The sequence below is a fragment of the Planotetraspora sp. A-T 1434 genome (assembly GCF_025420585.1).
In the GTDB taxonomy this organism is placed as follows: Bacteria; Actinomycetota; Actinomycetes; order Streptosporangiales; family Streptosporangiaceae; genus JAOEGB01.
This window is the reverse complement of record NZ_JAOEGB010000003.1, coordinates 57672-288357: the sequence shown is the minus strand read 5'-3', so window position 1 is coordinate 288357 and position 230686 is coordinate 57672. Positions and strand designations below refer to the sequence as shown.

Here is a 230686-nt window from a genome sequence, read left to right as displayed (position 1 = left end):
TGTTCGCCGTCGAAGCCGCCAAGCGGTGGGCTCCCGACCGGATCACGGCGAACGCGCTCAACCCCGGCCGGATCACCGCCACCAACCTGTCCCGCTACATCGGCGACATCTCCGCCGCGCCGACGTCCTTCGACCCCAAGAGCACGGACGTGTCCTGGAAGACCGTCGAGCAGGGCGCGGCCACTTCGGTGCTGCTGGCCGCCTCCCCCCTGGTCGAGGGCGTCACCGGCCGCTACTTCGAAGACTGCAACGAGGCGGGGCCGTACCAGCCCCCCGTCCGCCGCGGCGTCGCCTCCTACGCGGTCGACCCGGGCCGCGCCGCCCGGCTGTGGCAGGCATCCGTCGACATGATCATTAAGGCCGGGGTGACTCGATGACCCAGGAGTTCGAGGGTCGCACGGCGCTGATCACCGGCGGCGGCACCGGGATCGGCCGGGCGACCGCGCTGGCGCTGGCGGCGCAGGGCTGTCTCGTCACCGTCACGGGCCGCACCGAGGCCACGCTCCGGGAGACCGTTGACGAGATCGAGGCGGCCGGCGGCAAGGCCCGGCTGTTCGTAGCCGACGTGACCGACGAGGAGTCGGTCCGGGCGGCGGTCGAGGCGGCGGTCGGCGACACCGGCCGGCTGGACTTCGGGGTGAACAGCGCGGGCGACAGCGGCGGTGACGACCTCAAGCCGCTCGCGGACTACCCCACCGAGAAGTTCGACCGGCTCGTCGACATCGACCTGCGCGGCCTGTTCCTGTCGATGAAGTACGAGCTGCGGCAGATGCGGGACCAGGGCTTCGGCTCAATCGTCAACGTGGGCTCCGGCGCCGGCCTTGTCGGCGTGCCCGGTGTCGCGGGGTACGTCGCCGCGAAGCACGGCGCGGTCGGCCTGACCAAGGCCGCCGCACTCGACTACGCCGCCGACGGAGTCCGCGTGAACGCCGTCGCTCCGGGACTCGTGGAGACCCCACTGATCGCCACGGGCCGCAGCCCCGAGTTGATGGCGGCCCGGATCGCGGCCCACCCGATCGGCCGGATCGCCCAGCCGGACGAGATCGCCGACGCGGTGGTGTGGCTCTGCTCGGACCGCTCCAGCTACGTCACCGGGGTCGCGCTGCCGGTCGACGGCGGCTACACGACCCGGTGAGGAGGGACGTGGCATGACGACGTTCAGGGTCGACCACGTCAACCTCTCCGTGGCCGACCTCGACGCCCAGCGCGCGCTTTTCGGCTGCTCGTTGCTCAGTGATCCCCAGATGTGGACGCCACCTCTACCGAGCCCTCCTCCGCAGTCTCCTGCTGCCCGCTCTTGGCCAGCCAGGTCAGCTTTACGGCCAGGTGGCCCTCGGACGCCGTCTTCGCGATCACGGCGCCCACTTCGGCGTTCAGCCGTACTCCCATCTCGATCTCGATCTGGTCCGGCCGGAGCCGCCCGTCGCGAAACACCTCCAGCGCGCCGGCGGCGGCGTCCCGGACGCCGCCCAGCACATCCTCGAACCGCTTGCGCACCTCTACGAGGCCGTCGGACCGGCTGACGCGCTGTACTCCCACCTCGACTCCCACCTCGTCATCGTTAACCTCGACGACGACGTGGCCGCCACGGGTCGTCTCGAATCGCACCAGTTCAGTCACGTTCTCCGCTCCATCCGCTCGGGGATCATCGGCCAGGCGGCCAGGTCGGGTTCGGGCCGTACGCGGCCGGCGGCGGCCCCTTGTCGGGATGGTCCAGCAACCACCGGTCGTGGATGGCGCGCCAGCGACCATTCGCCCTGATCTTCTGGAGGACGTGGTTGACGAACCTGACGAAGTCAGCGTCATCCTTGCGAAACGCGATCGCGTGGGGCTCGTTGCTGAACCACGTGCACGTGGCCGCCGGCCCGTCGTACCACCGGCATGACGTGTCGCCCGGCGAACGCGGCGGCGGGGCCTCCAGGAAGCGGGTGGACGGGTCCAGGTCCTGGAGGCCGAGCAGGATGTTGTGGTCGGTGGAGACGGCCTCGACCTGGCGCTGCTGCAACATGACAAGGCAGTCGGTCCAGTTCGGCACACCCACCGGGACCGGCTTCTCCGGCCGGTTCCGCAGGATTTCCAGGGAAGTGGTGCCGGTCGCCGCGCAGACGGGCTTCCCGGCGAGGTCCTTGAGACCCCGGTAGCCCGAGTCGCCGCGCACCAGCACGGTCTGCCCGGAATCGAGGTAGTCGGTCGAGAAGGCCACCTCCTCGGCGCGGTCACAGGTGGCGGTCATCGAGTCGGCGACGATGTCGACGGTGCCGTCACGCAGCCTCTCCTGACGCTCCTCCGAGGTGATCGCGACGAAGACGAGCACGTCGCGTGGATTCCGCCCGGGGAACATCTCCTTGGCGATCTCGTACAGGATGTCGATGTCGAAGCCCCGGTACTCCCCGGTCGCGGGGTCGCGGTAGGACATCCGCGTGAGTGTCTGGTCCACACCGGCCCGGATCTGCTCACCCTTGCGGGTGATGCTCCTGGGCGGCGCCGAATCCGGGGCGAGGCTGTTTCGCGGCTCACAGGCGGCGGAGGGCTTGGTGGACGGCGGCGCCGTCGCCGTCCGGACGCCGCTTGGCGCCGGCGAGGCCACGGGTGGCGGGCCGCTGTAGCCGAAGGCGCATCCGGCGAGCGACACGGCGGTCACCATCACGGCGACGGCACGGCCCGCGGCGGACCGGAGAGGCGGCGGCGACGGTCTCCTCACAGGTAGTCCTTGATCCTGATCCAGATGCCGCGGCCGGCGCAGAGGGCGGCCGCGAGACACAACAGCACGGTCCCCGAGCCCAGCCCCTCCGGTGCGACCGGGATGTCCTCGGCCAGGTCGAGGATGGCGGCCTTGCCGTTCTCGATCGCCCTGGTCAGATCCGCGTCGAACTGCTCGTACGCCACGGCCACCTTCCCGTCCGGCAGCGCGGCGACCACGGCCTCCTCGTGCCGTCCTCCGCGTTCCTTCTCGTGGATCTCCTGGTCGTAAGTCGCGCACCAGATCGTGATCCGGCGCGTCAGGGCGCCGGAGAGAGGCCGCTCCGGATGGTCGCACCCGGCGTTGCCCCGGAAGCGGCTGCGCAGTTCGTTCGAGCCGACCGCGGTGCTGTCGCCCCCGAGGCGAAGGTAGTCGTCGGCTCTGGCTTCGAGGGCCGCGCGCTCCACCCCGACCAGATCCTGCTGCGCGCGGAGCCTCTCGCCGACCGCGCCGAGGCGTACATCCGCGTACGGCGAGGCGCTCAGCGACCAGACCAGCCAGCCGAGGGTGCCGAGCATCACCAGCGTGGCGAGCGCGAGGCCACGGTTGAACACCCGGCGGGTGCGCCGCCACAGATAACGCTGGATCCCCCAGAGGGCGCCGAGCGTGAGGACCAGCAGCGCGGTGAGGGAACCGATGGCGACCCGCGCGCCGTTCCGGGCCTCGCCCAGCCGTGCGATCTCCTCCTTCCACAGGTCCAGGGCGGCAGGCAGAAGGGTCCCGCGGAGGTACGCCGTCGCCTCCCGGAGATAGGCCGCGCCGAGCAGCGCCCGCTTGGGATCGGTACGCGCGTAACGGGTCAGGTCCTGGGCGTGGTCGACCAGGCCGGTGTAGACGGGCAACTGCCGGGAGATACGGGCGAGTCCGGCGGCGCGCTCGGGGTCGCCGCCGGTCAGCGCGGACGAGTCGGCCAGCCGCTGCCGCGCCACGCTGAGCGCCTCGCCGTACCGGCGGTCCAGTTCGTCGCGCTGGCGCGGGCTCGCCATGGCCAGGAAGCGCCCGGTCGCGGCCGTGTCGGCTCCGGACAGCGAACGGTAGATCGCCTGCGCGTTGTCGCTCATCTGGGCGGCGCTGGTCGCCATCTCCTGGCCCGCCGCACGCACGGCGCGGTCGGCGAGCAGGCCCGTACCGCTGGTCGCCACGAACAGCACCAGCAGCAGGGCCGCCCACGCGGCGAGCCGGTTGCGGGTGGTGGCGCGCGGGCGGCGGTTTCGGGCGGGGCCGAGGCGCGTCGCCTCGCCGACGTCGGAGGCCGGTGTGCTCACTGCTGTCCCTCGATGCCGGCTATCACGCCGGTCTCCGGATCGAAGAACTCCTTGTTGATCTTCGGCCAGCCGCCCAGGTCCTTGACGGTGAACAGCTTCGAGGGGACGGGGAACCTCTTGGGGTCCGCGAGCTCGGGCAGAACCGGACGGTAGCCGTTCTCCGCGAAGATCCGCTGCGCCGCCGGGGTTCGCAGAAACCTCACGAACGCCTTGGCCTCATCGGGATGCTCGCTGGTGGTGGTCACGGCGACAGGGTTCTCGATCAGAATCGTGGCGTCGGGCACGACGTAATCGAGCGGCCTGCGGCCCTGCCGGGCGGAGAAGACCTCGTTCTCGTAGGCCAGGAGGGCGTCGCCCATGCCCGAGTTGAAGGTCTGGAGCGAGCCTCGGGCGCTGGAGTCCTGCACCGGGACGTGCGAGAACAGGGCTCGGAGGTAGGCGATGCCGTCAGCGCGGCGCGCGCCCCTGCCGGACTCGGCGCCGTAGCCGGCGAGGATGTTCCACCGCGCGCTGCCGGAGACGAACGGGTTCGGAGTGATCACCTCGACGCCCTCGGCGAGAAGGTCGCGCCAGGTCTTCAGACCCTTGGGATTGCCTTCGCGCGTCGCGATGACGACGACCGAATCGGTCACCATTCCGCCGTACTGATCCGAGTGCCAATTCCCGGCGACCAGCCTGGCCTCGACCAGTCGGGTGATGTCCGGCTCAAGGGAGAATGCCACAACGTCGGCTTTCGCGCCGGCCTCGACGGCCCGGCTCTGGTCGCCGGACGCGCCGTAGGACTGCTCGAACCGGATATTCCTGCCCTCGGGAGTGCGCGCGAATTCGTCGATGATCTTTTGGTACGCCGCCTTTGGAGTGGAGTAGGCCACCAGTGAGAGCGTGACCCGGCCATTGCCGTGCGGAGATCCATCCTGCCCACAGGACGCCGGTGCCAGCGCGACGAGAGACAGCGCCAGACCGCGTGCGATCATGCGAAGTCTCCAGCTCACGGCAGTTTCCTACTCAAGCGTCTGGTTTGGTAGGAAAACTGCGCACAACGACCCCTGCCTTCCCGTCACGACACTGTCGTTCCGTATGCCCGTCGGACATTACGATTATCCCGATCGAACAGCCACTTGTACGGCGATAGCCGTATATTCCACCATCGACTGGCAAATTTCTACGGGTACGCCTGGACCGATGAAGTTCAGGGAAATGGAAGCGTCCGTACCCAGGGAAATGATGGCTGTATCAGCTGGACTCGCCTCTTATGGGCATTAAGCACGACGGAGCGCAGCGAACTCGACTATCCATGGACCTTCACGGCATCCTCGCCGATGCGTACCCTTTCAAAATGTGGAAACCGGCCAGGCTCGACAGGGTGACGAACCATGGTGGGTGCGAATAAGACGTGCGGACAAGATCCTCGGCGCGGGCGTCCTCGTCGGGTCGCGCCACGTGCTCACCTGCGCCCATGTGGTCACCGAACCTCCCTCGGACACCGGCGCCCCTGACTGGGCCGACGCCGTACCCGAGGGCGAGGTCGATGTCGACTTCGTCGGCCGTTCAGACGTCCCGCCGGGACGGGCCAGAGTGGCCGAGGGCTGCTGGGTGCCGCCGCGCGCCGACGAGCGCGGCGACCTCGCCCTGCTGGAGTTGCGGGAGCCCGCTCCCGGCGGACGGGGTGCCACGCTGCGACGGCTGCCGCCCTGGAATCGCCAGGTCTACACGCGCGGCTTCCCCACGGGCGTCGACAACGGCCTGTGGGTGACGGCGCGGCTCAGCGGCCGGAGCGGCCCCGGCGGCGAATGGATCCAAATGGACGCCGAGCTGCCCGACAGGCGGGTGCGCCGGGGCTTCAGCGGCTCCGCGGTGGCCGACGCCGCCACCCATGACGTCGTGGGGATCGTGGTGGGCGAGTGGCCCCGCGATCCGGGCGGGCACTCGTGGATGATCCCGGTCGACACCATCGTGGGGTATCTCCCGCAGGTCGCCGAGTTCGTGACCGGAGACCCCGCCGTGGATCCCTCCTTCCCCGAGCGCTACGACGCGCGGCCCCACGACCCCTTGCACAAGGACCCCGCCATGGCCAGGCGGATCGCCGACTTCTTCCAGCGTGGAGCGCCCGGCGAGGTGATGGTCATCGTCACCGGCGGCGCGGGGTCGACGGTGTCGGCGGCGCTGGCCCGCGCCGTCGTGCTGTCAAACCGGGAGCTCCGCCCCTCGGCCGCCGGCCCGGCGGTGGAGCTCGGCCCGGACGACACCGTTCCGGCCCCGGGCAGCATCGACCTCGCGCTGGACGTCTCCGGCAAGACGGTCGAGGAGGTGTCCAAGCGCATCGCCGCCGGCCTCGGCATCGCGCCCGGCGAGCCGGCCGCCCCTGGGCAGCGGCGGCGGGCGGCGCTGGTGATCGACGGTGTGGACGCGGCGGCCGACCCCGACGCCCTGGCGGACGAGGTGCTCAGGCCTCTCGCCGAGCACGACCACCGCATTCTCGTGGGGCTCCGCCAGGAGTCGGAGAAGATCCGCCAGGTGCTGGGCCACGCGTCCGTCCGCCGCCGCCTGGAGGCGCTGTCGGCGCGCGTCGCCGAGGTCGCCGCCGAGGAGCGCGCGGCCCGGGAACGTCACCGGTACGTCGCCGCCCGCGTCACGCCCGTGCCCGACGTGCCCAGGGGCGCGGTCGCCCTCCGGTTGCGCGTAGGCGCCGTGCGGGCCGCGGCCGGCCGGGGCGAACCCGTCCTGCACGAGGTGGCGGCCTGCGAGGCGGAGGTGGAGGACCTGGCACGGAAGGCGGCCGAGACCCGGCTGCGCCTGGACGAGCTGCTGGAGCGGCGCAACCGGCTTCGCGGCCTGCTTCACGCCTATCGATCGGAGTCGGGCGGCCAGCGCTCGGAGCGGGAGATCGGCCTGGCCACGCTGTACCGGCGGGCACACGAGCTGCTGTTCCGGGGGCCATGCGATCTGCCGATGGCGACCCAGTCGGTGGACGACTACCTGCGCGCGCTGCGGAGCCGATGACATGGGCGCCCGCTTCCGCATGCGCGTCCTTTCCCGCTCCAGCGTCCTTTCCCGCTCCAGCGTCCCTTCCCGTGACGGCGCCCTCTCCTGGAGGCCGGTCCCATGACACCCTGCGCCCGCCCGAACTGCCCGGGTGCCATCGACGACACGGGCTTCTGCGACACGTGCGGCCGCCGCGCGCTCCCGGAGCCGATCTCGATCGACACGCCGGTCACCGGCTCCCAGCCGAGGTCCGCCAACAGCGTGCTGCAGGCGGTCGACGGGCTGGTGTCGCTGCCGGTCACGCCCGGCGAGGACCCGTCCAGCCGGATCATCACCGACCCCCAGTCGCTCAGCTTCGCCCGGAAGTGCCGCAAGCACGACTGCGGCACCACGATCAGCACGCGGTACGCCGACCAGCCGGCTCTGCTCAAGGGTTTCTGCCCCAAGTGCGGCACGGCCTTCAACTTCACCCCCCGGCTCGCGAACGGCGAGGTCGTGGGCGACCAGTACGAGGTGGTGGGACCCATCGCCCACGGCGGGCTCGGGTGGGTATACGTGGCGAAGGACACGCACCTGGACGACAACCACGTCGCGCTCAAGGGGCTGATCGAGCCCAACGACCCGGTCGCGGTCAACCTCGGCATCGCCGAACGCCGCTTCCTGTCCTCCTTGGACCATCCCAACATCGTCCGGATCTACAACTTCGTCACGCACGACGACACCGAGGCCGGAGACCGGCGCGGCTACATCGTCATGGAGTACCTGAACGGCCGCTCCCTGCGCGAGATCCTGCACGACGCTCGCCGTACGGGCGACGGGAGGGAGCCGCTCCCGCTCGAACACGTCCTCGCCTACGGGTACGAGATCCTCCTCGCACTGGAGTACCTGCACGGCCGCGAACTCCTGTATTGCGATATGAAGCCGGACAACGTCATCAGGACCGCCAACCGCATAAAGATCGTCGACATGGGCGGGGTACGGAGGTTCGACGACCGGGACTCCCCGGTCGTCGGCACGCCTCGGTACCAGGTCAGCCGAGACGAGATCGCGGGGCGCGGCCTGTCCGTCCAGTCGGACGTCTTCACCGTCGGCAAGATGCTGGAGGAGCTGTTCCGGGCGAGCGACGACTGGAGGCCAGGCGGAGCCGGCGGTCCCGATGCGGCCGGGCTGGCGATCGAATCATTCACCCGGCTGGTCAAGCGGGCGACAGACACGGACTGGAACCGCAGGTTCGCCTCCGCCGCGCGGATGGCCGAGCAGGTGACGGGCGTTCTACGGGAGTTGCTCGCGCTGCGGAAGAGACGGGAGCACGCCGAGCCGTCCACGCTGTTCGCGCCGACCGCGACGCTGCTCGACGGCGGCCTCAGCACGGTGCCCTCCCTGGAGCGCTGGACCGTGGGCCGATCTCGATCCGCCGAGGCGCTGCCCGACGACCATCCGTGGGGCGGACCGACGACCGCCCCCGGGGCACTGGTCGATCAGCGGCCCGCGGCGGCGTCCGTCGCCGTCGGCCTGCCCGTGCCGTACGTCGATCCGGCCGACCCGGCCGCGGACCTGCTGGCCACGGTGAGCGCGCCCGATCCGCGCGGCCTCCTCGACCGGTTGTCCGGCGTCCGGCCGGAGTCGGCCGAGGTCGAGTTCCTGCGCTGCCGGGCGCACCTCGAACTCGCCGACCTCGACGGCGCGGAGGAGTGCGCCGCCCGCGCCGAGGCGGCTCTGGGTCGCAAGGCCCGCTTCAACTGGCGTACGGCCTGGCACCGAGGGCTGCTCGCGCTCGCGCGCGACGAGGTACGGCAGGCGCACAAGCAGTTCGACGTGGTCTACGCGGCGATCCCCGGCGAGATAGCGCCGAAGCTGGCCCTCGGGTACTGCGCGGAGCGGCTGGATCAGCCGGAGCGGGCCGAGCTCTACTACCAGGCCGTGTGGCGGCGCGACCGCTCGCACGCGAACGCCGCCTTCGGCCTGGCCAGGCTGCGCCTGCGCGACGGCGACAGGGCGGGCGCGGTCGCCGTGCTGGACGAGGTGCCACGGGTGTCGCGCCACTATGACGCGGCTCGGGTGGCCGCGGTCCGGATCTGCTCCGAGCCGATGTCCGACGGCCTGGCGACCTGGGAGCAGCTCACCGAGGCGCGGCGCAGGCTGCCCGCCCTGGTTCTCGACGGGGGAGAGCCGGGAGGCAAAGCGCGGGACAGGCTGACGGCGGCGGTGCTGGAGCAGACCCTGGAGCGGATCCCCCCGTCCGATGACGGTCCCGCCCTGGAGAACGAGTTACGCAGAAAGCTGGAGGAGTCGTTCATGCGCCTCGCCAAGCAGGCGGACAGAGCCGCCGACAAAGGCGCCCTGGTGGATCTCGCCAACTTCGTGCGGCCGTGGAGCTGGGTATGAGGGGCGGGCTCGCGTTTCATCTCGACGTCCGGCAGGGCAAGCACCTGTTCACGGCGAGGACGGAACTGCACGCCTCGCTGGAGGTGTCGGCCGAGGGCTCCGGGACCGGCCCGGCCGAGACTCCCGCGGCCCGATGGGCCGAGGTCCTCGTCATCGACTGCTCCGGGTCGATGGGCGAGCCCGCGCATGCCGGTGGGGGTGCCAGAGGTTCGCGTCCGAAGATCGCCGACGCGAGACGCGCGACCGCCGCCGCCATCGACGTCCTGCCCGACGGGGTGCTGTTCGCCGTCGTGGAGGGCACCCACGAGGCCCGGGTGGTCTATCCGTACGAGCCTCGGATGGCCGTCGCCACGCCGGAGACCAGAGCCCAGGCCAAGGACGCGGTGGCCCGCCTGGTCGACGGCGGCGGCACGCACATCGGGACCTGGCTCACCCAGGCCCTCGACCTGTTCGCGGCGCACCCCTCCGAGATCAGGCACGTGATTCTGCTGACGGACGGCCAGAACATGGAGTCCTCGGGCGCGCTTGATCAGGCGCTCAAACGGTGCGAAGGGCAGTTCGCCTGCGACGCCCGGGGCATCGGCGAGGGCTGGGACGCCGATCAGTTACTGCGGATCACCTCGGTTCTGCGGGGGGCGGCGGACGCCGTGCTGGACGACTCCGACCTGGAAGCCGAGTTCCGGGCGATGACGCGGGCAGCCCTGCGGAAGGTGACCGCGGACATGCGGATCCGCGTCAAGACCACGCCGCCGGCGAAGCTTCGCTTCGTCATGCAGGTGCATCCCACCATGGTGGACCTCACCGAGCACGCGGTCGCGGTCAGCGACCGGGTCACGGAGGTCTCCACCGGCCCGTGGGGCGACGAGGTCAGGGAGTATCAGGTGGGGTTCGAGGTGAGCAGCGTGGATGCGCCGCATTTCGAGGACCTGCTGGTCGCCCGGATCGATCTGGTGGTGGGCGAGGAGACGCGGGCGGACCCCGGTAGCGTGCTCGTCCATTGGACCGACGATCCGGACGTCCCCACCTGGGTGGATCCCCGTTCCACCCACTACACGGCGTACGTCGACCTGAGCCAGGCCGTGGACGCCGGCCTCCACGCCTACGGCCAGGGCGACGAGACCGCCGCCAAGGCGGCCTGGGGCCGCGCCGTCAAGCTGGCCGCTGAAACCGGTGACCAGAAGGTCCTCGACCAGCTACAACGGTTCGTGGAGATCGTCGACATCGACGCCGGCGAGGTCAGCCTGAGACCCGGCATCAGCAGATACGACGTCCAGGTCGTCAAGGTCGCCGTGACCCACACATCCCGCTACCCGGGCGACACCGACCCCCCGCCCCCGCCTCTCTCGCCCCCGGGGGAGGACACCGCGCCTCCCTGGACCTGTGGATGCGGCCGGATCTCCCCTGCGACCGCCCTTTTCTGCACCCAATGCGGCCGCCGGCCGCCGGCTCAGGGCTGATTTTGGACCGGTGAGCCATGAGCCGGCCGATGAAATTGTATGGCCTAAATCCAGATTCAGGGTTAAGTAACTGCCATCTTGCTTAATCGCGGTTTCGCGTGCAATGTGGTGTCTTGGTGCCATCGGCTCGGAGCGGGGTGTGAAAGCGGGTGGGCGCACGTGGATGATGGAGCTGTCTTACCAGTTCACAGCGGAGAGGCGGGGTTGAGCCCGTAAGGGTTGGCACCCTGCCGCCGCTATCCATTTCCGGGCGGCTTCGGATCGCTTTTTCTGCGTCACCTAACGCATCGGCTGCTTTCACGCCGAGTGCCGGCTATCCCTTTCTTTTGCGTACGACCACGCGTATCGATTTCGGCATGCCATTTTCCGGGAGGGCTCAATGACGCACGACAAGAATCTGGTAAAGGTCTACGGCGACCGCGACTACATCGCCACCACGATGGTCCGGCACGACGGAATTGTGGTGGCGTTCGCGGTCGGGGCCGACCGCCGGATCTACTACAGCGTGCTCAGCCTCGACCAGGCCGACCGGCGGCGCGGCGCGCTGGACGCCGCGTACTGGAACAACGACCCCGGGGTGCTGCCCTTCCCCGCCGAGATCGTCGACACCGAAGCCGAGAGCCCGGTGGCGGTGGCCATGCCGACGGTGAAGAAGGTCGGCGGTGCCGAGGTCGGCCCGGCAGAGACGCTGCTGACGGGCGAGAAGGACCCGTTCCTGTCCACGACGGCCCGGCTCACCGCCGCGCTTCCCATCCAGGTCCTGTCCGACGGCCAATACATCCTGGTGTTCCGGCAGTCGGTCACCTCAGGCGAGCCGGGCTCGGTGTACGCCACGACCGGCGGCGCCCTGTCGGGCGACCCGGCGCGCGCCGACTACGTCCTGACCGGTGGGGCCAAGGTCGCCCAGGTCGACGGCTCGCTGCTGTGCGACCGGTTCGTGCTGGTGGGCTCCGAGCTCAAGCCGGTGGTGGAGGTGCGCTACCAGCGCAGCCGCAGCAGAACCATGCCGGCCTCGGGGGGCGACACCCTCGGCACCCGGGACATGGAGGGACAGCTGTTCTACGAGCCCACCATGAAGCTGTCGTTCGTCCGCAAGCTCAGCGGCGGCTTGTTCTCGGTGCTCCTGCTGCCGACCGCGGTGGCGGGCTTCTCCCGCTGGCAGATCTTCGCCGCCGAGGGGGAGACCATCCACAGCTACAACCTGGAGCAGGGCACGGACGGCCTGTTCAACGCCCGGGGCACCCAGCTCTACACCAGCCCCGACCCGAAATACGCGGGCTCGGTGCTGGAACGCGCGCCGGGCATCGACTCCCACACCGGCAAGGCGCTGGTCCCGGTGCCCGCGCCCCGCGACCGGGCGGGCACCGCGCTGCGGTTCGAAGGCGCCAAGAGCGGAGTGGTGATCGCTGGGGGCAAGAGCTCCACGGCCGTGCCGCCGGGCCCGTACACGATCGAGGCGTGGATCAAGCCGACGGTGGCCGCCAAGAGCATCATCGTGGGCCGCTCCGACAAGACCAACTTCGCCACCCCCGTGTACCTGGGCCTGAACGTTGACGGCAAGCTCGTGTTCGGCCACGGGCCCGACACCCTCATCTCCGCCTCGGCGCTGCCGCTGAACGTGTTCACGCACGTGGCCGCGGTGTACGACAAGTCGACGATGCGGCTGTTCGTCAACGGCACGCAGACGGACAGCCGCCCAACGAACGTCGGCGTCCAGGTCAGCGAGCTGCTCGTCATCGGTAAGCGGCTCGTCTCCGGCATGGCGCCCAACGATCCGTTCACCGGTGACATCGACGAGATCCGGATCTGGAGCGTCGCCCGTACCGATTTCACCGCCAGGGGGCAGCGCCTGACCGGCAAGGAGACCGGCCTGTTCGCCTACTTCCCCTTCGACGAGGGCGCCGGGAAGAAGCTGAGCGACCGGGGCCCGAACGGGTTCACCGGCAGCCTGGGCCCCAGCCCGGTGTGGGTGAGCTCGGACGCGCCGCTCTACGACGGCCCGGGGGTGGTCAGGACCTCCTTCTCGATCAACGGGCGCAAACCGGCATCGGGCCTGGCCACGGAGTTCTACTTCCAGCAGGAGCCGACGGTGACCGGGTATTCGACGTCGCCCGCGCCGGAGAAGCGGCAGGGCCGCGTGCTGCTGGCTTTCGCCACGTCAGGCCCGCCGCCGCAGGGCGAGCCGGCCGACCGTCGCTATGTGGCCACCGTGGACTTCGCCGTCTCCCAGTACGGCAGGCTGGCCACGCCGCCGGGCGTGATCGACCTGACCTGGCTGGGGCGGCCCGACCCCACGGCCGACCTGGAGAAGCTCCAGGCGGCCGAGGCCGCGGTGACCGCGGCACGCGGGCGGTACTACACCGACCAGGCCCTGGTCGACCAGATGCCGGCCACCGACAAGCGGATCAACGACATCCAGGGAGAGGTGTACGGCGGCCTCGCCGGTTTCACCTTCCACGACCTCAACCAGAACTTTTACCATCTCAGGTACTGGCAGCGCATGCGAGAGCAGGAGCTGCTGGAGGAGCAGGAGCTCCTGAAAGCCCAGCTCTCTGAGCAGATGAAGGCCCTGCAACGGCTGCCCGGCGACAAGGCGGCCCTGGAGGCGGCGCAGAACACGCTGGCGACGCTGAGCGGAGCGCAGAAGGGCGGCGCGGAGGCCGTGCTGCCGATGCCGGCGGTGTGCGTGGACCGCTCAGGCCTGAACGTGCTGGGGGCTCTGCTGGCGTTCGCCTGGACGGCCGACGCCCCCTTCCTGCTGGACGGCTCGACCGGCGAGGTGGTGCTGTATTTCCGCGGCGGCGCGGGGCAGTTCTTCTCCGCCTACTACCCGGCGGCGGTCTCGCCCGCTGTCAAGCAGCTCCCGGTCGCCGACGGGGCGGTCCGGCTGACCAGCCGTGACTCCTCCGTGGGTTTGAACGGCTTCTCCGTGGCGGTGAGCGCGGCCGGGTCGGGGACGTGCACCGTCACGGTGACCAGGGGGGCGGTGACCGAGACGTTCACCGGGGTGCCGCAGCGGGCCGACCTGCTGGCCGCCGTGCTCAACGGCCCGGTCCAGGGCTCGGACCTGGGCACCATCGCGTCGGTCAAGGACGCGACGGTCACCCTGACGGAACCGCTGACCACCGCTCTGCCGACCGGCTCGGCGATCACGGTGGGCGGCGAGAACCGCACCGTCTCCGCGTCGCAGGCCGGCTCCGCGCAGCTCACCCTGACCGCCGGCGGTCTCACCGCCAAGCCGGGCGCCAGGGTCCGCAAGGCGGTCTACGACTACACGCAGGCCTCCTGCAACGTCCCCGGCGTCTCGGTCGCCACCGGCTCCCAGATCGTCGGCGCCAACGCCGGCTCCGCCACCGGCACGGTGTCCAACGGGACGGCCGCGGACGTCAGCGGGCCGCTGGTGCCGCGCTGGCAGGGCGACGCGCCGGGACGCGCGTTCTCCTTCGACGGCACCGCCAAGCACCGTCTGGAGCTGGCGGACACGGCGCGACTGGCGAAACTGGCCGCGCGAGGGGACCTGGCGATCGAGGCGTGGGCCTTCCCGACGTTCGTCAACGGGCCCGTCCGGATCCTGAACAGCGACCTCGGCAACGGCGTCCGCTACTCCCTGGGCCTGGACAAGGCCGAGCTGGCGGCGGGGAAGAGCGGCTACGTCCTCGTCGCCGGGGTGGGCGACCAGGTCGTCCGCGGCACCGAGGCGTTTCCCCTGGCCGAGTGGGGGCACGTGGCGGTGTCGTTCGAGCAGAGCTGGGCGATCGCCATGGACGGCTCCGGCCATGTGGACGCCGGCGGGTCCGGCGGCCTGGACATCGTCGAGGACCTGACCCTTGAGGCGTTCGTGAAGCTGGAGGCCCTCGGCACCGTCCAGGGCCTGGTGGGCAAGGGCGCGATCGGCGCCGGCACCAGCCAGGCCGTGCCGTACTCGCTGTACCTGGAGGCCGACGGGCAGGTCGCCTTCGCCTTCGAGTCCGGTTCGGGGGGAGCGGGCAAGCAACAGATCTACCGCTCCGGCGCCGGATCGGTGGTCAAGCCAGGGGAGTTCACCAAGATCGCGGTGACCCGCAGGAACCCCTCCAGCGGCTCGGGCTCTGTGGAGATCTGCTTCTACATCAACGGCAAGCTCGCCGGGAACAGCCACGAGTACGGCGGCGCCAAACCGGTCGGCAACGACGCCCCGGTCCAACTCGGCCGCCACCAGGTGGGTAAGGAGACGTTCGGGCTGCGCGGCGTGCTGTCGGAGGTGCGCATCTGGTCCCTCGCCAGGAACGCCAAGCAGATCGGCGCGCCGATCACCGAGAAGGCGTCCGGGCTGGTCGCCTGGTGGATCTTCCCCGAGTCCGAGGGCACCCAGACCGCCGACCGGTGCGGCTCCTACCCCGCCACGCTGCACGCGGTCTCCCGGGTCCGCACCCCCGACCCCGAGGGGAACCGGTTCACCCTCTACCGCAACGGGGTTCCCACGTCGTACAAGCGGATCACCGCCGTGAGCGACCCCCTGATGGACGCCCGGAACAGCCCCGCCCACAGCGCGGTGGCCGGGCGCAAACTCGCCTCCGGGTACGGCGAGGCGTTCACCGGGGACCTCGACGAGATCCGGGTGTGGCGGACCGCTCGCACCCAGGAGCAGGTCCTGGACAACATGTTCGGCCGGGTGCGCGGCGACCGCCAGGATCTCATCGCCTACTACCCCTTCGACGTCGAGGACACCGTGGCGGGGGCCCAGGTGCGTGACGCCGGCCTGGGCGGCAACCACCTGACCCAGTCCGCACCGGCACCCAAGATCGTGCTGTCCAGCGCGCCCATCTCCACTGACACCGCCCAGGTCCGCTCGGCGCTGACCGGTCTCCGCAGCCCCTTCCACGCCGCCATCGCCGGCACCCCGGCCGCCACCGAGTACGGCGACGTCCAGCAGACCGTCGAGGGCATGACGATCGGGGTGATGAAACGCGCCTACACCTACCTGAAGGACAAGGCGTGGGTGCTGATCACCGGGTACAAGATCGGCGAGCTGACCACCACCTGGGTGGGGCAGGCCCAGTTCGACCCGCAGCTCATCGGCTACATCGAGGGCGCCCCGCCGGTCCCCTCGGAGAACCTCGTGGGCGGCGGAAGCGACTACCGCGGCGCCTCCTCCGTCGCCTTCGTCCAGGCCGACAACGTCGTCAACGTGCTGTCGTCGCAGAAGAACAACACCGTCGACACCTCCCTGAAGACGACGATCGACGCCTCGACGAAGGAGGAGACCTACGTCATCACCGCCCCCCTGGGCGTCGGCACCGCCAAGCCCCTGAAGGTGTCCTTCGACGTCGGGTACAGCGCCGAGTTCAAGTTCTCCAACAGCTGGACCAACGAGAAGAAGGTGTCCCAGGGAACCAACACGACCCGCACCAGCCGGGTCGACCTCACCGGCGGCTGGGAGGACGCCGACGCCGCCCGGCAGGTCAACCCCGCCGCCGGACGGCGCTGGGTGCCGGCCAACACCGGCTTCGCCGTGGTGCAGTCCGAGACCGCCGACCTGTACGCGCTGCGCCTGGCCCACAGCGGCGCCCTGGTCGCCTACCGGATGCTGCCCAGCGCCGACATCCCGCGCGACTGGAACCTCATCCCCTTCCCCATCAACCCCCGCTACACCAAGCAGGGCACCCTGGACGGCGTGGTCGGCTACAGCAAGGACCAGCAGCCCTTCGCCGACCCCGATTTCCCCCGCGCGGCCGGCGGGACACGCGGCGAGCACAGCTACTTCAGGCCCCTGGAGGCCTACCGGATAAAGAAGCGGATCCAGCGCGAGCAGCAGCAGCTGCAGGGGTTCTACGACTCGGTCTCCACCGAGACCCACGCCCCCGACCCCACCCACGGCCAGGCCACCAAGGTGCTCAACGGGATGATGGGCGGCACCGGCGCCGAGATCGACAGCGGCACCGACCCCGAGGCGGCCCGCTCGGCAGCGCGGTCGGCCTCACGCCGCAACATCGTCAACACCTACGTGTGGACCGCCGCCGGCGGGTTCTTCGCCGAGACCACCGGCACCACCGACCAGGTCACCGACACCATCACCGGGTCGTACAGCTTCAACGCCACCATCGGCCGCAGCGTCGCGATGAAGGTCGACTTCGGGCCGGTGAGTGCCAAGTTCGGCCTGGAGGCGTCCTTGGGCACCGGCTACAGCGTCACCCGTACCAAGTCCAAGGAGTCCACCCGCACCTTCAGCCTGGACGTGACCTGCGCGCCCAGCGGTCAGCTTCAGCGGTTCAACGGCGACACCCCGATGTTCGACAAGGACGGCAAGCCGGCCCTGGTGCCCGGCCGGGTGGACGCCTACCGGTTCATGACCTTCTACCTGGACACCACCACCGACAATTTCGAGGACTTCTACGGCAAGGTCATCGACCCCGAGTGGCTGGAGAGCAGCACCGAGCCCAACGCCCTGGCGCTCAAGCGAGCCCGCCAGAGCGACCGCAAGCCGCCCTGCTGGCGGATCCTGCACCGGGTCACCTTCGTCAGCCGGGTGCTGGCCACCACCCCCGCCGCGCAGCCGTCGCTGCAGCAGGCGATGGCCGCGCAGAAGATCGCCAGCCCGTACGCGTTGATCAAGCAGCTGGAGCCCTACCTGGGCACCGCCGTCCTGAGCGCCGACGGGCTGCCGGGGAAGGTCAAGGCCGTGGTCACCGGATACTTCCCGGCCTTCAGCCCCTACATCAACGAGATCACCGCCCTGCTGGCCGACTACTACTCGGCGATCGAGCCGGCCGCGCCCACGGCCCCCGCCCTGGTGGTGGCCCCGGCGCGTGCCTGCCTCGTCGCGGGGGACTCCGGCAACGTCATCGACGTCGGCTGGAGTTCGCAGGACAACGGTGCCCAGTTGCTGCTGTGGCCGTGGAGCGGCACCTCCAACCAGAAGTGGACCCTGGCGTCGGTCGGCGACGGCTACTACTCCGTCACCGCCAAGCACAGCGGCAAGGTCCTGACCGTCACCGGCGCGGGCAAGACGGCCGGAACCGCGGTCTGCCAGTCGGAGTGGACGGGAGCCGACCACCAGAGGTTCCGCCTCCAGTCCGCCGGCAACGGCTTCTACGGCCTGATCGCCAAGCACAGCGGCATGGCCGTCACGGTCGCGGGCGGGCAGCTCGTCAGCGGCGCCGGCATCCAGACGCAGGAGTGGACCGGAGCCGACCACCAGCTATGGCAGTTGCGGCCATTGAGCGCCGACCAATGGTGAGGGGCGAGAAATCGCCAGGCATGGAGACAAGGGAGGTGGCCAGTACTCCGCTCGTACTTGGGCATGGCCACGGCGCGCCGGCCGTGGCGCGGCGCGGATGCGGGCGTGGGCGCGACTGACCGGCCTCTGGTTCCACGACGGTCGGGGGCCGGGCAGCTGGTGACACCGCGCTGACACGGCCGTGAGACCAATCAAGATCGACAAGTGCGGCGGCCGCGCATCTATCGCGCGGCCGTACGCGTGCGCCTTGTTTGCCAGGACGGCGGGCGTTGCCGGTGCCGGCCCATGTCCGCGACGGCGTTCCGGCCCGGCGTACGTCGCGAAACAGGTCACCAGACCGATCAGGATTCGAGAAGCGCGGGTCACGGAGCCGCAGCTAGCCTGACCGTCGTGGACCTCACAGCTCGCCCGAGCTTCCTCCCGCACAACGATCCGGAGGCCTCCCTGGCCTTCTATCGCGACATCCTCGAGGTCCGCGACGACGTCGGATACGACGGGACGCGCTGAATCACGGTCGGCCCCCCTGACCAGCCCGGCACCTCGATTTCCGGGCTTCCCGTCCGTCCATAAGCTCGACAAGACACGCCGGGTCGATGTGACCCACGACTTCAGGAGCGACCATGACCGGCTCTTCCACCCAGGGAATCAAGACCGTGCTGCATCCCGTTTCCGACCTGGCGGCGGCCAAGGCGGTGTACGCCGCCCTGCTCGGCGTACCGCCGCAGACCGACGAGTCCTACTACGTCGGCTTCGAGGCTGAGGGCCAGCACATCGGGCTGGTGCCGGGCGGTGGACCGCAGGGCCTGACCTCGCCGGTGGCCTACTGGCACGTGCCGGACATCGAGGCGAAGCTGGCCGAGGTGACCGCTGCCGGTGCCACCGTGAAGGAGCCCGCACACGACGTCGGTGGCGGCCGCCTGGTGGCCACGGTCATCGACCCCGATGGCAACGTCCTGGGGCTGCTTCAGGACCGATGAGTGCCGACCTCCGCTTCCGCGCTCAGCGTCGTCGCGACACCGAGCATCGGCTCACCCACGACATCGATGTCCGGGTGGCCGGTGCCTCGGCCGGGCGATACCCGCCGATCAGGTAGGCAGAGACCGTTGCCGCGACCGGGCGACGAAGGATAAACAGACATACTGCTCAAAACTTGTCAGATCGAGCAAGGCGACGGAGACCGCGAACGCGGCCCTCTAACACATGGAGACACGATGAGCATGGCCACGAGGACGGACACGCAGTCGCCTGCGCCGCACGATGCCGACAGCCACGATCTGATCCGCGTGCACGGCGCGCGCGAGAACAACCTCAAGGACCTCAGCGTCGAGATCCCGAAGCGCCGGCTGACGGTGTTCACCGGCGTCTCCGGCTCGGGCAAGAGCTCGCTGGTGTTCGACACGATCGCCGCGGAGTCGCAGCGGATGATCAATGAGACCTACAGCACCTTCGTACAGGGCTTCATGCCGACGCTCGCGCGGCCGGAGGTCGACGTGCTCGAAGGACTGACGACCGCGATCATCGTCGACCAGGAGCGGATGGGCGCCAACGTCCGCTCCACGGTCGGCACCGCCACGGACGCCAACGCGATGCTGCGCATCCTCTTCAGCCGACTGGGGCAGCCGCACATCGGCTCGCCCAACGCGTTTTCCTTCAACGTCCCCTCGGTCCGGGGGGCCGGTGCGATCACGATCGAACGCGATGCCGCCAAGACCGTGAAGAAGACGTTCACCGTGACCGGCGGCATGTGTCCGCGCTGCGAAGGCCGGGGCTCGGTCACCGACTTCGACCTGTCCGCGCTGTACGACGACTCCAAGTCGCTCAACGAGGGTGCGCTCACGATCCCCGGCTACAGCGTCGACGGCTGGTTCGGCCGCATCTTCAGCGGCTCCGGCTTCCTCGATCCGGACAAGCCGATCCGCAAGTACACCAAGAAAGAGCTCCACGACTTGCTCCACAAGGAGCCGACCAAGATCAAGGTCGACAACATCAACCTGACGTACGAGGGTCTGATCCCCAGAATCCAGAAGTCGTTCCTGTCCAAGGACGTCGACACTCTGCAGCCGCACATCCGGGCGTTCGTGGACCGGGCGGTCACCTTCACCGCGTGTCCCGATTGCGGTGGCACCCGGCTCAGCGAGGCGGCCCGGTCGTCGCGGATCAGGGGCGTCAACATCGCCGACGCCTGCGCGATGCAGATCAGCGACCTGGCCGAATGGGTCCGCGGCTTAGAGGAGCCGTCGGTGGCGCCGCTGCTCGCCACGCTGCGGCGGACCCTCGACTCGTTCGTGGAGATCGGGCTGGGCTACCTCTCGCTCGACCGGCCGTCGGGCACGCTGTCGGGCGGCGAGGCACAGCGCGTCAAGATGATCCGCCACCTCGGCTCCTCGCTCACCGACGTCACCTACGTCTTCGACGAGCCCACCGCGGGCCTGCACCCCCATGACATCCAGCGGATGAACGGCCTGCTGCTGCGGCTGCGGGACAAGGGCAACACGGTGCTCGTCGTGGAGCACAAGCCGGAGACGATCGCGATCGCCGACCACGTCGTCGACCTCGGCCCCGGCGCCGGTACGGCGGGCGGCACCGTCTGCTTCGAGGGCACCGTCGAGGGGCTGCGGGCCAGTGGCACCATCACCGGCCGCCATTTCGACGACCGGGCCGCCCTCAAGGAGACGGTGCGGAAGCCCACCGGCACGCTGGAGATCCGCGGCGCGACGGCGCACAACCTGCGGGACGTCGACGTCGACATCCCGCTCGGGGTGCTTGTCGTCGTCACCGGCGTCGCCGGCTCCGGCAAGAGCTCGCTCCTGCACGGGTCGATCCCCGCCGGCGCGGGTGTGGTGTCGGTCGACCAGGGCGCGATCCGCGGCTCGCGACGGAGCAACCCGGCGACCTACACCGGACTGCTCGACCCGATCCGTAAGGCGTTCGCGAAGGCCAACGGCGTGAAGCCGGCGCTGTTCAGCGCCAACTCCGAGGGCGCCTGCCCCAGCTGCAACGGCGCCGGCGTCATCTACACCGACCTGGCGGTGATGGCCGGCGTCGCCACCACCTGCGAGGAGTGCGAGGGGAAGCGGTTCCAGGCATCGGTGCTGGACCACCACCTCGGCGGCCGCGACATCAGCGAGGTGCTCGCGATGTCGGTGACCGAGGCCAAGGAGTTCTTCGGCGCCGGCGAGGCGCGCACGCCGGCCGCGCATGCCATCCTCGACCGGCTCGCCGACGTCGGGCTCGGCTATCTCAGCCTCGGCCAGCCGCTCACCACGCTGTCCGGCGGCGAGCGGCAGCGGCTCAAGCTGGCCACCCACATGGCCGACAAGGGCGGCGTCTACGTCCTCGACGAGCCGACCACCGGCCTCCACCTCGCCGACGTCGAGCAACTGCTCGGCCTGCTCGACCGGCTCGTCGACTCCGGCAAGTCGGTCATCGTCATCGAGCATCACCAGGCGGTCATGGCGCACGCCGACTGGATCATCGACCTCGGCCCCGGCGCCGGCCACGACGGCGGCCGGATCGTCTTCGAAGGCACCCCCGCCGACCTCGTCGCCGCCCGCTCCACTCTCACGGGTGAGCATCTCGCGGCCTACGTCGGCACCTGATGGAGGCACCCCGCGGAGACCGTGAGACGAGTGAGGAACTCCCGTCGGCGTGAAGGTCGCCGCGGGCGAGGCTGGTGGATGGCGGTGCTGCTCGTCTCGATGAATGGTCGTCGCGGCGGGGGTGGTGGAGCTGCTCGCCGACCGCTGCACATCGGCAAGGACGTCTTGGACGTGCTGGATAAGCGGGCCGGCGTGGTCAGCATGCTCCTGGGTGGGATTGGCCTGCTGGTCGGTGTCTGGGGCCTGCGAGGAACCTCCGCGTCCGAGCCGGCACCGGCCTCGGGGGATGGACCGTCGTCGTCGGGGCCGGTCTCGCCGGTGGTCGGCGGTGGGGTGTCGGGCGGGATGGTGGTCGGTCAGGTTTCCAGTCGCCAGGTGATCGGCCCGGGCGCGGCGTTGGCCACTGGGCCTGGTGGCGTGGCGATCGCGGAGAACAAGGCTAGGAGGCCGTCTCCGCCGGCTCAGCGTCGGAGGTGTGGCGGATCACGTTGGCCGTCAGTCGCCGGAGCAGGTCCTGCGCGGTCCTGATCTCTCCGGGGGTCAGTCCCATGGCGTCTCCCATTGCGAGTGGGACGGTGTGGATGCGCTGGCGCAGCGCGGCCCCCTCCGGGGTCAGCGCCACTTCGACCACTCGCTCGTCGTCCGCTCGGCGTTCCCGTTTGAGCAGGCCGTGCGCCTCAAGGCGCTTGATCAGCGGTGTGAGCGTCCCGTAGTCCAGTTGCAGGGCGGCCACCAGATTCTTGACGGGTGCGGTGCCGTGCTGCCAGAGCACGAGCATGACGAGATACTGGGGGTAGGTCAGGCCAACCGCGTCGAGCAGGGGCCGGTAGGCGCTGGTCACGGCACGTGAGGCCGCGTACAGGGTGAAGCAGAGATGGTCGTCCAGCAGCACCAGTGGAGGCTCCTCGGGTGCGGGTGCGGGTGCGGGTGCGGGTGCGTGGCCGTCGGCGCTCACGGTTCCTTCCCCTTCCTTGGTCGTCAGTTGTCACTCGGGAGACATTGTCGCTCCCATGGAGGCTATTGTCTCCTACTCGCTTAGCTTGTTCGCAAGATAAACGGGCGCTACGTTCTTCACATTCCCCCCCGGCGGTCACGAGCCGCCCCGAAGGACGCACTCCTTGCTACCAGCAGCGCCCGATCAGGAATGGAGAAGCGCAGGTCACCGCGCCGCAGCTAACGTGAGGGCCATGGACATCACCATTCACACGAGCGTCCTCCCGCATGACGACCCGGACGCCTCCCTGGCCTTCTACCGCGACACCCTCGGTTTCGAGGTCCGCAGCGACGTCGGGCACGGCAAGATGCGCTGGATCACGGTCGGCCCCGTCGACCAGCCCGGCACGTCCATCCTCCTGGCGCCGCCGGCCGCCGACCCCGGCATCACCGAGGACGAGCGCCGCACCATCGTCGAGATGATGGCCAAGGGCACCTACGGCTGGATCCTGCTGGCCACCCGGGACCTCAACGGCACCTTCGAGAAGCTGCAGGCAGGCGACGCCGAAGTCGTTCAGGAGCCGACCGAGCAGCCGTACGGCATCCGCGACTGCGCCTTCCGCGACCCCGCGGGCAACCTGGTCCGCATCCAGGAGCTTCGCTGAGCCGTTCAGTAATCGATCCGGCCGGCCATGATGGCTCCCGCAGAGAACGCGGCGGCCAGTGCGTCCGGGACTCGGTCCTCGACGCACCCCCGCGCGGCCTCAACTTCGCGAAGGCCCTGACCGTGTCGGCCACCGCGGGGCGACCCGCCGCCGTCCACTCCACCTGGCGAGTACCTCGCCGCCCACCGCACCAGGTAACCCAGGTGCTCGCGGACACCGATGAAAGGGACTTATCGCATGTGTGATCCCGCGTGGGGGCGCGCACTCACCGAGGCGCAGCGCCTGAGAGATCTGGCGCGACTGCGCCGCGTCCGCGACCGGATCGACCGGGAGTACGCGCAGCCGCTGAACGTCGAGGCGCTCGCCCGCGGCGCGAACATGTCGGCCGGGCACCTCAGCCGCCAGTTCCGGCTCGCCTACGGCGAGTCGCCGTACGCCTATCTGATGACGCGTCGCATCGAGCGCGCGATGGCGCTGCTCCGCCGTGGCGACCTCAGCGTCACCGAGGTCTGCTTCATGGTCGGCTACTCGTCGCTGGGCACCTTCAGCACCCGCTTCACCGAGCTGGCAGGCATGCCACCCAGCGCCTACCAGCGCCGGGCGGCGGCCGCTACGGCGGGGATGCCGTCGTGCGTGGCGAAACAGGTGACCAGACCGGTCAGGAATCAAGAAGCGCTGGTCACCGAGCCGCAACTAGCGTGACCGCTATGACTTTCATCGAATCCGTCACCCTCGAGGTGGCCGATCCCACGGCCGCCAACCGCTTCTACACCGCCTTCGGTCTGGGCACTCAGGTGCGCCTGCGGGCCTCGGAGGCGCCGACGACCGGCTTCCGTGGGTTCACGCTGTCGCTCACGGTGTCCCAGCCGGCCACCGTCAACGGCTTCATCGGCGCCGCCCTCGACGTCGGTGCCACGCCGTTGAAGCCTGCCGCGAAGTCGTTCTGGGGCTACGGCGGCGTCATACAGGCACCGGACGGGACGATCTGGAAGGTCGCAACGTCCGCGAGGAAGGACACCGGCCCGGCCACCCGGCAGATCGACGAGATCGTGCTCCTGCTGGGAGTCGCGGACGTGGCCGCGAGCAAGCGGTTCTACGTCGACCGCGGTCTCACCGTGGCGAAGAGCTTCGGGCGAAAGTACGTCGAGTTCGCAACTCCGTCGAGTCCCGTCAAACTGGCGTTGTACGGGCGCCGTGCCCTTGCCAAGGACGTCGGCGTCCCCGTCGACGGCACTGGATCGCACCGGCTCGTGCTCGGCGGCGACGCCGGGTCTTTCACCGACCCGGACGGATTCGCCTGGGAGACCACAATGCTGACACCCGCACTCTGACCTGTCACCACAGAGGAAACCCGCAATGAAGAACACGCACACGTCCACCAAGAGCACCAGCGCGGCCGACAAGAAGTACGACGGATTCACGGACGAGGAACGGGGCGCGATGAAGGAGCGCGCCAAGGAGCTGAAGGCGTCCGCGCGCCGCGGCTCCAGCGCGGCCAAGGCGGACGGGGACAGCGAGGTGCGTGCGAAGATCGCCGAGATGCCGGAAGCGGACCGCGTTCTCGCCGAGCGCATCCATGCCATCGTCAAGTCCAGCGCGCCGGTCCTCTCGCCGAGGCTCTGGTACGGCATGCCCGCGTATGCCAAGGACGGCAAGGTCGTCTGCTTCTTCCAGAGCGCGCAGAAGTTCAAGACGAGGTACGCCACGCTCGGCTTCAGCGACCAGGCGAAGCTCGACGAAGGCACCATGTGGCCGGCCGCCTATGCCCTGACCGAGTTGAGCGCCGACGATGAGGCGCGGATCGGCGCACTCATCAAGCGGGCGGTGAGCTGAGGCCGGTCCGCCTCATGGGCAGCTGCGGCACTGGCCCTCACGGGGCCTGGCCGTCTCGCACTGGACCGCTACCTGCCCGGTGTGCGGGCGCACCGAGTGGGCTACGGCATCGCCTCAGTGGCCCTCGGCGTGCTGGCGGGTGCGGTTGTCCTGCTGTTCCGTGGCTGATCGCGGACCTGTTCGACAGCCTCGCCCGCCGGGTTTCAGGGCACCTGCGGCTCATATCGGTGGTCAATAGCAAGATTCATCGGATGTGAGCCGGATCTCCCGCTCTCCCGCTATCTGCCGGGCCGGAGAGACACCAGTACGGCGGCGGCCGACGAGAGCAGGCGCTTCACCCTTGGGCCGTGCTTTCGCCACCATGTCCGGGCCCAGAGTCCCTGAACACCGGCCAGCACCGCGACGACTGCGACGGCATCGGCGACGGCCGGCCCATCGCCGCCGTTCACGAGGGTACGGACCGCGGGCACCGCGATGGCGGCAAGGGCCGGGATCATGAGCGTCGCCACCACGGCCAGGCACGCCGCCGTACCCAGCACGAGCAGCACCGCGTACAGGCGCACCGCGGAGCGCTCACGCGGTGGGAAATGTGCGAGTGGGTTCGCGCCGCCCCTGTTCGCCAGACGGCCGATCAGGAATCGCGCGTACGCCACGCCGTCGCCGTAGAGGTTGCGGCATCCGGCGAGGTCCTGGGCGACGAAGTAGAGGTCGGTACGCATGAAGACGAGGCACTGGAAGCTCAACCCGTCGATCTGCGTCAGCACGACGATTGAGAGGGTGGTGTGGAGGCCTCCTCGCGGCGGCACGACGGCGAGCATGAGGAATCCGGCCGCCATGATGGCCGCGTCCAGCGCCATGCCGGCGAGATAGGCGCTCATCCGGACGCGTTTCTCCTCGCCCCAGACCCCCGACACGTCGGTCTGCACCACGAGGAACTGCAGGCGTGATCCCAGGGTGATCCGCCCGGGCACTCCGGCGGCCCGAGCCGTACCCAGGTGGGCGAGCTCGTGCAGCAGGACCAGCGACCATGTGATGGCGACCTGGGTCAGTAGGGAGACGGTGCCGAACTCGCTCCAGGCCATCATGCCCGGACTCGGCATGATCTCCGGCCTGCCGGCCAGTACGGCGAGGCCGGAGAGAACCAGGACCACCAACCCGGCGTGGACCGCGGGATGCAGCATCCATCGGACGTGGCGCGGTTTCAGCCAGGGAAGGGAGGGTCTTTTGCGCCCGGTGTCCGCCAGCGGCCGGCCGTCTATCCCCGCCACGAATCCCAGGTCGCCCAGTGCCGTCGTGAAGTCGGCCACGTCCACGTTCGCGCCGGTTTCGGCATTGACGCGTGCCGCGACGTCGCCGATCGTCCGGCCCTGGGCCAGCAGGTCGATGACCCTCCTCCCGACATCCGGGAACGAGGCGAATGTGCCGGTCTCGACCCGTCCGATGATCCAGCCGGAGCTGTCGCGGCGCATCTTCAGCGGGTGCAACCGTACGAGTGACGTCCCGGTCAGCGGGTGCATACGGCGCACCCCGCCTCGCCTTCCGGGAATTCGCCGAAGATCGGCTGCTCCGGGGCGATCAGATTGGCGCCGTGGATGAAACAGGCTGTGACCGGCGGGACTTGGGTGATGAGCCGGATGACTCCATGGGCGACGAGATGGCCGCACATGCCCGCCGATGTGGCGATCACCCCGGGGCCACCAAGGTTGATGGGACGGTCCGGGACCCCGGGAGAGCGATCTCCGGTCCGTTTCCGCCTCCGGTCCTCGATTCGCTGCATGCATTCGTAACAGGCTCCGCGGCCTGGCACGAAGACGCCCGTGGTGACGAGCGGACCGCTGTAGCCGCCGCCCACCCACGGAATCCCGGCGGCGAAACAGGCCCGGCCGGCCCACACCCTGATGCCGTCGTCTCCCCTGGGTTCGTCGGCGCACAGGGCCATCACGTCGAATCCCGGCAGCAGATTCGCCAGATCCCGCTCGCTTCCGACGCGGAAAACGGCGCCCGAGACCTGGATATCGGAGTTCAGCATTCTGAGCCGCTCGACGGCTACGTCGACTTTGCGGCGGCCTATGTCGGCCTCGGTGAAGATGAGCTGCCGGTTGAGATTGGCGAGCTCAACCCGGTCGTCGTCGACGAGGTGCAGGAATCCCACCCCGGATGCCGCCAGAGCCTGGGCGGTGAAGGCGCCGACGCCGCCGACGCCGACCACCAGGACCCGCGATTCGCGCAGTCTCAGCTGAGCGTCCCAGCCGTGCTCCCGGGGAGTGAGGTCTGCCCAGCGGAAAAAGGCCTGTCCGCGGCTGTACCGGTCGCGCTCGCGCGGGCTGAGCTCGGGCGCGCTCGCCGTTCCCGCGTCTTCGATGTGGCCGGAGTCGAGGAGCTGGGCGACTATCGCGTCCGCGTTGTGCCGGGTCAGTTCCGGGAAATCCGACAGCAGCAGCGCGGTGATGTCGTCGCACGTCCGCGTGCCGTTCATCGCCTCAAGAGCCGTCCACACCCAGCCGTGCGGGTCTCCGATCTCGTGCGCCAGCCCGTAGATGTCGCCGCCGATGCGAATGCGGCCGCCGTCAAGACAATAGGGCGCGTGCTCGGCCTTTACTTTCGGCAGCCGCAATCAGACCTCCCCGCATATGGATCCCCGATTTCGAACCCCACCGCCAATCCGCCTGCCCACGCCGATTCGCGACGCGGCCAAGGCCGAATCGCACGGCGTGGAAGCAAGAAAGAGCGGAAAGCGCGGAAGGGCGCGGAGCCGCGATCGGGCACCAGAAGGGTCCGGTCGCGGCTCCGCTTGTGCGGTCCTGGTTAGGCCCCGGTGGAGTTGCTGAGGCGCTCGGTGGTTTCGAGCCGGTCCAGCCTGCGGATCTCGATCTTGACCGTCTGAGCGGAGCCGGGCTCTTCCGCGGCCTTGTTCTCGTCGAAGTCCCTGAGATCGCTCACGAGTTTCCTCTTCTCGTCGACACGCTCGGTTGACTTGCTGACTTGCTGACTTGATCGACGGCCGTCTGACCGTTCATCAGAATAAGTTGCTCACAACAAAAGCGAAAGATCTTATTCGCCTTGAGTTCAGGAACGAATTCCGGGCTCACCGCGACTCCGCAGCGGTTACGGCGTTCTGAGGGAAGGCGTGGCCTCCGCGTCGGCCGGGGTCATATCGCTGTGGAATCGCGGCATTCCACGGAGAAAGAGGGTGGCGAGCGGCACGGCGAACCCGACGATCGCGCTGATCGCCAGCAGCGTCGACCGGCCGATCGCCGCGCTGACCGGGCCGGCCAGCGTGAGGCCGATGGGTGTCGTGATCGAGGAGGCCAGCCAGTCGACGGAAGTGACGCGGGCGAGGCGGTCCGGGGGGATCTCCCGCTGGAGGTTCACCAACCACTGCACGCCGTAGATCTCCAGCCCCAAACCCGCGACGATGTAGCACGCGTACAGCGATGCCGGCGACACCGGCCAGGTGAGCGTGAGCGGCACGGCGCCGTACAGCGCGACACCGATGATCGCGGCCAGGCCGGGCCGGCCGGGTTTCCACCTCATGCCGATCAATCCGCCCGCCAGGCCGCCGAACGAGAGCAGGGCGAGAGCGGTTCCGTACACGGCATCGCCGCCGAAAACGTCGCGGGAGACGAGAGGCAGCAGGACCTGCGCCGGCGCGATCGTGAGCATCTGCTGAAGCGCGATGGCGACGATGCCTCCCATGACCCACGGTCGTCGTGAGACCTCGGAAAGGCCGTCCGCGATCTCTCGTAGAGCCGGGGCACGCCGCCCCGAGGTGACGGCGGGCTCGCGCAACGGCAGGAGAAGGACGAGTCCGAGCAGATAGGCCGTCAGCACGGCGAGAAAGCCCACCCGGGGAGACCAGACCGTCACCACGTACGCGCCCAGACCGGGCCCGATGATGGCGCCGAGCCGCCAGGAGACCACCACCATCGCCGCCGCCGCCGGGCGCTGGGCCGGTGTGAGGACCGACGCCAGGCACGCCTGGTACGCCGGCCGGTGGAACGCCTCCGCCGCTCCGACGAGGAAGACCAGGACCGCGAGAAGCCACGCGGGGGCGCCCCCGCGCAGCCCTATGGCGACCACGCAGCACTGGAAGCCAAGAGAGGCGACCATGACCGTACGGCGCGGCAACCGGTCCGCCCACAGCCCGCCGGCCAGCGCGAACACGAGCAACGCGACCCACCGGCCGGTGAAGATCGCGCCAACGGTCGAGGCGGTGCCGCCCGCGTTGAGCGCCGCGATGGTAACCGCGACCGGGAAGATCTGGTCGGCCGCCACCGACATCATGAAGCTGAGCCACAGCAGGCGGAACTCGCGATTTCGCGCCAGGGAATCACCTGCGAGACGATCCGGACGAATGAGCTTCCTCAACCGAGTGGGCATGCCATGAAATCAAACCCGCTCGGTTGGAACCCGCAAGCCGACCGCGCGCGCCGCCAAGGCCGGCAGCCCCCATCTGGCCGGCCGCCTGTCACCCGGGGAAAGCCCGACAGACAAGCCACGGCAGCAACATGGCACCCATATATGCCGAATTCAATCCCTACTTGACTTATAGGGATTTTATGAGTTCGATAGACCCATGACGCCGTGCGCCCGCTGTGGATTCGAGTTCCACGCCATCGTGCGGCGGCACATCGATCTGGCACGGGTGAGCAGTGCCCTGTGTCGCCCGGCATCCGCCCGCTGACACTCTCCAACCCTCATCCAGCCCAGGCGTCACCAGCCGCGGCGCATGCCCTGCATGCGGCCGGCGTGCCGTCCTGGATGGGCCCATCCCGCGTGCTATACGGCCGCGTGCGCCGCCACCGTATCCCTGTCTCGCGATGTCTGCCGCATCGGCGGGCATCGGGGGTGTCTGTTTCCGGGGTGAGCACTGTGAAGACCACCACCAGGGGTGACGAATCCGGCGGTTGCCTATACCCGGCAAGGGGGTGATGCGCCGAGACAACTGCGAGGACACACGGCAATAAATCTGAAAGCACAGGAAGAAAGGGCGCAGGTGTGAAATCGTACACGGCACATCGTCGGAGATTGACGCTCTCGTTGACCCTGCTCATCCTGCTCGCGGGCGCCGTCTACGCGGGTCTGAGATTCGAGGGTTCGCTGGCGTTGGCGGCGACGACGCAACCCAACATCGTCTTCATTCTGACCGACGATCTCGACGAAGACGTCTTCGGTAAGGACGCCGGGCTCCAGACGCTCCTGACCAGCCAGGGGACCAAATTCAACAAGCAGTTCGTCGAACTTTCCCTCTGCTGCCCCTCGCGAACGTCGACGCTGCGCGGGCAGTTCGCCCACAACACGGGGATCTTTACGAACGATGCCGCCAGCGGCGGTGGATTCCAGTCCGTGTACAACAAGGGGCTGGAGAATTCGACGATCGCGACGTGGCTCCAGAGCGCCGGGTACCGGACGGGGTTCTTCGGCAAGTACCTGAACGGCTATCCCAACGGGGCGCCGAGCAGCACCTATATCCCACCCGGATGGACCCGTTGGTTCAGCCCCAACGGCGGAAGCCCCTACTCCGAGTACAACTACGACGTCAACGACAACGGCACGACCGTTCATTACGGCAGCGCACCGTCGGACTACGGGGTCGACGTGATCTCGCGCAAGTTAACCACCTTCATCAAGAACACCACCACCAACTACCCGAACAAGCCCTTCTTCACCTACGTCGCTCCTTACATTCCCCACGGCCCGGCGACCCCGCCGCCCCGCTACGACGGCATCTACGCCGGCGCCAAGGCTCCACGGACTCCGTCGTTCAACGAAGACGACGTGAGCGACAAGCCAGCCTGGATACGGAACAAGGCCAAGCTCACACAGACCCAGATAGACAACATCGACGCCCTGTACGAGAAGCGCAGGGAGTCACTTCGATCGGTCACTGACCTTGTCCAGGACACCATCGACACCCTGCGGGCGCAGGGCGTGCTCGACAACACCTACATCGTCTTCACCTCCGACAACGGTTTCCACCAGGGACAGCACCGGCTGAACTCCGGCAAGAACACTGCCTACGAGGAAGACCTCAATATCCCGCTGGTCATCCGAGGGCCCGGCGTTCCCGCCGGAGCGGTTGTCAACTCCTTCACCCTCAATGTCGACCTAGCGCCCACCTTCGCCGAACTCGCCGGGGTGACACCGCCCAGCTTCGTCGACGGCCGGTCACTCGTACCGTTCCTCAAGGGGGTCACGCCGTCGCGGTGGCGTCTGGCCTTCCTGAACGAGCACGCCGGGCCCAGCACTCTCAACACCAATACTCAGAACAACCTGTTGGAACCGCAGGATCCCGGTGATGCGCAGGCGCTGGCTACCGGGGGAGCCCCCGTCTACGTCGGCCTGCGAGCCAAGCCCAACACGCTCGGCACGCACGGTCCGTTGAACTACGTCGCCTACGACACGGGCGAGCATGAGCTGTACGACCTGTCCGTGGACCCCTACCAACTCGACAACTCCTACAGCAGTGCCAGCCAGACGCTCAGGCAGCGGCTCGACGCCTGGGTGGCCAACCTGAAGAACGCCTCCGGCCAGGCATTGCGTGACGCGGAGGAGAACCCGCCGCAGTAGCGGGCCCCGCGCCGGTTGCCAGAAGGGGACAGGATCTTCCCTGTCCCCTTCTCCAGGCCCCCGAGCGCTCCAGGACTCACCACCGGTCAGCATCGACCGGCACCTCCAGTCCGTCCTGACGTCCCACATGACCGGACAGGACCCCGGCAGGCACCTGCTGTGAGCGGCTCCAGCGGCATGGTGGTCCCCTTCCTGGGCGGATTGAATGCCTCGGCCGCGAGGAAGGGCTGTCACCAGGCCGCTACAGATGGCTTCCTGGCCGCAGGCTCAAGTACCGCTCATGCCGAGATCGAATGGCCAGACGGCGGCCCCGGGTCGCGTCACTCCTTCGTGCCTCGTGGGCATGCTCGCCACGCTCACCTTCTCCTTCCGCTCGGTCAGCACCTGGAACAGCGGCTCGGTGCCGCACCGGTCATTGACCTTGATGGACACCATCCCCCTGCGGTCCTGGCGCACGTCGCCATCGTCAACGCCGCCACCATCGCCGCCGTCTCCGCCATCGCTTCGGAGCGAACACGACCTACGAGAACCGCATGGCGCTCGACACCTGGACCATCGAACGCGTGAACGAACCGCGATTGGGGGCAGATGCTGTCTAGTAATCTATGCTATTACTCGCATAGTTGGGTACTATTCCGGGCATGGGCTATCTCAGGTATGTCGCGGTCGGCGACAGCCAGACCGAGGGGTTGAACGACGGCGACGAGGTGGCGGGCTACCGCGGCTGGGCGGACCGCCTCGCCGAGCTCTTGGCGGCCGGCGAACCGGAGTTCCGGTATGCGAATCTCGCAGTGCGTGGACGTCTCGCCGGGCAGATACGAGCCGAGCAGCTTGGTGCCGCGCTCGCGCTGGAACCGGATCTGGTGACGGTCATGGCTGGGATGAACGATCTGGTCCGGCCGGGGTTCGACGCCTCGGCGGTGACCGCGAACCTCGAGGCGATGTTCGCGGCGTTCGCCCGTCCGGGAGTTCAGGTCGTCACCTTCACCTTCCCCGATGTCGCCCGGATCGCCCCGCTCGTACGGCACCTGCGGCCCCGAGTGATCGACTTCAACGAGCGCATCCGGGAGACGGCCGGACGGCATGGCGTCCTGGTCGTGGACACCTTCGGTGACGGCATCACCGTGGACCCGCGGCTGTGGAGCGCCGACCGGATCCATGCCACGCCGTTGGGGCACGCCCGCATCGCCGCCGCCGTGGCCGACGCCCTGGGTCTGCCTGGCAGCGACGCCTCTTGGGGCGATCCGCTGCCTCCGCTACGGCCGACCCCGATATGGAGTCGGGTCGGCCGTGAACTGGCGTGGGCCGGCTCGGTCCTGGGCCCGTGGGTGCTTCGCCGGCTTCGGGGACGCTCTTCGGGTGACGGCCGGGTAGCCAAGCGGCCTGACCTGCTGCCCATGTTCCGAGTCTGACTTCGGTGCCGGCCCTCAGGCTCGGCGCCTCGGCTCACACGCGTGTGGAGCGCCGTTCGAGGACCGTAAGCGCGCGCTCGGCCCAGCGGACGTTCTCCTGCTCGAACGACAATCCCCGCAGCAACGTGAGGTAGGGCCCGACGCGCTCGGCGTGGGCCAGGAACTCCTCCTCCGAGCGGCCGTCGAGCAGCCGGGTCCGGAGCCGTTCGTAGCGAGCGACTTTAGCCTGGGCCCACTCCTTCCGCTCTATGATCGCCGCTCGCACGGCCTCGGCGTCGCCGGCGTCGACGGCCTGGACCTGGACCATCAGCTCCTCGCGTATCGCCCCAGGCCGGGGCGGTTCGGCGGTGAAGTCGTGCAGCGCGCGGCGGCCCGCGTCAGTCAGGGAGAACAGTCGCTTGTTGGGTCGGCGCTCCTGCTGGATGACGCGGGCCTGGATGAGCCCGTCGGCCTCCATCTTCTCCAGCTCGCGGTAGAGCTGCTGGGGCGTGGCCATCCAAAAATTGGCGACCGAGGTGTCGAACTCCTTGGCCAGGTCGTATCCGGACGCCTCGCCCTCCAGGAGCGTGGCCATGATCGCGTTGCGAAGTGCCATACCCATCATCTTATCCACGTGATTGATTACTCAAATAGTTTCATACGCAACCCTGGTCTTTGCTGGTCAGCTGGGCTATCGTCGGAGGCCGACCTAATCAACAAGTTGGGTATGGAGATAAGGTGCATCCCTTTCGTGAGGCTGTGGAGGCGCGGGACGAGGCGGCGATCGAGGCGCTGTTGGCCGACAGTGTCGTGTTCACCAGTCCCGTGGCGTACAAACCGTACCCGGGCAAGGCGATCACCTCGGCGATCTTGCGAGGTGTCATGCGTGTGTTCGAGGACTTCCACTACGTCCGCGAGATCGGTTCCGGGGACGGCCGTGACCACGCGTTCCTGTTCAAGGCGAAGGTGAACGGCTTGGAGGTGCATGGTTGCGACTTCCTGCACTTCGACGAGCACGGCAAGATCGACGACTTCATGGTGATGGTGCGGCCGTTGTCGGGTGCGGAGTCCCTCGCGGAGGCGATGGGAGCGCAGTTCGAGCGGATCCAGCGAGAGGCCCTCGGCGGATGAATGACGTCGACGCCATCGTCAGCGGCGTCGGCAACGCGGGTCTCACCGCCGCCAGTTCTGCGGAGGGCGGGATTCTTCCCCCGATCGGTTTGCGGCTCCCGGATGTACGCTCACAATCGCGGCTCAATGCGACCCTGACGTTTATGCTGACTTGGGAGGATGTCATGGTTCGCAGCATCAAGCTCCTGCCTCGCACCTTCAGTTCCGCACTGTGACTGAGGAGAAGGGGCGACACGACCCGGACGACTTCTCGGGGATCAGCCTCGGCGGCGCGGCCTTCATTTTGACCGTCGTGGCCCTGAGACACCCCTGGCAGACGCTCAAGGAACTGCTCACCGTGGTCCGTCGGCTGGGCCGCCGGGCGCTCAGGCATGCGATGGCCCCCGTCGCACTGGTCGCCGTAACCCTGTGGTCCCGCCGAAGAGATCGACGCCCCACCTTCGAGGACTACCTGCATGGCCGCGACGAGGAAGGAGACCACCCGCGACCGGGATAGCCGAGTACGGCGGCGTTCCACGGCGCCAGCCAACCCTCGTCTGTTGCTGCGTCGATTGTCTTGCGCGCTAGGTGCTCGATGTGGCGGAGACGGGCTGTATGCGCTCTTAGCCTCATTCATCCGATGTCTCTTGACGAGCAGTTGGACAGATTTTACGTTCGGCGGTATGACAAGTGGTGATCTATCCCGGCGGCGGTTCTTCGCGCAGGCCGCCGTAGCCTCCGTCGGGATGACGGTGCCCATGTCCGTCGAGCCTGGGGCCCCGGAAGCGGACGGCCTGGTAGAGGTCGCGTTCACGGTGAACGGGAAGGGCGAGCGGCTCCGCGTCGACCCGCGGATCACGCTGCTCGACGCGCTGCGGGAACGGCTAGAGCTGACCGGCACGAAGAAGGGCTGCGACCGCGGCCAGTGCGGGGCGTGCACCGTGCATGTGGACGGCAGGCGGGTGCTGTCGTGCCTAACCCTCGTGGCCACGATGGACGGCAAGCGGCTCACCACCATCGAGGGCCTGGCCAAGGGCGACAGGCTGCACCCGGTGCAACAGGCGTTCATCGATTGCGACGGCTTCCAGTGCGGGTTCTGCACCCCGGGACAGATCATGTCCGCGGTGGCCGTCCTGCGCGAGGGACACGCGAAGAGCGATGAGGAGATCCGGGAGGCCATGTCGGGCAACATCTGCCGCTGCGGCGCGTACCCGAACATCGTGGAGGCCGTGAAGCAGGCGAGATCCTGATGCGCGCCTTCGACTTCGCCGCTCCGCGCGGCATCGCCGGGGCCCTCCGCCTGGCCGGGGACGGATCGGCCTTCCTCGCGGGCGGCACCACGCTGGTCGACCTGATGAAGCTCAACGTCCTCGCGCCCGAACACGTCATCGATATCAATCGCCTCCCCCTACGAGGGATCAGGCTCGGACCCGACGGTCTGCACATCGGCGCGCTCGAGCGGATGGACGACATCGCCCGCCACGGCGCCGTCGCCGCCCAGTACCCGCTCATCTCGCAGGCGCTGCTCCTCAGCGCCTCGCCGCAGATACGCAACATGGCCAGCATCGGCGGCAACCTCATGCAGCGGACCCGGTGCGGCTACTTCCGCGACATGGCGACGTCGTGCAACAAACGCAGCCCCGGCAGCGGCTGCCCGGCACAGACCGGCGACAACAGGGGCCACGCCGTACTCGGCACGAGCGCCTCCTGCGCCGCCACCCACGCCAGCGACGTCGCGGTGGCGTTGGTCGCGCTGGACGCCTCCGTGCGGCTGCGCGGCCGCGACGGGGAGCGATCGGTACGGCTGGCGGATTTCTACCTGTTGCCCGGCGACACGCCCCACGTGGAGAACCGGCTGAGGCCGGGCGAGCTCATCACGGAGGTGATCGTGCCGCGCCTCCAGTGGGCCAGGCACTCCACCTACGTCAAGGTCCGCGACCGGCAGTCGTACGAGTTCGCGCTGGCCTCGGCCGCCGTCGCCGTCGATCTCCGCGGCGGCAAGGTCCGCGACGCCCGGGTCGCGGTCGGCGGCGTGGGGACCGTGCCCTGGCGGCTGCCCGCCGTCGAGGCGGCGCTGCGTGCCGGGCAGAGCTTCGAGCGGGCGTCCGCGCTCGCCGCGGAAGGCGCGCGTCCCCTGGCAGGCAACTCCTTCAAGGTCGAACTGGTGCAGCGCACGGTCCTGCGTGCCCTGATGGAAGTGGCAGGCTCACGATGAGATCGGTGGACAGAGAGGATGGTCCGCTCAAGGTCACCGGTGCGGCGGTCTACGCCGCCGATCACCACCCCGACCGGCTCGCCTACGGCTACCTGCTGACCAGCACGATCGCGCGTGGCTCCATCCTCGGCATGGACACCGGCCAGGCCGCGAAGGCGCCGGGAGTGCTCGCGCTCTACACGCCGTTCAACCCGGTCAAGCTCTACCCCTATGCCAAGGAGGAGAACGCCGAGCTCACACCGCCGCTGCAGAACACCGACGTCCGCTACTACGGCCAAGCCATCGGGCTGGTCGTGGCGGAGACGTTCGAACAGGCCAGGGACGCCGCGGCGCTGGTGATCACCCGGTACAGCGCCCAGCAGCCCCGCGCGTCGTTCACGGACGGCCTGCCGAGCGCCGCCCCGCCGCCGAGCGGCACGCCGGTCGTGGACGTGCTGGCCCCCGGGGTCACCTCCATCGACCAGGCGCTGGCGGCCGGCGACGTCACCCTCACCGCGACGTACAGCACCCCGGTCGAGACCCACGTCGCGATGGAACCCCACGCCACGACGGCGTTCTGGACCGCGGACCAGCTCACGATCTACACCGCGACCCAGGGCGTCCGGCTGGTCGTGGACCGCCTGACCGAGACGCTCGGCATTGAGGCCGCGAAAATCCACGTCATCAACCCGTACGTCGGGGGCGGCTTCGGCAACAAGTGGGGCATGTGGGCGCACACCCCGCTGACCGCGGCGGCGGCCCGCGCTCTCGGCCGCCCCGTCAAGACCGTCCTCACCCGGGAGCAGGTGTTCAGCGTGGTTGGGCACCGGCCGCCCAGCAGCCAGACCGTCTCGCTCGGCGCCGCCCCGGACGGCACGCTCGTCGCCGTCAAGAACGACGGTGTCTCCGGCAAGTCGGCCTCGAACAACTTCTACGAACCGGTCGCCAACCTCTCCCTCGTCCTGTACGGCTCCGCCAACCTGCACGTGAGCAGGAAGGTCGTCACGCTGGACGTCCCGGTCACGACCATCATGCGGGCGCCCCAGGAGTCCAACGGCTCCTTCGCGCTGGAGAGCGCCCTGGACGAGCTGGCCGACAAGCTGGGCATGGACCCGCTCGACCTGCGCAGGAAGAACGACACCCCGATCAGGCCGTCCGACAAGCTGCCCTGGTCCAGCAAGCACCTGCAGGAGTGCTACACGATGGGCGCGGAGCGGTTCGGCTGGTCGCGGCGGAGCTCGAAGCCCGGCACGGTCACCGACGGCGACTGGCTGGTCGGCCTCGGCATGGCGACGGCGACCTATGGCGCCTCGAGGGGCCAGGCGTCGATCAAGGTACGGCTCCGCGACGACGGCCGGGCGATCGTGTCCGGCACCGCGGCCGATCTCGGCACCGGACAGTCCACGGTCTTCGCCGTCCTCACCGCCGACGGCCTGGGTATCCCGGTTGGCCGGGTCGTCCCTCAGCTTGGCGACTCCGCCACGCCACCGGCGGCCAACGCGGGCGGTTCCGGGTCGACCTCCACCAACGGGCCCGCCGTACAGCTCGCCACCGACGCCGCCAAGGCGGCGATGGTTACGCTGGCGACAGAACATGACAAGTCGCCGTTCAAGGGCCAGGAGGTCACGTTCTCGAACGGCGAGATCAGGGGTGGCGGCCGGGAGATGCCGTTCGGCGACCTGCTGACGCTTCTGGACGTGCCCGCCGTCGAGGCCACCGCGACCTCGCCCCGGAGCCCCGTGCGTGACCACGCCTTCAGGTCGTTCGGCGCGCACTTCTGCGAGGTGCGGGTCAACCGATGGACCGGGGAGCCGCGCGTCTCGCGGTGGCTGTGCGTGGTGGACGCGGGCACGATCGTCAACCCCAAGACGGCCCGCAGCCAGATCGCCGGCGGCATCATCATGGGCATCGGGCAGGCGCTCCTGGAGGACCTGCGCATCGAGCCGGAGACCGGCCGTTTCGGCAACGCCACGATGGCCGACTACCTCGTCCCCATAAACGCCGATATTCCGGATATAGGCGTCGAGTTTCTCGATTACCCGGACACGCTGCTGAGCGACCTCGGCGCGCGCGGCATCGGCGAATTCGGCATCGTCGGAGCCGCGGGCGCGGTGGCCAACGCCATCTACAACGCCACCGGCAAACGCATCCGTGACCTCCCCATCACCCTGGACAAGCTTCTCTAGCCATCGCTCGTAGACGCGTCGGCACGGCCGCGTCCAAGCGGCGAACCCCGGAATGGCGCCGACCGCCCAGATTTGGGCCGGAGCGATATCCGCCCCGGCCCAGGTGCGAGCTGATCAGGGATTCGTGGCGGTCGGCTTCTTGGCCGGCTCGTTGAGATCGCGGGTCGGCTTGACCGTCGGCGGGTCGCCCAGCGGCTTCGACAGCACCTGGTCGGCCGGTGGGGCGGTGACCACCGGCACCTGGCGTCATTTCCTGCAGATTTCCCGGAAAGCGCCAGCATTAACGAAATTACGACAGAAGATCTGGACAGGGCTGCAGGGGGAGACGCGTAAAGCTGGCGGCGTCTCCGATTGAGACGGATTACGGGAATCGGCGCCATAACCGGAAACGGCCTCGGCGGTGAGATAAACATCGTGGCAAGAAATTGTGTACCTCGCCGGTCGTGAATCCGTCCGGACCGGCCGGGTGGTTTCCTATTCCCCGCACCGACCAGGCGTCCGGCAAGAGCCACCGATTCGTACGCCCGCCGGTTCACGGCATTTCGACCGATCGACAAGGAGATCGTCATGTTCATGAACCCCCTGCGGTTCCTGCCCACGGGCCTCGCGGCGGGCTCGCTGTTGGCCGCGATGGTCCTGTCCGCCTCGGCGCCCGCGTCGGCCGCCGTGTCCACCGCCGGGGGAAGCGCGCGTGCGGGCGTCATCACCGCGCTCGACTACAACAGCACGGGCTGGAGCTACCTCCAGGTGCCGTGGACGACGAACGTGCCGGACTTCCAGGAGCCGGGATTCGACGACAGCGCCTGGCCTACCGGACAGGCGGGCTTCGGCACCACCAACGGCACGTGCTCGTGGAACAACCCCACCAATATCAAGACCCCCTGGGCCGTGAACACCGACATCCTGGCGCGCCACTGGATCCACATCCCGCGGGACGCACAGCAGGTCCGCATCCAGGGGACGGTGGACAACGACGCGCAGGTCTACCTGAACGGTCACCTCGTGCAGAGCGTCAAGAGCGGCAACTGCGACGCCGGTACGATCGACGTCGTCGTCCCGGCGGTTTACCTGGACTGCTGCAACCTACTGGCCATCCGCGGCCGCGACCGCGGCGTGGCGGCCTACCTGAACGTCCGGGTGACCTACGTCAAGCCAACCCAGGCATGACCGCGGCGGATAATTCGGCGCGAAGATCCTCGGCGGAGCCGAGGGTCGTGCACCGCCCCAGGCAGGGCGGGCACCAGGTCAAGCCGCCGGGGTTGCGGGGGTGTGTCCGTGTGCTTCCACCGCGAGGTCCTTCCAGTCGGCCCAGGTCTTGAGCCGGTTGGCGTAGACCTGCTGGACGATCGGGTTGCCCTGGGTGCCGAAGAAAACTCGCAGGGGCGGGTTGTCAGCGTCGGCGAGCTTGAGCAGTGCCCGGCCCGCGGCGGCCGGGTCGCCGGCGTCGAGCGTCTGCGCGTACGCGGCGTAGTCCTCGCGCAGATCGCTGTAGAGCGGGTTGGCCTCGGCGTGGACGGCACCGGCGGCCCCCTCGGTGGCGTAGGAGCCGGGTTCGACCACAGTCACCTTGATGCCGAAGCGAGCGACCTCCAGGGCGAGGGATTCGCTCATGGCTTCGAGAGCCCACTTGGATGCGCAGTAGCCGCCGCCGAGCGGCAACGCGGTCAGGCCGCCGACCGAGGAGATCTGGATGATGTGCCCTGCGCCCTGCTCGCGCAGGTGGGGCAGCGCGGCCTGGACGACCCGCAGCGGGCCGAACAGGTTGGTCTCCAACTGGTCGCGCAACTGCTGCTCGGTCAGCTCCTCGACCGCGCCGAGCAACCCATAGCCGGCGTTGTTCACGATGACGTCCAGGCGGCCGAAGTGCTCCTTGGCCCGCCGCACGCCGGCGAAGACGGCGGCCTGGTCGGTGACGTCCAGCTCCAGCGGGAACACTAGCTGGCCATGGGCGGCGACCAGATCGTCAAGGCTTCCAACGGTTCTGGCGGTCGCGGCCACCTGGTCGCCGCGGGACAGGACGGCCTCGACGAAGTTGCGGCCCAGCCCGCGGGACGAACCGGTGATGAACCAGACCTTGCTCATGATGTCTTTCCATTCTCTCTAGGATGTCGGTTACAGCAGTGAGGGGTGAGGTGCAGCCGCCGAAACGTGGCAAGACCAGCGGGGATGCCTAGCCCAGGAGGCCGTGCGCGGAGTCGGCTCCTCCTTGTTCTCCGACCTCGCGGGCCGGTGGCCGCCGACGGGCCGCTGGACGAATCGGCTCAGCTCGCGGCGAGTGCTTCGTGGCCGATCCACTGGAGCAAGGTGGGGTTGTCGACGGCGGTGACGACGCTGACGGTGGTGCGGAGGTAGCGGTCGTCGTCCAGCACGGCCAGCATGCTCGCGGCCAGGTCGGCACGGGCGGTGAACCTGCCGTCGGCGTGGCCTTCGACAATGCTGTAGCCGGTGGGTGGTGGCCGATTGAGAAGGGCGCGGACGGAGATTGCGGCGATGTCGCGCGGGTCGACCGGAGCCAATGCGGCATTGCCGTACACCCCACGGACGACCCCGCCGCTCGCGATCCGGGGTGCCCAGACCAGATCTCCGGTTACCAGAATCACGGTTGAGATCTCCTTCCTTCTTCTTGGGCTTTCAGGACACGACGAGGCATCCGGCCGGGGCCAGGCTGTCGAGGGTGTGGCCGTGGGCAGGGACCCGTGCGGGTTGTACGGCGGTGATATTCAGCCATGGCTCGAGCAATGCGTCTGCCTCAGGACATCCCTCGACACCCGGCACACCCGGTCCAGGAGCCGCTGGCGCCGCTTCTGGTCAATTCGTGGGTCGGTGGCCCTGGTTCGCCTCGCGAAGGGTCGCCCAGGCGTCAGCCACGGGACCCAGGTGCCGCAGCTTGTCGGGGTTGTTCACCGTGCGGATCGTCTGGATCTGTTCGTCGAGGATGTCGAGCGTCCAGATGCTGATGACCTTGCCGTCCCGGTCGCGGAAAACCGCGCCCGGCTGGCCGTTCACCTCATGCCGCTCCGCCTTCGCTCCGGTTCGGGCGAACAGCGGGACGAGCGAGGAGAACACCCGGGCCACGTTCTCGGCACCGATGAAGCGGTCGGCCCATTGTGGGGCCTTTCCGCCGCCATCGCCGATCATTTGCACGTCGGCGGCCAGCAGCGCGGTCAGCCTGTCGACGTCCCCCTCCCGGAAGGCGTCGAGGAATCGCCCGGCGAGTTCCTCGCGCTCGGCTCGGTCGGCCTCGAACCGGGGCCGACCCTCATCCATGTGGCGGCGCGCCCGCACCACGAGCTGGCGGCACGCCGCCTCCGAGCGCCCCACCGCCGAGGCGACCTCACCGAAGCCGAACCCGAACACCTCGCGCAGCACGAAGACCGCCCGCTCGAGTGGGCTGAGCCGCTCCAGCAGCAACAAGGCCGCCATCGACACCGAGTCGGCCAGCTCCGCCGACCGCTCCGGATCCTCATACGGGTCGTCCAGCAGCGGCTCGGGGAACCACGGCCCCACGTACTCCTCCCGCCGGACGCGGGCCGAGCGCAGCACGTCGATCGCGATCCGGGACACTGTGGCCGACAGGAACGCCTTGGCCGAGGCGGGCTGGGTCGGGCATGCCTCGTAGCGCAGCCAACTCTCCTGGACCGCGTCCTCGGCCTCGCTCACGCTGCCGAGAATCCGGTAGGCGATCGAGAACAGCAGCGGCCGCAGGTCCTCGAACTCCTCGTCCCGCCTCACGCCGGCTCCCCCTCGAAGCCCTGACGCCAGGCGAGGACGCGCATCGGTGGCTTCGCTCACGCGCACGCTGCCAGGTCGAGCAGCCACTGGCCGGCCGGGGCCGGCTCGTCGTCGACGATGGTGAACACGCCCTTCGCCCGATGGCCACGCGCCACAAGCTGCGGCACCAGCCGCCGCCCCAACGCCCCGGCCCCGCCGGCCACGAATACCCGCATGATCATCACCTTCCCGACGCAACTGTCTGTCTTCCCCGAGACGAGACAGCCCGCCCGCCTGTGACATGGGGCAAGACAGCCGGGAAAGATCATTCACAGCCGTCAGGCCGATGGCCCGCCGGATCTCCGACCTCCGCCCCGGCATGGTGGCGACCCCGCTCGGCGCCCAGCCCGACATCGTCGGCGCTACCTGCTTAAGACCTCGGCGATTCGCTGCGCTCGCCGAGTTCATCCGCGAACTCATCGTCATCGGCACCAACGAGGCCTGGCTCGTCTGTGACGCTCGAAAACTCGGCCAGACGCTCACAAGGCGTCACTCGCGGGCTCCCGGACGACCCGGGTTCCGCCGAGCAGGTCGTAGGGCGTCCTGGTCGAGGGCAGGAAAAGGGCGCCGAGCCAGGCGAACATGATGACGTAGACGATGATTGTCAGCACCATCAGAGACTCGGACGGGTTCCGGGCCGCGGTGGCGAAGCCGTACGCGACTGTGTGCCCCAGCTCCCATGGGAGAGCGATCTTGGCAGCGTTGCGCAGTAGCGCCCGCCCGAAGCCGATCGGTCGCCCGGAGTGGGCGTCGACGACGATCAGGCCCTTGGCCCTTTTCCCAGGGGTGGCCTGGAAGCGGCCCGACTCACGCCAGGCGCACCACAGGGTCACCGGCGCGATCAAAAGGAGGAACGATATGAGGTTCCACAGGCCGATGGGCAGTCGCAGTCCCGCCATGTAGAGGGCCACGCCGACGGGGACCAGGAGGAGCGGAAGGATGAGGATCAGCAACCAGTCGATCAGCCAGGCGGCGATGCGGTGCCAAGCCGGTGCGCGGGTCCCCCCATTGGTCGATGATGTAGTCGACATGGCGTCCTTTCATGAACGTGCAGGACGCTACCCGAGCGGAGAGGGGTCCGCGCGGCCGGGTTGAGTTTGTGGGATTCGAACCCCTGACTTCCTGCCGCAAAATGGATCTTCGTCACGCAGCATGGCGGCGGGCTCAGGCGACCTGTCACGCTGACGGTGCTCTTCCCTCCGGAGACCATCGCCGAGTGCTGACCTCGATGGCCGCCCAGACCATCGAGCAGGCCGGTACCTGGGCGGCCGACCGCCGTACGGATACCGCCTGGCCGATGCCGGCCCGCATCCGAGCCGGGCTCATGACCGGGCATGCTCACGGCGCGGCGTCGAGCGGAACGACGTCGATCAGCTTCTTGCTGACGAACTCCTGGATGCCGAGCCAGGACAGCTCCCGCCCGTAACCGGACCGCTTGATGCCACCGAACGGCAACTCGGGCGCGGTCCAGGTGGGATGGTTGACGAAGACCATGCCGCTATCGATGCGGTGGGCGATCTCCTTGCCGTGCTCGATGTCGCAGGTGAACACCGCGCCACCGAGCCCGAAGCCGGTGTCGTTGGCGATGGCGATCGCCTCATCCTCGTCCCGGACGCTGAAGAACATCGCCACTGGGCCGAAGAGCTCCTGGCCGTAGACCGGGTTGTCACGGCTCACGTCGGTGAGAATCGTCGGCTGGACGAACGCTCCGGTCTCAGGCACCGGGGGGCCGACCTCGGTCGCCCGGGCACCGTGCTCGACCGCCTCGGCCACCTGCGCCTTCAGCTTGTCGGCGGCCGACTGGGACGACACCGGCGGCAGGGTGGTCCGCTCGTCCATCGGGTCCCCTGCGACCAACCCGCTTATGGCCGCGGTGAACTCCTCGAGAAACTTGTCGGCTATCTGCTCGTGGATGAGGAGCCGCTTGGTGGCCACGCAGGACTGTCCGCAGTTGTTGAGGCGGCCCCATACGGCCCATTGGACCGTAGGACCCAGATCGGCGTCGGGCATGGCGATCAGCGGGTCGCTGCCGCCCAGTTCGAGGGTGGTCTTCTTGATCGCCTTGCCGGCGCGCGTCGCGACGACACTGCCCGCCTGCTCGCTGCCGGTCAGGGCCACCCCCATCACGCGCGGATCGTCGATCACCTTCCCGACCTGCTCCTTGGTGACGAATAGGTTGGTGTAGACGCCGTCCGGCGCACCGGCCTCGCGGTAGAGATCCTCGAAGGCCAGCGCGGACCGGGGAACGCCCGACGAGTGCTTGACCATGACGACGTTGCCCGCCATCACGTTGGGGACCGCGAATCGCGCCAGCTGGTAGTACGGGAAGTTCCACGGCTGCACCCCGAACAGGACACCCAGCGGGCTGCTGACGACGACCGCCTCGCCCTTACGCGTATCGATCGGGACCGGCTTGAGGAAGTCCTCGGCGTTGTCGGCGTAGTAGTCGAAGATGTCCGCGCTCAGAAGCACCTCTTGGATGCTCTCGCTGATCAACTTTCCCATCTCCAGGGTCATCAGACGGGCGAACTCGTCCCGCCGCTCACGCAGGATCCGGGCCGCGCGTCTGGTGACGGCCGCTCGCTCGTCGAAGCTTCGCCGACGCCACTCCTCGTACGCCGACCGAGCACGTGACAGGGCGTCCTCGAGTTCCGCGTCGGTGATCTCCGCGAACGTGGCGATGACCTCGCCACTGTAAGGATTGACTGATTGATAAGGCATGATTCCCCCCTGAATATGCCCAATCAGGATTTGTGCCCGCCTTGCGAATGGCCGAAACGTTGCGAGGGGAGCCAAGGAGCATACGGATCTCCTCCTGGACGGTGTCCGGATCGCGGCTCGCGTCGACGACGAAGACCGGTTCAGTAAGAGGATCGTCGGCGGGCAGGTCTACACCCGGACCGTGGATGTCAGGAGTCGCGCGGGGCTACCAGGCCGGATTCGTAGGCGAGGACGACGAGTTGAGCGCGGTCACGAACCCGGAGCTTGACCATGGCTCGGTTGATGTGGGTTTTCGCGGTCATCGGGCTGATCACCATGCGGTTGGCGATCTGCTCGTTGGACAGGCCCTGCGCGACCAGGGCGACGGCCTCGCGTTCGCGGTTGGTCAGCTCTTCCAGCGCACTGTCGGCGCCGGAGTTGACCGGCTGGGTGATGTATCTGTTGATCAGCTTGCGGGTGATCGACGGTGCGAGCAGGGCGTCACCGCGCGCGGCAACGCGTACGCCGTGCAAGAAGTCTTCCGGCACGATGTCCTTGACGAGGAACCCGGCAGCGCCGGCGCGTAGCGCGTTGAAGACGTACTCGTCCAAGCCGTAGTTGGTCAGGATGACGACGTGTACCCCGGCCAGGGCTGGGTCCGCGGCGATGCGCCGGGTCGCCTCGATGCCGTCGATGACCGGCATCTGGATGTCGATGAGAGCGATGTCGGGCAGGTGTTGCCTGACCAGAGCCAGACCTTCCTTCCCGTCGGCGGCCTCGGCCACCACCTCGATGTCGTCTTCGAGGTCGAGGAGCGCACGGAATCCGCTGCGAAGGAGCGGCTGGTCGTCGACCAGCAGGACGCGGATCATGTCATCTGGTCCATGGGGAGTTCGGCCTGGACGGTGAAGCCGCCCTGGTCGCGCGGTTCGGCGCGCAGCCAACCGCCGAGAGCGGTGACTCGTTCGCGCATGCCGAGCAGTCCGACGCCGGGTGTCGGGGCGGTGTCCGGCGTTGCCGTGCCGTCGTCATCGATGCGTATTGCGAGGGCGTCCGGACGGCAGTCGATCCGGATTGACGCCGTGGCGGCGTCCGCGTGACGGGCGATGTTGGTGAGCGACTCCTGAACGATCCGGTAGACGGTCCGGTCCACCGCGGCCGGCACGTCGTGTCGTTGTCCTTCGATCGTCAGCGTCGCGTCCAGGCCGATGGTGCGGGCCTGTTCCACCAGTTCCGGGATGTGGTCGAGCCCACGCGGCGGGGCCGTGTCGTCGTCGCGCAGCGCCTCCAGGGTCGTGCGCAGCTCCCGGGTCGCCTCCCGTCCGGCCGCCTGGATTGCCAGCAGGGACTCCGGTACCTGTTCGCCGCGCTTGCGGGCCACGTGGACAGCGACTTCAGCCTGCACCTTGATGACCGAGATCTGGTGAGTGAGCGAATCGTGCAGCTCCCGCGCGATGTGCAGCCGCTCCTCGGCGGCGCGGTGGCGTGCGGTCTCCTCCCGGGTGCGCTCGGCTTCGTCCGCTCGCCGCTCGGCCTGCCGCAGCGCTTCACCTGCGGCGCCGGCGGCGATCAGCCAGGCCAGCTCGAGGGCGCCTCGGGCCTGCGCGAACGCCTCGCCCGCATCGTGCAGGCCTGAGGCCAGGGCCGCGAGGGGGAGAGCTGCCAGCATGGTCATGCTCGCCGCCACTGTGATGGTGCGGTGTCCCGCTCGTACGGCTGCGTACACTGCGAAAAGGTACGCGACGGCAGGCACGTCGAAACCAGCCGCCTGGTAACCCACCGCGCACAGCCCGGTGACGGCCAGGACGAGAATCGGAGCCCTGCGGCGCACGGCCAGCCCCAAGCCGCCGGCCATCAGTAGCGCATAGCCGAACAGGTCGAGGTACGTGGCGGAGTGCTGGCCGGACAGCCCGGTGACCAGCAGCGCCGCGGCCACGCCGATGGCGATCGCCCAGTCTCTGACGCCTGCCCGGACACTGAGCCGGCCTATGCTCATGCGCGCACCATAGCCGGATGTTCGCGCGGGCACCTCCTGCGCACGGACGAGCAGCCGCCTACCGCACGTGCGGTACCTGCGCGGCTCCTGCGGCGTCCGCAGCAACCGGCTCCGGCATCGGCGGCAGCGCGAATTGTCTTCGTCTGCTGGACGACCGGCGATGGGTCCAGCGGACATGATTCAGGCAATGTCCAGTCGTGAAAGGAGAAGGAATCCTCATGCCCGTCCGTCACCTGCTTGCCGCCCCTCTGCTCGGGGATTTCATGCTTGCCGTACCGGTGGCCGCACATGTCTCGGTCCAGCCGGGCCCCGTCAGTGCCTACACCTTGACCGCTGGGCGTCTCTGGTCCTTGGTGGCGGTGCTGCTGGGGCTGATCGGCGCGGTCATCGGCGGCCTCGCCATGGCTCGCTCCGCCGGTCGTATCGGCACCGGTAACGGAAGACGCGGGGCCATCGTGGCCCTCGTGGCGGGGCTGGCCAGCGCGGTCATCGGCGGGCTGGTTGTGGCCGCCGCCGATGGTGGCCCCGGCACCGGCTACGGAATAGTCGGGGGCTTCGTGGCCTTGGTGGTGGGGCTGATCAGCGTGGCCCTGGGTGGGCTGGCTCTGGCCCGCTCCCGTCGGCTGACCGGCTGACCGCAGCGAATACGGGCGCGCGTTCGGGTCTGTCTGAAAAGACCGCCCCACCAAGAGCCAGCTAGCCCTACACGCCGGGGGCATGGGCGTGCCTTCCCGACCGACGTTGGCGCGTCGGCCTTATCTCGAACCCTCATCGGATTATCCAGCGCATCCACTGAAGCAGCGATAAGAGTCGCTACGACGGCGCGCCCGGAGGGCCTGGCGGCCGTACTGCGACGGCCGTGACCTCCACCAGCCAGGCACGATGCTCTCGCCATGCGGGCTCTTCTATCAGGCAATAGCCCTCACGCGGAGCAGAACCGAGCATCACGAAGATCTGAACCCAGAAACCTTAGCTCAGCAGGTCGATCGCGCAGCGCTCCGCGAGATCCTCCACGTGGGCCGGAAGTGGGGTGCCGCTGCCGGGTCGGAGCCGTGCCGCTCATCGTGGGCACGGCCGTGTCCTTCGTCGTCGCCTACGCCTCCATCGCCTGGTTGCCGAGGTTCGTCGCCCGGCACTCCTTCGTGTCGGTCAGCTTGCCTGCTACGACCAGGCGCGGGAAGACGTACCGCTCTTCGAGCCGCTCGTGGTCCTCCTCGATGAAGTTACGGATGATACCGGCCCCGGCGTGCAGAGGCTGCGCGGGCACCTGCTCGCCGGTGTTGATCCGCCGGATGCCCTCCCGATAGATCAACAGGACGCGTTTGAGGACCCCGTGCTCGCGCACGAGGTCCTCCGGTGGTGTGACCGGCACTTCGGTGGCCTGTTTCTGGGTGGGGACAGGCGTGGGTGTCGCGGCGCTGCCGGCTTGTTGTGTAGTGCCGCACCCAGTTAGCACCGCCGTCCCGCTGGCCAAGGCGACAGGCAGCCTGAGAACCTCGCGGCGGCGCACGATCGCTGTTTCGCGAGTGCCCCTTGCTACGTCTCCCATCTTCAGCCCGCCGCCCAAACCAGCTCGATGCGGGCCGACTGGACCGCATCACGTCGAATGCCTGCCCGGCCGCCGGTGAGCTGATGTGATGACGCGGGTAATGATTACCTCAGTTGAGCCAACGGCCTGATCCGGCCGCCTCCAAGCGCCCGGTCACGATGAGCGGCTGGTGATCGCCCGCCGCAGGCCGTACGCGGCGGCGCCGGCGGCCAGCACCGCGATGCCGGTGATGACCGACGAGAGCGGCAAGGCGAAGGCGAGAACCAGGCAGCCGGCCAAGCCCGCGGCGGGTATCAGCCGCGCGAGGCGGCTCCCGCCGGGTGTGAGGGTCCAGGCGCTGGCGTTGGCGATGGCGTAGTAGACCAGCACACCGAAGGAGGAAAAGCCAATCGCGCCGCGCAGGTCCACCGTGCCGGCCAGGATCGCCACGACCGCACCGATGACCAGCTCGGCGCGGTGGGGAACCTTGAAACGGGGGTGGACGGCGCCCAGCATGTGCGGCAGGTGCCGGTCGCGGGCCATGGCCAGCGTGGTGCGGGAGACGCCCAGGATCAGCGCCAGCAGCGAGCCGGTCGCGGCCACCGCGGCGCCCGCGCCGACCAGCGGCGCCATGGCGGGCAGCCCGGCGACGCGCACGGCCTCGGCCAGCGGGGCCGTCGCCCGGCCCAGGCCCGTGCTGCCCAGCACGGTCAGCGCCGCCGCCGCGACTGCCACGTACGCCACCAGGGTCAAGCCGAGCGCGAGCGGGATGGCACGGGGAATGATCCGTGCCGGGTCACGAACCTCCTCGCCCAGCGTGGCAATGCGGGCATACCCGGCGAAGGCGAAGAACAGCAGGCCTGCCGCCTGCAATATCCCGGTGACAGTGGCGTCGGAGGTCACATCCAGACGGGCGGTGTCCGCGGCGCCGGAGGTGAGGCAGGCCAGCGCGACCGCGGCCAGCACGGCCATCACCACGGCTACGATCGCCCTGGTCAGCCAGACCGTCTTGTGCATCCCGGTGTAGTTGACCGCGGTGAGCGCCACCACGGCGGCCACCGCGACCGCGTGTGCGTGCTCCGGCCACAGGTAGGAGCCCACGGTCAGCGCCATCGCCGCGCATGAGGCGGTCTTGCCGACGACGAACCCCCACCCGGCCAGGTAACCCCAGAAATCGCCCAGGCGCTCCCGCCCGTAGACGTAGGTGCCGCCGGAGGCGGGATAGCGGGCGGCCAGACGGGCCGAAGAGGTCGCGTTGCAGTAGGCGACCATCGCGGCCAGCGCCAGCCCGAGCAGCAGCCCCGAGCCGGCCGCGCGCGCCGCCGGCGCGAAGGCGGCGAAGACGCCGGCACCGATCATCGAGCCCAGCCCGAGGACAACCGCGTCGGCCAGACCCAGGCGGCGCTCCAGCAGCCCCTGACCGGTAGGGGTGGGAGTGCCCGCCACGACCGACCTCCCGTCGAAACGGTTCCCGATATCGGATCACGATACTGTCCGGCCATAGTCAGAGATCGGCCGGGCGGTGCAGGGCGTAGAGGCGCCGCTCAAGGTGCCGGCGCGGGCCGGTGGGCGGGCTGAAACAGCTCGATGAGGTTGCCGGCGGGGTCGGCCAGCAGGATCTGGCGTCCGCCGGGGCCGCTGACCACGTCGCTGTGGAACGGCAGGCTCGCATCGCGCAGCCGGGCGATCTCGGCGTCCAGGTCATCGACGACCAGGTGGATACGATTGCGGCCAGCGCCGGCGGCCTGCTCGGGGGTGGCGCGGGCGCCGGAGCTAGCGGGGCCGGACAGCAACAGCCGCAGCGGCCCGCGTACCACGTCGGCGAAGGCGGGCGCTGCGCTGAAGCTCAAGGTGAAGCCGAAGTGGGTGGTATAGAAGTCGATGGCAGCTTGGACGTCGTCGACGATGTAGCGGACGCTGGCGACATGGTCGGCTGTCATGGCTGAACCTCCTGGTGCGGTGTGGGGAAAAGGACGGGGTGCAGGTACCGGATGCGGGTGTCGATCTCCGCTGCGGTTCGGTCGAACGCGGGGTAGCCGTCCTCGGCGGTGTCGCCGCCGGCGGCCGGGTCGGGGATGCTCCAGTGCAGGCGTCGCGGGTGGCCGTCGAAGTCAGGGCAGACCTCTCGGACCTTGTCGCACAGGCTGATCACGTAGTCGAAGCGGCGGTTGGTCATCGTGTCCAGATGCCGTGGACGCCGGTCGGCGACGTCGATGCCGTACCGCCGGCGCAGCACGCGTACGGCGTGGGGGTGCAGGCGGGCTTTGGGGTGACTGCCGGCGCTGGTCACCTCGGCGCGTTTGCCGACGCGGTCGCAAGCGCGACACCCTGACCAGACTGTGGAACCACGACCTACGGGTGTCGCCTTGGCGCGGCACGGCCTGGGGCGTGGTGCAGGCGGTCAACACCTTTACTCACCACGAGCAGAACGTACGCGGCGCCGATCGAGCCGAACGCAACATGCTCCGCGCGGTTACCGGCGGCATCGACGAACTCGACCGCGGCACTCTGCGCACTCTGTCCGCAGTGCTGGATCAGCCACTCGCCGTCGCCGCCTGAGATCTAAAGCCGACGCTCCCTGTACGGCCTCCTGCCTTCGCAAAGGGCGGGGGCCGTACCCGGACGGAAGGAGGATGCCGTGTATCGAAAGCGCCCCGTGGTACGACGGTGGGCAATGCCAAGCCGATGTCGTCAGAGCGTCGCCTATGCTCGACGCAGCAGTCCACGCCCGCGCGAGAAACTGCTGAGGGACACCGAATATAGAGCGCTGCGCGCCCGTTCGGCACGCGGTCCCCGCCGCTTGTCAACTCGGCCGCCGCGCCGGAGCGGCGCGTCTCTGTCTGTGCGCCGGTGGCCGCCAAGCGCCTGATGCCACGCCGCAGAGCTTCTCCGAGATCTGCCCCGTCCATGGCCGTTTCTGCCACCCTGACGAAGCGGTACACGCCGCAACCGAGGTGGTGGAGGCGACATGAACGAGGCAACCGCGCACTTGCTGTTCGACGTGGTGGAGCGCCTGGAGAAGAACATCGTGGCCCGGGAGTGCCCCGCGCTCATCGCGATGGAAGGCCAGCGCAGGTTGTTCCTGAGTGATTACGACTACCTGCGGGACCGGGCTGCTGCGACGGCATTCGAAACCAGGGCGGCGGACAAGGTCCTTGAGATCGACGCCACTCGTTGGGTGATGGCGGTTCCGCAGGTGTGGTTGTTCACGCCGCCGAGCACGATCGCCGTACGAGCGGTCTCCAATCACCCTCTCCGTGAGGGCGAGCAAGAGGCCATCACCTGGATGAGCTTCGATCGAGATGACGGCGTTGACTACGGCCGCGTCGCGTACGCCCGTCGTCCGAGCGGAGAGCCCGTCTTCGAGGAGCCGGAGATCTTCGACGTCGGAATCCGGCCGAAGAGCGAGATGCCCGGCTTTCTGCTGTTGCAGCGATGCCTGCCAGAAGAGTGAGGGCCGGTTCGTGAAGAACCGGCCCTCCGACCAACTTCAATTCTGTGATCAAAGGCAGATTGAGATCGGTCGCCGCCAATCCTATAGCCTCCTGCTTACCATTGCGGGGACTGTCCACCTTGATAGCATTCCCGTGCAAGCTGGCCTGGCACGGATTTGCCTCGCTTGCCTCTCGCAGGCGGTCAGCCACAGGGTGCACGTGGTCTGATTGCCACCGTAGAGAGTCCGTACGTGAACTGGACTCAGCAGGGCGTCTGCGGCCGATCCGTCTGCGGCGCGCCGCCGCACCAGGCCGGTTATCTCATAGCGATATCCGCCTTGAGATTGTTGACACATTAGACACAAAGTTTCATTAAAGGCGGCTTCGCTGGAAGTGTTCGCCTTTCTTTCTGCTTGCGTCATAAAGGTGATGCGGGAGTGTCTGACGGGGGCGGTCAGGCTTTCTCTCGGCTCCGTTAAAGAGCAGGCCGTGGCGACCATGTTTCTTCGGGCGGCGCGCTTCTTGAAGCTTGTTGGTTTCGACGCCGACCTCTCTGTTTGCGTGCAGATGACGGGAAGGTCATAGTTCGTGACGCCGCCGGAACTCAAGAGGTGCCCCACTGTCTTGTTCGCGAACCCACGAGTTGAAGTCTTCCCGCATCAGGAATTGATCAGTCGCAATTAGCCGTATCTGCGGATATTCATTCATCCACCAAATCTCAAAATTGCCCACTGATCCCACAGTCGGCCATCTGTTGGCGTCACGCGGAAGAAGGAGTACATCAATGAATCCTCCAACGGGCATATTCAGGTCTATGCCGACGCCGATTGCTCCGGGATAAGGAACCCAGACTACCGTGCCGGTCAAGATCTGCCCCAGATACAGATGCTCTCTGAGACGATCCCACTCCTCTTGGTCTGGCGGTATGTAAACGAAGTCTTCCCCCTCCTGATGCCATGGCCGCTTCCCGTTCAAGGATGTCATCCGATATCACTCCCTACCACTCATGTCCCTGGTAGAAATTTATCCATTTTCTGGTTATCGTCAAATCGTTGAACCGCCCGATTTTAGAGTGTGGAATCTGCCACTCCCTTTCGGGTTGTCCGTCGTGCGGGTTACTAGTGAATTCTTTATTGAAGTCGGGATGCATTTCGTACTCTACGTAGCCATCTTCGTAGGGTCCCGTCCCGGCGTATTTCTGTGCGGTGCTCTTATCTCCCACATAGGCGGATTTGTTACCGCCTGTATGGCGGGCCGGATTCACGCCATTGGCGACCTCGTCTGGTCCATCGCCTTTGCGAGGTGCACGATAAACGACCGGATTTCGCGCTGCGCCCGCAGCTTCAGCCTCTGCCGCAGCTTCAGCCCCTGCCACAGCTTCGGCACCCACCGCCGCACCTTCTCCCAAAAGGGCGGCTCCATCTGTGCCGACGATGATAGCTGCATTCGCGACTGCGGCATCGACACCTTCGCCTTCACCGAGGATGCCAGCTGGGGCGGCTTCGCCTGAGTCGCAGGGGGGCTTGGAGCATCCGTATTTCTTGAAGTTCGCTTCTTCTTTTGCCTTTTCGGCCGCCTTGATCTTGGCGACCATCTTGTCGATCTTGTGGTTCTTGATGTCCTTCTTGCATTTGGCGTTGCAGATGCCGCCGGACTCGTGGCCTCGGTAGGCTGGCGCGTAGGTCGGGTGCGGCCTGATCTTCTGGTGGTGCTTGGCGGCTTCCTGGTCCTGGTGCCATCCCTTGACGCCGCCGTTTTGGCCGTAGGTGTAGTCCTCAGGGATCAGCCCGGTGGGGTCGGACAGCCCGATGGGGTTGTCTGCGGCGTAGCTGTAGGGGTTGGTCCACTGGGGATTGCTCAGCACGAGCAGTGGGTCGGTGGAGATGAACTTGGCGATGGAGGGGTCGTAGTAGCGGGCGGACAGGTAGTCCAGCCCGGTGGAATCGTCTTCGACCTTGCCGAGGAAACCGTGGTCGGTGAACGGCAGGTCGTCGATGCCGCGGCGCTTGCCGTAGGGAAGGTAGCGTTCCCGGCTCACCTGCCCGGTGGCATCGGTGATGGCCAGTTGCTCGGAGCCGTGCAGGCCGGAGGCGAGCCACGTCAGGCCGGCTGTGGTGCGCATGGCGACGGTGGAGCCGTCGGGTGCGGTGTAGTAGCGCTTGGCCGTGAGGGCCGTACCGGCCAGTTCCAGCTCCATCGGGCCCAGATACAGGACCGTCTTGGTGGGGTCGCGGCGGATGAGGCGGTTGCCTTCGGCGTCGTACACCATGGTGGTGTCGCTGCCGTCCACGGTGGCCTTGGTAAGTTCGCCCAGTTCGTCCCAGGTAAAGGTGGACTGCTTTCCCGCGACGGTGCGGGCGGTCATTTGACCGGCGTTGTCGTAGCTGTAACTGTCGGTGCCGGCGGGCCGATCGATGCCGGTGACCGCGTTCGGCCGCACCGCCGTGGCACCCGGGGTCGGGTAGTGGTAAGTGGCGGCCTGTCCGCTGCTGGTGAGGGTGGTCAGGTTGCCGACGGCGTCGTAGGTGTAGGACTCGGCGTAGGGGTCGATGCCCTGCCCGTCGCCGGAGGAGGCCCCGGTTCCGCAGGTGGCGGCGGTGGTGGTCCAGCCTGCTGACAGTCGGTGCAGGCCGTCGTAGGTGAAGCATTCCTGCTGCCCGGCGGTGACCCCGGCGATCGCGGACGCCTTGTCCAGAACCCGGTTGATGGTGTCGTCGACGTTGTAGAAGAAGTCGTCCTTTTGAGCGGTGACCGGGGTGGGGGTGTCCGCCTTGGCCAAGGTCGTGATGTTGGCCAAGCGTCCCGTGCTGGTGTCCCACGACAGAGAGCGTGTGACCTGCGCGTTCGCCCCGTAGGAGCGTCCCGCCGGAAGTCCGGTCGCCGTGTAGCTGGTGCTCTTGACGTAGGTGGCGCCTCCGGCCAGGTCGGAGGTCAGCCCGTAGTCGTAACCGAGATCGGTGAAACTCGAGGTGACCTTCTCCGCAGGCAGCCCCGCAGCAGCGGGCATGGTGATATCGGACTGATCTCCCGCGGTGTTGTAGGCGTAGGAGAAGGTGTAGTCGCCGGCCAGGGACTCGATGCCGGTCACCGAGGGGACGGAAATGGTGGAGCCTGTGGGGCGGTTCATAAGGTCGTAGCCGGTCACCGTTGTGCTGTAGGCGTTGCCGCCCGTGATGCGGGTGGCCGAGGTCAGCTGTCCCTTGGCCAGGGTGTCGTACACCCATGCGGCTAGCTTGGTACCGGTACCGGGGTCTCCCGCCCACTGCGCCGTTTTGCGGCCGAGGTCGTCGTAGGTGTAGGAGATCTTCTGGTTTTTGCCGTCGGTCGTCCAGGTCACCTGTCCGGCCGGGTCGTAGCTCGACTGGCTGTCGCCTGCATCGGGGTCGTGCGTGGTGAGTTTCCGGCCGAGTAGGTCGTAGGTGAAAGTACGGCTGTTGCCGTTGGCATCCACCGTTTTGATGAGCCGGTCGCTGGCGTCGTAGCTGTAGGTGGTGTCGTTGTGGGTGGTGCCGTCCAGCCACTGTTCGACCTTGGTCGCTCTGCTGTCGGCGTCGGTGTAGGTGACCGTTTTGCCGCCCAGCGGGGGCTGCGTCTCGGTCCGGTCGCCGTAGTAGGTCGTGGTGGTGCGTCGTACCTCGCTGGACGCCGACTTGTCGATCTGTGTGACCGGGCGCTGCATCCCGTCGTAGACCGTGGTGGACCACTGCGGCAGCGACGTCCACGCGGCATTGAGCAGTCCGGACCCAGGTGCGGATGAGTTATAGAACGGTGCCGATACCGAGGCGGCAAGACCACGGGTGTCATAGCCGGTCGCGGTAACGATGCGACCTCCGGCGGGCGAGGCCGCCTGGGATTCCCGATGACGGGCCAGACCGTCGATGTAGCTGGCGGTGGACACCCACGTCGCTGTCGTTCCACTGCCGGACTGCAGGCGGTTCATTGTGGTGCGGGCGGGCGCGGTGGGCTGCCCCATGTTGCCGTCGAAGGTGATGGTGTAGCTGATCGTCGCTGCGGCTGTGCCGCCGCTCTTCGGCTGTGCCGGTGTCCACAGCGTGGTCGGACGGCCGAGCGCGTCGTAGTCGATGTTGCTGTCGTTGCCGTTGGAGTCCCGGACGCCGACCACGCCTCCCCACGCGGACGGCCAGGTCGTCGCCGTGTGGCCGAGGGGGTTGGTGGCGGTGACTCCTCCGGTGGGCCAGCCCGCCGAGGGGCTGTAGCTGGTGGTGGTCGTCTTCCCCAGCGGATCCGTTGAGGTCAGGACACGCCCGTACCCGTCAAAGGTCGACTTCGTCGCGGTGTAGGTAGAGGCGGTGTCGTAGTCCCGGGATTCGGTGATGTTGCCGGCGGTCGGTGTGTTGGTGGACGGATCCGTCGAGCCGTCGTACAGCGTCACGGACCGGCTGAGCAACGTCCCCGCCGAGCAGTCGTCGCCCGCGTGCTTCTCCTCCGATGCGACGTAATTGATCAACCACTTGGTCGTGTTACGGACGTAGGTGGTCGACATGCAGGTGTTGTCGGCAGTGGTACTGCGATCGCCGTAGTCGTTGACCTTGATCGGCAGGCCGTCGGCGTTGTAGGTGGTCGCGTTCTCCGTGTACCGCCAGCCGGAGGACACCTTGTCACGGGCCACCTGCCGGGAGATGTTGATCTGCAAGGGGTCGGCGATACCGGGGCCGTCGCCCGTCGTGGTCCGCACATACTCGTACCTGTTGGCCCCCTCCTCGGTGTAGCCGCTCAGGCCGGAGGTGTACACCGGGCAGGCTCCCTGGTCGCTCCAGTACGCCGAGCCCGGTGCGGGGGCTTTGCCCGTGCTGGGGGCTATGGCCCACCAGTCGTGCCCGTTGTAGGACACCGGCCAGTTCGCGGGGTAGCTGGCGGTGGAGCTCCATGCCGGGTTGACGCATTTCGGGGGCGGGGTGGACCATCCGGTGGCCCGCCAGGTCTGCTCCTGAAGGGTCCGGCCGGCCAGCACGCGCAGATCGTTGTAGGTGTTGCCGTCGAAGTCGGTGACCTGAGCATGCTTGGGCGTGCCGTCGTTGTAGACGTCGTCATACATGCCGCGGTAGAAGGTGGCGCTGGTCACGGTGTAACCGGCGGGATCGGTCCCGCTCCCCTTGATGGTCCGGACCGTGGGGTAGCCGCGCCATTGCGTCCAACTGTCCCACGAGGTGGTGCAGTCCGGTGGAAGGCCGAACCAGCCGGGGAAGCACCCCATGGGCGGCTGCACGTCGTAGGACGTGGGTGTCTGCCCGAAGGTGGTCTCGCGGGCCCACGCGGGGGTGCCTACGTACTCGTACCGGGTGACCACGTCTGGGGAGCCGCCCACGAGGTCCTTGTCGGTGACGGTGAGGACCTGCCACTTGTTGTAGACGTTTCCCTCGGTGTAAGTACCGCTGGCGTCGCTGTACTCGCCACGGTACGCCCAGTAGCAGTCGTAGCCCGCGCGGTCCCGGACGTTCGCATTGGTCCGAGTCTGCAGGTTGCAGCCGCTGGGCTGGCCGTAGGCGACCTCGGTCCGGCCTCCCATGCCGTTGCTGACGCCGGTGATACGCGGGTATCGATCGGTGATGTTGTGCCCGGCGTCGAGCAAGGTCGCATCGAACTGGATCGGCGGCATGATGACGTCGGGGCCACTGCCAGCAAGGCCAACTCGCCGGACAGTGTCGAGCCACAGCACCGGGTTGGTGAACGTCTGTCCCGGATCGGTTTGGACCCACTTGTAGCCCAGCTCCCACCGCGACACGTCGTCCCACCCGCTGGTGGCGGTATTCCATGTCTGGGTAACGACGGTGTTCAGCCGCCGGGTCACGAAGAAGGTAGGACCGTCCGCGGTCGTTGTGCAGAAACCATTACTTGTCGGGTCATCGCACATCAGGTCAAACGGGAAGTCCTGGTAGGAGCCACCGATAACGCCTTCATCCCGACTTAAGGTGTTGAAGACCACGCGCCCGGTGGGAGTCGACCCGGCCACGCTAACGTTGCTTCCGTAGACCACCTGGGCGAGGTAGCCGCCCCGGTCGTAGGCCAGGTTCGCGCCAGAGTGGCATAAGTCCCCTGACGTCAGGCAGTAGTGCCCCTGCTCACGACTGTAGGAGTAGTCGATCACATTGCCCTTGGGGTCGATCTCCTGATCGAGCATCCACCGCCAGGGGGCTGTGCAGAACTGCGGGGCGCCCGGGAACGGCATCGGGCTGTGCTCCGGGTTATAGCACGGGTCACCTGTGTTCTTGGCAAGGTAGGGCGTCTGGAAGGACGAGTCGCGGTGGTACCCGAACCGGTACACCGTGCCGTCCTGGGTGGTCACCTTCCAGTACGGCTCACCCGGGTTACCGGGATCGGTGCTGGCCGCGATCTGTTCGACCTTCCAGCCGTAGTCCTCCTGCGTTCGCCACGATCCCGACGTTCCGGACGCTGCGTCCTTCACAATGCGCGACGAACGGCCGGCCACTGACAAGGTCAGATCGTTGTTGGCGTCCCAGCACAGGTGCCGGGGGCCGTCGAGAGAATCGTCCGCGGTGCATGAGTTGTAGTGGCGCTCGATGAAACCCGATCCCAGGTCCCAGCCGTCCCCGACCCAGCTGGCCTGATTGTTCGTCTCAGCGGTAAGCGAGTCCACCGACGCCGACGAATAGTCCAGCGAGAACTTCGGCGTCTGGCCTCCCGGCGCGGGCGGCACCGTGATCGGAACCGAGTAGGAGAAACTGCCACCCGACGGCCCCACCTGCCACGTCCCTGACGGCTTGAGATCGGTAGCGGCGAACGAACCGGCCAAATCAGAGGAGGTCGTCGAGGACGCCGACGAGGCCAGCAGATACACAGAACCTGCCTGATCCGATGTAGCCTCAGCAGCGGGCTTGTCTCCCACCGGGGCATCGGCTGCAGACGGTCCCGCCTCCACGCGTGCCGTCAACTTCCCCGTCTTGACGTCGTTGAGCACCGGCAGCCTGCGTGCCTTCGCGACCTGCTTCGCGCACGAGGCCGCCTTGACATCCATGAGGACGCAAGCAGGCAATTGCAGCAACGACAACCGAGAGGCGAATCCAGCGCCATAGGCGTCTCGGAACGAGGAATAATCCACCGTCACGGATACGGGGGCAGAGGTACTTCCGCCATCGGATCGCGTCAGGCGAACGCCGACCCCCACACCGCCCAACCGCCGGACAACCGCGGGATCCAACGTCTGCACTTGAACAGAAGAGGGCGACCCCTCAGGCGCGGACGTCGATCTCGTACCTGCCGTGAGAGCCGCCACATCCACCGGAGCCACCGAAACCGGAAGTCCCCCAACCGCGACCGCAGCCTTGCTTGCGGAAAGATCCACCCTCCCGGACCCCGCTTGCGGCCACACCGGCGCGGCAGGCTTCACCGGCCTCTGCAAATCCTCCACGCCCTTCGAGGCCGCCCGAGACACCACCGGCCGGCCCGGAATGCTGGGATCAGAATTCGACGAGGACACCTCGGCGGCCGCGTGCTGCATCAGTACAGACGGCACACCTACACCCGAGATAAACAATCCAAGGGAGATAATGGCGCAGCTGCCGAGAGTAAGAATGTATCGCAGGGATGATCTGAACCGTTTTACGTCAGCACGCGATATGCGCACGCCGGAGCCTCCGCGCCCTAAGGAAAGCATGCGGCACAAACAGGCCGTCCGCGCCGTAAATCTCGGGAAGATGGACCATCCGAATGGTGTTCCGCGAACCCAAAAAGGTCAATATCTCGCCCGAGACGCCGCAGTCACGGTCCGTAATGTCGCCTCTGACAAGGAAGGGGCAGGCACGTTTGTGCAGTTCAACGCGTACAGATGGCCGCTGCTAGCGCGAGTGGGTGATATAGATCACAGAATCCTCGGCCTGTAGCTGATTCGCATCGGCGTGTGGCTTCTCTTCGGTTGGCCGACCAACCCGATGACGCGCCAAATGAAGCCTGAACGTTCCCTCGATAAAAACTGTAAATCTTCTGAATGCTCTATTTGGGCCATTCTTGCTTTTCGATATCGTTCGACGGCTGCGGGCGCAGCGAGTTGTTGTTGGCGGGCCTTTGCGGCTTGGGGTTACCGAAGTCATGCGGGTCGGACGGCGCCGATGAACTCGCGCTCCCGGCTTGGCACGCCAGCTCATGTGTCGATACGGACGGTACTGCCGGTGTGCGGTGCGTGGACCATGTGAGTCGCGTCGATCGCGATGCCGACGTGGTGAATCGTTCGCGGATTGGCCGTGTTGTAGGCGAAGAAGATCAGATCCCCGGCTCTGATCTGACTTCTGGGCACGTGAATCCCCGTTTTCCACTGCGCGGAGGTATCACCGCCGATGCGCGCCCCGGCCTTGGCCCACGCGTACTCGGCCAGGCCGGAGCAGTCGAACCCCCGGGTTTGGGCACCACGTCCGATTCCGAAGCTGGGACCGGCGGGCCCGCCGCCACCCCAGGCGTATGGGATGCCGCGCATGCGCAGCGCCGCTTGAACGGCGATCATTCCGGGCTCTGCTCCGGCCGCCGCCTCTACGGAAATTTGTCCCCTTGAGAGTTCAGGGCACAGTCCTATGGCAGTCATGGGGGGTGTCTTCCGGACCTGGGAGGATCTCGGCTGGTCGGCCGCTGGGCTGGTGTAGTCGCACATCGCACGAGCCGGGATGGCCGCGAACCGTGCGCTCACCGACAGTCCGGCGAGGAGGACTACGCCCGCCGCGAGGCTGCCGCCAGCGACGAGGACCTTCGTCAGTCTGGTTTCTATGATCAAGGGCGTTCCTCTTTGGCGGGCGGGGGCCAGTGATCAGCGAGTTCGGCCAGGCGTAGCCGTCCTTCTCGGCGGTCGTGGGGCAGCCAGATGGCGTCCTCGGGGTTTGACCCGGCCACGGCGGTGGCACAGGGCACCGAGGTTTGTGCCGCGCGGAGCTGGAGGCGGCCGTGCAGGCTGGTCTCTCTTCGCGCCGAGGAGGTCAAGAGCAGGACAGGGGTGCTGATTCCGGTGGCCGCGGCGAGTGCGGCGTAGCCGTTCAGCTTGGCCAGCACCCGATCGAAGGTCTCGGTGCCGGTGTCGTATTCAAGGAAGAAGTCGACGCTATGGCCGTTCTCGGTCCACCTGCCGTAGGCGTCAGGCCGGACGTGCTTCCCCCATTGAGCGGTGCAGCGCGCCTCTGGACACCAGGCATCCAAGTGGCATCCGCTCGTCCGCCGGGCCGTGCCGTACAGGCGTGCGAAGACCTCGTTGGTTCCGAGGGTGTGTGCGAGGCGCTGGCTGTAGGCGACAAGGCCCGCGTTCACCTTTCCGAGGACGTCGAGCGCTTGAGGTGATCGGCATGTGCGCAAGCGCCCGACGGTGGGCGCTTGCGCACCCCAACGTTCAGCGCCGAGAAGAAGGGAGATTTACAGATGAAATTGGCGTTCTGGGGTCGGTGCTCGACGGAGGACCGCCAGGACCCCGAGGCGTCCCGCGCCTGGCAGATGAGCCGGGCGAGGGCGCTGGTCGAACCGCGCGGCGGGGCGATCGCCAAGGTCGTCTACCTGCGCGAGGCAGACGTGCTCGATCACCTCGACGCCTGGCTGGCACAGGCATTCGCACCCAGGAGGCGTAAGCAGACCATTCAGGCCCTCGCCGACCATGGCCAGGACGCGCCCGGCAGCGCGAGTGAAGCGGCTCGAATGAAGATCGTCGAATGCGACCGCAAGCTCGCCCAGCATCGATCGGCGCTTGAGGCGGGTGCGGACCCGGTGCTGGTGACCCAATGGATCGCCGAGACTCAGACACAGCGCGTCGCCGCGCAGGCGCAACTGCGCCAGACGAGTGGGCGGCGCCGCATGAGCAAGGAGGAGATCGACGCAGTAGTCACAGCGCTCGGGGACCTTGTGAAGGTCCTCCAGGAAGCCGACCCGACCGACAAGGCCGACATCTACTCACAGATAGGGCTCAAAATGACCTACCGGCCCCAGAAACGACTAGTGGAGGCTCAGGTGATCCCTGGCCCCCACATGTGCAAAAGGTTTGTGTCCGAGGGGGGACTTGAACCCCCATGCCCATCACTGGGCACTAGCACCTCAAGCTAGCGCGTCTGCCTATTCCGCCACCCGGACTTGGTGCCTGACGCGGGACCGTCATCTCGCGTCGGCTGATACAGGTTAGCACTGTCCGATGCCTGGTTCATACCGAGAATCAAGCGCCCGCAACACGCCCCGAGGCCGGGGTGAACAACCGGCCTGGCTAACGGCAGGATGGAGGGCGCAACCGGCTAAGGACGGCAAGCCGTACAGGACCACGCTGCGTGTGAGACGGCCTGCCGTACCCGACCGCGAGGCGCAAACACGGCTGGCCGGTGCAGCGACCGCAGGCCGTACAGAGACCGCCAGCCGGACACGGCAGCGAGTGTGAGGAGGCGCAATGACCCCACTGAGCGGCGAGGACGAGGTCGTCGAGCTGTGCCGCGACCTGATCCGCATCGACTCGACGAACGCGGGAGACAACGCCGGCCCCGGGGAGCGGAAGGCCGCGGAGTACGTGGCGGCGAAGCTCGCCGACGTGGGCCTCGAACCGCGCGTCCTCGAGTCGGACACCGGCAGGGCCAGCGTGATCGCCCGCATCGAGGGCGCCGACCCGGAGAGGGACGCGCTGCTCCTCCACGGCCACTTGGACGTCGTGCCGTTCAACGCGTCCGACTGGACCCACCACCCGCTCAGCGGCGAGATCGCCGACGGCTGTGTCTGGGGGCGCGGGGCGGTGGACATGAAGGACATGGACGCGATGATTCTCGCGGTCGTACGGCAGCGTCTCAGCGCCGGGCGGAGGCCGCCGAGGGACGTCGTGCTGGCCTTCACCGCCGACGAGGAGGCCGGAGGCCATTACGGCGCGCAATGGCTGGTCAACGAGCGCCCGGACCTGTTCGAGGGCTGCACCGAGGCCATCGGCGAGGTCGGCGGCTTCAGCGTGACCATCGGCGACAAGGGGCGGCTCTACCTGATCGAGGCGGCCGAGAAGGGCATCGCCTGGATGCGGCTGACCGCCAAGGGCCGGGCCGGCCACGGCTCGATGCTCAACAACGAGAACGCCGTGACGGAGCTCGCCGAGGCGGTGGCGCGCCTTGGCCGCTACCAATGGCCGGTGCGGCTCACGCCGACGGTTCAGGCGTTCTTCGAGGAGGTTTTCGAGGTCGAGGTGAAGGCCGAGGACGCCGAGGCGGCGGTGGCCCAGCTCGGCCCGCTCGCCCGGATGATCGGCGCCACGCTCCAGAACACGGTCAACCCCACGATGCTCCAGGCGGGCTACAAGGCCAACGTCATCCCGCAGGAGGCGACGGCACACGTGGACGGGCGGTTCCTGCCCGGCTACGAGGACGAGTTCTTCCAGACGGTCGACGAGCTGCTGGGGCCGAACGTCACCAGGGAGTTCGTCTACCACGACGTCGCGGTGGAGACCGCGTTCAAGGGCCCACTCGTCAAGGCGATGGCCGACGCGCTGCACGAGGAGGACCCCGGCTCCAGGGCCGTGCCGTACACCCTCAGTGGAGGCACCGACCTCAAGGCGTTCAGCCGCCTGGGCATCCGCGGGTACGGCTTCGCGCCACTTCAGCTCCCGTCCGACTTGGACTTCTCGGGGATGTTCCATGGCGTCGACGAGCGTGTTCCGGTGGATTCGCTCCGGTTTGGGGTCCGGGTCCTTGACCGTTTCCTCGATTACTGCTGAGAAATCTGTTGCGATCACGTGGCGTGCCGCTACAGTGACTCTGCGTTGAGGGTTGGATCCGCACCGGGCGGACTCGACGGACTCGGGAGGTCGCGTGACGTACACGCCGGAGGAGCAGCGGGGGGCAATGCCCGCCGCTGAACCGCGCGTGGACGTCACGGTCGCCGGGTCCGGCAGGGGAGATCGGATGGCGCGGTTCGCGGCCGGCTCCCGTCTGGGCCGCCTGCTGGTCATCGGCGGGCTGATCGCCGCCGGATGGCTGCTTGGCGTGATCTTCAATGTCTCCGGCACGGCGACGTCCGTGGCCGAGACGGCGCCCTCACATGTCGCTGCCGGATCGGTGCTCGCCGATCATTTCCCCACAGCGGGCTCCGGCGGATCGCTCACAGCGATTCCCGGCGGAGCCTCCACGGCGGGTTCCGATGGTTTCCCCACGGCGAGTGACAACGCCTCGATGAACGCCGAGGCCATGGCCGGGCGTACGGTTGACGGGCTCACCAGCCAGTCGAAGCCCGTGCTCCCATCACCCTCCACCGTCGACCACGCCCCGGGTGACCATGGTCTGGTCCCCCAGGCGAGCGGTGGATCCATCTTGTTCGGGGATGTCGCGCGGCCGGTTTTCGAGCCGCGTCTCACGCACCTGCCCGCCCCCCTGGCGGCAGTGCTTCCCCCGGTTGTCCGCACAGCGGCGGACGACCCATCTTTCTCTCCTGACTGATCCCGCCTCCGCGCCGGTCCCTCTTCGACGGTGACCGGCGCCGGAGCCTGCCCCCGACCGTGGACATCCGGTCTCAGGACATCCGGTCTCAGGACATCCGGTCTCAGGACATCCGGTCTCGGACCACCGTCTCGGGACATCCGGTCCCGCGGCGCTCCGTGCGGGTGACGCGGAATCTCTTCACCCTCGTGACGGTCCACAGCCCCGCTGTGCCTTTGGCGTGGACATCTGTCGCGAGCTGTCAGGCAACCCCCTTAGAACTATTAGGAGCATTCATTATGCGAACGTGGGCGAAGGGCTCGGCTCCCGCGGCGTTTCTCGCCGCCGGCGTCATGACCCTTGGCAGCGGTACGGCTCTCGCCGACACCGGTGGCAACGGCTCGATCGGTGGCGGCAACCAGGTCAACCTGCCCGTCACGCTGCCGATCGACATCAGCGGGAACGCCGTGGGCGTCGCCGGCGAGTCGAGCGCCTCGTCCCAGGGCGGCGCGTCCGTCGAGGGGGCGGGCGGCGGCATCGCGAACCGGACCTCCGGCAACGGCAGCATCCTCGGTGGCAACCAGGTGAACGCGCCCGTCACCGCCCCGATCAACGCGTGCGGCAACGCCGTGTCGCTGTTCGGCCGGTCCGACGCGGGCTGCAAGGGCGGTGCGACGGTGAGGGGCTCCCGCAGGGGCGGCGCCGGCGGCAACGTCACCAACGGCGACCACAGCCTGCTGGGCGGCAACCAGATCATCGCCCCGATCACGGCTCCGATCAACGCGTGCGGCAACGCCGTGGCGATCTTCGGTGACGCCACCGCCGGCTGCAGGGGCGGCGCCTCCGTCCGGAACGCCGGGGGCGGCGCCGGTGGCAACCGCACGTCCGGGCGCTCTTCGATCCTTGGCGGCAACCAGGTCATCGCGCCGATCACGGCTCCGATCAACGTCTGCGGCAACTCGGTCGCGGTTCTCGGCGAGGCATTCTCCGGCTGCAAGGGCGGCTCGTCCGTCGAGCCGGGGGGTCACTACTGGCCCGGCCACGGCTGGCGTCACGGCGGCCACGAGGGGCACGGCTGGGGTCACGGCGGCCACGAGGGGCACGGCTGGGGTCACGGCTACGGAGGCGGACACTGGCACGGTCACCCCGGCTCGACCGGCAACGACACCGACGGCCGTTTCGCCGCCGGCAGCGGCAACCAGGTGATCGGGCCGATCACGGGTCCGGTCAACGTCTGCGGCAACGCGGTCGGCCACGGCAGCGGGAGCTGCAAGGGCGGTTCCTCCGTCAGCATCGTCAGGCCGGGCAACTGGGCCGGTGGCAACCGTACCGACGGGCGCTCCTCGATCCTGGGCGGCAACCAGGTGGTCGCGCCGATCATCCTGCCGGTCAACATCTGCGGAAACGCCGTGGCGATCGCGGGAGAGGCCTTCGCGGGCTGCCGTGGCGGCGCGTCGGTGCACGGCGGCTGGAGCCGGCACTGGGGCCACTGGGGTCACCGGGGTGCCGGACACAACACCACCTCGGGCCGCTCTTCGATCCTGGGGGGCAACCAGGTCGTCGCGCCGATCACGGCTCCGATCAACGTGTGCGGCAACGCGGTCGCGGTCCTCGGTGACGCCGCAGCGGGCTGCCTGGGCGGCGCTCGCGTCGGCAGCCACGGTCACGGCGGCCACCACCACGGCGGCTACTGGGCCCGCTCGGAGACCCGCGGCGTCGCCTCCAGGGGTGGCGCGCTCCTGCCCGCTCTCCCGGGCGTCCCGGCCCTGTCCGGCCTCAAGGAGGCCAGCGGCGTTCCCCAGCAGATGAGCGCCGCCGCGGCGCCGTCCGCGCCGGTCATGGGCGACCTGCCCAACATGCTGGGCCTTCCGGAGCTGCCGAGCGTGCCGGGGGCGCCCGCCGCCTCCCCCGCCGGCCACGCCGCCACGACCGGCAAGGGCTCCCCGGTGCCACCGGCGGTGTCCCAGGTCACCGGGTCGCTTCCGGTCAACGGCACCCTCGACCAGGCGACCGGCGCGCTCCCCGCGAACGGCCTCGGCCAGACCACCAAGGGCCTGCCGGTCAACGGCGTGGAGCAGGTCACCAAGGGGCTCCCGGTGAACGGTGTCGACCAGGCGACCGACGCCCTGCCCCTCAAGAACCTCGGCCTGATGAGCGCCGAGCAGCCGGTCGGCGTGACCGGGATGAACCCCGGCTCGTTCGCCGCGCTGGTTCTCGGTGCGATGTTCGCCGCCTCGGCCACCCTGTTCGCCGCTACCCGCCGCTTCCGCTTCGGCCGGAAGTAAGGGATATATCACTCGCCCGCGCCATGGAGGTGGCCCCGGCGGCCAACCAGCCGCCGGAAACTCCGCGGCTACCAGTCGCTGGGAGGCTCGGCGGCGAACCGGCCGCCTGAGTGACGCCCGGCGCGGGCGACGAGGGACGCTCACCCGCATCCAGCGAAGGTGAGCACAGAAGCTTTGCCCGTTCCGGGGGCGCGGCCCGGGGCGGGCAAAGCGCTTTTGCCTGCCCATGCCATCCATGCCTGTCCAAGCCGATGAAGCCGTTAGACGCTGGCCATGCCTGCACATGAACTGCCTGTGGCCTGCGGCTACGCCCGTCGCGCCGGGTCTTCAGGCCAAGCCGCGATTGTGTCCTGGACGCCCGCGTGGGACGCCGTACCGGGGCCCGGCCGGGGATCCCTGCCGCGGCGCCGGGTTGGGTGAGGCCCGTGTGAACATCGCCCTCAGACGCCGAGTGGGAAACCCTGGGCGCCGTGCCGTACGTCGTGGTGGCGCTTGGAGGTACTGTGCGTGGTCGGGGTCTCTATATCTGGTCTGACGTGTATGTATTGGTCACATCGTCCGGGCGGCACGTATGATCCTGCGACGCAGCCAGACGCGTCTGCTCCCGTCGGGATACAGTCGCAGCCGGTCGAGCTCCCAGTTTCCATACTCGGCGTGCTCGGTCAACATCTGCCTGGCCACTTCACGCGAGGTGCCACGCGGTAGATAGAGCTCCAAGTAGGAGTAGTCGAGCACAGCGGTTAGTCTCCGAGGGGCGTGCTAGGTAAACCCGATGGGCTCTATTCTGCGTCCTCGTGGATAACAGGTCCAGGCGGGTTACATTCCCGGACAGAACCGGGTAGCCCGAGGGGGAAGGACTTGCGGTGCCAGGTACGTTCAAGGCGGCCCCTGGCCTCCTCCTGTCCTGGGGGTCACGGGACCGGGTGGCCGGGGCCGGGGGACCTCGGGCCGCGAGCACGAGGAACCACGACGCCGGGGAGCACGGAAATTACGGGCTCTGAAAGCACGGAGTTTGGCAAGACAGGGCCCGGAAGCCCGGGGAACGACAGCGAACAGCGAGGTAGGAAGCAGCGTGCCAGCCAATAACGGCAACGCCGGCGGAACCCGCCTGGTGATCGTGGAGTCGCCTGCCAAGGCGAAGACGATCGCCGGGTACCTCGGGCGCGGCTACATCGTGGAGTCCAGCATCGGTCACATCCGGGACCTGCCGGAGAAGGCCGACGACATTCCCGAGAAGTACAAGGGAGAGGCCTGGGCCCGCCTCGGCGTGAACGTCGACCACGAGTTCGAGCCCCTCTATGTCGTCAACCCGGACAAGAAATCCCAGGTCTCCAAGCTGAAGCAGCTCCTGAAGGAAGCCGACGAGCTTTACCTGGCCACTGACGAGGACCGCGAGGGCGAGGCCATCGCGTGGCACCTGCGCGAGGTGCTGAAGCCCAAGGTGCCGGTGCACCGGATGGTCTTCCACGAGATCACCCCCCACGCCATCCAGGACGCGGTGTCCAACCCCCGCGACCTGAACCTGCGGCTGGTCGACGCCCAGGAGACCCGGCGCATCCTCGACCGCCTCTACGGCTACGAGGTCAGCCCGGTCCTGTGGAAGAAGGTCAAGCCCAGGCTGTCGGCCGGCCGGGTGCAGTCCGTCGCGACCCGGCTGGTGGTCGAGCGCGAGCGGGAGCGGATGGCGTTCACCGCCGCCAACTACTGGGACCTCCAGGCCCTTTTCGACACCGGCCGCGCGGCCGACGACCCGAGCACGTTCACGGCCACGCTGACCGGGGTTGACGGCAAGCGGGTCGCGCAGGGCCGTGACTTCGCCTCCACCGGCAGGCTGAAGAGCAACGACGTCCTCCACCTCGACGAGGCGTCCGCCACGGCTCTCGTGGGCAGGCTCCAGGGCGCGTCGTACGCCGTCAAGTCCGTCGAGCGCAAGCCGTACACGCGCAAGCCGTACGCGCCGTTCCGGACGACGACGCTGCAGCAGGAGGCGAGCCGCAAGCTGGGCTTCTCCGCCAAGTACACGATGCAGATCGCCCAGCGGCTCTACGAGAACGGGTTCATCACCTACATGCGTACCGACAGCATCACGCTGTCGGAGACCGCCGTCGCCGCCGCCCGCAGCCAGGCGATCAAGCTGTACGGCTCGGCGTACGTGCCGGACAAGCCCCGGGTCTACACGAGCAAGGTCAAGAACGCCCAGGAGGCCCACGAGGCGATCCGGCCGTCCGGCGAGGAGTTCCGCACTCCCGGCGAGACCGGCCTGGCCGGGGACATGTTCCGGCTCTACGAGCTGATCTGGCAGCGCACGGTCGCCTCCCAGATGAAGGACGCCGTCGGCGAGTCGGTGTCGGTCAAGGTCGGCGGCACCTCCAGCGCCGGAGAGAACGCCGAGTTCAGCGCCACCGGCCGGACGATCACGTTCTACGGGTTCCTCAAGGCGTACGTCGAGGGCGCGGACGACCCGTCGACCGACCGGGACGACTCCGAGAAGCGGCTGCCCAACCTCAGCGAGGGCGACAGGCTCACGGCCGCGGAGCTGACCGCCCTGGGCCACTCGACCAAGCCGCCCGCCCGCTACACCGAGGCGTCGCTGGTCAAGGAGTTGGAGGACCGCGAGATCGGCCGCCCGTCGACCTACGCGTCGATCATCGGGACGATCCTCGACCGGGGGTACGTGTTCAAGAAGGGCACGGCCCTGGTGCCGTCCTTCCTGGCGTTCGCCGTGGTCAACCTGCTTGAGCAGCATTTCGGCAACCTGGTCGACTACGACTTCACGGCCGACATGGAGAAGGTCCTCGACGACATCGCCAACGACCGGGCCGAGCGGGTGCCCGAGCTGCGCCGGTTCTACTTCGGCGGCGAGGACGGCGACGAGGGCCTCAAGGAGATGGTGACCGACCTCGGCGAGATCGACGCCAAGGAGATCAGCTCCTTCCCGATCAAGGGTAGCGACATCGTGATCAGGGTCGGCCGCTACGGGCCGTACCTCGACCGCGACGGCGCTCGGGTGAACATCCCCGAGGACATGACGCCCGACGAGCTGACCGCGGACAAGGCCGAGGAGCTGTTCTCCCGCCCGAGCGGTGATCGCGAGCTCGGCGTGGACCCGGCGACCGGCCGGATGATCGTGGCCAAGGACGGCCGGTTTGGTCCGTACGTCACGGAGGTCCTGCCCGAGGAGCCGCCACCGGTCGACGGCAAGAAGCGGACGAAGAAGGCCGACGCCGTCAAGCCGCGCACCGGCTCGCTGTTCAAGACGATGACCCTGGACACGATCACGCTGGAGCAGGCGCTGAAGCTGCTGAAGCTGCCGCGGGTGGTCGGGAACATCGACGGAGAGGAGGTGACCGCGCAGAACGGCAGGTTCGGGCCGTACATCAAGAAGGGCACCGACTCCCGTTCCCTCCCCTCGGAGGACGATCTGCTGACGGTCACCATCGACAAGGCCAAGGAGCTGTTCGCGCAGCCCAAGGCCCGTGGGCGGGGCCGTGCCGCGGCCGCACCGCCGCTGCGCGAGCTGGGCGACGACCCGAACTCGAAGAAGCCGGTGGTGGTCAAGGAGGGCCGTTTCGGCCCCTACGTCACCGACGGCGAGACGAACGCCTCGCTCCGCAAGGGCGACACGGTCGAGGACATCACGATCGAGCGGGCGGCCGAGCTGCTGGCCGAGCGCCGGGAGCGCGCACCCGCCCCGAAGCGCACCACGACCAGGGCCAAGACGACGGCCAAGAAGCCGGCGGCCAAGTCCTGAGTGTCCTGGGTGCCTGATCCGTACGGCTCCCGCCCCGGCTCCCAAAAGGGTTCCCGGGGCGGGGGAGCCGGGGACCGAGCGGGCCGTACGGATCACGGGCCCGGCCGTACGGAAAAGTAGCGGGGGGATACATGCGACCGGACTGCGGGGACACAGCAGACGTAATACCCTCAGGCGACGAGCAGGCAGGGCAAATCCGGCCCGCTCGCCCCTTCCCCAGCCCAGCGAGCACCTGGATACGCTGACATCATGAGCACCCCTGGCCGGGCAGCCAAGCGGCGCAAGGCGCCGCACGTGCTGGCCAACGCGGCGTTCCGCAGGCTTTGGACGGCGATGGCGGTCTGCAGCCTCGGAGACTGGCTCAACATCATCGCTCTGACGGCCCTCGCGGCGAACCTCACCGCCGGGTCGGGCTACCAGGCGCAGAGCCTCGCCATCGGCGGTGTCTTCGTCGCGAAGATGCTGCCCGCGATCCTGCTGGGGCCGCTCGCCGGGGCCGTGGCCGACCGGTTCGACCGGCGGCTGACGATGGTGATCGCGGACATCTGCCGCTTCGCCGTGGTGCTGTCGATCCCGCTGGTCGGCAGCTACCAGTGGGTGATCATCGCGACGCTCCTGCTGGAATGCGCGAACCTCTTCTGGGTGCCCGCCAAGGACGCGACCGTCCCCAACCTCGTGGCCAAGGACCGGCTGGAGGAGGCCAACCAGCTCAACCTCCTCGTGACGTACGGCACGGCGCCCGTCGCGGCCGCCCTCTTCGCCGTCGTGTCGGCGCTCGGCGGCGTGGTGGCCACGGCCATCCCCGGGTTCGGGGCGAAGCCAACCGACCTGGCGCTCGGCCTCAACGCGGTCGCCTACCTGGTCTCCGCGATCCTGATCTTCACGTTGCGCGACATCCCCAAGGACCACACCCGGCACGTGTCGACGCCCTCGGTGCTGCGGCAGATCGTGGACGGCTGGCGTTTCGTCGGCGGCAACCGGGTCGTCCGCGGGCTGATCATCGGCATGCTCGGCGCCTTCGCGGCCGGGGGAGCGGTCGTGGGCGTCGCCAAGGCCTACGTCAGCGCCCTGCAGGGAGGCGATGCGGGTTATGGCGCGGTGTTCTGTGCCGTGTTCCTCGGCATGGGGCTGGGCATGTTCTTCGGCCTGCGCCTGCTGCGCGGGCTGTCCCGGCGCCGCCTGTTCGGGCTGTCGATCGTCCTGGCCGGGCTGACGCTCGCCGCCATCGCGCTGATCCCCAACCTGGTGATCGTCGTCATGCTCACCGTGGTGCTGGGCGCCTGCGCCGGCATCGCGTGGATCATCGGCTACACGATGATCGGCCTGGAGGTGGAGGACGGGCTGCGCGGCCGTACGTTCTCGTTCCTGCAGTCTCTGGCCCGCGTCGTGCTGCTGCTCGTGGTGGCCGTGGCGTCCACGCTGGCCGCTCTCTTCGGCAGGCATCTGTTCACGGTCGCGGGGATGAGCTACCGCTTCGACGGCTCGAACCTGGTCCTGGTCGTGGCCGCGTTCCTCGCGGTGATCGTCGGCCTGCTCGCGCTCCGGCACATGGACGACCGGCGCGGCATCCCCATCGGCGTTGACCTGCTCGCCGCGCTGAGGGGCGAGAAGTTCGTCCCCGAGACCATGGAGCAGCCGCGCGGCCTATTCGTGGCCTTCGAGGGCGGAGAGGGCTCGGGCAAGACCACACAGTCGCGGCTGCTGGCCATCTGGCTGCGCGACCAGGGCTACGACGTGGTGCAGACCCGGGAGCCGGGCTCGACCAAGGTCGGTATGCGGCTGCGCGCGATCCTCCTCGACGCCACCCATCAGGGGCTGTCCGCCCGCTCCGAGACGCTGCTCTACGCCGCCGACCGGGCCGAGCACGTCGAGAAGGTCATCCGGCCGGCGCTGTATCGGGGGTCCACGGTCGTCTGCGACCGGTATGTCGACTCCTCGCTGGCGTACCAGGGAGCGGGGCGGGCGCTCGACCCGGAAGAGGTGGCCAAGATCAACTCTTGGGCCACGGGCGGGCTCGTCCCCGACCTGACCGTGCTGATCGACGTGCCGCCGTCGGTCGGCCTGCGCCGGATGGCCTCCCCGGCCGACCGGATCGAGGCCGAGCCGATGGAGTTCCACGAGCGGGTCCGGCGGGAGTTCCGGGCGCTGGCCGCCGCGGACCCGGAGCGGTACCTCGTGGTCGACGGCACGCTGCCGCAGGGCGAGTTGTCCCGGCTCATCCAGGACCGGGTGCGGGAGGTCCTTCCCGACCCCGTCCCCCAGGAGGCCGAGGCCGCCACCGGGACCATCCCCGTCATCCGGGACTGACCACCCCCAAAGTGGGCGGCGATCATAAGGTGATCATGCACAGGTTCCTGCGGTGGGCTTCTGAGCTGCCAACTCGTCGTGCGTGATCATGCACAAAGTCCCCGCTGGCACGGTTGACGTGCGGCTTCGCGGTTGATGATCTGGCACTCGGCGCTCTGCATGATCACGCATAGGGTGCGGGCAGCGTGGGGCTTCCACGGCCTGATCGCGGAAGGTGTCCGTGCAGTTCGGCGGCGTTATTCGGGAAGGCGTGCATGATCACTAAGCGGGTTTGCGCAGCTCTGTGCGGCTTCCCGGGAACCTGTGCATGATCACGGGGGTAGGTTGGAGGGGTGAGTTTCTTCGGCGATCTGGTGGGGCAGGACCGGGCGGTGGCGGTGCTCCAGAAGGCCGCCGCGGCCGCGGCCGAGGCCCTCGCGGGAGGTCGCGGCGCGGGGATGACCCATGCCTGGCTGTTCACCGGCCCGCCCGGATCAGGCCGGTCCAACGCCGCCAAGGCGTTCGCCGCGTCGCTGCTCTGCCCCGACCAGGGGTGCGGCCACTGCGACGCGTGCCACCAGGTCGACGTCGGCTCCCATCCCGACGTGACGTGGGTCCGGCCCGAGGGGCTTTCGTACAGCGCGAGACAGACCCGTGAGCTGGTGCTCAAGGGCGCCGGGGCGCCGACCCTCGGACGCTGGCGGATCATGCTCTTCGAGGACGCCGACCGCGCGACAGAGGCCGCCGCGAACGCGCTGCTCAAGGCCATCGAGGAGCCTCCGCCGCGGACGGTCTGGCTGCTCTGCGCGCCCTCTCCCGACGACATGATCATCACGATCCGGTCCCGCTGCCGGGTCGTCACGCTGAGCACCCCCTCCACCGAGGCGGTCGCCCACGTCCTGGCCACGAGGGACGGCGTCGCCCCCGACATGGCCCTGTTCGCCGCGCGGGCCGCCCAGGGGCACATCGGGCGGGCGCGCCGGCTGGCTCTCGACGAGGAGGTACGGCGGCGCCGCGAGGACGTGCTCTCCATCCCCAGGTCGCTCTCCGGCGTGGGGGACTGCATCACCGCCGCCGAACGGCTGGTGAAGACCTCCACCGAGGACGCGGACGCCGCGACGACCGCCCTGAACGAGGTCGAGACGACGGAGCTGCGCAAGGTCTACGGCGAGGGCTCGTCGGGCAAGGGTCTCAACAAGGGCCTGGTCCGCGGGGGAGCCGGGGCGCTGAAGGAGCTCGAGACCATGCAGAAGTCACGCGCCACCCGGATCAAGCGTGACTCGCTCGACATCGCCCTGCTCGATCTGGTCGCGTTCTACCGCGATGTGCTGGCCGTACAGTTCGGGGCGCGGATAGAGCTGGCCAACGAGGACCGCAGGCACGAGGTCGAGGCGCTGGCGCGGAGCTCGACGCCCGAGGACACGCTCCGCCGTACGAGTGCGATCATGCAGTGCCGCGAACGTCTCGCGGCCAACGTCAATCCCCAGATAGCCGTGGAGGCGATGACCCTCGCCCTCCGCACCCCCACCCCGGCGTGATCATGCGCTGAAGCCGGAAGCAACCCGGGCGGCGATCCGGCGTCTCTGGTACATGAAGGCCGAAACGCTGGATCTCGACAAACCCCCCGGGGAGCCGATGAGCGCCTCGCCCCCGCCGGTCGCCGCCGACGACGCGATCACCGAGCTCTACGCCAAGCACGCGCTCGGGCTCACCCGTCTCGCGTTGATCATGGTCGGTGACCGCGAGAGCGCCGAAGACGTGGTCCAGGAGGCGTTCCTCGGTCTCCACCGCCGTTTCGGCGCCCTGCGGGACCAGGGCAAGGCGCTGTTCTACCTGCGCAGTGCCGTTCTGAACAACGCCCGGACCGTCCTCCGGAGAAGGCGCCTTCCGTCCTGGTTCGCCGGGACATATGAGCCGCCCGTCTGGTCGGCCGAGTCCGCCATGCTCCTAGGCGCCGAACGGCGCGAGGTCATGGAGGCGCTCCATCGCCTGCCCAGGCGGCAGCGCGAGGCCCTCGTGCTCCGCTACTACGCCGACCTGTCCGAAGAGGAGACGGCGCAGGTCATGGGTGTGAGCCGGGGCACCGTGAAGTCCACCACCTCCCGAGCCCTCGACGCGCTCGGCAGCCTGCTTGGGGAAGATCGATGAACGAGCACGACGAGGACATCGTCAACCGGCTCCGTGACGCCACTCACGCGGTGAGCGAGACGATCGACCACGCTCCGGTCCCGAGGTGGGGCGAGAGCCGCGGGCGGAAGGGCGACAGCCGCACCTGGAAGAGGAGCTGGCTGGTGCCCGTCGCGGCGGCCGCCTCGGTCACGGTCGCGGTCGCGGGGGGAGCGGCCATCGCGCAGCGCGGCGGCCACGCGGTGAACCTGTCGGTGCCCTCGACGGCCGGTCCGCCCGCCGCGCCCAAGTTCTTCGCCGACGCCCGCCCCGACAAGATCACGATCAGGAACGTCTCCGACGGATCGGTCACGAATGAGCTCTCCCACCCCTCGGGCGGCGAGTTGTTCTCCGGCGTCCAGGCCGCCCAGGACAACAGGCTGTTCTACGTCGCGGCCGGCACCGCCGACTGCCGTTTCCGCTTCTACCAGTTCACCCTCGACGACGACGGCAAGATCAAGTCGTACGGCGTGCTGCCGTTCACGCCGCCGGAAGGGACCAGGCCGACGTCGCTCGCGGTCAACGGCGACGGCTCCAAGCTGGCCTACGGCCTCGAACCCTGCGGAAGCGCGACGACGCCGGGCGGCCTGGTGATCACCGATACGGCGACCGGCGACAGCCGTACGTGGAAGGCGAAGGAGGGGGCCGGGGTCCGCGACGTGTCGGTAAGCGCGGACGGGCGTTATGTGCTCTTCCGCCGGGGGCCCACGCTCATCCCGGCGTCGGAACCGGCCGTCCCGCAGTCGCCGGGCGAACTCTCCGCCACGATTCTGTCCGGCACCTCGACGGACGGGGCGCCCCCCACGACGGGCACCGCGGACGCCGTCACAGCGACCTTCTCGGCCCTGCCCACGTATCAGAGCGAGATCACCCTCACGGCGACCGCCCCGCCGGCGAACTCCCTCGAGCCCACCGCTCCCGCCGGGGAATCCGGCGGCAGGTCCGGGCCGGGCTCTGGGCCGGGCTCCGTGCCGGGCAGCCCGGTGCCTGGCGTGAGCGCGGCCCCGAGCGGAAATGCCGGTGGAAGCGCGGCGTCCGGCGACCCCGTGCCACCGTCCCCGGCCGGGCCGCGGCCTTCCGGGCCACCGACCGCGGAGCCGAACACGGTCACGGTCGACCCCAGGACCGGCGCCGTGGTCAGCGGCGTCGCGAGCGCCCCCGGACCCCAGGCGACGGATGGCGGCGGAACCGGTGTGGGCGGACGCTCGCCGGCCGAGGGCCCGTTCGGTTCGTCGGTCACGGTCTTCTCGATGTGCCCGTCCTCCCCGTTCGACCCCGCCGTGTTGCCTCCCGGGGCGTCTACTGGGGCGTCTTCGGCGGTGCCTCCTGTGTCGCAGCCCTCGGTCACGATCGCCCCCTCCGCGAGCGTCCCGCCGATCTCGGAGGCGCCGGTCCCCCCGACGGCTTCGGCCGTACCGCCGACCTCCGCGATCCCGGTCAGGCCGCCGGCTTCGGAGCCCGGGAACCCCGCGGTCACGGCGGAGAGCGTCTTGACGTGCGCGGACTCCCAGGAGGTCTCGCTGCTCGACACCACCACGTCCGGTGACGGCATCGACCAGGCCCGCACGTTCACGCTCCCGGCCTCGTACGACGGGGTGTCCGGTGGGGTCTTCGGAGTGGCGATCTCGCCGGACGGCACCCGGATCCTCGCCTCGGTCGGCCACCTCGGCGTCCGGATCGTGGACGGCACCGCGCGGCCGCTGCCCGGTTCCGCCGGCGTCATCGCGTACGGCACGGCGGACGGAAAGCCCCTGGCAGTGGTCTACAAGGACGCCGACAAGGGCGCGATGCGGCAGCTCGACCTCGACGGCACCGGCCAGAGCGTGATCACGACGCGGAACGGCGAAATCGGCGCGATCGAGGGATCCGGCTATCGGACCGTGGTCAAGGCGGCCGCCGCCGACACGATGGTCTACCCCAGCATGATCGCCTGGTAGGCGCCGCACCATCGATCCTCCGGCGGGACCCTCGCCCACCGGAGGATTGAGGTCGCCAAGAGATGGTCATGATTGGGTACGGCGGAGGCCACGTAAGGTGGGGTTCAGGCGCAAGCCGTACACGATCGAGGAGGGCCGGCTCTTGGGCATGATGATGGCCGTGAGCTTCACTCGTTACGGACGGCTCTACTACCTCGACCCGGGCGGCCACAGTCCCAAGGTGGGCGACAAGGTGTTGGTCCCGACCGACGCGGGGCCCGAGGTGGCCGAGTGCGTGTGGGCTCCGCAGTACGTGAGCGAGGACGTCGAGGGGCTACCCGTCTGCGAGGGCGTCGCCACCGACGACCACCTGAGCCGCGACGAGGGTAACCGCCGCCGGCGGGCCGAGGCCCGCAGCGTGTCCAAACGCCTCATCAAGCGCCATGAGCTGCCCATGAAGGTGGTCGGCGTCGACTACCTGGACGCGGACAACGTCTACACGGTCTACTTCTCCGCGCCCCATCGCGTCGACTTCCGCGCGCTCGTCCGCGACCTGGCCCGCAACCTGCGCGCCCGTGTGGAGCTGCGGCAGATCGGCCCCCGTGACGAGGCCAGGCTCCAGGGCGGCATCGGGCCGTGCGGGCGCGACCTGTGCTGTGCGACGTTCCTGAAGGACTTCGAGCCCGTCTCGGTCCGGATGGCCAAGGACCAGGACCTTCCGGTCAACCCGCTCAGGATCGCGGGGGCCTGCGGCCGGTTGATGTGCTGCCTTAAGTATGAGCACCCGCTCTATCAGGAGTTCCGGGCTTCCGCGCCGCGGGTGGGGCTGGCCGTCGAGACCCCGGAGGGCGCGGGCACCGTCGTCGGCCACAACGTGCCTTCGGACTCGGTCATCGTCCGCCTCAACGACGGAGGCCGCCGCTGCGCCTGCCCCTCCGCCTCCGTCTGCTCGCCCCGCAAGCAACACGACGCGATGTACACCGAAGCGCCGACAGTGGCCGAGAGCGATCCTGAAGACTAGGAGACGAGATTCCTTCGTCGGGGGAGCTTTCGCAGTTGCAGCCCCTTACGCGCGTGTGCGCGTGTGGGGCGTCACTCCGGTGGCGTGGTGGTGGGCGGGTCGCTCGGCCTCCATGCCCCGTAAAGCGTGGAGTGTCCGACGCCGAGACGCTTGGCGATCGTGCTGACCCACTCCCCGCGGGCACGGCGGGACTCGTCGGCGTCCGGTGGCTCGCCGTCCCACCATCCGAAAGGCCGCGTAATGATCGCTGGCTTAAGTGGCGAGGGATTTTCCGCGTCAAGAGCAGTCGGACACAAGCCCTCGGCCATATCAAATAAGTCTCAAATCGATGAGATGTTGATCAAATTGAACATCCCCACTAAGATCTGCGACGCAAGAGGCTAAAGATATTTCCTGATCGGGATACCGAGGGATGACATGCGTACGAAAGCACTCTTAATTGCGGTTTCGGTGGCCCTCTGCTCCAACCTGCTGGCCATCACGCCATCGGCAGCTTTGGCAGCCAGCTTGAATGAATGCACTACGTATATCTACGCACCTCCGACGCTCCCCGCTCCGCGTGTTTTCGTCCCACCCGCTGGGGCGGTCGACTTCCGCCTCGACGTGAATATCGCTCGTGTGCATGACTGCCCGCTCCCGCCATATCCGGTGCTCGCAGTCAAGTTTCACAAGGCCGGAGAGAGCGATGACGCCGCCTGGCACAATGCCACCGTCACGGAACAGCTCGAACAGCTTGACAAGGAAGTGGGCTTGGAATCTGGTGCGGGTCTCATTGCGCAGATTCCAGTCGCGTCCACGGATCCGACGGGCACATGGACGTATGTCGCTACCCTCACCCGAAACGGCGAGGTTCTCGATACCAAGACCAGGACGTTCCCCGTCGAAGCAGGTCCGAAAGCCGCTTTGACGGTTACTCCCAAAGACGTGCAGCTCATGCGAGGCGGCGAGGCTTCGGCGCAGGTGGCCGCCAAACTGGAGAACGTCGACAACGTGACCGACGCTCATGTCGAGAACACGGCCTCTAGCGCGACCAAGACACTGAGTACCACTATCGGCAGTGATGGCTACTTGCGCGACAAGGTGACATTCGGTGAGGATTCGACTACGGGAATCTGGAAACTGAAGATCACAGTCAAGCGGTACGACAAGCTCTTCACGTTCTCTACGGACTTCACCGTCTCCACTGCCAAGAAGCTCAGTTCCAAGATCACGATTTCGGGAGCGAGCGAGGTGGAGAAGGGGGACACCACCCGGCTGAGCGGGCGAGTGACCCGAGGCGGAAATCCCTGGACAGGGAAGACGGTTTACATCTACTTCCGGCAGAAGGGCACGAAGTCATGGAAGCTCGTCGGCAAGACCACGTCGAGCGCCATCTCGGGCCGGTACGCCAGGACAGTCACGCCGAAGCGTGACGGCTACTGGTGCGCGAAGGTCTTCGCTGACAGCACGACGTTCGGCGCCCTATCCAAATATAAGTTCGTGGACGTCCTCTGAACTTGTTCCTTAATCTCCTGCCCGGGCTGCCGAATCCGCTCTCGGGACACGCCGCGGAGCAGGCCGTATCCAGCCGATTCCGGAGAAGGCCAACAGGCTCGAACTCCGGGTGATCGGAACTGACCCGCATGCCGACGCCATCGAATGGCGAGGGCCTTCGGTGGCCTCGATCGGCCAGCCAATCGAGCTGGGCGTGTTCGAAGACGGAAGCCCTGCACGCGTCTCGCTGCTGCGCCGTCATGCCCTCGTGGGTGGCATCGCGGGAGCGGGGAAAAGCGGCGGCGTCAACGTCATCATGGGCAACCTCTCGGCCTGCCCTGATGTGATCGTCTGGGGCGTCGATCTTAAACGCGGCATGGAACTCTTGCCATGGGCATCGTGTCTCGATCGGCTCGCCACTACGCCGCGCGACGCCGAAGCCCTGTTCAGCGACGCTGTGGCCGTCCTCGAAGGCCGCGCGGAATGGCTCGCCCAGCGAGGGCTTCGAGTGTGGGAGCCGAGCCCGGAGGCTCCCGCGCTGGCTTCCATATCGGCTTGAGCTTGTTGGGATCGAAGGGGCCGCGACGCCATGCACCCTTGCTCAACGGGTAGACGATGAGAGCGTGCAGGACGTCACCGATCGCGGCGCGTCGTTGGGCGAGGTCCATCTCTTTCCACTGCTTCCGCACCTCGCCGGCCAGTGAAAACGGCGCTGTTGCGACAGGGTGTGTCGCTGTTGATCCGCCCGTAGCCGCTTGATCTCGGCTTCGAGCTGGGGAAACTCCGTGTAGAAGAAGTCGTCGCTGACGATGTTGTCCCGCCAACGCTTCCGGAGGTTGGTGGCCTTCTGCTCGACCTGGGCCAGCCTGTCAGAGTCCGGCCATGGCTCATCTACCGCCGTTACGTGCTGGAACTGCTTCTCAAGCTTCTGGAGGACGAGTTCAGTGAGGTAGAGGTCCACGAGTTCGCCGTTCCTCGCTACCCGGCCACAACTTCCCTTGCCGTCCGCGACACAGCGGTAGAAGTAGGGCCACTCGTCCGGGTGTCGGTGCATGTTGCATGGGCGTCCGGTCCGCTGGTCAGCGCCCAGCCAGCCGAAGCGGCGCGGTCCACCCGTGAACTTCCCACGCTGGGCGCGTGCCTGATGGGATCGCTTCGTCCGCTCGCGAATCTTGCGGATCTCCCGCATCGACTGAGCTACGCCGACGAGGCGATCATCTCGGCACCGTCGCCGTACAGGTCGAAGTGCCGGCCGTCCTCGATCAGGATCCCGTCATCGGCAACGGTCAGCGCCTTGACGATGCGCTCGTAGTCCCCCGGACGTCGGTAGAGACGCTCGCGCTCGGTGCACATCGTGCCGACGACGCGGAAACCCTCAGAGGCGCGACGTCGGCCGATGTCCTTGACCAGGAGGTCGAAGGCGTCACGCACCACTTCATCCTTCGCGGCTGTCTTGTCGTTGTCCTCGTAGAACTTGACGATCGCGAGTCCGAGCCTGGCCGCGTGCCGTTGGTTGGCTGCATGCTGGTCCTCGACGCCGTGTTCGGCTCGGGCGAGGTCTGCCGAGATACCCGCATACGAAGCGACAGGTACGCGATCGGTCAGCCAGTCAGCGAAAGTCTCGCCGCGTTCCAGCGCCGCAGCGAGATCGGGGGCGATCCACCAGCGCGACTTGGGCACTTCGGCCTCCGGGGGCATGGGTTGAGTATGCACTCCAGAGGTAATACGAGCACCCGCTCTATCGGAGTTCCGGGCTTCCGCGCCGCGGGTGGGGCTGGCCGTCGAGACCCCGGAGGGCGCGGGCACCGTCGTCGGCCACAACGTGCCTTCGGACTCGGTCATCGTCCGCCTCGACGACGGAGGCCGCCGCTGCGCCTGCCCCTCCGCCTCCGTCTGCTCGCCCCGCAAGCAACACGACACGATGTACGGCACATCCCAGCCGGTGGCCGTCAGCGATCCCGAGGAGTAGAAGGCTCCGCCAATGTGGAGAGCGCTGTGCCCGCTGCCCGAAGGAGTGTTCAACCTACCGGGCTAGGCCACTAGTCAAGCGGGCATTTCGGAGTGTCGAGGAGGATGAAAATGCGCGTCCGTGCGGCGCTGATCCCGGCCGGCGGCTCTCGGACCGCGCGCCGGCCGGGATAGGGCACCCTTGGGTCAGGCCAGCAGCGCGCCGATCTTCTCCACCCACTGCGAGCAGTTGGCGCAGGCGCCCCTGGCCTGCCAGTGCGGCGTGCTGCTCTTGCCGCCCCTGGGCCCGCCGATGTTCCATACCTGCGCGTGGAAGACCAGCGCTCCACGCGGGATCTGAGCGATTGAGGTGATCGGGGGAGCGGCGGCGTGGAGGTAGGACTTCAGCGCGTCCACCTCGGCGCAGGAGGCCTGCGGCCATTCCTCGGCCTTGTGGGTGCCCTTAAGAAGCTCGTCGATGACCGGGTGACTGGGATGAGTGTGCTTGTCCACGCCGGAGATCCCCGTGAAGGTCGCCGGGGTGTTGACGACGGCGAGGCCGGCGATCACCCGGCCGGTTCCCCGGTCGGACAGCAGCCCGGAGCCATAGGTCTTGGTCAGAGCGATCGCGGCGGCCGAGGCTCGATTTCTCGCCTGGTCGACGGCCAGACTCCTGGCGGCCTCAGCCTGGCGGGCCAGTTCGGCCTGGTCCTGCTTGGTCTGTGCGGCGACGTAGAAGTCCCACGCTCCGTGGTCACCGCCCTCCCCGAGCCAGGCCTGGAGGTCGTTCACGACCGTGGCCGGCGGGATGCCGCCCGTCAGCCGCCCCTCCATCGTCCTGAGCTTGCGCCCCAGGAACTCCATCACGTCCGGGCTGATGTCGGACTTGATGGTCATCGATCTGGCCAGCGCCTCGACTTGGGCGCGGCGCAGGTAGAACCAGTCGGTGACCTCCTGCGTGGTGGTGGTCGGAGTCACCGTGGGGATGGGGGTGAAAGGCCGGTAGGGCTGAGCCATGGGCTGTCCTTCCTCGGGAAGGCCGACCGCCGGGACCGTTCCAATAGCGGCGGGCCAGGCGAGAATCTATGCCGCCGCAAGGGCCGCGTAAATAGCGGGGACTTAACAATCCGTGGCCGGCTGCGCGCATGCTGTAGATCTCGATTACCTCACTCAACGAGCACCCGCTCTAATAGGAGTTCCGGGCTTCCGCGCCGCAGGTCGGGCTGGCCGTGGACACCCCGGAGGGTCAGGGCACCGTCGGCCACAACGTTCCGGCGGCCGGCCGCCACCTGGGAGAACCGCATGATGGGGCCGGGCCGGTCTCCCAGCCGGTGACCGGCATGCCGGCACCGCCCTCCGGTCCACCCACGCTGTGCACGCCGATCGTGACCGGATGGAGCCCGGCGGCCAGGTGTTGCGCGTGGTCGGGGCTGGGGGCCGCGCTCTGCCCGGATTCGCCCTAGGCTTTCCCTCCGGGTCGGGGGTGTGTGTCGATTGCTCCAGATTGAGGCGCCTCGCCTGGCGCGAGGGATCGTCATCGTCGTTCTTGCCGCGTTCGCGAGCGTGTATCTGCTGGCCGGAGCGCTGGTCGCAGTTCCGGTGTTCGCGCTGCAGCTCGTTCAGATTTTGCCGGCGCTCAGGCGGTTCCGGGGGCCGGTGCTGCTCGCCGTACAGGCCGGGGTGGGATTCGGAGGCGTTCTCGCTTGCGGCGCCTCCGTCGGGATGCTCGGTTTCATGGCCGGATCGCTGCTGCTGTCACCGTTGCGGGCTTTCGCGCCCGCGGTCGCCGTCGCCGCGGCACTGATCGCCTCGGTCCGGTACGGCGACGCGTCCGCCACGGCCGACGCCACGATCACGATGGTGCTGGTCGCTCTGGTGATCTACGGTCTCACCCGGCTCACCGAGCGGGTGGACCAGCTGCACGCCGCGCGGCCGGCACTCGTCATGGCCGCCGTCACCGATGAACGGCTGCGCATCGCCGCCGAGCTGAACGACGGCCTCGGGCGAGGCCTTGCCGCGATCGGCGCAGGTGGCAGGCTCGCTCTGGCCCAGCCGGAACGCATGGCCGAGATCGTGGGCGAGGTCACCGGCACCGCGCGCCGCTGCCTGGCCGAGGCGCGGGCCGCCGCCGCGGGTTACCGCGCGCTGTCCCTGACTCCCGAGATCACCACTGCCCGCGCGATGCTCACGGCCTCGGACGTCACGGCGCACATCCGCGTCGGCCACACCGAACCGCTGGGGCCCACAGGCGCGTTGCTCGCGGCCGTGCTCCGGGAGGCGGTGACCGAGGTCGTCCGGCGCGGCACCGCCACCACATGCACGATCGAGACCGAGATGCCCGGGGGAGGGGTACGGCTCCGCATCACGAACGACGGGACCAGGACGGCGGAGGACGAGAGCCTGGGCGATCTCCCCCGCCAAGTTGCCGAGGCGGGTGGTTCGCTCACCACGGGCCTGTCGCCCACCGGCCATTTCACCGTGGCCGTCACGCTTCCCGGCGCCGGCCCCGCCCTGTCGTTCCCGGCGGACGACAGGCGCTCCTCCGCCCTGTCACTTGCCCTGCTGGCCGCCGTCCTGACCGGGTTCAGCGCCAAGGCTCTGCTGCGACTGCCCGCGGACCTGCTGCTTCCGGCGGCCGCCTGCCTCGCTGTGATCGTCTTCATGCAGCTCCGCTCGGTGTCCGGCCGGCACATGCGGTCGCTGGGCGTCATGGCCCTGCTCACCTATGCTCCGGTCCTCGCTTTCGGCGAGGTCTGGCTGGGCGTCGCCGGCTTCCTCGCCGGCCCAGTCCTGCTCGCCTTCCCCATGATGCTCGCCTGGCCGCTCGTCGTCTGCGTGACGGCGAGCATCGCGGTGATAGGCGTCGCCCTCGGGCTGGAGCCCGCCACGACGGTCAATTCCACGGTGAGCACGCTGGTGACCGGCCTGGTCGTCTACGGCCTCCTCCGCCTGGCCCGGCTGGTGAAGGAGATGCAGGCGGTCAAAGAGGACCTGGCCCGTTCGGCGGTCGTCGAGGAACGCCTGCGCGCCGCCCGTGACCTGCACGATCTGCTCGGCCACAGCATGGCGGCGATCCTCCTCAAGTGCGAGCTGGCCAGACGGCTCGACCTCGAACGGGCCCGCGTCGAGATCGACGATGTGCTCGCGATGGTGGAGAGGGCCGAGATCGACATGCGCTCCGTCTCCGGCAAGAGGCACGAGATGTCGCTGACCGTCGAGGCGGAGTCGGCCCGGTCGATCCTGGGCGCCGCGGGCATCGAGGTCGCGGTCGAGCTGGGCCACGGCCCGATCACCGCCGAGGTCGAGAGCGTGCTCAGCACGGTGCTCCGTGAGGCGGTGACCAATGTGCTCCGGCACAGCGCCGCGCGCCACTGCACGATCACGTCGGTGTCCGAGCAGGGCGGGGTACGGCTCCGCGTGCGCAACGACGGCGTGCGCTCGGCCGGGGGTCAGGCCGGGGGTCAGGCCGGTGGACGCCAGGGCTCCGCGGGGATGGGCAACCTGACGACGCGGTTGGCCGCCCTCGACGGCCGTCTCATCACCACCCGCGACGGACACTGGTTCGAGCTCGAGGCCCGCGTCCCCGCCGCCACAGGTGCCTTCTCCGTACCGGCCCGCTGAGGGGACGGTTCCCCGGCCCTGCCAACACGGCACGGTCTCCCCAGCGGGCCGTCGCGGATGGCCGTCCGGGCGCGGCGGTAAAGGGGGACACGCCTGGCTAGATCCAGCCCGCCTCTCGCGCGATGCGTACGGCGTCGACCCGATTGCGGGCATTCAGCTTTGCGACGATCGTGGTGATGTAGTTGCGTACGGTCCCCGGGCTCAGGAAGAGCCGGCCGGCGATCTCGGTGACGTCGATTCCATCGGCCACGAGCCGCAGCACGTCGGCCTCCCGGGGGGTGAGGGGATTGTCCGCCAGATCCCAGGCCGTCACCGCCAGCGAGGGGTCGAGCACCCGCTCGCCGGCGGCCACCGCTCGGATGGCGGCGACCAGCTCCTCGGGCGGCGCCGTCTTCAGCAGGAACCCGTGCACCTGCGCGCCGAGCGCCCGGCGGAGATGGCCCGGCTTGCCGTACCCGGTGAGCATGAGCGTCCGGCAGGCGGGAAGCCGCGAACGGAGCTCACCCGCGGCGGCGAGGCCGTCAATTGTGCCGGGCATGTCGATGTCGAGTAGCGCGACGTCGGGCCGGTGGAGGAGGGCGGCGGGCACGACGGTGTCACCCGAGTCCACGGCGGCGACGACCTCCAGGTCCTCCTCCAGGCCGAGCAGCGCCGCCAGAGCGCCCCTGACGACGTGCTGGTCCTCGGCCAACAGCACACGAATCACGGAGACATGTCTACCAGTGTCCGAATCATGAGGATGTCATGGTCCTTCCGTGATGGCGTCTCTGGTCCGCCGAGCCGCAGGTCAGCAGGCTGAGGGACATGACGGACGCAGTGCGCTTGGACGCGGTGAGCAAGGTGTACGGGAAGGGGCAGGGCGCGGTGGCGGCCCTGCGCGAGGTGACGATCGGGATTCCCCGGGGCGGCTTCACCGCCGTGATGGGTCCCTCGGGGTCGGGCAAGAGCACGTTCCTGCACTGTGCGGCGGGGCTCGACCTGCCGTCCTCGGGTTCCGTACGGCTGGGCGGCGTCGAACTGACCGGTATGGACGAGACGCGGCTGACCGAGCTGCGCAGGCAGCGGATCGGGTTCGTGTTCCAGGCCTTCAACCTGGTGCCCTCGCTTACCGTGATCGAGAACATCACGCTGCCGCTGCGTCTCTCGGGCGCCCGCGTGGACCGGGCCTGGCTCCGCGAGATCGTCTCGCGGGTCGGTCTGGATGGGCGGACCGGGCACCGGCCCGCCCAGCTGTCCGGCGGGCAGCAGCAGCGCGTGGCGATCGCGAGGGCGCTGGTGACCAGGCCCGAGGTGGTGTTCGGCGACGAGCCCACGGGCGCGCTGGACACGATGACCGCCAGCGACGTGCTGACGCTGCTTCGCGAGGTGGTGGACGCGCTGGGGCAGACCGTGGTGATGGTCACCCACGACCCGATGGCCGCCTCCTACGCCGACACCGTCCTGTACCTGGCCGACGGCCGGATCGTGGACGCGATGACCGACCCCACCTCCGAGCGGGTGGCCGAGCGTATGACCAGGCTGGGAGCGTGGGTGTGATGATCCTCCTCGCGTTGAGGACACTCCGGCACCGCAAGGCCGGCGTCGCGGGCGCCTTCCTCGCCCTGATGTGCGCGGCGGCCCTGGTGTGCGGCTGCGGGATTCTGCTGGAGACCGGGCTGCGCGGCGGCGTCGCCCCGGAGCGTTACGCGGGTGCTCCGGTACTGGTCGCGGGCGACCAGTACGTCCGCGAGACGGTCCGCACGTCGGATAAGACCAAGACCAAGGCCAAGTCCCTGCCGGAACGCCGGTGGGTCCCCGCCTCTCTGGCCGAGGAGCTCAGGCGCGTTCCGGGGATCGAACGGGTGGTCACCGAGGTGACGTTCCCCGCTTCCGTCTCAGGCCGACCCTTCTGGGGGCACGGCTGGGAGTCGGCCGCGCTCACGCCGTTCACCCTCCGCGCGGGACGTGAGCCCCGGGCCGGTGACGAGTTGGTGGCGGACGCGCGCGCGGGCCTGCCCCCGGGCGCCAGGGTCACCGTGGATTCGCCCGCGGGGTCGCGGACGTACCAGGTGGTGGGCGTCACCGCCGAGGCTCTGCCCAGTCAGAGCACCCTGTTCTTCGCCACCGCCGAGGCCCGCCTCCTGGCCGGGCGTCCTGGCCGGGTCAGCGCGATCGGCGTCTTTCCCCGGAACGGCTTCGCCCGCGTCGACCTGGCTCCGGTGCTCGGCGACGCGGTCGCCTACACCGGTGACGAGCGGGGCTCGGTGGAGTTCCTCGACGCGGAGCAGGCACGGCTGAAGCTGGTCAGCCTCGGTGGCGCCCTCGCCGGCACCTCGCTGCTGGTCGCGATCCTCGTCGTGGTCGGCACGTTCGCACTCTCCATCCAGCAGCGCCAGCGGGAGATCGCCCTGCTGCGGGCGGTCGCCGCGACGCCCCGGCAGGTGCGCCGGCTGCTGGGCGGTGAGGCGCTCCTGGTCGGCGCCGCCGCCGGGATCCCGGGGTCGGCACTGGGAGTCGGCCTGGGCTTCTGGCTGCGGTCCAGGTTCGTCGCGCTGGGTGCGACGCCGGAGAATCTGCGGCTGGTGGTGAGCCCGTTCCCGATGTTCATCGCGCTGGCGGCGACCGTCGTGGCCGCCTGGACCGCTGTGCGGATCTCCGCCCGCCGCACGGCAAGGATCCGTCCGGTGGAGGCGATCGGTGACGCGGCGCTGCCCGTCGCGCGTCTGCCGTGGATGCGGGTGCTCGCCGGACTGCTGTGCGCCGCGGGCGGCGTCGTGCTGACGCTGGTGCTGTCGGGGCTGTCGACCGAGGCCGCGTCCAGTCCGGTGACCATGCTGACCGCGCTGGTGTGGACGGTCGCGGTCGCCCTGCTCGGCCCGGTGATCGCCGGCGTGTCCGTCGCGCTGCTCGGGGTGGCGTTGCGTGCCTCCCGGGTGAGTGGGTACCTCGCCGCCGCGAACCTGCGCGCCGGATCACGCCGGCTCGCCTCCGTGATCACCCCGCTCAGCCTGATGGTCGCGATGACATGCACGATCCTGTTCGTGCAGACCACGATGGGGCATGCCGCCCAGGAGCAGGTGGCGGCGGGCGGCCGCTTCGACTACGTGCTCGGGCCGCGGGTCTCCAGCGGCACCGCCGAGGCGGTCCGCGAGGTGCCGGGTGTGGAGACCGTCACCGAGGTGCTGCACACGTCGGTCAGGGTCGGCCTGGACAAGTACGGCGCGCAGGCTGTCACGCCCTCGGGGCTCTCCCGGACGCTCGACCCGGGGGTGATCTCCGGATCGTTGCGGGAGCTCGGCCGGGAGTCGGTCGCGATCAGCCGGACCGCCGCGTCCCGTCTCGGGTTGTCGGTCGGCTCTCCGCTCCGGCTCACTCTGGGTGACGGCACTCCCGCGACACTCCGCGTCGTCGCCGTCTACGAGCGGGGACTCGGGTATGGCGAGCTTCTCCTGGCGCACGAGCTGGTGCGCCCGCACGTCGATGATCCGTTCTCCACTGTCCTGGTGGCGGCTCCGTCGGTTCCCCGCTCGGCCCTGGAGCGCGCCGTACCCGGCGTCGCGGTGCTCGACAGGATCCAAGCCGCCGAGGTGGGCACGCCGAACGCCGAAGTCAGCTATGTGGCGATGGGCCTGATCATCGCGTTCACCGCGATCGCCGTGGTCAACACGCTGGCGATGTCCGTCTCGGACCGCTCCCGCGAGCTCGCCCTGCTCCGCCTCGTCGGCACCACTCGCCGGCAGGTGCTGCGGATGCTCCGCCTGGAGACGCTGACCGCGGTGCTGGTCTCGGTGGCCGTCGGCACGGCGATCTCACTGGTCACGCTCGCGGCCTTCAGCGTGGGCATGACCGGCTCTGCCCAGCCGTACGTGCCGATGCCGGCCTATGTGGCTGTGGTCGCCTCGGCGGCCGCCTTGGCCATCGCCGCCACCGCCCTCCCGGCGCGCCTCGTCCTTCGTGCCCGTCCTGTCGAGGCCATCGGTGCCCACGAATGACCATGAATGACCTGCATGACCCGGATGACCCGGATGACCGGGCAGGTCCACGGCCTCTGCATGGTCAGGGTGCGGGGTGGTCGGCCCCCGGGAGCCGCGTCTCCACGGCGAGCACGGCTTCCAGGAGCGGAATCGCCTCAACTGAGCGTCACGATCGACGGCCCGCGAAGCGCAGCGAAAAGACCGAACCGCAATAGAACGACCTCACGACAGCACCGGGAGTGGCAACTGCTGGGATTCCAGGCAGCCGTGGATGCGTGTCCCGGGGCCCGTCGTGCCCACAACGCCAGGAAGATCTATGCACGTCACGAGCCGCCTAGAGGGTGGCCCGGACATAAGATGCGACAGTTATGCGGTCGGTCAGTCCGTCAGTCAAAGTCACGCCGAGCTTCAAGCGCCGCGGCGAGGTCTCCCTATCCATCTTCATCCGCTTCATCGAGACTCGGGCATTTCTGCCTCCGGAGGCATGAGTTGAACGTATGCACGCCAGAGGCGCGGACTGGGCGAGGCATGACCCGTGGTTTCGCCGCCGCCGTCGCGGCGCTCGTCCTCGCCGCCGGATGCGCCGCAGGGTGCACCGCGGACCACCAGCCCGCAGGGGGCGCTCGCCCGGTTATCAAGGCGCCGACCCCCGCTCTGCAGCCCTTCTACAGCCAGTCGCCGGCGTGGGCTGACTGCGGAGACGGCTTCCAGTGCGCCCGTGTCAAGGTGCCGCTCGACTACACGAAGCCCTCCGGGGAGCGGATCGACATCAGCGTGATCCGCCTGCCCGCGACGGGGAAGCGCATCGGCTCGCTGCTCATCAATCCCGGCGGGCCGGGCGGATCGGGCATCCAGTACACCCGGGCGGCGCGGTCCGTCCTCACCGCCAACGTGCTGGCGAGGTTCGACATCGTCGGCTTCGACCCTCGTGGTGTGGGCGAGTCCTCGCCGGTGACGTGCATGTCCAGCCGCGACTTGGACGCCTACGTCGGCATGGATCCCAACCCCGACTCGTCGGCGGAGATCAACGCGCTGAAGCAGAGCTCCAAGGCGTTCGCCGAGGGCTGTGAGGCCAAGTCGGGCCGCCTGCTTCCTTTCGTCGGTACGGCTGACGCGGCCAGGGACATGGACGTGCTACGCGGAGTTGTCGGCGACTCCGGGATGACTTACCTCGGCAAGTCGTACGGCACCTACCTTGGCGCGATATATGCGGATCTGTTCCCCAAGAACGTTCGCGCCCTGGTCCTCGATGGAGCCGTCGACCCGGCCGTGCCGTCGCTCAAGGCCAACGAGGTGCAGGCCCGAGGGTTCGAGGTGGCGCTCAGGGCCTTCATCGAGGACTCCCTGCGGCAAACCGGCCCCTTCACCAGTCATACGGTCGACGGGGCGATGGCGGAGGTCGCCCACCTGCTGAAGCATGCGGACGAGCACCCTCTGAAGAACGACCTGGGGGACGGCCGCGTGATCAACGAGGCGTGGACGGTCCTCGGCATCGTCACCCCGCTGTACGAGCGCGACGCCTGGCCGCAACTGCGGATCGCCCTCGGGCGGGCCTTCGCGGGAGACGGCACCGATCTGCTGCGTCTCGCCGACGTGCTCGTCGACCGGCGGTCCGACGGGTCCTACTCGAACCAGACCGAGTCCAACATGGCGGTCAACTGCCTCGACCACCCGTATCCCAAGTCCATGACGGCCTACGAGAAGGCCGCGGTCGCCGCCGAGAAGACGGCACCGCACTTCGGGGCGACCGTGATGTGGGGCTCGCTTCCCTGCTCGTTCTGGCCCGTCAAGCCGGTTGGCACGGACGAGCCGGTCAAGGCAGAGGGAGCGCCGCCGATCCTCGTCGTCGGGACCGTGCGTGACCCCGCCACGCCGTACGAGTGGGCGAAGGGGCTGGCGTCGGAGCTCACCTCCGGAGTCCTGCTGGGGTACGACGGCGACGGCCACACCGCCTACAAGATGGGCTCGAACTGCGTGGACACGGCGGTCGACGACTACCTGATCTCCCTCCGGGTCCCCAAGAACGGTACGGTGTGCCCGAAAGCCCGGTAGTCATGGGCGCGAGAACCCCCGGCGAGCCTGTAGACTCTCGAATGCCGTCGAACGGCACGCCGCCTTAGCTCAGTCGGCCAGAGCACTTCACTCGTAATGAAGGGGTCAAGGGTTCGATTCCCTTAGGCGGCTCCAGCTCAGAGGCCCTCCCGGATGATCCAGGAGGGCCTTTTGCTTGCCGTACAGCAATAGGTGGCAATCAGGTGCCGAGGCCGGCGTCGCGGGCGCGGGCGACGGCGGCCGAGCGGCCGGAGACGCCGAGTTTGGCGAAGATGTTGGACACGTGGTTGCGGATGGTCTTCTCGCTGAGGAACAGGCGCTGGGCGATGGCGTGGTTGGTAAGCCCAGTGGCGATCAGGTCGAGCACCTCCCGTTCCCGGTCGGTCAACTCGGGCAGCGGGCGGGGGCGGGCTGCCTCGGTGGCCAGAGCGGCCAGCACCCGGCTGCCGGCGGAGGGGCCGAAGACGACCTGACCGGCCGCGACGGCCTGGAGCGATCGGACGATCTCCTCCTGTGGTGCTTCTTTGAAGAGGTAGCCGCGCGCGCCGGCGCGGATGGCGGCGAGGATGGTCTCGTCGTCCGACAACATGGTCAGGGCGAGCACGGCCACGCCGGGGTGGCGGGCCGTGATGTGGGAGGTGGCCTGCACCCCGCTCATCCCGGGCAGGTGCAGGTCCATCAAGATCACATCAGGGGTGTTGTGCTCGACCAGCTCGATGGCGGCCTCTGCGGTCCCGGCAACACCGACGACCTCGATCTCGGGCAACTCGCGGAACAGTGCCACGAGCCCCTCGGCGTAGATCGGGTGGTCCTCGACCACCATGAGGCGGATCACGAGGCCGCCAGGGGGAGCCGGACGACCAGGTGGGTGCCTGTCCCGTCGCCGGTGTGCAGTTCGAAGGTGCCGCCCAGCTCTTCGGATCTGCGGCGCATGGAGGTCAAGCCGAAGCCGTGCCGGGCAGGGGAGGCCAGGCCGATCCCGTCGTCGTCGATGTGCAACTCCAGGGCCTGGTGGGCGCGCAGGCGCACGATGCAGTGGGAGGCCCTGGCGTGGCGTGCGGCGTTGGTCAGCGCCTCGGCGGCGATGCGGTAGGTGGCCAGCTCGATCGGCGCGGACAGGGCGGGCAGGTCGGACGGCGTGTCGACCTCGACGGCCAGATCGCCGGCGAATCCCTTGCCCAACTCCGCCAATGCGCCGGCGAGCCCGAGGTCGTCCAGCGGGGGTGGCCGCAGGTCGTTGACGATCGCGCGGACATTGCCGACAGTGGCCCGGATGCGGGCGGACAGATCGTCCATGATGTGCTTGGCCTGCTGCGGATCGGTGTCGACGAGGCGGCGCCCGCGATCGAGTTGCAGGGCCAGGGCCGCCAGGGTGGGCCCCACTCCGTCGTGCAGTTCGTACAGCAGCCGGTCGCGTTCCTCCTGCCGGGCGGCGAGCAGCCGGGCATGTGAACGTTCCAGATCGGCTCCGAGACGGTGGGCGTGGACGGCCACCGCCACATGCGGGGCCAGCTCGGCCAGCAACGCGCGATCCTTTGGGCGCAGCCGCTCGCCGACCAATAGCGTGCCGACCTCGTGGCCCTGGTGGTGCAGAAGAACGCGCTCGCCGGCCTCGCCGGAGGCGCCCCACGAGGCCACGACCACCCCGTGATCTTCGACCGCCACGTAGTGCACCCGCAACACGCGGCCGACCTCGGCGGCCATCCGCTCCAGCAGGTCTCCGGGGGCGCCGGCGTCCGACAGCCGCGCACCCAGGCGGCGCAGCGCCCTGGCCGGGTCGTCCCGATCACCGTAGACCAGACGGTTCGCCGCCGTGCTGGCCCGCAGATACAGCGGATGCACAGCGAACGCCACCAGGATCGCCGACGCCCCGGCTCCCAGGACGCCGCCCACTGTGAAGGCGGTCAGCGCGTAGCCCGCCAGCAGCAGCACGCTCACGGCGCCGAAGGCCAGCGCACGCGACAGCAACAGGTCGAGATCCCACAGGCGGTGGGCCACGACGGCCACGGCCACCCCGGCCGGCAGCGGCACGCAGGCCAGGGCGACGATCGGTGCCCCCCAGGGGACCAGCAGTGCCAGGCCGAGCATGCTCACCGTCAGCAGGGCCCCGGCCACCACCCACTGCAACCGGCGCCGCATCCGCTCATCGGATCGCCGGTAGCGGATCACCAGCGAGGCGAGGGCGGCCGCCACGGAGATGAGCGAACACACCGTCCCGGCCGTGCGGACCGCCGGAGGGACCCCGGTCAGATGCGCGAACACTCCCTCATAGCCGGGGGGATACATCCGGCCGACCTCGCCCAGAAGCGTCACCGGCTGCAAGATCCAGTCGACCGCGCCCATCACGATCCCGGCGATCGCCACCGCCAACGCCGGCCGCCATCGCCGCGAGGGGAGCCGGCCGTCGGGGAAGATCAGCAACAGGACGGTCGGCACCGCGAGGTAGGCCGGCACCCAGATCCAGTTCGACACCCACATCGCCCAGTCGTCGCCGGGCAGCCCGCCGTCGTTGATGCCCAGCAGGCCGTACGCCCCGAGGGCGACGCCTACCGCCTGGGCCGCCCCGATGACGGTCATGAGCCATCCGACCCGGCTCGCCGGCCGCTGCGCCACCACGAGCACGCCGGGCACGCCGAACGCCAGCCCCGCCACACATCGGAAGGCGTCGAAACGCTCCACTATCCCCGTCACGCCGATGTGCCGCAGCCGGGGCTCGACGGCGACCGTCGCCGCCACCAGGAGCACCAGCACGCTCACCGGGACGACCACACGCCGGGTCGTTCTGTCCACCACGACGGCGATCGTGTCATGTACCGGTCCCGACGTCACGGGACGAGATGTCCCTTCGTGGACAGGACCGGCGCCTCACGACGCCCTATCGTCCCGGCGCCGATGCTCGAAGAGCCGCCGCCCCGGACACCCGTACGGGGTCCACCGCGGCGGCCCGGACCGTCCGTGTTCGCGGACGGCCGTCGCCTGTCGGTACCCGAGCCCTACTTCGAGGAGAGAGCAGATGTCATCCGCACCGTCGCCTTCCCTGACCCCGTCGACCACGTCCGCAGCGGCCGGGCGCCCCTTCGCCACCGCCATCGTGGTCACCATCGGCCTCCTGCTCGTCATGGACGTGGCAGGCGCGCTGATATCGCTGGCGGCCGGCCTGAGCCCCACCTTCCTGGACGCCCTCGGACCACAGGCGCGGTTGTCGGCTCCGATTCCGATGATGATCGCCCAGGTGATCCTCGCCTTCGCCGTGAGCCGGCGGCGCCGCGCCGTCGCCATCCCCGCCGCCGTCCTCCTGATGATCGCCGGGATCCTGGCCTTCCTGTCCGGGTTCTCCGACGGCGGCTACGCCGCTGACCTCACCGCGGCCCAGAGGGTGTTCCAGATCGCCCTCGTCACGGGGCATCTGGCCATGGGCGTTCTCGCCGGGCTCCGCCTGGTCCGGCTCCTGCGCCGTTGAGATTCGCGGATTCGATGAACGGGAGGTTCTTGTGGCTGAAGTCATGCCGGTGACCGCGACGGTCGAGGCCCTTCCTGCTCCGGCGGCCCTGAGCCGCGAGAGCGGACGTGAGGGCGGGGCCGTGGACATCCGCGTGCTGGGCCCGCTGGAGGTCGTCCGTGACGACGGCCTCCAGTGCGAGGTCGGCACGCCCAAGCAGCGGATCCTGCTGGCCATTCTGGTCCTCGCAGAGGGGCGGCCGGTCTCCATGGCGACCTTGATCGACAGGATTTGGGGTGACACCCCGCCCGCCGAAGCGCGCCGATCGCTCCATGCGTATGTGTGCAACCTGCGCAGGGCACTGGAGCCGGGGCGCCCACCCCGTGCCCGGAGCGGGTTGCTGACTTTCGGCCCGGCCGGGTATCGGCTCGCCGTCGATCCGCGGCGACTGGACGTCACCCGGTTCCTCGGCCTGGTCGCAGAGGCGGAGCAGGCCACTGATCCCGCCGCGGTGGAACGGGCCGCGACCCGGGCGCTGCGGCTGTGGCGTGGCGAGCCGTACGGCGACCTCGCCGGGCAGAAGTACCCGACCGCGGCCACGGCTCGCCTGACGGAGGCCAAGGAGCGGGTCCGGGAGCTGCTGGTCTCGGCCGTCATCGACCAGGACCGTCATCACGAGGTGGTAGGGGAGCTGGAGGCGTTGACGCACGAGCATCCGCTGCGGGAGCGGCTGTGGGTGCTGCGGGCGCTGGCGCTGTACCGGTGCGGGAGGCAGGGCGAGGCCCTGGACGCGCTCCGCACGGCACGCCGGATCCTGGTCGACGAGCTCGGCATCGACCCCGGCGGCGAGGTACGCGACCTGGAGCGCGACATCCTGCTCCAGTCCCCCCATCTCAGGCCGGCCCGCACCCACCCCACCCCCGTCCCGGCCCCGTGCCCCACCCCGGCCCCGGCCGGCCCCGCGAGGGCCGCCGGGCAGGAGGGGGCGCCGACCGTGCAACCTCGGGAGGCGGGCGCGGGTGGGCGTGTGATGGCAGGCCGGCGTGAAGAACTGGCCGCGCTGGATCACCTGCTGGACGAGGTGTCAGCGGGACGGCCGGGGTTCGCCCTGATCACCGGCGAGCCGGGGATCGGCAAGAGCCGCCTGGCCGAGGAGATGGCCGGCCGGGCGCGCGAGCGCGGCCACGCGGTGGCGATCGGGCGATGCCCGGCGGCCGGGAAGACACCGGCGTTCTGGCCCTGGACCCAACTCCTGCGACATCTCACCGGCGTCACACCGCTCCCGGCAGCGCAGGCGGGTCAGACCCCGCCGGCGCTCGGCGTGGCCGGTGTCCCGGACAGCCGGCCCATCGCGGGGGCCGATCCCGAGGAGGCGGAATTCCGCATGTACGAGAGCGCCGCGCGGCTACTCGTCGCCGCGGCGGGTGAGCGTCCCGTACTGGTGATCCTGGACGACCTGCACTGGGCCGATCCCTCCTCCCTGCGCCTGCTGAGTCACCTGGCCCAGACCTTCACCGAGGGCCGGGTGGCGGTCATCGGCACGGCCCGCGACTGGCCGACGCCCGCCGGAGCGCTCGCCGGCGCCTTCGAGGCATTGGCACGGCGCCAGGCCCTGCGGCTCCCGCTGACCGGCCTCACCGTCACCGAACTGGCCGAACTGGTGGCCCACGGCGACACACCCGAAGACGACCCGCGGTCCTTACACGACCGCACCGGCGGCAACCCCTTCTTCGCCACGGAGCTCATCGGCCGCAAGACCGCCTGCTCCGCCCGTGCGGTCCCGCCCGGGGTGCGCGACGTGGTGCTCGGCCGGATCAGCCGCCTGCCCCGGCCGACCGGCGATTTGCTGCGCCTGGCCGCGACGATCGGCCCGGAGTTCGACCTGGCACTCATCGCCCGGCTCGCCGAACTGTCCCTCGACGCGGCACTCGACCGGCTGGAGCCCGCCATGGCCGCCGCCCTCATCGCCGAAGGATGCCCAGGGCGCTTCAGGTTCGCCCACGCCGTGGTTCAGGAAACGTTGACGGACGGCATGCCGGCCCTACGCCGGGCCCACCTGAACGCTGAGATCGCCCAGGCGATCACCACACAAAACAGCACAACCGCCTCCAACGGGGCCGCCCTCACCGGCCGTCTCCGCCACCCGGCCGCGCCCACCACCAACGCTCTACGCTCGGCGGCACGCCGGCCCGACCTGGTGTCGCGATACCACTGCCGACGATCCCGGGGACTCGGCTGACAGCCAGCCATCGTGCTCCGGGCATGGGGGCACGCGGCGGAGCATCTTGCCCTTGGTACAGCGCTTCGGCCAGCATGTGGGGACGCTCTGGCACACGACACCGACAGACCACTCGCGGGCTGCCACGCGAGAAGACGGGGACGAGACTGCGAATGGGCGGATGAACATCGAGGTCGTGGACGCCGCCGCCGGGCGCTGCACGACGCGGTTCTCGGCTCGACCCCGGCCGAGCGGGCAACGCTCGCGGTGGAACCGCGGCTCGGGGCCAACCAGCGGCTATACCGGTCGTGGGGGTGGGTCCGCGCCGGCCGGATGGACGGCGCCGCCGACGGTGTGCCCTATATCTACGACATCTACATTCTGGCCTTGCCCATGACCAGGCCGTAGACCCCGAAGAGGCGCCCCATCATCGTGTTCAGCCGAGCCGGCACCGGTTCGCTGGTTCAGGCGGTGGCCCGCCAGTGGTGGTACGGCATCGTCGGCGACGACGAGGCCTGCTCCGCGTCTACGCCGAGGGGCACTGGTACGGAGTCACGACGACAGCCGAGTTCAAGGCCCACGCGCAGGCGGTGTCGCCCGCGTACGTGTCGGCGTTCTGGCGGGCACACCGCATCCCGGGCTCGGGCGACTCGGGGATTCGGGCTGACTCAGGTTGACGAGGCCCCCGAGGTGACGGGGTGTTATCGTGCCCGGCCGGGGGTCGCCGATCGTCGACGGCGCCGCGTCAGCGGGACGCCGAGACGGCGAGGAGGAACCACGCGCTGTGGGGGATCCACTGCTCGGCCCAGCGCCACGAGTCCCCGCTCGCCGCCTGCTCGGCGGGCATGAAGGCGATGTCTCGCTCGTTGTCGAAACCGCTGGTCACACCGTTCAGGATGCCGCCGGGCACGTTCTGGAACGCTGTGGAGTATTCGACGTTGTTCCGGCCCCGTCCTTGGATCATGCACGAGTCGAACGGGTTCAGCCCCATGACCCACTGCAACTGGTCCTCGGCCAGCCGCGTGAGCCGATCACCCAGGTCGGGGTCGCACTCCGGAAGCTCCGCGGCGAGCAGGGCGGCATAGGCGATCGAGCAGATGTTGGCGTTCTCGCCCTGCCACCAGTATCCGGTCTCGTTGTCGTGCGGATAGAAGAAGCTCGTGCGAGGCTCCGAGCCGGCCGGCTGGACGTACTGCCGGAAGTAGCCGAAGGGGTTGTCCACCTCGTCGGCCAGCCGTACGGCGTCGCGCACGAGCGTCACCGCCGTCGCGCGGGCCTCGGCCGCGAGTGCGGAGTCACGATGAACCTCCGCGAAACGCATCAGCGCCACGGCGGGCAGGCCGGACTCGGCGGCGTGGAAGAACGGCCGGCCCTCGGCGTCTCCGCGAAGGGATCCGAAGCCCTTGCCGGTGGAGACGTACCGCCCCATGAGCGACCGTGCGCGCCGCGCGGCGGCCTCCTCGAATTCCGGGGCCGGGGCGTCGATGGTCCCGGCGGCGTCGGTCAGCTCGACGGCGGCCATGAGGGCGCAGTAGTCGTCGATGACGGTCTCGGTGCCGTCGTGGAGGTAGTCCAGGTTGTGCTTCTCCAGGTGTAGGAACCCTCGGCGCGCGGCGTGGAAGTAGTCCTCCGCGGTGAAGTCGCCGTGGTCGCCGACCGTGGCGGCGCGCGCGAGCGCCGCGATGGCCATTCCTCCGCCCTGGCGGTACGCGGCCTGCCAGCGCGTCGTACGGACGCTGTCCCGCAATGGGGCGTTGATCACGCGCTCGTCGAGGTCCTTGGTGAGCGCGTCGAAGATCGCCGTGTAGAAGTAGCCCTCGGGTGACTGGAACCGCACGAGGAAGTCGGCGCCGTGGAGCCCCTCGTCGCGCGTCCGGGCGCCGAGCGTCTGGAAGAGGCCGGGGTGTTTCGCGGCCAGCTGCTCCCGGGCGGCCAGGAAAGCCCAGGCGCACAGGGGAGTCTGCTGGGGGTTCATCATCCGGGTGTAGTTCAGGTGGCTGAGAAACTTGCTGTGGTCGCCGGACGCGTCGAGCCAGCCCCCGCGGGCGTCGACCGTACGCCCCGAGTCGTCGCCGTAGAACCGTGCGCTCCGGTCCTTCCGGTCGATCTCGCCGCTCGACCGGACCGCTTTGAAGTAGTAGAGGACATCCGAAAGCGTCTGGTAGTGGATTCGCCGCGACCCGATGACGAACGGCTCGGAGCTCCGGACGCCGTCGGATGTGGTGACCTCGACGCGGTAGCGCCCCTCGGCCCGCACATGCGTGAAGTCGACCCGCCGGAACGTGCCGACCGACCATTCGTCGACCTGGAGCTCCGGGCCCACTGCCAGCTCGGCCTTCGTGCCGTCGGCGTCGTCGACGAGGAAGGCCGCCGTGACCATGACAGGCTCCCGCGTGAGCACCACCGCCTTCTTCGACCCGGACGTGTTGTAGCCGAGATGGCTGGTGAGAACGCTGAGCATGGTCATCCCCTCGTCATCCCTCTCGCAGGGCGCCGGTGTCCCGATTGATCATGGCATCCCGGTTGCCGCCTCGCTCTCCGGGACGTACGGCCCGGCCTGCCGGAAAACCGGTTGCCCTGGTCAGGCCACTGCGCGACGCTCCGGAGGTGAGCGAGAAGCGTGAGATCGTGGTGGGCGCCAGTGGTGTCCCGGCTGTCAGCTACGTCGAGGACGTCAGGGACGGACGACCGTGGGCCGACCTCGTCGAGGTGATCGGGCCCGATCCGGCCGATGCGATCATGTCGCGGTTGCGCGGGTGGGCGGTCTCGGCGCCGGTGGAGCTGTCCGAAGAGCTCGTCAGGCGGGGAGCCCGGCTGCTCCGGCACGCGCACGAGATGTCCTGTGACCTCCGCCGGACGCCGATCCCGGGAGCCTCCCCGCCGGACGGCTTCCGTTTCGTGCCGTGCGACCGCTCGCCCGAGGAGATCTTCCCCGCCTGGCGGTCGGCCTACCCGCCGGGACACCCCGATCACCGTCGGCGCGACGGCGGCGAGGCGCTCCGTGAGGAGCTGGCCCCGCTGCTCCGCGGCGAGATCCTGGGAAAGCTGCTGCCCTGCAGCGTGCTGGCGGTCGATGCCGGCGACCAGGTCGTGGGGGGCGTCGTGATCAACGACAGGGACGGCCTCCCGTGGATCTCGGAAGTCTTCCGCCACCCCACCGGCGCCCCTCGCGGTCTGGGCGCGCTCCTGCTCAGGACCGCGCAGGCCCGGGCTGCCGCCGATGGCCTCTCCACCCTGGGGCTCGCCGTCACGCACACCAACCCGGCCAGGCATGTCTACGAGAGGCTCGGATTCGTCGTGACCCGGACGTCGATGACCGTCGCGATCCCCGACGAGGTCCCATAGGTCTTACAGGCCTTTTAGAGCTTAGAGGGACGACGCGAACGTCCTCAGCGCCTCTTCGTAGCGGGCCGGGTCGACGTTCCACGAACCGGTGTGGCCGCCGCCTCGGGTCTGGACGAGCGTGACGAGGTCCGGCCTCGCCTTGGCCAACTCCAGGGCCGGGCCCACCGGCACCGTCGCGTCGGCCGTGTCGACGAACACCAGCGCGGGGGTCTTGAACTCGCGGGCATGCCGTACCTGGTCGAGATCGTCGAAGGACAGGCCGGTGCGCCGCTCGATGACCCATTCGCCGACCGTCACAAGGAAATCCGGCACGCCCATCTGCTGAGCGCCGAGCGCGATGGGGGATCGCCAGTCGAGCACGGGGCTGTCCAGGATGATCCCTTTGATGGGTTCGTCCGGGAGTTTGCGTACGGCCATGGGCACGATCCCGCCGCCCATCGACCAGCCGTAGAGGACTATGCCGGTCGCCCCCTGGCTCTTGGCGTACGTGACGGCTGCCGCGACGTCCTCCCACTCCGTGGCCCCGAGGTGGAACTTCCCGTCAGGGCCGGGTGGCGCGCCCTCGTCGTTGCGGTAGGTGATGCCGAGCATCGGCATCCCCAGCCTGTGGAAGGTCGGCAGCACGCGGAGCGCCTCGGCCGGGTTCGCGTTCCGCCCGTGGACGGCGATCACCCAGGTCGGAGAGGTGCCCTCCGTCCGCCACGCGGGAAAGCCGCCGAGCGGGGAGGGGACTTTCACATCTGTGTACGGCACGCCGGCGGCGGACGGCTTCCCGTCGCCCCACAACCATCGGTCGAGGTACGCGCGGACCCCTGGGCGAAGCTCTCCTCTGAGGACCTTCTGGACCTTGCGGGTCACCGTCCCGGAGCCGGTCGTGACGGTGGGGCCCAGCAGGGCGTTGCCGTTCGCCCAGGTCAAGCCGTAGGTCCCGGGTGTGGCCGTATCCGAGCCGCCCTTGAGCGTGACCTCGTCCCCATTGAAGGCCATCACCTCGAGCGGGTAGTCCGAGGCGTGCACGGGATCGAGGACCAGCCCCGAGTAGTACCACCCGGCGCCTCCCACCGCGACCACGCCGAAGACGGCCACCACCGCCACCGTGCACGCGACGCGCCGCCGCCACCGGGATTCCTCAGCCATGGACGAGAATCTAATGTCGACGAGCCGCAAAATGCCGTTATGTCGTTCTTTGATCTGGCGGGGGTGGTCCATTGAGACCTGTCCGTCTGGATCGCCGCCGGGCGATGCCGGCGCAGGCCCCGTTCCACGTCATCGACGTGTCGTCGCAGGTCCGGCGCAGAGCACCATGACGGTGAGCGTGCCGGCGTTCGGTCCTCGAGGGACATGTGCGGGGCGCGGGCCACTGCCTGCCGTAGCGCCACGCAGGCACCGCCTCCGCATGGTCTAACGCTTCTTCAGCCCGCGGCCCGTAGCTCGGGCAACCTGCCGCTGGTGCCCCAGATGCCGCCCCAGGCCGCGGCTGACTTCGACAAGGACACGGCCGCCGATCTCGGCATCAAGCCGGGCGAGGTGGATTGGGCATCGACGAAGACGCACGCCCGGAGCGGCGCACCGGTCGACCGAAGTGCAGGTGCCCTGCCAGTGATCCTGTTCTCGCCGGGGTTTCCAGGCTCCGCGTACGCTCAGCACCGTCCTGGTCGAGGAGCTGGCCAGCCGCGGCTACGCCGTCGTCACCGTCGACCACACCTACGAGCCGGATCAGGTGGAGTTCCCCGGCGGCCGGGTGGAAGGTGCCAAGCTACCGCCGATACGGACCGAGGAGGAGCAGGCGAAGGTCTTCAAGGTCTTGCTGGCGGCGCGGGTCGCGGACCTAAGGTTCGTCCTGGATGAGCTGGCGGCCCTGGACTGCGGGCGCAACCCCGACGCGGAAGACACGCCGCTGCCGGCCGGGCTGCGCGGCTCCCTGGACCTGTCCCACATCGGAACGTTCGGCCACTCCATGGGTGGGGCCACAGCCGCCCAGCTCGTGCATGATGACGGGCGCGTTGACGCGGGAGCGAACCTCGACGGCATCATGCTGGGCCCGGTTGCCCAAAGCGGTGTCGCCAAGCCGTTCCTGCAGGTGGCGGGGGAGACGACCACCCGAGACAGCGAGCCCACCTGGAAGTCCTTCTGGGACAACTCGAGCGGCTGGAAGCGTGAGGCGCGCTTCACGGGAGCGCAACACTCCTCCTTCTTCGATCTTCAGGCGATCTTCCCCCAGCTCGCGGGGAGACTGCCGAACGTCCCCGTACCCGACATGATCGGGACGATCAAGCCCGAACGCTCGATCGCCGCTCAGCGGGCCTACCTCACCGCCTTCTTCAATCTGCACCTGCGGGGACGGCACAGCCGCATCTTGGACGGCACCAGCCAGACCTATCCCGAGGTCAAACTCATCCCATGAGCACGAGAGCACTGCAACCTGGGTTGCACGGGAATCTCCGCCTTCAGGGGGAACCTGGACAAAGGGCTGACTCCTATCGTCGAATCCGTGTTCGCCAGATCACGCGCCTGGATGGCCAGCCACCAGGACACTCTCGTCATCGCGCCGCTCGTGCTGTGCTGCCTGATCCAGGTGAGGTACTTCAGCGCGCCGGGATCGCGCACGGGCGGCCCGTGGGTCACGCCGGCCCTGCACGCGGCGCTGCTGATCCCGCTGTTGTGGCGGCGGCGCCACCCTCTCACGGTCTTCGCGATCGCGGCGCTGGTGAGCTTCATCCAGTGGGTGGCGGGCTTCGGCCTGCTCGCCGCCAACAGCGCGGTGCTGGTCGCGATGTACGGCGTAGCCGCACACTGCCGGCTTCGCTGGGCGACAGTCGCCGGAGCGATCGCCGAGCTCGGCATCGCGCTGTTGGTGCTCCGGCCCAACGGATCCGGGTCCGTGCTGGCCAAGGAGTACGCCGCCTTCTCCGTCTTCGTGATCGCCATCTGGATCGCTGGGATCTACGCCAACACCCGCCGCCGCTACGTCCATAGCCTGGTAGAACGGGCGAAACAGGCGGAAAGAGAGCGCGGCCAGGAGGCCCTCATCACGGCTGCGGCCGAGCGGGTGCGCATCGCCCGCGAGCTGCACGATGTGGTCGCGCACAACGTGAGCGTGATTGTCCTGCATGCGGACGGCGCCGGATACGCCATCCACAGCGAGCCCGAACTTGCCGCACAGGCCTTGCAGACCATCTCGACGACGGCCCGCCGGGCGCTCGCCGAGATGCGGCGGCTCGTGGGCGTCCTGCGCGAGGAGACCGGCGCCCAGGAGCCGCACTCCCCCCAGCCGGGGCTGGCACGGCTTGGCGAGCTCGTCGAACAGACCCGCGCGTCCGGGCTGCCGACCGAGTTCACCGTGCACGGAACATCCCCACCGCTGCCCGAAGGACAGCAACTGGTGATCTACCGGATTGTCCAGGAGGCGCTGACGAACACCCTCAAGCACGGCGGGCCCGGCACTCGAGCCAGCGTCGAAGTCGCATTCGGCCACGACGAGATCAAACTCGAGATCGCCGACGACGGCCAGGGGGCGCCCGCGCTTCAGGTCGTAGGTGGCCATGGGCTGGCCGGCATGCGCGAGAGGGCGGCGCTCTACGGCGGGACCCTCCAGGCCGCGCCCCGGATCGGCGGCGGCTTCCACGTGTCCGTCCGCATGCCCGTCGGCCATGAGGAATGAATACGGGTAACGCCCAGCGGATTCGGCTCCTGCTGGTGGACGACCACGAGCTCGTGCGGGCCGGGTTCCGGCTGGTCCTGCGCTCCCAGCCGGACATGGAGCTGGTCGGGGAGGCCGCGGACGGCGCGCAGGCGATCGAGGTCCTCCACGCGATCGAGGCCGACGTGGTGCTCATGGACGTGCGGATGACCCGCATGAACGGTCTCGAGGCGACCAGGCTCATCCGCGCGGACGCCGCGGCCGCGACGCCCAAGGTGCTCATCCTCACGACGTTCGACCTGGACGAGTACGCCTTCGCCGCGATCAGGGCAGGCGCGTCGGGCTTCCTGCTCAAGGACGTGCCCGCGGCGGATCTGTTCAGCGCCATCAGATCGGTGCACGCGGGCGGTGCCGTGGTCGCACCTACCACCACCCGGCGCCTCCTGGAACGCTTCGCCGTACACCTTCCCACCGACACCACCAAGCCGGGCCCGCACGGTCTCACGACGCGGGAGCAGGAGGTGCTCCTGCACGTGGCGCGCGGCCTGTCGAACGCCGAAATCGCCCAGCACCTGCGCCTGGCCGAGGCGACTGTGAAAACGCACCTCAATCGAATCCTGGCCAAACTCGACGTGAACGGCCGCGCCCAAGCCGTCGTCTACGCCTATGAAAGCGGCCTTGTCACCCCGGACCGGCCAACAGAGTTACCTTGTCCTCATGCCGGCAGGGCGCGGTGAACCGGCCGGCCCGCAGAGCGGTGCGATCGGTAGGGGCTCATGATCGAGGGCTTTGGTTGCGAGCGCGACGAAGGCTTCCGCTTTGTCCAGGTCTCGTGCGACATCCTCGGAACCGATCTCGGGAGTCTCCGGTCGCGGATATTCGATTGATCGGCGCCGCATCTCGAAGGTGTGAAGACTCTCCATTACCGTTGCTCAAACTGATCTTTTTCGGGAGCGACGAGGGAAACCAGCATGCTTCAGGCGGCAAAGAAACGCCCCCCGGTCACGGCGGCGCTGCGTTTTGGTGCGATCTTGGCCGCCTCGGTGCCGACCGTCCTTTACGCCTTCGGTGTTGGCAGAGTGAGGGCGAACTGGTCCTGCTTCGCCGCAAGCTATATGTCCGACGTCGAGATGGTGTCGCGGGAGATCGTGTTATGGGGCAGCCTTCTCCTGCCTGTTGTCCTTGCGGGCCTCCTGCTGTACGGATCACGCTGGACAACATTCATGGGCGTCATATCCATCTGCGCCGTGCTGTTGATGAGGCTGGTCCTGGTGGTCGGCGGGCTTGACCACGAGGCGTGCGCCAGGGAGGCTCTCCCTGCCGTCCTTCCCTGGTCGCTGATCGCGTGCTATGTCCTGGCCGCGGCACTTCTGATCATGGCGGGCTCATCGCCGTCCCCGGGAGCCGGGTGGAGGGTGGCGGCCCTCTGGGGCGCGGCTGTCGTCGCGGCCTGGACGACGGTGGACTTCGGCTACGTGCTGCTGGTTGACAGCGGCGGCATTTCCGGATCTTCCGCCGACTATCCCTCATCATTCTGGGATGGTTTGGGGGCGTGGGCCTTCGACGCGGAGGCGACAGGTCTTCCGCTCGCGGTGGTCGCGCTGGCCATGGCTTCCACTGTCCTCACCAAGGGATGGCTGGGCCGCCTGGGCGGTCTCTTGGGCGTGGGATTTCTGCTCGGCTTCGCTGCGGTCGGCGGGCCGACTGGTTTCACCTGCTACGCACCCGACTGCTCCGAGTCTGCCCTCAGCCTGGTGAGCTGGCCGTCTCTCCTGGCGGCGATCTTCCCCCTGCTGGCCGTCTATGTACGAGCATCCCGGAACGGCTCAGGGAACTCGCCATCCTGATCGCCCTCTTTGGCGCATGCGTGCGTATTTTGGCTCCATCCTTCGGCGGCCCGGCGGTCGGCGAAATGGACTCTCCATGGGTTTGGACGTGGCACATCAGCGCCCCGGCCTGTCATGCGTCTTCGCCGAGTGGCCGTGAAATCTCTGCACCATCGCCGGGGAACGGCCCCTGGAGTTCACGCGCGAGCTGTGGGTCACTCCATACGACTGCGGTGGACCGCCAAGAGATGAGCGCTCGACTGAAGGGCAGGAGCTCGCCGGTGTCCGCTCCGGCTACTAGGTGTCCGAGCAGGTCGCGCACGCATTCGTGCCGTTCCGTCAGGGGCAGCCAAGTGGTCCAGGGAAGTTCCTCGGTGAGTACCTCTTCAGCGAGGCTACTGTTGCGCCGGGCGAGTATGGCCAAGGAACGTGCGGCGATGCGCAAGGTGGCGACACCGGCTTCGAAGCGCTCGGCCCGCATCAGAACGAGGTCCTCGTCGTCCCTCCGCTCCAGAACGACGTCCGCGTCATCAAGCGAGGGCAGCACTTGTGAGGGTCCACGCAGAAAGGCGCTGTACGGGAAGCTCTTCGTTGTCATGACCCAATTTCATCTGAACTACTTCAGATACTCCAACGAAATCACGTGCGGCAGTACGTTACCTGTCGGTACGCTCTCCGGGGACCTTGAGGAGAGCATGTGTCACACGTGGAGATCGCGCACCCCAAGTGCAAGCTATGACCCCCGTTACCTGCCTGTCACACCCGTTGCTCAGCAGGGGATCTTCATGCGGGAGACGTTGTCCGCGGTCAGTGCCAGTAGTCGCGTTCCGGCAGGCGCAGCCACGCGTCAGGCGGGCCAGTGACCGCGCGCGCGTCGGTCAGCCGCAGGCCTGCATAGGCGCAGGAGTAGGCCACCCCGTTATACCGGTAGAGGTATGAGAAAAAGGACCTCCAGAGGCCCATCTTCCTCCCACGGGCGTCCGCCGGGATGCAGGTCCCAGCCGACGATCTCGCCGTCGCGAACGATGCTGCCCTACTCCTCCTACGGCGAATCTGCACCTGCCAGAGAGCGCCGACGTCGCTCCAAGAGGAATCGGACGACGACGAAGCCGATACTTGCGGCAGCCACCGCCCATACGATCGTCTTCCCTATGGTCTCGACCACCTCGTTCCTGCCGGGCGGGAGCACGACCATCTGTACGGCGGCGCCGACCGGCACGGTCAATCTCGCGAGCAAGCCGATCGCTCCCGGTCGCTTGGCGCATGCACCAACGGCACCCAAGGGCGCTCCGAAGACGACACTGGCGACCCACCACACCGGCGGTTCGGACTCGTACCAGGGGAACTGCGCGCCGCTATGGATGGTGTCCACGATGCTGTAGGCGGCCGTGGCCGCAAGCAGGGCCAGTGCACCAGCGGCAGCACCACCCCGCGCCAGTGCTGTGGGACGGCTCTCCTTGGCGTGTGTGACCAGCCACCCCACTGCGACCGCCAAACCCGCCCAAGCCCAGCCGGAGTCGAGCAGCACGCTCATGATTTCCGCGATTGACCACCCGCTGGTGGTATAGGCACGGCTTTCAAGGTCGGCGTAGGTGTGGGAGAGGGCGTTCACGAGGGAGGTTGCCGCGCCGAATCCCGCTCCGACCGCCAGGGCGCTCACGAGGATCTCCATGGGACGGGTCACACGGGAGCGGTCCTGCCATCGACTGCCATGCCGCTGATCGTTAGTCACGATGCCTTTCTACTAGCGATGACCCTCACTGCGTCTGCGACTAGCCTGGATCATGCTGCTGGTCGACAGCGGCGGCATTGCCGGACCTTCCACCGGCTATTCCAGCACCCCGCAAGAGTGCGGGGACCTCATCCTGATCGGCTGCCGAGGCGCGGCCCCAGAGGCAGAAATCCGCGTGCTGATACGAGAAGAAGCTGGATACCCTCCCCAGGGACCTTGGGAGGGCACATGCCACATGTGGAGATCGCGCACCTTACTTATGTGCTGCCTGACGGCAGGCCGTTGCTGAACGACGTCTCGTTCCGGATCGGCGAGGGTGTCAAGGCGGCCCTGGTCGGGCCCAACGGGGCGGGCAAGACCACCTTGATGCGCTTGATCTCGGGCGACCTCCAGCCGGTCGAGGGTTCGGTGGCACACTCGGGCGGTCTCGGGGTGATGCGGCAGTTCATCGGCAGCATCCGCGACAGCCGTACCGTCCAGGATCTGCTGATCAGCGTCGCGCCGCAGCGCGTGCGGGAGGCGGCGGGGCGGCTGCACGACGCCGAACTGGCGATGATGGAGCGCGACGACGAGAAGACCCAGATGCGCTACGCCCAGGCGATCACCGACTATACGGACGCGGGCGGCTACGACATCGAGGTGCTCTGGGACACCTGCACGATGGCCGCCCTGGGCGCGCCGTACGACAACGTGAAATATCGCGAGGTCAACACGCTCTCGGGCGGTGAGCAGAAGAGGCTCGTCCTGGAGGCGCTGCTGCGCGGCCCGGACCAGACCCTGCTGCTCGACGAGCCCGACAACTATCTCGACGTGCCCGGCAAGCTCTGGCTCGAACAGGCCCTCCGGGAGACGCCCAAGACCGTAGTGCTGGTCTCGCACGACAGGCAGTTGCTCGCCAACGCCGCCGACAGGATCGTCACCGTCGAGTCCGGAAATATCTGGGTTCACGGTGGCGGCTTCGCGACGTACGCGGAGGCCCGCAAGGAGCGCAACGAGCGGCTCGACGAGCTCCGCCGCCGCTGGGACGAGGAGCACGCCAAGCTCAAGCGCCTGGTCGTCATGCTCAAGCAGAAGGCCACGTACAACGACGGCATGGCCCCCGCCTACCACGCGGCCCAGACGCGGCTGCGCAGGTTCGAGGAGGCCGGGCCGCCGGAGGTCGCCCCGAAGGACCAGCTCATCAGCATGCGCCTGCGTGGCGGCCGCACCGGCAAACGTGCCGTGATCTGCGAGAATCTCGAGCTCACCGGACTGATGAAGCCCTTCGACCTGGAGGTCTGGTACGGCGAGCGCGTCGCCGTCCTGGGCTCGAACGGGTCGGGGAAGTCCCACTTCCTGCGGCTGATCGCGGGCGAGACCATCCGGCACACCGGTACGGCGAAGCTCGGTGCTCGGGTCGTCCCCGGGCATTTCGCCCAGACCCATGCGCGGCCCGAGCTCCATAAGCGGACGCCGTGCGAGATCGTCATGACCGAGCACGCCCGGCTGAAGAACGAGGCGATGAAGGCCCTGGCCCGATACGAGCTGGCGGGGAGCATCGCCGAGCAGCGGTTCGAGACGCTGTCGGGCGGCCAGCAGGCGCGGCTGCAGATCCTCCTGCTGGAGCTGTCCGGCGCCACCCTGCTGCTGCTCGACGAGCCCACCGACAACCTCGACCTGGCCAGCGCCGAGGCGTTGCAGGAGGGCCTGGACGCCTTCGCCGGCACCGTGCTGGCGGTCACCCACGACCGCTGGTTCGCGGCCGACTTCGATCGCTATCTGGTCTTCGGGGCGGATGGGCGGGTCTATGAGGCGCCGGAACCCGTCTGGGACGAGGCCCGGGTAACGCGCCAACGATAAAGCCGTATAAATGGCTAAAAAGCCGCTCACGCAATGAACGGATTCTGATCGGGCAAAAGGTGGGCGGTTAAAAAGCCGGTACGAGTTGCGCGTGTCCCGGGGCTCGGCGCCCTATTCAGGGGTTATGACGGCTAAGTGACGCGACGTAGCCGAATGACGATCGCACTCGCCCTCGCCGGACTGGTGACCGCGGCGTGCGCAAGCGAAGACAATCAGGCGGACCTCCGGCCCCTCGCCCTGAAGGAGCAGACCTCCTCGGTCGTGAAGTCGGGCGCCGGCTATGTGGTGAACTGGGCGGGCGTGCTGGGGAACGCCAACCGCTACCACTTCGGTGAGAACGCGGTCGCTGTGATCAGCGCCGTGGACGCGGGCGGCAAGGAGGTCGTCCACCTGGAGCAGCCGCTCGACGCGGTCCCTCCGGGCGGGAGGCTGCCCTTCTCCGGTCAGGCGCTATCCAGCGTCAAACCGGTCCGCGTGAAGATCGACTATCGGCGCGCCAGCTGGCGCATGGCGACCCGGGTGCCGTCGGCCTACCTGGAGTTCCCGGTGTCGGACGTCACGACGGAACGGCTGCCGACCGGCTCCTACCTCGTCACGGGTTACGTCCTCGACCCCTTCATGAAAGCGGCGACCAGTCTCGCGGTCACCGCCCTCCTCCGCGACGCCGCGGGCAAGCTCCTCGGTGGCGGCACGGCCTACGCCGACAACGTCCGCGCCAACGACAGGCGGCGCTTCGTCGTCACTGTGGAGGGCGTCAGCGGGGGCGCCGTTGCCAGAACCGACGTGCTGGCGACGGCCTGGGGCGCCACGGCCAAGCCGTACGAGGAGCTGGCGCTCGCCGGGGCCGCCCCGATCCACACGGTGATGCCGACGACCGAACCGTTCGCCAAGGACCGCGGCTATCAGGCGATCAACGATCGGCGGCAGTGATCCGGAACGGCGAGACGATCGGCGACGGTGAGTGGTCTGGCGACGTTGCGATGTCCGATATCGGCGCCGACCCGCTGTGGATCTTGAAATCCAAGGCAGGTTACCGTAACGGCATGACGACCCCCAGGATCGTGCTCTTCGGAGCCACCGGGTTCACCGGCGCGCTCATCGCCGAGGCCCTGCTCGCCCGCGGGGCCCGGCCGCTGCTCGCGGGCCGCGACCAGGCCAAGCTCGACGCGCTCGCCAGGTCGTTGCAGGCCGAGGTGCCCACGGCCGTCGCCGATGTGAGCCGTCCGGAGTCCGTGGGCCGGATCGTCGGCCCGGGAGACGTGCTGATCTCCGCCGTGGGCCCGTTCGTCCGATGGGGTGAGGCGGCGGTCACCGCCGCGACAGACGCGGGCGCCGTCTACCTCGACACAACGGGTGAGCCGACGTTCATCAAGCGGGTCTTCCAGCGGTACGGCCCGCCCGCGGCGGCCGCCGGAGCCGCCCTGCTCACCGCCTTCGGGTACGACTACGTGCCGGGCAACCTGGCCGCCGCCCTGGCCCTGCGGAAGGCCGGGTCCGAGGCGGTGCGCGTGGATGTGGGATATTTCGTCAACGGCAACATCGCCAGGCGCGCCAGCTCCGGCACCTGGGCGTCCGCCCTGGGCATCCTCCTCGACCCGATGTACGGCTTCCGCCAGGGCCGCATCGTCCGCGAGAACGGCCGGACCCGCCAGTTCCACGTGGGCGGCCGCCGCCGCCACGGCATCTCGGTGGGTGCCTCGGAGCACTTCACCCTGCCGCCGGCCCACCCCGGGCTGCGCGAGGTCAACGTCTATCTCGGCTGGCTCGGCGGGCTGACCAGGGCCGCCGGAGTGCTCGCGAGGGCCACTCCGGTGCTCGCCGCCGTGCCGGGGGCGAAGCGGGTCACCGAGGCGATGGCCGACCGGGTGCTCCGCGCGGGGAACCGGCCGCAGGCCGCCGACCCGGGCATCTCCTCTCAGATCGTCGCCGAGGCCTATGACGCGAGAGGGCGCCTCCTCGCCTCGGCCCACCTCGAGGGGGGAGACCCCTACGACTTCACCGCCCGCGTCATCGCCTGGGGAGCGGTCACCGCGCTGGCCGGCGTGCGCGGGAAGGGCGCACTGGGGCCGGTCGACGCCTTCGGGCTGGAGGCGCTCACCCAGGGGTGCGCCGAGGCCGGACTCGTCGTCCGCGAGAAGTAATGCGGTCGACGGGCGCCGGTCCGATGATGGGCTGCGCCGATGATGGGGCTGCGCCCTATTAGACGCCCCGGAGCTCCGGCGAGCCCTCGCCGTGTCCCGGTCCTCTCGGGGTCTGAGCAGGCACCGGACGAGTGCGCTGGAAATCTATATCGATCTATCTAGATTTATCTTTATAAAACGCTCCTATTACCAGCAAGCCCGGCCAAATTGGGCGAACTGTGCTCAGTGCGGGAAAGTTCCGAGAGCTGGACCCTGAATGCCGTCGATGGCGTTATGCCGCTTCGGCGGAATCGGTGGAGCTTTCGGTTACCAGGCATTTACTCTTGGTTACATGAATGATGGCGTCCTGGTTGACGCGTTGCGGGCCCGCGAGCCGGGAGCTCTGGCCGCGCTCTATGACACGTATGCCGAGAGCGTCTATCGATACTGCCGTGCCGTCCTCGGCGGCCCGGACGGCGCCCAGGTCGCGCTGCGCGACACGCTGGTCGCGGCAGAGGCCCTGGTCGGCGCGCTGGCCGATCCCGAGAGGTTCAGAGTCTGGCTGTACGCCCTCGCCCACGGCGAATGCCTGCGCCGCGGCAGGCCCGGAGAGTCATCGCCGGTGGACACCGAGCTGGCCCTCGCCGCCGTGCCGCCGCTCGCCGACCCCGCGGACGCCGAGATGCGGACCGTCGCCTGGAACGCCGTGGCGGCCCTGGCCCCGGAGGACCGCGAGGTCCTGGAGCTGACCACCCGGCATGGGATCTCCGGAGCGGATCTGGGGGCGGTGCTCGGCACCGGGCAGCGTTACGCGGAGGCGCTGAACGACGCCGCGATCGAACGGCTCCGCGACGCCATCACCGTCGAGATCCTCGCCCGGCGGGAACCGAACGAATGCGACCGGTTGGCCAAGATCCTCGCTGGGTTCTCCGGCGAGCTCACGCCCGAGGCGCGCGAGCGGGTGGCAAGGCATCTCACGCGTTGCGAGACGTGCTCACGTCACCGGGTCAGGCAGGTCTCCCAGGCCAAGGTCTTCGCCCTGCTGCCCGAGGTGATCCTCCCCGACACCCTGCGGGTCAGGGTGCTGAGCTGCTTCATCGACCCCGAGCTCGTCCCCTACCGGCGATATGTCGCGAAGCGGGTCGGGCCGCTCGACGCCTCCGGCTTCCCCAGGGTGGGCGCCGGGATGGACGGCCGGCTGGCGCAGGCCGTCGCGGGGGCGGTCGCCGCCGTCGCGGCCGTCGCCACGGTGGCGCTCGTGTTCGCCCAACTGGCCGGTGGGCCGGGGGAGCGGGTCACCCGCTTCACCTCGGAAGGGCTGCCGACCGCCAGCGAGGCTCCTCGCGTCCCGGCGCCGACGACGGCCAGGCCCGGCGAGAGGCTTCTCGAGCCGGTCGCCGACCACTCGCCCATGGGCCGGATCGACTCACGGCAGCTCGCGGAGCCTCTCTTCCCCGCCCGGCCCCTCCTCCTGCCCACCCCGGCGCCCGTTCCCCCGCGGCCGAGGCCGCCCCGGCCGTACGGCCCGCCGCCCCGGCCCTCGCAGCCTTCCGCCCAGCCGTCGGTTCACCCCTCGACCCACCCGACGACTCACCCGACGAGCCAGCCGTCCACCCACCCGACCCAGCCCTCCGGTTCCGAGCCGCCGCCGTCCCAGATGCCCACGGGGACTCCCACCGGGCCCACCCCCACGGATGGGCCCCCGCCAGGATGGCCGGGCCCGGGCCCGTGGCCACCGCACGACCATGAGCACGAGCACGACCACGACCACGACCATGAGCACGAGCACGACCACGACCACGACCATGAGCACGAGCACGAGCACGGCCACGACCACCAGCACCATCCCCGGCCGCGGCGTGAGTGTCCCGACAGGCCGACACCGGCTCCGCCTCCCACTCAGTCGCCGGCTTCGCCTCCCACTCAGACCCCGCAGCGGCAACCCGAGCCCCCGCAAGGCGCGGCGGCCGACCAGTCGCAGGGGCGGCCCGCCCGGTGGGGCGCTCACTTCCAGCGGCCATGGACCAGGTCGGCGCATGCGCGGCCATGGGACAGGCCCGGCGATCGATCGTCAGGGGACAGGCCGGGGAGCGGTGATCCGTGGTCAGGCGATGCGCCGGGTAACCCGCAGCGGAGAGGCGAGTCGGGGCGCCGCGATCGGGGGTGGAGCGGCGCCCCGGGAGACGGCTCCAGAACCGCGGGCCGGCGGTCGGGGGATGCGCCGGGCGATCGGCCTCCGGCTGGTCCACCGCCCACCGAGGCGGCCGCAGCCCGCAGGAACGACCCCGCCGACTCCGCGGGCGACCCCGCCGCGCAGCCGTCCCCGACGACCTCCGGCACCACCTGACCGGAGGCCATGCCGATCCGACGGTGGACCTCCCGGCTTTCTCGTACATGCCGGGCGATCTACCCCATAGCAGAATTACTGTCCATGTCTTCAATGTGTACGGAGAGTAGTCAACGGGAAGTGAGGGGAGTGGAGTTAGGGAAGGGGTAGCATGCCACTCCTCAGAGCATCGGGCCTGGTCGCCGGACTGGGGTCGGGAATCGTCCTGACCCTTTGGAGCCCGGCCGGCGCGGAGCCGAGACCGTCGCCGCAGGACGTCGCCGAGGCCCGCCAGCAGGCCCAGGACCGGGCGCATGAGCTTGGCAAGGCGGAGGCGGACCTCGCCGTCGCCCAGGCCCGCCAGGACGACCTCACCGCCGACGCGGAGCGGCTCGTCGAGGCGTACAACGGCGAGCTGGTGAAGCTTGACGCCGCTCGGAACGACTACGAGCAGGCGGTCCTCCGGCTGCGCCAGGCGGCGGACGACTACCAGCAGGTGCGCGCCACGGTGGCGGCGCAGGCGGCCGAGGACTACGACCAGCTCGACCTGTCCGTGTCAGGTGCGGCCATGCTCTCGGACTCCGGCGATGTCGGGGGCTTCCTGCAGCGGGCCAGCCTGTTGAGCCAGCTGAGCAGCGAACAGGCCGCCACGCTGGAGCAGCTTCGCGACACCCAGCGCGTCTACGCGATCTTGCGCACTCAAGCCGCGCAGGCCTATGCCGACCAGCTCAAGACAGCCGAGCAGGTACGGCTGGCCAGGGACGCCGCCAGGCTGGCGGTCGACCGGCAGATCAAGGAGACCGAGCAGATCAGCAAGGAGAAGACCGCGATCTCGCGGCGCCTCGACGCCGCCAGATCGCGGGTCGAACGGCTGCGCCGCGCCCGCGACGAGACCCGAAAACAGAGGGCCGGCCGCCGGGGGAGCTTCGCCGTACCGTCATGGGCGGGAGGGCTGGCCTCCGGCAGGGGCGGCCGCGCGGCCCAGTGGGCGCTCAAGCAGCTCGGCAAGCCGTACGTATGGGCGGCGGACGGGCCCTCCGGCTACGACTGCTCGGGCTTGACCATGCGGGCCTGGCAGCGGGCGGGCATCTCCCTCGACCACTGGACCGGCACACAGTGGAACTCGGGGCCGCACGTGCCACTGAAGGACCTGCGAAGCGGCGACCTCGTGTTCTACGGGCGGCTGAGCCGCAATCCCGGCACCATCCACCACGTCGGGATCTACATCGGCCGGGGGTTGATGGTCCACGCCCCCCAGACGGGGGACGTGGTCCGTATTTCGAGCATCTGGAGGCACGACCTCGTCGGCGCCACCCGGCCGGTGTAGCTCAGTGCTCCTCTTGCTCGTGCCGCTTGATCGACGCCACGATCTCGGCCTCGGCCTCGACCCGCCCGACCCAGTCGGCGCCCTCGACCGACTTGCCGGGCTCCAGGTCCTTGTAGACCTCGAAGAAGTGCTGGATCTCCAGCCGGTCGAACTCGGCGACGTGGTGGATGTCGCGGATGTGCTCCATGCGGGGGTCCGTGGCCGGCACGCAGAGGACCTTGTCGTCGCCGCCCTTCTCGTCGGTCATCCGGAACATTCCGACCGCGCGGCACTTGATCAGGCATCCGGGGAAGGTCGGCTCCTGCAGCAGCACGAGCGCGTCGAGAGGATCTCCGTCCTCGCCCAGGGTGTTCTCGATGAACCCGTAGTCGGCGGGGTACTGAGTTGACGTGAAAAGCAGGCGGTCAAGGCGGATGCGGCCAGTCTTGTGGTCCACTTCGTACTTGTTCCGTTGCCCCTTGGGAATCTCCACGACAACGTCGAACTCCACTGCGGTTCCTCCGCTCACGCCCCCGGCTTCCCGGGCTGGCGTTAATGTCTCGTAAACGTGTTTCGGCCTGGCGCGAAGTGAGGTCTCGTGGTGCGACGTGAGCGGTGGGTGGTGGTGGCCACGCTCGCCCTGCTGCAGATCTTCGTCGTCGTCGCGGGCCTCTATTGGATCACCCATGACGTCGCCCAGATGCCGATTCCGATCGCGTCTCCGGAACCGGCCCCTACCCCCCTGATCACCGCGGGTCCGGTTCTGGCCGCGGCAGGGGACGGGGCTCTCCCCGCCAAGGGTACTTTGACGGCTCAGCTCGGTGGCCCCATGGGTGACCCGGCGCTGGGGAAGAGCGTCGCCGGGGTCGTGCTCGACGCCCGGACGGGCGGCGTGCTGTTCGACGGCCGCGCGTCGACGGCGCTCAAGCCCGCCTCGACCACCAAGGTCGTCACCGCCGTCGCCGTGCTGGGCTCGGCCGGGCCGGACGCCCGCCTGGCCACCACGGTCGTCCAGGGCGCGACCCCCGGCTCGATCATCCTCGTGGGCGGCGGAGACCCGACCCTCGCCGGGCCGAAGACCGCCGAGGACGCCAAGTGGTCGAAGAACGCCGTCTACCCCCGCCCGGCGTCGCTGACCCAGCTCGCCCTCCGCACGGCCAGGTCCCTGAAAGCGGCGAAAATCACCTCGGTCGACCTGTCGTACGACGCCTCGCTGTTCGGCGGGCCGGTGACCGGACCGGGGTGGAAGCCGACGTACATCCCGGAGGGAAGCGTCGCCCCGGTCGCCGCGCTGACCATGGACGAGGGCCGCGCCGCCGACGGGGCGCGGTTCTCCGACCCGCCGCGCGCCACGGCCGAGGCCTTCGTCCCCTTGCTCCGCAAGTACGGCATCAAGGTCGGCGAGGACGTCAAACCGGGCAACGCCCCGGCGGGCGCCCGGGAGCTGGCGAGGGTCGAGTCTCCGCCGGTGTACGCGCTGGTCGAGCGGATGCTGACGCTCAGCGACAACGATCTCGCGGAGGCGCTCGCCCGCCAGGTCGCCATCAAGGAGGGACTCCCGCACACCTTCGAGGGGGAGGCCAAGGCGGTCCACCGGGTCCTGACCCGTCTCGGCGTGGACCAAGGGGTCGAGGTCTACGACGGCAGCGGCCTCTCCACGAGGAACCGCATCACCCCTACCGCCCTCGCCGGCCTGCTCGCCGCGGCCTCCTCTCCCTCGAACCCGAGCCTCCACTCGCTGATCAGCGGCCTGCCCGTCGCCGGGTTCACCGGCACGCTGCACAACAGGTACGGCAGGGCGGACTCGGAGGCGGGGGCAGGAGTGATCCGCGCCAAGACGGGCACGCTGACCGGCGTGAACACTCTGGCGGGCATCGTCTACACGGCCGACGGCCGGCTGCTGACCTTCGCCTTCATGGCCGACGACGTGGCCAACCCGCCGGGGGCGATAGCCGTGCTGGACAAGATGGCGGCGATCGTCGCCCGCAGCTGACCCCCCCCACATCTTGTGCGTGATCATGTACAGATTCCGCGCCATGCCGTACGGCACGGCGAGGAATCTGTGCATGATCACGCGAGAGGCGGGAGGGGTGGCGCGCGAGCTGGGCGCCGAGCACGTACGGTGGTGAGTATGCAGGTGATCGACTGGGATCTGGCCGTCGCGACCGGAGTTCGTCTTGTGCGCCCCGGGCCACAGGTGAGCCGTGAGGAGGCCAGGCAGGCGGTCGCCGACCTTCGGCAGCTCTCGCGGGAGGCCGAGGGGCACGTGCGGGAGTTCACCCGCATCGACTCGGCTCCGCCGGAGGCCGCCACCGTCGTGGACCGGCCCGGCTGGATCCGCGCCAACGTCGACGGCTTCCGCGTGGTGCTGGAGCCGCTGACCGACAAGATGTCGAACATGCCGGCGATCGTCAGCGCCGTCGGATCGCGCATCACCGGCGTCGAGGTGGGCGCGGTGCTGGCGTTCCTCGCGTCGCGGGTGCTCGGGCAGTACGAACTGTTCCTCCCGCCGGACCCCGACGGGACCGCGCCGATCGGCCGGCTGACGCTCGTCGCGCCCAACATCGTGCACGCGGAGCGCGAGCTCGGCGTGAACCCGCGCGACTTCCGGCTCTGGGTCTGCCTGCACGAGGAGACCCACCGGGTGCAGTTCACCGGAGTGCCCTGGCTGCGGGAGTACGTCCGGGGCCAGATGACCGAGTTCCTCCTCGCCTCCGACATGGACCTCGCGACCCTGCTGGAGCGCCTCCGCGCCGCCTCGGACGCGGTCGCCGACGCCTTCAAGGGCGGCGACGGCAACCTGATCGAGGCCATCCAGACCCCGGAGCAGAAGGCCGTCCTCGATCGGGTCACCGCCGTGATGACCCTGGTCGAGGGGCACGGCGACTACGTCATGGACGCGGTCGGGCCGTCCGTCGTGCCGTCGGTCGCCGACATCCGGTCGAAGTTCCAGCGCCGGAGGGAGGGCGGCTCGCGGGTCGACCAGCTCATCCGGCGCCTGCTCGGCATCGACCTCAAGATGAAGCAGTACGCCGAGGGCTCGCAATTCGTCCGCACGGTCGTGGAGGAGGCCGGGATGGACGGCTTCAACCGGGTCTGGACGTCTCCCGACTCGCTCCCGAGCCGTGACGAGATCGCCGACCCGCACGCCTGGATGGGCCGCGTCCTCGGCACTCAGGCGCTCAACCCCCCTGACGCCTGATCACGCGCAGGCCCGACACAATGGCCCCATGGGCCCGCATCCCGCCGTCGCCGACGTCCGCCGTGCCGTACGGCTGACGCTCGCGGATCTCGCGCCCGGCGACCTCGTCCTCGTCGCCTGCAGCGGAGGGGCCGACTCGCTGGCCCTGGCCGCGGCGCTGGGCTTCTCCGCGCCCAGGATGGGCCTGCGGGCCGGGCTGCTCACCGTCGACCACGGCCTCCAGGAGGGCTCCGCCGCGCGTGCCCTCGATGTCGTACGGCTCGCCCCCACGCTGGGCCTGGATCCCGCCGAGGCCCTGACGGTGACGGTCGGCAGGGCGGGTGGTCCCGAGGCCGCCGCCCGCGACGCCCGTTACGCGGCTCTCTCCGCGGCGGCCGACGCCCACAAAGCGGCGGCCGTGCTGCTGGGGCACACGCTGAACGACCAGGCCGAGACCGTGCTCCTGCGCCTGGCGCGGGGCAGCGGCAGCAGATCACTCGCGGGCATGCCGGAAATTTCCGGCATCTACCGGAGGCCGCTTCTCGGCGTGAGCCGTACGCGGACGAGGGATGCCTGCGCCGCGCTCGGCCTGCGGCCGTGGGACGACCCGCACAACGTGGACCCTGCCTACACCAGGGTCAGGGTCCGGCACGACGTGCTTCCAGCCCTGGAGGCGGCCCTGGGCCCGGGGGTCGCCGAGGCGCTCGCCCGTACGGCACGGCTCTGCCGGGACGACGCGGACGCCCTCGACGAGTGGGCCGCCGCCGTCCACGCCAAATCCCTGGGGCCCGAGGGGGAGCTGACGGTGGCCGTCCTGGAGGAGGTGCCCGCGGCCGTGCGGCGGCGGGTGATCCAGCGGGCGGCCGTGGCGGCCGGCGCGCCGGCGTCCGCGCTCGCCGCCGTGCACATCGACGAGGTGGAACGCCTGGTCACCGAGTGGCGGGGCCAGAAGGCGGTGCACCTACCCGGGGGGGTGGGAGCGGTCCGCCGCTATGGCACGCTGTACTTCGTCGCCAATCTCGGCGTCGCCGATTTGTAAGGAAAAGCCCAGGTGGATGCAGCGGACATGGGTGAGGACCTCTCCAGCGTCCTCATTCCGGAAGAAGAGCTCCAGACCAAGATCAAAGAGCTCGCCGGCCAGATCGACGCGGACTACGCCGGGAAGGAGCTGCTGATCGTCGGCGTGCTGAAGGGCGCCGTGATGGTCATGGCCGACCTCGCGCGCGCGCTGCACGTCCCGGTGCAGATGGACTGGATGGCCGTCTCGTCCTACGGCGCGGGCACCAAGTCGTCCGGCGTGGTGCGCGTCCTCAAGGACCTCGACACCGACATCGCGGGCCGCCACGTGCTGGTGGTCGAGGACATCATCGACTCCGGGCTGACCCTTTCCTGGCTGATGAACAACCTGAAGTCGCGCAACCCCGCATCGGTCGAGATCTGCACGCTCCTCCGCAAGCCGGACGCGGTGAAGGTGCCCATCGAGGTGCGGTATGTGGGATTCGACATTCCGAACGAGTTCGTGATCGGCTTCGGCCTCGATTACTCCGAGCGGTACCGTAACCTGCCGTTCATCGGGACCCTCTCCCCGCACGTCTACGGCGGGGAGTAAGCCCTTAGCGAAGTGCTCTTCCTCTCGCGCGTTATTTGCTCCCAGGTCGGGGAACACGGGAATGCCTGACGTACGTTGGAAGGGCGAAGCCGGAGCCGCTCGGGCAGTTAACGCACGCGGCGGCCCGGTGTACCTTCGGATATCCGTGGGGTGCCAAACGGTTACCCGCGGGTAGACGAAGAAGCGGCAAGGGATGCCGCGACCCCGGGTCACACCGGGGCCAGGCCTTGGTCAGGAAGGGACGGGCCCGCCGGGGTTCCGCAACGGATGGATCTCAAGCGATTTACACGTGGGCCACTGCTGTGGATCCTGGGCATCGTCGTGCTTCTCCTGCTCGTGACCACGATGTTCAGCGGCGACGGCAACTACACCACCGCCGACACCTCGACGGTCGTCCAGCAGATCGAGCAGCACAACGTCAAGAACGCGACCGTGGTCGACAAGGACCAGCGGGTCGAGGTCACCCTCCTCAAGCCGATCGAGGTCGCCGGTAAGACGACCGACCGCATCCAGGCACCCTGGGTCGAGGGTCAGGGCGTGCTGCTGACGCAGCTGCTGAAGACGGCCAACCCCCCGAAGGGCTGGACCGCCGAGGTGCCCAGGGAGAACTTCCTGGTCAGCCTGCTGGTTAGCTTCCTGCCGATCATCATCATCGTCCTGATCTTCCTGTTCATCATGAACCAGATGCAGGGCGGCGGCTCCCGGGTCATGAACTTCGGCAAGTCCCGGGCCAAGCTGATCACCAAGGACACCCCGAAGACGACGTTCGCCGACGTGGCGGGGGCCGACGAGGCCATCGAGGAGCTCCAGGAGATCAAGGAGTTCCTGCAGGCCCCGGCCAAGTTCCAGGCGATCGGCGCCAAGATCCCCAAGGGCGTCCTGCTGTACGGCCCGCCCGGAACCGGTAAGACACTGCTCGCCAGGGCGGTCGCCGGTGAGGCCGGGGTGCCGTTCTACTCGATCTCCGGTTCCGACTTCGTCGAGATGTTCGTCGGTGTCGGCGCCTCCCGCGTCCGCGACCTGTTCGAGCAGGCCAAGGCGAACGCTCCGGCGATCATCTTCATCGACGAGATCGACGCCGTCGGCCGGCACCGCGGCGCTGGTCTCGGCGGCGGCCACGACGAGCGCGAGCAGACGCTGAACCAGCTCCTCGTCGAGATGGACGGCTTCGATGTGAAGGGCGGCGTGATCCTGATCGCCGCGACCAACCGGCCCGACATCCTCGACCCGGCGCTGCTGCGTCCCGGCCGCTTCGACCGTCAGGTCGTCATCGACCGGCCCGACCTGGAGGGCCGCAAGGGCATCCTCCGGGTCCACGGGCGCGGCAAGCCGTTCGCTCCCGACGTCGACCTCGACGTGATCGCCCGCCGGACCCCCGGCTTCACCGGCGCGGACCTGGCCAACGTGATCAACGAGGCGGCCCTCCTGACCGCCCGGCAGGACCAGAAGCTCATCACGATGAACACCCTCGAGGAGTCCATCGACCGCGTGATGGCGGGTCCGGAGCGCAAGTCGCGGGTCATGTCGGACCAGGAGAAGAAGATCATCGCCTACCACGAGGGCGGTCACGCCCTGGTGGCCCACGCGCTGCCCAACTCCGACCCGGTCCACAAGATCACGATCCTGTCCCGGGGCCGCGCGCTCGGTTACACGATGACGCTGCCGATGGAGGACAAGTTCCTGGCGACCCGGTCGGAGATGAACGACCAGCTCGCCATGCTGCTCGGCGGCCGCACCGCTGAGGAGCTCGTCTTCCACGAGCCCACCACGGGCGCGTCCAACGACATCGAGAAGGCCACCTCGATCGCCCGCCGCATGGTCACCGAATACGGCATGAGCGAGAAACTCGGCGCCCGCAAGTTCGGCAGCGGCAACGGCGAGGTGTTCCTGGGCCGCGAGATGGGCCACGAGCGGGACTACTCCGAGCAGATCGCGTCGACGATCGACGAGGAGGTCCGCCGCCTCATCGAGTCGGCGCACGACCAGGCGTGGGAGATCCTCGTCCAGTACCGCGACGTGCTGGACAACCTCGTCCTGGAGCTCATGGAGAAGGAGACGCTCTCCCGGGAGCAGGTCCTGCAGATCTTCTCCCCGGTGGTCACCAAGGAGAAGCGCCCCTCCTACGCGGGGTACGGCAAGCGGCTCCCGTCCGACCGTCCTCCGGTGATCACGCCGAAGGAGAGGGCGAACGGGAACGGCTCGGCGCTGCCCGCCGGAGGCCCGGCTCCGTGGGTCAACGACCAGGCGCCACAGCGGGATGAGGCCTGACGGTGGCGCTCCCACCTTCGCAGCAGTTCGATCACGCCCGGATCGAGAAGGCCATTCGCGAGATCCTTATCGCGATCGGCGAGGATCCGGAGCGTGACGGGCTGCGGGACACCCCGGCCCGCGTGGCCCGGTCCTTCGCCGAGCAGTTCGCCGGGCTCGGGCAGCAGCCGGAGGACGCGCTGACCACGATGTTCGACGCCGACCACGACGAGATGGTGCTGGTGAAGGACATCGAGGTCATGTCCATGTGCGAGCATCACCTGCTGCCGTTCCACGGCGTCGCCCACATCGGCTACACGCCCAACGAGAAGGGGCAGATCACCGGCCTGTCCAAGCTGGCCAGGCTGGTGGACGTCTACGCCCGCCGCCCCCAGGTGCAGGAGCGGATGACGTCGCAGATCGCCGACGGGCTGATGCGGGTGCTCGAACCACGTGGCGTGATCGTGGTGATCGAGGCCGAGCACATGTGCATGACCATGCGCGGCGTCCGTAAGCCCGGAGCCAAGACGATCACCTCGGCCGTCCGGGGCGACTTCCGTACGAGCGAGGCGACCCGGGCCGAGGCCATGTCGCTCATCCTGCGCGGCTGACGGTCTCGCCCCTCGTGCCGCGCGACCTTGCCGCCTTCACCGTGCCCGGCCGGCCCGGCCGGCCCGTCCTCCCGGGCGAATCTTGCCGGGTGCGGCACTAGGCTTGACTACGCAAGCGAAGCGAGTGAGCGAATAGATACGGAGACCGCGGTCATTCGCCGACGAGCCGCAGGCGAGGAGGAAGGATGACCACACGACGCGTGCCGGGCATGCCCGACCCCGGGCGCTGCCTCGTCATGGGCGTGGTCAACGTGACGCCTGACTCGTTCTCCGACGGCGGCGAGTGGTTCGACGTCGACACCGCGATCAGGCACGGCCTCGACCTGGTCGGCGAGGGCGCCGACATCGTGGACGTCGGCGGAGAGTCGACCCGCCCGGGGGCCGCCAGGGTCTCGCTGGAAGAGGAACTGCGCCGCGTCGAGCCGGTGATCCGCGCCCTCGCCCAGGAGGGCGTGACGGTCAGCGTGGACACCATGCGGGCGGAGGTCGCCGAGGCGGCCGTCGAGGCCGGCGCGAAGCTCGTCAACGACGTGAGCGGCGGCCTGGCCGACCCGGCGATGCCGCGCGTGGTGGCCGCGACCGGCGTGCCGTACGTCGTGATGCACTGGCGGGGGCACAGCCGCGACATGGACAGCCGGGCGATCTACGCTGACGTCGTGACCGAGGTGGCCGAGGAGCTGCGCAAGCGGGTCGACTCGGTGCTGGCCGAGGGTGTCAGCGAGGAGCAGATCGTGCTCGACCCCGGGCTGGGCTTCTCCAAGAAGCCGCAGCACAACTGGGCTCTGCTGGCCGGCATCGGCCGGCTGACCGAGCTCGGCCACCCTCTGATCATCGGGGCGTCCAGGAAGCGCTTCCTGGGGCGCCTGCTGGCGGACGCCGAGGGGACCCCGCGGCCCTTCAGCGGCAGCGACGACGCGACCCTGGCGGTCACCGCGCTGGCCGCGAGGGCGGGCGCGTGGTGCGTGCGGGTGCACCAGGTCGGGCCCAACGCCGACGCCGTGCGGGTCGCGGCCGCGTGGCGGGCAGCCGATGAAGGACATGCCGGACAGAACGCCGATGAGGGACGCCGATGAAGGTCATTGAGGAGCTCAACCAGGCGTTCTACAACGCGATCGAGAGCGCCGACCTCGACAAGATGTCGGAGATCTGGATCGAGGACGTCGCCGACCGGGTGGCCATGTGCGTCCACCCGGGCTGGCCGATGCTGAGCGGGCGGTCAGAGGTGCTCCGCTCGTGGGCGCTGATCATGGCGAACACGCCGTACATCCAGTTCGTGCTGACCGATGTGCAGACCATGGTCCTGGGCGACGTGGCGGTTCTCACCTGCGCGGAGAACATCCTGACGGCGGCCGACACCGACGAGCCGGGCTTCGCGGCGGGCCGGGTGGTCGCGACGAACACGTTCGTGCGGACCCCGGCGGGCTGGCGGCTCTGGCTCTACCACGGCTCTCCCGTGCTGCAGAGCGACGACGACGACGAGGAAGACGAGTCGTGACCGGGCGCGGAAGGCGCGCCGACACCGTGCGGCTCGCCGGCCTGCGGGCCCGGGGGCGGCACGGCTGCCTTCCGGCCGAGCGCGAGCTGGGCCAGGAGTTCGTCGTTGACGTCACGCTGTTCCTGGACACCGCCCCGGCCGCCGCTGGTGACGACCTGACGAAGACGGTCGACTACGGCGCGCTCGCCGTCGAACTGGTGAAGGTCGTCGAGGGTGAGCCGGTCAATCTGATCGAGACCCTCGCCGACCGGCTGGCGTCCGTCTGCCTGGCCTATCACCTGGTCGAGGAGGCGGAGGTCAGCGTGCACAAACCGGCGGCGCCCATCCCGCTGCCGTTCGACGACGTGGTGGTGACGATCAGGAGGGGTCGCGCATGAGGGTCGTGCTCGCGCTCGGCAGCAACCTTGGCCGCCGGATCGACTACCTCCAGGGAGCGGTCGACGCCCTCTTCGACGCGCCGGGGCTGTCCTTCGTGGCGGTGTCGCCGGTGTACGAGACCGATCCCGTTGGCGGCCCCGAGCAGGATCCGTACCTCAACGCCGTGGTCATCGGCGAGGGCATGCAGGACCCGCGCTCGCTCCTCGACCGGGCGCACAACATCGAGAACGCCTTCGGCCGCACGCGCGCGGAGCGCTGGGGCCCGAGGACGCTCGACGTCGATCTGATCATGGTGGGCAACCTCCTGTCGGACGACCCGGAGCTCACCCTGCCGCATCCCCGGGCGCATGAGCGGGCGTTCGTGCTGGTCCCGTGGGCGCAGGCCGACCCGGCCGCGGTCCTCCCCGGGCGCGGGTCCGTCGCGGCCCTGCTGGCCGATCTCGACCAGAGCGGTGTACGGCTCCGCCGCGACCTCGCCCTGGAACCCCCGGCCTGACGAGGAGCCCCCTGTGAAGCCCAGCAATCCCGGCGTGCTCGTCGGCCTGGTCGTCGTGTTCGCGCTCGCCACGTGGGGCCTGCTGCAGCAGACCTACTCCGCGCTGCCGACCGTCCCCTGGACGGCGATCCCGACCGTGCTGCTGCTCGCGATCGGCGAGGCGTACACGGGCTGGCTGACCCGCGCGCGGATCCTCCGCAAACCCGACACCAAGCCGGTCGAGCCGCTGGCCGTCGCCCGCCTGGCGGCCCTCGCGAAGGCCACGGCGTACGCGGGGGCGGTCTTCGGCGGGGTGTTCGCCGGGTTCGTGCTGCACGTGCTCAACCTGCTCGACCTGCCGAAGCCGCGCCAGGACGCGCTGATCGCGGGCGGCTCGTTCGTGTCCTGCGTGGCCCTGATCTGCGCCGCGCTGTTCCTGGAGTACTGCTGCCGGGTGCCGGGCAAGCCGGAAGACGAGGACTGAGTCCTCCTATCACTTGTCGATGTCGCCGACCACGAAGAACATCGAGCCGAGGATCGCCACCATGTCCGACACGAGGTTCCCCGGCAGCAGTTCGCGCAGCACCTGCACGTTGTTGAACGACGCGCTGCGCAGCTTGAGCCGCCACGGGGTCTTCTCGCCCCTCGACACCAGGTAGTAGCCGTTCAGGCCGAGCGGGCTCTCGGTCCAGGCGTAGGTGTGGCCCTCGGGCGCTTTCAAGATCTTGGGCAGCCGCTGGTTGATCGGCCCCGGTGGGAGCTGCCGTAGCCGGTCCACGCAGGCGTCCGCGAGGTCGAGGGAGACCTTCACCTGCTCCAGCAGCACCTGGAAGCGGGCGTTGCAGTCGCCCGCCGACCGGGTGACGACCTTGACGGGCAGCTCGCCGTACGCCAGGTAGGGCTCGTCGCGCCGCAGGTCGAGGTCGACCCCGGACGCCCGCGCGATCGGGCCGCTCACGCCATACTGCATGATCGTCTCTCGGTCGAGCACGCCGACGCCCCTGGTGCGGGCGAGGAAGATCTCGTTGCCGGAGACGAGGTCATCGATGTCCGGGAGGCGCCGTCGCACGTCGGCCACGGCCCCGGCCGCGCGGTCGAGCCAGCCGAGCGGGAGGTCCTCCTTCAGCCCGCCCACGCGGTTGAACATGTAGTGCATGCGGCCGCCGGAGATCTCCTCCATGACGTGCTGCAGCGTCTCCCGCTCGCGGAAGGCGTAGAAGACCGGGGTGATCGCGCCGAGCTCCAGCGGATAGGAGCCGAGGAACATGAGGTGGTTGAGCACCCGGTTGAGCTCCGCGAGCAGAGTCCGCGCCCAGACCGCCCGCTGGGGGACCTCCATCCCGAGCATGCGTTCCACCGCGAGGACGACGCCGAGCTCGTTGGCGAACGCCGACAGCCAGTCGTGCCGGTTGGCCAGCACGATGATCTGCCGGTAGTCGCGCACCTCGAACAGCTTCTCCGCGCCGCGGTGCATGTAGCCGATGACGGGCTCGGCCTTGATGATCCGCTCGCCGTCCAGCGTGAGGCGCAGCCGCAGCACGCCATGGGTGGACGGGTGCTGCGGGCCGATGTTGAGGATCATGTCCTCGGTGGCCAGCTCCCGCGCCTCGACGGCCGCCGCCCCCGCGCCGATCCCGGCGACGCGTTCCCGGATGAGGCCCTCCTCTTCGGTCATACCGCCATGCTCCCACGCCCATACGGCACGGCGAAGAGCCTGGAACGGGTGGCCGTTCAGGAGGCGGCGAGGCGCTTCAGGGCGGCGATCAGGCGGTCGACGTGCTCCTCGGTCGAGCCGATGCCGATCGAGGCCCGCACCGCGCTGGCCGTGTCGTCGTCGCAGCCGCCGTCAGGTGTGCCGAGGAGGTGGCGGACGAACGGGTGCGCGCAGAACTTGCCGTCCCGGACGCCGATGCCGTGCTCCGACGACAGCTCCTCGGCGACCTCGCGGGCGGACCGGCCGTCCACCACGAACGACACGATGCCGACCCTCGGGTGGTCGGGCCCCCACAGCGACAGCTCCCGGACTCCCTCGATCCCGGCGAGCCCGGCGCGCAGGCGGGCCAGCAGCCGCTCCTCCTCGCGGACGAGAACCGTCCAGCCGGTGGCGCTGAGGGCGTCGCAGGCCGCGGCGAGCGCGATCGCGCCGAGCACGTTGGGGGTGCCGGCCTCGTGCCGCGCCTCCGGGTCCTCGCTCCACTCGGTCGTCTCCGCGACGGCCTTCACCGCGCCGCCACCGCGGAGGTACGGCGAGGCCTGCGCGAGCCAGTCCGGCCGGCCGATCAGGGCGCCCGCGCCGAAGGGGGCGTAGAGCTTGTGCCCGGAGAAGGCGACGTAGTCGAGGTCGAGCGCGGTCAGGTTCAGCCGCCGGTGGGGCACGAGCTGCGCGGCGTCGACCGCGATCCTGGCGCCGTGCCGGTGGGCGATGTGAGCCAGCCCCGCGATGGGCCAGAGCTCGCCCGTGACGTTGGACGCGGCGGTGACGACCAGCAGCGCGGGGCCGTCGACGGCGGCCAGCGCCTCGTCGGCCGCCCGGATCGCCTCGCCGGGGAAGGCGGGCGGCGCGAGCCGCACGGCATCGGACCAGGGCAGGAGCGAGGCGTGGTGCTCGGTGTCGAAGACCACGACGGTGGTGCCGTCGGGGAGGCTGCGGGCCAGCAGGTTCATCGCGTCGGTGGTGTTGCGGGTGAAGATCAGCGCGTCGTCCGGACGGGCGCCGGCGAAGGCCCGCACGGTGTGCCTCGCCTGCTCGTATCTGGCGGTCGTGAGCTGCGAGGCGTACCCGGCTCCCCGGTGGACGCTCGAGTAGGCCGGGAGCGCCGCGGCGACGGCGGCGTTCACCGGCTCCAGACAGGGGGCGCTGGCCGCGTAGTCGAGGTTCGCGTACGGCACGAGCCTGCCGCCCTTCACCGGCACCTGGAGGTCCGCGCCGAGCACCGCGGGGATCCGGCGGCCGGTGGAAAGGCCGGTGGAAAGGCCTCGGGAAGGGTCGGTGGAAAGGCCTCGGGAAGGGTCGGTGGAAACGGCGGAACGGGCGAGAACGGAAAGTGGGGACAACGCCTGCCTCCTCGGGTCATGGGACCCCGGCCATGGCGTCGTACGGCGGAGCCCGCGCTTGCCCGGCGCACCTCACGCCGGACCTGGTCCTCACCCGGGGCACCCCGCCGCGAGCGCGAGGGTTGCCGGCCAGCTAGCCGGGGCTTGACGCTGGCACTCATGACCTGATCGGCACTATAACCGGACGCCCCCTGCCCATGGCAAACCCGCAGGTGGAGGCCGGTGGGTAGGCGCGATTACCAAAATCGGGCCGGGAAGGTGGCAGCTGGCTCCGTGCGACCATCGGCCTGCCGTACGTATGGTTGCTTTGTGCAGTTTGACCCTTGGAATCCCGAGTTCGTCGCTCACCCGTACGACGTCTACCGCGAGCTGCGGGACAACGCCCCGGTGAGCTTCTTCGAGCCGACCGGCCAGTGGCTGATCGCCCGCCACGCCGACGTCAACGCGCTGCTGCGGGACCGGCGGCTGGGCCGGTCCTACCTCCACGTGGCCTCGCACGAGGCGTTCGGCCGGGAGCCCGAGCCGGAGTTCCAGGAGCCGTTCTGGCGGGTGATCCGCGCGGGAATGCTCGACGTGGAGCCGCCGGTCCATACCCGGCTGCGCCGCCTGGTCTCCAAGGCGTTCACGCCCCGGATGGTCGAGTCGCTCCGCCCCCGGGTCCGGAAGATCGCAACCGAGCTGGCCGAGGGGCTCGCGGAGCGGGGCGGCGGCGACCTCCTCGCGGAGGTGGCCGAGCCCCTTCCGGTGACGGTGATCGCCGAGATGCTCGGCGTGCCCGAGGCCGACCGGCACCTGCTGCGGCCCTGGTCGGCGGACATCTGCGGGATGTACGAGCTCAACCCCTCCCTGGACGTCCAGCACACCGCCGTGCGGGCGGCGTCGGAGTTCGGCGATTATCTCCGCGAGCTGGCCAGGGCGCGCAGGGACCAGCCGGGAGACGACCTCATTTCCGCCCTCGCCCAGGTGGCCGACGAAGGCGACCGCCTGACCGAGGACGAGCTGATCGGCACCTGCGTGCTGCTGCTCAACGCCGGGCACGAGGCCACGGTCAACGTCACCGGCAACGGCTGGTGGTCCCTCTTCCGCAACCCCGCCGAGCTGGACAGGCTCCGCGCCGACCCCGGCCTGCTGCCCACGGCCGTGGAGGAGCTGCTGCGGTGGGACACGCCGCTGCAGATGTTCGAGCGCTGGGTGCTCGAGGACATCGAGGTCGGCGGTGTGACGATCCCCAAGGGCGTCGAGATCGCGCTGCTCTTCGGCTCGGCCAACCGGGATCCCGAGGTCTTCCCCGACCCTGACCGCCTCGACGTCGGGCGGGCGGACAATCCGCACATCTCGTTCGGCGCGGGCATTCACTTCTGCCTGGGCGCGCCGCTGGCCCGGGTGGAGCTGGCCGAGTCGTTCGGCGCGCTGCTGAAGGCCGCCCCGGCGATGGAGCTCGCCGAGGAGCCGGTCTGGAAGCCCGGCTACATCATCCGCGGCCTGGAGTCGCTGAAGGTCACGGTCTAGCTGTTCCTAGCGCGACTGGCTGAGCCAGCCGAAGCCGCCCAGGCCCGAGGGGTCGATCAGCTCGGCCTCCTCGGACGCGCGGCTGAGCGCCCGGAGGTAGGTCGCCGGGTCCGCGTGGGCGAGATCGAGCGGCGGCCGGGCGCCCCGGATTCCCAGCTCCCGCAGGGCGTCGCGCTGCGTCGTCAGCGTGGTGGCCGTGGCCCCGGCCCGCTCTCCGGCGGCGGCGCACGCGTCGAGCGCGACATGGGCCGTGATGTCGCACGACCCGTCCGGCACGGCGGGGACGGACAGGCCGTTCCGGTAGCCCACCAGGCTGCCCAGCGGCGGCCGGCTGTCCCTCCGGTGGGCGTAGTCCACGGCGACGGCGGTGCCGCGCGAGAGCCGTACGATCACGGAGGCCCAGGCCTCGTCGCGCGGGCGGCCGATCTCCGCGCGGCAGCCGTCCGAGCGGAGCGGCCACCAGCGCTCCAGCCAGCCGAGATCGCCGGCGTCGGGGGCCGGCCCGAGCCGCTCGTCACCGGTCCGGGGATCGACCAGCACGAGGCGCGGCCCCGAGGGCGTCTGCTCGGCCACGTCGACCGGAATGTTGTCCAGCCATTCGTTGGCGATGACCAGCCCGTTCACCTGATCGGGAAGGGCGGGCTCCCAGGCGATCCGCTCGTCCAGGCCCTCCGGCCTCGGGGAGAGGTCGACGGCGGTCATCCGCAGGCGCCCGGCGAGGTCCGGCGGCGCGGAGGCCAGGACGCGGGCGACGAGCAGCCCGTCGCCGCTGCCGACGTCCACGAGGTCCACCACGGGCGGACGCCCGAGCGCTTCGTCCGTCAGCTCCAGCAGCCGGAGCACGGCCGAGGCGAAGGCCGCGGAGGCGTGCACCGACGTCCGGAAGTGCCGGTCCGGCCGTTCCCGCAGGTAGAAGCCGCTTTCGCCGTAAAGCGCCTCTCGTATGGCCGCGCGCCAGGTGACCCACACATCGACTCACGTTATCCAAGCCTCGACCCATGACGAAAAGTAGTCACATCAGTACGCAGGGCTCAACATATGCCGGTGCGGAATGGGACAAAATCCGACCGTTGGGTCAAGGCCAGGCAGGCATGCCGGCCGCCGCTACGCTGAGCCGAGGGGAGGCGTCATGGACACAAGTGATCGCCCGGCGCGGCTCGCCGTAGGAGTGCTCGGCGCGGGCAGGGTCGGCTCCGTTCTGGGGGCCGCGCTCACACTGGCCGGCCACCGGGTCGTGGCCGCGAGCGGGGTCTCCGACGCGTCGAGGAAGCGGGCGGCGGACCGCCTCGGCGTCGAGCTCAGCAGGCCGGACGAGGTGATCAGGAAGTCCGAGCTCGTCCTGCTGACCGTGCCGGACGACGTGCTCCCGGGGCTGGTCTCCGGGCTCGCCGCCACGGGAGCCGACCTGCGCGGCAAGCTGCTCGTCCATGCCAGCGGCGCGTACGGCCTGGCCGTTTTGGACCCCGCGGCGGAGGCCGGGGCGCTGCCGCTGGCGCTGCACCCGGTGATGACCTTCACCGGCAGGGAGGACGACCTGACCAAGCTCACCGGGTGCTCGTTCGGCGTGACGGCTCCCGTCCTGCTGCGGCCGGTGGCGGAGGCGCTGGTGATCGAGATGGGCGGGGAGCCGGTCTGGATCGCCGACCAGGACCGGGCGCTCTATCACGCCGCGATCGCCGGGGCCGCCAACCACATGGTCACGCTGATCGCCGAGTCACAGGAGCTGCTGGGGAAGATCGGCGTCGAGCATCCCGGCCGGATGCTGGGCCCGCTGCTCGGCGCCGCGCTCGACAACGTGCTGCGCCTCGGCATCGCCGGGCTGACCGGTCCCGTCGTGCGCGGCGACGCGGGGACCGTGCGCAAGCACGTGGACGCGCTCATCCTGGCCGCCCCCGAGGCGGCGGACGCCTATGTGGCCCTCGCTAGGCTCACCGCGGACCGGGCGCTGGCCGCCGGGCTGCTGAAGCCCGAGACGGCCGAGCGCCTCCTGGACGCGCTGGGAGGCAACATATGGACGTGATCGTCGCCGGTGACCGCGCCGACCTGGTCAAGGCGAGAGACACGCTGGGGGAGGGACGGCTGGCCCTGGTCCCCACCATGGGGGCGCTGCACGAGGGCCACCGCTCGCTGATCCGGCTGGCGCACGAGCACGCCGAGCATGTGGCGGTGAGCATCTTCGTCAATCCACTTCAGTTCGGTCCTAACGAGGATTTTTCGCGATATCCGCGGACATTCGACGCGGACCTGGAGGTGTGCGCCGAGGAGAACGTGCGCGTGGTCTTCGCGCCGTCGGCCGAGGAGATGTACCTCCCCGATCGCCAGGTCGGCGTCTCCTCGGGGGCGATGGGCACGATCGCCGAGGGCGCGTTCCGGCCGGGCCATTTCGACGGCGTGCTGACCGTGGTGCTCAAACTGCTCAACCTCGTCCAGCCCGATGTCGCGATCTTCGGTCAGAAGGACGCCCAGCAGCTCGCGCTGATCCGGCGGATGGCGGCCGACCTCCACGTGCCCGTCTCGATCGTGGGGGCGCCCACCGTGCGGGAGCCCGACGGGCTCGCCCTGTCCAGCCGCAACCGGTACCTCTCGCCGGCGGAGCGGACCACCGCGCTCTCCCTGTCCAAGGCGCTGCGGGCCGGCGCGGCGGAGGCCGGGCCGGCCGCGATCCTGCGGGCCGCGAGAGCCGTACTGGACGATGCCGCACGCCTCGACCCGCCGCTCGCGCTGGACTACGTCGAGCTGGTCGATCCCAGGACGTTCAAGCCCGTGGGGGAGGCCCACGAGGGCGAGGCCGTACTGGCCGTCGCCGCCAAGGTCGGCACCACCCGCCTCATCGACAACGTGATCATCCCCCTCCCCCCTTCGGCGTGATCATGCACGGGTTCCCGTACGGCCACGCTGACCTCCGCGTTTCTTATTCGTGATCATGCGCCAGTTCCTCGCTGGCCCTCTGACGTGCGGCGATGCCCGCCGTGATCATGCATATGCCAGATCGCGAATTGCATTTCGCGTGGTCAAAGGTCGCTAGGGGACTTTGTGCATGATCACGGCTGCCGTGGTCGCAGGTCGGGAGAGGGCGCGGGAACCCTTGCATGATCACGGCGACGGGAACCCTTGCATGATCACGGCGAGAAGGGGAGGGGGTGGGGGAATTGCGCCGACCCGGGGGCGTTATCGTCATATTGACGAAAGGCGGACCCCCGAATGGTGCCGATTCCGAGGAAGCTGACGGCTCCCGATCCCGGATGGACGGTGGACGCGGACGTCGTCGTGGTCGGGTCCGGGATCGCCGGGTTGACCGTGGCCCTGCGCTACACCGAGCTTTCCCCCACCGGCAGGGTGCTGGTCGTCACCAAGGACGTGCTGTCCGCCGGGTCCACCCGCTGGGCGCAGGGGGGGATCGCCGCCGTCCTCCACCCCGAGGACACCCCCGACGAGCACCTCAACGACACGCTCATCGCGGGCGTCGGCCTCTGCGACGAGGAGGCCGTGCGGATCCTGGTGACCGAGGGCCCCGACGCGCTGAAGCGGCTCATGGACCACGGCGCCCGCTTCGACCGGGACACCGACGGGGAGCTCCAGCTCACCCGGGAGGGCGGCCACCGGCGCAACCGCATCGTCCACGCGGGCGGCGACGCCACCGGCGCGGAGGTGCAGCGGGCGCTCGTCGAGGCCGCCCTGGCGGAGCCGCGCATCGAGATCATCGAGCACGCGCTCGTCCTCGACCTGATCCAGGACGCCGGCGGCGAAGCGCGCGGCGTGACGCTCCACGTCATGGGCGAGGGCGCCAGAGACGGCGTGGGCGCGGCCAACGCGCGCGCCGTCGTCCTCGCCAGCGGCGGCATGGGACAGATCTACGCCGCCACGACCAACCCGGTCGTCTCCACCGGCGACGGTGTCGCACTGGCCCTCCGCGCCGGGGCGATCGTGAGGGACGTGGAGTTCGTCCAGTTCCACCCCACCGTCCTGTGGCTCGGCGAGGGCTCGACCGGCCAGCAGCCCCTCGTGTCGGAGGCGGTCCGGGGCGAGGGCGCGGTCCTGATCGACCACGGCGGCGAGCCGTTCATGCGGGACGTCCACGAACTGGCCGACCTCGCGCCCCGGGACGTCGTCGCCAAGGCGATCACCCGCAAGATGCGCGAGACCGGCGCCGACCACGTCTACCTGGACGCCCGGCACTTCGGCGAGGAGAAATGGCGGACCCGGTTCCCCACGATCCTCGCGGTCTGCCGGGAGCACGGCATCGACCCGGTCACCGAGCCGATCCCGGTCGCGCCCGCGGCCCACTACGCGAGCGGCGGCGTCCGCACCGACCTCTACGGCAGGACCACCGTGCCCGGGCTCTACGCCTGTGGCGAGGTGGCCTGCACGGGCGTCCACGGGGCCAACCGGCTGGCCTCCAATTCCCTGCTCGAAGGGCTCGTCTTCGCCGAGCGCATCGCCTCCGACCTGGTCTCCCGGAGCGCCGAGCGGGAAGAGCCTCACGAGACGCCGGCCAGGCCCGAGGGGCTGGTGGATCCCCGCGTCAGATCCAGGATCCAGAACCACATGAGCCGCGGCGCCGGGGTGCTGCGCAGCGACCGGAGCCTCGCCGAGGTCGCCCGCGCCCTGTCCGACGCCCGCTGGACCCCGGTCGCGGTCGAGCCGTGCACGGAGTCTTGGGAGGCCACGAACCTGCTCACCGTCGCCTCCGCCCTCGTCGCCGCGGCGGCGGAGCGGGAGGAGACCAGGGGCTCCCACTGGCGCGAGGACCATCCCGGGCGCGACGACGACCATTGGCTGCTGCACATCGACATCTCCCTGGGAGCGGAAGGGCTGGTCATGCGACACCAGGCTCACGACCTCGACGCCGAGCTGGCCGCGCAGGGGATCGACCCCACGCGCCTTCACCACCTGCTGTCCGTCGCGCTCGACGAAGATCTCGGGGCCGGGGAGGACGTGACCTCGGCCGCCACGATCCCCGCGGGGCAGACCGCCGTGGCCGACCTGGTCGCCCGCGCGGACGGCGTGGTCGCCGGGCTCGCGGTGGCCGAGGCGGTGTTCCGCCGGGCCGGGCCGGCGACCGTGATCGAGCGCCGCGCCAAGGACGGCGACCGGGTCCGGCCCGGGGACGTCCTCATGACCGTCCGCGGCCTGACCAGGGACATCCTCACCCTGGAGCGGACCGCGCTCAACCTCGTCACCCACCTGTCCGGCGTCGCCACCACCACCCGCCGCTGGGTGGACGCCGTCGCCGGGACGAAGGCCCGCATCCGCGACAGCCGTAAGACTCTGCCGGGCCTGCGCGCCCTGGAGAAGTACGCGGTGCGCTGCGGCGGCGGCGTCAACCACCGGATGGGTCTCCACGACGCCGCGCTGATCAAGGACAACCACGTCGTCGCGGCCGGCGGGGTCGCCGAGGCCTTCCGCGCCGTACGGCAGGCCTTCCCGGACCTGCCCATCGAGGTCGAGGTGGACCGGATCGACCAGATCGAGCCCGCCCTGGCGGAGGGGGCCGAGGAGATCCTGCTCGACAACTTCACGGTCGAGCAGCTCGCGGAGGCCGTACGGCTGGTCGGCGGGAGGGCGCGACTGGAGTCCAGCGGCGGGCTGACCCTGGACGTCGCGCGGGCCGTCGCGGAGACCGGCGTCGACTATCTGTCCGTGGGCGCTCTGACGCATTCGTCTCCGGTGCTGGACGTCGGTCTGGATCTTCGTGGTGCATAATCAGGGAATGCTGCTCACCATCGACGTCAGCAACACCCACACGGTGCTTGGCCTGTTCGAGGGTGAAGAGGTCATCGAGCACTGGCGGATCGCGACCGACCCCCGCCGCACGGCCGACGAGATCGCCGTCATCCTCCAGGGTCTGCTCGGCCAGTCGCCGATCCTCAAGGACGCCGACATCAGCGGCATCGCGATCTGCTCCACGGTCCCCTCGGTGCTCAACGAGATGCGCGAGATGTCCCGCCGCTACTACGGCGACGTCACGACCGTGGTCGTCGAGCCCGGCGTCCGCACCGGGGTGCCCGTCCGGATGGACAACCCCAAGGAGGTCGGCAGCGACCGCATCGTCAACGCCCTCGCCGCCGCCAACCTGTACGGCGGGCCGTGCGTGATCGTCGACTTCGGCACGGCGACCTCCTTCGACGCCGTGTCGGCGCGGGGGGAGTACGTCGGAGCGGTGACGGCCCCCGGCCTGGAGATCTCGGTCGACGCCCTCGCCACGGCGGGGGCCCAGTTGCACAAGGTGGAGCTGATCCGCCCCCGGTCCGTGATCGCCAAGAACACCGTCGAGGCCCTCCAGTCCGGCATCATCTACGGCTTCGCCGGGCTGGTGGACGGCATCGTGGACCGGATGACGGCCGAGCTGGCCGATGACCCGGACGACGTCACGGTCGTGGCCACCGGGAGCGGCGCCCCGCTGGTCGTGAGCGAGGCCCGCACGATCGACGTCCACGAGCCCTGGCTGACCCTGATCGGCCTGCGCCTCATCTACAGCCGCAACACGACCTGAGGCACTCCCCTGCGTACGGAACCACTCCCCGGCGTGCGGGACCATAGAAGGCAGGACCCCTTGAGAGAGGACTGCCGTGATGGACGCCGATTGGGTGGCGCGTTTCGCTGATGAGGTCATCGCCGAGGCCGAGCGGCGCGCGCCGGGCAAACCCATCGTCTGCGCGTCCGGCCTCAGCCCCTCCGGCCCGATCCACCTGGGCAACCTGCGCGAGGTGATGACCCCGCACCTGGTGGCCGACGAGATCAGGCGGCGCGGCCACGAGTGTGTGCACATCCTGTCGTGGGATGACTTCGACCGGTTCCGCAAGGTCCCGGCGGGGGTCGACCCGTCCTGGAGCGAGCACATCGGCAAGCCGCTGACCTCGGTCCCGGCGCCTGCGGGCAGTCCGTACCCGAACTGGGCCGAGCACTTCAAGGCGCCGATGGCCGCCGCCCTCGCCGAGCTGGGCGTCGAGTTCCGCGGCATCAGTCAGACCGAGATGTACGGCTCCGGGGCGTACCGGGAGCAGGTCCTGCTCGCCATGCGTGAGCGGAAGACGATCGACGCCATCCTCGACCAGTACCGCACCAAGGCGAACCCCGGTTCCAAGACGGCGGCCAAGACGGTGGACGAGGAGGAGGCCGCCGCGCTCGAAGGTTCCGGGGCGGCGGGTGAGGACGACGGTTCCGGGGTCGGCGGCTACTACCCCTACAAGCCCTACTGCTCGGTCTGCGACCGCGACCTGACCACGGTCACCTCGTACGACGACGAGACGACGGCCCTGGCCTACACCTGCGCGTGCGGCCACGCCGAGACGGTGATGCTCGCCGAGCACACCCACGGCAAGCTGGTGTGGAAGGTCGACTGGCCGATGCGCTGGGCCTTCGAGGGCGTGGTGTTCGAGCCGTCCGGCGTCGACCACAGCTCGCCCGGATCGTCCTTCGTCGTCGGCGGCCAGATCGTCAGGGAGATCTTCGGCGGCGCCCAGCCGATCGGGCCGATGTACGCGTTCGTCGGCATCAGCGGCATGGCCAAGATGAGCAGCTCCAAGGGCGGTGTGCCGACCCCGGCGGACGCTCTGTCGATCATGGAGCCCGCGCTCCTGCGCTGGCTGTACGCGCGGCGGCGGCCCAACCAGTCGTTCAAGGTCTCCTTCGACCAGGAGATCCAGCGGATGTACGACGAGTGGGACACGCTGTCCAAGAAGATTGCGGACGGCTCCGCGCTCCCGGCCGACCAGGCCGCCTACCGCCGTGCGACGTCCACCGCGTCGGTGACGCTCAGTGAGACGCCTCGGCGGCTGCCGTACCGGACGCTCGCCTCGGTCGTGGACATCACCACCGGCCACGAGGAGCAGACCCTGCGGATCCTGCGCGAGTTCGACCACGAGATCTCAGGGCTCGACGAGCTGCGGCCGCGGCTTGACCGGGCCCAGCACTGGGTGACCACCTACGTCCCCGCCGAGGAGCGCACGCAGGTCAGGGAGGAGCCCGACACCGCGCTTCTCGACACCCTGGGCGACATCGAGCGCGAGTCGCTGCGGCTGCTGTCGGACAACCTCGAGGCGCACTGGTCGCTGGACGGCCTGACCACGCTCGTGTACGGCGTGCCGAAGATGCAGGCCGGGCTCGACCTGAGCGCCAAGGCGGCGACGCCCGAGCTGAAGGCCGCCCAGCGCACTTTCTTCGCCCTGCTCTACCGGCTGCTGGTGGGCCGCGAGACCGGGCCGCGGCTGCCCACGCTGCTGCTCGCCGTCGGCCGCGACCGGGTGCGCAAGCTGTTGGGGACATGATCCGTTGTACGCTGTGTGACTGTGGACGAGCTGCCTGAGCAGATGCGGGTGCGCCGGGAGAAGCTCGACCGGCTCCGCGCCGAGGGCGTCGACCCCTACCCGGTGAACTTCCCGCGCACCGCGACCATCGCGGAGGTCAGGGAGAAATACGCCGGCCTCGAGCCTGGCGCGTCCACGGGCGACCGCGTGGGCGTCGCCGGCCGTGTCATGCTGTCGCGCGTCGGCGGCAAGCTCTGCTTCGCCACGATCCGCGACGGCTCGGGCGACATCCAGATCATGCTCTCGCTAGACAAGCTCGGCGAGGAGTCGCTGGCCGCGTGGAAGCGCGACGTGGACCTCGGCGACCACATCGGCGTCGAAGGCGAGGTCGTCACCTCGCGGCGCGGCGAGCTCTCGATGCTGGCGGACCGCTGGCAGATCACCTCCAAGTGCCTGCGTCCGCTGCCCGAGAAGCACGCCGGGCTCAGCGATCCCGAAGCGCGGGTACGGCTGCGCTACGTGGATCTGATCGTCAACGACGAGGCCAGGAAGATGGCGCACATCCGCAGCGCCACGGTCCGGGCGGTCCGCGACTTCTGGCACAACGAGGGCTACCTCGAAGTCGAGACGCCGATGCTGCAGCCCATCCACGGCGGAGCGGCGGCCCGGCCGTTCAAGACCCACATCAACGCCTACGACATGGAGCTCTACCTTCGCATCGCGATCGAGCTCTACCTCAAGCGGCTCGTGGTGGGCGGGATCGAGAAGGTCTTCGAGATCAACCGCAACTTCCGCAACGAGGGTGCGGACGCCACCCACAACCCCGAGTTCACCATGCTCGAGGCGTACGGCACCTATCTGGACTACAACGACATGGCAGATCTGACCCAGCGGATGTACCAGGACGCCGTCCTGGCCGCGCTGGGCACGTCGGTGGTCGTCCACGAGGGCCGGGAGATCGACCTCGGGTCGGCCGAATGGCCGAGGATCACGCTGTACGGCTCGGTCTCCAGGGCGCTCGGGGAGGAGGTCACCCCCGAGACCCCGCTGGACCAGGTCCGGAAATACGCGGAGAAGGCCGGGGCGCACTGGGATCCGAAGTGGGGCCAGGGCAAGCTCGTCCAGGAGATATTCGAGGCGCTGGTCGAGCACACGCTGGTCCAGCCGACGTTCGTCATGGACTACCCGCTGGAGACCTCGCCGCTCACCCGGCAGCACCGGGACAACCCGCTGCTGACCGAGAAGTGGGACCTCATCGGCTTCGGGACCGAGCTGGGCACGGCCTACTCCGAGCTGGTCGACCCGGTCGAGCAGCGCCGCCGCCTCACCGAGCAGTCGATCCTGGCCGCGGGCGGTGACATGGAGGCCATGCAACTAGATGAAGACTTCCTGCAGGCGCTGGAATACGCCATGCCGCCCACAGGCGGGATGGGCGCCGGCATCGACCGTATGATCATGGCCTTCACCGGCAAGAACATCCGGGAGACGATTCTCTTCCCGCTGGTCAGGCCCACCGCCTGAGCAGAGCGCCCCTCCCGCTTTGTTTTTGATCATGCACGGCTTCCCCGGCGGCTCGCTGAGCTGCCCATACGCCATTCGTGATCATGCGTGGTTTCCCGGGAAGGGCCTCTGAGGTGGCCGTACATCGACCGTGATCATGCAGGTGTGCCATCTCACACTGGGACGAGAACTGCTTGATCACGATGGGCGTTGGAACACGTCAATGGGTGTGCGCGGGAACCTTTGCCAGATCACGGCGGGGGTTGTGGCAGACCAGACGGCATTCGCGGAAGGTGTGCATGATCACGGCCATTTTCCGCTCTCCCTCTCGTTTCTCTCATTCATTCTCTTCACCCCAAAGAAGGTGAGCGGTGTTCTAGACAAGGGCAAACCTTGACGACCTTGACCAGGGGCGTTTACCTTCCCTGAAGGTGGGCCGACCAATCATCGTCATGGGGAGGACAGACGATGGGGTTTCCCGACCTCGTATCCCGGGGGGACAGCATCGCCGCGGACCTCGAACGTGCCGGTCTCACCGACGACGACATCCTGCTCCTGGCGGAGCTGGCCAAGGGTGTGACCGCCGATCGGGTGGGCCGCAGCCTTGACGTGAGCGGCCGCACCGTCCGGCGGCGGCTTCGCCACATCTGCGACCGGATCGGCGTGGCGACCGCCATCGAGGCGGTCGCCTGGGCGGCCCGCCGCCGTCTCATCTAACGCGCGCCGCGCGCGGTCCCGCCGCCGTCTTCCTGCATCTTCCCGGCGTCTTCCCGGCGACTTCGCCTAGTCGGCGATCCGTACGGCTCCCGCGAAGGGACGGTTCCCCAGCTTCGCGATGCGGACGACGTCACCGGTGTGGGGGGCGTGGACCATGTAGCCGCCGCCGATGTACATGCCGACGTGGTGCAGGTCGGAGTAGAAGAAAACGAGGTCACCGGGGCGCAGGTCGTCCCGGCTGACGTGCGTGCCGGAGGTCCACTGGTCGCCGGTGTAGTGGGGGAGGCTGATCCCGACCGTCTGGTAGGCCGCCATGATCAGGCCCGAGCAGTCGAAGGTGCTGGGGCCGGCCGCACCCCAGACGTAGGGCTTCATCTGCTGGCTCAGCGCCCAGCGCGCCGCCGCGGCCGCCTTGCCGTCCCCGATGACGGGGAACGACAGGCGGGTCGCCCGGCCGCCGCTGACGCTTCCGGCGACCTTGCTGTAGAGGCTGCTCTCGGCCTTCTTGACCAGCTTGCCGATCTTGGTGCGCCGCGCCTCGATGCCCGCGAGGAGGTTCTTCACCTCGGCCTGGCGGGCGGTGGCGCTCGCCTTGGCCCGCTCCGCGGCCTTCATGGCGTTGGCGACCTCGGCGACCTCCTGCCCCTGCTGCATCTCCAGCGCGTACGTCGCGGACGCCTGGTCGAGGTACGCCTCGGGGTCGGTGGAGCCGACCATCGCGAGGGGGGAACCTAATCCGCCGGTCATGTAGGAGTTCTGCGCGACGAGGCTGGCCTTCTGGCGGCGGACGGCGAGCTCCGACTCGCTCTTGGCGAGGGTCTTCTTCGCGACCGCGGCCGACCGCTCGGCGGACTTGAGACGGACGCGCTCGCCGTTGTACTCCTCGGTGAGGGTCTCGATCTCGGTGTAGAGGCTTTCCACCTCAGCTGTGAGCTGCTTGAGGCTGGGCTTGGGATCGGCGGTGGCGGAGACCATGGGGGCGCCCACTGTGATCATGGTGAGCGCGACGCCCACGAAGACCAATCTGCGGATGGGTCCGGACATGGACGTGCCGACCTCGGGCCGTCGGCCACGGGCGTGTTTCCCCGACGGCCGTCCTCCACGCATGCGCAACCAAGCTCCTCTCCTACGTCGTGCCGCACGAACTGGTCTCCACGGGGGCCTCCTTGATGGCCTCGCGGCGTTCGCACGGCACTCCTGGCCGCCTACCGGGTTAGCTGACGGGTTCGGGCCGGAGTAGCCCTACCTTTCGGATTCACCCCTTGTTGACCTGGGATCGACGTTCCTTTGACTCGATTCCGGATCCGCACAGTTGGGTCCCCGGCTCCCCTCCACACCTGCGTGCTCAGAAGACTCGGCGGTCCGGCCTCCGCGTACACCCGCGACGACCGGCATCGTCGCTGGACACTAGTGCACGCGCAGTTCTTGCTCAACCAGAACTCCGGATCCCGTCTAGGTTTCACAACCGAACGATCACGGCCTGATCACGGCAGTTGTCGCCATATACCGGCTTTAACCTGCGTTTAGACCGTTTTGACACATTGCGGCCATCGGTCAGCGCAGGTCCATGACACGGCAAAACCTGAAAGCGAGCTGAAGGTGGGGCGGGTGGGGACGGGGTGCTCTCGGGGCCGTCTCCGGTGATGGAGTGGCCTCTGGGGCCGTGTTAGGGGCTGGCCGTTAATGCCTTAAGCCGCTTTCCGACCGGTCGCGCCGACCCTCGTGGCGTCGATCCGGTGGCCGGGGCGGACTACGCTGGCGGTCCATGGAGCAGGTCGCGGAGCAGACGCCCATGGAGCCCGGCCCCCCGGCGGTGGTCGTCCGCCGGGCCACGACACCGGACGTCCGCGTGATCCGCCGCCTCGTCGACGCGTACTCCGGCGTGGGGCCCCGTCTCCTGGAGAAGAGCACCGTCACCCTGTACGAGGACGTCCAGGAGTTCTGGGTCGCCGAGGTCGGCGGCACGGTGGCCGGCTGCGGCGCGCTGCACGTCCTGTGGGAGGACCTGGCCGAGATCCGGACCGTCGCCGTCGACCCGTCGGTGCGGGGGAGGGGCATCGGTCACCGGATCGTCAGCGCGCTCATCACGACCGCGCGAGAGCTCGGGGTCCGCCGGGTCTTCTGCCTCACGTTCGAGGTGGAGTTCTTCGGCCGCCACGGTTTCGTGCCCATCCAGGGCACGCCGGTCTCCCCGGAGGTCTACGCTGAGCTGCTCGCCTCCTACGACGAAGGCGTCGCCGAATTCCTTGATCTCGAACACGTGAAGCCCAACACGCTGGGCAACACCCGGATGCTGCTCCACCTCTCTTCTCAAGTGGACCGCGCCTAGATCACTGATCTTGACCATGGTGCTGACTTGATGGAAAGGTGACTGTTGATAGGCCTGTCGCTACTTTGGGCAATATCAGCATGCGTGCCTGACATGTGCCGCACGCGCACTCGAAAGAGGTGACACGGTGAGCACTGGACAGCCGCCGTACCCCCAGGACGACTCCGGCGGCTCCCCGCCGCCGTCGGGCCACGGGCAGAACAGCCAGAACCCGGACGCGCCCGCCCAGGACTACGACCCCGACGTCACGGTGGTCAGCTACCGGCATCCGGCCCAGCAGACAGGCCCCCAGCACGCACAGGGATACGGCCAGCAGGGCGCCACGGGAGGCGCCGGCCCCTACGGCACCGACCCCTACGGACAGCAGGGCGGTCAGCCGAACTACGGTCAGCCGAACTACGGCCAGCCGAACTACGGCCAGCAGCCCGCGCAGCAGCCCTACGGCCAGTCAGGCGCGTACGGCCAGCCCCCCCAGGCCGCCCAGGGCGGCTACGGCGGCCCAGATCAGCAGTACGGCCAGCAGCCCCAGCAGCCGGGCTACGGCCAGGAGCAGCAGTGGGGCCAGCAGGCCCAGCAGCCGGGCTACGGCCAGCAGGCCCAGCAGCAGTATGGCCAGCAGCCTTATGGCCAGTCGGGCGCGTATGGCCAGCAGGGCGGTCAGCCGGCTTACGGGCAGCAGCCCCAGCAGCCGGGCTACGGTGAGCAGCCCGGCTACGGCCAGGGCCCGCAGCACGGCCAGCAGTATCAGCAGTATCCCCAGTATGGCCAGGAGCAGTACGGGCAGCAGCAGTACGGGCAGGCCCAGCCCGGCTATGAGCAGCAGGCGTACGGCCAGGGGTATGCCCAGCAGCAGTACGGCCAGCAGCAGTACGGGCAGCAGCAGGGGTATGCCCAGCAGGGGTATGGCCAGCCGCCCTATGGCCAGCCCGCATACGGCCAGCCGTACGGCGCCGTGGCCCCGATCCCGCCCGGCGCGCCGGCCCCGCTGGCCGAGTGGTGGCAGCGCCTGGTGGCCCGGCTCATCGACGGCGTGATCGTCGGCATCCCCTTCGGTATCGTGTCGGCCGTCATCACGGGCGCCGTGGTCACCCAGGGCTATTTCGACATTCGAACGGGCAACAGCGTTGAGACGAGCGGCGTCTTCCTCGCCGCGCTGCTCGTCTCCCTCATCGCCGGCGCCGTGATGGTCGCATACGAATTCCTCATGCTGAAGAGGGGCGGGCAGACCGTCGGCAAGATCGTCATGGGCATCAGGGTCGTGCCGGTCGGGGGCACGCTCGACGCGGGCGGTCTTTCCACGGAGGTGGCCGGAAAGCGGGCCGCTGTGGTCTACGGGCCGCAGCTGCTCCGGTGGATTCCCATTGTGGAGTACCTCGTCGGCATCTTCGCCTTGGTGAATGTGCTCTGGCTGCTATGGGACAAGCCGCTGCAGCAGGCTCTGCACGACAAGGTCGCCAACACGATCGTGGTCAAGGTCAAGTAGTGCCACAAAACGGGGTCGATGGAACGGACCATCGGCCCCGTTTTTCGTATGTTCGCCACAAGGGAGTAGCCGTGCGAAGAGCGGGACGGAAAATCCGTAACGCGTAGGCTTCTCCGTGCGATGCTTGACCAACGCACATCCGATCGCAGTCACGAGAGGTGACCAATGACCGCGGAACCACCCCCCGGCCAGAATCCTTATGGCTCGGCTCCGCCGCCCCCGCCCGGTGGATATCCGCCCCCCGGGTCCTATGGCGCTCCGCAGGGCTCTTATGGAGCCCCGCAGGGGGCTCCCCTTCCTCCTGGAGCCCCTGCGCCGCTCGCCGAATGGTGGGAGCGTTTGGTCGCTCGAATCATCGACAGCCTCATCTTCGGGGTCGTCTATGCGATTCTGTCCGTCATCCTTACCGCGATCACCGGCGGCGCCGTTTTGGCCGGCATCCTCGCCGGGCTGATCGGCTACGGCGCATATGCGGCCTACGACTACACCTTGCACGCCAAGGACGGCCAGACCATCGGCAAGAAGGTCATGAAGATCAAACTTGCCGGTGTGGGTGGGGCGCCGCTGGATTCGTCCGCCGTGATGAAGCGGTCCGTCCTCTACCCTGGCGTTTTCGCGCTCTACGGGATTCCCGTGGTCGGCTTCCTCGCCGGGGCCTTCGCCTTCGTGACCGGCCTGTTCATCTTGATCGACAAGCCTCTCCAGCAGGGACTTCACGACAAGGTCGCCGGGACGGTGGTGGTTAAGGCACCGCGCTGACCTGCGCGATGATGCCCACCGAACCAGGGCGAAACGGTGGGGCGGCCGCTTCGGCGGTCGCCCCACTTGGCATTATCGGTACGATTTCGAGGGCATCCGGTAAGACGGCTGGAGAGACGTAGATTATCCTCGTGGGCGGGGGAGCCCCGCAAGACGCATCTGGTCCCCCACAGCGCTATCGTCGTATCAGGGCCCCCAGCGGAGAACGCGCCGGCCCGGCTTGCCCCTCCCGGAAAAATCGCACGGGTGCCGCGAAAGCCACCCCCGGCACGAGCGAGGCAGAATGACAGAGGTATTGTCCGCCTTGATACCTTCCGCGGTCGCCGCTGGAGCGGTCGTGTACGGCATCGTAAAGTTGGTGCGGTCCGACGCGGCGGGTCTCCGCCAGGCGCGCGAGCCGCGTGAGAAGTCATCGGATCGTCAATCCTGAATTGTCAGCCAGGGGAAACCGGGTATATGTTTGGCTGACGAATCAAAGTAAGCTCGAAAGGATTGCCGGATGGCCAAGCACACGCAGGTGATTCTCATCGACGATCTCGATGGCGGCGAGGCCAATGAGACGGTCTCCTTCGCGATTGACGGCACCTCTTATGAGATTGACCTGAGCGACGGCAACGCCAAGCGGCTCCGCGATGCCCTGTCGGCATTCGTGGGCAGCGCGCGACGGGCGGAAAGCGTTCCGGCCCGGGGTCGTCGTCGCGGTGCGGGCGGCGCCGCTCAGCGTGCCATGAGCCGCGAGAAGAGCGCCGAGATCCGCGCCTGGGCGAAGGCGCACGGCCACCCCGTGAGCGAGCGTGGCCGTATTGCCGCGTCGATCGTCGAGGCGTACGACGCGGCGCACTAACTCCGCAGTTGATCGTGCGGTTATGCCAGTCGTCGGATGTCATGACGACCGGGATAACCGCGCGATTGTCGTTTGCGCTCCCTAAAACCTCGTTCGCTTGCGGCGTATCGGGAACACAGGGCCCCCGGCAGGGGGTTGGATAGAGGGTGAACGCCCTGCTCTCGGGGAACCCTTCTGCCAGAGGAGCGGTCGCTGGGTCGGGGCTACCATGCGGAACGACGAGCCGGATCTCCCGGGCTCGCCTGACCGCTCTGTGAGGAGCGACGAGATGTTCGAAAGGTTCACCGACCGTGCGCGGCGGGTTGTCGTCCTGGCTCAGGAAGAGGCCCGGATGCTCAACCACAACTACATCGGTACCGAGCACATTCTTCTTGGTTTGATCCATGAGGGTGAGGGCGTTGCCGCCAAGGCTCTGGAGAGCCTCGGCATCAGCCTTGAGGGTGTGCGGCAGCAGGTCGAGGAGATCATCGGCCAGGGCCAGTCGGCGCCTTCGGGGCACATTCCCTTCACCCCGCGTGCCAAGAAGGTCCTTGAGCTGTCGCTCCGAGAGGCCTTGCAGCTCGGTCACAACTACATCGGCACGGAGCACATCCTGCTCGGCCTCATCCGTGAGGGCGAAGGCGTGGCGGCCCAGGTGCTGGTGAAGCTGGGGGCCGACCTCAACAGGGTGCGGCAGCAGGTCATCCAGTTGCTCCATGGCTACCAGGGCAAGGAGCCCGCGGCAGCCGGTGGGCCCCAGGAGGCCGCTCCCTCGACCTCCCTTGTGCTGGACCAGTTTGGCCGCAACCTGACGCAGGCCGCCCGCGAGGGCAAGCTCGACCCGGTCATCGGGCGTGAGAAGGAGATCGAGCGCGTCATGCAGGTCCTCTCCCGGAGGACCAAGAACAACCCCGTGCTCGTGGGTGAGCCCGGCGTCGGCAAGACCGCCGTCGTCGAGGGCCTGTCCCAGAAGATCGTCAAGGGCGAGGTGCCCGAGACGCTCAAGGACAAGCAGCTCTACACCCTCGACCTGGGCGCCCTGGTGGCGGGCTCCCGCTACCGCGGTGACTTCGAGGAGCGCCTGAAGAAGGTCCTCAAGGAGATCCGCACCCGCGGCGACATCATCCTGTTCATCGACGAGCTGCACACGCTGGTGGGTGCGGGCGCCGCCGAGGGCGCGATCGACGCGGCGAGCATCCTCAAGCCCATGCTGGCCCGTGGCGAGCTGCAGACCATCGGTGCGACGACCCTCGACGAGTACCGCAAGCACCTGGAGAAGGACGCCGCGCTCGAGCGCCGCTTCCAGCCGATCCAGGTGGCCGAGCCCAGCCTCAGCCACACGATCGAGATCCTCAAGGGCCTGCGTGACCGCTATGAGGCGCACCACCGGGTCTCCATCACTGACGGCGCCCTCGTGGCCGCCGCCCAGCTGGCCGACCGATACATCAGCGACCGGTTCCTGCCGGACAAGGCGATCGACCTCATCGACGAGGCCGGGTCGCGGATGCGCATCCGCCGGATGACCGCTCCGCCGGACCTGCGCGAGTACGACGAGAAGATCGCCAACGTGCGGCGCGAGAAGGAGTCCGCGATCGACGCGCAGGACTTCGAGAAGGCCGCGGCGCTGCGCGACCAGGAGAAGCAGCTCCAGCTCAAGCGGGAACGCCGTGAGAAGGAGTGGAAGGCGGGCGACATGGACGTCGTCGCCGAGGTCACCGAGGAGCTCATCGCCGAGGTGCTCGCGACGGCCACCGGCATCCCGGTCTTCAAGCTGACCGAGGAGGAGTCGCAGCGGCTGCTCCGCATGGAGGACGAGCTCCACAAGCGGATCATCGGCCAGGACGACGCGATCAAGGGCCTGTCCCGTTCGATCCGCCGGACCCGCGCCGGCCTGAAGGACCCGCGGCGTCCCGGTGGTTCGTTCATCTTCGCCGGTCCGTCCGGTGTCGGTAAGACGGAGCTGTCCAAGGCGCTCGCCGAGTTCCTCTTCGGGGACGAGGACGCGCTGATCATGCTGGACATGTCCGAGTTCATGGAGAAGCACACCGTTTCGCGGCTGTTCGGCTCTCCGCCCGGCTACGTCGGGTACGAGGAGGGCGGCCAGCTCACCGAGAAGGTGCGGCGCAAGCCGTTCTCCGTGGTCCTCTTCGACGAGATCGAGAAGGCGCACCCGGACATCTTCAACTCGCTGCTGCAGATCCTGGAGGACGGTCGCCTGACCGACGCCCAGGGCCGCGTGGTGGACTTCAAGAACACGGTCATCATCATGACGACCAACCTCGGCACCCGGGACATCTCCAAGGGCATCGGGGTGGGCTTCGCGAAGAACAACGACGTGGAGAGCAACTACGACCGGATGAAGTCGAAGGTCCAGGAGGAGCTCAAGCAGCACTTCCGGCCGGAGTTCCTCAACCGTGTCGACGACGTCGTGGTCTTCCACCAGCTCACGCCGAAGGAGATCATCCAGATCGTGGACCTGATGCTCGCCCAGGTGGACGAGCGCCTGAAGGACCGCGACATGGGCCTGGCGCTGACCCCGGCCGCGAAGCAGCTGCTCGCCGACCGCGGTTACGACCCGGTCATGGGCGCCCGCCCGCTCCGCCGTACGATCCAGCGCGAGCTGGAGGACACGCTCTCCGAGAAGATCCTGTACGGCGACCTGCGTCCCGGTCATGTCGTCAAGGTCGACATCGAGGGCGAGGGTGACGCGGCGAAGTTCATCTTCTGGCAGTCGAGCGACTCCGAGGTCCCGGACTCCGCGGCCTCCATGGCGGAGCCGATCCAGAAGTAGCCACACCAAACACAAACCCCGCGTGACGAGAAATCACGCGGGGTTTCTGTTTTCGGTGAGATCTGGGTTTCGCGCCACCAAACGTAGTACTACACTCTGTAGAGTCTGGTCTGGTCCGCTCGCGGGCCACAACGTCCGCGAACGCGGCGAGACCGCTCTCGAAAGTCATCCCTGCGGCGTACCGGAGAATCCGCTGCGGGACGGACGCGGGAACCCGAGCGCACGGGGGAAGCTCGGGTCACGCCGGGGGTGATCCCGGTAGCAAGAGGACCTTCGTCCCATGCGGTCGGGACAGATCGTGTGGACGAATGGATCCGGAAGCGCACAACGCCTGGGAGGCACCTGATGCGCCTGTTGCACGACGACGGGACGCTGGTTCACCTGGCCTACAACGCGGGCGTACATCCCGCCGAGGACCTGGAGAACCTGATCGCTCACCTGACCCGCTACGCGGTGCCGGTGCGCAGGAAGCTGGGTGTCGATCGGCTCGGAATCGGCCTGTGGCTGGCGCCCGCCGTGGCAGACCATCTCGTCGCCGACCGCATCGAGCTCGTACGGCTGCGCCGCTCGCTGGAGGAGCGCGGCCTGGAGGTCGTCAGCCTGAACGGCACGGGCGGCCGGAACCAGGACGTGCCCGGCCCGGATTGGGCGAAGCCCGAGCGGTACCGGTACACGATGTCCCTGGCGAAGATCCTCGCGTTCCTGCTTCCCGACGACGTCCGGTTCGGGAGCATCTCGACCATCCCGATCGGCTGGCGCCGTGACTGGCCGGCGGACCTGCACTCGATCGCGTCGCGCCGCCTGGAGCGGCTCTCGCGGGAGCTTCGCGGCCTCTACAGCGTGACCGGGAAGACGATCCGGGTCGGCTTCGAGCCGTGGCCGGGCTGCGTCCTGGAGACGACCGAGCAGGCGCTGGAGCGGGTCGGCGGCATCGACTCCGAGCATCTCGGGGTGTGCCTGGACGCCTGCCACCTGTCCTGCGGCGGGGAGGAGCGCGGCGCGGCCCTGCGCGGCCTGGCGCTCGCGGGCGCGCCGGTGGTCAAGCTCGGGCACGTGCACAACCACAGCCAGGAGATCCCCAGCACGCAGCCGGTGCTGCAGGACACGCTGAACGCGATCCTGTCGGGCGCGGTCAACGGCACGGCTCATGTCGAGGTCGAGGCCCACGAGTGGACGGCTCCCAAGTCGAAGGGGCCGGCGGCCCTCGTGGCGAAGCTGGCCGACGACCTCGATTGGACGCGCCGCAACCTCACCGCGCTCGGCCTCAAGCTCGCCGCCTGATCTTCAGGCGCCTGACCCGCAAGCATGATCACGCTGGCTCTTCGTCCAGCTCACCGCGCTGCGCGGGAATGTGTGCATGATCACGAGCGGGGTTGGGCCGGGAGCTGGTAGGTTCCGTCGTCGAGGATTTCGGCGAGGCCGTCGTCGAGCAGGCCGTCGAGGGCCCGCTCCCGCTGGACGTGGTCGTCCCAGACCGCGTCGAGCGCCTCCTTGGGCACGGGTCCGTGCGCCTCTCGCAGGACCGCGAGCAGCCGTCCGCGGCACTGCCTGTCGGTCCCGGCGTAGGTCTGCCCCTGCCGTACCGGACCGGTGTGGGCGGGGCGGCCCGCCAGCCGCCAGGCGCATTGCGACGCCACCGGGCAGCCCTCGCATCGCGGGCTCCGGGCCGTGCAGACCAGGGCGCCCAGCTCCATCACGGCGACCGCCCAGCGCGGAGCGCCGACGGGCGGCACCAGCGACTCGGCCAGCCTCCGCTCGGCCGACGTGGGGGCCTTCGGCGGATACTCCTCGCCCCGCACGGCTCTCGCGAGCACCCGGCGGACGTTGGTGTCCAGGACGGCGTGGCTGCCGCCGTGCGCGAAGCTGGCGACCGCGGCGGCCGTGTAGTCGCCGATGCCGGGGAGCGCGCGGAGCTCGTCGTAGGTGGACGGCACCCGGCCCCCGTGGCCGGCTGTGATGGCCCGTGCGCACGCGTGGAGGTTCAGGGCGCGCCGCGGGTAGCCCAGGCGCCCCCAGTGCCGTACGGCTTCGCCGGGGGCCTCCTTCGCGAGCGCCTCCGGAGTGGGCCAGCGCTCCATCCACTCCGCCCAGACGGGCAGCACCCGGACGACGGGCGTCTGCTGGAGCATGATCTCGCTGACGAGGATGCCCCACGGGGTGGCGCCGGGGCGCCGCCACGGCAGATCCCGGTTGTGCTCGGCATACCAGTCGAGGATGGGTTCACGCAGGGAGGCGGCCACCGTCCGACCCTACCGCCGGTCATTCCGGCCCCGCTCATTCCGGCGAGCCGTTCCCCCTGGCGGTCCATGACTCTCCATACTGTGCGTATGGATCCGGACACGTTCCGTGGTGATGTCGGTGTCGAGGGGGCGGACGTCTACTGGCGCCGCCGCGTGTCGGTGCTCACGGGCATGCTCGTCGTGGTGGCGATCGTCGCCTGGGCGTGCTCCAGCGCCTCCGGGAAGGAGCAAGGCGCGGAGGGCGTCAAGGTCACGCCACGGCCCGGTGAGACGATGGTCGTCGCGCTCCCCACGCCGCTCACGTCGAAAGTGCCCGCGGCGAACGGCCCGAGCGTCCCTCCCGTGCCCGGGCTCCTGCCCCCGTCCGGGCCGGCCCTGCCGTCGCCCGAGCCGTCGAAGCCGGCCAAGCCCCGGCGTCCCGGCGACCCCTGCGACGCGAAGGACCTCGTGATCGCGCTGCAGAGCGGACAGGACGTGTACGGCAAGGGCGCCGTGCCGCACTTCCTGCTGACGGTCGTGAGCACGGACCGCGTGGAGTGCACGGTGGACGTGGGCCCCCGGACGCTGGAGATGCGGGTCATGTCGGGCGGAGAGCGGGTCTGGTCGACGGCCGACTGCGTCAGCGGCGCCGGGGTGGACATGCAGACGCTCCACAGGGGCGTCCCGTACGTCCGCACGATCCAGTGGGACCGCCACCGCTCCGGGACCGACTGCGCCAGCAAGCGGCCCGCCGCCGCCCCCGGGACCTACGTCGCGGCCGCCAGGGAAGGGCAGCTCAGAAGCCCGAAGGTGGTCTTCCACCTGCGGTAGGACGTGAAGTGCCCCTCCCGTCAATTTTTGCCCGTCGCGTCGCCCAGGGCGGCACCTCGCCGCGTTGTCGTCGTCGGCCGTAGGGCTCCCGGGGCACTAGACGTAGCGCTCCAGGATCGAGGACTCGGCGAGGCGGGACAGCCCCTCGCGGACGCTGCGGGCACGGGTCTCGCCCACCCCTCCGACCTCCTGGAGGTCGTCGGTGCTGGCGGCGAGGAGCTTCTGCAGGCCGCCGAAGTGCTCGACGAGCCGGTCCACGATCGCCCCGGGAAGGCGGGGCACCTTGGCGAGCAGCCGGAAGCCACGTGGGCTCACGGGGCCGTCCATGGCCTCCGCCCCCGAGTGCCCGAGCACCTGCGCCACCTTCGTCAGGTCGAGCAGGTCGGAGGAGGACAGCTCGTCGAGCTCCCGCATGGCGTCGGTGTGGTAGCGGGGAAGCCGGTCGAGCGAGGCCGGCAGGTAGTCGCGCACGATCAGCTCCCGGTCGGCGTCGACCCCGGAGACCAGCTCGTCGAGTTGCAGCGTGAGCAGCCGCCCGTCGGTTCCCAGCTCGACGACGTATCCCTCGATCTCCCCGGCGATGCGGCGGACCATCTCGAGCCGCTGGACCACCACCGCCACGTCGCGGACGGTGACCAGATCCTCGATCTCCAGGGCCGACAGCGTGCCGGACACCTCGTCGAGCCGCAGTTTGTAGCGTTCGAGCGTGGCCAGCGCCTGGTTGGCCTTCGACAGGATGGCCGCCGACTCCTCCAGCACGTAACGGGTGCCGTCCAAGTAGAGGGCGATGATCCGCATCGACTTGCTGATGGCGATGACGGGAAGGGAGGTCTGCCGGGCCACCCGCTGGGCGGTCCGATGGCGGGTGCCCGACTCCTCGGTCGGGATGCCCGGGTCGGGCACGAGATGCACGGCCGCCCGGACGATCCGCAGGTCACCGCCGTTGAGGACGATCGCGCCATCCATCTTGGCGAGCTCGCGCAGCCGGGTCGCGGAGAACTCCACGTCGAGCTCGAAGCCTCCGGTGCAGAGGTCCTCGACGGTCCTGTCGTAGCCCAGAACGATCAGGCCGCCGGTGTGGCCGCGCAGAATGCGCTCCAGCCCGTCGCGCAGGGCGGTGCCCGGGGCCACCGCGGCGAGCACGGCTCTCCGCCAGTCGTCCAATCCCTTGTCGTTGTGCAGCACGTAACCCCCGCGCTCGACGGCTACCCGTCCTGCGACGCCCCTTTGGGCTCATGACGCCGCCCAGTTTACCGGCGTAACGGCGTCTTCACCTGACGTGTGCAATAGCCTCCCAGACGTTCTCGGCCTCGAAGACGTCGAAGCCGGGACCGAAATCGATCTTGCGTGCCGAGGATCCGCGCCCCGAAGACGGACGCAGTGCGACGAGATCGCTCCGGCGCGGGGCCGCCTCCAGCCGCGGCGCGTCGTCGGCCAGGGACCCGGCCGGGACCAGCGCCCCGGTGAAGCCCAGCCGGGACGCCTCGGCGATCCGCCGCCGCACGTCACGGACGGGGCGGAGCTCCCCCGCGAGGCCGACCTCGCCCAGGGCGATCAGCCCCGGAGGCAGGGCCGTGTCCCCGGCCGCGCTCACCACCGAGAGCAACAGCGCCAGGTCGACGGCGGGATCGGTCAGCCTGATGCCCCCGACCGTCGCGGTGAACACGTCGAACTTGCCGAGTTTGGAGTTGAGCCGCCGTTCCAGGACGGCGAGCACCATCGCCACCCGGTAGGAGTCGAGCCCGGAAGAGGTGCGCCGGGGCTGGGGCGCCTCCGTCGGCCCGACGAGGGCCTGCAGTTCGGCGGGGATCGGCCGGGTCCCCTCGATGGTGACCGTGACACAGGTGCCCGGCACGGGCTCCGGGTGCCGCGAGACGAAGAGCCCGCTGGGGTCGGTGATCCCGGTGATTCCGCGCTCGTGCAGGTCGAAGCAGCCGACCTCCTCGATCGGGCCGAACCGGTTCTTGATCGCCCGGACCATCCGGAGGCGGGAGTTGCGGTCGCCCTCGAAGTGGAGGACGACGTCGACGAGGTGCTCCAGCACGCGGGGACCGGCGATCGTGCCGTCCTTGGTCACGTGGCCGACCAGGACGGTCGACATGCCGCGCTCCTTGGCCAGGCGGACCAGGTTGCCCGCGACCTCGCGGACCTGGGTGACACCGCCCGGCACGCCCGTCGCGTCGGCGGAGCCGATCGTCTGCACCGAGTCGACGATCAGCAGCCGGGGCTGGACCTTCTCCACGTGGGTGACCAGGGCCGACAGGTCCGTCTCCGCCGCGAGGTAGAGCCGGTCCTCGACCGCCCCGATCCGGTCGGCCCGCATCCGGACCTGCGCCGCGGACTCCTCGCCGGTCACGTAGAGCACCGTGTCGTGCTCCGCCGTACGGGCGGCGGCCTCCAGCAGCAGCGTGGACTTGCCGATGCCGGGCTCTCCGGCGAGGAGCACGACCGCGCCCGGCACCAGGCCGCCGCCGAGCACGCGGTCGAGCTCCGGGACGCCCGTCGTGCGGGCGTGCGCGACCTCCGCCTTGACCTGGCCGATCGGGACCGCCGGGGCGGAGACCGCCCCTCCCCTGACCACGTGGACGCCCTGGCGGGCGCCCGCCTCCTCGACGGTGCCCCACGCCTGGCACTCCCCGCACCGGCCGACCCACTTGGCGGTGGTCCACCCGCACTCGCCACACCGGTACGCCGGTTTCGCTGCCTTGCTCACGACGGGGAGGTTATCGGCCTCCTCCGACAATCTCCGCCATCAGCCGTCGGCGAATCAGATGTGATCGGCGAGGTCGGCCAGCAGCAGGCGCTTGGGCTTGGCGCCCTTGATCTGCTGGACCACCTCGCCGTCGCGGTACAGATTGAGCGTCGGGAGGCCGAGGATGCCGTAGCGCTGGGCGATGTCGGGGTGCTCGTCGTAGTTGATCTTCGCCACCGTGAGGCGGTCGCCGTACTCCTCGGCGATCTCCTCCAGGATCGGGGCGATCATCCTGCACGGTGGGCACCAGTCGGCCCAGAAGTCCACCAGGACGGGCTTGCCGCTCCGCAGCACCTGCTCCTCGAAGTTCTCCGCCGTCAATGTGATCATGGTTCTCCTCGTCTTCCCATCAGGCAGCCCGGGCAGGCGTCGGCCAGCTGGGCGGCCACCTCGGATCGGCGGGCCATCAGCGAGCGGATCTCGGTGTCGATCTGGGCCAGCTTCCGCTGGTAGACCGCGACGGACTCCGGGCAGGAGCCCCCCGACGGCTGCCCCGACCGCAGGCAGTCGACGAACGGCCGGGCGTCCTCAAGGGTGAAGCCCACCGCCAGGAGCTGGCGGATCTCCGTGACGAGCCGCACGTCCGCCTCGTCGTACTCCCGGTATCCGTTGGCCGAGCGCCGGGCCCTGATCAGCCCGTGCTGCTCGTAGTAGCGCAGCGCCCGGGGGCTCACCCCCGACCGCCGGGCCAGCTCTCCGATCCGCATCGGCCCTCCTCGGCACGACCGTAAACAATGACGCCAGTGACAAGGTCAAGCCCCGATGGCTGTCAGAAATGCCGCCACCGGAGGACGTTGGGGTAGAAGATCTCCAGACCCTCGGTCTCCCCGATGGCCGCCTCCGCCACCGCGGGGGCGAACTCGATCCGGAGCACGGCCTCCAGGTCGGCTCTGGAGGAGAAGGCCATCCGCAGGTCGAGCTCCCGGCGCTGCCAGCCGTGGCGCGACCAGAACTCCTCGACGGCCCCGGGTGAGTACGACGGCACCGACTGGCGGAACCATCGCCCGAAGTCGCCCCGCGCCCCGTCGAGGTCCACCACGAACGCCGCGCCGCCCCGGCGGACGACCCGTGCGAGCTCACGAAGGCCCGGCTCGCATCCGGGGCCGAAGAAGTACGCCCAGCGGGCGACCGCCACGTCGACGGACGAGTCCGGCAGCGGCAGGTCCTGGGCGGTGGCCGTACGGACGACCACGTCGCGCAGACCGGAGCAGCGGGACGCGGCGAGCGCGGCGAGGCCGGCGTGCGGCTCGACGCCCACGACCCGCCCGGCGGTCGCGGCGAACGACGGCAGATGAAAACCGGTCCCGCAGCCGATGTCCAGCACGGTGGCGCCGTCCCAGGGCCGGATGGCCCGCATGGCCGCCTCCACCACTCCGTCGGGGTCCACCGCCCGGTTCTCCACCTCGTAGACCTGGGGGGAGTTCCAGATGTTCGGGCTGGGTACGGCCCCTTTCGCGATCCGCGCCATATGACCACCATAGTTTGTGATCTAGGTTGTGATCTGAGAGCGCATCATTGTGGCGAAGCGGCGCGTGGCCACTGTCCGGCTTAGGCTGGATCCGTGAACGGGCGCAGCAAGCGATCAGACGACCACCGCAGTGCCACAGGACCGTGCCCGTGGAGCCGCCAGGGGAGGCGGGCGTCATGAGTGTCATCCGCGTGCCCAACGCGAAGGTAGCGCTGTCGACGGCCTCGGTGTATCCGGAGCGCACGCCGGACGCCTTCGAGCTCGCGGCGCGTCTCGGCTACGACGGAGTCGAGATCATGGTGGGCCAGGACCCGGTCAGCCAGGATGTGGAGGTCCTCCAGCGGCTGAGCGATCACTACGAGATGCCGGTGCTGGCCGTGCACGCGCCGTGCCTGCTGGTGACCCAGCGGGTCTGGGGGCGCGACCCGTGGGTCAAGCTGCAGCGGGCCCGCGACGCCGCGCATCGGCTGGGCGCGCAGACCGTCGTGGTCCACCCGCCGTTCCGCTGGCAGCGCGACTACGCCAGGGACTTCGAGGCCGGTCTCGCCCGGATGCGGGAGGAGACCGACGTGGTGTTCGCGGTGGAGAACATGTTCCCCCTCCGCGCCAGGGGCAACGAGGTCGTGCCGTACGCGCCGGACTGGAACCCCATGGACTATGACTTCCCGGATGTGACGCTGGACCTGTCGCACACGGCCGTCTCCGGTTCCGACGCGATGGAGATGGCCACCAAGCTGGGTGACAGGCTCTCCCACCTGCACCTGGCCGACGGCGTCGGCACGACGAACAAGGACGAGCATCTGGTCCCCGGCCGGGGCACCCAGCCCTGCGCGCAGATCCTTGAGCGCCTCGCGGGCGCCGGATATCGCGGGCTGATCGTGCTGGAGATCAACACGCGGAAGGCCACCAGCCGCACCGAGCGGATCGACGATCTGGCCGAGGCGCTCGCCTTCGCCCGGCTGAACTTCGCCGCCTCCACGACGGCCACCTGACCGCGCCGTGAACCTCCCTGTGAACCACGCCATGAACAGGCTGCCGGAGCTCAGCCATCACGTCTTCGACCGGGTGGCCGAGGCCTACGACGCGGCCAGGCCGGAGTATCCGGAGGCGCTTTACCTCGCCTTGGAGGAGCTGTCCGGCATCCGGCTCGACGGCGCCCGGGTGCTCGACGTCGGCGCGGGGACCGGCATCTCGACCCGAGGGCTCCTCGACCGGGGCGCCCGGGCCGTCGCCGTCGACCGAGGCGGCCGCATGCTCTCCCTCCTGCGGGCTCGTACGGCATGCCACGCCATGCTGGCCGACGGCAACACGCTGCCGTTCCGCGACGGCGTGGCCGACCTGGTGACCTACGCCCAGGCGTGGCACTGGCTCGACCCGGCCCTGTCGATCGCGGAAGCCGTACGGGTGACCGGGCCCGGAGGGGCGGTGGCCGGCTGGTGGAACTCGGTGGACGCGGGCAAGGCCGACTGGCTGGCGGCCTACCAGGTGCGGCTGGCCGAGTCGTGCGCCGGCTACATCGGCCCGGCGCTGCCCGGCTGGAGCATGCCCCCGATCGCCGGCGCGATGGGCGACGCCGGGCTTCACGTCGAGGAGACGTGGATCTCCTGGACGCGGGGCGTTCGCCTCGACGACTTCCTGACGGATCTGCGCTCCTACTCCTACGTGGCCGCGCTCGACCCCGAGTCGGTGGAGGAACTGGTCACCCGGGAGCGCGCCGAGCTCCGCAAGGTCTTCGCCGACGGCCGGCTGACCGTCCCCATGCGGGTTTACCTGGCGGTAGGGCGCAAGGGGGCCGCGGAGGGGGACGGCGAAGGCGGCCGGCCGTGACGCCGGGCGTGGACGCCGACGGCCGGACCGCGGAGTCTCCCGCAGCGGCGGACGACAAGCCGGTGAGGAAGCGGCGGCGGCCGGGGCGTCGGCCGGGAACGGCCGACACACGCGGCGAGATCCTCGCCGCGGCGCGGAAGGTCTTCGCGGAGAAGGGCTTCGACAGGGCGACGGTCCGCGGCATCGCACGCGAGGCGGGGGTCGATCCGGCCCTCGTCCACCATTACTTCGACACCAAGGAAGGGATGTTCATCGCGGCCATGCGGCTGCCGGTGGACCCCGGGACGGTGATCCCCGCGATCCTCGCCGGGCCGCGCGAGGAGATCGGCGAGCGGCTGGTGCGCCATATCCTGGCGATGACGGCCGACCCCGAGGCGCGTGAGCCGGTCGTGGGGCTGTTGCGGACCGCGATGGTGAACGAGCAGGCCGTCGCCATGATCCGCGAGTTCCTCACCAGGGCGGTGCTCGGGCGGGTCGCCGAGGCGCTCCAGATCCCGCCCATCCGGATGGAGGTCGCCTTCTCCCAGATGTTCGGCGTGGTCATGATGAGGTACATCCTCAAGCTGGAGCCGCTTGCCTCGGCGGACACCGAGGAGCTGGTAGAGATCCTTTCGCCCACGATCCAGCGTTATCTCGGGGGATAGCCGCCTTTATCCGACGCAGAGCTTTGTTCTAGCATCAGCAGTCTCAGGAGCCCGGCATGAGATCGCGAGATTGCCTGGCGGGCTGCGAGTGATCGTCCATCCCGGTGACGGCGCACAAGTTACCCACGGGTAGGATTCGGGGTGTGCCCCAGTCGTCACTGTGGATGACCGCGGTCATACGCTGGCAGCCGACGTTGGATATGGGAGGGCCCCGTGCTCTGGGTAGCGATAATCGGACTGGTCATGACCGTGGTCGCGGTCGCGTTGGCCGCCCGTCGCGTGCTGTTCCTCTACAAGCTCGCCACCAGCGGCCAGCCCGCCCCCGAGCGCCTGGAATACGCCAAGGCGAACGTTGGGGCCGAGATCAAGGCCCAGCTCGTCGAGGTCTTCGGGCAGAAGAAGCTGCTCAAGTGGACGCCCTCCGGCACCGCGCACTTCTTCGTCATGTGGGCGTTCTTCATCCTGGCCACGGTCTACCTGGAGGCGTACGGCGCGCTGATCCAGGGCGCGATCACGGGTAGGCCCGATTTCCACATCCCGATCATCGGCACCTGGCCCATCCTGGGCTTCCTGCAGGACTTCATCGCGGTCGCGGCCCTCGTCGGCCTGATCGCGTTCGCCGCCATCCGGATCAAGAACTCGCCGAAGAAGCTGGGCCGCGGGTCCCGGTTCTCCGGCTCGCACCTCGGCGGCGCCTGGGTCATCCTCTTCATGATCTTCAATGTGATCTGGACGATGTTCCTGTTCCGCGGCGCGGCGGTCAACACGGGGAACTTCCCGTACAAGTCCGGCGCCTTCGCCTCGGACCTGGTGGCCAGGATCCTCCCCACCAGCGAGGCTCTCGAAGGCGTCGGCCTGCTCCTGCACATCGGCGTCATGCTGGTGTTCCTCGTCATCGTGGTGAACTCCAAGCACCTGCACATCTTCACCGCGCCGCTGAACGTGCTGTTCTCCCGCCGCCCGGACGGCCTCGGCCCGGCGCAGGAGATGCGCAGCGGCGGCAAGGTGCTCGACTTCGAGGAGGCCGACCCGGAGGTCGACGTCTTCGGCCGCGGCAAGATCGCGGACACCACCTGGAAGGGCTTCCTCGACTTCTACACCTGCACCGAGTGCGGCCGGTGCCAGTCGCAGTGCCCGGCGTGGAACACCGACAAGCCGCTGTCGCCTAAAATGCTGATCCTCGACCAGCGCGACCACGCCTTCAAGGTCGCGCCGTACCTGCTGGCGAGCGAGGAGGAGAAGGCCGGCTTTCACGAGGACGTGCTGGCGCTGCTGGACAAGCCGCTGGTCGGCGAGGACGGCGTCATCCACCCCGACGTGCTGTGGTCGTGCACCAACTGTGGCGCCTGCGTCGAGCAGTGCCCGGTGGACATCGAGCACATCGACCACATCCTCGACATGCGCCGCTACCAGGTGATGATCGAGTCCTCGTTCCCGTCCGAGGCGGGCGTCATGCTCAAGAACCTCGAGAACAAGGGCAACCCGTGGGGCATGTCTGAGATGAAGCGGGCCGAGTGGATCGAGGAATTGGACTTCGAGGTCCCGATCATCGACGAGAAGATGCCCGAGGACGTCGAGTACCTCTTCTGGGTCGGCTGCGCGGGAGCCCTGGAGGACCGCGCCAAGAAGACGACCAAGGCCGTCGCCGAGCTTCTGCACATCGCCGGCGTCAGGTTCGGTGTGCTCGGCCCCATGGAGGCCTGTACGGGTGACCCGGCCCGCCGCCTCGGCATGGAGTTCCTGTTCAACATGCTCGCCCAGCAGAACATCGAGACGCTGAACGAGGCCGGGGTCAAGAAGATCGTGGCCACCTGCCCGCACTGCTTCAACACCCTGGCCAACGAGTATCCGCAGCTCGGTGGCACCTACGAGGTCGTCCACCACACCCAGCTGCTGTCACACCTGGTCGAGGAGGGCAGGCTCACCCCGATCACGCCGATCGAGGAGAAGATCACCTACCACGACCCGTGCTTCCTCGGCCGCCACAACAAGGTCTACGCCCAGCCGCGCGACATCATGGCGAAGGTGCCGGGCGTCCAAACGCAGGAGATGCACCGCTGCAAGGACCGCGGCTTCTGCTGCGGCGCGGGCGGCGCGCGGATGTGGATGGAGGAGCGGATCGGCAAGCGCATCAACACCGAGCGGGTGGACGAGGCGCTGACCACCGATCCCGACACCGTCTCCACCGCCTGCCCGTTCTGCCTCGTCATGCTCGGCGACGCCATCAACGAGAAGAAGAACGCGGGCGAGGCCAAGGAGAGCCTGGAGGTCGTCGACGTGGCCCAGCTCCTGATCAAGTCAGTCAAGGGGGCGTGACGGCTTTCTTGCAGTGGTCCGGACTATTTGTCGAATGAACTGGTCAAGACGGTAGAAAACATGTCTTCCCGGCCACAAGCGTTAAAGCCTTTCTCCACATAACAGGAAAATCACGGTAACCTCAACGTTGGCTCAATCGACGGGGAGGGGGCTGGACGGTGGGCGTGCTCGTCACGGACGCTGAGGTCACACTGGCCGATGTCCTCTCCCTTCGCCTCGCGATCGAGGAACCGCTGACGGACGGCACGCGGCTCGTCTTCCGGCACCGGGCCACCGGCGCGGAGCGGCATGTGACGCTCGGCGCGCCGGGCAGGCGCACGAGGGACGCCACCGTCGCGGTCTCGCTCGCGCCGCTGTCGCTCACGCCGGGCCGCTGGGACGCCTACCTCCAGCAGCAGGGCCCGCGTACCCGGATCCGCAGCGTGGACCCCGGCTTCTCGCTCGACCGGCTCGACGCGTACGCGCTGTGCCGGCGGACGATGGCCTACCGGGCCTACCGCACCAGGAACGGCTTCCTCGCCATCAAGATCGATGAAGCGGAGCCTGTCGCCGACGTGCGGGCGGTCTGGTTCCGCGAGGGCCGGTTCGAGGTCACCGGCCTGCTGGCCTACACCGGGCTCGACGACGACGACCAGCACCGCGAGGCCAGGCTGGCGCTCCGGCACAGCGATCCGGCCGCGACCTGGACGGTCGCCGCGACCGTCCAGGGCGTCCGGTTCCACGCCGCGCTGTCGCTGTGCGACGTGCTGGCCGCCACGCCCGGCTCCCAGGGGGTCTGGGAGCCGTCGCTCGAGGTGGACGGCGTCGACCGGCGGCTGCCCCTTGGCGCCCGGATCGACGACGTCGAGGGCAAGCGCCGCCGGGTCCACTACCCCAGGGCGCTCGTGGACGGCGTGCCGATCAGGCCCAGCTTCACATCCGACGACGAGTTACGGCTCGAGGTGGGCGTGTGAGGATCACCTTCCTGGTTCCCTCGGCGTACGGCATGCGCGGCGACGTGCGGGCCACCCTCAACCTGGCCGCCGAGCTCGCCGCGCGGCACGAGGTGGAGGTCGTCAGCGTCAAGCGGACCAGGGAGACGCCCTTCTTCCCCGTCGATCGGCGGGTCGCCATGCGCTGGCTGGTCGACGTCGCCCCCGGCGCCGCTCGCCTGCTGCCGCGCGGCCAGGTGCGGACCGAGGTGGCGTTGTGGCGCATGCTCCGCGGGCTGCGCTCGGACGTGCTGGTCACCACGAGGCCGGGCCTGAGCGTCCAGTCCGCCAGATACGCCCCGCGCGAGGTCGTCCGCATCGCGCGGGAGTGGAGCCGGCCGCCCGTCGTTGGACCGATCCGGCGGTTCTACCCCCGCCTCGACGCGGTGGTGACGAGCAGCGAGAGCGGCAGGGACGACTGGGCCCGGCTGCTCGACGACGACCTGTCCGTCCACGCCATCCCGGACGCGCTTCCGGCGGGGCCCTGGCCGCGCTCGCGCATGGACAACCGCATCGTCAGCGCGGGCGGCCGGCTCGTGCAGGTCAAGGCGTACGACCGGCTGATCTGCGCGTTCGCCGTCGTCGCGGACAAGCGCCCGGACTGGCGGCTCCGCCTCTACGGCGCCGGCCCCGAGGAGAAGCGCTTGCGGGCACTGGTCCGTGATCTCGACCTGCACAACCACGTCTACTTCATGGGCGCCACGCCGGACCTGGCCGGCGAGTTCGCCAAGGCGTCGATCGTCGCGGTGCCGTCGCGGCACGAGGTGCTCGGCATGACCGTGATCGAGGCGCTGAGCTGCGGCGTCCCCATCGTCGCGTTCGACGGGCCGCGCGGCCCGGCCGAGCTCCTCCGGCCGGGGAAGGACAGCGTGCTGGTCCCCGAGGGCCAGGGGGAGATCGAGTCGTACGCGGCGGCGCTGCTCGCGCTCGTCGACGACGAGCGCCGCCGCATGTCCCTCGCGGCGGGCGCGCTCGAATCCGCCTCCGCGCGTACGGCTCCCGCCGTCGCCGGCCGCTGGCAGGACCTGATGTACGGACTTCGCTCCCGCGAGTAACCCACGATCCTCGATACCGTGGGCGGCATGTATGGGTACAGCGGGGACAAGCAGGCATACCTCCGGCGCCTGCGGCGAATTGAGGGCCAGGTCCGCGGTCTGCAGCGGATGGTCGAGGAGGACGCGTACTGCATCGACGTCCTCACCCAGGTCTCCGCGGTCACCCGCGCGCTTCAGGCGGTCGCGCTCGGCCTGCTGGAGGACCACGTCGGGCACTGTGTGGCCGACGCCGTCAGCACCGGCGGCCCGGAGGCGGACGAGAAGATCAAGGAAGCGACCGCCGCAATTGCCAGGCTTGTCCGGTCTTGAGGCTTTTGTCGCGACTGGGTTGTTTGGACTAGTCCAGAGAAACCGTCCCGGACCCCGTGCGGAGTCCGGGATCGGTTTCCGCTGCGATCGCCTTCAGCGGCTCGCCGAAGTGCGCAATCCGAGCGCGTTGTCGAGCTCCTCCAAGGTCAGGCGGTCATCGGTGAAGTTGACGGCCTCCAGTACCTCGGCGTAGAGCGCGATCTCGTCCAACGCGACACGGTCGTGGACCCGAGAGTCCATGTCGTCGTGCCCCACCGCGCTGTCCTTCCTTCCGCAGCCCACACCCATGACGAGGTTACGTCGGAGTACGTTTCGACGACATGGCCCATCGGGACCATTCCGCCACGCGCCCCTCGTCCCTCCCTGACCATTTCCCGGATACCGAGATCACGATTCGGTGAAAAGCGAGATAGGGGAGGGAACGGATTGCTAAAGCGACGGTAAGGGTGAAATATCCCCATATCCCGTTTCGGGTGACACGGCATCACTCCTGAGGCCCATGTGACTCGGATGGTGGTCATTCCTTACAAACCGCTTTCAATCCACCACCGAAGGTGGGTGCCCTAGGGAGTGTCAGACACGACCTAGGCCTTCGGGCGTCGCTTGTTCTTCGAAGCGCGGTAGGCATCGAGGGACTTCAGGGACGATCTCCAGACACCGTCGGCGCCTTGGAGGGCGTTGAGGCGGCCCCGCTGCGCTGCTTGGCGTAGAGCGTTGATCGTGAACTCGTCGTCCACCAGGGCCGCCAGAGGGACCAGGCGTGCGGGGCCCGCTACGTTGGGCACTATGAAGCGGTTGAGGTTGTCCTCCATGGCTCGAGCGATCAGTTCCCCCAGAGCGCCGTAATCGCCGATGTCCGCCCGTCGCATGGCGGTCAGGTAAGCCTCGCGTTGCTGCTTCAGCACGATGATCGGGGGGTAACCGAGGCGTACCAGAATGAGGTTGAGGACCAGGCGCCCCGTTCGGCCGTTGCCATCGATGAAGGGATGGATCCGCTCGAACGAGTTGTGGATCCTGGCAAGCTCCTCTGGCAGTGGGTGGCCGAGGTCTTCCTGGTTATCCAGCTTCCGGCCTGCTTCGCAGACGTCGTCTACCCACCCCTGAACCAGCCCCGGCACGAGAGGCCACGAGGGTGGCGTCATCCCTTCGGTGAATGGATGTATGTCGTGCTCTCGAAAGTTACCCGGCCCCTCTCGGTCGCCCGCGTCCGGATGCGGTGCGACGTCCCACACTGGCGTCATCGCCGTGTGGTGGATGTGCCGGAGTTCGCTCAGACTGATCAACTTGTTGTCATGCCACGCGTCCGGCTCCAATGCCTGGCCGTACACCCACTTGGCGGCCGCCGCGTAACCTTGGACCTCGTTGTACTCCCGTAGCGGCTTGGCGCCGACCGCCCGCCCCTGGTCCAGCAAAGCTTGCACTTCACGTAACACCAGCGTGTTGCCCTCCAGGGCAGTCGAGTGGTGCGCCTCCTGGTGCCAGATGTCTGACCAGATGTCCTCTGCCTCCATCGGGTTCGGAAGACCACCGAGGCGTTGGTTCAGTTCCCTGAGCGCGCGATCCAGCCGTCCGTAAACTGTGGCCCTGCTTGGGCGTCCCCTTCCCGCCACCACACCCCCCGCATGGCTCTGGCCTCAACTTGATAAGCCGTATGGCTACTCAAATGAACTTATCAACTTCAAGGGCTCTGCATGGGGGGAAGCAGTAAACCAGTCATCCACGACCTGGCCGTTTCAGCGTTGGGCGTTGTCGAAGAGCCAGCCTGTTCCGTCGGGGTCGTGCGGGAAGCTCCCGGTGCCGGGCTCGGGGAGCGGGTCGTCGCGCTGGTGGATGAGGCACTGGACGACCGCCGAGGAGACGGCGAAGCCCCGGGGCGGCGGCGCCGTGCCCGTGAGGCGGCACCAGGCGAGACCGGTGGCGTACGCCGATCCCAGCAGGGCGGCGGCCGTGCCGCGGTCGGGCGCCGCGAGCATCGGGGGAAGCTCGCCCTCGGACGGCCAGCATCCGCGCAGAGGATGCGACGGGTCGGCGAGGGAGACGTAGAACCCGTGCCGCAGTTCGTCGTCCATCCAGGGGTAGAGCTGCGTCACCACCTCGGCGGTCGAGGGTGCCCCGGAGAGCAGGCCCGCCACGTCGGCGGCGAGCAGCGAGGCGGCGGCCGACCGCGGGTCGAGCCCCCGGGCCGCCGTGTAGCCCAGCGCCTCGACCAGGTCGTAGAGGCTGTGGCGGAAGTGCTCCCCGGGGGAGGTCTCCGGCAGGGTCGCCCCCGCGAGGTGCGGCGGGCACCGCGCCAGCCACGCCTGCCGTACGGCACCGCTGGGGAGGGCGTGGTGGTCGAGCCACGGCTGGGCCAGGAGCGGCTCGGTCATCGAGAGCAGCGCGTCCGCGCGCGGCCGGAAGCGGGTGTCGGCGCGGAGCGCGGTGGCGGTCTCGGCCATCAGCGCGGCGAGGCGCAGCCCGGCCTCCTCCGCGCCGGACAGCATCCGCTCGGCGTAGAGGGCGGCGAGCGAGTCCAGCGACACCGCCGGCAGCCAGCGCACCCAGTCGTCCCCCGGAAGCGGCCGGGCGAGGAACTCCCCGAACATCGACAGCAGCACCTCGTTGCCGTCGAAGGCGGGCGCGTAGGCGCACCACATGATCGTGCCCCACACGGCGGCCACCGTGCTCGCCACGTCGCGCGCGAAGACCTCCTGGAAGTCGCTCTCGGCCAGCGGGAACTCCGCGCGGCGCAGGCCGCGGTGGGCCATGAGCACCGCCCTCACCCGCTCGGTGACCTCACGCGGCACGTCCGGCCCGACGAACGCCTGCGTGGAGCCGCGGTCGAAGGCGAAGTCGGCCCCGGAGGGGATCAGCAGGTGGGGGACGCCGGCGGGTGGCGCCAGCGGCCGGGCGCCCGACCGGACGGCCGGATGCAGGGGCGGCGCGGACAGGTGCCAGCGGCCGTCGACCCGATCCAGCCGGTACCACCTCGCGTGGGCGCCGAACAGCCACCGGGAGCCGTCGGGGGTCACCAGCGCCCGCTGGGCGATCGCCTGGGCCCGAGCGAGGGGTGGAAGCGTGGTCCAGCGGGGATCGGCGACGAGGGAGCGCACGTCCTGCTCCATCGCCGTGAACCCGTCCCATTGCCCGCCCCACTGCACGCGGCCATGGTAGTTGCGGACACCGACATGCGACTCTCCGACGGAGGTCCGGCCCCGCCCAGGAGAATCTTTTCCGGCCATAGACGCATGAGCTGGGCATATGCGGATGCTCCTCCGAAGTCCTCGCATATCTCCGCAAAGGCTCTTGGCATGGACTGCTTGTGACGTATTCCATAGATGGTCGTGACCGAGATCGAGCAGGCTGTGGCGACCCCCCAGGCGACCCCCCAGGCGACCCCACAGGCGGACCCGCCGCACACGGCCCCGAACCCCCAGGACGCCGCGACACGAGGACGGTGGCCCGGCTCGAAGGCCGACCGTACGGCGTTGCTCATCTGGTTCTTCTGGCACGTAGCCACCTACATCTACATGGTGCTCGCGGCGCCGGGCCGGACCGAGGCCCCGTTCCTCGACCGGCTCACGCCGTGGGACTCCGACAACTTCATCGCCATCGCCCAGTTCGGCTACGACGGCTCCCCGGGCATGCCGGACGCTCCGAAGCTGACGGCGTTCTTCCCCGGCATGCCGCTGCTCCTGCGCTATCTGCACGTCATCATCACGGACTGGAGCCTCGCCATCGTGCTCGTCTCGCTCGTCGCGAGCGCGGTCGTCGCGGTGGCGCTGTCGCGGCTGAGCGAGTCGTTCCGGGAGGGCACCGGCACCTGGACGGTCCTGGCGTTCTTCCTCAGCCCGTTCGCCGTCTTCATGCTGGCCGGCTACTCGGAGGCGCTCTTCCTCGCGCTGGCGATCCCCGCGTGGCTGCTCGCGCGGCGGGGGCGCTGGGAGGCGGCCGCCGTCTGCGCCGCCCTCGCGTCCTCCGTCCGCATCTCCGGTCTCTTTCTCGCCGCCGGCCTGGCCGTACAGTTCCTGGTCGCGGAGAACGGCCTGCGCGCGACGGGGTGGCGGAAGGCGGCCTGGCTGGCGCTGCCGGGCGTTCCGGTGCTCGCCTACATGGCCTACTTGCACTCCCGTACGGGCGACTGGCTGGCCTGGAAGCACGCGGAGGCCGAGTACTGGGGCCGCTATGCCGTATCGCCGAAGGAGGCGTTCCTCAACACGTGGCACCGCTCGCTGGAGGTGGGTGTCCTGCAGACGTCCTACCGCGAGGAGATGATCGCGGGGGCCGTGCTGGTCGGGCTCATCCTCCTGGAGCTCGCCCGGCGGCGGTGGGGCAACGTGGCCTACCTCGCGCCGCAGGCGGTGGCCCTGCTCGCGATGTCGTCGTTCTACATGTCGGTGGGACGGGCCTCGCTGCTGTGGTGGCCGCTCTACCTGGCCGTCGGCATCACGGGCGCCCGCAGGCCGTGGGTCTTCATGGCCTACTTGGCGATCGCCGCGCCCGTTATGGCAATCAATGTAGGAAATTTCACCACTGGTGCCTGGGTGGGTTGATCGTCGCTCGGTTACCGTCTCCCGCTATGGGGGGATTTGTGGCCGCGACGATCGCGATCACGACGGGAATCGCCGCGGCCGCGCCGTACGATCAGGGCCCGGGCGACTATCTGGTCAACGTGCTGACCTACAACGTCTGCGCCGCCAACAACAGGGACAACACCTGCGCCGCCGATCTGACCCCGAAGCGGAGGCGTGCCTGGGCCGGCGAGGTCTCCGCGCTCATCCGGAGCAGGAACGTGGACGTGGCCTCCTTCACGGAGATGTGCTACGCCCAGGTCGACCTGCTGAAACGGAAGCTCCCCGACTACCGGATGGTGTGGTTCGGCATCGACGAAGCGCCCGCTCCCGACGGGCGGGATCGGTGCCGCCGGCTGTGGGGGGCGCTTACCAAGAGGACGACGCCGCCGGACGGCAAGACCTTCGGCCTGGCCCTCGCGCTCAAGGGGCCGCTCCTCGGGCCGCCGCTCCGCCGGCGGCTCTCCGTGGACCTCAAGCCCGGCCCCGGCTCCCGGGTCCACCCGCGCGGCCTGCTCTGCGCGCGCGCGATGGTCGGGCCGCGCCGTTCGGTGAGCTGCGTGACCCACATCTCGGACAGCGAGTCGCCCCGGCAGGTGGCCCGCCTCCTCGCCCCCTACGCCGACGGCAGCCCGGTCATCCTCGGCGGCGACTTCAACCGCAAGCCGCAGGACCCCGAGCTCACCCCGATGTACGGCCTCGGCCTCGGCACCGGGAACTACGCCGAGGTGGACACCGGGACGGACGGGACAGCCCGACGGGGCGGCGACCCCACCACCAGGGGAGGCCGCAAGATCGACTACGTCTTCGCGACCGAGGACGTCTTCCGGCCCGTGCACGCGGAGGTGATCAGAACAAGTCCGGAGCTGTCCGATCACCGCGTGCTGGCGGGCACGTTCAGCGGGACAGTTCCGTTGCCGCTCGGTGACGGCGGGCCTTGGCGAGGTAGCTTCCCGGAGTATTTGCGAAGGAGGCCCGGTCGTCGTCGGTGAGCTCGCGGACGACCTTCCCCGGCACCCCCGCCACCAGCACGCCCGCGGGCACCTTCTTGCCCGGCGTCACGACCGCGCCGGCCGCGATCAGCGACCCCGCGCCCACCACCGCGCCGCCGAGCACGATCGCCCCGATGCCGACGAGCGCGCCCTCCTCGACGTGGGCGCCGTGGACCATCGCCCGGTGGCCGAGGCTGACCCGATCCTCCAGGATCGCCGGCTCTCCGGGGTCGGCGTGCAGGCAGCACAGGTCCTGGATGTTGCACTCCGCGCCGACCTCGATCCACTCGTCCTCGCCGCGCAGGACCGAGCCGTACCAGACGTTCGAGGCGCGGCCGAGGCGCACCCTGCCGACGATCACCGCTCCGGGCGCCACCCAGGCCTCTGGGTGGATGATGGGCGTGGCGTCGTCGTCAAGACCGGCGATGTACGGCATGCCGCCATGATCCCACGGGGGTCACCGGCGCTCGTGGCCGGTATCCTGCATTTTTCCCCAGGAGCTGTGGCGTTCGGGTTGCGATGTCCGGCGGATAGCAGGAAAGTCGTGTCCTGACGTGCGTACCGTCTCTAACTTCAAACCCCCAGGGCCTCTCATGACGAACCAGACCGAGAACTTCCCCGAACTCATGAGTGACGACTCCTTCGAGGTCGTCATGCGCGGATACAGCCGCCGCCAGGTTCACGACTACATGATCCGGACCCGTAACCAGATCCGGGACCTGGAGGAGCGGCTCGCGCGCACCATCGACCAGGCCGAGCAGAGCCGCATCGAGCTCGCCGACGCGCGCCGGAAGCTGACGGAGTCCCCGCAGAACCCCGACGAGCTGGGCGAGCGGCTGAGCCAGATCCTGAAGCTGGCCCATGAGGAGGCGGCGGCCAACAAGGAGGCGTCCGAGTCGGAGGCCGCCCGCCTGCGCGACAACGCGGCGGCGGAGGCCGAGCGGCTGGTGGCGTCTGCGCGCGAGCAGGCCGACTCGATCAGGACCGCCGCGCAGGAGGAGGCCGAGCGCAGGGTCGCCGACGCCACCTCCGCCGCCGAGCGGCTGCTCTCGCAGGCCGGTTCGGATGCCGAGGAGACCCTGGGGGCGGCCCGCGCCGAGGCCGAGGACACCCTGCGCGACGCTCGCGCGGAGGCGGACCGGCAGCTGACGGCCGCGAGGCTTGAGGCGGAGCGGCTGGTGAGCGAGGCGCGTGCGGAGTCGGAGGCCACGCTGACCGCCGCGCAGCAGCGGGTCACGGCGCTGGACGAGCACACCGGCCGCCGCGTCTCCTACCTCACCGACACGCACACCGAGGTGATGCGCCGCCTCAACGAGATCGGGTCGGTCCTGGGCGACCTGCTCCACCGCGAGGCCGCGGCGGGCGCGCTGATCGACGAGGCCGCCGTGCTGCCGCCCGCGCCGCAGTTCGCGCAGGCCGTCCCGCAGGCTCCGGCACAGGGTCAGTCGCAGGGCCAGGCGCAGTCGCAGTCCCCGGCGCACGAGCCCGTCGTCGCCCAGTCCGCCGTCGAGCAGGCCCACGACGAGGACGAGGACGACGAGGAGATCCGGGTGATCGTGGACGACGCGGAGCACCACGAGGGCCCGGCCGCGCTGCCGGCGCCGGCCGTCTCCCCGGTCTCCGGCCCGGCGGGCCGGATCGAGGGCGCGGAGGACACGGACGTCAACTTCGGCAGGGTCCGGCAGGCGGCCGCCGACCACGACCAGGAGCCGCTCGCCCACAAGTGATCCGGATTGGAACCCGTGGGGACGCCGTTTGATTGGCACCAGTGGCGACGCCCCCACGGGGGATCTGGAGCGGAAGCCCCCGCCCCCGATAGGGTCGGGGGCTTCCGCGCTCACGGATCGGCGGTCGTGGCACATTCCTCTTGCTCACGCAGTTGGTCGCGCAGCCCGTCGGAGTCGTCCGCGTCGATGGTCATCGCGCATCCGGCGTCCCGCTGGGCCGAGGTGAGCGGGTGATGCCGGGTAGCCCACCACCGGCCCGCGTCACTCCGCCAAATCGTCCATTCCGGAAACTCCCGGGCGATCTCGGCGAGGTGCTGGTCAAAGGACATCCGTTCACCCTTCCCTCGCCGTGTGCCCGGTTGTTCTTGACGTCTCACCCTCAAGGTGCGGGACATCTCTAGAGAAATCAATGATCGGGGGGGACAGGTCAACGTTGCCCCCTTGACCTATGCGTCGAAGTCGTACTGGAGTACATAGGACGCCGCGTCGAGGGTCATCTCGTTGAGCTCCACCGGCACGCCGCCCGCGGCGTACGCGATGCGGCTGATGATGATGACCGGAGTCCCCGCAGGAAGCCCGAGCAGCTCGGCCTCCTTCGGTTGCGGCATCCGCGCCCGGACCTCCTCCGTGAAGTGCGCCGGCGAGTAGCCGAGGTCTCCCAGCCGGGCGTAGACCCCGCCCGGGCCGGTGTCCGGCAGGGTCACCGCCGTCCCCTCGACCAGGTCGGCCGGGAAGTGGGAGGCGGCGAGCTGGACGGGCCGCCCGTCGACCAGGTAACGGCGACGGCGAACCCAGACGTCGTCGGTGTCCAGCAGCCTCGCCACCTGCTCGGTCGCGGGCTCCCGCTCGATGTGGACCTCGTCCACGGTGTACGAGCGGCCTCGGGTGTCGGAGTCCCAGATCGCCCGGCCCTGTCCCCACTGCTCCCGTGAAAGCCGCCGCGACCCGTGTCGCCGGATCGGGCGGAACAGCCGGACGTAGACGCCCGACCCTCGTCGCGGTACGGCAAGGCCCTCGTTGATGAGCACGGCCAGCGCCTGTCTCGCTGTCGCCCGTGCGATGCCGTACTCGGCCATTAGTGCGTTTTCGCCCGGTAGCCGATCCCCATCACTCATTGAGCCGGACAGGATCTGATCGCGCAGCCGGTCGGCGATGCGGCGATAGATCGGGGGCTCGTGATGCACTGGGGATTCCGTCACGTTTGATCACCCTCTGTCACCAACGGGGGATTGGCGTCTACAGAGAACTTGCCCCGTCTTGTCCACGATCGCACAGAGTCGCAGGTTGGTCCCGTGCTTATTTTGAGCGGATCGTGCCTGTGTGGCGATCTACGGGAGTTATTGCGGACCGCTACCGTGGAACGGTCCCCTCCGGTATTCGACCGGCCCGCCAACGCTGAGTCATTGAAGCTGCGAGTACGGCACCCGCCGTGTTGAGCAGCACGTCATCGACGGACGAGAACCGGTGGAGCCGCAGGACGTATTGAAGTAACTCGACGGTAAGGGACCCCGTGGCGGCCACGAGGGCGACCATGCCGGGCCGGGCGAACCGGGCCGATCGGATCGGGAGCAGCGCCCCCACGGCGGCGAAGACCAGCAGATTGCCTCCGACCTGCACGATCGCCGACGCGGGAGACGCCTGGAGGACCGCCAGGAGGTCACGGAAGGGCACGAGATCGACCCCGTTCGACCCGCTGCCCGGGGTGAGGATCATCCAGATCCACGGAGCCGTGCCCACGACCATGAACACGTCGGCGTAAGCCGTACGGAACGGGTGGGGGTGCCGTCTGGCCGCCCGGCGGCGGGCGAGCAGGTGGGCGGCGGCCAGCGCGAGGGGCACCGCGAGGAGGGCGCCGATGATGACATGTCGCCACATGTGCCAGGCAAGCCACATGATTGTGCCCTTCGCGTCTCTTGGCGCTCTTCGCCCGCGGAGCGTTCGGGCTGGATTCTGCCAGCCAGACGGGAGGTGACAGGAACCTGGCGATCAGGCAAGTGCGGGGCTGCCTCATGAGATCAGTGGTGCGATGGCCTATATGTCAGTAGTTAAGGGGATAATGCGGACAAACCTGAAGGAGTGACCCACGTGGCCATCACCCGTGCCGACTGCCATGACCTCGACGTCCGGGACCCTCTGCGGGAGTTGCGCGACGAGTTCTCGCTTCCTCCCGGGGTCGTCTACCTTCTGGGCAACTCGCTGGGGGCGCTGCCCCGGCGGACGGCGGAGCGGGTCGCGCACACCGTCGAGACCGAGTGGGGCCTGCACCTGGGCGAGAGCTGGAACACCGCGGGCTGGTGGGACCTGCCGGAGAGCACTGGCGACCGGATCGCGCCCCTGATCGGCGCGGGTCCCGGGGAGGTGCTCGCCGGGGAGTCCACCTCGGTGAACATCTTCAAGGCCGTGGCCGCCGCCCTGCCGCTGCGCCCGGACCGCCGGGTGATCGTCTCCGACCTGGACAACTTCCCGACCGACCGCTACGTGGTCGAGGGCGCCGCCCGCGCGCTCGGGTCGTACGGGATCAGGGACATCGGCTCCGGCGACTCTCTTGACGAGGCGCTCGGAGACGACGTCGCCGTCGTCCTGCTCTCCCATGTGGACTACCGCACGGGCGCGATGCGCGACCTCGACGCCGTGACCGCCCAGGTCCACGCCGCGGGCGCGCTCATGATCTGGGACCTGTGCCACAGCGCCGGGGCCGTCCCCGTGCGGGTCGGCGAGGCGGACTTCGCGGTCGGCTGCACCTACAAGTACCTCAACGGAGGGCCGGGCGCCCCCGCCTACATCTACGTGGCCCCCCGTCATCAGGAGGCCGCCCGCAACGCCATCTCCGGATGGCACGGGCACGCCGCGCCGTTCGGCTTCGAGCCGCACTACCGGCCCGCCGACGGTGTGCGGCGGTTCGCCACCGGGAGCCCGCCCGTGCTGGCCTACAGCGCGCTGAACGCCTCGCTCGACATCTGGGAGCAGGTCGACATGCGCGAGGTCAGGGCCAAGAGCGTGGCACTGACCTCGCTGTTCTTAGAGCTCATCGACCAGCTTCACCCGGATCTGGCTCTCGTCAGCCCGCGCGACCCCGAGCGGCGCGGCAGCCAGGTCAGCTACCGCCACGCCGACGGCTACCCGATCATCCGGGCGCTCATCGACCGGGGCGTCGTGGGCGACTACCGCGAGCCCGGCCTCATGCGGTTCGGCTTCGCCCCGCTCTACCTGCGCTACGTCGACGTGCACGACGCCGCGACGACCCTCGCCGAGGTGCTCGGCAAGGAGCTCTGGCGAGACGAGCAGTACCGGCGGCGGCTGACCGTGACGTGATCAGCGGCGCTTGGCGAGGTCGGCGACGATCTCGCCCGCCAGCGCCACGCACTTGTCGCAGATGCGCCCGCCCTCGCCGTGGACCATCCGCACCCGGGGGCTGGGCGGCGTCCGGCAGAAGGAGCAGGAGGCGTCGCGCTTCTTGCGGCGGTTGGCCAGGTGGCGGCCCGCGAACGGCGGAGTGAACCGCTTGCGGGCCGCCTGCTTGGAGAACCCGAACCGCTCTCCGATGACGTTCCAGGAGGCGCCGGCCTCGCGGGCGTCCCGCACCGCTTGGTCGAGGAGGGTGTCGGCCTCGCTGCTCAGCTCCGCGCTCAGCGCGATGGCGGCGGTCAGGATCTCCAGCGGGTCCGTGGGGTCGGAGGATCGGCGGCGAGCCCGCTCCAGTAAGTCTGCTTGGTCCATGCCGACAACCTTAGGTTGTCACTCGAAGATCATCAAGAGCCGTCCAGCTCGGCCACGAGACGCTTGGGGGCGACGATCCGGTAGCTCTCCTCCACCCAGTCGCGCAGGACGTCGATCTCCGGCAGGTCGTCGGAGAACAGGACCGTCACCCAGCCCGACTTGCCCAGGCCGTACCCGCTGGGAGCCGCGCCGGGCACGCTCAGCGCGTGGCCGTGGGAGTCGCGGAGCTTCACCGTGAAGTTGGGAGACCAGTTGTCCTTCGGCTCGTCGAGGCCGAGGAACACGAAGACCTTCTTGTTGACTTTGACCACGGTCTCGCCCCAGGGGAAGTCCTCGTGGGCCCCGGGCAGGCCGAGGGCGAACTCACGCAGCTGATCGCGGGTGCTCCGCCAGTCGCTCATGCCCTCCATTGTTTACGGCATGCCGGGCCACGGAGCCACCCCGCGCGGCGTTTCCCCGGGCACGGCCACGAGCCGGCGTCCGTACGGCTCGCCGTAGCCTGGCACCATGCGCATGCCCGCCGGCCGAGCACGCGACCGTTTCGCGGCCGCCCGCGTGGCGCGGCTCGCGACGGTGAACGCGCAGGGCGTGCCCCGGCTGGTGCCCGTGACGTTCGCCGTCGGCGGTGACACCGTGGTGACGGCCGTGGACCACAAGCCGAAGGAGACCACGGATCTGCGCCGGCTCCGCGACATCTCGGAGAATCCGCAGGTCTGTCTTATGGTCGATCACTACGAGGACGACTGGGAGCGGCTCTGGTGGGCCCGCGCCGACGGGTGGGCCCGGATCGCCGAGAGCGGCGGTGAGCGCGAGCGCGCGGTGGAGTGGCTGGTGGAGAAGTACGCCCAGTATCGCGAGCACCCCCCGGAGGGGCCGGCGATCCTCATCGAGGTCACCCACTGGTCCGGCTGGTCCTACGCACCCCTGCCGTGATCACGCGTTCAGTTCACCGATGCGGCGGGCGACGAAGGCCCGCTCGGCCGGGGGAGGCTCCAGCGCCAGGGCCGTACGGTAGGCGTCCACCGCGTCCGCGTGGCGGCCCAGGCGGCGCAGCAGCTCGGCCCGGGCGATGTGCAACTGCGGCCATCGGGCGAGCTGCGGGTGGGCCCCCACGGCGTCGAGGATGACCAGGCCGGCCGCCGGGCCTTCGGCCATGGCGACGGCGACGGCCCGGTTCGCCTCCACCACCGGGGTCGGCTCGTGGCGGATCAGCTCGCCGTACAGTGCGGCGATCTCCCTCCAGTCGGTGGCCGCCGCCGAGACGGCGCCGGAGTGGCAGGCGGCGATGGCGGCGTGCAACTGGTAGGGGCCGGGCCGCCCGGCGCGCAGCGCCCGCTCGACGAGGGCCTCCCCCTCCTCGATCATCGATCGGTCCCACAGGCTCCGGTCCTGGTCCTCCAGCAGCACGAGATCGCCTCGGGCGTCGACCCGTGCCCTCCGGCGGGCGTCGGTCAGCAGGAGCAGAGCCAGCAGGCCCGTCACCTCGGGCTCGTCCGGGAGGAGCCGGGCGAGCGCGCGAGCCAGCCGGATCGCCGACTCGCACAGCTCGCCCCGGACCAGCTCGCTCCCGCACGTCGCCCGATGGCCCTCGGTGAAGACGAGGTAGACCACCCGCAGGACGGCGGCCAGCCGGGTGCCCAGTTCCTCCGGCCCCGGGACGCGGAACGACATCCCCGCCTGGCGGATCTTGCGCTTGGCCCGCACGAGCCGCTGCGCCATCGTCGGCTCCGGGACCAGGAACGCGGCGGCGATCTGCGCCGTGGTCAGCCCGCACACCGAGCGCAGAGTCAGCGGAACCCGCACCGACGGGTCCAGGGCCGGATGGCAGCACAGGAAGATCAAGCCCAGCTCGTCGTCCGGCATTCCGGGCCACTCCTCGGCCGCCTCCCGCCCGGAGAGGTCGCGCATCGCCGCCGCCTCCTTCTCCCGGCGTCCGCTCTCGCGCCGCAGCCGGTCGAGCGCCTTGTGCCGGGCCACGCCGATGAGCCAGGCCCGCGGGTTGGCGGGGATCCCGTCGTCGCGCCACCGCGCCAGCGCGGTCGCGCACGCGTCCTGCACGGCGTCTTCGGCGACCTCCAGATCGCCCACCAAACGCGTGACGGTCGCGACCGCAGGCCACCAGTGCGCCCGGAAGATCTCGCCCGGCTCGCCGTTCAGGCCGGGACCTCCACGTCGATCACGGGCCGGACCTCGACCGCTCCGTCGCGGGCGGCGGGCATGGTGGCCGCCCACTTCAGCGCCTCGTCCAGGTCGGCGCACTCGACCAGCGTGTAGCCGCCGAGCTGTTCCTTGATCTCCGCCGCCGGGCCGTCCGTCAGCAGCGTCTCGCCGTCACGGACGCGGACCGTGGTCGACGCGGCAGCCGGCTGGAGAGGCGCGCAGTCGATCAGGACGCCCGCCTCCGCCATTGCGGACGTCGCCTCGCTGTACGCCTGGAACATCTGGTGATACTCCTCGGTGCCGAACTCCGGCCGGGGGCCGTCGGATCCGTAGAGCAGGAACATGTACCGCATCGTGCACCACCCCTCTGGCCGGCGACCGTCGCCGGCGTCCCGTTGTAGTCGAACGGCGATGCGCCGGATCGACAGCACTCGGGCGGCGGATTTCCGCCTCGTCCCCAGCTCTGCGTCATACCCGGAATTCCGGCTCACCGGCCCGGCACGGGCTCAGTCAGCCGGACGGTAGGCGTACCAGGTGCCGGAGCGGCCGAGGGGCAGGGCCGTCCGCGTCCAGGAGGTCAGGAAGGCGGCCGGGATCCGCCTGCGGTTGGTGATGACGCCCACCCACTCGTGCCGCGCCAGCGCCGCCTTGATCGAAGCGGGGACCGCCGCGCCGCCGTACCGGCTGATGATCCCGCGTGAGGAGCAGCCGGCGAGGTAGCCGATCTGCACGGCGTCGAAGCCGTAGAGGAGACACGGCGAGCGCACGCCGAGGCCCCGGAGGCCCGAGAGGGCCGCGCTGTCGCGCCCGCGGGTGTCCACCTCGTAACGCGCCCAGTGGGTCAGCGTGACGGCCTGGACCGTGAAGTATCCGGCCAGCGCCACGGCGATCAGGGGCTTCCCGAGCCGAGGGCGGGCGAGCCGGGCCAGGCCCTCCGCCACGGGCAGCGCCACGAGCGCGTAGGCCGGAAGAAGGAACCGGGGCGCGGCGTATCCGACCGTCAGGACGTACGAGCCGCCGAGTGACAGGCCGGAGGCGAGCGCCACCCCTGGGCCCGGCGCGGATCGGGATCGGCGGGCCGCCCAGACTCCGAGCGAGGCGAGGACCGGAAGGGCCGCGAACCAGGCGACGTGCGCGACGGGATAGCCGCCGCACTGGCTGCCGTAACGGCACAACAGCGGGCCGTCGAGCGCCCGGAGATGGGCGGCAAGCGTGAGGTGGAGGCCGGTCTCGTTGGCCGCGCCCGCCGCGTGGAGCCGCGCGATCGGGCCGCCGTAGCGAAGGAACGCCTCGGCGCTCCATTCGGCCCAGCCGATCGCGACGCCCCCCGCCACCGCGAGAGCCGTACGGAACCGCCTGTGGGCGAGGCCGTGGACCACGAGGGGCAGCGACAGCCACGACGCGTCCGTGGGCCGGACGAGCGACGCGACGGCGAAGGCCGCGACGAGACCCGCCGGGACGAGACCGCCGGGGCGCTCCCGCGTTCCGAGGCAGAACAGGCCGGCCCCGGCGACGCCGCTGAGGGCGACCCACAGGTTCGGCATGGCCTCGTTGCCGTAGAAGAGCGACAACCACAGCCCGGCGAACAGCGCCGCCGCGAGCGGGACCACGGGACCGTTCCGCAGCCGCAACCACGGCAGGTAGGCCACGAACAGTCCCGCGCCGGACAGCACGCTCAAATACACCCGGATCGCGGTCACCGAGGAGGTGAACCAGGCCACCGGCGTGAGCAGCAGCGGCACGCCACGGGCGCGCGGAGCGCTGAAGTCGGCCGCCGGGACGCCATGGGCGATCTGGCTGGCGTAGACGCTCTCGTCCCAGCCGAGGCCGATGCGCGCCGTGACGACCAGTTGGACCGCCGTGTAGCCGATCGCCACGGCCGCCAGCGCGACGTGCCACCGCCGGGAGGCCGGCGAACCTGACCGCCTCAGGACGCCCACCCCCGCCAGGACCGCCGACAGCGCGGCCGGGCGCGCCGACCTGAAGCTCCCCCGCAACATGCGACTCACCATACGAACGAGGAGGTGAGAGCGCCCTGAGTTTGCGGTTAGCGCTGCCTTTACCTTCCGGTGGCCTCGCTGTAGTTGTCGGGACTTTTATCGATACTCTGCGACGCTGACAGGGTGGCATCGGACAAGAGAAACTCCCCGGGTGACGACGGCGGCGAGCCGTACGGCAGGCCACTGCGCCATCGGGTGCTCGTGGCGATGGTGGGGGTGGCCACCCTGGCGGTGGCGCTGTTCGCGATCCCGCTCGCCGTATCCATGCAGCGGCGCTACCACGACGAGACCGCGGCGGCGCTCGGCCGCGACGCCACCTGGATCGCCGCGGTGGTCCCCGACGACGTCGTGCGGAGCAGTGTGACGTCGACGTGGCTGCCCAAGGGATTGCCTTCGCGACTCGTCGTGGGCTTCTACGCCGCCGACGGAACGAAGATCTCCGGTGGCGGGCCGTCCAGGTCGGACGTCGCCGCCGACGCCCGGGACGGGCACGTCCACGAGGCCGTGGAGAACGGCTTCCTGGCCGTGGCGGCGCCCATCCCGTCCGACGAGAGGCTGACCGGCTCGGTCCGGGTGGCCACGCCGTACCAGGCGGTGCGTGACCGGGTGCACCGCGCGTGGCTGGCCATGGCGGGGCTCGCCGTGGTGGTGGTCGGGCTGGCGGCCGGCTTCGCGCTGCGCCACTCGGCGAGGCTCGCCGCGCCGCTGGAGCATCTCACCATGTCCGCGCAGGCGCTCGGCTCGGGGGACTTCTCCATCCGTGCCCTCCGGTCGGACGTGCGGGAGGCCAACGCGGCCGGGCTCGCCCTGGAGGCGACCGCGCGGCGGCTCGGCGACATGCTCGACCGCGAGCGGGCGTTCAGCGCAGACGTGTCCCACCAGCTCCGCACGCAGCTCACCGGCATGCTGCTCGGCCTCGAATCCGCCCTCGGCCGGCCCGACGCGGATCTCCCAGGCGCGATCCGTACGGCTGTCGCACGCGGCGAGCGGCTGCAGACGATCATTGAGGATCTCGTACGGCTGAGCCGCGGCAGCCGTACGAGCGGGGCCGAGCCCCTGGACGTGCGGGCTCTGCTGGAGGAGGTCACCGGCGACCGGCGGGCGACGCTGGCCGAGGACGGCCGCCGCCTGACGGTGAGCCTGCCCGAGGAGCCGCCCGAGGTCGAGGCGTCTCCGGCGGCCGTCCGGCAGATCCTCCACGTGCTGCTGGACAACGCGGCCATCCACGGGAAGGGTGGCATCGCCGTCGAGGTGTCGGACCTCGGCGACGGGGTGGCCATCGAGGTGACCGATCAGGGCGACGGCATCCCGGAGGGGGCCGATGTCTTCGCCCGCCGCTCCGGCGACGCCAAGGGGCACGGCATCGGCCTGGCGCTCGCGCGTTCACTGGCCGAGGCGGAGGGCGGCCGCCTCATCCTCCGCCGGCCCGCGCCTCCCGTGTTCAGCCTGCTGCTCCCGACGCGGTGAGCGGGAGTGGTGGTCAGAGGTCGGTCTCGTAGCGGTAGCCGAGCCCTCTGAGGGTGGTGATCCGGCGGGGGTCCTCGCCCTGCTCGGTCAGTTTGCGGCGCAACGCGAAGACGTGCACGTCCAGGGTCTTGGTCGGACCGAACCAGTTCACGTCCCAGACCTCCTCCATCAGCTGCTCGCGCGTCACGACCTCGCCCGCCCTGCTCACGAGCGCCGCGAGCAGGTCGAACTCCTTGGGCCGCAGAGCCAGCTCCGTCCCGGCGATGTAGACCCGGCGGGCGGGAAGGTCGAGCCGCAGCCGCCCCACCGACACGCTGCGCTCCTCCTGCGGGGCGGTCCGGCGGCGCAGGTGGGCCCGCAGCCGGGCGAGAAGCTCCGTCAGCCGGAAGGGCTTGGTCAGGTAGTCGTCGGCCCCTGCGTCGAGCGCCACCACGACCTCGAACTCCTGCGCGCGCGCCGTCAGCACCACGATCACCGTGTACGGCAGGGCGCTCCGGAGCCGGCGGCAGACCGTCACGCCGTCCATGTCGGGGAGGCCGAGGTCGAGGAGCACCAGGTCGGGCGTGGCCTGCCGGGCCAGCTCCAGGGCGTCCGCGCCCGTGGTGGCCAGCGCCACGTCGTAGCCGTGGCCTGCCAGGGCCTCGGTCAGCTCCGAGCCGATCGCCGGATCGTCCTCCACGACCAGCACGTGCGTCATGGTGCCGATCGTAGGGGAGCCGTAGGTCACCCCTCCCGGGGCGGGTAGGGACTCCTCCCGTCGGCGACGTCCGCCACCATCCGTTCGGTGAGTTCCTGCACCGCCCGGTGGAGGCCGGGTCCGAAGCTCACCCTGGCCACTCCGAGCGCGGCCAGCTCCTGGAGGCTCGGCGTGCCCGGCCGGAAGAGCACGTTGATCGGGCCGCCCATCTCGCCGGCCAGCGTGCGGATCAGGTCGGCGTCCGTCACCCAGAGCGGGTAGACGCAGTCGGCCCCCGCCTCCAGGTAGCGACGGCCGCGCGCCAGCGCGTCGGCGACGCGCTCGCCGGGCGTGCCCTCGCCGTGGAGGAAGGTGTCGACGCGCGCGTTGACGACCAGGTCGATGCCCGCGCCGGTCGCCGCCGCCCGGACGGCGGCCAGGAAGCCGGCCTGCTCCTCCGGGTCGAGCATCGAGCCGGTCCCGGGGTCCGAGTCCTCCAGGTTGCAGCCGACCGCGCCGGTCGCGGCGAGCCGTTCGACGAGTTCGGCGGGCTCCAGCCCGTAGCCGCGCTCGATGTCCGCCGTGACGGGAACGCCGACGGCGCGGGCGATGCGGGCGATCGCGGCCAGCATCTCCTCCACGGGTGTCTCGTGCCCGTCCGCGTATCCCAGCACCCGGGCCACCGCGGCGCTTCCGGTGGCGACCACAGGGAACCCCGCCGCCTCGACGATCCGGGCGGACGCGGCGTCCCAGACGTTGGGCAGCACCAAGGGGCTGCCCGGCACGTGCAGCGCCCGCAGTGCCGCCGCCCTGTCGTTGCCTGTTACGGTCATCGCGCTCCCGTCCTCAGAGCCGTGCACAGTCGTGGCCGTGATTCACACCCTACGGACGGCGGCCTCCGGACAAGCGTCCGGCACCTGGCTTCTGCGGGAATTACGAGGACTCCCCTCCGGTTTTAGCGGGAAAAGCGGCCTCGGCGTCGCGCTCCTCTCCGGCATGTTCGAAGCTTGGAGAGACTCGACGCCCGCAGGACTTCCCGACCATCCAGTCAGGAGAACACTCATGACGGCTAGTGATCAGGCAGCGGCTGGGGTGGGCCACCGGCCCAAGGTGGACTTCTACTTCGACCCCGCCTGCCCGTTCGCGTGGATCACCTCACGCTGGATCCTCGAGGTGGAGCGGCAGCGGGACATCGACCTGCGGTTCCGGGTGATGAGCCTGTCCGTGCTCAACGAGAACAGGGAGAACCTCCCGGAGCAGTACCGCGACCTTCTGGGCCGGGCCTGGGGGCCGGTGCGCGTGTGCATCGCCGCCGCCGAGCAGCACGGCGAGGAGGTCCTCCGCGACCTCTACACCGCGCTCGGCACCCGGATCCACAACGGGAACAACAAGGACTACGCCGTCGTCGTCAAGGAGGCGCTGGCCGAGGTGGGCCTGCCCGCGGAGCTGGCCGACGCCGCCACGAGCACCGACTACGACGAGGCGCTCCGCAAGAGCCACCACGAGGGCATGGACCCGGTGGGCGAGGAGGTCGGCACGCCCACCATCCACATCGACGGCGTGGCGTTCTTCGGCCCGGTGCTGACCCGCATCCCCCGCGGGGAAGAGGCCCTGCGCGTCTTCGACGGCGCCCAGACGCTGGCGAGCTATCCCTACTTCTTCGAGCTGAAGCGCACCCGCACGGGCGAGCTCGACTTCAACTGAGTCCCAGTCACGCGGGCTGTTTCCCGTGAAACGGCCCGCGTGTCCCTTCCCGTCGCGGCTATCTGTTCTGAAGATCTGTGAGGTCTCTCATGGCCGGTCGCATTCTTCCCTTCGGGATGGCGCTTCCCGTCATCCAGGCACCGATGGCCGGCGGTGGGTCCACCCCGGCCATGGCCGTCGCGGTGTCCCAGGCCGGCGGGCTGGGCTTCGTCGCGGCCGGCTACCGGCCCGCGACAGCCGTACGGGACGACATCCACGCGATCCGCGAAGGCACCCGCGAGCCGTTCGGCGTGAACGTCTTCGTCCCGGGGCCCCAGCCCGCCGACAGGGCCGCCGACGAGGCCGCAGTCGCGCGGTACCGCGAGGAGCTGGAGCCCGAGGCCGAGCGGTACGGCGTGGCGCTGCCGGACAATCCCGCCTGGGACGACGACGAGTTCACCCAGAAGATCGACCTGCTGGTGGCGGAGCGGGTGCCGGTGGCCGGTTTCACCTTCGGCTGCCCGCCGCCCGAGGTGGTGACCCGCCTCCACGAGGCGGGCAGCGTTGTGGTGATCACCGTGAGCTCCCCCGCGGAGGCCGTCGCCGCAGCTGAGGCCGGGGCGGACGCGCTGTCCGTCCAGGGCATCGGCGCGGGCGGCCACCAGACGACGTTCCTCCCGCCGCCGCCCTCCTGGGAGCCGCCGGCCGACCTCGCCGAGCTGGTGTCGCAGGTGCGGCAGGTCGTCGACCTCCCGCTGGCGGCCGCGGGCGGGATCATGGACGGGGCCGGCATCGCGGCCGTGCTCTCCGCCGGGGCCGTCGCCGCCCAGCTCGGCACGGCGTTCCTCCGCTGCCCCGAAAGCGGCGCGCACCCCGTCCACAAGGCGGCACTCGTCGACCCCGGCTTCACCGAGACCGCGTTCACCCGGGCCTTCACGGGCCGTACGGCACGCGGGCTGGCCAACCGCTTCATGGCCGAGCACGAAGCCTCCGTGCCGCACTGCTACCCGCAGGTCCACCACCTGACCAAGGGCCTGCGCCGCGCCTCGGCCGAGCAGGGCGACCCGCACGGCATGAACCTCTGGGCGGGCTGGAACCACCGGGGGATCCGCGACCTGCCCGCCGCCCGCCTGGTCGAGGTCCTCATCCAGGAGACCGAAGCCGCCCTTGCCTAAATGCCAGCCCTGAATGTCAGCACAGCCCATGCCGCCGCGCGAAAGGACCGAAAGTCGCCCCCGAACACGGCAGCCGCATACCTGTCGCTTTGAGCGCATCGATGATGTTCCCAGCTCCTACTTCGCTGAGCTTTCCGGCACGGCACGCCATCGCGAGTAGCCACACAGTCCCGTGAACGTCCAAGCCATACTGTCTGCCCACCGCCACTGCGTCGCGATCATCAAACACCTGGTTCCAGCGAGAAGATCTCGGAGAACGTCCAGACGCTCAGCGCGTGAGAAGTGGTTGAGACACATGGCGTCGAGCACCAAGGGTGGGTCGGGTTGAAGAGGGTTCAAGGTGCGAGATCCGCCTCTTCGCGTGGTGGAAGGTCCGACTCCACAATCTGGCCACGCATGAGTTCGACGGCACGAGAGCTCGTTATCTTGCTATTCCTCCAAGCCTGCAGAACGGCGTGGGCGTAACTCGGCGGCACACGGACGCCCTCAAGATCAGGCTGCGGCGCCCAACCCACGGCCTCCATCAGTTCGGCGCGGGTCGGGTTTCTTCGCCGCAGATCCTTGGCGGTCTCCTTATCGGCGATTCCGGCTTCGACCGCTTGGCGAACAGTCAATGACCAGGATGTCCAGTAAGTCGCGGCAAGGGTCACGAGAATCCCGCGCGTGCTCTCCCCGCTCCCGGAACGGCTTCGCAGCACCGCATCAAGGGGCAACAGAAGCTCTGCGGCGAAAGCGTCGATCACTGATTCTCGCTCGGCGCGAGAAGTGTGGATCCCCAAGTCCGCCGAGTATTCATCGCCGATTATCAGATGGCCGAGTTCGTGAGCTGCGGTTGCTCGGCGTCTTCCGGGATCCCCCTGGCCGCTGACGACAGCTACGGCGACTCCGTCGTCAACCATGGAAGCCCCGTCGCCGGGCGTGTGGACGACTGCCACCAACTGGCCGAGCCCCTGGCATGCGCTCATCAAAGAACTGACCGGATCGATCCCGAGAGTGAGCCTGTTTCTGGCCCAGCGTGCCGCATCCCGCGCTGTTTCGGCGTTCTCCACCGCATGGGGGTATCGCTCGGGCGCATGGGGAGTAAGCTCGCCCAGCTCGATCAATTGCCGGACGTCGCTCAGCCAGGTCGCCAGAGCCGCCTCGAGGCGGTAGGACTGACGGGCCGCATCGGTTGCCGTGTCGTCGGCGATTTCGGCCCGGCGGGAGACGACCGTCGCAGGCTGGCTCAGGAGATGGCTCAGGGGAACCCCCAATGCCGATGACAGCCTTGCCAGTTCAAGAGCGTCCAGCCGACGAGTGCCCGCCTCAATCTTCGCGATCATTGTCCGGTCCAGATTCACGGCCGACGCAAGCTGCTCCTGCGACATGTCGGCGGCGATTCGGCATTCACGAACGCGATCGCCTACCTCTGCCCACTCACCGGACTGTCCCATAGTGCGATAATCGCACACCGGGCGAGAGGCGAGGAGATGTCTTGCCATCCCACCGACCAACCGTTACTCGCCTCGGATCGCCTGTCCGGCGTGACGCGGCTAGCCGTACGGGCATTCCGGAAGCTTGTGGGGTGTAAGGCAGCCGCTAGGCCGGCCCTCCCTACATCGGTGATTAGGCCCGGATGGTGGGGGGAGGACACGGCTTGTGGCAGATGGTGGGTGGCTCTCCCGGTGGCCGGTGATCCGGCAGCTCAAGGGGGAGGACGGCAGGCGGGAGGCCGCGCGCTCGGCGCGGACCGACGTCCTGCGGCCCCGTGTCGAGGAGGCCGACAGCGTCGCACGGTCCGTCTGCCCCTACTGCGCGGTCGGCTGCGGCCAGCTCGTGTACGTCAAGGACGGCAAGGTCAGCCAGATCGAGGGTGATCCCGACTCGCCGATCTCGCGGGGGCGGCTCTGTCCGAAGGGGTCGGCCAGCAAGCAACTCGTCACCCATCCGGGCCGCCAGACCCACGTCCTCTACCGCCGGCCGTACGGCACGCACTGGCAGCGGCTCGACCTCGAGACCGCCATGGACATGATCGCCGACCGGGTCGTCCGTACCCGGCGGGAGACCTGGCAGCAGACGCACGACGGCAAGGAGGTGCGGCGGACTCTGGGCATCGCCAGTCTGGGCGGGGCGACGCTCGACAACGAAGAGAACTACCTGATGAAGAAGCTGTACACCGCCCTCGGCGCGATCCAGGTCGAGAACCAGGCCCGTATTTGACACTCCTCCACCGTCCCCGGTCTGGGGACCAGCTTCGGGCGTGGCGGCGCGACGGGCTTCCAGCAGGATCTGGCGACCTCTGACTGCATCGTCATCCAGGGCTCAAACATGGCCGAATGCCATCCCGTGGGCTACCAGTGGGTGATGGAGGCCCGCGACCGGGGCGCGAAGGTCTTCCACATCGACCCGCACTTCACGCGCACGAGCGCGACCGTGGACCGCTACCTGCCGATCCGCGCCGGTACGGACATCGTCCTGCTCGGCGCGCTGATCAACCATGTCCTCGCTAACGAGCTGGACTTCCGTGAGTACGTGCTGGCCTACACGAACGCGGCCACGATCATCTCGGCGCGATACCGGGACACCGAGGACCTGGACGGCCTGTTCTCCGGCTTCGACCCGGAGACGCGGAGGTACGACCCGGCGAGCTGGTCCTACGAGGGCGACGAGCCGGGGGAGGGCGAGCCGCGAGAGGGCGGCATACGCCACGCCGAGGCCGCCGGGTCGGACTCCTACGGCGCGCGCGGGGCCGGCGCGTCCGCGCAGCCGCCCGCCGATCCGACGCTGCGCCACCCGCGCTGCGTCTACCAGATCCTGAAGCGGCACTTCGCGCGCTACACGCCCGAGCGGGTCGCCGAGCTGTGCGGGATCTCCGAGGAGGAGTTCGCCGAGCTGGCCGAGGCGATCACCGCCAACTCGGGGCGCGAGCGGACGACCGCCTGGGTCTACTCGGTCGGCTGGACCCAGCACTCGGTCGGCGTGCAGTACATCCGGGCGGCCTCGATCCTGCAGCTCCTGCTGGGCAACATGGGGCGCCCCGGCGGCGGGATCATGGCGCTGCGCGGCCACGCCAGCATCCAGGGATCCACGGACATCCCGACGCTGTTCAACCTGCTCCCGGGATACATCGCGATGCCCCACGCGCTCCGGCACGACGGCCTTGACCACTACCTGGAGCAGGAGGGCGCCGACACAGGCTACTGGGGCAACCGGCGGTCCTACCTGGTCAGCCTGCTCAAGGCCTGGTGGGGCGACGCGGCCACGGAGGACAACGACTTCTGCTTCGGCTACCTGCCCCGGCTCACCGGCGACCACAGCCACTACGCCACGGTGATGGGCCAGATCGACGGCACCGTCAAGGGCTACTTCGTGGTGGGCGAGAACCCGGCGGTCGGCTCGGCCAACGGCAAGGCGCAGCGCCTCGGGCTGGCCAACCTCGACTGGCTGGTCGTCCGCGATCTCACTCTGGTCGAGACGGCCACGTTCTGGAAGGACGCCCCCGAGCTCGAAACGGGCGAGCTGCGCACCGAGGACATCGGCACCGAGGTCTTCTTCATGCCCGCCGCGAGCCACGTGGAGAAGGAGGGCACCTTCACCAACACCCAGCGGCTGCTCCAGTGGCGCGAGAAGGCGCTCGACCCGCCGGGCGACTGCCGCAGCGACCTGTGGTTCTACTACCACCTCGGCAAGCTGATCAGGCAGCGGCTCGGCGGCGACCGGATCGACCGGCCGGTGATGGAGCTGACCTGGGACTATCCCGAAGAAGGAGAGCACCGGGAGCCTTCGGCGGCGGCCGTGCTCCGGGAGATCAACGGCACCGGCCCCGACGGGCGGGCGCTGTCGTCCCTGAGGCAGCTCAAGCCCGACGGGTCCACGACCTGCGGCTGCTGGATCTACTGCGGGGTCTACGCCGGCGAGGTCAACCAGGCGGCCCGGCGCAGACCGGGGAGCGAGCAGTCCTGGATCGCGCCCGAGTGGGGCTGGGCGTGGCCCGCCAACCGGCGCATCCTCTACAACCGCGCCTCGGCCGACCCGGACGGCCGCCCGTGGAGCGAGCGCAAGGCGTACGTCTGGTGGGACGCGGACAAGGGCCTGTGGACCGGGCTCGACATTCCGGACTTCGATGAGCACATGCCGCCGGACTACCGGCCGCCCGAGGGGGCCAGGGCGGAGGCGGCGCTCGCCGGGACCGACCCGTTCATCATGCAGTCGGACGGCAAGGGCTGGCTGTTCGTCCCGTCCGGGCTGTCCGACGGGCCGCTCCCGGCGCACTACGAGCCGCACGAGTCGCCGGTGCCCAACACGTTGTACGGCCAGCGGGCCAACCCGGCACGACGGATCCTCGACCGCCCGGAGAACCCGTACAACCCTCCGATGTCGTCGCGGTTCCCGTACGTCTTCACGACCTACCGGCTCACCGAGCACCACACCGCCGGGGGGATGAGCCGGCCCCTGCCGTACCTCGCCGAGCTCCAGCCCGCGCCGTTCTGCGAGGTGTCGCCGCGGCTCGCCGCCGAGGTCGGGCTGGTCAACGGCGGCTGGGCGACGATCGTGACGGCGCGGACGGCGATCGAGCTGCGCGTCCTGGTCACTGAGAGAGTCAGGCCGCTCCGGATCGCGGGCAAAGTCGTGCACCAGATCGGCGTGCCGTACCACTGGGGCTACGGCGGCGGGGGAATGGTCACCGGCGACGTGCCCAACGACCTGATGCCGATCGTGCTCGACCCGAACGTCTTCATCCAGGAGAGCAAGGCCGGCACGTGCGACATTCTGCCGGGCAGGCGGCCCCACGGCAGGGCGCTGCTCGACCTGATCGAGAGGTACCGCCATGGCTGAGCGGATGGGCTTCTTCACCGACACGAGCGTGTGCATCGGCTGCAAGGCCTGCGAGGTCGCGTGCAAGGAGTGGAACGACGTGCCCGACGACGGGTTCGTCTTCCGGGCGACCTCCTACGACAACACCGGAAGTCTCGGCGCGGACACCTGGCGGCACGTCGCCTTCATCGAGCAGGACGGCAGGTGGCTGATGTCGTCCGACGTGTGCAAGCACTGCACGCAGGCCGCCTGCCTCGACGTGTGTCCGACGGGCGCGCTGTTCCGCACGGAGTTCGACACGGTCGTCGTCCAGCCGGACATCTGCAACGGCTGCGGCTACTGCGTCCCGGCCTGCCCCTACGGCGTCATCGACCGTCGAGAGCGCGACGGCCGGGCCTGGAAGTGCACGATGTGCTACGACCGCCTGCGCGGTGGGATGGAGCCCGCCTGCGCGAAGGCCTGCCCGACCGACTCGATCCAGTTCGGCCCGCTGGACGAGCTCCGGGAGCGGGCGGAGGCACGGGTCGAGCGGCTGCACGCGGACGGTGTGCTCGAGGCCCGGCTGTACGGCGAGAGCCCCGACGACGGCGTGGGCGGCGACGGCGCGTTCTTCCTGCTCCTCGACGAGCCCGAGACGTACGGCTTGCCGCCCGACCCGGTCGTCACCACCCGCGACCTGCCCGACATGTGGCGATGGGCCGGCGGCGCGGCCCTCACGCTGGCCGGTGCGGTGGCGGTGTCGTTCCTGAGGGTGTCGTTCCCAAGGGTGCCCTTCTTGCAGGCGTCCTTCCTGAGAAGGCGGTGAGTCGTGGCCAGACGTCAGGACGAGATGGTGCCGGAGGCCGGATTCCGGTCCTACTACGGGCAGCCTGTGATCAAGCCGCCGATCTGGCACGAGCCCCACATGCCGGCGTACCTCTATTTGGGTGGTCTTTCCGGCGCGGCGTCGGTTCTGGCCGCCACGGCACACCTCTCCGGACACGAACGGCTGGGCGCCGCGTCCCGGATGGCGGCCTTCGTGGGCGCGAGCGCCGGCTCCGTCTTCCTGGTGACGGAGCTGGGCCGGCCCGAGCGGTTTCTGAACATGCTTCGGCTCCTCAAGTTCACCTCCCCGATGAGCGTCGGCTCGTGGACCCTGGCCGCTCACGGCGGGCTGACGGCGATCGCCGCCGCCGCTGCGGTCACGCCTCTGCTGCCGGCTCCCATGGTGAGCCGCATCCTGCCCGGCTGCCTGGGCGGCCGCGTCCTGCCGTTCATAGGCGATGCTTCCGCCATGGCGAGCGCGGTGACCGGCCCGATCATGGCGACCTACACCGCCGTGCTGCTCGCCGACACCGCCGTGCCCGCGTGGCACGAGGCCTACCGCGAGCTGCCGTTCCTGTTCGCCGGTAGCGCCCTGGCGAGCGCGGGCGCGGTCGGAATGCTCAGCACTCCCAGGGCCGAGGCCGCCCCCGCCCGCGCGTCCGCCGCTCTGGGCGCTGTCATGGAGACGGCCGCGGGCATCGTGATGGAAAGCCGCCTCGGCCTGGAGGGTGAGCCGTACCGGCGGGGCAAGGCCGGCCTCCTCATGAAGGCGTCCCGTGTCCTCACGCTGGGAGGCGGCCTGCTCGCGCCCATCGCCGGCCGCAGCCGCGCGCTCACCGCGCTGTCCGGGCTCGCCATCACGGCAGGCGCCCTGTGCACCCGCTTCGGCCTGCTGGAGGCGGGCCGCACCTCGGCCGCCGACCCTCGCTACACGGTCGTTCCGCAGCGAGAGCGCGCCGAAGCCAGAAGGCTCACCGTCGTCCCCGACCCCGCCGCCCCTCCGCCGTGATCAGCACCGCCGGGATCTGTGATCATGCACTGGCCGGGAGATGACCGTCTTCCACGTCAGGCCCAGGGGAGGCCGCCGGATGGCACATAGTCCGGGGCCGAGTCTCGGGCGGTTCGGTTGCGGGCAGTTCAGCGGAGACGGAGGGCGGCGTCTTCCTGCGGGATCAGTTCGCCGATGATCGGCGCTCCGGGGATCTCCCCCGCGATCAGCAGGCCGCCGGAGGTCTGGGCGTCGGCGAGCAGCAGCAGATCGTCCTCCTCGAACCGTCCAGGGTCGAGGTGGGGCTCCACCCAGGCCAGGTTGCGCCGCGTGCCGCCGCTGACGTAGCCGTCCCTGAGCGCCTCACGGGCGTCCTCCAGGTACGGCACGGCCGTCACGTCGACCACCGCCGTGACGCCGCTCGCCCTGGCCAGCTTGAAGAGGTGCCCGAGCAGCCCGAACCCGGTCACATCGGTGGCGCATTGGGCTCCGGCCGCCAGAGCGGCCCGCGAGGCGTCGCTGTTGAGCGTGGTCATCGCCGTGATGGCCTGTGGGAACACCTCTCCGGTTGCCTTGTGCCGGGTGTTGAGCACACCGACGCCGAGAGGCTTGGTCAGGGAGATCGGCAGCCCCGGCCGCCCCGCGTCGATGCGCAGCAACCGCTCGGGATCGGCCAGCCCGGTCACCGCCATGCCGTACTTGGGTTCGGGGTCGTCCACGCTGTGGCCGCCCGCCACATGGCAGCGGGCGGCCCGCGCGACGTCGAGGCCGCCGCGCAGCACCTCCGTGACCAACTCCATCGGCAGCGTGTCGCGTGGCCAGCCGAGGAGGTTCACCGCGACCAGCGGCTCGCCGCCCACCGCATACACGTCCGACAGGGCGTTCGTGGCAGCGATCCGCCCCCAGTCGTACGGGTCGTCCACGACGGGGGTGAAGAAGTCGGCCGTGGCCACCACCGCCCGGCCGCCCTCGATGCGGACCACGGCCGCGTCGTCCCCGTCGTCCAGTCCTATGACCAGCTCACCCTCGGAAGATGCCACCCCGCCGTCGACAAGGCGGGCGACGATGGCCTCCAGCTCGCCTGGCGGGATCTTGCACGCACAGCCGCCGCCGTGCGCGTACTGCGTCAGCCGGATCGTGGCCGGCTCCGCCGTGGCTCCTGTCATCCCGCCCCTCGCGTTCTGGCCCGGTTTCTTGGCGCGGTTTCTTGGCCAGGTTCTTGGCCAGGTTCTTGGCCAGGTTCTTGGCCAGGTTCTTGGAAATCGATGGCACGCCGCCGTCCAGGGGCGCCGCAGCAGCCCTACCCACTTCGGGCTAACTTTCTTCATGGAGGCGTCTGGGCGCCTGGTGGCCCCCGTGGTCTTCAAAACCAACGAGGCCGAGGTCCTCGGCCTGGCGGGTTCGATTCCCGTCCGCCTCCGCTGCGTGCGCTCCCGTTTGTGAAGCGGCTGTCACGGCTCCTGGTAGAGAAGGGGCAGTTCAACACCCGTGGCCATATGAAGGGCGCGCATGTCGCGATGGTCCTTCTCGGATGGTTCATAACCGACATGGCAACGGACCTGGGTTAAGGCGTCGACGCAGGAGACAACACGGCCGCCGAGCACGCCCCGCACTGGAGCGGGGTAATAGAAGGAACCGCCATCAGGTTGCGCCTGAGTTCCGCCACCCTCGGCGAACGGCGTAATCGGGTGGAGATCGATCTCCCGATCTCGCGTGTCGGCCAGAGCGAGCGCGACAGGCAACCAATCCCGGAGGAGTTTGTTGTAGCCGATATTCTCCAGGACCGACCTCACCTCGTATACCTGTGTTAGCAAGACGACCAGATCCAGGTCAGAGTGCTCCCGGGTCGTCTTCCCTATAAGGGCATCGATTCCCCAGCCGCCATCCACCCAGGCCGTCAGGCCAGCATTGTCCAATGCGTCGAGTACGGCGAATACGTCTGTTTCCTTCATCGACTGATCCATTGCGGGGAGCAGTGTTTACGCACGGGAGAATATCGGCCGCCGGGGAGGCCGGCCCATGATTGGCGCTCAGGCTCGGTGTCGTGTGTCACTGCCGCCGATGGGGTGGTGTGGGTGCGGGGTCGTGGAGCGTCCGTCCCGTTGGGCTGGTGACGGTGACTGAAGCGTCGGCGTTGAGCCGGATCGTCCAGCCGAGTCGGTGGACGAAGTGCAGGTGGTGGCGGGCGCACAGCAGGACGAGGTTGGCCATGGTGGAGGGGCCGCCGTGGTGGCGTTCGACGATGTGATGCGCCTGGGTCCTGGTGGCGGGGGTATCGCAACCGGGCCAGCGGCATCGGCCGTCTCGGAGTTCGACTGCTCGTCGCAGCCGGTACGGGACGGCGTCTTCGGGGTCGGAGACGTCGAGGATGAGGCTTTTGCCTCTGGTGGCCGCGAGCAGGACCCGGGCGACCTCGGCGCTGGCCGTGATGACCCAGTCTTCGCCGCCGCAGCACTGGCCGCCATGACCGGGTGCGCTGTCGTCCACGCGGCTGTTGCCGGGGGTGGTGAGGGTGGCGTTCAGGGTGGAGCGTAGGCACGAGCCGAGTCCGGCGGGGCCGGACAGCGCTTCGACGGCCCATTCCAGGAGTTGGTCGATGACGGCGGCCTGCCCGGCGGCGGACAGCGAGTCGAAGGCCGCCGGGGTAACCGCCGGTCTGGCCGGGGTGGGGGCCGCTGACTGGGTTGGCGGGAGCCAGCCGTGCTGGGTGAGGGTGTCGATCAGGGCGTGGGTGAGGGTGATCAGGCGGGCGGGGCCCACCGGGTGGGCGGTGACGATGCCCTGGATGCCGGCGTCGCAGGACAGGGCGTGGGCCAGCCAGGTGGAGCGGGTCCGGGTCCAGGCCAGCTCGGCCCCCTCGGCGCCGGGCAGGCGGCGCAGGGCGGCCAGGTCCATGGTGGCCTCGATACGCGGCTTGCGTCCGGCGACCTCGGGCAGCATGCCCGAATCGACCAGCCGGGCCATCGCCTCGCGCAGCGCGTCATGATGCCGCTCACCCGTGCTGCGCCCATCGTCGGGTCCCTGGCGTTTGCCCAGCGCGGCAAGGACCATGGTGACCAGCTCGGTGGTGTCGGCCGACAGGCTGCCGTTGATGCGGCCCACGCCGTCGACCGTCGCCGCCACCCTGACGTGGTTGCCGCTGCCGTCATCGCCCGGCTCGGGACGGGCCCGGCGCAGCATCTCCCCGGCCACGTTGATGAGATCGGCCTCCCTGACGCCGCTCACCCGGGCGGTGCCGGTGAGCACCGCGCACGCCCACCCGCGGACCTCACGCGGCAGCCGCGCGACCCAGGCCAGGATGCGATCGGCGATCGACGGGGAGATCGCCGCCTCGGCCAGCGCCTGCCACAAGCGCGGATGCTCCCGCAACCGCCGGGCGCGCAGCCCGTCACGCCGGGCCTGGTCATCATCGACACCCAAGATGAGCTTCTGCCACGGCCGTAGCCCGCTCTGCCCGTCGTCTTCGAACCCCCGCCCGGCCTCCAACGCCGCCAGCGCCGCCGCCCGGGCCGCGCACATCCGCCGCGCGGCCTCCTCCAGGCCGATCAACCGCTCGGCCACCACCGCCGACGGCTGACCGGCAGGATCGTCACCCACCAGGAACGACAGCCCGGCCTGGACCATCGCCAACGCCTCGGCCGCCGTCGCGGGCTCCGCCCCCATCTCCCGCCCGGCCTCCGGCCCGGCACCCCTCGCACCGCAGGCGCCCGAAAGGGGATCGTCGGGGGACACGAACACAGCAGGCACCTCCCACCAGGAGACGAAGACGACCACCCCGGCCGACCCGGGGCCTTCCCGCGATCACGCTCAACACGGTTAAGGCTTCATCACTGATGGCGCATGGCACCCGAACCGGCACCCGCCTACTAAGCTCACCCAACGGCTGCCTCGATGTTATCCGAACACCTGCTCGATGACAACGCCTTGCGACCCTATTGAGCTGCGGATACCTGAAGAAGATGGGGTTCCGACATGCCGCCCGACACGGGCATTTTGGCGGGGTAGGCGGGCCGGTCGTGCGGCGCGGGGCGGCGGCTCGGCAGGGGGAGAAGGCCCGTCATGGCCTGGCTACGGATGGCCTGCGCATGATCACCAATCGCATTTCGCCAGGTCAAGTGGCACGCCAAGGAATCTCTGCATGATCACGGCTGGAGGGGCCCGTCACGGCTGTGGTGCGGCGTGATGGCGGGGTAGGTGGGTCGGTGCGTCGGTGAGTGGGTCGCGCCGGTGGGCCGGTCGTGCTGGTGGGCCGGTCGTGCTGGTGGGTCGGCCGCGCGGCGGGGCTGGCCGCATTGGCCGCTGTAGTGGGATCAGCCGAATCGGCGGCGTCGCCGGCCTGTGTCACGGGATGTTGCGTAACCTCTCCGTTATAAGTTGAAGTGTGGACCGACGGAGGCGGGTGCCTCGCACTGACGCCGTGCTGGCCGATCCCCGCCTCACCGCGATGGCGGAGCGGCTCGGCCGGGCCGTCGTCAAGGACACGGTCGCGCGGGCGCAGCACCGGGCACGGCAGGGCGAGATCGAGCCGGAGGATGTCGCCGACGTGGCCTTCGCGGCTCTGCCCCGGCATGCGGCGAGCATCCGTCCTGTGATCAATATGACGGGCGTGCTGCTCCACACCAACCTCGGCCGGGCTCCCCTGTCACCGGCGGCGATCGAGGCGGTCGTCGCCACGGCGGGTCCGGCAGACGTGGAGTTCGACCTGACCACGGGGGCGAGGGCCCGTCGTGGGCGGGGCGCCATGGACGCTCTCGCGCGGGCCGTTCCCGCCGCCGAGGACGTGCACGTCGTGAACAACAACGCCGCCGCGCTCGTGCTCGTGGCCACCGTGCTGGCGGCCGGGCGGGAGATCGTCATCAGCCGGGGCGAGCTCGTGGAGATCGGTGACGGGTTCCGGATCCCCGACCTGCTGGTCTCCACGGGAGCCCGGTTGCGTGAGGTGGGCACGACCAATCGCACCACGTATGCCGATTACCGTGCGGCCGTCGGCCCGGAGACCGGGTTCGTGCTCAAGGTCCACCCGTCGAACTTCCGGGTCGAGGGCTTCACCGGCTCCGTGGACGTCGCGGAGCTGACGGGGCTGGGCGGCCTCGGCGTGCCGGTCGTCGCCGACATCGGCTCGGGGCTGCTGGAGCGGGAGCCCCTGCTGCCCGAGGAGCCCGACGCCGCGACCACGCTGAAGGCCGGAGCCGATCTGGTCACCGCCAGTGGCGACAAGCTCCTCGGCGGGCCACAGGCCGGCCTGCTGCTCGGCCGTCGTGACCTGGTCGAGCGGTGCAGGCGGCATCCCCTCGCCCGCGCGCTGAGGGTCGGCAAGCTGACGCTGGCCGCGCTCGAAGCCACCTTGCGCGGCCCCGCCACCCCCCTCCACCAGGCGTTGCACGCCGACGCTGCGTCGCTGCGCGACCGCGCCGAGGCTCTGGCCGTACGGCTCGCCGAAGCCGGGGTCGACGCGCGAGCCGTACCGGCAAGGGCGACCGTGGGCGGCGGCGGAGCGCCGGGAGTGACGCTGCCGAGCGCGGCGGTGAGCCTGCCGGAACGGCTCGCCGTATCGCTGCGAACCGGGGATCCCGCAGTCGTCGGCCGGGTCGAAGGCGGCCGGCTCCTTCTGGACCTGCGTGCCGTACCGCCCGAATGGGACGGCGACGTGGTCAAGGCCGTCCTCGCGGCTGTCCTCGGGATGGGTCCCTGATGCAGGTCGTCGCGACGGCGGGCCACGTCGACCACGGCAAGTCCACGCTGGTGCGGGCGCTCACCGGCATGGAGCCGGACCGGCTGGAGGAGGAGCGGCGGCGTGGGCTGACGATCGAGCTCGGCTACGCCTGGACGACGCTGCCCTCGGGGGAGCGGGTGGCCTTCGTGGACGTTCCGGGGCATGAGCGGTTCCTCGGAACGATGCTCGCCGGGGTCGGTCCCGTGCCCGCCGTCATGTTCGTCGTGGCCGCCGACGAGGGCTGGATGCCCCAGTCCGAGGAGCACCTGGTCGCTCTGGAGACCCTCGGCGTACGGCTGGGCCTGCTGGTGGTGACCCGTGCCGACCTGGCGGACCCCGCGCCCGCGATGAAGCAGGCGCGCGCCCGCCTCGCCGAGAGCGGTCTCGGCCAGGTGGAGGCGCTGGCGGTGAGCGGGCGCACCGGTCAGGGGCTCGGCGAGCTGCGGGAGGCGCTGGACCGGCTGGTCGCCGCCCTTCCGGCGCCGGACCCCGAGGCGCCGGTGCGGCTCTGGATCGACCGGGTGTTCAGCGTGCACGGCAGCGGGACGGTCGTCACCGGGACGCTGCCCGCCGGCCGGATCGAGGTCGGCGACGAGCTCGCGCTGGACGGCGAGCCGATGCGCGTCCGGGCGATGGAGTCCCTGAAGGAGCCGGTGACCTCCGTGACCGGCGTGGCGAGGGTGGCCCTCAACCTGCGCGGACGGGTGGCGCCCGAGCGCGGCCACGCCTTGGTCGCGCCGGGCGGCTGGACCTTCACCGACCTGGTGGACGTGCGGCTCACCCGGGCGCGGGACGCGGACGACTTCCTGCCTCAGCGGCTGACCGCGCACATCGGGTCGGCGGCGGTGGGGTGCGTCGTACGCCCGCTGGGCGGCAACACGGCCCGCCTGCGCCTTTCCCGGCCGCTTCCGCTGCACCTGGGAGACGTCCTCCTGCTACGCGACCCCGGCCGTGACCCCCGCCATCGTGACCCCCGCCATCGTGACCCCCGCCATCGTGACCCCGGCCATCGTGACCCCGGACACGCGATACGGGTGCTTGCCGGGGCGAGCGTTCTCGACGTGCGGCCGCCCGAGCTACGCCGGAGGGGAGCGGCGCGGGAGCGGGCCGCCGGGCTGGAGACGGCCTCGCCGGACGCCGCGTCCCTGCTGCGCGCTCATCGTCTGCTCCGGTCGGAGGAACTGGCGGCCATGGGCTGCGCCCCCTCGGGCCGCCCGGTGTGCGGTGAGTGGCACGCGGACCCGGGCTACTGGTCGAGCCTGGGAGAGCGGCTTCCTGAGGTCGTACGGCGATACGCCGCCGAACACCCCCTGGAGCCCGGGATGCCGCTGGAGATCGCCCGGCACGAGCTGGACCTTCCCGACCGGCGGCTCGTCACAGCGCTCGTGCGACCGCCTTCGACCGTCGCGGACGGCCGGATCGTCAGCGGCCCGTCCGGCCTGCCGCCCCCGGTCGCGCGTGCGGTCCAGCGGCTCGCGGCGGAGCTGTCCGCGCATCCCTTCCTCGCGCCGGAGGCCGTACGGCTGGCAGAGCTGGGGCTTGGACCTCGCGAGCTGGCGGCAGCCGTACGCGCCGGGGCCTTGTTGCGCATAGCCGACGGGATCGTGCTGCTGCCGGGGACGGACGTCCGGGCGGCGGCGTTGCTGGCCCGGCTGCCCCAGCCGTTCACGGTCAGCCAGGCCAGGACCGCCCTGAAGACGAGCCGCAGGGTCGCGGTGCCCCTGCTGGAGCACCTCGACCGCAAGGGGATCACCGAGCGGGTCGACGACGCCCACCGCAGATGCCGGAGCCTTTCACCTGGTCAAACCGGGTATATGGTCGGTTGAGAGCCATCGTCGCCGGGGGTCGTGATGGTGGCCTGCCGCGTGCTGGCAAGGAGGAGCCGTCATGCCGGGCAACAAGGCTGTCGTCTATCAGGGGCCGGGAAAAGTCGAGGTCGCCGACACCGACTATCCCGAGTTCGAGCTGAAGGAAGGGCCGGGCGTGCCCCCGGCCAACGTGGGCCGCAAGGTCAGGCACGGCGCGATCGTCAAGCCCATCGCGACCAACATCTGCGGCAGTGACCAGCACATGGTGCGCGGCCGTACCACCGCGCCTCCCGGTCTCGTCCTCGGCCACGAGATCACCGGTGAGGTCGTGGAAATCGGCCCCGATGTGGAGATCATCAAGGTCGGTGACCTGGTGTCCGTGCCGTTCAACATCGCCTGCGGGCGCTGCCGCAACTGCAAGGAGGGCAACACCCACATCTGCGAGCACGTCAACCCGCAGCAGCCCGGCGGGGCGTACGGGTACGTGGACATGGGCGGGTGGCCCGGAGGCCAGGCGGAGTACGTGCTCACGCCCTACGCCGACTGGAACCTGCTCAGGTTCCCCGACAGGGACCAGGCGATGGAGAAGATCCTCGACCTGGCCATGCTCGCGGACATCTTCCCGACCGGTTACCACGGGTGCGTCACGGCGGGGGTGACGACGGGTTCGACCGTCTACATCGCCGGCGCGGGGCCCGTGGGGCTGGCGGCGGCCGTCTCGGCCCTGCTCCTGGGCGCCGCCGTCGTGATCGTCGGTGACCTGAACGAGCAACGCCTCGCCCAGGCCCGGAGCTTCGGCTGCGAGACCGTAAACGTGGCGGAGGGGCACCCGAGAGACCAGATCGAGCAGATCCTCGGCGTTCCCGAGGTCGACTGCGGGGTGGACGCGGTCGGCTTCGAGGCCCGCGGCCATGGGGCCGACGCGCAGCGGGAACGGCCCGCCACCGTGCTGAACGCGCTGATGGAGACCACCCGGGCGGGCGGCAGGCTGGGCATCCCCGGCCTCTACGTCACCGGTGACCCGGGGGCCGCGGACGAGGCCGCCAAGCAGGGGTCGCTGTCGATCAGGCTGGGCCTCGGCTGGGCGAAGGCGCACTCGTTCTTCACAGGACAGTGTCCCGTCATGCGCTACAACCGCAGGCTGATGATGGCGATCCTGACCGACCGCGTGCACATCGCCGAGGCGGTCAACGCCACCACCATGCCGCTCGACCAGGCGCCCAGGGGCTACGAGGAGTTCGACAAGGGGGCCGCGCGCAAGTACGTCCTCGACCCCCACGGGGCGCTCGCCACCTAACCACCGGCACGGCGTCAGGTGAGTTCACGTGATGAGCGGCACGTCGCCGAAGATCGGCGCGGGATAGCCCCGCACCGAGGGGGCGTGCTTCCACGGCTCATGGATGGCCTGCGGGGGGAGGTCCGCCAGCTCGGGGACGTACCGCCGGACGTACTCGCCGTCCGGGTCGAGCTTCCTGGCCTGGCGGATCGGATTGAGCATGCGGTTCGGCCGGGTGTCGTTGCCGGTGCCGGCCACCCACTGCCAGTTGCCGCAGTTGTTCGGGATGTCGGCGTCCAGGAGCAGATCGTCGAAGTGGTCCACGCCCACCCGCCAATGGATCTTGAGTCGCTTCGTCAGGTAGGACCCGACGATCAGCCGGAGGCGGTTGTGCATCCACCCCTCCGCGCGGAGCTGGCGCATCCCGGCGTCCACGATGGGGACGCCCGTCATGCCCTCGCGCCAGGCGGCGGCGATCCGCTCATCGTCCCTCCAGTCCACGTCGCGCGGCCGGTAGTCGCGTCTCGGCAACTCGGGGAACGCGTACGCGACCTGGTAGTAGAAGTCCCGCCAGCAGAGCTGCCGGATGTACGCCTCGGCCCCGGTCCGGCGGGCGGCCCGCGCCACCACCTCCGACGGCGACACGCAGCCGAACCGCAGGTAGGCGCTCATCAGCGACGTGCGGTCCGCCACGCGGTCGCGCCCGTCGCCGTAGTCGGCCAGCCCGCCGCCCTCAACCCACTCGGCGAGACGCCGCCGCCCCGCCGTCTCGCCGCCCCTGAGCAGGCCGTACGGCTCCCGCGGCACGCTGGGAAGCGGTCCGGGGTCGACACCGGCGGGGAGCCGGACCTTCGCGGGTGGGTCGAGCACCGGCCGCTTGCGCGCCTCGGACCAGACCCGCCAGTAGGGGGTGAAGACCCGGTAGTGGGTGCCTCCGGCGGGCAGCAGTCCGGTCGGCGGCACCACCGTCACACCGGGGAACAGCCGGAAGTCGAGCCGGTGTGCCGCACACGCCTCCGCGAGCCGCCGCTCGCGCCGCCGGGCGAACGCGCTGACGTCTCCGCTCGCCCAGATCGCGGACGCGGACACCTCACCCGCGAGCCTGATCGCCTCGGCCACCGGGTCGCCCTGCCGTACGACCAGGTCTCCGCCGCGCTGGAGCAGTGCGGAGCGGAGGTCCTGCAGGGCCTCGTGGAGGAAGTCCGCGCGATGCCGGGGCCGGATGGCGGGGTCCAAGACGAACAGCGGCACGACGTGCTGTGCCCGTTCGCACGCCTCCGCGAGTGCCGGGTGATCATGCACCCGGAGGTCTCTGGTGAGCAGCACGATGACCGTTTCCACATCTTGCTTGTTCGTACGGAGGCGGCCGGACGGTTGCGCGGCGGCTTCTCCGGGCCGCCGCCGCTTTCGCACGACACTCCGGGAGCCGGGGTGTCGACCGTCTGGAGTTCCTCGAACGGGATCACGAGGTGTAGCCGTTCGCGTCCCGGTAATCCTCCAGAAAGGGTGTGGAAATGCTCCGGAGAGCGAACGGCCGCGGATATGAAAGCCATTCACGTCGAGTTGTGGGCGGCAGGTTTGGGCAAAGTACGGAATGGAAATCACTACTGGTCCGGCGTCGGCGGGCACCTCGGAGCCGGTGTGCGTAGTCGCAGCTCATCGGTATGATCATAAATCCCGGCATGACCGTCCGAATCTCTCTAGAGAGGCCCTTGGACGGTGATGTCTACGCCGCGAAATCGGGGTTTCGGACGGGCCGTATAGCGATTGTTGATGTTTATCATCGAGTGATGACGTCCCTGGTTCCTTTCCTTCCCAACAGTTGGCTGTCAGTCTAAGATCTCGTTCTATGTATCGGTATGCATCAGAATTTCCAGATAGGCAAGTGCGACCCCATAGTCGCAGTGATGCTCTGGCCGAACATGACATGGAAACCGCCCTGACTCCCCCTCGCCGCTCATGAGCGCGCCCACCGGTACGGGGGACATCGCGCTCGACCCCGGCCGGGGGATGGCCTGGGTGAACGAACACGGCGCTCATCTGGTGGACTACGCCTCCTACCACCTTGACGGCGCCCGCATGCTCGCGGCGGTCAGCGCCGCCCTGGGCGCCTGCAGCGTCCAAGCTCCGCCCGCGCACGTGACGGACCGGGCGTGGCTGCTGGCCGTGCTGCGGCGCGCCTGCGGCTCCGGCGGCCGGGAGGGGTACCGGCCCGGTCCGGGACCCGGCGCCCCCGACGGCGGCGCGGTGTGGCGCGCCTGGACGCTCGTCGATCCGCTCGGCGCCGAAACGCTGCGCCTGCTGTACCGCCACGAGTTACCGCTGCGGGATCTGTCGTATGTCCTGTCCCTGCCCGTGCGCGAGCTCGGCAGGCTGGTCACGCGTACGCAGGACGTGGTGGAGATCCTCGTCAGCGGACTGGACGGCATCGCCCGCGGCCGTCCCATCTGTCCCGACCTCGTGCCGTTGGTGTCCGACCTGTTCCCTGACGAGCCCGGAGGGCGGGCCGCGGGCGACTCTGGCGCCGCCCGGGTGGCCCTGCTCTCTCACATCGTCAAGTGCGTCGTGTGCAACCGGCCCATCAACATCCGCTACACGGTGCCGCAGATCCTCTCCCATCCCCCGATCGCCGCCCTGGCGCCCGAGGTCAGGCGGCGTCTCCTCGATTCGCTCCCCGACGTTGGCACGGTCCCGGCGCGCGTCCAGCGGCCCCCGTCGTCGTTCGGCATGCCGCTCTCCGCCCCGGTCGACGCCGGCTTGGTCGCGCCCGAGGAGACCAAGCCGAAGCCGCCGCCCTCGGGAGTGGTCACACCGCCTCCCGCCTCCGCGCGGCCCGCGCCGCCCCCCGCCTCCGCGCCGCCTCCCACAGACCGCGCTCGTACGGCAAGCCCTCCCGAGAGGCCGCGTCCGGTTAGTGCTCCGGAGGGGCCGCGCAGAGCGAGGCCGGGGGAGGGTCCGGTGCACCCGGCGGATCCGCCGGCTGCCTCGGGGCGCGACACCCCGCTCTATGACGCGCTGATGTCCCAGATCTACGCGCGTGAGGCCCTCGCCCGCGGGGTTGACGCCGCCGAGGCGACGCAGCTCGGTGACCGCGACGTCCGCGATGGGCACTTCGGTGACGTGGGGAACTTCGGCGACAGGTCCGGTCTGCACCGCATCGGGGTCACGGTCCGGATCGCGGAGGTGTTCACAAGGGCCGGTGCGCTGATCCGCACCACCACCCTCAGGATCGTCATCGTGGTCGTCGCGGGCGCGGCGGGCACACTGGCGGGGATCAACCTCCTGAGCCCGGCCGCACAGACACGGGAGCCCGCGCGCTCTCTTGAGTCCTCCGTCACCCAGGCCGCCATTCCTGGGCAGACCGCCATTCCGGGCCGGGCGAGCGTGACCGCGCAGCCCAGCGTGCCCGTGCAGGGCGGCGGCCCCACTCCGCAGAGCCAGGTCGTCGGCGGCGTACAGGTGCCGACGGTCGTCACGCTCGACGACTTCGGCCGGGGCAGCATCACGCTGACGGCGGCCGACAAGCCCCTGGAGTGGCGGATAACGGCCCACGGTCTGGCCATCAAGCCGTCCAGCGGCACCCTGAAGCCCGGACACACCGACGTGATCAGCGTGCGCGCCCTCCGGGTGCGCTACTGGTGCGGCGTGCCCGCCCCCGTCACGACTCCGTTGGTCCTGCGCGGACCCCGCGGCGAGAGCACCACGACGGTGCGGTGGCGCACCTGCTGACAGCCCATGTCATCCGTGCTCTGTGAAAGGACCCCCCTCGCCATGACAGAGATCCACTCTCCAGTGTCCGTTCCGGCCGACCAGTTCCCCGAGTCGGTGCCCCTCACGGCGGAGCATCTGCTCATCAACCGGCGTGCGGAGCCGGCGGGCGGGTGGAGGCGGCTCGTCTACCAGCTCTCCGGGGGGAAGATCATCCCCGCGGAGTCGTCCGCCGAGTTGGAGCGCCGCACGCTGATCGCCCAGGCGCAGACGCCCGTGGCGAGTGGCCACCACCGCATCGCCGTCATGAGCCTCAAGGGCGGTGTGGGCAAGACCACGACGACCGCCGCCCTCGGCAACACGCTCGCCTCCCTTCGGGGAGACCGGGTGATCGCGATCGACGCCAATCCTGACCGGGGGACTCTCGGCATCAAGGTCAAGTCCGAAACGGCCGCGACCATCCGCACGCTGCTCGCCGAAGCGCCCCACATCGTCCGCTATGCCGACGCCCGTGCCTTCACCTCGCAGTCGCCCGCCCGGCTGGAGGTCCTGGCCTCCGACACCGACCCGGCCGTCAGCGAGGCGTTCAACGCGGAGGACTACCGTACGGTCGCCGGACTGATCGAGCGCTACTACTCGATCTGCATCACCGACTGCGGGACAGGGCTGCTGCACGGAGCCATGGGGGCGACCCTGGAGCTGGCCGACCAGATCGTGCTGGTAAGCCTGGTCGCGGTCGACGGCGCGAGCTCGGCCGCGGCCACGCTGGACTGGCTCACAGCCCACGGGTACGGAAGCCTCGTCAAGAACGCCATCGTCGTGCTGAACGCCGTGGAGCCCAAGTCACACGTCGACGTCGAGCTGCTGGAGCGGCATTTCGCGACGCGCTGCCGTGCCGTCGTCCGCGTGCCGTACGACCCGCATCTCAAGGAGGGCGCCGAGGTCGATCTCTCCCGGCTGCGGCCTACCACCCGTGGCGCGTACCTCCGCCTCGCCGCCGCCGCGGGACAGGCGTTCGGGCAGCGGCCCGACCGGGGCAACTAGTGGGCACGGTCACCCCGGACCCGATGCTCGACTGGGACCTGAGCGCCCCACGGCGGAGCCCCCGCGTAACGGTGCTTTTCGTGGTCGCGGCCGTGACGGTGGTCGCCGCCATCGTGGTCATCGTCGTGCAACTCCGGGGGCCCGCTCCGGCTCCGGCGCCCGCGCCCGTCCGCGTCGCGAACGCCATCGCGCTGGCTCCGCCCACCGGGCACCAGGGCGACGGCGGTTATCCCATCGGGTTTCCGCGCACCGAGCTGGGAGCCGTGTCCGCGGCGGCGGCCGCCTTGGAGGCCGCCTGGACGCTGGACGCCGCCCAGGCCGAGCAGGCGGCCGTCCTCTACGCGCCGCCCGAGCAGCGGGAGGCCGCCCGCAACGGAGCACGCGCCGCCGTACGCGGATGGCGGGAAACCCTGGGCCTCCCCTCGGAGGGCGATCTGCCTGAGGGGGCGGCCCTGCGGACGCAGACGATCGGCGTCCAGTGGCAGGCCCGAGCCGAGGACCAGGTCCAGGTGTGCGTCCTCGTGCAGGTGACCGCGACGAAGGGGACCACGGACACCGGCCCCGTCTACTCCAGCCCCTACGCCATGAGCCTCCTCATGAAGTGGCTCCCCCACATGCGTGGCACGAACCAGGGGGACTGGGTCAACATCCCCGATCCCACGCCTCCCGCCGTGCCCGCCGCCGCTCTCCCCGGAACGCCCCAGTTCGCCGCGGCGGGCTGGAAGCCCCTCACCGGTCCACGGCCCACCCCATAGATCGAGCCAGCCCATAGATCGAGGAAGAGCCATCCATGACCCCACGCATCTCCTCCCGGCGCGCCACCCTCGTCTCCGGTCTCCTCCTGGCCGCGGTGTCCGCGACGACCGGTGCGATCATCGCCCAGCCCTGGGCCGCCATGGCGGACCCCAGCGTGGATGTCCCCCCGCCCAGGGACGACGTCGCCCCTGGGGCGCCCGAGCCCACCGCCACCGTGACCCTCGACCCGCCCGGCGACGGCCCCGCCGCCACGACCGGCCCCACGGGCCACGAGCCGGAGGCGTCCCAGAACAGTGACGCCTCGTCCCGTCCGGACCCGGGCTCCTCGGCCGGCACGGACGCTTCCGGCAGGCCGGGGGACGGGCCCACGGACAGGCCGACCGACAGCCCCTCCCACACATCCGGGCCGACGTCGTCGGCGGCGCCCCAACACTCCGATCCGCCCGCCTCTCAGCCACCTCATTCGGAGCCGCCGGCGGCGAAATCAGCGGACCCGGACACGTCGACGCCGCAGCCGACGCACTCCGCCAAGCCGACCGACACCGACACTCCGAGCGCCTCGGCCACCCCCACCGCCACCCCCACCGCCACACCGACCGCCACACCGACTGATACGGCCACGCCGACCGCGTCGCCCAGCCCGTCCCCCACCCCGAAGCACTCCTCGAAACCGACATCGAAACCGACATCGAAGCCGACGTCCAAGCCGACGTCCAAGCCGACGTCCAAGCCGACGTCCAAGCCGACATCGAAACCGTCGTCCGAACCGACGTCGAAGCCGACCGCCAAGGATCCCGGCAAGAAGCCGGACACCCCGAAGGGCGGCAAGGACCCGGAGCCGCCCGCGGCCGGTTCCAGCCCCACGGCGACGCCGTCAGCGGTGGTCACGCCGACTGCCGTGGCGTCCCCGACCGTCCTGCCCTCGCCGACCTTCGGCCTTCCGAGCGGCGCGCCTAACGGCATCTACGGTGGCGCGCCCAACGGTCTCCCGGGTGGCACCGCAGGCGGTGTCCCGAACGGGATCTACGGAGGCGTGCCGAACGGGATTTACGGCGGCGTGCCCAGCGGGGGCTACGGAGGCGCGCCCAGCGGGGGCTACGGCGGTGTGCCCGGCGACGTTCCGGGGATCCTCCCGGGCGGCGCCCCGCACGGTGTGCTGCCTCTGCCGCCGCTGGCCCGATCGGCCATCTCGACCTGGAGCCTCGCGCCCTGGCGGGGACGGACGACCGACCTCTTCGGACGGCCGCTGGCGCCCCTCGCTCCGGTAGCCTCACCCGCCGCGCCGAGCTGGGCGTTCGCTCCGCCGGTCAGCAAACGCGCCGGAATCGCGCCGCTCGTCTCCGGCGCGACCACCGGCAGGGCGGCCCAGGACCTCAGAGGCTGCTGGCTCTTCACCCCGTCCGCCCAATGCGCCCGTACGGACTGATACGAGCCGACCGCGCACGAGGTGGCCCGGCACCGGCGGCGGAGTCGGTATGAGCCGTACTGGCCCATCGACATTCTGACATTTCGCATATAGATTGTCAGCATGTCAGCCGCCAGGGATGCCAAGCGTGACCAGATCCTGAGCGCCGCGGTCGGGGTTTTCGGCCGGTACGGCTATCGCAGGACCTCCATGGATCTGGTCGCGCGGGCCGCCGGCGTCTCGCGGCCGGCGCTCTACCAGCACTTCAGCGGCAAGGACGACCTCTTCCGGGCGATGGGCGCCTGGATGCTCGACGGGCTGCTCGCCGCCGCCGAAGCGGCCGGTCGTGTGGGTGGCACAGCGGGTGGCACAGTGGGCGGCACGGTGGGCGGCACGGTGGGCGGCACGGTGGGCGGCACGGTGGGCGGCACGGTGGGCGGCACGGTGGGCGGCACGGTGGGCGGCACGGTGGGCGGCACGGTGGCGGCGCGGCTCTATGGCGCGCTCGCGGTGAAACTGGACTTCTTCGTCGGGACGGTCGAGGCCGAGTTCCGGGGGGAGATGCTCGCGGAGGCCGGCGTGGTCGCGCCGGAGCTCACGGCCGCGTTCAAGGAGCGGCACACCGCCATCGTGGAGAAGATCCTCACCTCCGCCGCCGGCGAGCTCGACCTGCTCGACGTCGCGCTGTCGGCGCACGACGCCGCTGTGCTGCTGGTCGACGCGCTGACCGGCATCGCGCAGGAGCAGGCCGCCCCGGAGGTTCTGCACACCCGTCTCCGCCAGCTGGTCGACCTGACCATCCGGGGTCTCACCACCCGCGCACGATGACCGAAGGGAACGACATGTGGCAGACGGCGGTTCTCAGCTTCCTGGCAGCGGTGTTCGGCACGAATGCCGTCCCGCACTTCGTCAAGGGGATCACCAAGGAGCCCTTCCCGACCCCGTTCGGGCCATCGCCCGTGATCAACCTTGTCGCGGGCTGGGGGATGTTCTGCCTGGCGGGACTGCTATTCGCGGCGGCGGACGTGCGGCACGATCCCCGCCTGGCGGCGGTCGCCGCCGCCGTCGGCGTGCTCCTCATGGGCCTGTTTCACGCCCGGATCGGCGCCTTCGGACGGCGATGACCCGCGAGTCGCCCCGCCGTACGGTCCGCTTCTGACGGGCCGTACGGCGTGGCGATCATCGTCAGGTGATCGTCACAGGAAAGGGCGCTGGCCGCGCTTGGCCTCCTCGTAGCGGCTCCGGGCCTGCCGGACCTCGGCGAGCTCGGAGACCTCCGCGACGGGGACGTCCCACCAGGCCTGGGAGTCGGGACCTGCGGCCGGGGTGGCCCTGGCGTAGACCACCGTGGTCCGGGACGACGCGACGGCACGGTCCAGCGCCGCCCGCAGCGACGCGGGGTCGTCGGCCGTGATGACGTCGGCCCCGAGGCTCGCGGCGTTGGCGGCCAGATCCACCGGCAGACGTCCGCCGTCGAGCTCCCCGGTGGTGCCCCGCATCAGGTAGGCGGTGCCCAGCCGCTGGGCGCCGACCGACTCGCTGAGGTTGCCGATCGAGGCGAAGCCGTCGTTGTCCACCAGGACGACGACGAGCTTGACGCCCTCCTGCACGGCGGTGGCGATCTCCTGGGCCATCATCAGGTAGGACCCGTCGCCCACGAGCACGAACACCTCGCGCTCGGGCCGGGCGAGCTTGACCCCGAGCCCACCGGCGATCTCGTAGCCCATGCAGGAATATCCGTACTCGACGTGATACTGCTCGGGGTCCGAGGGCCGCCACAGCCGGTGCAGGTCGCCTGGCATCGACCCGGCCGCGTTGACGACCACGCCGCCCTCGGCGACCTCGTTGAGGATGCCGAGCAGCACCGGCTGGGTCAGCGTCGGCCCGCCGTACGCCCTGGTGACCTCGGCCTGCCAACCTTGGGACAGGGCCGTGGCCCGCGCGGTCCAGTCGCCGTCGGCCCGCCAGTCACCCAGGTCCGAAGCACGGTGGAGCGCCCGCAGGCCCTCCCGCGCGTCGGCGACGAGTGACACGCCCGAATGCTTGGCTGCGTCGAACGCCATCACGTTGACGTTGAGGAACCCGGCCTCGCCGAAGAGGGTCCGCGAGGCGGTGGTGAAGTCGCTGTACCGGGTGCCGACCCCGATAACCAGGTCGGCCTCCCGGGCCAGCGCGTTCGCGGCGGCCGTGCCGGTGTGCCCGATCGCGCCCACGGCCTGCGGATGGTCGTACGGCAGGGCGCCCTTGCCCGCCTGCGTCTCGGCGACCGGGATGCCGTACCGCTCGGCGAACTCCCGCAGCTCGTCCCACGCCTCGCTGTACTTGACCCCGCCCCCGGCGACGATCAGCGGCCTATTCGAGCCGCTCAACGCCTGTACGGCTCTTGCCACGGCGGCCGGCTCCGGCACGGGCCTGGCGATGTGCCAGACGCGGCGTTCGAACAGCTCCTCCGGCCAGTCGTACGCCTCGGCCTGGACGTCCTGGGGCAGGGCGAGGGTCACGGCGCCCGTGTCGGCCGGGTCGGTCAGCACGCGCATCGCCGCGAGCAGCGCCGAGGGGAGCTGCTCGGGCCGGTTGATCCGGTCGAAGAAGCGGCTCACCGGCCTGAGGGAGTCGTTGACGCTGACGTCGTACGACCGGGGGTCCTCGAGCTCCTGCAGCACGGGCGAAGCCACCCGGGTGGCGAAGATGTCGCCCGGCAGCAGCAGCACGGGCAGCCGGTTGATGGTGGCCAGCGCCGCGCCGGTGACCAGGTTGGTCGCTCCCGGCCCGATCGAGGTCGTGCAGGCGAACGTCGACCGTCTGCCGGTCGCCCGCGCGTACCCCACCGCGGTGTGCACCATCGCCTGCTCGTTGCGGGCCAGATAGTACGGCAGGGCAGACTTGGTGCCCGCCCCCTGCTCGGCGAGGGCCTGGCCGATTCCCGCCACGTTGCCATGGCCGAAGATGCCGAAGACGCCCTCGATGAGCCGCGTTTCGACGCCGTCCCGCTCGCTCCACTGCCGCGACAGGAACCTGACCAGCGCCTGCGCGACCGTCAGCCGCACCGTCGGTCTCATGCCGCTTTCCCTGCGGCGTGCGACGTCAGGGGCGCGGCCGTGTCCACGGCGGCCGCCTCGGCGATCGTCACGCGGTCACCTCACGGAGGGCGACCGGCCGTCCCTCGCGGCGGGACAGGTCGGCGGCTTCGGCGAGGTAAAGGGCGGCGAGGGCGTCCCGCGTGGTGCACGGGCTCTCGCGCTCGCCGCGGGCGGCGGCGAGGAAGGCGCCCATCTCCGCCACGTAGGCGTCCTCGAACCTCGTCTGGAAGTCCGGCCAGGGGTCGTCGTGCGGGGCGAGACCGTCGGCCGAGTGCAGCGGCGACCGGTCGCTCAGCCCGACCGCCCAGGTCGCCCGCGTCCCGGCCAGCTCCATGCGGACGTCGTAGCCGTTCCCGTTGTAGCGCGACCCCTGCATCGTGACGAGAGTGCCGTCGTCCAGGGTGAGCACGGCGGCGCTGTTGTCCACGTCGCCCGCCGCCGCGAAGAAGCCCGCGCCACGGTTCGACCCGATGGCGTAGACCGACTCCACCTCGCGGCCGGTGACCCAGCGCAGGATGTCGAAGTCGTGGATGTGACAGTCGCGGAAGATCCCGCCGGACTGCGCCACGTATTCGGCCGGAGGGGGCGCCGGATCCCCGGTGAGCATGTGCACCCGGTGGAGGTCCCCCAGTTCGCCGTCGAGCAGCGCCTGCCGGGCCGCGGTGTAGCCCGCGTCGAAGCGCCGCTGGAAGCCGATGTGCACCATTGTCCCGCTGCGCTCCACCGCGTCGACGACCGCGAGCGTCTCCGCCACGGTGGGGGCGGCCGGCTTCTCGCAGAACGCCGGCACGCCCTTCCCGGCCGCGCGGATCAGCAGCTCCGCGTGGGTGGAGGTCGGCGTCGCGATCACCACCGCGTCCGCGTCGAACGGGTCGCCCACCGCGGCGCCGTACTTCTCCGCGACGGCCGCCACCCGAGCAGCGTCGGCGTCGGAGACCACCAGCTCGTCCACAAGAGTGGACAGGGTGGCGGCATGAAACTCGCCTATCCGGCCGAGGCCGAGCAAGCCCACGCGCATTGAACGACTCCTCACACGTTCTCGCGGCGCAGCCGCAGGGTCAGCACCTGGAACGGGCGCAGGCTCACCGGGATGCCGCCGTCGGCGTCCACGGCGACCGCAGGCTCCCTGAGCGGGCGCTCCAGCAGGTCGTTCACCTCGGCCGAGGCCACCGGGAACGACGGCAGCAGGCGGGTCGTGCCCCGGCCGCCCAGCGACTCGTACACCCGGACGATCACGTCGCCCGAGCGGTCGTCCGCGAGCTTGACCGCCTCGACCCGTACGGCACGGCCCTCCGCGGTGACCAGCGGCGCGGGGGTGTCGCCCGTCCCGCCCGCCGCCACGCGGAGCGGCAGGTTGAGGGCATAGCCCGACGCCACGGCGTCGGCGACGGTCGCGCCGGGCACCAGCGCGTAGGTCAGGTGGTGCCTGCCCTGGTCGGCCTCGGGGTCGGGGACGCGCGGCGCCCTGACCAGGCTGAGCCGGGCCGTCGTGGTGGTCCCCCCGTCCGGACGGGTGGTGCGGCCGACGTCGTGGCCGTAGGTGGAGTCGTTGGCGACCGCCACGCCGTAGCCGGGCTCGGCGAGGTGGATCCAGCGGTGGTTGGAGGCCTCGAACCTGGCCACGTCCCAGCTCGTGTTGGTGTGGGTCGGGCGGAAGATGTGGCCGTACTGGATCTCGGCGGCCGAGCGGTCGGCGTGCACGTCAAGCGGGAAGGCCGCCTTGAGAATCTTCTCCCGCTCGTGCCAGTCGATGTCGGTCTCGATCTCGATCCGGGGGCTGCCGGCCGTGACCCTGACCGTCTGGACGATCCGGGACGCGCCGAACGAGCGCTCGATCCTGACGGCGGCGACGAGCGGCCCGCTGTCGACCACGGTGACCGAGTCGGCCTCGGTGAGGTCCACGTGCTGCCGCCGGTAGTGGCGGTCGATGTCCCAGGCGTCCCAGTAGTTCGGGAAGTCCGTGTGGAGCTGCAGCAGGTTGCCCCGGGAGCCGGGGGCGAGCACCTCGCGGCCGGCGACCAGGTCCCTGACCGAGGTGAACAGCCCCGCCTCGTCGATCTCGACTCGCACCACGCCGTTGTCGATGGTGGTCCCGCTCACGGTGACGGGCGCGGGAGGCGCCACGGAAGCGCCGAGCCGTACCGCGCCGGAGCCCGGGACCTCGGCGAAGACGGCGGCCGAGCCGTCGGCGAGCGTCTGGCCGGTGTCGCCCGCCAGCTCGGCGGGGACGGTCACGACCTCGGCGCGGGTCTCCGGGCTGGTGTTGAGCACCCAGGCGGACCGCCCGGCACCGGCGAGCGCCGAGGCGGCCGCCTCGATGATCGCTTCGAGGTCGGCGCGGACCTGGGCGTAGGTCGCCTCGGCCTCGCGGTGCACCCACGCGATCGAGCTGCCCGGCAGGATGTCGTGGAACTGGTGCAGCAGCACGACCTTCCAGAGGCGGTCGAGCTCCTCGTGCGGGTAGGCGAACCCGGCGTGCACGGCGGCGGTCGCCGACCACAGCTCCGCCTCACGCAGTAGGTGCTCGCTGCGCCGGTTGCCCGCCTTCGTCCTGGCCTGGCTGGTGTAGGTGGCGCGGTGGAGCTCCAGGTAGAGCTCGCCGGACCAGACGGCCGCGTCGGGCTGCTCGGCGCGGGCCGCGGCGAAGAACTTGTTGGGGTCCTCGATCACGACACGCGGGGAGCCCTCCAGGTCCCGCAGGCGGCGGGCCTTCTCCAGCATCTCGCGGGTGGGGCCGCCACCGCCGTCGCCGTGCCCGAACGGCAGCAGCGACCGGACGCCCGCGCCCTTCTCGGCATAGTTGCGTACGGCATGAGCCAGCTCTTTGCCCTCGAACGTGCCGTTGTAGGTGTCGGCGGGCGGGAAGTGGGTGAAGATCCGGGTGCCGTCGATGCCCTCCCACCAGAACGTGTGGTGGGGGAACTTGTTGGTCTGGTTCCACGAGATCTTCTGCGTGAGGAACCAGTCGTTCCCCGCCAGGCGAGCGATCTGCGGATAGGCGGCGGTGTAACCGAAGGAGTCGGGCAGCCAGACGCCGCGGGGCTCCACGCCGAACTCGTCCATGAAGAAGCGCTTGCCGTGCACGAGCTGCCGGGCGAGAGCCTCGCCGCCCGGCAGGTTGCCGTCGGCCTCCACCCACATGCCGCCGACCGGCACCCACTGGCCCGCCTTGATCGCCTCGCGCATGCGCTCGAAGATCTCGGGGTAGCGCTCCTTGACCCACGCGTACTGCTGGGCCTGCGGCCCGGAGAACACGAACTCGGGGTAGTCCTTGGCCAGGGCCGTGACGTTGGAGAACGTCCTCGACGTCTTGCGCTTGGTCTCCCGGATCGGCCACAGCCACGCGCTGTCGATGTGCGCGTGCCCGGTCGCGGAGACGGTGTGGGCGCTGGCGTGCGCGGGGGAGGACAGCACGCCCACCAAAAGGGCCCGCGCCTGCTCCGCCGTACCGGCCACGTCCTGGATGTCGATGGCGTCCATGCAGCGCTCGAGCGCGCGGAGGATTTCGTGGCGGCGCGGGCTGTCGGTGGGCAGCTCCGCCATGAGCTCCTTGAGCACCTCGATGTCCAGCCGCAGGTGCCAGACGTTCTCGTCAAGGACGGCCAGGTCGGCGTGGTTCAGCCGGTAGAGCGGCTCGTCCCCGGCCGTGGCCTTGTCGCCCAGCGGCGTCGGGAGGAAGTCATTGGCCAGGATGTCGGGGTTGGCGGCCATCTCCAGCAGCAGCCCGACCTGCTCGCCGCCCTGGCTGGGGTTGGCGACGGGGACGTACTGGTTCTGCGGCTCGATGCCCTTGATCGGCCGCCCCTCCAGGTCGTAGACGAGCGCCTCGGCCTGGTTGCCCGGCCAGTCGCCGACGAAGCCCAGGTCGAAGACGGCCTCGACCCGCCGGCCGGCCCATTCGGCCGGCACGGCGCCGGTCGCGCGCAGCCAGGTGGTGGACCACGGCCGGCCCCACCGGGTGCCCGCCTCGAACGGCTCGTAGCCGGCGGCCAGAGCCTCCGCCACGGGCACCGGCTCGTCGGGGACGTGCCAGGCGGCCAGCTTCAGGGGGACGCGCTCGGCATAGATGGCGGGAGTGACGCGCTGCCGCAGGACCCGGTCGATCCGCGCCTCGACAAGCTCGCGGTCATCGTGCATCGGTGTTCAGTTCCTTCCGCGGAGGTAGCCGAGCTGGGGAAGCTCTTGCTCGTAACGTTCCAGCAGCCGTCCGGCGAGCGTGACGGAGTCGATCAGAGGGTGGACGGCCAGGGCGCGCAGCGCGGCCTGGCGGGAGCCGGTGGTGGCCGCCTCGATGACCGCGCGCTCGACCGCCTTGACGCTGGTGACCAGGCCCTGGGCGTGGTCCGGAAGCGGGTCGACGGCCACCGGCCTGGCGCCGTTGGCGTCCACGAAGCAGGGCACCTCCACCACGGCGTCGCCGTCGAGGGCGCTGATGGAGCCGCGGTTGCGCACGTTGAGGATGAGCGTCGTGCGCTCGTCCAGCGCGATCGCCCGCATGAGCGCGAGGGCCACCTGCTCGTAGCCGCCGGACTCCAGGTCGCAGGACTCGCGCTCCCCGGCGCCGACCGCCTCGCGGTTCTCCGCCATGTAGGTGGTCTCCCGCTCCAGCCGGGTGGTCTCCCACAGGTCCAGCGCGGAGCCTGACGTGTCCGAGTAGAAGCGCCGCTGCTGGTCGATGAGCACGGCGCCCCGCGTCTGCCGGGCCGCCCGCGCGGCCTCGACCGCGTCGCGGTTGAAGTAGTAGTAGTGCAGGTATTCGTTGGGAATGGCGCCGATCGTCCGCAGCCACTCGCCGCCGAAGAGCTTGCCCTCCTCGAACGAGGTCAGGGCGTCCTCGTCATGGAGCAGGCCCGGCAGCAGGTCACGGCCTCCGACGCGTACGGCGCGCAGCCAGCCGAGGTGGTTGAGGCCGGCGTAGTCCAGCCAGACGGCGGCCGGATCCACCCCCAGCGCGTGCGCCACGCGGCGGCCGAGCCCGACGGGGGAGTCGCAGATGCCGATTACCCGGTCGCCGAGGTGGCGGGACATCGCCTCGGTGACCGTGCCGGCGGGGTTGGTGAAGTTGATGACCCAGGCGTCGGGGGCGACCGCGGCGACCCTGCGGGCGATGTGGTCGGCCACCGGCAGCGTGCGCAGGCCGTAGGCGATGCCGCCGGCCCCCACCGTCTCCTGGCCGAGCACGCCCTCCTGAAGGGCGACCCGCTCGTCGACGGCGCGGCCCTCCAGCCCGCCGACGCGGATCGCGGAGAACACGAAGTCGGCACCGGCGAGGGCCTCGTCGAGGTCGGTGGTAACGCGGACCTCCGGGGCGTCGGGCACGCCCTCCGCCTGCTCGGCGAGCACCCGGCCGATCGTGGCGATCCGGGAGGCGTCGAGGTCGTGCAGGGTGACGTGGGTCACCCGGCCCTTCCCCCGGTCCTCCAGGAGCGCTCGATAGACCAGCGGGACCCGGAAGCCCCCGCCGCCGAGAATGGTCAGCCTCATACCTCGATCACCTCTACCCCCGCTTCGCGCAGCGCGGCGCCGGTCACCGGCTCCACGGGCGCGTTAGTCACCACGATGTTCAGATCGCCTGGCTCACAGACCTTGGCCATGCCGGTTCCAGGGAACTTGCCGACGTCGGCCACCAGCACCACGCGGTCACTGGCCGCGATCATGGCCCGCTTGACCGGAACCTCCACCACGGTGGTGTCCATGACCTGCCCGCCGGGGCGGACCCCGCTGGTGCCGAGGATCAGCCGGTCGGCATGCACCTGCCGCAGGTTGTCCTCCGTCAGGTAGCCCACCAGCGACCGGTAGTCACGCCGCAGCATCCCGCCGAGGAGCATCACCTGGATGCCCTCCTCGTCCTGGAGCTCGTCCAGCACGGCGAGGCTGCTCGTGATCACCGTGAGGGAACGGCCCTTGAGCTGCCGGGCCACCCGGTGCGTGGTCGTCCCCACGTCGAGCAGGACGGTCTCGCCGTCCTTGACGAGCTCCGCGCAGCGCCGCGCGATCGCGTCCTTCTCCTCGGACCTGACCTCGGCGACGTCCATGAAGGGGTCGTCCCTGTCGTCGATCGGCATCGCGCCGCCGTGCACACGCCTGAGCAGCCCTTCCTCGCCGAGCTGCACGAGGTCGCGCCGGATGGTGGCGTGGCTGGCGCCCAGCCGTTCCGCGAGCAGCTCGACGGTGGCCGGGCCGTCGGAGCGGAGGATGCGCAATATCAACTCGTGCCGTCGGTCCCTGAGCATGTCAGCGACCATAGCGCGCAAAGTCGCTCACCGCCATAGGTCGATTCGAGCATTTTCGGTCAGCCTCTTGCTAAAGCACTGCTCATGGGTGCACGATCCTGCGTACTCGGTTGGTTAGATACGGCCAAATCAGTTCATTATTCTCATAAGGTGGGTAAAGCCGCATGAGCGCAGACGTTGACGTGTTCCTGTCAGGGCTGCTGTTCTACGACCTGGTCTTCACCGGGTTGGAGGACGCGCCCAAGCTGGGCACCGAGACGTGGACCAGTGGCATGGCGTCGGGACCCGGCGGCATCGCCAACTTCGCCGTCACACTCGGACGGCTCGGACTGCGCACATCGCTGGCGGCCGCTTTCGGAGACGACTCCTACGGCCGCCACTGCTGGGACACCCTTGAGGCCGAAGGCGTCGACCTGTCGCCGTCGCGGCGCCTCGCCGGCTGGAGCACGCCGGTGACCGTCTCGCTGGCCTACCAGGGAGACCGGGCGCTGGTGACCCACGGCGCGGAGCCGCCGGGAACCCCGGACGAACTGCTCGGCGAGCCTCCGACGGCCCGCGCGTCGATCGTCCACCTGGAGGCCGGACCGGTTCAGGCCAGTGGTCTGGTCTTCGCCGACCTCGGCTGGGACCCGTCGCAGGAATGGTCGCCCGACGTGCTCGACCAGCTCGCCGGGTGCCACGCCTTCATGCCCAACGCGTACGAGGCGATGAGCTACACCCGCACCGACACCCCCGAAGCCGCCCTGGCAAAGCTGGGGGAGCTGGTGCCGCTGGCGGTCGTCACCTGCGGCGTCGAGGGCGTGCTCGCCGTCGACGCCACCACGGGCGAGTCCGCCCGCGTCCCGGGGCTCTCCGTGGACGCGATCGACCCGACCGGTGCCGGCGACGTGTTCGGTGCGAGCCTGGTCGCCGCCACGCTGGCCGGGTGGCCGCTCGCCGACCGGCTGCGGTTCGCCAACCTGTCCGCCGCGCTCTCGGTGCAGGGCATCGGCGGGTCCATGGCGGCCCCCGGCTGGACCGGGATCGCCCGCTGGTGGCAGGAGGTCACCGACCCGGATCTCCGCCGCGACTACGCATTCCTCTCGGATGTCATCCCTCAGTGAAAGGCCCTGATATGGAACTCTCCCGGAGAAGGCTTCTGCAGGCCGCCCTCCTGTCCGCCGGTTCCGCCGCGCTGGCCGCGTGCGGCTCGGGCTCCGGTTCCGGGGCGGACGCCAAGGAGCTGACGCTCTGGTACTGGGGTGGGGGCCTCAGCGACAAGGTCGTCGCGGACGCGGTGAAGCACTTCACGCAGACGAAGCTGAAGCCGTCGGTCATCGGCGGCGACTTCAAGCAGAAGCTCGTGACCACGCTGAACGGCCGCCGGTTCGTCCCCGACATCACCGGCATCAAGGGCGAGGACATCGCCTCCCTGCTGGTCCAGGCCAACCGGTTCATCGACCTCAACACGCTGGGGGCGGACAAGCTCGCGTCGCAGTTCGTGACGTGGAAGTGGAAGAAGGGCTCCACGAAGGACGGCAAGCTGATCGGCTTCCCGATCGACATCGGCCCGACCGCGATGTTCTACCGCCCGGACGTCTTCGCCAAGGCCGGCCTGCCCGAGAAGCCGGAGGACGTGGCGGCGGCCATGTCCACCTGGGAGGACTACTACGCCGCCGGCCAGAAGCTGAAGAACGCCGTCTCCGGGACCTTCATGGTCCAGGACCCCACGGGGATCTTCCAGTTCGTGGTCGGCCAGGGGGCCAAGCGCTTCATCGACGAGAGCGGCAAGTTCATCGGCGACCAGGACCACGTCCGCCGGGCGTGGGACCTCTCGGTCAAGCCGATCCAGCTCGGGATCGCCGCGCCGTACGCCGCCAACGACCAGGACCTGTTCGCGGTCGCGGCCAAGGGCACCACGCCGTCCATCCTGGGCGCCGCCTGGCGCGCGCTGGACATGAAGTCGAACATGCCCGACAGCGAGGGCAAGTGGCGGGTGGCCGCCATGCCGGGCGGCCCGGCGAACTACGGCGGCTCGTTCCTGGCGATTCCCAAGGAGTCCCGCAACCCGCAGCTGGCGTTCCAGATCATCACGTGGCTCCTCAGCCCCGAGAACCAGGCCCGCGGCTTCACCGACGCCGCCCTCTTCCCGTCCAGCCCGTCGGCGTACGCGCTGCCCGCGCTGACCGCGCCCGACCCGTACTTCGGGGGCCAGAAGACCATCGAGGTCTTCGGCGACGCCGCCCAGAAGATCCCGGTCCAGTACGAGGCGCCGGCGGACGCGGCGGTGTCCGCGCCCTTCATCAACGAGCTGCTGAACGTCTGGACGAAGGGCAAGAACCCCGACAGCGCCTGGTCCGACGCGGTGAGCAAGGCGAAGGAGATCGCCGATCGCCAGGGTGGGAACTGAGGTGACGGCCACCCGCGCCGCGGCCGCTCCGAAGGCCCGCCACGCGCCGGCGGCGGGCCGGAAGGGCGTGCTGAGAACGTACTGGCCTCAGTACCTCGCGATCTCGCCGTTCTACCTGTTGTTCCTCGTGTTCTCGCTGGTGCCGGTGCTGTTCTCGCTGTACCTGGCGTTCCAGCGCTGGGACGGCGTGGGGGACATGACATTCGTGGGCCTGCGGAACTTCCAGTTCCTGATCAAGGACTCCACGTTCTGGCTGTCGCTGTACAACACCTTCGTCATCTGGATCCTGTCCACGGTCCCGATGTTGATGTTGTCGCTGGTGATCGCGGTCCTGCTGAACTCCAACGTCCGGTTCACGTCGGTCTACCGGATCGCTTACTTCATCCCCAACGTCACCTCGATCGTGGCGATCGCGATTTTCTTCGGCGCGGTCTTCAGCACCAACTTCGGCCTGGTGAACGTCGTCCTGGGCTGGCTGCACATCGGCGCGGTGCCGTGGCTGACCAACGAGTGGACGATCAAACTCGTCATCGCCTTCCTCATCACCTGGCAGTGGACCGGCTACAACGCGATCATCTATCTCGCCGGCTTGCAGGCGATTCCCACCGAGATGTACGAGGCCGCCAAGATCGACGGTGCGGGGCCGGTGCAGACCTTTTTCAGGATCACCATCCCGCAGCTCCGGCCGATCATTCTGTTCACCGTGGTCGTCTCGACGATCAACGGTATGCAGACCTTCACCGAGCCGCAGGTCCTGTTCGGCGGCAACGCCTCCATCAACCCAGACTCCGGCGGGCCGGGCCAGGCGGGCCTCACGGCGATCCTGTACTTCTACCGCGAGGCCTTCGGCAACAACGACTACGGGTACGGCGCGGCCATCGCCTGGGCCGTCTTCCTGGTCATCCTGCTGTTCACCGCCCTCAACTGGCGCCTCGTGCAGCGCCGCGAGAAGGAGGCGGCGTAGTGGCCGCGTCACGGACCAAGAAGCCGGTGCCGTTGAAGAGGCTCGCCCTGCACCTCATGTTGCTCGGGGGCGTGGTCATCTCCCTGTTCCCGTTCTACTGGACCGCCGTCATGGCGACCAACACGACGCGGGACATCTACAGCACGCCGCCGAAGCTGGTCTTCGGGCCCGAGCTGTTCAACAACATCAGCCGGGTGTTCGAGACCATCGACTTCACGGGCTCGTTCCTCAACACGTTGACCGTCGCGTGTTGCACGACCGTGCTGGTCCTCTTCTTCGACTCCCTCGCGGCCTTCACGTTCGCGAAGTACGAGTTCCCCGGGCGGAAGTACCTGTTCGGCGCCCTCCTGCTGACCTTCATGCTGCCGGCGCAGCTCTCGCTCATCCCGCAGTTCGTCATCATGGTGAACATCGGGTGGGTGGGCACGATCAAGGCGCTCATCATCCCGGCCGCGGCCAACGCCTTCGGCATCTTCTGGATGCGGCAGTACATCATGGGCGCCGTCCCGGACGACCTGATCGCCGCCGCGCGCCTCGACGGCGCCGGGTTCTTCCGGCAGTACTGGAACGTCGCGCTTCCGATCATCCGGCCCGGCCTGGCGTTTCTGGGCATCTTCACCTTCATCGGCTCGTGGAACGACTACGCCTGGCCGCTGATCGTGATGACCGACCCGTCGAACCTGACCCTGCAGGTGGCGCTCTCGCAGCTCAACACGGCGCACAACACGGACTACAGCATGGTCATGGCCGGCGCGCTGCTCGCCGTCGCGCCGCTCGTGGTGGTCTTCGCCCTGTTCGCCCGGGGTTTCGTGGCCGACGCCGTGAAGGGAGCCCTGCGTGGCTGACCTGTCCGTATGGAAGAGCCCGGAGATCACCGGATGGCGCCGCCTGCCCGCGCACGCCGTACAACGCCGCGGGATCACGCTGGACGGCCGGTGGCGCTTCCAGCTCCTGCCCCGGCCTGACGTGTCCCCGGGCGACCGATGGACGGAGATCGACGTCCCAGGCGTCTGGACGATGCAGGACTTCGACGACGTTCACGGCGTGGCCGACCGGCCGCAGTACACGAACTTCCAGATGCCCTGGCCGGACCTCCCGCCGCGCCCTCCGTCCGCCAACCCGACCGGCGTCTACGAGCGGGAGGCCGACGTGCCCGCGGAGTGGGCCGGCCGTCGCGTCGTCCTGCACGTCGGCGCCGCGGAGAGCGTCGTCCTCGCGCGGGTGAACGGCATCGACGTCGGCATGGGGAAGGACTCCCACCTCGCCGGGGAGTTCGACGTGACCCATGCCGTACGGCCCGGCGAGCCCAACACGATCGGGCTCACGGTGGTCAAATGGTCCGACGCCACCTTCGTCGAGGACCAGGACCAGTGGTGGCACGGCGGCGTGACCCGTCCCGTGCACCTCTACGTCACCGAGCGGCTGTTCGTCGACGACGTCCACATCAGGGCGGGCCTCGCCGACGGCGGAGCGGGCGATCTGCGGGTCGACGTCCAGGTGAGGTCGGCCGACGGCCTGCTCCCCGAGGGCTGGCACGTCCGGGCATGGCTGGACTCGCACGAGCTGGCGATCGACGAGGGTTACGCCGCGCTGCTCGTGGAGCGGGAGCAGAACTCCCGCTACCTCGGCCGTGTCCGGTTCCGCGCCACCGTGCCGGCCGTACGGGCATGGAGCGCCGAGACGCCGGAGCTGTACGGGCTCACGGTCCGGCTCTACCGCCCCGACGGGACGGTGGCCGACGAGACGCGGCACCGGGCCGGGTTCCGCAACGTGGAGATCGTGGGCAGGGACCTGCTGGTCAACGGTGTCCGCGTCTACATCCGGGGCGTCAACAGGCACGACTTCCACCCGCGGACCGGCCGCGTGGTCTCGGCCGAGGACATGCGCGCCGACCTTGTGACGATCAAGCGCTTCGGCTTCAACGCCGTCCGGACCTCGCACTACCCGAACGACCCGGTGCTCCTCGACCTGGCCGACGAGCTGGGCCTTTACGTCGTGGACGAGGCGAACATCGAGAGCCACGCCAACGGCACGGAGATCGCCGACGACCCGGCGTACCTGCCGGTCTTCCTCGACCGGGTGTCGCGGATGGTCCGCAGGGACAAGAACCACCCGAGCGTGATCATCTGGTCGCTCGGCAACGAGAGCGACTACGGCGTCAACCACGACGCCGCGGCGGGGTGGCTGCGCGGCTACGACCCGACGCGCCCGATCCAGTACGAGGGCGCGATCAAGTACGACTACGAGCACGGCACCGCCAGCGACATCGCCTGCCCGATGTACGCCTCGATCGACGAGATCGTGGACTACGCCCGGTCCGGCAGGCAGACCAGGCCGCTCATCCTGTGCGAGTTCTCCCACGCGATGGGCAACAGCAACGGCTCGCTCTCGGACTACTGGGCGGCCATCGAGTCCACCCCCGGCCTGCAGGGCGGCTTCATCTGGGAGTTCTGGGACCACGGTCTGCTCCAGCGGGTCACCGACGGGCGCCCGGCGCCCGAGGGCGGCTACGCGGACGGCGTCACCGAGCCCGGTTACCGGTGGGCGTACGGCGGCGACTTCGGCGACCGGCCCAACGACGGCAACTTCTGCATCGACGGCGTGGTCTTCCCCGACCGCACCCCCAAGCCGGTCATGTTCGAGCATCGGGAGATCGCCGCCCCCGTGCGGATCGAACTCGACTCGGTCGTTTCGGGTGGGGCGGTCCGGGTGCGGGTGCACAACCGGCAGCACTTCCGGGACCTGTCGTGGCTGACCGCCGAGTGGGAACTCGCGGCGCCCGGCGGTCCGCTGGGGACAGCCCCGGCCGAACTGCCGCCGATCCCGGCGGGTGGCTCCGCCACGGTCGAGCCGCCGTCCGAGCTGCTGGCCGAGCTTCTGACGGGGCTGAGCGAGCTGGGCGAGGCGTGGCTGACCCTTCGGGTGACCACCCGGCACGACCTTCCGTGGGCGCCCGCCGGAACCACGGTCTGCCTGCCCCAGGTCCGCCTGCGGGACGAGAGCCGTGACCTCCTCGCCCGCGCCGGCACGGGTGCCGAGCAGGCGGCCTGGCCGGTCGAGATCGACGGCGAGGGGCTGCTCGTCCACCCGCTGCTGGCGAGCCCGCCCACCTTGAGCGTGTGGCGAGCCCCGACCGACAACGACCGCATCGGCGGCATCGCCGCCCGCTGGGAGGAACAGGGCCTCCACGCGCTGACCCGCAAACTCGTCGATGTCGCACGGCAGGACGGCCGGATCGTCGTCCGGGCGGAGTACGCCGGGGCGCCAGGCGTGTCGATCGCGCACGAGCAGGTGCTCACGCCCCTCGCCGGCGGCCTCCTCGTTCAGGAGACCGCCGTGCTGCCGGACCTGCTGGCCGACGTGGCGCGGGTCGGCTCCGTGTGGGAGACGGTGGCCGGGTTCGACGAGTTCGAATGGTTCGGGCAGGGCCCCTGGGAGACCTATCCCGACCGCCGCACGGGCGGCCCGGTCGGCGCGTACCGTGCCGAGGTGGACCAGCTCTTCACGCCGTACGTCCGGCCGCAGGAGAGTGGCGGCAGGCACGCCGTGCGCCGGTTCACGCTGACCGGCGGCATCGGTGGGGACGCGGCCCGCCTCGCCATCCACCTCGACGAGCCCCGCCAGGTGAGCGTCACCCGCCACCGCGACGAGGACCTCGCGGCGGCCTCGCATCACGACGAGCTGGTTCCCCTGGCGCGGTGCGTCGTCCACATCGACGCGGCCCATCGCGGTATCGGCACGGCCTCCTGCGGGCCGGACACGCTGCCGCCCTATCTCGTCGGTCCCGGCACCTATACCTGGTCCTGGGTCCTGTCCTTCACGTGAATCGGAGAAGTCTCTTGGCAGTCACGATGACGCGGGTGGCCAGCGCTCCCGTGAACTTCGGGATCTACAGCCGCAACACCGACCTCATCGGCCCGGGCGAGCTGCTCGCCGGGATGGCCGAGGCCGGATACGACGGAGTCGACTCCGGCCCCATCGGTTTCCTGCCCTCCGACGATCTCGCGCGGGCCGGGCTCGGGCTGGCGGGCGGCTGGGTGGACCTGAGGTACGGCGACGCAGACGGGTTCGAGGCCGACCTCGCCGGGCTGCGGGCGGCGCTGGAGGCGTTCACGAGCGTGCCCGTGGACGACCCGCGCTTCGCCCCCAGGCCGACGCTGGCGTGCCCGAGCAACATCGCCAGGTTCGCCAAGCCCGGCGGCCTCGCCCCCGGGATCCCCGACGAGGCCTGGCCGGAGTTCGCCGCGCGGGTGCAGATCGCGGCCAACGTGTGCCGCCAGGCGGGTCTCGAACCGGCCTTCCACTACCACCTCGGCACCGACGTGGAGACCGCGGCCGACGTGGAGAAGCTCCTTGAGCTCACCGACGTCGGGATCTGCCTCGACACCGGCCACCTCTGGCTCGCCGGGGGCGACCCCGTCGCCGCGCTCAGGGCCTGGTCGGACCGGGTGACCCAGGTCCACATCAAGGACGCCAGCCGTACGGTCCTCGCCCAGGGCGGCGACCTGACCACGGCGGTGGCCAACGGCTGCTTCCCCGCGCTGGGGCAGGGCGAGGTGGACATCGCCGGGTTCGCCGACGCCCTCCGCGAGGTCGGCTACGAAGGCTGGATCGTGATCGAGCAGGACCACCCCGCCACCGGCCAGGACCTCGGCGCGATCCTCGCCGACCAGCGGGCCAACCGCGAGTTCCTGAAGGGTGTGGGCCTGTGAGGCTCAAGGTCGCGGTGGCCGGGCTCGGCGTCATCGCGCAGACGGTCCACCTTCCCCTGCTGGAGCGGCGCGGCGACCTGTTCGAGGTGGTCGCCCTCTGCGACCTGTCGGAGTCGCTGACCGCGCGGATGGCCGACAGGTACGGCGTGGCCGGGCGCTACACCGACGTGACGGAGATGCTCGACGCGGGCGGCTTCGACGCGGTGATTGTGCTCACCTCCGGCTCGCACGGCCGCGTGGTCGTGGACGCGCTCAAGCGGGGCTACGCCGTCCTGTGCGAGAAGCCCCTGGCGTACACGCGCGCCGAGGCGGCCGAGATCGCCGAGCTGGAGGATCCCGAGCGGCCCCGGCTGATGGTCGGGTACATGAAGCAGTACGACCCCGCCGTCCAGCGGGCCGCCGGACGGCCCGCCGACGTGCGCGCCATCCAGGTGACCGTCCTACACCCGAGCGACAGCTCGCAGCTGGCCTTCGCGCGGCTCCCCGCGCCGCCCGCCGACGTGCCCGCCGAGGTGATCGGCAGGCTGCGGACGGGGGAGGACGAGCTGATCCGCGCCGCCATCGGGGACGCTCCTCCACAGGCGCGGGGGCTCTACATGACCATCCTCAACAGCATCTGCCACGACCTGTCGCTGCTGCGCCTGCTCGCCGGTGGGGCCGCCGACGTCGATCACGTGACGACCTGGCCGGGACCGGGCGGGCGCTCGGTCGAGATGGCGGGACCGCTGCGGGCCGGTGGTCGTTACGCCATCCACTGGCACTACCTGGAGGACTACCCCGCCTACCGGGAGACCGTGGCCGTGCACCACGCGACCGGCACGTTCGAGGTGGTCTTCCCCACGCCGTACCTGCTGGGCGCGTCCACCCTGCTCACCGACGTGAGCGCCGAGGGCAGCCTGGCGTTCGGTGACGTCACCCCGTCCTTCGAGCGGGAGCTCGCGGCCTTCCACGCCATGGTGACCTCCGGTGTGCCGCCTCTCACGGGCGTGCCGGGGGCACTGGAGGACATCGTGACCGCGCAGCAGGCGGTGACCAGGCTGCTCGCGCTGGACGGCCTGACCCCCGGAGGCGAAGCCCGGGCGGAGAAAGCCCCCGATGGCGCTTGACGGCCGGCTCGTCGCCGCGATCGACTTCGGCGGCACGAAGATCGCCGCCGGAATCGTGGCGGCGGACGGCACGGTGCTGCGGCGTGCCGTCCGCCCCACTCCCGCCGATGCGCCCGCCGAGACGGTCATGGGCGCGGTAGCCGGCGCCCTCGCCGACCTCATGGGGCTGCCGGAGTGGCCCTCCGTCGAGGCGGTCGGCATCGGCAGCGCGGGCCCGGTGGACGTCCACAGCGGAACGGTCAGCCCGGTCAACGTGCCGGCGTGGCGGGACTTCCCCCTCCTCGACCGGGTGGCCGAGCTCGCCGGCTCGCTCCGGGTGCGGCTGATCGGGGACGGCGTCGCCATCGCCGCCGCCGAGCACCGGTACGGCGCGGCGCGCGGCAGGCCGGACGCGCTGTGCGTCACCGTCTCCACCGGCATCGGAGGCGGGCTTGTCCTCGGAGGCCGGGTGCATCAGGGACCGAGCGGAAACGCCGGTCATGTGGGGCACATCGTCGTGGACCCCAACGGAGAGCCCTGCCCGTGCGGCGCCCGTGGCTGCGTGGAGACCATCGCCAGCGGACCGGCCATCACCCGCTGGGCGCTTCGGAACGGCTGGAGCCCCTCCGCCGACGGAACCGGCGCATCAATCGACATGGTTCCCACCGCGGCCGACGTCGCGGCGTCGGCCACGCGAGGGGACGCCGTCGCCGTCGCCGCGTTCCAGCGGGCGGCCGACGCCCTCGCCGTCGCCGTCGCCACCACCGCGGCGGTGACCGACATCCGGGTGGTGGTCGTCGGCGGGGGTGTCGCGCAGTCGGGGGCCGTCCTGCTCGATCCTCTCCGCGAGGCGGTGCGCGCCCACGCGACCCTGACGTTCACCCATGGCATCGAGATCCTCCCGGCCGCCCTGGGTTCCGACACCGGCCTCGTCGGCGCGGCGGCAGCCGTACAAGAACCGCACCTGCCCCCTCCCCGGCCGTGATCATGCACGGGTTCCCGGACATGCCCCGTGGCCTGCGGAGTCGCCGGTCGTGATCATGCGCAGGTTCCCCAGCATGCCCCCTGACCTGCGGAGTTCCGGTCGTGATCATGCTGCTAGTTGTCGTCGCCCTGGTTGAGGCGTTGGCTCCGGCTCCGCAGCTCATCGATGAGCTTGGACGCCTCGGCCTTGGTGAGGCCCTCCGGGACATCCTCCCCGGATTCTCTGGCGAGAGTGTGTAGATAGGACTCCTGCGGCGCGGTCATCGGCTCGTCGCCGGTCGCCCACTCCTCCGGGTTCTTCTCCAACGGTCCTCGGTCCATGACTCCTCCTCATCGAACTTCCGTTCGCCTACCCGCGAATCGCCTGGCTAACCGATGAGGGGAGGCACGGAATGCCGGAGGTTCGCAGGGTCGCCCGGGGGTAGGGCGGCAGCATGGCGCGTAACTTCAGAGTTCGCCCGGTGGGCGGTGCCGCGGGATGCCTGACCATGATCGCCATCTCGATCATTGCCTCCATCGTGCTCACCGTGCTGCTGAACCTCCTCCTGCGCTGACAACACGCCCACGGCAGGGCGGACGCGCGGATGGCAGACTGGCGGCGTGACGCGAATCGGAATCTTGCTCTTCGACCAGGTCGAAGAGCTGGACGCGGTCGGGCCGTGGGAAGTGTTCGGAATGTGGGCGCGGGCGTGCCCCGAAGAGGCCGAGCTCGTGGCGTTCGCCAGGGAGGCCGGGCCGGTACGCGCGGCCAAGGGACTGACCCTGCACGCCGACCGAGGGTTCGCCGACGTGGGGCCGCTGGACGTGCTCGTCCATCCGGGCGGGGCCGGAACCCGTCCGCAGCTGAAGGACGCCGACCATCTGGCGTGGGTTCGCGACCAGCGGGAGCGGGTGCCGTTGATGACGAGCGTGTGCACCGGGTCGCTGGTGTACGCCGCGGCGGGGCTGCTGGCCGGCCGCCCGGCGACCACTCACTGGGGCAGCCTGGACCTGCTCGCGGAGCTGGATCCGACGATCAAGGTCCGCCGGGACGACCGTTTCGTCGACGACGGAGACATGGTCACCTCCTCGGGGATCTCGGCCGGCATCGACATGGCTCTGCACCTCGTCGCCAGGCTTGCCGGTGCCGAACGCGCCCGCAAGGTGCGCCGCAACATGCAGTACGACCCACAACCACCGGTCTGATCAGTACCCCGCCGTCTTTCCCGTGATCACAGGGGCTTCCCGCGCGGCGAAGTACGCCGTGGGAGGTGAGGAAGCGGCGGGCCTCGTCGGCGCCGTCGAGTCGAAGCGCTGGTCCGTACGCCGGAAGGTCTCGGTCAGCCCGAGGTCGTGGAACATCGCGCCGACGTAGAGCAGCTCGACTTCCGCCAGACCGTCACCAGGCCGTCGCGGCCCTCCAGGTAGGCCGCGTAGGTCTGCCGGTATCCATAGCCGACCCCGCCCCGGCCCGTCACCCCGTGAGGAGCCTTACGGCCTGGCAGGGAGGACGCGTCCGGTGACCTCGCCGAAGCCGATGCGGGTGCCGTCAGGGCCCGGGGCGGTGGCCGTAATGGTCACCGTGTCACCGTCCTCCAGGAACGAACGGACCGATCCGTCGGGGAGGGTGAGCGGCTCGGCGCCGGACCAGGACAGCTCGATGAGCGAGCCGCGCCCGCCGCGATCCGGCCCGGAGACGGTGCCGGATGCGAACAGGTCGCCGGTGCGCAACGACGCGCCGCCCGCGGTCATGTGCGCCAGCATCTGGTCGGGGGTCCAGTACATCGACGAGTAGGGCGGCCGGGACACCGTGTGGCCGTTCAGCCGCACGTCGAGTGCCAGATCGAGTCCCCACGGCTCCGCCACACGAAGGTACGGCAGGGGCGCCGGCTCCTGGATGGGCCCCGGCACCCTGGCGGCGGCGAGGGCCTCCAGCGGCACGACCCACGGCGAGACCGAGGTGGCGAACGACTTGCCGAGGAAGGGTCCGAGCGGCACGTACTCCCACGACTGGATGTCGCGGGCGGACCAGTCGTTGACGAGAACCACGCCGAACACGTGCCGGGGGAAGTCCGCCGCCGGCACCGGTGTCCCGAGCGAGCTGGGCATGCCGACGACGAAGCCGACCTCCGCCTCGATGTCCAGCCGCAGTGTCGGCCCGAACGTCGGCGCGTCCTCGCCGGGCGCCTTGCGCTGGCCGCGCGGCCGTACGACCGGGGTGCCCGAGACGACGACGGTGCCCGCGCGCCCGTGGTAGCCGATGGGCAGGTGCTTCCAGTTCGGCGTGAGTGGCTCGGACCCGGGGCGGAACATCCGGCCGAGGTTGGCCGCGTGATGCTCGCTGGCGTAGAAGTCGACGTAGTCGGCGACCTCGAACGGCAGGTGGAGCGTCACGCCGGCGAGGCGGTGCAGAGCGGGCTCCACCTCAGAACGGCGGCTCTCGTCGGTGAGCAGCTCGGTGATCCGACTCCGGACGGCGGCCCACCGGCCGGGGCCCTGGGCCAGGAACGGGTTGAGCGAGTCACCCGCGAACATCTCGTCGCCGAGCGCGGCCGCGAGGTCGACCACCCGCTCGCCGATGGCCACACCGGCCCGCGGCCGCTCGCCGGGCGGGGAGAAGATCCCGTAGGGCAGGTTGTGGATGGGGAAGTGCGAGCCCTCCGGGACGGGGACCCAGCTGGTCGTCATCGGGGAGCGGCCTCTCTCGTGTCGTTCGCTTGGCCCGCGTCACTGGCGGTAGGTGGCCAGCAGGGCGCCGAAGCGGCCGATCGCCTCTTCCAGGTCGTCGGCGTGCTGCAGGGTGACGATGCGGAGATGGTCGGGCCGGGGCCAGTTGAACCCCGTGCCCTGCACCACGAGGATCCGCTGCTTCTCCAGCAGGTCGAGGGCGAAGCGCACGTCATCGGAGATCGGGTACATGTCTGGGTCAAGCCGGGGGAAGACGTACAGAGCACCCTCCGGCTTGACGCAGCTCACGCCGGGGATCTCGTTGAGCAGCTTCCACGCCCGCTCACGCTGCTCGTAAAGCCGGCCGCCGGGCCTGACGAGGTCGTCGATCGTCTGCCGGCCGCCGAGCGCGGCCTGGATCGCGTGCTGGCCGGGCACGTTCGGGCAGAGGCGCATGTTGGCGAGGATGTCGAGGCCCTCGATGTACGACTCCGCCCGGTCCTTCGCCCCGGAGATGACCATCCACCCGGAGCGGTATCCGCAGACCCGGTAGGTCTTCGACAGGCCGGAGAAGGTCAGGCAGAGCAGGTCGGGCGCCAGCGTCGCGATCGACGTGTGAACGGCGCCGTCGTAGAGGATGCGGTCGTAGATCTCGTCGGCGAACACGACGAGCCCGCGCCGCCGGGCGAGGCCGGCGAGACGCTCCAGCAACTCGCGCGGGTAGACCGCCCCCGTCGGATTGTTCGGATTGATGATGACGATCGCCTTGGTTCGGTCGGTGATCCTCGATTCGATGTCGTCGAGGTCCGGAAACCAACCGGCCTGCTCGTCGCAGATGTAGTGCACCGGGGTGCCCCCACTCAGCGACACCGCCGCGGTCCACAACGGATAGTCGGGCGCGGGGATCAGCACTTCGTCGCCGTTGTTGAGCAGCGCCTGCAACGCCATCACGATGAGCTCGGACACGCCGTTGCCGAGATAGACGTCCTCGACGGTCAGCCCCGCGAGGCCGCGCTCCTCGTAGTGCTGCACGACGGCCCTCCGCGCGGACAAGATGCCCTTTGAGTCGCCGTAGCCATGGGAGTGCGGGAGATTCCGGATCATGTCCTGGACGATCTCCTCGGGAGCCTCGAACCCGAACGGCGCCGGATTGCCGATGTGCAGCTTCAGGATGTGATGGCCTTCGGCTTCCAGCTGGGCCGCTCGTTTCAGCACCGGACCGCGAATGTCGTAACAGACGTTGGCGAGCTTGTGCGACTGGCTGATCTCCATGGAGGCACTTTAGCCCGCGGCCAGATGCCCGGACGGACCTCGATCCGGCGCCCATAACCGACCCGCATCCGCGTGTTCTGTCCTCACGGATACGGTCTCCGTGTTGATATGCGGCGTTTCTCCCCGGCTTAGGGCTTCGCCTCGCTGACCGACTCGGGCCCCGGCCGCATCCCCATGACTGGCGTCGCCTCTCCCCGGCGCCGGACCGGGGAGAGGCGCGAGGGCGGGTGACCAGAAGGCTCTTTAGTGGCAGGTCACCAGCACGACGGACACCACGGTGCACTGGACCTGGGCGGAGTCGTTCCCGCCGACCGGGTCGAGCGGCGCCGACGCCGTTCGCGTCGCCGTGAAGGTGTACGGCACGCCGATGGACAGCAGCCCCACGGGCACGGAGAACTTCCTCGTCACCGACGATCCCGGCGTCACCGGCCCGGTGGTGCACGTCACGGTACCCGAGGCGGTGCCGCAGTCGCTCGACACGGCGGTGAGCCCCGCCGGCAGCGGGGTCGTCACAGTCGAACCGCGCAGCACGGCCGGCCCGTTGTCGGTCACCCGCACAGTGAACTCGATCTTCGGCACCAGCAGTGCGAGCTTGGGCTGTGCCGTCAGGCCGACGGCCGCGTCCGCGCGGCCGAGGATGGTCAGCACCGGTCCGTCCGCCACGTCCGACGCGTAGTTGGAGCCGCCGAGCTGGCCGCGGATGGTCTGGTCGCCGTCCTCCGCGTCCTGTGCGATCGACAGGGTGAAGACGACGGTCGCCGATGCTCCGCCCGAAAGGGCTCCGACCGGCGCCTCGAAGCCGATGGGGCCGCCGCCGTCCGACACGGTCGTGCAGGGGCCGATCGCGCCCTCACACCCGGTCAGCGTGGCGAACGACGGCAGCCTGGCGGGGGCGCTGAACACCCGCGCGGTCGCGTTGAGGACGGAGAAGCCGTGGATGTTGGTGACGGTCGCCGTGACCGTCACCGAGCCGCCGGTGTCGACCTGTGCGGATGACAGGGACAGCGCCACCTCGGGCGGGGTCGCGGAGGCGGGCGTGGCGAGGAGCGGGGACAGGGCGACGGTCGCGGCGCCCACCAGCAGGGCCAGGGCCCGCCTGGCTAAGACGCGCCGGGGCAGGGCGTATCGGGATGCGGCGTGCCGGGCTGAGGATTTCATCGCGGCCTTTCGGTCTCGGGAAACCTGAACCATCCGACTATCGCCGTTGATGTCCCGCCCGGCAGCGGATTGCGATTATTTGCTAACGACTAGTAGTGGCCGATTGTGGACATCGGCCTTCCCGCTCCGGCGAAAGGACCTTCAGGAGCTGGGGGTGAAGGTCGTGGCGTCATGCCCCCCGGAGAGGGGTGCGGACGACGCCGGCTCGGAGACGTCGGCCAGCGGAAGGTGGATCACGAAGGCCGCGCCGCCGATGGGTGAGTCCTCGACCTCGACCGTGCCCTGATGGGCACTGGCGATGGCCCGGACGATCGGCAGGCCGAGACCCGTGCCGCCGCGGTCGCGGCAGCGCGCCTCGTCGAGGCGGGAGAACCGTTCGAAGATGCGCTCCCGGTCGGGCAGCGCGATCCCCTCGCCGTCGTCGGCGACCGCGAGCTCGGCCGTGTCGTCGATGCGGCGGACCCACACCTGCACGGTTCGCTTGGCATGCCGCTGGGCGTTGTCGAGCAGCTCGATGAACGCACGACTGATCTTGGCTGGGACGCCGCTCACCACGACCCCGCGTTCGAGCTGGAGCTTGACCTGGCGTATGTCCACCCGCCGGGAGACCACCGCCTGGACCAGCTCGGCGAGGTCCACCCGTTCCCGGGGGGCCGGCACGGTGGACGCCTCCAGCTGCGCCAGCAGGTGCAGGTCGGTGATGATCGCCTGCAGCCGGTCGACATCGTGCAGGGCACGATCGATGAGGCCGTCCAGGTCCGTCTCGCCGGGGTTGAGCTGCGCTTCCTCGAGCTGTGCCCGAAGCCCGGCGACGGGTGTGCGCAACTCGTGTGAGACATCGGCGGCGAAGCGCCGCTGCCGGTCGATCGCCCGGTCAAGTTGCGTCCGCAGGCCGGTGACGCTCTCTTCCAGCTTCTGCAGCTCGTGGACGCACCCAATGAGCGTCATGTCCAACTTCCTTCCCTTGAACCGATGTCGGAGTGGGGGAATCCGCCGGCACTTGCTGACATATGGACGAACTGGCGGGAACTAGCCTAAACCGCACACACGCGCCCGTGCCCTCGATCGCCGCCCTGCTCGGGCAACTTTGCCCGTCATTGGCCATCGCTCGTTACGGGCGAGAAAGTGGGCGGAGGCATATGACCCCGCGCCGGTGATGCGGTAGGCGGAAAGAGACCAACCCCCGTGACGGCCGGGCTCAGGGGCCGGGGTCATCGGCGGTGAGCCGTTCGGTCACGGCCTGGGAGATCTGCGTGAGGGCCTGGAGCTGCTCGGGAGTCAGCAGGTCGATGAACCAGCGCCTGACCTCCTCCGCGTGGTACGGCGCGGCCTTCTCGATCGCCTCGCGGCCCGCGTCGGTGATGAGGATTACGGCGCCGCGGCCGTCGGTGTCGCAGGTGTGGCGTTCCACCAGGCCGCGGTCGGCCATGCGCCGCAGGTGGTGGGACAGGCGGCTCTTCTCCCAGTCGACCTCCGCCCCGAGCTCGAAGGCCCTGCGGCTGCCCTCAGGCGACTCCGAGAGGCTGACCAGCACGG

Annotated in this window: 200 protein-coding genes, 3 tRNA genes, 2 pseudogenes and 2 riboswitches (2 of these 207 only partly in view); of the genes and pseudogenes, 121 read left to right on the top strand and 84 right to left on the bottom strand. The window is 69.7% G+C overall.

Annotated elements, in window-relative coordinates; translation table 11 throughout:
• A protein-coding gene (locus N5079_RS06485) for an SDR family NAD(P)-dependent oxidoreductase (protein ID WP_261582586.1) crosses the window boundary here: on the top strand, positions 1-377 show its 3' end. The gene continues 580 nt to the left of window position 1, outside the view; 377 of the gene's 957 nt are visible here — the last part of the coding sequence; the start codon falls outside the window, past its left edge; its stop codon occupies positions 375-377.
• Positions 374-1135 (top strand): SDR family NAD(P)-dependent oxidoreductase, encoded by a 762-nt coding sequence (locus tag N5079_RS06480; RefSeq protein WP_261582585.1) that lies wholly within the window; start codon positions 374-376, stop codon positions 1133-1135. The genes N5079_RS06485 and N5079_RS06480 overlap by 4 nt, the downstream gene beginning before the upstream one ends.
• 95 nt (positions 1136-1230) lie before the next feature.
• Here the strand turns inward: N5079_RS06480 and N5079_RS06475 are convergent, their stop codons facing one another.
• The 4 genes from N5079_RS06475 to N5079_RS06460 are packed head-to-tail and all read right to left on the bottom strand — an operon-like array spanning position 1231 to position 4979.
• Entirely contained in the window at positions 1231-1620 is a 390-nt protein-coding gene (locus N5079_RS06475) for a CU044_2847 family protein (protein WP_261582584.1), read from the bottom strand.
• 25 nt (positions 1621-1645) lie between these two features.
• On the bottom strand, positions 1646-2701 hold the full coding sequence (locus N5079_RS06470; protein WP_261582582.1) for a transporter substrate-binding domain-containing protein: 1056 nt from the start codon (positions 2699-2701) through the stop codon (positions 1646-1648).
• Positions 2698-4005, bottom strand: coding sequence for a hypothetical protein (locus tag N5079_RS06465; protein WP_261582581.1), 1308 nt, complete (start codon positions 4003-4005; stop codon positions 2698-2700). The genes N5079_RS06470 and N5079_RS06465 overlap by 4 nt, the downstream gene beginning before the upstream one ends.
• Complete coding sequence (locus N5079_RS06460) at positions 4002-4979, bottom strand: sulfate ABC transporter substrate-binding protein (RefSeq protein ID WP_261582580.1); 978 nt, start codon at positions 4977-4979, stop codon at positions 4002-4004. The genes N5079_RS06465 and N5079_RS06460 overlap by 4 nt, the downstream gene beginning before the upstream one ends.
• A gap of 364 nt (positions 4980-5343) precedes the next feature.
• On the opposite strand from N5079_RS06460, the gene N5079_RS06455 reads away from it, so the two are divergent.
• From N5079_RS06455 to N5079_RS06425, 7 genes and pseudogenes are all read left to right on the top strand, one after another.
• A complete protein-coding gene (locus N5079_RS06455; protein ID WP_261582578.1) occupies positions 5344-7005 on the top strand; it encodes a serine protease in 1662 nt (553 codons plus the stop codon).
• Positions 7006-7107: 102 nt separating this feature from the next.
• The gene (locus tag N5079_RS06450; RefSeq protein WP_261582576.1) at positions 7108-9372 is read left to right on the top strand and encodes a serine/threonine-protein kinase; all 2265 of its coding nucleotides are present in this window, start codon (positions 7108-7110) and stop codon (positions 9370-9372) included.
• On the top strand, positions 9369-10829 hold the full coding sequence (locus N5079_RS06445; protein ID WP_261582575.1) for a VWA domain-containing protein: 1461 nt from the start codon (positions 9369-9371) through the stop codon (positions 10827-10829). The genes N5079_RS06450 and N5079_RS06445 overlap by 4 nt, the downstream gene beginning before the upstream one ends.
• A 379-nt stretch (positions 10830-11208) precedes the next feature.
• On the top strand, positions 11209-18045 hold the full coding sequence (locus tag N5079_RS06440) for a LamG-like jellyroll fold domain-containing protein (protein WP_261582574.1): 6837 nt from the start codon (positions 11209-11211) through the stop codon (positions 18043-18045).
• Between the two features lie 390 nt (positions 18046-18435).
• Positions 18436-18549 (top strand): annotated as a pseudogene (locus N5079_RS06435) (VOC family protein); the annotation flags it as partial.
• A 116-nt stretch (positions 18550-18665) separates the two neighbouring features.
• Positions 18666-19022 carry a VOC family protein gene (locus tag N5079_RS06430; protein WP_261582573.1) on the top strand — a complete coding sequence of 119 codons (357 nt, stop codon included), beginning with the start codon at positions 18666-18668 and terminating at the stop codon, positions 19020-19022.
• A gap of 234 nt (positions 19023-19256) precedes the next feature.
• Positions 19257-21644: an ATP-binding cassette domain-containing protein gene (locus N5079_RS06425; RefSeq protein ID WP_410007748.1), complete on the top strand. Its 2388-nt coding sequence runs from the start codon at positions 19257-19259 to the stop codon at positions 21642-21644.
• Positions 21645-22083: 439 nt separating this feature from the next.
• On the opposite strand, the gene N5079_RS06420 is transcribed toward N5079_RS06425, so the two are convergent.
• The gene (locus N5079_RS06420; protein WP_315967790.1) at positions 22084-22599 is read right to left on the bottom strand and encodes a MarR family transcriptional regulator; all 516 of its coding nucleotides are present in this window, start codon (positions 22597-22599) and stop codon (positions 22084-22086) included.
• A gap of 232 nt (positions 22600-22831) precedes the next feature.
• Between N5079_RS06420 and N5079_RS06415 the strand changes: the two genes are divergently transcribed.
• The 4 genes from N5079_RS06415 to N5079_RS06400 all read left to right on the top strand — a co-directional run bounded on the left by N5079_RS06415 (position 22832) and on the right by N5079_RS06400 (position 25075).
• The gene (locus N5079_RS06415) at positions 22832-23242 is read left to right on the top strand and encodes a VOC family protein (protein ID WP_261582571.1); all 411 of its coding nucleotides are present in this window, start codon (positions 22832-22834) and stop codon (positions 23240-23242) included.
• Positions 23243-23479: 237 nt separating this feature from the next.
• Entirely contained in the window at positions 23480-23944 is a 465-nt protein-coding gene (locus tag N5079_RS06410) for a helix-turn-helix transcriptional regulator (RefSeq protein WP_261582570.1), read from the top strand.
• Between the two features lie 5 nt (positions 23945-23949).
• Positions 23950-24573: a glyoxalase gene (locus N5079_RS06405; protein WP_261582569.1), complete on the top strand. Its 624-nt coding sequence runs from the start codon at positions 23950-23952 to the stop codon at positions 24571-24573.
• A gap of 25 nt (positions 24574-24598) precedes the next feature.
• Complete coding sequence (locus N5079_RS06400; protein WP_261582568.1) at positions 24599-25075, top strand: iron chaperone; 477 nt, start codon at positions 24599-24601, stop codon at positions 25073-25075.
• Positions 25076-25353: 278 nt separating this feature from the next.
• Here N5079_RS06400 and N5079_RS06395 read toward each other — a convergent pair whose 3' ends face one another.
• From N5079_RS06395 to N5079_RS06380, 4 genes are all read right to left on the bottom strand, one after another.
• The gene (locus tag N5079_RS06395) at positions 25354-26592 is read right to left on the bottom strand and encodes a hypothetical protein (protein ID WP_261582567.1); all 1239 of its coding nucleotides are present in this window, start codon (positions 26590-26592) and stop codon (positions 25354-25356) included.
• Positions 26580-27689 carry a HesA/MoeB/ThiF family protein gene (locus N5079_RS06390; RefSeq protein ID WP_261582566.1) on the bottom strand — a complete coding sequence of 370 codons (1110 nt, stop codon included), beginning with the start codon at positions 27687-27689 and terminating at the stop codon, positions 26580-26582. The genes N5079_RS06395 and N5079_RS06390 overlap by 13 nt, the downstream gene beginning before the upstream one ends.
• A 191-nt stretch (positions 27690-27880) precedes the next feature.
• The gene (locus N5079_RS06385) at positions 27881-28015 is read right to left on the bottom strand and encodes a hypothetical protein (protein WP_261582565.1); all 135 of its coding nucleotides are present in this window, start codon (positions 28013-28015) and stop codon (positions 27881-27883) included.
• Between the two features lie 165 nt (positions 28016-28180).
• Complete coding sequence (locus N5079_RS06380) at positions 28181-29455, bottom strand: MFS transporter (RefSeq protein ID WP_261582564.1); 1275 nt, start codon at positions 29453-29455, stop codon at positions 28181-28183.
• Positions 29456-29651: 196 nt separating this feature from the next.
• Between N5079_RS06380 and N5079_RS35475 the strand changes: the two genes are divergently transcribed.
• Both N5079_RS35475 and N5079_RS06375 read left to right on the top strand, forming a co-directional pair.
• The gene (locus tag N5079_RS35475) at positions 29652-29759 is read left to right on the top strand and encodes a putative leader peptide (RefSeq protein ID WP_410007747.1); all 108 of its coding nucleotides are present in this window, start codon (positions 29652-29654) and stop codon (positions 29757-29759) included.
• Positions 29760-30103: 344 nt separating this feature from the next.
• Positions 30104-31645: a sulfatase gene (locus tag N5079_RS06375; RefSeq protein ID WP_261582563.1), complete on the top strand. Its 1542-nt coding sequence runs from the start codon at positions 30104-30106 to the stop codon at positions 31643-31645.
• A gap of 267 nt (positions 31646-31912) precedes the next feature.
• Here N5079_RS06375 and N5079_RS06370 read toward each other — a convergent pair whose 3' ends face one another.
• A complete protein-coding gene (locus N5079_RS06370) occupies positions 31913-32101 on the bottom strand; it encodes a hypothetical protein (protein ID WP_261582562.1) in 189 nt (62 codons plus the stop codon).
• A 185-nt stretch (positions 32102-32286) separates the two neighbouring features.
• Between N5079_RS06370 and N5079_RS06365 the strand changes: the two genes are divergently transcribed.
• The gene (locus N5079_RS06365; RefSeq protein ID WP_261582561.1) at positions 32287-33057 is read left to right on the top strand and encodes an SGNH/GDSL hydrolase family protein; all 771 of its coding nucleotides are present in this window, start codon (positions 32287-32289) and stop codon (positions 33055-33057) included.
• Between the two features lie 34 nt (positions 33058-33091).
• Here the strand turns inward: N5079_RS06365 and N5079_RS06360 are convergent, their stop codons facing one another.
• Positions 33092-33652 carry a PadR family transcriptional regulator gene (locus N5079_RS06360; protein WP_261582560.1) on the bottom strand — a complete coding sequence of 187 codons (561 nt, stop codon included), beginning with the start codon at positions 33650-33652 and terminating at the stop codon, positions 33092-33094.
• A 122-nt stretch (positions 33653-33774) separates the two neighbouring features.
• Here N5079_RS06360 and N5079_RS06355 point away from each other — a divergent pair, with 122 nt between their 5' ends.
• The 6 genes from N5079_RS06355 (at position 33775) to N5079_RS06330 (ending at position 38526) form a co-directional block, all read left to right on the top strand.
• The gene (locus tag N5079_RS06355; protein WP_261582558.1) at positions 33775-34167 is read left to right on the top strand and encodes a nuclear transport factor 2 family protein; all 393 of its coding nucleotides are present in this window, start codon (positions 33775-33777) and stop codon (positions 34165-34167) included.
• Positions 34164-34382, top strand: coding sequence for a hypothetical protein (locus N5079_RS06350; protein ID WP_261582557.1), 219 nt, complete (start codon positions 34164-34166; stop codon positions 34380-34382). Before N5079_RS06355 ends, N5079_RS06350 begins: the two co-directional genes overlap by 4 nt.
• A complete protein-coding gene (locus tag N5079_RS06345) occupies positions 34379-34663 on the top strand; it encodes a hypothetical protein (protein WP_261582556.1) in 285 nt (94 codons plus the stop codon). Before N5079_RS06350 ends, N5079_RS06345 begins: the two co-directional genes overlap by 4 nt.
• A gap of 229 nt (positions 34664-34892) precedes the next feature.
• Positions 34893-35396, top strand: coding sequence for a (2Fe-2S)-binding protein (locus tag N5079_RS06340; protein WP_410007746.1), 504 nt, complete (start codon positions 34893-34895; stop codon positions 35394-35396).
• Complete coding sequence (locus N5079_RS06335) at positions 35396-36361, top strand: FAD binding domain-containing protein (RefSeq protein ID WP_261582555.1); 966 nt, start codon at positions 35396-35398, stop codon at positions 36359-36361. Before N5079_RS06340 ends, N5079_RS06335 begins: the two co-directional genes overlap by 1 nt.
• Before the next feature lie 5 nt (positions 36362-36366).
• Positions 36367-38526, top strand: coding sequence for a xanthine dehydrogenase family protein molybdopterin-binding subunit (locus N5079_RS06330; RefSeq protein ID WP_261582554.1), 2160 nt, complete (start codon positions 36367-36369; stop codon positions 38524-38526).
• Between the two features lie 114 nt (positions 38527-38640).
• Here the strand turns inward: N5079_RS06330 and N5079_RS06325 are convergent, their stop codons facing one another.
• Positions 38641-38766 (bottom strand): hypothetical protein, encoded by a 126-nt coding sequence (locus N5079_RS06325; RefSeq protein WP_261582553.1) that lies wholly within the window; start codon positions 38764-38766, stop codon positions 38641-38643.
• Between the two features lie 327 nt (positions 38767-39093).
• On the opposite strand from N5079_RS06325, the gene N5079_RS06320 reads away from it, so the two are divergent.
• A complete protein-coding gene (locus N5079_RS06320; protein ID WP_261582552.1) occupies positions 39094-39693 on the top strand; it encodes a hypothetical protein in 600 nt (199 codons plus the stop codon).
• Between the two features lie 78 nt (positions 39694-39771).
• Here the strand turns inward: N5079_RS06320 and N5079_RS06315 are convergent, their stop codons facing one another.
• The 8 genes from N5079_RS06315 to N5079_RS06280 form a co-directional block, all read right to left on the bottom strand.
• Positions 39772-40608, bottom strand: a complete 837-nt coding sequence (locus tag N5079_RS06315) for an SDR family NAD(P)-dependent oxidoreductase (RefSeq protein ID WP_261582551.1) — start codon at positions 40606-40608, stop codon at positions 39772-39774.
• Positions 40609-40787: 179 nt separating this feature from the next.
• The gene (locus tag N5079_RS06310) at positions 40788-41126 is read right to left on the bottom strand and encodes a hypothetical protein (RefSeq protein ID WP_261582550.1); all 339 of its coding nucleotides are present in this window, start codon (positions 41124-41126) and stop codon (positions 40788-40790) included.
• Positions 41127-41334: 208 nt separating this feature from the next.
• Entirely contained in the window at positions 41335-42258 is a 924-nt protein-coding gene (locus tag N5079_RS06305; protein ID WP_261582549.1) for an RNA polymerase sigma-70 factor, read from the bottom strand.
• A 56-nt stretch (positions 42259-42314) separates the two neighbouring features.
• Positions 42315-42473, bottom strand: a complete 159-nt coding sequence (locus tag N5079_RS06300) for a hypothetical protein (RefSeq protein ID WP_261582548.1) — start codon at positions 42471-42473, stop codon at positions 42315-42317.
• 303 nt (positions 42474-42776) lie between these two features.
• Positions 42777-43328, bottom strand: coding sequence for an RDD family protein (locus tag N5079_RS06295; RefSeq protein ID WP_261582547.1), 552 nt, complete (start codon positions 43326-43328; stop codon positions 42777-42779).
• 307 nt (positions 43329-43635) lie between these two features.
• Complete coding sequence (locus N5079_RS06290; protein WP_261582546.1) at positions 43636-45018, bottom strand: NAD-dependent succinate-semialdehyde dehydrogenase; 1383 nt, start codon at positions 45016-45018, stop codon at positions 43636-43638.
• A gap of 188 nt (positions 45019-45206) precedes the next feature.
• Positions 45207-45869: a response regulator gene (locus N5079_RS06285; protein WP_261582544.1), complete on the bottom strand. Its 663-nt coding sequence runs from the start codon at positions 45867-45869 to the stop codon at positions 45207-45209.
• Positions 45866-46993 (bottom strand): sensor histidine kinase, encoded by a 1128-nt coding sequence (locus N5079_RS06280; RefSeq protein ID WP_261582543.1) that lies wholly within the window; start codon positions 46991-46993, stop codon positions 45866-45868. Before N5079_RS06280 ends, N5079_RS06285 begins: the two co-directional genes overlap by 4 nt.
• Positions 46994-47211: 218 nt before the next feature.
• On the opposite strand from N5079_RS06280, the gene N5079_RS06275 reads away from it, so the two are divergent.
• Positions 47212-47628: a DUF6223 family protein gene (locus N5079_RS06275; RefSeq protein WP_261582542.1), complete on the top strand. Its 417-nt coding sequence runs from the start codon at positions 47212-47214 to the stop codon at positions 47626-47628.
• 458 nt (positions 47629-48086) lie between these two features.
• Here N5079_RS06275 and N5079_RS06270 read toward each other — a convergent pair whose 3' ends face one another.
• The 4 genes and pseudogenes from N5079_RS06270 to N5079_RS06255 all read right to left on the bottom strand — a co-directional run.
• Positions 48087-48338, bottom strand: coding sequence for a hypothetical protein (locus tag N5079_RS06270; RefSeq protein WP_261582541.1), 252 nt, complete (start codon positions 48336-48338; stop codon positions 48087-48089).
• 357 nt (positions 48339-48695) lie between these two features.
• On the bottom strand, positions 48696-49967 hold the full coding sequence (locus N5079_RS06265) for an APC family permease (protein WP_261582540.1): 1272 nt from the start codon (positions 49965-49967) through the stop codon (positions 48696-48698).
• A 98-nt stretch (positions 49968-50065) separates the two neighbouring features.
• The gene (locus N5079_RS06260) at positions 50066-50461 is read right to left on the bottom strand and encodes a VOC family protein (RefSeq protein WP_261582538.1); all 396 of its coding nucleotides are present in this window, start codon (positions 50459-50461) and stop codon (positions 50066-50068) included.
• Positions 50458-50817: pseudogene (locus N5079_RS06255) on the bottom strand (ArsR family transcriptional regulator); the annotation flags it as partial. The pseudogene N5079_RS06255 and the gene N5079_RS06260, both read right to left, overlap by 4 nt.
• On the opposite strand from N5079_RS06255, the gene N5079_RS35310 reads away from it, so the two are divergent.
• Together N5079_RS35310 and N5079_RS06245 are read left to right on the top strand one after the other, a co-directional pair.
• On the top strand, positions 50712-51080 hold the full coding sequence (locus tag N5079_RS35310) for a DUF932 domain-containing protein (protein WP_315967789.1): 369 nt from the start codon (positions 50712-50714) through the stop codon (positions 51078-51080). The pseudogene N5079_RS06255 and the gene N5079_RS35310 overlap by 106 nt on opposite strands.
• A 409-nt stretch (positions 51081-51489) precedes the next feature.
• On the top strand, positions 51490-51975 hold the full coding sequence (locus N5079_RS06245) for a hypothetical protein (RefSeq protein WP_261582536.1): 486 nt from the start codon (positions 51490-51492) through the stop codon (positions 51973-51975).
• Positions 51976-52952: 977 nt separating this feature from the next.
• Here the strand turns inward: N5079_RS06245 and N5079_RS06240 are convergent.
• The 5 genes from N5079_RS06240 to N5079_RS06220 form a co-directional block, all read right to left on the bottom strand.
• On the bottom strand, positions 52953-59039 hold the full coding sequence (locus N5079_RS06240) for an RHS repeat domain-containing protein (RefSeq protein ID WP_261582535.1): 6087 nt from the start codon (positions 59037-59039) through the stop codon (positions 52953-52955).
• A 1032-nt stretch (positions 59040-60071) separates the two neighbouring features.
• The gene (locus N5079_RS06235; RefSeq protein WP_261582533.1) at positions 60072-60692 is read right to left on the bottom strand and encodes a C40 family peptidase; all 621 of its coding nucleotides are present in this window, start codon (positions 60690-60692) and stop codon (positions 60072-60074) included.
• Positions 60689-61216 (bottom strand): replication-relaxation family protein, encoded by a 528-nt coding sequence (locus N5079_RS06230; RefSeq protein WP_261582532.1) that lies wholly within the window; start codon positions 61214-61216, stop codon positions 60689-60691. Before N5079_RS06230 ends, N5079_RS06235 begins: the two co-directional genes overlap by 4 nt.
• Before the next feature lie 102 nt (positions 61217-61318).
• Positions 61319-61723: a hypothetical protein gene (locus N5079_RS06225; RefSeq protein WP_261582531.1), complete on the bottom strand. Its 405-nt coding sequence runs from the start codon at positions 61721-61723 to the stop codon at positions 61319-61321.
• Positions 61724-61937: 214 nt separating this feature from the next.
• A tRNA-Leu gene (locus N5079_RS06220) sits at positions 61938-62023 on the bottom strand.
• 304 nt (positions 62024-62327) lie between these two features.
• On the opposite strand from N5079_RS06220, the gene N5079_RS06215 reads away from it, so the two are divergent.
• From N5079_RS06215 to N5079_RS06205, 3 genes are all read left to right on the top strand, one after another.
• Positions 62328-63626: a M20/M25/M40 family metallo-hydrolase gene (locus N5079_RS06215; RefSeq protein ID WP_261582530.1), complete on the top strand. Its 1299-nt coding sequence runs from the start codon at positions 62328-62330 to the stop codon at positions 63624-63626.
• Positions 63627-63720: 94 nt separating this feature from the next.
• Positions 63721-64344: a hypothetical protein gene (locus N5079_RS06210; RefSeq protein WP_261582529.1), complete on the top strand. Its 624-nt coding sequence runs from the start codon at positions 63721-63723 to the stop codon at positions 64342-64344.
• Positions 64345-64622: 278 nt separating this feature from the next.
• Entirely contained in the window at positions 64623-66608 is a 1986-nt protein-coding gene (locus N5079_RS06205) for a chaplin family protein (RefSeq protein WP_261582528.1), read from the top strand.
• Between the two features lie 549 nt (positions 66609-67157).
• Here N5079_RS06205 and N5079_RS06200 read toward each other — a convergent pair.
• Complete coding sequence (locus tag N5079_RS06200; protein ID WP_261582526.1) at positions 67158-67343, bottom strand: DUF5703 family protein; 186 nt, start codon at positions 67341-67343, stop codon at positions 67158-67160.
• A gap of 337 nt (positions 67344-67680) precedes the next feature.
• Between N5079_RS06200 and topA the strand changes: the two genes are divergently transcribed.
• From topA to N5079_RS06160, 8 genes are all read left to right on the top strand, one after another.
• The gene (gene topA / locus N5079_RS06195; protein ID WP_261582524.1) at positions 67681-70359 is read left to right on the top strand and encodes a type I DNA topoisomerase; all 2679 of its coding nucleotides are present in this window, start codon (positions 67681-67683) and stop codon (positions 70357-70359) included.
• Positions 70360-70608: 249 nt separating this feature from the next.
• A complete protein-coding gene (gene tmk / locus N5079_RS06190; RefSeq protein WP_261582522.1) occupies positions 70609-72666 on the top strand; it encodes a dTMP kinase in 2058 nt (685 codons plus the stop codon).
• Between the two features lie 332 nt (positions 72667-72998).
• On the top strand, positions 72999-74183 hold the full coding sequence (locus N5079_RS06185) for a DNA polymerase III subunit delta' (RefSeq protein WP_261582521.1): 1185 nt from the start codon (positions 72999-73001) through the stop codon (positions 74181-74183).
• 97 nt (positions 74184-74280) lie between these two features.
• The gene (locus N5079_RS06180; protein WP_410007752.1) at positions 74281-74793 is read left to right on the top strand and encodes a SigE family RNA polymerase sigma factor; all 513 of its coding nucleotides are present in this window, start codon (positions 74281-74283) and stop codon (positions 74791-74793) included.
• Complete coding sequence (locus N5079_RS06175; RefSeq protein WP_261582518.1) at positions 74790-76748, top strand: hypothetical protein; 1959 nt, start codon at positions 74790-74792, stop codon at positions 76746-76748. Before N5079_RS06180 ends, N5079_RS06175 begins: the two co-directional genes overlap by 4 nt.
• 148 nt (positions 76749-76896) lie before the next feature.
• Complete coding sequence (locus tag N5079_RS06170) at positions 76897-77748, top strand: stage 0 sporulation family protein (protein ID WP_261582641.1); 852 nt, start codon at positions 76897-76899, stop codon at positions 77746-77748.
• Between the two features lie 417 nt (positions 77749-78165).
• A complete protein-coding gene (locus N5079_RS06165; RefSeq protein ID WP_261582517.1) occupies positions 78166-79242 on the top strand; it encodes a hypothetical protein in 1077 nt (358 codons plus the stop codon).
• 109 nt (positions 79243-79351) lie between these two features.
• A complete protein-coding gene (locus N5079_RS06160) occupies positions 79352-79780 on the top strand; it encodes a hypothetical protein (RefSeq protein WP_261582516.1) in 429 nt (142 codons plus the stop codon).
• A gap of 42 nt (positions 79781-79822) precedes the next feature.
• Here N5079_RS06160 and N5079_RS06155 read toward each other — a convergent pair whose 3' ends face one another.
• Both N5079_RS06155 and N5079_RS06150 read right to left on the bottom strand, forming a co-directional pair.
• Positions 79823-80410: a hypothetical protein gene (locus tag N5079_RS06155; protein WP_261582515.1), complete on the bottom strand. Its 588-nt coding sequence runs from the start codon at positions 80408-80410 to the stop codon at positions 79823-79825.
• Between the two features lie 8 nt (positions 80411-80418).
• On the bottom strand, positions 80419-80919 hold the full coding sequence (locus N5079_RS06150) for a recombinase family protein (protein ID WP_261582514.1): 501 nt from the start codon (positions 80917-80919) through the stop codon (positions 80419-80421).
• Positions 80920-80989: 70 nt separating this feature from the next.
• Between N5079_RS06150 and N5079_RS06145 the strand changes: the two genes are divergently transcribed.
• Positions 80990-81190, top strand: coding sequence for a hypothetical protein (locus tag N5079_RS06145; protein ID WP_261582513.1), 201 nt, complete (start codon positions 80990-80992; stop codon positions 81188-81190).
• A 185-nt stretch (positions 81191-81375) separates the two neighbouring features.
• Here N5079_RS06145 and N5079_RS06140 read toward each other — a convergent pair whose 3' ends face one another.
• A complete protein-coding gene (locus tag N5079_RS06140; RefSeq protein ID WP_261582512.1) occupies positions 81376-82185 on the bottom strand; it encodes a hypothetical protein in 810 nt (269 codons plus the stop codon).
• Positions 82186-82662: 477 nt separating this feature from the next.
• Between N5079_RS06140 and N5079_RS06135 the strand changes: the two genes are divergently transcribed.
• Positions 82663-84789, top strand: coding sequence for a sensor histidine kinase (locus tag N5079_RS06135; RefSeq protein ID WP_261582511.1), 2127 nt, complete (start codon positions 82663-82665; stop codon positions 84787-84789).
• Positions 84790-84886: 97 nt separating this feature from the next.
• Here the strand turns inward: N5079_RS06135 and N5079_RS06130 are convergent, their stop codons facing one another.
• Positions 84887-85495: a DNA-binding response regulator gene (locus N5079_RS06130; RefSeq protein WP_261582510.1), complete on the bottom strand. Its 609-nt coding sequence runs from the start codon at positions 85493-85495 to the stop codon at positions 84887-84889.
• Between the two features lie 98 nt (positions 85496-85593).
• On the opposite strand from N5079_RS06130, the gene N5079_RS06125 reads away from it, so the two are divergent.
• From N5079_RS06125 to N5079_RS06110, 4 genes are all read left to right on the top strand, one after another.
• Positions 85594-86325 (top strand): ABC transporter ATP-binding protein, encoded by a 732-nt coding sequence (locus N5079_RS06125; protein WP_261582509.1) that lies wholly within the window; start codon positions 85594-85596, stop codon positions 86323-86325.
• Positions 86325-88760 (top strand): ABC transporter permease, encoded by a 2436-nt coding sequence (locus N5079_RS06120; protein ID WP_261582639.1) that lies wholly within the window; start codon positions 86325-86327, stop codon positions 88758-88760. The genes N5079_RS06125 and N5079_RS06120 overlap by 1 nt, the downstream gene beginning before the upstream one ends.
• 510 nt (positions 88761-89270) lie before the next feature.
• Positions 89271-90794 carry an alpha/beta hydrolase gene (locus N5079_RS06115; protein WP_261582508.1) on the top strand — a complete coding sequence of 508 codons (1524 nt, stop codon included), beginning with the start codon at positions 89271-89273 and terminating at the stop codon, positions 90792-90794.
• A 58-nt stretch (positions 90795-90852) separates the two neighbouring features.
• Positions 90853-90929, top strand: a tRNA-Thr gene (locus tag N5079_RS06110).
• Positions 90930-90993: 64 nt separating this feature from the next.
• Here the strand turns inward: N5079_RS06110 and N5079_RS06105 are convergent.
• Positions 90994-91629, bottom strand: a complete 636-nt coding sequence (locus tag N5079_RS06105) for a response regulator (protein ID WP_261582507.1) — start codon at positions 91627-91629, stop codon at positions 90994-90996.
• Positions 91626-93587, bottom strand: a complete 1962-nt coding sequence (locus N5079_RS06100) for a sensor histidine kinase (RefSeq protein WP_261582506.1) — start codon at positions 93585-93587, stop codon at positions 91626-91628. Before N5079_RS06100 ends, N5079_RS06105 begins: the two co-directional genes overlap by 4 nt.
• Before the next feature lie 220 nt (positions 93588-93807).
• Here N5079_RS06100 and N5079_RS06095 point away from each other — a divergent pair, with 220 nt between their 5' ends.
• From N5079_RS06095 to N5079_RS06085, 3 genes are all read left to right on the top strand, one after another.
• Entirely contained in the window at positions 93808-94254 is a 447-nt protein-coding gene (locus N5079_RS06095; RefSeq protein WP_261582505.1) for a hypothetical protein, read from the top strand.
• A gap of 31 nt (positions 94255-94285) precedes the next feature.
• Positions 94286-96472, top strand: coding sequence for a BTAD domain-containing putative transcriptional regulator (locus N5079_RS06090; protein WP_261582504.1), 2187 nt, complete (start codon positions 94286-94288; stop codon positions 96470-96472).
• A gap of 246 nt (positions 96473-96718) precedes the next feature.
• Entirely contained in the window at positions 96719-96859 is a 141-nt protein-coding gene (locus tag N5079_RS06085; protein ID WP_261582503.1) for a hypothetical protein, read from the top strand.
• Between the two features lie 337 nt (positions 96860-97196).
• Here N5079_RS06085 and N5079_RS06080 read toward each other — a convergent pair whose 3' ends face one another.
• Positions 97197-98912, bottom strand: a complete 1716-nt coding sequence (locus tag N5079_RS06080) for a glycoside hydrolase family 9 protein (protein WP_261582502.1) — start codon at positions 98910-98912, stop codon at positions 97197-97199.
• Between the two features lie 146 nt (positions 98913-99058).
• On the opposite strand from N5079_RS06080, the gene N5079_RS06075 reads away from it, so the two are divergent.
• Positions 99059-99796 (top strand): GNAT family N-acetyltransferase, encoded by a 738-nt coding sequence (locus tag N5079_RS06075; protein ID WP_261582501.1) that lies wholly within the window; start codon positions 99059-99061, stop codon positions 99794-99796.
• Between the two features lie 21 nt (positions 99797-99817).
• Here N5079_RS06075 and N5079_RS06070 read toward each other — a convergent pair whose 3' ends face one another.
• Complete coding sequence (locus tag N5079_RS06070; RefSeq protein ID WP_261582500.1) at positions 99818-100933, bottom strand: alpha/beta hydrolase family protein; 1116 nt, start codon at positions 100931-100933, stop codon at positions 99818-99820.
• A gap of 514 nt (positions 100934-101447) precedes the next feature.
• On the opposite strand from N5079_RS06070, the gene N5079_RS06065 reads away from it, so the two are divergent.
• From N5079_RS06065 to N5079_RS06050, 4 genes are all read left to right on the top strand, one after another.
• Positions 101448-102200 (top strand): hypothetical protein, encoded by a 753-nt coding sequence (locus N5079_RS06065; RefSeq protein ID WP_315967792.1) that lies wholly within the window; start codon positions 101448-101450, stop codon positions 102198-102200.
• Positions 102201-102287: 87 nt separating this feature from the next.
• Entirely contained in the window at positions 102288-103457 is a 1170-nt protein-coding gene (locus N5079_RS06060) for a sensor histidine kinase (RefSeq protein ID WP_261582497.1), read from the top strand.
• Positions 103454-104173 (top strand): response regulator, encoded by a 720-nt coding sequence (locus N5079_RS06055; RefSeq protein WP_261582496.1) that lies wholly within the window; start codon positions 103454-103456, stop codon positions 104171-104173. Before N5079_RS06060 ends, N5079_RS06055 begins: the two co-directional genes overlap by 4 nt.
• A gap of 234 nt (positions 104174-104407) precedes the next feature.
• On the top strand, positions 104408-105283 hold the full coding sequence (locus tag N5079_RS06050; RefSeq protein WP_261582495.1) for a hypothetical protein: 876 nt from the start codon (positions 104408-104410) through the stop codon (positions 105281-105283).
• Between the two features lie 112 nt (positions 105284-105395).
• On the opposite strand, the gene N5079_RS06045 is transcribed toward N5079_RS06050, so the two are convergent.
• The gene (locus N5079_RS06045; RefSeq protein ID WP_261582494.1) at positions 105396-105860 is read right to left on the bottom strand and encodes a hypothetical protein; all 465 of its coding nucleotides are present in this window, start codon (positions 105858-105860) and stop codon (positions 105396-105398) included.
• A 444-nt stretch (positions 105861-106304) separates the two neighbouring features.
• Positions 106305-106922 (bottom strand): hypothetical protein, encoded by a 618-nt coding sequence (locus tag N5079_RS06040; RefSeq protein WP_261582492.1) that lies wholly within the window; start codon positions 106920-106922, stop codon positions 106305-106307.
• A 300-nt stretch (positions 106923-107222) separates the two neighbouring features.
• On the opposite strand from N5079_RS06040, the gene N5079_RS06035 reads away from it, so the two are divergent.
• The 5 genes from N5079_RS06035 to N5079_RS06015 all read left to right on the top strand — a co-directional run bounded on the left by N5079_RS06035 (position 107223) and on the right by N5079_RS06015 (position 114606).
• Positions 107223-108833: an ABC-F family ATP-binding cassette domain-containing protein gene (locus N5079_RS06035; protein ID WP_261582490.1), complete on the top strand. Its 1611-nt coding sequence runs from the start codon at positions 107223-107225 to the stop codon at positions 108831-108833.
• 153 nt (positions 108834-108986) lie between these two features.
• Positions 108987-109763 carry a hypothetical protein gene (locus tag N5079_RS06030; RefSeq protein ID WP_261582489.1) on the top strand — a complete coding sequence of 259 codons (777 nt, stop codon included), beginning with the start codon at positions 108987-108989 and terminating at the stop codon, positions 109761-109763.
• A gap of 113 nt (positions 109764-109876) precedes the next feature.
• Positions 109877-110974: an NAD(P)H-binding protein gene (locus tag N5079_RS06025; RefSeq protein WP_261582488.1), complete on the top strand. Its 1098-nt coding sequence runs from the start codon at positions 109877-109879 to the stop codon at positions 110972-110974.
• A 331-nt stretch (positions 110975-111305) separates the two neighbouring features.
• On the top strand, positions 111306-113300 hold the full coding sequence (locus tag N5079_RS06020; RefSeq protein ID WP_261582487.1) for a hypothetical protein: 1995 nt from the start codon (positions 111306-111308) through the stop codon (positions 113298-113300).
• 151 nt (positions 113301-113451) lie between these two features.
• Positions 113452-114606, top strand: coding sequence for a C40 family peptidase (locus N5079_RS06015; protein ID WP_261582486.1), 1155 nt, complete (start codon positions 113452-113454; stop codon positions 114604-114606).
• Position 114607: 1 nt separating this feature from the next.
• On the opposite strand, the gene N5079_RS06010 is transcribed toward N5079_RS06015, so the two are convergent.
• On the bottom strand, positions 114608-115096 hold the full coding sequence (locus N5079_RS06010; protein ID WP_261582485.1) for an inorganic diphosphatase: 489 nt from the start codon (positions 115094-115096) through the stop codon (positions 114608-114610).
• Between the two features lie 87 nt (positions 115097-115183).
• Here N5079_RS06010 and dacB point away from each other — a divergent pair, with 87 nt between their 5' ends.
• The 11 genes from dacB to N5079_RS05955 all read left to right on the top strand — a co-directional run bounded on the left by dacB (position 115184) and on the right by N5079_RS05955 (position 125065).
• Entirely contained in the window at positions 115184-116578 is a 1395-nt protein-coding gene (gene dacB / locus N5079_RS06005; RefSeq protein ID WP_261582483.1) for a D-alanyl-D-alanine carboxypeptidase/D-alanyl-D-alanine-endopeptidase, read from the top strand.
• 138 nt (positions 116579-116716) lie between these two features.
• On the top strand, positions 116717-117787 hold the full coding sequence (locus N5079_RS06000; protein ID WP_261582481.1) for a zinc-dependent metalloprotease: 1071 nt from the start codon (positions 116717-116719) through the stop codon (positions 117785-117787).
• Between the two features lie 28 nt (positions 117788-117815).
• A complete protein-coding gene (tilS, locus tag N5079_RS05995; RefSeq protein ID WP_261582478.1) occupies positions 117816-118805 on the top strand; it encodes a tRNA lysidine(34) synthetase TilS in 990 nt (329 codons plus the stop codon).
• A gap of 12 nt (positions 118806-118817) precedes the next feature.
• Entirely contained in the window at positions 118818-119375 is a 558-nt protein-coding gene (gene hpt, locus N5079_RS05990) for a hypoxanthine phosphoribosyltransferase (protein ID WP_261582476.1), read from the top strand.
• 267 nt (positions 119376-119642) lie between these two features.
• A complete protein-coding gene (ftsH, locus tag N5079_RS05985; RefSeq protein WP_261582475.1) occupies positions 119643-121643 on the top strand; it encodes an ATP-dependent zinc metalloprotease FtsH in 2001 nt (666 codons plus the stop codon).
• 2 nt (positions 121644-121645) lie between these two features.
• Positions 121646-122233: a GTP cyclohydrolase I FolE gene (folE, locus tag N5079_RS05980; protein WP_261582473.1), complete on the top strand. Its 588-nt coding sequence runs from the start codon at positions 121646-121648 to the stop codon at positions 122231-122233.
• A 185-nt stretch (positions 122234-122418) separates the two neighbouring features.
• A complete protein-coding gene (gene folP / locus N5079_RS05975; protein WP_261582471.1) occupies positions 122419-123306 on the top strand; it encodes a dihydropteroate synthase in 888 nt (295 codons plus the stop codon).
• Positions 123303-123728 (top strand): nuclear transport factor 2 family protein, encoded by a 426-nt coding sequence (locus N5079_RS05970; protein WP_261582469.1) that lies wholly within the window; start codon positions 123303-123305, stop codon positions 123726-123728. The genes folP and N5079_RS05970 overlap by 4 nt, the downstream gene beginning before the upstream one ends.
• Entirely contained in the window at positions 123725-124105 is a 381-nt protein-coding gene (folB, locus tag N5079_RS05965) for a dihydroneopterin aldolase (RefSeq protein WP_261582468.1), read from the top strand. Before N5079_RS05970 ends, folB begins: the two co-directional genes overlap by 4 nt.
• Positions 124102-124602: a 2-amino-4-hydroxy-6-hydroxymethyldihydropteridine diphosphokinase gene (gene folK / locus N5079_RS05960; RefSeq protein WP_261582467.1), complete on the top strand. Its 501-nt coding sequence runs from the start codon at positions 124102-124104 to the stop codon at positions 124600-124602. Before folB ends, folK begins: the two co-directional genes overlap by 4 nt.
• 13 nt (positions 124603-124615) lie before the next feature.
• Positions 124616-125065: a DUF3180 domain-containing protein gene (locus N5079_RS05955; RefSeq protein WP_261582466.1), complete on the top strand. Its 450-nt coding sequence runs from the start codon at positions 124616-124618 to the stop codon at positions 125063-125065.
• Positions 125066-125074: 9 nt separating this feature from the next.
• On the opposite strand, the gene N5079_RS05950 is transcribed toward N5079_RS05955, so the two are convergent.
• Together N5079_RS05950 and N5079_RS05945 are read right to left on the bottom strand one after the other, a co-directional pair.
• Positions 125075-126256, bottom strand: a complete 1182-nt coding sequence (locus N5079_RS05950; RefSeq protein ID WP_261582465.1) for an NADH-quinone oxidoreductase subunit D — start codon at positions 126254-126256, stop codon at positions 125075-125077.
• Positions 126257-126312: 56 nt separating this feature from the next.
• Positions 126313-127524, bottom strand: a complete 1212-nt coding sequence (locus N5079_RS05945) for an aminotransferase class V-fold PLP-dependent enzyme (protein ID WP_261582637.1) — start codon at positions 127522-127524, stop codon at positions 126313-126315.
• Positions 127525-127684: 160 nt separating this feature from the next.
• Positions 127685-127800, bottom strand: a riboswitch (SAM riboswitch).
• Between the two features lie 144 nt (positions 127801-127944).
• On the opposite strand from N5079_RS05945, the gene N5079_RS05940 reads away from it, so the two are divergent.
• Positions 127945-129144 carry a cytochrome P450 gene (locus tag N5079_RS05940; RefSeq protein WP_261582464.1) on the top strand — a complete coding sequence of 400 codons (1200 nt, stop codon included), beginning with the start codon at positions 127945-127947 and terminating at the stop codon, positions 129142-129144.
• A gap of 6 nt (positions 129145-129150) precedes the next feature.
• On the opposite strand, the gene N5079_RS05935 is transcribed toward N5079_RS05940, so the two are convergent.
• Complete coding sequence (locus N5079_RS05935) at positions 129151-130113, bottom strand: SAM-dependent methyltransferase (protein WP_261582462.1); 963 nt, start codon at positions 130111-130113, stop codon at positions 129151-129153.
• A gap of 160 nt (positions 130114-130273) precedes the next feature.
• On the opposite strand from N5079_RS05935, the gene N5079_RS05930 reads away from it, so the two are divergent.
• The 8 genes from N5079_RS05930 (at position 130274) to N5079_RS05895 (ending at position 139607) form a co-directional block, all read left to right on the top strand.
• Entirely contained in the window at positions 130274-131164 is an 891-nt protein-coding gene (locus N5079_RS05930) for a Rossmann-like and DUF2520 domain-containing protein (protein ID WP_261582461.1), read from the top strand.
• Positions 131155-132012 (top strand): pantoate--beta-alanine ligase, encoded by an 858-nt coding sequence (gene panC, locus N5079_RS05925; protein WP_261582460.1) that lies wholly within the window; start codon positions 131155-131157, stop codon positions 132010-132012. Before N5079_RS05930 ends, panC begins: the two co-directional genes overlap by 10 nt.
• Positions 132013-132345: 333 nt before the next feature.
• Positions 132346-134847 carry an L-aspartate oxidase gene (locus N5079_RS05920; protein ID WP_261582457.1) on the top strand — a complete coding sequence of 834 codons (2502 nt, stop codon included), beginning with the start codon at positions 132346-132348 and terminating at the stop codon, positions 134845-134847.
• A 7-nt stretch (positions 134848-134854) separates the two neighbouring features.
• A complete protein-coding gene (locus N5079_RS05915) occupies positions 134855-135637 on the top strand; it encodes a type III pantothenate kinase (protein ID WP_261582455.1) in 783 nt (260 codons plus the stop codon).
• A 79-nt stretch (positions 135638-135716) separates the two neighbouring features.
• Positions 135717-137411 carry a lysine--tRNA ligase gene (gene lysS / locus N5079_RS05910; RefSeq protein WP_261582454.1) on the top strand — a complete coding sequence of 565 codons (1695 nt, stop codon included), beginning with the start codon at positions 135717-135719 and terminating at the stop codon, positions 137409-137411.
• A 42-nt stretch (positions 137412-137453) separates the two neighbouring features.
• Positions 137454-138911 carry a bifunctional lysylphosphatidylglycerol synthetase/lysine--tRNA ligase LysX gene (gene lysX / locus N5079_RS05905; RefSeq protein ID WP_410007751.1) on the top strand — a complete coding sequence of 486 codons (1458 nt, stop codon included), beginning with the start codon at positions 137454-137456 and terminating at the stop codon, positions 138909-138911.
• Between the two features lie 130 nt (positions 138912-139041).
• Positions 139042-139287 (top strand): hypothetical protein, encoded by a 246-nt coding sequence (locus tag N5079_RS05900; protein ID WP_261582450.1) that lies wholly within the window; start codon positions 139042-139044, stop codon positions 139285-139287.
• Between the two features lie 71 nt (positions 139288-139358).
• Entirely contained in the window at positions 139359-139607 is a 249-nt protein-coding gene (locus N5079_RS05895) for a LuxR C-terminal-related transcriptional regulator (RefSeq protein WP_261582448.1), read from the top strand.
• A 66-nt stretch (positions 139608-139673) separates the two neighbouring features.
• On the opposite strand, the gene N5079_RS05890 is transcribed toward N5079_RS05895, so the two are convergent.
• The gene (locus N5079_RS05890) at positions 139674-140651 is read right to left on the bottom strand and encodes an NlpC/P60 family protein (RefSeq protein WP_261582447.1); all 978 of its coding nucleotides are present in this window, start codon (positions 140649-140651) and stop codon (positions 139674-139676) included.
• 143 nt (positions 140652-140794) lie between these two features.
• Positions 140795-140977, bottom strand: a riboswitch (cyclic di-AMP (ydaO/yuaA leader).
• 395 nt (positions 140978-141372) lie between these two features.
• Here N5079_RS05890 and N5079_RS05885 point away from each other — a divergent pair.
• From N5079_RS05885 to N5079_RS05855, 6 genes are all read left to right on the top strand, one after another.
• A complete protein-coding gene (locus N5079_RS05885) occupies positions 141373-141936 on the top strand; it encodes an amino-acid N-acetyltransferase (RefSeq protein WP_261582446.1) in 564 nt (187 codons plus the stop codon).
• A 127-nt stretch (positions 141937-142063) separates the two neighbouring features.
• Positions 142064-143419: an RDD family protein gene (locus N5079_RS05880; protein WP_261582445.1), complete on the top strand. Its 1356-nt coding sequence runs from the start codon at positions 142064-142066 to the stop codon at positions 143417-143419.
• A 165-nt stretch (positions 143420-143584) separates the two neighbouring features.
• Positions 143585-144178 (top strand): RDD family protein, encoded by a 594-nt coding sequence (locus N5079_RS05870; RefSeq protein WP_315967788.1) that lies wholly within the window; start codon positions 143585-143587, stop codon positions 144176-144178.
• Between the two features lie 499 nt (positions 144179-144677).
• The gene (locus N5079_RS05865; protein WP_261582444.1) at positions 144678-145022 is read left to right on the top strand and encodes a histone-like nucleoid-structuring protein Lsr2; all 345 of its coding nucleotides are present in this window, start codon (positions 144678-144680) and stop codon (positions 145020-145022) included.
• 268 nt (positions 145023-145290) lie between these two features.
• Positions 145291-147792, top strand: coding sequence for an ATP-dependent Clp protease ATP-binding subunit (locus N5079_RS05860; protein WP_261582442.1), 2502 nt, complete (start codon positions 145291-145293; stop codon positions 147790-147792).
• Positions 147793-148137: 345 nt separating this feature from the next.
• On the top strand, positions 148138-149073 hold the full coding sequence (locus N5079_RS05855) for a TIM barrel protein (protein ID WP_261582441.1): 936 nt from the start codon (positions 148138-148140) through the stop codon (positions 149071-149073).
• 80 nt (positions 149074-149153) lie between these two features.
• Here N5079_RS05855 and N5079_RS05850 read toward each other — a convergent pair whose 3' ends face one another.
• The gene (locus tag N5079_RS05850) at positions 149154-150032 is read right to left on the bottom strand and encodes an A/G-specific adenine glycosylase (RefSeq protein ID WP_315967787.1); all 879 of its coding nucleotides are present in this window, start codon (positions 150030-150032) and stop codon (positions 149154-149156) included.
• Positions 150033-150119: 87 nt separating this feature from the next.
• Between N5079_RS05850 and N5079_RS05845 the strand changes: the two genes are divergently transcribed.
• The gene (locus N5079_RS05845; protein ID WP_261582440.1) at positions 150120-150842 is read left to right on the top strand and encodes a hypothetical protein; all 723 of its coding nucleotides are present in this window, start codon (positions 150120-150122) and stop codon (positions 150840-150842) included.
• Between the two features lie 96 nt (positions 150843-150938).
• On the opposite strand, the gene disA is transcribed toward N5079_RS05845, so the two are convergent.
• From disA to N5079_RS05820, 5 genes are all read right to left on the bottom strand, one after another.
• Positions 150939-152027: a DNA integrity scanning diadenylate cyclase DisA gene (gene disA / locus N5079_RS05840; RefSeq protein ID WP_261582439.1), complete on the bottom strand. Its 1089-nt coding sequence runs from the start codon at positions 152025-152027 to the stop codon at positions 150939-150941.
• An 85-nt stretch (positions 152028-152112) separates the two neighbouring features.
• Positions 152113-153555 (bottom strand): DNA repair protein RadA, encoded by a 1443-nt coding sequence (gene radA / locus N5079_RS05835; RefSeq protein WP_261582438.1) that lies wholly within the window; start codon positions 153553-153555, stop codon positions 152113-152115.
• 54 nt (positions 153556-153609) lie between these two features.
• The gene (gene trxA / locus N5079_RS05830; RefSeq protein WP_261582437.1) at positions 153610-153924 is read right to left on the bottom strand and encodes a thioredoxin; all 315 of its coding nucleotides are present in this window, start codon (positions 153922-153924) and stop codon (positions 153610-153612) included.
• Positions 153921-154301: a MerR family transcriptional regulator gene (locus tag N5079_RS05825; protein ID WP_261582435.1), complete on the bottom strand. Its 381-nt coding sequence runs from the start codon at positions 154299-154301 to the stop codon at positions 153921-153923. The genes trxA and N5079_RS05825 overlap by 4 nt, the downstream gene beginning before the upstream one ends.
• Positions 154302-154363: 62 nt before the next feature.
• Positions 154364-155062, bottom strand: coding sequence for a class I SAM-dependent methyltransferase (locus N5079_RS05820; RefSeq protein WP_261582434.1), 699 nt, complete (start codon positions 155060-155062; stop codon positions 154364-154366).
• 176 nt (positions 155063-155238) lie between these two features.
• On the opposite strand from N5079_RS05820, the gene N5079_RS05815 reads away from it, so the two are divergent.
• From N5079_RS05815 to N5079_RS05785, 7 genes are all read left to right on the top strand, one after another.
• Entirely contained in the window at positions 155239-156054 is an 816-nt protein-coding gene (locus tag N5079_RS05815) for a sugar phosphate isomerase/epimerase family protein (RefSeq protein WP_261582432.1), read from the top strand.
• Between the two features lie 31 nt (positions 156055-156085).
• Positions 156086-156889, top strand: coding sequence for a class I SAM-dependent methyltransferase (locus tag N5079_RS05810; protein WP_261582431.1), 804 nt, complete (start codon positions 156086-156088; stop codon positions 156887-156889).
• Positions 156886-157533, top strand: coding sequence for a TetR family transcriptional regulator (locus tag N5079_RS05805; protein ID WP_261582430.1), 648 nt, complete (start codon positions 156886-156888; stop codon positions 157531-157533). Before N5079_RS05810 ends, N5079_RS05805 begins: the two co-directional genes overlap by 4 nt.
• Before the next feature lie 213 nt (positions 157534-157746).
• Positions 157747-159849, top strand: coding sequence for a (Fe-S)-binding protein (locus N5079_RS05800; protein WP_261582429.1), 2103 nt, complete (start codon positions 157747-157749; stop codon positions 159847-159849).
• 158 nt (positions 159850-160007) lie between these two features.
• Positions 160008-160802, top strand: a complete 795-nt coding sequence (locus N5079_RS05795) for a hypothetical protein (RefSeq protein ID WP_261582428.1) — start codon at positions 160008-160010, stop codon at positions 160800-160802.
• Entirely contained in the window at positions 160799-161875 is a 1077-nt protein-coding gene (locus tag N5079_RS05790; RefSeq protein WP_261582427.1) for a glycosyltransferase, read from the top strand. Before N5079_RS05795 ends, N5079_RS05790 begins: the two co-directional genes overlap by 4 nt.
• 27 nt (positions 161876-161902) lie before the next feature.
• Positions 161903-162184 carry a metal-sensitive transcriptional regulator gene (locus N5079_RS05785; RefSeq protein WP_261582426.1) on the top strand — a complete coding sequence of 94 codons (282 nt, stop codon included), beginning with the start codon at positions 161903-161905 and terminating at the stop codon, positions 162182-162184.
• 93 nt (positions 162185-162277) lie between these two features.
• Here the strand turns inward: N5079_RS05785 and N5079_RS05780 are convergent, their stop codons facing one another.
• The 3 genes from N5079_RS05780 to N5079_RS05770 all read right to left on the bottom strand — a co-directional run bounded on the left by N5079_RS05780 (position 162278) and on the right by N5079_RS05770 (position 165324).
• Positions 162278-162439: a hypothetical protein gene (locus N5079_RS05780; protein ID WP_261582425.1), complete on the bottom strand. Its 162-nt coding sequence runs from the start codon at positions 162437-162439 to the stop codon at positions 162278-162280.
• A 329-nt stretch (positions 162440-162768) separates the two neighbouring features.
• Positions 162769-163695, bottom strand: coding sequence for a Fic family protein (locus N5079_RS05775; RefSeq protein WP_261582423.1), 927 nt, complete (start codon positions 163693-163695; stop codon positions 162769-162771).
• Positions 163696-163917: 222 nt separating this feature from the next.
• Positions 163918-165324 carry a hypothetical protein gene (locus N5079_RS05770; protein ID WP_261582422.1) on the bottom strand — a complete coding sequence of 469 codons (1407 nt, stop codon included), beginning with the start codon at positions 165322-165324 and terminating at the stop codon, positions 163918-163920.
• Between the two features lie 183 nt (positions 165325-165507).
• On the opposite strand from N5079_RS05770, the gene N5079_RS05765 reads away from it, so the two are divergent.
• The gene (locus N5079_RS05765; RefSeq protein ID WP_261582421.1) at positions 165508-166716 is read left to right on the top strand and encodes a mannosyltransferase family protein; all 1209 of its coding nucleotides are present in this window, start codon (positions 165508-165510) and stop codon (positions 166714-166716) included.
• A gap of 26 nt (positions 166717-166742) precedes the next feature.
• On the top strand, positions 166743-167726 hold the full coding sequence (locus tag N5079_RS05760) for an endonuclease/exonuclease/phosphatase family protein (protein WP_261582420.1): 984 nt from the start codon (positions 166743-166745) through the stop codon (positions 167724-167726).
• Here the strand turns inward: N5079_RS05760 and N5079_RS05755 are convergent.
• Positions 167632-168162 carry a gamma carbonic anhydrase family protein gene (locus N5079_RS05755; RefSeq protein WP_261582419.1) on the bottom strand — a complete coding sequence of 177 codons (531 nt, stop codon included), beginning with the start codon at positions 168160-168162 and terminating at the stop codon, positions 167632-167634. The two genes, N5079_RS05760 and N5079_RS05755, sit on opposite strands and share 95 nt — an antisense overlap.
• A gap of 157 nt (positions 168163-168319) precedes the next feature.
• Here N5079_RS05755 and N5079_RS05750 point away from each other — a divergent pair, with 157 nt between their 5' ends.
• The gene (locus N5079_RS05750) at positions 168320-169453 is read left to right on the top strand and encodes a hypothetical protein (RefSeq protein WP_261582418.1); all 1134 of its coding nucleotides are present in this window, start codon (positions 168320-168322) and stop codon (positions 169451-169453) included.
• Positions 169454-169563: 110 nt separating this feature from the next.
• Here N5079_RS05750 and N5079_RS05745 read toward each other — a convergent pair whose 3' ends face one another.
• From N5079_RS05745 to N5079_RS05735, 3 genes are all read right to left on the bottom strand, one after another.
• Entirely contained in the window at positions 169564-169782 is a 219-nt protein-coding gene (locus N5079_RS05745; RefSeq protein WP_261582417.1) for a hypothetical protein, read from the bottom strand.
• Positions 169783-169899: 117 nt separating this feature from the next.
• Positions 169900-170652 (bottom strand): GntR family transcriptional regulator, encoded by a 753-nt coding sequence (locus N5079_RS05740; protein ID WP_261582416.1) that lies wholly within the window; start codon positions 170650-170652, stop codon positions 169900-169902.
• Positions 170653-170803: 151 nt separating this feature from the next.
• Positions 170804-171346 carry a VanZ family protein gene (locus tag N5079_RS05735; protein ID WP_261582415.1) on the bottom strand — a complete coding sequence of 181 codons (543 nt, stop codon included), beginning with the start codon at positions 171344-171346 and terminating at the stop codon, positions 170804-170806.
• Positions 171347-171538: 192 nt separating this feature from the next.
• Here N5079_RS05735 and kynU point away from each other — a divergent pair, with 192 nt between their 5' ends.
• A complete protein-coding gene (gene kynU, locus N5079_RS05730) occupies positions 171539-172765 on the top strand; it encodes a kynureninase (protein WP_261582413.1) in 1227 nt (408 codons plus the stop codon).
• On the opposite strand, the gene N5079_RS05725 is transcribed toward kynU, so the two are convergent.
• Positions 172766-173170, bottom strand: coding sequence for a ClpX C4-type zinc finger protein (locus N5079_RS05725; protein WP_261582411.1), 405 nt, complete (start codon positions 173168-173170; stop codon positions 172766-172768).
• A 32-nt stretch (positions 173171-173202) separates the two neighbouring features.
• On the bottom strand, positions 173203-173571 hold the full coding sequence (locus N5079_RS05720; RefSeq protein WP_261582409.1) for an MmcQ/YjbR family DNA-binding protein: 369 nt from the start codon (positions 173569-173571) through the stop codon (positions 173203-173205).
• A gap of 106 nt (positions 173572-173677) precedes the next feature.
• Between N5079_RS05720 and N5079_RS05715 the strand changes: the two genes are divergently transcribed.
• On the top strand, positions 173678-174103 hold the full coding sequence (locus N5079_RS05715; RefSeq protein ID WP_261582408.1) for a TIGR03668 family PPOX class F420-dependent oxidoreductase: 426 nt from the start codon (positions 173678-173680) through the stop codon (positions 174101-174103).
• Here N5079_RS05715 and N5079_RS05710 read toward each other — a convergent pair whose 3' ends face one another.
• The 3 genes from N5079_RS05710 to N5079_RS05700 all read right to left on the bottom strand — a co-directional run bounded on the left by N5079_RS05710 (position 174104) and on the right by N5079_RS05700 (position 177330).
• The gene (locus N5079_RS05710) at positions 174104-175306 is read right to left on the bottom strand and encodes an RNA polymerase sigma factor (RefSeq protein WP_410007750.1); all 1203 of its coding nucleotides are present in this window, start codon (positions 175304-175306) and stop codon (positions 174104-174106) included.
• A 17-nt stretch (positions 175307-175323) separates the two neighbouring features.
• A complete protein-coding gene (locus N5079_RS05705) occupies positions 175324-175683 on the bottom strand; it encodes a YciI family protein (RefSeq protein ID WP_261582405.1) in 360 nt (119 codons plus the stop codon).
• Between the two features lie 153 nt (positions 175684-175836).
• A complete protein-coding gene (locus N5079_RS05700) occupies positions 175837-177330 on the bottom strand; it encodes a hypothetical protein (RefSeq protein WP_261582404.1) in 1494 nt (497 codons plus the stop codon).
• 123 nt (positions 177331-177453) lie between these two features.
• On the opposite strand from N5079_RS05700, the gene N5079_RS05695 reads away from it, so the two are divergent.
• Entirely contained in the window at positions 177454-178797 is a 1344-nt protein-coding gene (locus tag N5079_RS05695; RefSeq protein ID WP_261582403.1) for a sensor histidine kinase, read from the top strand.
• Positions 178798-178810: 13 nt separating this feature from the next.
• On the opposite strand, the gene N5079_RS05690 is transcribed toward N5079_RS05695, so the two are convergent.
• Both N5079_RS05690 and N5079_RS05685 read right to left on the bottom strand, forming a co-directional pair.
• Complete coding sequence (locus N5079_RS05690) at positions 178811-179494, bottom strand: response regulator transcription factor (RefSeq protein WP_261582402.1); 684 nt, start codon at positions 179492-179494, stop codon at positions 178811-178813.
• A 26-nt stretch (positions 179495-179520) separates the two neighbouring features.
• Entirely contained in the window at positions 179521-180306 is a 786-nt protein-coding gene (locus N5079_RS05685; RefSeq protein ID WP_261582401.1) for an isocitrate lyase/phosphoenolpyruvate mutase family protein, read from the bottom strand.
• A gap of 229 nt (positions 180307-180535) precedes the next feature.
• Between N5079_RS05685 and N5079_RS05680 the strand changes: the two genes are divergently transcribed.
• Both N5079_RS05680 and N5079_RS05675 read left to right on the top strand, forming a co-directional pair.
• Positions 180536-181177: a DsbA family protein gene (locus N5079_RS05680; RefSeq protein WP_261582400.1), complete on the top strand. Its 642-nt coding sequence runs from the start codon at positions 180536-180538 to the stop codon at positions 181175-181177.
• Between the two features lie 89 nt (positions 181178-181266).
• Positions 181267-182331, top strand: a complete 1065-nt coding sequence (locus N5079_RS05675; protein WP_261582399.1) for a nitronate monooxygenase — start codon at positions 181267-181269, stop codon at positions 182329-182331.
• 16 nt (positions 182332-182347) lie between these two features.
• Here the strand turns inward: N5079_RS05675 and N5079_RS35470 are convergent, their stop codons facing one another.
• Together N5079_RS35470 and N5079_RS05670 are read right to left on the bottom strand one after the other, a co-directional pair.
• Positions 182348-182497, bottom strand: a complete 150-nt coding sequence (locus N5079_RS35470; RefSeq protein WP_410007749.1) for a hypothetical protein — start codon at positions 182495-182497, stop codon at positions 182348-182350.
• A 169-nt stretch (positions 182498-182666) separates the two neighbouring features.
• A complete protein-coding gene (locus tag N5079_RS05670; protein ID WP_261582398.1) occupies positions 182667-183764 on the bottom strand; it encodes a helix-turn-helix domain-containing protein in 1098 nt (365 codons plus the stop codon).
• Positions 183765-183969: 205 nt separating this feature from the next.
• On the opposite strand from N5079_RS05670, the gene fdh reads away from it, so the two are divergent.
• Genes fdh through nrfD form a run of 3 tightly spaced genes read left to right on the top strand, consistent with a single transcriptional unit; the run spans position 183970 to position 188938 of the window.
• Positions 183970-187146, top strand: a complete 3177-nt coding sequence (fdh, locus tag N5079_RS05665; protein ID WP_261582397.1) for a formate dehydrogenase — start codon at positions 183970-183972, stop codon at positions 187144-187146.
• Positions 187139-187930, top strand: coding sequence for a 4Fe-4S dicluster domain-containing protein (locus N5079_RS05660; RefSeq protein ID WP_261582396.1), 792 nt, complete (start codon positions 187139-187141; stop codon positions 187928-187930). Before fdh ends, N5079_RS05660 begins: the two co-directional genes overlap by 8 nt.
• Positions 187931-187933: 3 nt before the next feature.
• Positions 187934-188938 (top strand): NrfD/PsrC family molybdoenzyme membrane anchor subunit, encoded by a 1005-nt coding sequence (gene nrfD, locus N5079_RS05655; RefSeq protein ID WP_261582395.1) that lies wholly within the window; start codon positions 187934-187936, stop codon positions 188936-188938.
• A 128-nt stretch (positions 188939-189066) separates the two neighbouring features.
• On the opposite strand, the gene selD is transcribed toward nrfD, so the two are convergent.
• Complete coding sequence (gene selD, locus N5079_RS05650; protein WP_261582394.1) at positions 189067-190083, bottom strand: selenide, water dikinase SelD; 1017 nt, start codon at positions 190081-190083, stop codon at positions 189067-189069.
• A gap of 162 nt (positions 190084-190245) precedes the next feature.
• Here selD and N5079_RS05645 point away from each other — a divergent pair.
• Positions 190246-190339 (top strand) — tRNA-Sec (locus N5079_RS05645).
• A 29-nt stretch (positions 190340-190368) separates the two neighbouring features.
• On the opposite strand, the gene N5079_RS05640 is transcribed toward N5079_RS05645, so the two are convergent.
• Positions 190369-190869 (bottom strand): nucleotidyltransferase domain-containing protein, encoded by a 501-nt coding sequence (locus N5079_RS05640; protein ID WP_261582393.1) that lies wholly within the window; start codon positions 190867-190869, stop codon positions 190369-190371.
• A gap of 97 nt (positions 190870-190966) precedes the next feature.
• A complete protein-coding gene (locus N5079_RS05635) occupies positions 190967-192655 on the bottom strand; it encodes an HNH endonuclease signature motif containing protein (protein WP_261582392.1) in 1689 nt (562 codons plus the stop codon).
• 661 nt (positions 192656-193316) lie between these two features.
• Here N5079_RS05635 and selA point away from each other — a divergent pair.
• The 3 genes from selA to fdhA all read left to right on the top strand — a co-directional run bounded on the left by selA (position 193317) and on the right by fdhA (position 197735).
• Complete coding sequence (gene selA / locus N5079_RS05630; RefSeq protein ID WP_261582390.1) at positions 193317-194609, top strand: L-seryl-tRNA(Sec) selenium transferase; 1293 nt, start codon at positions 193317-193319, stop codon at positions 194607-194609.
• Positions 194609-196456 carry a selenocysteine-specific translation elongation factor gene (gene selB, locus N5079_RS05625; RefSeq protein ID WP_261582388.1) on the top strand — a complete coding sequence of 616 codons (1848 nt, stop codon included), beginning with the start codon at positions 194609-194611 and terminating at the stop codon, positions 196454-196456. The genes selA and selB overlap by 1 nt, the downstream gene beginning before the upstream one ends.
• A gap of 61 nt (positions 196457-196517) precedes the next feature.
• Positions 196518-197735 (top strand): formaldehyde dehydrogenase, glutathione-independent, encoded by a 1218-nt coding sequence (gene fdhA / locus N5079_RS05620; RefSeq protein ID WP_261582387.1) that lies wholly within the window; start codon positions 196518-196520, stop codon positions 197733-197735.
• 24 nt (positions 197736-197759) lie between these two features.
• On the opposite strand, the gene N5079_RS05615 is transcribed toward fdhA, so the two are convergent.
• Entirely contained in the window at positions 197760-199055 is a 1296-nt protein-coding gene (locus tag N5079_RS05615; protein WP_261582385.1) for a cryptochrome/photolyase family protein, read from the bottom strand.
• A gap of 618 nt (positions 199056-199673) precedes the next feature.
• Here N5079_RS05615 and N5079_RS05610 point away from each other — a divergent pair.
• The 3 genes from N5079_RS05610 to N5079_RS05600 are packed head-to-tail and all read left to right on the top strand — an operon-like array spanning position 199674 to position 203221.
• Positions 199674-201443, top strand: a complete 1770-nt coding sequence (locus N5079_RS05610; RefSeq protein WP_261582383.1) for a hypothetical protein — start codon at positions 199674-199676, stop codon at positions 201441-201443.
• A gap of 42 nt (positions 201444-201485) precedes the next feature.
• Complete coding sequence (locus tag N5079_RS05605) at positions 201486-202466, top strand: MinD/ParA family protein (RefSeq protein ID WP_261582382.1); 981 nt, start codon at positions 201486-201488, stop codon at positions 202464-202466.
• Positions 202466-203221 (top strand): hypothetical protein, encoded by a 756-nt coding sequence (locus tag N5079_RS05600; protein ID WP_261582381.1) that lies wholly within the window; start codon positions 202466-202468, stop codon positions 203219-203221. The genes N5079_RS05605 and N5079_RS05600 overlap by 1 nt, the downstream gene beginning before the upstream one ends.
• Here N5079_RS05600 and N5079_RS05595 read toward each other — a convergent pair.
• Both N5079_RS05595 and N5079_RS05590 read right to left on the bottom strand, forming a co-directional pair.
• Positions 203196-203621 (bottom strand): hypothetical protein, encoded by a 426-nt coding sequence (locus N5079_RS05595; protein WP_261582380.1) that lies wholly within the window; start codon positions 203619-203621, stop codon positions 203196-203198. The genes N5079_RS05600 and N5079_RS05595 overlap by 26 nt on opposite strands.
• A gap of 60 nt (positions 203622-203681) precedes the next feature.
• On the bottom strand, positions 203682-204110 hold the full coding sequence (locus tag N5079_RS05590; RefSeq protein ID WP_261582379.1) for a hypothetical protein: 429 nt from the start codon (positions 204108-204110) through the stop codon (positions 203682-203684).
• Between N5079_RS05590 and N5079_RS05585 the strand changes: the two genes are divergently transcribed.
• The 3 genes from N5079_RS05585 to N5079_RS05575 all read left to right on the top strand — a co-directional run bounded on the left by N5079_RS05585 (position 204103) and on the right by N5079_RS05575 (position 205751).
• Positions 204103-204648, top strand: coding sequence for a hypothetical protein (locus N5079_RS05585; RefSeq protein WP_261582646.1), 546 nt, complete (start codon positions 204103-204105; stop codon positions 204646-204648). The genes N5079_RS05590 and N5079_RS05585 overlap by 8 nt on opposite strands.
• Before the next feature lie 102 nt (positions 204649-204750).
• Positions 204751-205455, top strand: a complete 705-nt coding sequence (locus N5079_RS05580; RefSeq protein ID WP_261582378.1) for a helix-turn-helix domain-containing protein — start codon at positions 204751-204753, stop codon at positions 205453-205455.
• Entirely contained in the window at positions 205452-205751 is a 300-nt protein-coding gene (locus N5079_RS05575; protein WP_261582377.1) for a hypothetical protein, read from the top strand. The genes N5079_RS05580 and N5079_RS05575 overlap by 4 nt, the downstream gene beginning before the upstream one ends.
• Positions 205752-205823: 72 nt before the next feature.
• Here the strand turns inward: N5079_RS05575 and iolD are convergent, their stop codons facing one another.
• From iolD to N5079_RS05550, 5 genes are all read right to left on the bottom strand, one after another.
• The gene (gene iolD, locus N5079_RS05570; RefSeq protein ID WP_261582376.1) at positions 205824-207686 is read right to left on the bottom strand and encodes a 3D-(3,5/4)-trihydroxycyclohexane-1,2-dione acylhydrolase (decyclizing); all 1863 of its coding nucleotides are present in this window, start codon (positions 207684-207686) and stop codon (positions 205824-205826) included.
• A 67-nt stretch (positions 207687-207753) separates the two neighbouring features.
• Positions 207754-208725, bottom strand: a complete 972-nt coding sequence (locus tag N5079_RS05565; RefSeq protein WP_261582375.1) for a Gfo/Idh/MocA family oxidoreductase — start codon at positions 208723-208725, stop codon at positions 207754-207756.
• A gap of 11 nt (positions 208726-208736) precedes the next feature.
• On the bottom strand, positions 208737-211844 hold the full coding sequence (locus N5079_RS05560; protein WP_261582374.1) for an alpha-mannosidase: 3108 nt from the start codon (positions 211842-211844) through the stop codon (positions 208737-208739).
• Between the two features lie 6 nt (positions 211845-211850).
• Positions 211851-213191, bottom strand: coding sequence for a 6-phospho-beta-glucosidase (locus N5079_RS05555; RefSeq protein WP_261582373.1), 1341 nt, complete (start codon positions 213189-213191; stop codon positions 211851-211853).
• The gene (locus N5079_RS05550; protein WP_261582371.1) at positions 213188-213940 is read right to left on the bottom strand and encodes a DeoR/GlpR family DNA-binding transcription regulator; all 753 of its coding nucleotides are present in this window, start codon (positions 213938-213940) and stop codon (positions 213188-213190) included. The genes N5079_RS05555 and N5079_RS05550 overlap by 4 nt, the downstream gene beginning before the upstream one ends.
• A gap of 164 nt (positions 213941-214104) precedes the next feature.
• On the opposite strand from N5079_RS05550, the gene N5079_RS05545 reads away from it, so the two are divergent.
• Genes N5079_RS05545 through N5079_RS05510 form a run of 8 tightly spaced genes read left to right on the top strand, consistent with a single transcriptional unit; the run spans position 214105 to position 224075 of the window.
• On the top strand, positions 214105-215043 hold the full coding sequence (locus N5079_RS05545; RefSeq protein WP_261582370.1) for a carbohydrate kinase family protein: 939 nt from the start codon (positions 214105-214107) through the stop codon (positions 215041-215043).
• Positions 215044-215054: 11 nt separating this feature from the next.
• Complete coding sequence (locus N5079_RS05540) at positions 215055-216329, top strand: ABC transporter substrate-binding protein (protein WP_261582369.1); 1275 nt, start codon at positions 215055-215057, stop codon at positions 216327-216329.
• Position 216330: 1 nt separating this feature from the next.
• Complete coding sequence (locus N5079_RS05535; RefSeq protein ID WP_261582368.1) at positions 216331-217293, top strand: carbohydrate ABC transporter permease; 963 nt, start codon at positions 216331-216333, stop codon at positions 217291-217293.
• Positions 217293-218138, top strand: a complete 846-nt coding sequence (locus N5079_RS05530; RefSeq protein WP_261582367.1) for a carbohydrate ABC transporter permease — start codon at positions 217293-217295, stop codon at positions 218136-218138. The genes N5079_RS05535 and N5079_RS05530 overlap by 1 nt, the downstream gene beginning before the upstream one ends.
• On the top strand, positions 218131-221118 hold the full coding sequence (locus N5079_RS05525) for a glycoside hydrolase family 2 TIM barrel-domain containing protein (RefSeq protein ID WP_261582365.1): 2988 nt from the start codon (positions 218131-218133) through the stop codon (positions 221116-221118). The genes N5079_RS05530 and N5079_RS05525 overlap by 8 nt, the downstream gene beginning before the upstream one ends.
• Positions 221119-221144: 26 nt before the next feature.
• Entirely contained in the window at positions 221145-222005 is an 861-nt protein-coding gene (locus tag N5079_RS05520) for a sugar phosphate isomerase/epimerase family protein (protein ID WP_261582635.1), read from the top strand.
• Complete coding sequence (locus N5079_RS05515; RefSeq protein WP_261582364.1) at positions 222002-223111, top strand: Gfo/Idh/MocA family protein; 1110 nt, start codon at positions 222002-222004, stop codon at positions 223109-223111. Before N5079_RS05520 ends, N5079_RS05515 begins: the two co-directional genes overlap by 4 nt.
• Positions 223101-224075 carry an ROK family protein gene (locus tag N5079_RS05510; RefSeq protein ID WP_261582363.1) on the top strand — a complete coding sequence of 325 codons (975 nt, stop codon included), beginning with the start codon at positions 223101-223103 and terminating at the stop codon, positions 224073-224075. The genes N5079_RS05515 and N5079_RS05510 overlap by 11 nt, the downstream gene beginning before the upstream one ends.
• Before the next feature lie 113 nt (positions 224076-224188).
• Here N5079_RS05510 and N5079_RS05505 read toward each other — a convergent pair whose 3' ends face one another.
• Positions 224189-224395, bottom strand: a complete 207-nt coding sequence (locus tag N5079_RS05505; RefSeq protein WP_261582362.1) for a DUF3072 domain-containing protein — start codon at positions 224393-224395, stop codon at positions 224189-224191.
• Between the two features lie 279 nt (positions 224396-224674).
• Between N5079_RS05505 and N5079_RS05500 the strand changes: the two genes are divergently transcribed.
• Together N5079_RS05500 and N5079_RS05495 are read left to right on the top strand one after the other, a co-directional pair.
• Positions 224675-225259, top strand: coding sequence for a DJ-1/PfpI family protein (locus tag N5079_RS05500; protein ID WP_261582361.1), 585 nt, complete (start codon positions 224675-224677; stop codon positions 225257-225259).
• A 22-nt stretch (positions 225260-225281) separates the two neighbouring features.
• Positions 225282-225428 (top strand): hypothetical protein, encoded by a 147-nt coding sequence (locus N5079_RS05495; protein WP_261582359.1) that lies wholly within the window; start codon positions 225282-225284, stop codon positions 225426-225428.
• 116 nt (positions 225429-225544) lie between these two features.
• Here the strand turns inward: N5079_RS05495 and fahA are convergent, their stop codons facing one another.
• The 5 genes from fahA to N5079_RS05470 form a co-directional block, all read right to left on the bottom strand.
• Positions 225545-226741 (bottom strand): fumarylacetoacetase, encoded by a 1197-nt coding sequence (fahA, locus tag N5079_RS05490; protein ID WP_261582358.1) that lies wholly within the window; start codon positions 226739-226741, stop codon positions 225545-225547.
• A 39-nt stretch (positions 226742-226780) separates the two neighbouring features.
• Positions 226781-227992 carry a pyridoxal phosphate-dependent aminotransferase gene (locus tag N5079_RS05485; RefSeq protein WP_261582357.1) on the bottom strand — a complete coding sequence of 404 codons (1212 nt, stop codon included), beginning with the start codon at positions 227990-227992 and terminating at the stop codon, positions 226781-226783.
• A gap of 243 nt (positions 227993-228235) precedes the next feature.
• Positions 228236-229150 carry a DUF11 domain-containing protein gene (locus N5079_RS05480; protein WP_261582355.1) on the bottom strand — a complete coding sequence of 305 codons (915 nt, stop codon included), beginning with the start codon at positions 229148-229150 and terminating at the stop codon, positions 228236-228238.
• 141 nt (positions 229151-229291) lie between these two features.
• A complete protein-coding gene (locus tag N5079_RS05475) occupies positions 229292-230098 on the bottom strand; it encodes a sensor histidine kinase (RefSeq protein ID WP_261582354.1) in 807 nt (268 codons plus the stop codon).
• Positions 230099-230348: 250 nt separating this feature from the next.
• Positions 230349-230686, bottom strand: partial view of a MarR family winged helix-turn-helix transcriptional regulator gene (locus tag N5079_RS05470; RefSeq protein ID WP_261582353.1) — the 3' portion only. Its footprint extends 133 nt past the window's final position; only the last 338 of its 471 coding nucleotides appear in the window; its start codon lies off the right edge, out of view; it ends in the stop codon at positions 230349-230351.

Bases quoted from the DNA above. Each gene is read 5' to 3' on its own strand.
- N5079_RS06180 (WP_410007752.1), top strand. From the start codon at position 74,281: ATGAGCGCCTCGCCCCCGCCGGTCGCCGCCGACGACGCGATCACCGAG.
- N5079_RS05510 (WP_261582363.1), top strand. From the start codon at position 223,101: ATGGCGCTTGACGGCCGGCTCGTCGCCGCGATCGACTTCGGCGGCACG.
- N5079_RS06150 (WP_261582514.1), bottom strand. From the start codon at position 80,919: ATGCCCCCGGAGGCCGAAGTGCCCAAGTCGCGCTGGTGGATCGCCCCC.
- N5079_RS05970 (WP_261582469.1), top strand. From the start codon at position 123,303: ATGAAGGTCATTGAGGAGCTCAACCAGGCGTTCTACAACGCGATCGAG.
- N5079_RS06380 (WP_261582564.1), bottom strand. From the start codon at position 29,455: ATGCCCACTCGGTTGAGGAAGCTCATTCGTCCGGATCGTCTCGCAGGT.
- selB (WP_261582388.1), top strand. From the start codon at position 194,609: ATGCAGGTCGTCGCGACGGCGGGCCACGTCGACCACGGCAAGTCCACG.
- N5079_RS05475 (WP_261582354.1), bottom strand. From the start codon at position 230,098: ATGACGCTCATTGGGTGCGTCCACGAGCTGCAGAAGCTGGAAGAGAGC.
- N5079_RS06300 (WP_261582548.1), bottom strand. From the start codon at position 42,473: ATGCGGGTATTCGTGGCCGGCGGGGCCGGGGCGTTGGGGCGGCGGCTG.
- N5079_RS06365 (WP_261582561.1), top strand. From the start codon at position 32,287: ATGGGCTATCTCAGGTATGTCGCGGTCGGCGACAGCCAGACCGAGGGG.
- N5079_RS05810 (WP_261582431.1), top strand. From the start codon at position 156,086: ATGAACAGGCTGCCGGAGCTCAGCCATCACGTCTTCGACCGGGTGGCC.
- N5079_RS05575 (WP_261582377.1), top strand. From the start codon at position 205,452: ATGACCGAAGGGAACGACATGTGGCAGACGGCGGTTCTCAGCTTCCTG.
- N5079_RS05545 (WP_261582370.1), top strand. From the start codon at position 214,105: ATGAGCGCAGACGTTGACGTGTTCCTGTCAGGGCTGCTGTTCTACGAC.
- N5079_RS06445 (WP_261582575.1), top strand. From the start codon at position 9,369: ATGAGGGGCGGGCTCGCGTTTCATCTCGACGTCCGGCAGGGCAAGCAC.
- N5079_RS05605 (WP_261582382.1), top strand. From the start codon at position 201,486: ATGACAGAGATCCACTCTCCAGTGTCCGTTCCGGCCGACCAGTTCCCC.
- iolD (WP_261582376.1), bottom strand. From the start codon at position 207,686: ATGAGACCGACGGTGCGGCTGACGGTCGCGCAGGCGCTGGTCAGGTTC.
- N5079_RS06425 (WP_410007748.1), top strand. From the start codon at position 19,257: ATGAGCATGGCCACGAGGACGGACACGCAGTCGCCTGCGCCGCACGAT.
- N5079_RS06260 (WP_261582538.1), bottom strand. From the start codon at position 50,461: ATGACAGCCGACCATGTCGCCAGCGTCCGCTACATCGTCGACGACGTC.
- N5079_RS05870 (WP_315967788.1), top strand. From the start codon at position 143,585: ATGACCGCGGAACCACCCCCCGGCCAGAATCCTTATGGCTCGGCTCCG.
- N5079_RS05540 (WP_261582369.1), top strand. From the start codon at position 215,055: ATGGAACTCTCCCGGAGAAGGCTTCTGCAGGCCGCCCTCCTGTCCGCC.
- N5079_RS06155 (WP_261582515.1), bottom strand. From the start codon at position 80,410: ATGCGGGAGATCCGCAAGATTCGCGAGCGGACGAAGCGATCCCATCAG.
- N5079_RS05895 (WP_261582448.1), top strand. From the start codon at position 139,359: ATGGGGTTTCCCGACCTCGTATCCCGGGGGGACAGCATCGCCGCGGAC.
- lysX (WP_410007751.1), top strand. From the start codon at position 137,454: ATGCGGGTGCGCCGGGAGAAGCTCGACCGGCTCCGCGCCGAGGGCGTC.
- N5079_RS06115 (WP_261582508.1), top strand. From the start codon at position 89,271: ATGACCCGTGGTTTCGCCGCCGCCGTCGCGGCGCTCGTCCTCGCCGCC.
- N5079_RS06125 (WP_261582509.1), top strand. From the start codon at position 85,594: ATGACGGACGCAGTGCGCTTGGACGCGGTGAGCAAGGTGTACGGGAAG.
- N5079_RS05735 (WP_261582415.1), bottom strand. From the start codon at position 171,346: ATGTGGCTTGCCTGGCACATGTGGCGACATGTCATCATCGGCGCCCTC.
- N5079_RS06415 (WP_261582571.1), top strand. From the start codon at position 22,832: ATGGACATCACCATTCACACGAGCGTCCTCCCGCATGACGACCCGGAC.
- N5079_RS05505 (WP_261582362.1), bottom strand. From the start codon at position 224,395: ATGGACCGAGGACCGTTGGAGAAGAACCCGGAGGAGTGGGCGACCGGC.
- N5079_RS05660 (WP_261582396.1), top strand. From the start codon at position 187,139: ATGGCTGAGCGGATGGGCTTCTTCACCGACACGAGCGTGTGCATCGGC.
- N5079_RS05820 (WP_261582434.1), bottom strand. From the start codon at position 155,062: ATGGCGCGGATCGCGAAAGGGGCCGTACCCAGCCCGAACATCTGGAAC.
- N5079_RS05580 (WP_261582378.1), top strand. From the start codon at position 204,751: ATGTCAGCCGCCAGGGATGCCAAGCGTGACCAGATCCTGAGCGCCGCG.
- N5079_RS06285 (WP_261582544.1), bottom strand. From the start codon at position 45,869: ATGATCCGCGTCCTGCTGGTCGACGACCAGCCGCTCCTTCGCAGCGGA.
- N5079_RS06440 (WP_261582574.1), top strand. From the start codon at position 11,209: ATGACGCACGACAAGAATCTGGTAAAGGTCTACGGCGACCGCGACTAC.
- N5079_RS06175 (WP_261582518.1), top strand. From the start codon at position 74,790: ATGAACGAGCACGACGAGGACATCGTCAACCGGCTCCGTGACGCCACT.
- N5079_RS06170 (WP_261582641.1), top strand. From the start codon at position 76,897: ATGATGATGGCCGTGAGCTTCACTCGTTACGGACGGCTCTACTACCTC.
- N5079_RS05915 (WP_261582455.1), top strand. From the start codon at position 134,855: ATGCTGCTCACCATCGACGTCAGCAACACCCACACGGTGCTTGGCCTG.
- fahA (WP_261582358.1), bottom strand. From the start codon at position 226,741: ATGACGACCAGCTGGGTCCCCGTCCCGGAGGGCTCGCACTTCCCCATC.
- N5079_RS06215 (WP_261582530.1), top strand. From the start codon at position 62,328: ATGACCCCACTGAGCGGCGAGGACGAGGTCGTCGAGCTGTGCCGCGAC.
- N5079_RS06205 (WP_261582528.1), top strand. From the start codon at position 64,623: ATGCGAACGTGGGCGAAGGGCTCGGCTCCCGCGGCGTTTCTCGCCGCC.
- N5079_RS06120 (WP_261582639.1), top strand. From the start codon at position 86,325: ATGATCCTCCTCGCGTTGAGGACACTCCGGCACCGCAAGGCCGGCGTC.
- folP (WP_261582471.1), top strand. From the start codon at position 122,419: ATGACCACACGACGCGTGCCGGGCATGCCCGACCCCGGGCGCTGCCTC.
- N5079_RS05685 (WP_261582401.1), bottom strand. From the start codon at position 180,306: ATGACCGTAACAGGCAACGACAGGGCGGCGGCACTGCGGGCGCTGCAC.
- N5079_RS05610 (WP_261582383.1), top strand. From the start codon at position 199,674: ATGAGCGCGCCCACCGGTACGGGGGACATCGCGCTCGACCCCGGCCGG.
- N5079_RS06000 (WP_261582481.1), top strand. From the start codon at position 116,717: ATGCAGGTGATCGACTGGGATCTGGCCGTCGCGACCGGAGTTCGTCTT.
- N5079_RS06030 (WP_261582489.1), top strand. From the start codon at position 108,987: ATGACGATCGCACTCGCCCTCGCCGGACTGGTGACCGCGGCGTGCGCA.
- tmk (WP_261582522.1), top strand. From the start codon at position 70,609: ATGAGCACCCCTGGCCGGGCAGCCAAGCGGCGCAAGGCGCCGCACGTG.
- N5079_RS05480 (WP_261582355.1), bottom strand. From the start codon at position 229,150: ATGAAATCCTCAGCCCGGCACGCCGCATCCCGATACGCCCTGCCCCGG.
- N5079_RS05885 (WP_261582446.1), top strand. From the start codon at position 141,373: ATGGAGCAGGTCGCGGAGCAGACGCCCATGGAGCCCGGCCCCCCGGCG.
- N5079_RS05860 (WP_261582442.1), top strand. From the start codon at position 145,291: ATGTTCGAAAGGTTCACCGACCGTGCGCGGCGGGTTGTCGTCCTGGCT.
- N5079_RS06320 (WP_261582552.1), top strand. From the start codon at position 39,094: ATGTTCATGAACCCCCTGCGGTTCCTGCCCACGGGCCTCGCGGCGGGC.
- N5079_RS35475 (WP_410007747.1), top strand. From the start codon at position 29,652: ATGACGCCGTGCGCCCGCTGTGGATTCGAGTTCCACGCCATCGTGCGG.
- N5079_RS06080 (WP_261582502.1), bottom strand. From the start codon at position 98,912: ATGCTCAGCGTTCTCACCAGCCATCTCGGCTACAACACGTCCGGGTCG.
- N5079_RS05930 (WP_261582461.1), top strand. From the start codon at position 130,274: ATGGACACAAGTGATCGCCCGGCGCGGCTCGCCGTAGGAGTGCTCGGC.
- N5079_RS05815 (WP_261582432.1), top strand. From the start codon at position 155,239: ATGAGTGTCATCCGCGTGCCCAACGCGAAGGTAGCGCTGTCGACGGCC.
- N5079_RS06295 (WP_261582547.1), bottom strand. From the start codon at position 43,328: ATGTCGACTACATCATCGACCAATGGGGGGACCCGCGCACCGGCTTGG.
- N5079_RS06275 (WP_261582542.1), top strand. From the start codon at position 47,212: ATGCCCGTCCGTCACCTGCTTGCCGCCCCTCTGCTCGGGGATTTCATG.
- N5079_RS06400 (WP_261582568.1), top strand. From the start codon at position 24,599: ATGAAGAACACGCACACGTCCACCAAGAGCACCAGCGCGGCCGACAAG.
- N5079_RS05825 (WP_261582435.1), bottom strand. From the start codon at position 154,301: ATGCGGATCGGAGAGCTGGCCCGGCGGTCGGGGGTGAGCCCCCGGGCG.
- N5079_RS06460 (WP_261582580.1), bottom strand. From the start codon at position 4,979: ATGATCGCACGCGGTCTGGCGCTGTCTCTCGTCGCGCTGGCACCGGCG.
- N5079_RS06070 (WP_261582500.1), bottom strand. From the start codon at position 100,933: ATGGCTGAGGAATCCCGGTGGCGGCGGCGCGTCGCGTGCACGGTGGCG.
- N5079_RS05640 (WP_261582393.1), bottom strand. From the start codon at position 190,869: ATGAAGGAAACAGACGTATTCGCCGTACTCGACGCATTGGACAATGCT.
- N5079_RS05775 (WP_261582423.1), bottom strand. From the start codon at position 163,695: ATGGAGGCAGAGGACATCTGGTCAGACATCTGGCACCAGGAGGCGCAC.
- N5079_RS06450 (WP_261582576.1), top strand. From the start codon at position 7,108: ATGACACCCTGCGCCCGCCCGAACTGCCCGGGTGCCATCGACGACACG.
- N5079_RS05950 (WP_261582465.1), bottom strand. From the start codon at position 126,256: ATGACCGAAGAGGAGGGCCTCATCCGGGAACGCGTCGCCGGGATCGGC.
- N5079_RS05555 (WP_261582373.1), bottom strand. From the start codon at position 213,191: ATGAGGCTGACCATTCTCGGCGGCGGGGGCTTCCGGGTCCCGCTGGTC.
- N5079_RS06050 (WP_261582495.1), top strand. From the start codon at position 104,408: ATGCTTCAGGCGGCAAAGAAACGCCCCCCGGTCACGGCGGCGCTGCGT.
- N5079_RS06045 (WP_261582494.1), bottom strand. From the start codon at position 105,860: ATGACAACGAAGAGCTTCCCGTACAGCGCCTTTCTGCGTGGACCCTCA.
- N5079_RS06430 (WP_261582573.1), top strand. From the start codon at position 18,666: ATGACCGGCTCTTCCACCCAGGGAATCAAGACCGTGCTGCATCCCGTT.
- N5079_RS06405 (WP_261582569.1), top strand. From the start codon at position 23,950: ATGACTTTCATCGAATCCGTCACCCTCGAGGTGGCCGATCCCACGGCC.
- N5079_RS06020 (WP_261582487.1), top strand. From the start codon at position 111,306: ATGAATGATGGCGTCCTGGTTGACGCGTTGCGGGCCCGCGAGCCGGGA.
- selD (WP_261582394.1), bottom strand. From the start codon at position 190,083: ATGACAGGAGCCACGGCGGAGCCGGCCACGATCCGGCTGACGCAGTAC.
- N5079_RS05700 (WP_261582404.1), bottom strand. From the start codon at position 177,330: ATGTTGCGGGGGAGCTTCAGGTCGGCGCGCCCGGCCGCGCTGTCGGCG.
- N5079_RS06245 (WP_261582536.1), top strand. From the start codon at position 51,490: ATGAACGAGGCAACCGCGCACTTGCTGTTCGACGTGGTGGAGCGCCTG.
- N5079_RS06015 (WP_261582486.1), top strand. From the start codon at position 113,452: ATGCCACTCCTCAGAGCATCGGGCCTGGTCGCCGGACTGGGGTCGGGA.
- trxA (WP_261582437.1), bottom strand. From the start codon at position 153,924: ATGATCACATTGACGGCGGAGAACTTCGAGGAGCAGGTGCTGCGGAGC.
- ftsH (WP_261582475.1), top strand. From the start codon at position 119,643: ATGGATCTCAAGCGATTTACACGTGGGCCACTGCTGTGGATCCTGGGC.
- N5079_RS06340 (WP_410007746.1), top strand. From the start codon at position 34,893: ATGACGGTGCCCATGTCCGTCGAGCCTGGGGCCCCGGAAGCGGACGGC.
- tilS (WP_261582478.1), top strand. From the start codon at position 117,816: ATGGGCCCGCATCCCGCCGTCGCCGACGTCCGCCGTGCCGTACGGCTG.
- N5079_RS06480 (WP_261582585.1), top strand. From the start codon at position 374: ATGACCCAGGAGTTCGAGGGTCGCACGGCGCTGATCACCGGCGGCGGC.
- N5079_RS06350 (WP_261582557.1), top strand. From the start codon at position 34,164: ATGAATGACGTCGACGCCATCGTCAGCGGCGTCGGCAACGCGGGTCTC.
- N5079_RS06315 (WP_261582551.1), bottom strand. From the start codon at position 40,608: ATGAGCAAGGTCTGGTTCATCACCGGTTCGTCCCGCGGGCTGGGCCGC.
- lysS (WP_261582454.1), top strand. From the start codon at position 135,717: ATGGACGCCGATTGGGTGGCGCGTTTCGCTGATGAGGTCATCGCCGAG.
- folK (WP_261582467.1), top strand. From the start codon at position 124,102: ATGAGGGTCGTGCTCGCGCTCGGCAGCAACCTTGGCCGCCGGATCGAC.
- N5079_RS06140 (WP_261582512.1), bottom strand. From the start codon at position 82,185: ATGGCTCAGCCCTACCGGCCTTTCACCCCCATCCCCACGGTGACTCCG.
- N5079_RS05550 (WP_261582371.1), bottom strand. From the start codon at position 213,940: ATGCTCAGGGACCGACGGCACGAGTTGATATTGCGCATCCTCCGCTCC.
- N5079_RS05725 (WP_261582411.1), bottom strand. From the start codon at position 173,170: ATGGACCAAGCAGACTTACTGGAGCGGGCTCGCCGCCGATCCTCCGAC.
- N5079_RS06165 (WP_261582517.1), top strand. From the start codon at position 78,166: ATGCGTACGAAAGCACTCTTAATTGCGGTTTCGGTGGCCCTCTGCTCC.
- N5079_RS06410 (WP_261582570.1), top strand. From the start codon at position 23,480: ATGTGTGATCCCGCGTGGGGGCGCGCACTCACCGAGGCGCAGCGCCTG.
- N5079_RS06395 (WP_261582567.1), bottom strand. From the start codon at position 26,592: ATGCACCCGCTGACCGGGACGTCACTCGTACGGTTGCACCCGCTGAAG.
- N5079_RS05920 (WP_261582457.1), top strand. From the start codon at position 132,346: ATGGTGCCGATTCCGAGGAAGCTGACGGCTCCCGATCCCGGATGGACG.
- N5079_RS06360 (WP_261582560.1), bottom strand. From the start codon at position 33,652: ATGGCACTTCGCAACGCGATCATGGCCACGCTCCTGGAGGGCGAGGCG.
- panC (WP_261582460.1), top strand. From the start codon at position 131,155: ATGGACGTGATCGTCGCCGGTGACCGCGCCGACCTGGTCAAGGCGAGA.
- N5079_RS05760 (WP_261582420.1), top strand. From the start codon at position 166,743: ATGGGGGGATTTGTGGCCGCGACGATCGCGATCACGACGGGAATCGCC.
- N5079_RS05715 (WP_261582408.1), top strand. From the start codon at position 173,678: ATGCGCATGCCCGCCGGCCGAGCACGCGACCGTTTCGCGGCCGCCCGC.
- N5079_RS05750 (WP_261582418.1), top strand. From the start codon at position 168,320: ATGACGAACCAGACCGAGAACTTCCCCGAACTCATGAGTGACGACTCC.
- N5079_RS05520 (WP_261582635.1), top strand. From the start codon at position 221,145: ATGACGCGGGTGGCCAGCGCTCCCGTGAACTTCGGGATCTACAGCCGC.
- N5079_RS06280 (WP_261582543.1), bottom strand. From the start codon at position 46,993: ATGAGCATAGGCCGGCTCAGTGTCCGGGCAGGCGTCAGAGACTGGGCG.
- N5079_RS05670 (WP_261582398.1), bottom strand. From the start codon at position 183,764: ATGGGACAGTCCGGTGAGTGGGCAGAGGTAGGCGATCGCGTTCGTGAA.
- fdhA (WP_261582387.1), top strand. From the start codon at position 196,518: ATGCCGGGCAACAAGGCTGTCGTCTATCAGGGGCCGGGAAAAGTCGAG.
- N5079_RS06035 (WP_261582490.1), top strand. From the start codon at position 107,223: ATGCCACATGTGGAGATCGCGCACCTTACTTATGTGCTGCCTGACGGC.
- N5079_RS05890 (WP_261582447.1), bottom strand. From the start codon at position 140,651: ATGTCCGGACCCATCCGCAGATTGGTCTTCGTGGGCGTCGCGCTCACC.
- N5079_RS05705 (WP_261582405.1), bottom strand. From the start codon at position 175,683: ATGCGGTACATGTTCCTGCTCTACGGATCCGACGGCCCCCGGCCGGAG.
- N5079_RS05485 (WP_261582357.1), bottom strand. From the start codon at position 227,992: ATGGAGATCAGCCAGTCGCACAAGCTCGCCAACGTCTGTTACGACATT.
- N5079_RS05720 (WP_261582409.1), bottom strand. From the start codon at position 173,571: ATGAGCGACTGGCGGAGCACCCGCGATCAGCTGCGTGAGTTCGCCCTC.
- N5079_RS05745 (WP_261582417.1), bottom strand. From the start codon at position 169,782: ATGTCCTTTGACCAGCACCTCGCCGAGATCGCCCGGGAGTTTCCGGAA.
- N5079_RS05680 (WP_261582400.1), top strand. From the start codon at position 180,536: ATGACGGCTAGTGATCAGGCAGCGGCTGGGGTGGGCCACCGGCCCAAG.
- N5079_RS05865 (WP_261582444.1), top strand. From the start codon at position 144,678: ATGGCCAAGCACACGCAGGTGATTCTCATCGACGATCTCGATGGCGGC.
- N5079_RS06290 (WP_261582546.1), bottom strand. From the start codon at position 45,018: ATGCCTTATCAATCAGTCAATCCTTACAGTGGCGAGGTCATCGCCACG.
- N5079_RS05690 (WP_261582402.1), bottom strand. From the start codon at position 179,494: ATGACGCACGTGCTGGTCGTGGAGGACGATCCGGCGATCGGCTCGGAG.
- N5079_RS06095 (WP_261582505.1), top strand. From the start codon at position 93,808: ATGTCATCCGCACCGTCGCCTTCCCTGACCCCGTCGACCACGTCCGCA.
- N5079_RS05675 (WP_261582399.1), top strand. From the start codon at position 181,267: ATGGCCGGTCGCATTCTTCCCTTCGGGATGGCGCTTCCCGTCATCCAG.
- N5079_RS05560 (WP_261582374.1), bottom strand. From the start codon at position 211,844: ATGCACGATGACCGCGAGCTTGTCGAGGCGCGGATCGACCGGGTCCTG.
- N5079_RS05855 (WP_261582441.1), top strand. From the start codon at position 148,138: ATGCGCCTGTTGCACGACGACGGGACGCTGGTTCACCTGGCCTACAAC.
- N5079_RS06335 (WP_261582555.1), top strand. From the start codon at position 35,396: ATGCGCGCCTTCGACTTCGCCGCTCCGCGCGGCATCGCCGGGGCCCTC.
- N5079_RS05785 (WP_261582426.1), top strand. From the start codon at position 161,903: ATGTATGGGTACAGCGGGGACAAGCAGGCATACCTCCGGCGCCTGCGG.
- N5079_RS05565 (WP_261582375.1), bottom strand. From the start codon at position 208,725: ATGCGCGTGGGCTTGCTCGGCCTCGGCCGGATAGGCGAGTTTCATGCC.
- N5079_RS05755 (WP_261582419.1), bottom strand. From the start codon at position 168,162: ATGCCGTACATCGCCGGTCTTGACGACGACGCCACGCCCATCATCCAC.
- N5079_RS06025 (WP_261582488.1), top strand. From the start codon at position 109,877: ATGACGACCCCCAGGATCGTGCTCTTCGGAGCCACCGGGTTCACCGGC.
- N5079_RS05845 (WP_261582440.1), top strand. From the start codon at position 150,120: ATGGATCCGGACACGTTCCGTGGTGATGTCGGTGTCGAGGGGGCGGAC.
- N5079_RS06055 (WP_261582496.1), top strand. From the start codon at position 103,454: ATGAATACGGGTAACGCCCAGCGGATTCGGCTCCTGCTGGTGGACGAC.